Origin of the sequence: Bacillus cereus group sp. MYBK30-2, assembly GCF_051915945.1 — a bacterium.
GTDB classification, from domain to species: Bacteria; Bacillota; Bacilli; order Bacillales; family Bacillaceae_G; genus Bacillus_A; species Bacillus_A paramycoides.
Window position 1 is genome coordinate 748,744 of record NZ_JBQAFR010000002.1, and the last position, 230,686, is coordinate 979,429.

Here is a 230,686-nt window from a genome sequence, read left to right on the forward strand (position 1 = left end):
TGATTCATTCTGACTTAACGCTGAAAATTGAAGGTTCATTTCATTTCTCATTTATGCCACCCCCAACGTCGCGAGCGCATGCGCTTCACTTTCTTCTAAACGAACAATTTTGAATAGACCTGACATTTCAAATAAACGTTTAACAGGCGGTGAAATTGCACAGACAACCATTTCTCCACCTAATCCCTTTACATGTTTATATCGGCCTAATATAACACCTAGACCAGAACTATCCATAAATGTTAAGTTCTCTAGGCTTAAAACAATATGATGAACACCATGTGTCTCAATCATATCTGTTACTTTCGTTCGCAACTCTTCAGCAGTATGATGATCTAATTCACCCTCTAGTCTCACACATAAGACGTCACGTTTTACTTCTAAGTGCATGGAAAGACTCACACGATTTCCTCCTTATGCTCAAACTTTACTCATTAACATAAGATTTTCGTGATATAAAATAAGAATCCTTCCTACTGACAAAAGAAGAACTATTTCGTCATAAAGTGAAACCTTTCAGCAATTATCCCCGTATATGCGAGCAGAAAAGCGGCAAAATTCCCGCCGCTATTTTGATGTTGAAAACATCCCAAAACTTCTTTTAAATAGTTCCCACCAGCTTGCTGCAGCAACATCTTCTTTTGCTACAATTGTTTGTTTTAATAAAACATCTTTATCTTTTTTAATAACGAGTGTACCAAGTGCATCACCTTTTTTAATCGGTGCCTTTACTTTCTTTTCAGCAATCACTTCTTGTTTTACCTTGTCCATATTTTCGCCCTTCTTCATAAGAAGAGACACATTGTCTGACGCAACTAAATCTACTTTTTCTTTTTTACCTTTTCCTACTTGTACAGTCTTAATTTTCTCGCCACGTGTATACAATTTCTTTGTCATATATTGTCCAAATGCATAGTCAAGAAGCTTTGTTACTTGGTTGTTCCGCTCTTTTGACGTAGGTGCTCCCATGACAACTGAAATAACACGCATTCCATTTTTTTCAGCTGATGCTGTTAAACAATATTTCGCTTCTGTCGTAAAACCCGTCTTCACTCCATCTACTCCAGGATAAAAACGAACTAACTTATTCGTATTAACGAGCCAAAATTTCTTATCCGTATTTTCACGTAAATAGTCTTCATACTTACCTGTATATTTTCGAATAAGTGGATACTTCATCAACTCTTTCGCCATAATAGCCATATCATTCGCTGTGGAATAATGATTTTTCGCTGGAAGACCTGTCGGATTTTGAAAATGTGTATTTTTCAGTCCTAAATCTTTCGCTTTTTTATTCATCATATTTACGAATCCTTCTTCTGAACCAGCGATATGCTCAGCTACTGCAACAGATGCATCATTTCCAGATGCAATCGCAATGCCCTTTAGCATTTCATTTACAGTCATCTCTTCCCCAGGCTCTAGAAAAATTTGTGATCCACCCATTGAAGCTGCGTGTTCACTCGCTCTAACTTTATCGTTTAGTTTTAGTTTTCCTTTTTCAACTTGTTCCATAATTAATAGCATTGTCATAATCTTCGTCATACTAGCAGGTGGTAACTTTTCATTCGGATTTTTATCAAACAAAACTTTACCTGTATCTTGCTCAATTACGATTGCTGACGACGCTTGTTCGGCTAACTTCGGTGCTGTTTCTTCTGTTTTCTCCTGCTTCGTTTTCTCAGATTGTGCGAAACTAACTGAAGTACCAGAAAGCAATAACATGAAACAAACAAGTATTCCAAAAACTCGCTTCATGACTAACCCTCCATTCTATATCAAACCTATTTTTTCCAATTTATACATTTTTAATACCATATTTTTCTATCATTTTCAGTTGACAAATAAATTCATTGTCTATATTGTATTAAGTGTATTACATGCAGTAGTACACTTAATACTCATCAGGAAGGAGACATTGCTCTTGCATATTCAACTTGATCCAAGAAGCAACACTCCGATATGGGAACAAATTGTCCAAAATGTAAAAGAACTCGTATTAAAAAACATGTTAGCTCCAAGTGATAAGCTTCCTTCTGTACGCGAGCTCGCATCTTTGCTCGTTATAAATCCAAATACAGTAAGCAAAGCTTATCAAGAATTAGAGCGACAAGGGATTATTGAAACATTACGAGGGAAAGGAACATTTGTATCCCAATCGATTACCCCAACATTAGACGAAAGGAAAATCGCTATGGTTGAAAAGCAATTTCATCAATTACTACTAGAAGCCTCTTATCTTGGGATTACGAAAGATAAAATTCACGATTGGATAGATTCATACTACAAAGAGATTGGAGGAAGTACAGATGCTGAAAGTGACAAACTTGAAGAAAACAATTGATAATCAAACAATTTTAGACGATGTTTCTTTCACATTACAAAAAGGTAGTATCGTCGGATTGCTCGGTAGAAACGGTGCAGGGAAAACAACTTTATTACGAACGATGGTCGGCATTTTAGACCCCGATGAGGGCACTGTTACATATGAGGATACGGATGTTCATAAGCAGCCGGAAATTAAACAAAAAGTTGTATATGTTCCGGATTCTACTAACATACTGAACGGATATACAGTAAAGGAAATCGTGAAATTTTATAAAGCCGTTTATACAGCATTCGATGAACAATATTTTTATGAAATATTAGAACGTTTTAACTTGCCGAACAAACGAATTCGTAGTTATTCAAAAGGAATGAAAGCACTGCTTGCCATCATTTTAGCTTTCGCTGCAAAAGCAGAATATATTATTTTAGATGAACCGACAAACGGGCTTGATCCTATCGTTAAAAGACAAATCCTACAATTTCTCGTTGAAGAAGTAGCAGAGAAAGAAATTACGATTTTCATCTCTACTCATCATTTAGATGAAGTTGAAAAAATCGCAGATACAATCATTATTTTAAAAGGGCATACAATAGATTCTATTACGTCACTAGACGATGCAAAATCACGATTTGCTAAAATACAAGTTGCTTACGAACGATCATTACCTCAAAAACTAGAAAACTTAAGCAATATTAAAATATTAAATCAAACGGGAAAAGTATATACGATTTTAATCGAAGGAAATGTTGCTACAACGCTTGAGAAGTTTTATAAAGAGCAACCAATACTCATTGAAGAATTAACAATGTCACTTGAAGATGTCTTCGTTACGACGCTTGAGGAGGATGGGTATGTTTCATAAGGCGTTATGGATGTGGAATTGGAAGCACGGGAAATATGCTGTTTTACTATTTTTCTTTAGTTCACTTTATTTTTTATCTTTCGAATACTATCAAGCAGCAGAAGAGCAACAGTCTTTCTTTCTCCATCCAGAAAGCATGGGTGAAAAAAAGTTTTACTATCATTATTCTTTTTATTCTTCTGATAACTTTTGGTTGGGTATTATTACAATTGCCCTAGCCTGTATATTAATTGGATGGGAGCGAAGTAATCAAAATGGGAATTTATTTATGATGTTACCATTTAAAAGGCGTGATATGTTCTTATCAAAGTGGATTTTCGGTGCATTTTTCATTCTAATATCACTTCTTATCAATTGGGTTCTTATGTATTTTATTTATAAATCTACAATCCACTTTGAATATCAATCGTTCGAACCGTTTCATCGATATTTTCTTTATGCAATTTTTTCATATATTGCTATCTATACTGTCTCTTTATGTATTGGCACATTTACTGGCAGTATTATTTCACAAAGCATCTTTAGCATTACTTTTTGCGTAATGGGAATGGGAATCTTTTCACTCTCACTCTTTTTCTTTACGATCCACGCTGATGCAATACAAGGGAATAAAAGTTATGCAAGATCTGAAAAAATTTATGAACTCAATAAAAAAACCGCCATTTCAGGTCCTATATTAAACTTTTCAATTAATTATAATTACCATCCTAGTGCCCAATCGTATGAGGAGCATGGCAAAGTGATACAGAAAGGTCCTACTTCTCATAGTTACTACTCTGCCAAAGCAATTCTTGTTCCTATCTTCTATACAATTTTTTGCTTACTCATCGGTACGTTTCTTTATACAAGGTCACCAAATGAAAATAATAAGAAAATCTTTCTTTTTCAAAAATACCACTCACTCTGGATTTGGTGTGCTATCTTATATTTCGCATTATTAGGTGGCCAAATGTTAAACCGGTTTGATTTATTATTTAGTTACTATGCTGGATTCTTTTTAGTTGGAATCATAACCTATTTTGTATTATCACGTCTTACAAATTATAAAGTTTTTTAAAGGAGAGATCCTATGTTTCAAAAAGCATTATGGATGCACACATATCAGCAAAGCAAATATGTTGTTTGGCTATTTTGGTTAGTAAGTTTCTACCTACTATCATATAACTATTATTTAGCGGCTGCAGAACAACTAAACTATTTCCATGAGAATAACAAATGGAAATATATATTCCGTTATACTTATCACCTTTCACTTATTGATGCTATCATGATTCAAGGAGCTATCATCATTGCATTGGCCTGCGTTCTTATTGGATGGGAGCGTCAAAATCAATCAAGTGATTTTCTATGGTCTATGCCATTTAAACGTCAACACATTTTTTTAACAAAATGGCTTTATGGTGTGTGTAATATTATAGCCATCGTTATAATGAACTGGGGGCTCTTTGCAATTATGAAAAAAACAACTTTTCATAATAAGTATCAAGTGTTTTCACCATTTCATACTTATTTCTTATACATGGTTATTGTCTTAATTGCTATCTATACACTTGCATTATGTTTAGGCACAATTGCCGGTAATATTATTTCACAGGGTTTTTTCACTGTTGCTATACTTGGATTTCCTTTTATTCTGCCCACACTTATTGTCGGATTTATTTCCATCCATACAAATACCACTCCTTATACAATGGAGAAAGTAGATAGTTTATATACAGGCATAATAGAAAAAGCGAGTATTTTAGCACCTGCTCACAGATTCACTATTGATTTTAATTATAATCCTCAGAGTGCTTATACTGATGGTGATGGAGTGCGTCATAACGAGCCAAACTTCACTTACATTCCTTCAGCGAAGAAACTTATTGGTCCAATTGCAAACATACTTATTTTATTTCCTTTAAGTATGTACTTATATACAAGATCACCAAATGAACAAAATGGAAACTTTCTATTGTATCCAAATCTAAAAAAATTATGTATGGTATGTTGTGTAATCTTTATTGGAATGTTTGGAGGAATATTAGCAGGAGGAAGCCACTCTATCTGGAACTATTATATTGGCTTCATAGGAACTAGTACGATAGTCTACTTACTCTTATCTCGATTATTAAAACTTAAATTTTCTTGGAATATAAAATAACCTCCTCCCAAAAGGAGGTTATTTCACATTCTCTCTCCTATCCCCATACACCATCTCTTCTTTCATCCCAAATCCATCACCATTTTGTACAATTTGTTCTGTCGGTGCGACTACACTTTCAGCAATTTTCCATTTCCCATTTTCTTTCACAAATACTTGTAGAAAATAGTTCATGCCATTAAGTTGATATGCATTTTCTTTTTTCACGTTATAATGCACCGCAATGTAGTACACTTGAATATTTTCTTTCCCTGCTTTTGATACGTATTGCGATAATCTCGGAATGTACATAGATGCTTTCTTAAACGGCAATTTCTTCGCTTTAACAAGCTCTGAATTTGTTACATTACGCAATGTGTCCTGATTACGAATATTATCGCTGTGATGGAATGATACTGCATTTTGCATAGAACGAACCCATAATTTCGAATATAAGACCGTATTATCGTTTTCAATATACTTCACTTCTTTTTGCACCACTTGGATAGGGGTATCGGCGTACGTGAATGTATGAAAACAGAAAAAACTTCCAAGTAAAATGGTAAGTGCAGCAATATATTTCATAATCTTTCCTCCGATCTTTTTAATTAAAGTATCGGAGTTTCAAAATGTTTTTATTCAAAAGAAAAAGGATAGGAAAGCTCTCGCTTCCTATCCTCATTTATTATAATACGCGGCCAAATAGTTCTAAAACCATTTCTATCTCTTGGTCGCTCCAACCTTTAAATCTATCTTTATAATATTCTTTACGCACAGCTTCAAGTTTTTCAGTTACTTCTCGTCCATGTTCTGTAATTTCTAAGTACACGATACGACGATCTGAATTTGAACGTTTTCTTTCTACAAATCCTTTTCGTACGAGACGATCTGTTACAGCTGTAATATGACTGGAGGTTACGTTTACTTCACTCGCAATTTGCGAAGCCATCTGTGGACTTTTTAAAAACAACGCACGTAGGACAGAGAATTCATTATATGGCATATGCTCTGAAAAACGTGTATTAATATCATTTTGTAATAAACGTATCATCTTTCGAAATGATGCAGATAAATCTAAAATCAGTGTTTCTCTTTTTTCGTTCACTAGCCTCGTCCCTTTTTTATCATATTTACACATATTATAATCTATAAATACCTCTGTTGTATATGCTTTCTTTCCTCATCATTCTCATTTATGTAACTTTTTTCATACGATTTTCTTTTTTGTTCACACATATACATATAAAGTGAAACTTTAATCAGTGGGGGATGGACACCTCCCCCACTGATTATTAGTTGAACTAATCGGGCTTTTACGGGCAGTCTTACTGTCCGCAAATAGCGGGATAAAAAAGGATGGTGATGCAAAATGCAAGGTGGAATGAATCCGTATTTACATAATATCCGTACGACAAATGCTGGTAAAGAAGCTACTATTACTGTACAAGGAGAAGGCATTGTAAAAGCAAAACCAAATGTTGTCATATTAACACTCGGAATTCGAACAGATAGTAAAAATGTAAAACAAGCGCAAGAAGAAAATGCGATACAATCGAAACAATTGCTGGATGCACTCAAACAGCTCGGTATTGCCGATAAAGATATAGAAACCATTTCTTATACGATTACTCCTCAATACGAATATGTAAATGATAAAGCATTACTACAAGGCTACCGTGTGGAGCATTTGTATGAAATTACCGTTTTAAATGTGCAAAAAGCAGGGGAAGTATATGATATAGCCGTTTCGAATGGTGCAAACGTAGCAAAAGGGTTACGTTTTCGAATATCTCATCCAAATAAATATTATGAGCAAGCTCTCATTCAGGCTCTGCACCAAGCAGTAGAAAAAGCTCGTGCTATTGCGAGTACATACAATTTAAACATTAATCCTGTTCCCCTCTCACTCGTTGAAGAATCTGCCCAATTACCACGGGAGGTTGCATCCTATGCTACTTTACATGCACAAGCAGCCCCGCCCATTCAATCTGGAGAATTAGAAATCATTTCAACCATACGAGCCATTTTTACGTATTTATAAATAATTTCGTTTATAAGTAAACGTTATCATTTTCGTTGTTGTAAAAACATGATGTTCTGATATAATAAAGGACGGTGAGCTCTTACAAAAGAGATATCACGGGTGGGAGAGGGATATGAAAAAGAAGGTTTAACATGAAAGGAATACTTGAAAGAACATTTAAATTAGACTTACACCAAACATCACCAAAACAAGAAGTTTTAGCTGGAGTCACGTCATTTTTCACGATCGTTTATATTATGATTGTAAATGCGTCAATCTTATCAGATGCCGGCATTCCTCTTGAAGCTGGAATTTTAGCAACTGTTTTTAGTTCATTTGTCGGATGTCTACTTATGGCATTTTGGGCAAATGCACCTGCTATTCTTGTCCCGGGTATGGGTGTAAATGCATTCTTCACGTACACTGCTGTGCACACGCTCGGTCTAGCTTGGCAAGAAGCATTAGCAGCTGTTTTTATCGCCGGTATTATTTTTGCAATTGCTGCTTTTACACCGATTGCTCGCGTGCTTTCGGTATCGATTCCAAAGTCATTAAAGGAAGCGATCACTGTCGGTATCGGGTTGTTTTTAGCTTTCATCGGCTTGCAAAAAGGTGGTTTAGTCGTTTCGAATCCTCATACTGCTGTTGCAATGGGGAAATTAAGTAATCCTGTCGTTCTTGCGACATTACTTACTCTTATCATTGCGCTTGTACTATTTATTCGTAACGTACGTGGAAACTTTTTATGGACAATTGCAATTGGAACTGGTATTGCATGGCTATTCGGTCTTGTTGATACGAGTCAAGTGGGAAATAGCTCATTTTCATTCGCTAATTACGGCGATGTGTTTGGAGCTATGTCATTTGGGAAACTTTCTTCCTTACCATTTTGGATTGCAACATTCTCCTTAAGCATGGTGCTTATTTTTGAGAACATGGGACTTTTACACGGTTTATTAGAAGATGATCGTAAATTCCCACGTGCTTACCAAGCAAATGCAATTTCAGCAATGACATGTGGTCTATTTGGCACAAGCCCTACCGTTTCAACAGTAGAGAGTGCCGCAGGTATTACTGCAGGCGGAAAGACAGGTCTGACGTCTATCGTTACAGGGTTGTTATTCTTCGCATCACTGTTTGCACTTCCGTTTGTCAAACTAATTCCTGATAGTGCCATTGCACCAATCTTAATTATTATTGGCGGCCTGATGATTACAAGCATTCAACAAATTCCTCTGAACGACTTTTCAGAAGGGTTTCCAGCGTTTTTAATTATCGTTATGATCCCGCTCACATATAGTATCGCTGATGGCATTGCGTTCGGATTTATCGCTTATCCTATTTTAAAAGTTGCTCTTGGAAAGCGTAAAGAAGTTGCACCATCCATGTATATCATTACATGCTTATTCTTAGCCATGTTCGTATTACACGCTATTGGCTAGTAAAAAACACCGAGGAAATCCTCGGTGTTTTTTACTTAAACCAACCTTTTTTATAAAACCAAGCCATCATGCCCCCGCCAATTAACGCCATAATTAACAAACAAATAAAGTAACTATACTGTCCGCCAAGCTCTGGCATATGTGAAAAGTTCATTCCATATACCCCTGCGATAAATGTTAATGGCATGAAAATCGTCGAGAATACAGTTAATGTTTTCATAATGTTGTTCATATGGTGCGAGTTCAATGAAAAGTAACTATCTCGAATATCTGCTGTTAATTCACGACTCGCTTCAATCATCTCTGTCAGTTTAAGCAAATGATCATGTATATCTTTAAAATAAATTTCATGGTCGCTTATACCGTAAAAGCGAGTTGAATTTAAAATACGATACAATAAATCACGCATCGGAATAATCGTACGCCTTAGCTTCGATAAATCTGCACGAATATCAAATACCTCTTCTAGCACGCTTCCTGCTGTCTCACCCGTTAAATTATCATCAATTGCATTTAAATGGTCTTCAATGTAATACACAGGTGCGAAATAATCATCTACAATTTGGTCAATAATTGTATGCGCTACATTTAAAGGACTCTTCTTAATACGTTTCTTCTCACCGAGCGTTTTCCATACTCTTTCAATCGCATTGTTATGAGAGAAGTGGAAAGAGACTATATATCGATCACTAACAAATAAATCGATTTCATGCGGTTCTAATCCGTCTTCTCCGAATGCATGGAGAACTAAAAAGTTATATCCATCATAAAAATCTACCTTTGGCCTCTGTACATACTCTACACAATCTTCAATTGCAAGGGGATGGAACTTGAAGTGATCTTGTAAAATATATGTATACTCTTCTTTCGTCGGCTTATATAAATCAAGCCAATACCATACGATGTTTTCTTTTTGCGTTTCTTCTAGCGAAACATCATATAAAACTTCATTTTTTTTCGTTATCGCACAAATTCTAATCATAATTTCACCCATTATTATTATAAACAAAAAATAGTCAAAAAAGCCAAGGAGAAATCTCCTCAGCTTTTTTTTATTACTTTGTTACAATACCGTGTACTAAAGTTGGTGCATCTACGTGGTCTTTAGCGATTTTCATGTTCTCATAAATTTTCGCTTTTACGTCTTCAACATTTTCGCGGTTTGCGTAAATTGTAACAAGAGCGTCACCTTTTTTCACGCTATCGCCTACTTTTTTGCGAAGCATTAGACCAACTGCTAAATCGATTTCAGACTCTTTCGTTGCACGCCCTGCTCCTAAAAGCATTGCTGCTGTTCCGATTTCGTCTGCAACGATTTCCGATACATAACCGTCTTCTTTTGCTTCCACTTCAATTTTAAATTGTGCTTGTGGCAATTTAGAAGGATCATCAACAACAGATGCATCGCCGCCTTGCGCTGATAAGAACGTTTTAAATGATTCTAGCGCTTTACCGTTGTTCATTACTTCAATTAACTTTTCACGAGCATCTTCTAAAGATGAAGCTTGTCCAGCAAGGTATACCATTTGACTTCCAAGCGTTAAACATAACTCTTCTAAATCTTTTGGTCCTTTACCTTGTAATGTATCAATTGCTTCTTGTACTTCTAATGCGTTACCAATAGCCTCACCAAGCGGCTGGCTCATATCAGAAATAACTGCCATCGTATTACGACCAACGTTATTACCGATTCGTACCATTGCTTCTGCTAAACGTTTCGCATCTTCGTCTGTTTTCATAAATGCTCCTGCTCCAGTTTTCACATCAAGAACAATTGCATCTGCACCAGCAGCAATTTTTTTACTCATAATCGAGCTTGCAATAAGCGGAATTGAGTTTACTGTTGCCGTTACATCACGAAGTGCATACAATTTTTTATCAGCAGGTGTTAAGTTTCCACTTTGACCGATAACAGCAATTTTATTTTCATTTACAAGACGCATGAATTCATCATTTTCAATTTCCACATGGAATCCTGGTACTGCTTCTAATTTATCAATTGTACCACCCGTATGTCCTAGACCTCGTCCAGACATTTTCGCAACTGGTACACCTAAAGCAGCTACTAATGGACCTAATACAAGTGTCGTTGTATCACCAACTCCACCTGTTGAATGCTTATCTACTTTGACCCCTTCAATGGCTGATAAGTCAATTGTATCACCGCTATTTACCATTGCCATCGTTAAATCTGCACGTTCTTGATCATTCATATCTTGGAAGAAAATTGCCATTGCAAGTGAACTTACTTGATAATCAGGAATATCACCATTTGTGTATCCTTCAACGATAAAGTTAATCTCTTCTGTCGTTAATGCATGTCCATCACGTTTTTTTGCAATTAGGTCCACCATTCTCATTGTGAAGTCACCCCTTCATTTGTTTTACGATTGCTTTTACTAATGCTAAGAAGTTAGCTTTAACACGTTCTGTCGTTTCAATTACTTCATCGTGGTGAAGTGGCTGATCTAAAATACCAGCTGCCATATTTGAAATACAAGAAATACCTAGTACTTTCATACCTGCGTGACGCGCTACAATTACTTCTGGTACTGTTGACATACCAACTGCATCTCCGCCAAGTGTACGAAGCATACGAATTTCAGCAGGTGTTTCATATACAGGACCTGTCATTCCAACGTATACACCTTCTTGTACTTTAATGTTTAAGTCTGCTGCAACTTGTTTCGCCATTTCGCGAAGTTCTGTCGTATATGATGTAGACATATCAGGGAAGCGTACGCCCATTTCAGAATCATTCGGTCCGATTAATGGATTCGTACCCATGAAGTTGATGTGGTCTGAAATTAACATAAGGTCGCCTGGTTCAAATGATGTATTTACACCACCAGCTGCATTCGTTACAACAACTGTTTCTACACCTAGTTCTTTCATAACACGAACTGGGAATGTTACTTTTTGCATATCATATCCTTCGTAGAAATGGAAACGTCCTTGCATTGCTACTACTGTTACACCTTGAAGTGTACCGAATACAAGTTGACCTGCATGACCTTCTACAGTTGATACTGGGAATTCAGGGATCTCACTGTAAGGTACTGTTACTGCGTTCTCGATTTCATCTGCTAATACGCCTAGTCCAGATCCAAGGATTAGTCCTACTTGTGGTGTCTCTTGAAATTTCTCTTTTAAGTATGAAGCTGATTTTGTAATAAGTTCACGATTCATTTGTTTATCCCCCTATTTCTTTAGCTCGTTTAAGAAGCTTGTTCCGTATTCTGGCATTTTCACACCGAAGTTTTCTGCTACTGTTGCACCAATATCAGCAAATGTTTGACGAAGTGGTAATTCTTGTCCGCCTTCTTTCATGCTTGGGCTATATGCTAATAACGGTACATATTCACGTGTATGATCAGTACCAGGATGTACTGGATCATTACCGTGGTCTGCTGTAATTAATAATAGATCATCTTCTTTTAGTTTTTCGAATACTTCTGGAAGACGTGCATCATATTCTTGTAATGCTTCTCCGTATCCTTGTGGGTCACGACGGTGACCGAATAATGCATCAAAGTCAACTAAGTTTAAGAAGCTAAGACCTGTAAAGTCCATATTTAATGTATCTACAAGCTTATCCATTCCATCCATATTAGACTTCGTACGAAGTGATTCAGTTACCCCTTCACCATCATAAATATCAGAAATTTTACCGATAGCAATTACATCATAGTCACTATCTTTTAATTCATTCATTACCGTACGGCCGAATGGTTTTAACGCATAGTCATGACGATTTGGTGTACGTGTGAATTTTCCAGGTTCTCCAACGAATGGACGAGCGATAACACGTCCTACCATGTACTTCTCATCTAACGTTAGTTCACGTGCAATTTTACAAATTTTATATAACTCATCAAGTGGCACTACTTCTTCGTGTGCTGCAATTTGTAGTACGCTATCTGCAGAAGTGTAAACGATTAAAGAGCCTGTTTCCATTTGCTCTTGACCAAGTTCGTCAAGAATCTCAGTTCCAGAAGCTGGCTTATTACCGATAATTTTACGGCCTGTTTTCTCTTCTAATTCATCAAGTAATTCTTTCGGGAATCCTTCAGGGAACACTTGGAATGGTGTATCAATATATAGGCCCATGATTTCCCAGTGACCTGTCATCGTATCTTTACCAGTAGATTTCTCTTGCATTTTTGTATAATATCCAAGCGGTTTCTCTACTTTAGAAATACCTTTCATTTCACGAATGTTACCAAGACCTAACTTCACCATGTTTGGCATTTGCAATCCATTCATATGTTCAGCAATGTGACCAATTGTGTCAGAACCTAAATCACCAAATTGCTCAGCATCCGGTGCTTCACCGATTCCCACAGAGTCCATTACGACTAGGAATATACGTTTATATTTATTCATAACTGCGACCTCCTATAAGTTCAGTTCTACTTCTTGTAGTATGTTCAAAACGCTATAAAGTGAAACTGTTATCGATAAGAATTCTCTTTCATTCTCATTGTCAAACAGTACTTCTTTAAATCCTTTTCTAACCTATTTCGTTTTACTTGAAACGACTGAAAAACATTTCTAGTTTTTTCTAAGTCAGATGTCAGACATCTGATATTGATATCATAACATGTTTACGCTTTCTTTTTAATACATTTTCGTAGAATTTCTTATTTTATTCACACTTCTATTGTAATCCATTCTACAAAGAAGTGCTAATCATTTTATGAATAATTTCCTAATATAAAAATAAAAAAGCAGCTCTAAAGAGCTGCTTTTTTATTTTACTTCTACTGTTTCTTCTTTATGTTCATGTAGTTCGCCTTTTCTTACATGAACTTTCACTTTGTAAGTACCATTTTCTTTAAATGTATGCTTAGTTACGTACTCGCCTTTATTTCCTTCTTTTGCTGGAATAAATTCATGTTTTTCAACGCCATCTTTCCAAATCTCAAGTTGTACTTCAGCGCCAGTTAATGCTTCTTCTTTTTGTTTCAAATGAACTTTCATTTCTGATTCAGCATTGGCTTTCAAATCTCCAGCCATAAGGTGAATCATTGTATCGCTCTTATGATCGCCGTGCCCTGCACCATGATCACTATTTTCTTTCTTTGCATCTTCTACTTTGGCATTTCCCACAGCCACTTTTTCTTCTTGCATAACATGCATTTCACGTGCATTTGTGTGAGGAATAATATGGTATACTCCATCAGTCTCAAATGTTTTCTCTACAGCATAAACACCTTTCCCTTTATGCTTACCATTTAACATTTCGTGCTTCTCGTCGCCATCTTTCCAAATTTCAAACTTCACATCAGCATCTGTTACCTTTTCTTTTCCTTGTGTAACAAGTGCTTGTACTTCTGTTTTTTCACCTGGTTTAATTTTTTTCGGATTCGTTTGAAAGGCTACTTTTACAGCCTCAATTTTCTGTTCTTTTTTCGGTTCTTCTTTGTTTGTATTACAGCCAGCCAGTGCTAGCATCGCGATAAATAATGTAATAATAAGTTTTTTCATCTTCATTTCCTCCTTCATACTTTCCTTAGTATAGAGGAAATACATTGTAATATTCTAGTCTTCTGCTGAAAACAATGTACGAAATGTTTGTGAAGTTTCTGTGAAGTGCTTTACTCTTCTCAATCTATGAAAAAAAGAGCATAATAACTATGCTCTCGGATGAAACTGTTTATATACATCTTTTAATCTAGTTTTTGAAACGTGCGTATAGATTTGCGTTGTTGAAATATCTGCATGTCCAAGCATTTCTTGTACAGCACGCAAATCTGCCCCGTTCTCTAATAAATGCGTAGCAAAAGAGTGACGCAACGTATGCGGTGTAAGCTCTTTTGCAATATTTGCTTCTTTCGCTAATCGTTTTAAAATTTTCCAAAACCCTTGTCTCGATAATCGGTTTCCATGATGGTTTAAAAAGAGCGCATCTACTGCTTTTTTCCCCATCAATTCTCTTCTACCTTTTTCAATATACTTTTGAATCGCTTCCGTCGCTAAGCTTCCTAATGGAATAATTCTTTCTTTATTCCCTTTCCCTATGCAGCGAACAAATCCCATTGTTAAATGTACATCTTCTAAATTTAATGCAATTAATTCTGAAACACGAAGTCCCGTTGCATACAACAACTCTAACATTGCTTTATCACGAATCCCAAAAGCACTCGCCGCTTTCGGTGTTTGAAGTAACGCTTCTACTTCGTCGACAGATAATACTTTTGGTAATTTCCGTTCCCCTTGTGGCGTTTCAATATGTACCGATGGGTCATGCTCCACCGTTCGTTCACGAAGTAGAAATTGGTGAAACGAACGAATCGATGCAATATGACGTGCCAATGTTTTTGAAGACTTCCCATTTTCTTTTAAATACTGCAAAAAGTTAACAATGTGCAAACGCGTCACTTCATGAAATGTCTTCGTCTGTTCTACATTTTGCAAATACTTCACATAGCTTTTCAAATCACGCTCGTAAGATACAACTGTATTTTTCGCTAATCCTTTTTCAACAATCATATAATGAATAAAATCTTTTAATTGATCTTCCAATCTACACTACTCCCCATTTTCATAGAAAAACATCATTCTATTTACGAAAGCATCCTTTGCCGGCTCCTCATTCCCTGATACTTTTTCTACAGTCTCTTCTTTTGGCTTTTCATAACGATGGTAACTTTCATATTCTTCATTTATCCATAGTATAGCGAAATAAAACAAAATCGTACAACTCGTAAATAATAAAAATACTTTCATCCCATCAAAAGTTAATTTCACAGCTCGGCGCATTGTAAATTCCTCCAAAATATAAGTTATTACAACATATGCCAAGCTTTCACCGATTTATACCTTATTCAAATAAAAAACCTCTTCCTAGTTAAATAGGAAAAGGTTATTTTTCATCCGTTTCATTTTCTTGACAATTTTTACAAATCCCATGGAATGTTAAACGATGATCTTTCACCTTAAAGCTCCAGTCTCGTTCTACTTTATTCTCCACTTCACCAAGTAAATCTTCTTGTATTTCTTGTACAGCACCGCATTGTGTACAGATTAAATGATGGTGGAAACGCTGTGCACCTTCTTGGCGTAAGTCATAGCGTGAAACACCGTCTCCGAAGTTAATCTTATCGACAACTTTTAACTCAGATAATAGCTCTAAAGTTCGATAGACGGTTGCTAATCCGATCTCTGGCGACTTTTCTTTTACAAGGAGGTATACATCTTCTGCGCTTAAATGATCTTCTTCATTTTCTAGCAGCACACGAACTGTTGCTTCACGTTGTGGTGTCAATTTATAGCTCGCTGCATGTAGTTGCTTCTTAATTCGTTCAATTCTTTCTTCCATTCGGTACTACTCCCTCCTCGCCACTCTTACACCATTATATCAGAAGAAGGGCTTCTGTCAAAAGAAAAAACAATAAAAACAAATTGATAATTATTCTCAAAAAGTATTTATTTTTTATTAATAGTTTCCACGACTTCTTTCATTAAAACTGGTGATGCATATGCTTCGATGCTAGAAGCGATAGCTAATACTGCTCCAATCACGAGAAAAAAGCATGTATAACGAATTAATAACGGTAATAGTGGCTCAGTTATTCTCCGGATAAATTGGTGCCTAATCATTCTCAAAGAAAAGCTTGCAGCAATTGTTGTCATAACAAGAAACACTGGAATAATAATTAAATTTTGCGGCAATACAGATACAAATGCTAATAATAATCCATTCCATCCATGCTGACTTACTAAAAAACCTACTGTAAATCCAACAACTACTCCTTTTAAAAATAATAAGATAAAAATAAGTGGCAATCCAATAATGGAAATCCCTAAAATCCAAATAAAGCCAATATATTTTAATTGCGAAAAGTAACTTTCTCGAAACATTTCACCCGCAATAGCAAATTCTCCTTTAGAAACTTGTCCAAAAAAACGCTGTAAATAAAATGATAAATCTTGCTTTTGGTTTATTTGTAAACTATTCACAAGAATCGCTCCAAATATTACTCCCATCAATAATAAAACAGAGTTAAATATATATAGTGAAGAATTTTCCTGTATGTGAGACATTACACGGTCTTGCCAAGTTTTTCGCCACATTTTCCTTCCCTCCGTTCACACTCTTACTAAAAATGTATGTGAGAAAGAAAAAAGTATGACGAATTAACATTGAAATTCCGCTCTACTTTGCTAAACTAAATAGTAGAGAATAGGAGGGATTTCTCTTGAAACCATTATTGTTAGATTTTCCAACATTATTTCAAACTGAGCGCTTGCAAGTACGTAAGCCGTTTCCAGGTGACGGTACAGAAGTATATGAAGCAATCCAAGCTTCTCTAGAAGACTTATTACCGTGGATGCCAATTACAGCTGAAACAGAAGAAAGTGCTGAAGAAATTGTTCGCGAAGCTCACGGACAGTTTTTACTTCGTGAAACACTTGATTTTCACTTATACGATAAAGTATCTGGTACATTCATCGGAGCTATTACTCTTAAGCCTGAAAACTGGGATATTCCAAAGTTTTCACTTCACTTCTGGTTACATAGCGCTTATACAAAGCAAGGCTATATGACAGAAGCCGTTAAAGGGGCCATTCAATTTGCTTTTGATAAACTAGGTGCTAGAAGAATTGAAATTCGTACTGATGCAACAAATGTAAATGCATGTAGCTTAGCAGAACGTCTTGAATTTATTTTAGAGGGTACTATGGAAAATGATTTCCTAGCGCCAGACGGTAGCTTACGCGATGCACGTGTATATGCGAAAATTAATTAAAAAACACTCGCCTAAGGCGAGTGTTTTATTTTTGTAATTGTAAATATTGTACTGCAAACATCGTCTTCGCATCATGAATACGATGATTTTCCATAAGAGAAATTGCTTCTTCTAATGACACTTCCATTAATTCCACAAATTCATCTTCATCTAAAGCTGCTTTATTTTCTTTTTGTTTTAATCCTGTCGCTTTATATACATATAAAATCTCGTCTGCAAAACCAGGTGATGTATAGAAAGATGTGATAAATTCCATATTTTCACATACATATCCTGTTTCTTCTTCTAGTTCACGAACTGCTGTTACCTCTGGCTTTTCCCCAGGTTCTAACTTCCCAGCTGGAATTTCCACAATTGCCTTTTCGAGAGCTTTACGATACTGCTCAACAAGTACAATTTTCCCCTCATCAGTAATAGCAATAATAGCAACTGCCCCAGGGTGATTTACGATTTCACGTTTACTCATTTCTCCATTTGGTAATACTACATCATCAACACGAACTTTTATAACTCTACCATCAAAAATCGGTTCAGTTTTTACTGTTCTTTCTGCAAGATTACTCATACTACTTCATCTCCCTGTTCTATTTCCTAATCGTTCTTCATACATTTTACCACATTGAAAGGAGCGTGATAGAAATGAAAATTTATATTTTACCAAATCGCGTCACTTTAGTCGGCAAAGCATGGCAAATTCGTCATAAACTAAAACAATATGGAAAAGAGTATACAACTGTGCAGGAGTGGATTACAGCAAACAAAAAGTAAACGTTTGTCAACCTTCTTCCCCTTTCGTACAATAAAGATAAGGAGGTTGACTTATGAAAAAACGTCAATTAGGAAAATCAGATTTATATGTTACGGAAATCGGATTTGGCTGTATGTCTCTCGGTACATCTGAAGTAGAAGCTATGCGTATTATCGATGAGGCAATCGATTTAGGAATTAACTTTTTTGATACAGCGGACTTATACGATTATGGATTAAATGAAGAATTTGTCGGCAAAGCTCTGAAAGGAAAACGAGATCAAATTGTTCTTACAACAAAGGTTGGAAATCGATGGACAGAAGAAAAAAACGGCTGGTCTTGGGATCCTTCTAAAGCTTACATAAAGGCCGAAGTAAAAGAAAGTTTACGTAGACTTCAAACAGATTATATTGATTTATATCAACTGCATGGCGGGACGATTGAAGATCCTATAGATGAAACTGTTGAAGCCTTTGAAGAATTAAAAAAAGAAGGTATTATTCGTCATTATGGTATCTCTTCTATACGTCCAAATGTCATCCGTGAGTATGCAAAACGTTCAAATATCGTTAGTGTATTAATGGAGTACAGCCTTTTAAATCGTCGCCCTGAAGAATGGTTCTCGCTGCTTAATGAACATCAAATTAGTGTCATCGCACGCGGACCACTTGCAAAAGGACTGTTAACTGACAGCAATGAAACGAAGATAGGAAAATTGAAAGAAAAAGATTACCTCTCCTATTCTTATGATGAATTAAATACAGCATTAGCAAGTGTAAAAGAAATAATCGGGGGAAACTCTTTAACAGGAACAGCTATTCAATATTGCTTACATAATGAAACTGTTGCATCTGTTATACCTGGTGCAAGCTCTATTCAACAGTTGCAAGAAAATGTACATGCTGGTAAACAAACACCTTTAACAGAAGAAGAATATACACAACTTCAGCAAATTGTAAAATTTGATACATATGCTTTACATCGTTAAAAAGACGCTACCATACTGGTAGCGTCTTTTTATAACGTATCATATTTATCAGGATTCGTCCCTACATGTAAATTACGATCTAACGTATTAATTTGATTCATCTCTTCTTCAGTTAATGAGAAATCAAAAATAGTAAAGTTCTCTTCAATACGAGATGGCGTAACAGATTTAGGAATTGTCACAATCCCACTTTGAATATCCCATCTTAATATAACTTGCGCGGGTGTTTTTTCATATTTGTTAGCAATATCCTGAATAATTGGGTGCTCGAATACTTCCCCGCCCCTCATTAATGGACTCCATGCTTCCATTTGAATTTGTTCACTTTGACAGAAGTTACGCAATTCAAATTGCGCTAACATTGGATGAAGTTCCACTTGATTTACCATCGGCTTCACTTTGCAATTTGGTAATAATAGTTCTAAGTGATGTTTATGAAAATTAGAAACACCGATGGCACGTACTTTTCCTTCTTCATAAAGCTTCTCTAAAGCTCGGTATGTATCAACATACTTTCCTCTTATCGGCCAATGTATTAAGTATAAATCTACGTAATCCATTTGTAATTTCTTTAAACTTTTTTCAAATGCCTCGAGTGTCTCCTCATACCCTTGATCGTCGTTCCAAACTTTCGTTGTAATAAATAAGTCTTCTCGCGGGATTCCCGATTCACGAACCGCCTCTCCGACACCGCTTTCATTTTCATATACAGTCGCTGTATCAATCGAACGGTATCCAACTTCTAACGCTTTTTTTACTGCTTGTTTTACTTCGTCGCCTTCTTTCGCTTTATAAACACCTAAGCCAATCATCGGCATTTTCACGCCATTATGAAGTGTAGTTGTTGGAATATGCACATTCGTTCTCCCTTTCATTGCTACATTTTTATAAACCACCACTTTATTTCAACAAGATTCATCCAAAAAGTCAAAACATACGTACAGTTTACATAATAATTTTATACACCTTATAAAAATAACGTGAACTCAGTCATTCACGTTATTTTCTATCCATTCTTTTGCTTTTTCATCAACATTACGTACAAACTCATCTTTTCCTTCTGTATACAGCGTGCCATCATATGTATATTTTTCGGCTAGTTCTTTCTTTAAAGTTGCATATGCCTCAGCTTCTTCACAATGAGCCATCATATAATCACGAAACGCTAAATGCCTTGTAATCTCAGAATTTCCTTTTTCAAATACGTGCAAGTGATACGAGCGTTTCTCCTCAGTTCCATGAATAAAAAAACGGCGACCTGAAATACCATTTTCCCCTTTCACAATATAACCAAGCTCGTCAAATTGTTTATTCCAATGATCCACTCTTTCAATACTATCTACTTCCATTATCATATCAATGATTGGCTTAGCCGCAAGTCCTGGCACTGATGTACTGCCAATATGATAAATTTTCACCGTTTCTGGCATCGCCAATTTTAATCTTTCGGCTTCCATTTGGAATTTCTCACTCCAATGATTTTCGTACGGAACGACTACAATTTTTCTCATTTTAATTCCCCTTTTCTTACAAACTCGTCAAAAAAATGATCAGTGATATTTCACTGATCATTTTTTTATTATTTAAAGTCTTTCCAAGTAAGATTACTTTCACTTAACAGTTCTTCAAATGATTTATTCTTTTCACGTTCTTTTTGCTCTTTACGCTTTCTCTCTTGCTCAGCTGCCTCTTTTTTCTCTTCTCTTACTTGCAACTCTTTTTTCTTATTCTTTAATTGTTGCATTAGTGAATCGTTCAATTGATCACCTAATGTAAGTGATTCTTTCTCTGGTTTATTCATTTGAGATTGTCTTTGCACTTGTCTTTGTTTCTTTTTCTTCATACTGCTCACCTTTTACTTTTTCCTCCATTATAGAGGATACACGGTGAAATCGACAATAAAAAAGGTACATTACTCTCGCATTCTCTATTATTTATTTTTTGTAAATGTGTTAATTTTTCGAAAAAACTAAATTTTATTGTAGATATAATCCTATTAATCTATTAAAATTATGTCGTATGATGTCAGATTATAAAAAAGGAGAAATTAATCATGTGGAAAAAAATTATTCCTGCTGTCGCTATTTTAAGCACCATGACTTTTTCAAGTGTATTCGCCGCTCCTCCATCTCAGACTCCTGCTGAACAAAACCGATACATAGACGTACAAATGCTTGGTATTAATGATTTCCATGGACAACTAGACACTGTAAAAAAAATTAATAACAAAGAAGCTGGTGGCGCTGAATACTTAGCCACTTATTTAAAAGAACGTAAAAAACAAAATCCTAATACACTTCTTGTGCATGCTGGAGATATTGTCGGTGCTAGTCCACCAGTTTCAGCTTTACTACAAGACGAACCAACTATTGAATTTTTAAATGACTTAAAGTTTGATGTTGGTACAATTGGAAATCATGAATTCGATGAAGGTATCGATGAAATGAAACGCCTCATTTACGGTGGATATCACGAAAAAACAGGGAATTTCGAAGGAGCAAACTTCCCTTATGTCGCTGCAAACTTCTATAATAAATCAACTGGCCGCTTATTTTTACCGCCATTTACTGTAAAAATGGTTGATGGAGTTCCTGTAGGATTCATTGGGGTTGTTACAACGGATACACCAAATGTCGTTATGCCCACTATGCTAAAAAATGTACAAATTACTGATGAAGTAGAAGCTATTAATAAATCCACACAACAATTAAAGCGTCTCGGCGTTAAATCTATCGTTGTCCTCGCGCATGTTGGGGGTACAACTGATGACACTGGTGTAACAAATGGTGATCTTGTCCGTATTGCAAATGAAACAGACCCTGAAGTTGATGTTATTTTCGGTGGACATAGTCATACGTATGTAAATGGCACTGTAAATAATAAACTTATCGTACAAGCGAATTCTTACGGAATGGCTTTCTCAGACGTAGATGTAACCATTGATAGAAAAACAAAAGATATCGTTAAGAAAAAAGCTGAAGTTATTACAACGTACCATGAAGGTGTAGAGCCTGATAAACAAGTAAAACAAAAATTAGATCAATATAAAGAAAAAATTGCACCGCTTGTAAATGAAGTTGTAGGGAAATCCACAGCACCTATCGACCGTAAACAAAACGATGCTGGTGAGTCTACTCTTGGAAATTTAATTGCCGATGCACAGCGCCAAACAATGCAAGCACAAATCGCTCTTATGAATCCCGGTGGCATTCGTAACGATCTAGACGCTGGAGATATTACATGGGGCGAATTATATGGAATTCAACCTTTCGGAAATCAATTAATTAAAGTAGATTTAACAGGTCAAGATATTCGTGATATTTTAAATCAACAATGGCAAACAGGAGCTACGAGAATGCTCCAAATTTCAGGTATTCAATACACTTGGGATACAAATAAACCGAACGGCGAAAAGGTTACTAATATCCGTTTAACAAATGGTGAAGAATTAGCTTCCTCTAAAACGTATAGCGTAGTTGCAAATGCCTTCTTAGCCTCCGGCGGTGATGGATTCGTATCCTTTAAAAATGGCAAAAATGCTGAAACTGGTCCAAACGATTTTGAAGCGTTAGTCGATTATGTAAAACAATTAAAAGAACCAATTCAGCCAATTATTGATGGCCGTATTCAAAAAACCAACTAAATATTAATCAAACTAGTGCGTGACACTCGAAAGAAGAAGCTCCTTTTATATGCAAGGAACTTCTTCTTTTATGGTCATACATATTATCGTATTCTTCTAGTGCAGTAATAGATAAGCACATAGCCCCCTTATTTCCTCGTAGTATACAGAAAACTATACTGAGAGGGTTCATATGTATTTCCAGACAGACAATTACGATGCTTTATATCGACAAAACGACAAACCTATTCGTAGTATTGAGAAAGCAATTAATGGCGAATATAGCGCCATTAATTTTTATGCTAAATTAGCAAATTTAGCTACAGACATCAATGAACGAAATCAAATCCTTGAAATTCGGCAAGATGAAATAAAACATTTCCACCAATTTGTACAAATTCACACCCTTTTAACTGGTAAAAACCCTCAGCCTCAGTTCACTGAAGAATGCCCAACTCTTTATTTGAACGGATTAGAATTCGCTATACAAGATGCACAACGCTCTGTTGATTTTTACTTAGAAATTGCAGACGAAGAGACAAATCAGCAAATAAAAGAAGCATTTCGACGCGCAGCTGCTGATGAACAAAATCATGCTGTTTAGTTTCCATATTACTTTTCAAAACACAAATAAAATAAGTTAAAAAGATACACGCTCTTATATGGAACATAGTATCCTTTCTTTTATTTCTCTCGATATGATTCACGTCTATTTAAAGAATCGATAATTTCTCCAATCGTCACATTCTCCCTCCTCTCTTAATTGCCTAAGCTTGAAATCTAACCAGTATGTTATGATACAATGATTTTCTAGCAGTATATGCAAAAGAAAGAGCCTGTGCGATTCATACCATTTAAGAAAAGGAGGTTTACATATGCTTTTTCGTAGCCATACCCCTCAGTTTTATAACGAAAAGAAGCAATTAATCCCTAACAGTATCGCTACGATAGAAAGCGTTATGATTAATGATCGGAAACAATCTCTCCTTATACGCGGGCAAAATGTGGAACAGCCTATTTTATTATGCTGTCACGGCGGACCTGGTATGGCTCAAATCGGCTTTATTCGACATTTTCAAAAAGAGTTAGAAAAGCATTTTATTGTGATTAATTGGGACCAACGTGGGGCAGGAAAATCCTTTTTATGGCGAGATATCCAATCAAACTTTACGATTGATCAATTTGTTTCAGATGCAAAAGAAGTCATCCAATATCTTCTTAAAAGGTTCAATAAGCAAAAATTATTTCTCGCTGGTCATTCTTGGGGGAGTATTATCGGACTGAAAATCGCTAGTCAATGTCCGGAATATATAGAGGCTTATATCGGCATCGGTCAAATCGTACATATGAAGAAAAATGAGGAATTACTATTCCAACATTTAATTAACTCGGCAAAAAAACATGACCATAAAAAAGCACTAGCTTCTCTTTTAAAATTAGGTAAACCACCCTTTTTAGATACGAGACGTCTCATTATTCAAAGAAAGTGGCTTGGTACATTTGGAGGAGCAATACAAAACGGATCTTCCTTTTCTTTCATACGAAAAGGTTTCTTTTCTCCTGAATATACGCTGTTAGATTGGTTCAAGTTTCTCACAGGAAATTTAAAGTCCGGGGTTTTATGGGAAGAGATGCTGACAATCGATTTCTTTTCGTCTATTTCAAGTTTATCCGTTCCTGTTTATTTTTGTTCCGGTCGCTATGATTATCAAACTCCTTATGCACTCGTTCAACAATATTGCGATATCATTCAAGCCCCTATTAAAAAGATGATTTGGTTTCCAAACTCGGCGCATTCTCCAGATTTAGAAGAGCCTGAACTATTCGCCAAATCTTTACAATCAATTAAACAAGAGCTATCTTTTCAACATAAATAACAAATGGCTCTTTTACATTTCATAAAAAACATTTTATAATAATATGTCGCAAGCAAATAACATACTTCGTATTTGCTTGCCTTAATAGAATAAAAATTAGGAGATTACATTTATTATGAACGCTGTACTCGTCGCAGTAGCAGTCATGCTATTGCTTAGTTTGTTACGTGTCCAAGTCATTGTCGCCATTATTGTTGGAGCTTTAACAGGCGGACTTATCGGCGGACTTGGTATTTCAGAAACAATTGGTACTTTTACAACCGGTCTTGGGAACAGTGCTCCTATCGCATTAAGCTACGCAATGCTCGGTGGATTTGCTATTTCCCTTTCAAAAACAGGACTTCCTGATGCAATGATCCAATCAGCCTTAAAATGGATTGGCAACGAACAAGACACGAAAAAACAAGTCTATTCTAAAATACTTATATTATTTATCATTTTAACAATGGCTTGTTTCTCACAAAATATTATCCCTGTTCATATCGCCTTCATTCCGATCTTAATTCCAGCACTTTTAAAAGTATTAAATGAACTGAAGGTGGATCGTAGGCTTGTAACATGTCTTATTACATTTGGATTGATTACCCCTTACATGTGGGTCCCAGCAGGGTTCGGAAAAATTTATCATGACGTATTGCAAACAAATGCTGCGCAAAGTGGCCTTACATTTGATGTCGCACTTATTCCAAAAGCGATGACTATTCCAGCAATCGGTATGATTATCGGATTATGTGTAGCGGTTTTCATTACATATCGAAAGCCACGTACGTATGAAACAGAACACGTTCATGCTGCACAGAATGAAATCGTTCCCTATACGAAAAGAAGCATTACTTTTGGTTTATTATCTATCCTAGCTACATTAACTGTTCAATTAGCAACAGAATCAATGATTTTCGGTGCCTTAGCAGGTATTATCGTCTTATCAGTTAGCGGTAGTCTTCCGCTTAAAGAAGCCGATGCTATTTTAACGAGCGGAATGCGTATGATGTCCTTTATCGGATTTGTTATGATTTCTGCCGCTGGATTTGGCGCTGTTCTTCGAAAAACTGGACACGTTGAATCTCTTGTGCAAACGAGTGCGCATATAATCGGAAATAGTAAACCGCTCGCTGCATTTCTTATGCTCGTTATTGGACTTCTCGTGACGATGGGAATTGGTTCATCTTTTTCAACCATCCCAATCTTAACAACAATTTTCGTGCCGTTATGCATCCAGCTCGGATTTAGCCCGATGGCAACAATCGCAATTATCGGGACAGCTGGTGCACTAGGTGACGCAGGATCTCCAGCATCAGATAGTACACTTGGACCAACTTCCGGTTTAAATGCTGACGGTCAGCATCACCATATATGGGATACATGTGTTCCAACTTTTCTACACTATAATATACCGTTACTTATATTCGGCTTTATTGCCGCAATTACACTATAAAAGGTGCGTTTTAAAAACGCACCTTTTACTTTGTTGTTTCTCTCTCAATGAATCTACATTCTGTTTTTACTTCTTCTTGTTCCACTTTCTTCTCTTTTATTTTTCCAATTAACTGCTGAAAAGCTATTTTTCCATTTTCTTCGATATGGCTTCCAATCGTCGTTAACGATGGGCTTATCCATTCACCCTCCACACTCCCGTTAAATCCAATGATTTGCAACTTACCTGGTATATGAATATTAAGAGTTTTCGCCGCCCTGATTAGCTCAATAGCGACCTTGTCACTCGAAGCTACAATCCCATCTATGTACGGATATTTTTGCAATATTTCAAGAAACTGTTGATTCGTATACCCTTGTACAATTTCCTCTCGATAAGAAAGCCCTTCTTTCCAAGCAGTGTCTAAAAATCCTGCCACATGCTCTTCCATTTCTTCACTCTCTACCCCCTCACCAATATAAGCAAGAAACTGACAGCCTTTCTCTTTTAATAAAGAAACAGCTTTCTGCCCACTTTCATAATAGCTCATAAGAGATTGCCTTTCCTCAAGCACAACGAAAGGAAGTGAGATTCCTCCTATACTTCGAAAAACAGATTCCGTCATTATAACGCCTGCAATGTTATTTTGCATAAACATATCTATGTATCTATTCTTATTTTCTATATTACAAACTACTACTTGATATCCTTCTTTATATGCTATTTCCTCAACGAAACGGAGCAAAGTGATGTATGATGGATTATGCAAATTATCTACAAGTAATACAACCATCGTTGAAGGCTGTTTAAATAAGGGCTTTGCTGTAGCATTCGGCCTATATTGTAACTCTTCAATTGCTTGCTTTACTTGTTTTACCGTATCTTCATGGACATATCCTTTTTCGTTAATTACTCTTGAAACGGTTGCGACTGAAACACCGGCCAATTTTGCAACATCACGTATAGTTGCCACATCGTCACCCCTTAATATGGTAATAGATTACAATTTTAAACTAAACCAAAATATAACATTCGTCAAGGTTATTGTTTTATATTTCTGAAAATTGTTACATAACTTCCACTTTACTCACAAAATATACTCCAGCTGAATTTCATGTAAAATCGCGATATTATCATAACCAATAAACGGAATTTCTTTCTTTATTTTTCGTGCTTCCTTTACCGCATTAATATATAAGTTCGTCATCATAAAGTTACGTTTCTGATAAAAACGAAGTGCGTTCATATTATCATTCGTCGTAATGAGCCCTACTTTTTTACATCCATTCTCCCTTGCTATTTGCAATACACAATCCACCAGTTTTGTACCAATCCCCTTTCCTTCTTCAAGACTATCTAACGATACAATTTCACACATGTTTTCTGTAACTTCACAAGTTATAATTCCCACTATTCTGTCATTTTGAAGCGCAACGAAACCGGGTAATTTTTCCAATCGATGTACTCTGCCCCGTGAGACCATCATTGAGCTTCCCCAGTTTTCACACATAAAATCCTGAATTGTTTCTTTCATTTCTGGTGTAATTTTTTGTATATGAACCATACACGATTTCTCCCCTTTTTATATCATTGTGATACAATGTAAGTGTATCATATGTAGAGGTATTTGGAGGATGAGGTAAAGTATGAAACGTTTTTTTACAGCATTGTTTACTATACTAGGTGCACTAACTGCTATTGGGATTTTCTTTACAAATAAAGTTATGTACTTGAAGAAAAAAACAGAGGAAGAAGTTTTAGAACGCGAAACGAAAAAACATTTTCATTTGGACGATTTTAATGCTATTCAAAAAGAAGAAATTCACATCCCTTCTCAATTTGGATACGAACTTCACGGATATTACATGCCAGCTGGACATTCCAATAAATTTATGATCTTTTGCCACGGTGTGACTGTAAATAAAATGAATTCCGTTAAGTATGCAAACTTATTTTTGAGTAGAGGATATAACGTATTTATTTATGATCATCGTCGCCATGGTAAAACAGGTGGCAAAACGACAAGCTATGGCTATTATGAAAAACATGATTTAAAATCAGTAGTTGACTGGCTAAAAGGTCGTTTCGGAACGGATATTACACTTGGAATTCATGGTGAATCTATGGGTGCTGCAACCCTTCTTCAATATGCAGGACTTGTAGAAGATGGTGCCGATTTTTATATTGCTGATTGTCCTTTCTCTGATTTTTACGGACAATTACAGCATCGTTTAAAGGTTGAATTTCATTTGCCAAAATGGCCTTTATTACCTTTAGCAAATGCCTTTTTAAAAGTTCGTGACGGCTATACAATTCGTGAAGTTTCACCAATTGATTGCATAAAAAATATTAACAATCCTGTTCTCTTTATTCATAGTAAAGATGATGACTATATTTTAGCTGATATGACGAAATCACTTTATGAAGCAAAAGAGAATAATAAACAACTTTATATTGCAGAACATGGTGCACACGCTTGCTCTTATAATGAAAATAAAGAAGAGTACGAAGTTGCCATTGACAAATTTTTAAACACATATGTAAAAGAAACAAAAAACAGGCTTGCATAAGCCTGTTTTTTACTGCGCTAAAACGTCTGTAACTTGTTCCATATTTTCAGAAATCCACTTTACTGCCTCATCTAGCGTTGGGAATTCCGTCGTTTGAAAGGTCACCTCATCTTGAAGTAACCAAACATCTTTCGGTTCTTGTCCTACACCTGCGATTGACCAATGAAGTAAACTATATGGATGATTATCATTCAAAAATGATGCCCACGTGCGCTCATTTGCAATATTTTGTAGTGTTCGTAATTGTTTATCCATCTTTCGTCACCTTACTCTAATCAGTTATAAAAGCTATTATAACATTCCCTCTTCTTCCGTACAAAGAACTCTTTTTTATTGTCAAGTCCTCCCCCTGATTATATGATGAGATTAAGCGTTTGGAAAGGAGGGATAACGTTGGCAAAAGTACAAATTAAAGTAAATGATAATGGCTCTTTTCGCGTTACAGGGGACGTGGAATTAGTCGATTCACAAGGGAATGTATTCCCAGCAAAACCGGCATTTTCTTTATGTCGTTGTGGTCTATCAAAAAATATGCCTTATTGCGATGCTTCGCATAAAGGAAAATTCGAATCTGTTGTTAGAGCACCAGAGGCAGAATAATTTTGTAAAAAACATGCACATTTTTCTGTGCATGTTTTTTCTTTTAATCAACTACCGTTCTCCTTTTCCTTACAGTATTTCTATTACTTTTGACTCCATTCAAAGCAACATGTATTTTCACACAATTCTTCACATTCGAACATTTTCTACTATGCTTTTTTCTTTTTTGTGCTATAATGTGAGCAAACAACATCCTTCGGGGTCGGGTGAAATTCCCAACCGGCGGTGATGAAGCGAAAGCTTTTAAGTCCGTGACCCGTTTTCAACTCGAAAACGGTGGATCTAGTGAAACTCTAGGGCCGACAGTATAGTCTGGATGGGAGAAGGATATGTTTTCTAGTAATTATATATAGCGAATACACTTTTATTTCAGTATGCATATTTTTAAAGGTTCATTTTGAATCTTCATATATGTTTTATTTTGTATACTTATGTTTCTATACTGAAATAAAAAGATACGACTAGCGTTTGAAAAACTTGATATTGTGCTAGGTTTTTTCCTTATGCCAAAATATCAGTCATCGTTAGGTTTCTTTCCTATACTTTCGTATTCGAACTATATTTCTAGAAATCACGTCTCCCAAACCCCAAGGATTTTATATCCTTGGGGTTTTTTGATTTTTTCAGGAGAGGTGAAGAGAATGACAGATCAAGAATATATGAGAATTGCCTTGCAGTTAGCACAAGGTACATCAGGACAAACAAGTCCAAATCCTATGGTTGGTGCTGTTGTTGTAAAGGATGGAAATATTGTTGGAATGGGTGCTCACTTATGTGCTGGTGAAGAACACGCTGAAGTTCATGCTCTTCACATGGCTGGTGAAAGAGCAAAAGGCGCTACCGTTTATGTAACACTTGAACCGTGTAGCCATTTTGGAAAAACACCACCTTGCTGTGAATTACTCATTGAAAAAGGAGTCCAGCGTGTTGTAATTGCTACCCTTGATTGCAATCCACTCGTTTCTGGTAATGGAAAAAGGAGATTAGAAGCATCCAGAATCGAGGTAACTACCGGTGTTCTTGAAGCGGAAGCAACTTTATTAAATCGATACTTTTTTCACTATATGAAAACGAAACGTCCATTTGTAACAATAAAAACAGCAATGAGCTTAGATGGAAAAACAGCGACTGTAACCGGTGAAAGTAAGTGGATTACAGGTGAAGAAGCGCGAGCTGATGTTCACCGATATCGTCATATGCATGATGCTATCCTTGTCGGTGTGAATACAGTTATAACTGATAATCCACACTTAACAACAAGAATTCCAAACGGAGGTAAACATCCTATACGCGTTATTTTAGATACCCACTTACGAACGCCGCCATCTTCTCATGTCATAACAGATGGCTTAGCTCCGACATGGATTATTGTCGGTAAGGATGTAAATAAAGAGCAAATAGCATCTTATGAATCTAACAATATAGCTGTATTCCAAATGAAAACGAAGCAAATTGAAATACAAGAGGTCCTATCCCTACTCGGGGAGAAACAAATTCTTTCTTTATTCGTTGAAGGTGGTCAAACGGTACATGCAAGTTTCTTAAAAACAAATAGTTTTAATGAAATTGTGACCTATATAAGTCCGAGATTAATCGGCGGAAAAGATGCACCTACTTTATTTGGCGGAAATGGTTTTTCAAAATTACAAGATGCACTTCCCTTAACAATTCAAGAGATGAAACAAATTGGTAATGATATAAAAATTGTTGCAACCTTAAAAAGCGAGGTGACGGAATGTTTACAGGAATTGTAGAAGAGTTAGGAACGATATCAAGCATGACTCAAAGTGGGGAAGCAATGAAGTTAACTATTAGCGCAAATCAAATTTTATCAGATGTCAAGTTAGGTGATAGCATCGCAGTTAACGGGATTTGCTTAACCGTGACTCATTTTACGACTACTTCATTCACCGTCGATGCAATGCCTGAAACTATGAAAGCAACATCACTTCGTATGCTAAAACCAAGTGCCAAAGTGAATTTAGAACGGGCAATGGCTGCGAACGGACGATTCGGTGGACATTTCGTCACCGGACATATAGATGGCATCGGTACGATTTTAACTAAAAAACAACATTACAATGCCATCTATTACAAAATAGCAATTTCTGATGAATTACTACGCTATTGTTTGCATAAAGGATCCGTTTCTGTTGATGGCACTAGTTTGACAATATTTGATATAGACGAATCTTCAATTACAATCTCACTCATCCCACACACAGTAAGCGAATCTGTCATCGGAGAAAAAAAAGCCGGAGATATCGTAAATATTGAGTGTGACATGATTGGTAAATATATTGAACGCTTTATTTCAAAACCGGTAAAAAAAACAGATTCAATGACCGAAAGCTTTTTACAAGAAAACGGATTTCTATAAGGGGGAAGCACAATGTTTCATCGTATTGAAGAAGCTCTAAAAGATTTAAAACAAGGAAAAGTCGTTATCGTATGTGATGATGAAAACCGAGAAAATGAAGGCGATTTTATTGCTTTAGCAGAGTTCATCACACCAGAAACGATTAATTTTATGATTACACACGGTCGTGGCCTCGTTTGCGTACCGATTACAGAACAATGCGCAGAGCGTCTACAGTTAGAACCGATGGTTTCTCATAATACAGATTCACATCATACTGCGTTTACAGTAAGTATTGATCATATTTCTACAACTACAGGGATTAGCGCTCACGAACGTGCAACTACGATACAAGAATTGTTAAATCCTACATCAAAAAGTGCTGATTTCAATCGCCCTGGACATATCTTTCCATTAATTGCGAAAGAAGGCGGTGTCTTGCGCCGTGCTGGTCATACAGAAGCTGCTGTCGATTTAGCCAAACTTTGCGGAGCAGAACCAGCTGGGGTCATTTGCGAGATTATAAATGAAGATGGGACGATGGCACGTGTACCTGATTTACTGCAGTACGCAAAGCAATTTGATATAAAAATGATTACAATTGAAGATTTGATTGCTTATCGCCGCCATCATGAAACGCTTGTAACGAGAGAAGTGGAAATTACATTACCTACTGATTTCGGTACGTTTCATGCAATTGGCTATTCTAACTCATTAGACACGAAAGAACATATCGCACTCGTAAAAGGTGATATTTCAACAGGTGATCATATACTTGTACGTGTCCATTCAGAATGCTTAACAGGTGATGTATTCGGTTCGTGCCGCTGTGACTGCGGACCACAGCTACATGCTGCGCTTGCTCAAATTGAGCGTGAAGGAAAAGGGGTTCTTCTCTATATGAGGCAAGAAGGACGAGGCATTGGGCTTCTTAATAAGCTTCGCGCTTATAAATTACAAGAAGAAGGCTTTGATACTGTAGAAGCAAATGAAAAACTCGGATTCCCAGCAGATCTTCGTGATTACGGTATTGGCGCTCAAATTTTAAAAGATTTAGGCTTACAAAGGTTACGATTATTAACGAATAATCCACGAAAAATTGCTGGCTTACAAGGTTACGATTTAGAAGTAATCGAGCGTGTACCGTTGCAAATGCCAGCAAAAGAAGAAAATAAAACGTATTTACAAACGAAAGTAAACAAATTAGGACATTTATTAAACTTATAATTAAGGGAGAGATAAAATATGGTATTCGAAGGTCATTTAGTTGGTACAGGTTTAAAAGTTGGGGTTGTTGTTGGACGTTTTAATGAGTTTATTACAAGCAAGTTACTCGGCGGGGCTTTAGATGGATTAAAGCGCCACGGTGTAGAAGAAAATGATATTGACGTTGCATGGGTTCCTGGTGCATTCGAAATTCCTTTGATCGCTAAAAAGATGGCCAATAGCGGAAAGTATGATGCTGTTATTACATTAGGTACAGTAATCCGTGGTGCTACAACACATTACGATTACGTTTGTAATGAAGTAGCAAAAGGTGTTGCGTCTTTATCACTACAAACAGACATTCCAGTTATTTTCGGGGTATTAACGACAGAAACAATTGAACAAGCGATTGAACGTGCAGGTACAAAAGCTGGTAATAAAGGATGTGAATCAGCAGTTGCTGCAATCGAAATGGCTCACTTATCAAAACAATGGGCTTAAAAAAAGAGGCTACGGCCTCTTTTTTTATTTTATTTTTTCACCTTTTTTCGTACATCTTCTATTAATTCATCCATCGTTTTTCCTTCTGTTTTTATACGAAGAGTTTGTGCTGTTCTCCACACATTTTCTCTCTTTTTCGATTCTTCTATAATATAAATTTCTTTCCGCACTTCTTTTAAATCTTTTCCTTCTGTTTCAAGTCCAAAATGCTCAGCTTTCGTTCGAAAATGTTGTTCAATTCTTTGTTGCATTTCTTTTTGTTCAGGATTTTCAGCCGCCTTAACTGGATCAGCACTTATCGCTTTTATTAAAATAAGACAAGTCATAATAGCTAATATATATTTGTGCATGTAAAATCCTCCAACCCAATATAAATTACTTTTTTACTATGTACAATTGGGCCTTGGAAAATTCGTCCACAAAAATTCTTTTTCTCGATTAAAAGGCAATAGTATCAAGCGTTAATGGCTTTTTATTACATTTTATTTACAAAAAAAGCAAACTCTTAAAAGAGTTTGCTTTTCATCTATATTATAGTGCACATTCTTCAATCTCAAATCCTAAATCTTCAATCATACCCCAGTCCGCAGTCGGCTCTTGTCCAGCTGTCGTTAAATAATCGCCGACAAAAATAGAGTTTGCTGCAAATAAACCGAGCGGCTGTACAGAACGTAAATTGATTTCGCGCCCTCCTGAAATACGAATTTCTTTTGTTGGATTTACAAAACGCATCATCGCCAACACTTTTAAACATTCTACAGGTGTTAACTCTTTTTGTCCTTCAAGCGGCGTCCCCTTTACAGCAACAAGGAAATTGCAAGGAATAGAATCTGCATCTATACGTTGTAATTCAAAGGCAATTTCAGCACGTTGTTCAATTGTTTCTCCCATTCCAAAAATCGCCCCAGAGCATGGTGAAATGCCGGCTTTCTTCGCCTTTTGAACTGTATCAACACGATCGTCATACGTATGAGTTGAGCAAATACTATCATAATTATTTTCATGTGTATTTAAGTTGTGGTTATAACGATGCACACCAGCCTCTGCTAAACGTCCTGCTTGATCTTCGTTTAAGAAACCTAAACAACAACAAATCTTCAAATCTGTCGTTTCACGAATCTCCTTAACTGCTCCAATTACGTGATTTACTTCTTTATCCGTCGGACGACGTCCAGATGCTACAATACAATATGTACCTGCTTTACGGCGAATTGCTTCATGTGCTCCTTCTACAATTTTCTCCTGCGTTAACCATGCATATTTATCAATCGGTGCTTCTGAAATAATAGACTGTGAACAATACCCGCAATCTTCAGGACATAAGCCTGATTTCGTATTAATAATCATATTCAATTTTACTTTCTTACCAAAATGATGATGGCGAATGATATAAGCTGCATTCATAATTTCTAAAACTTCTGTGTCATCAGCTTCTAATATCGCTATTGCATCTTCTTTCGTAATCATTTTCTCTTCTACTACGTCGTATGCAAGTTTTTTCCAATCCCTTTTTGTTTGTACTTGTTTCATTTCATCTCTTCCCCTCTTTTGTTATATACGTAAATAAAGCATGATATGTTGCCATTATCCCTTCTTTTTCCGTGAAGTCTCTTTCGTATATTCGAAGCATCGCCCGAAAGAGTGAAGGACTTTGACAATACGATTCTTCATTACTATTGGTCGCTCCTACTTTTCGAATAGAATGTAGAAACTCCCTAACTTCTGTAAATCTTTCTATGTAACATGTTTCAGAAACATGTACATCTCCTAATGGCATTTTGCATATATTTACCAACTGTTCTTTCGAAACGAAGCGTTGTCCAATTGAAGTACAATTGTGTATCCCCTTTTCTTTCTTAGCACGTTGGAAAGACGTATGTAACTCTTGGAAAGTCGTATTACCAAACGTTGAAAATAATAATATTCCCTCTTCAGACAAATGGTTAAATAAATTTTTCACTGTCGCTTTTAGATCATTTAGCCATTGAAATGTAGCATTTGAAATAATGACATCATATGAATCTTCTAATTTTAATTTCTCAATATCTTCACATCTAAATACAACATTCTCTACTTGTTTCCTAGCCTTCGCCACTGCAATCATCTCATTAGCAAAATCAACAGCTGTAATATGTGCTTTCGGAAATGAATTTGATAATTGCTCTGTTACATATCCAGTTCCACATCCAAGTTCTAAAATACGTATCGATGATGCTTCACTGTACCTTTCTTGCAATATAGAAAGTAACGATTGTGCCATTTTCTTTTGCACGTTTGCATATTGATCGTAAGATACCGCCGCCCCGTTAAACCGTTTTTGCAGTAACATTTTGTTGATCATGTCGTATCCCCTCTACAAATTGAATTATTTCATTTGCACAATATTCAAAATTTGTTATGCATAATGCATGTCCAGCCTCGCTTACTACTTTTAGCGTAGCGTTCGTATTCTTCGTCATACTATGTGCTGCAGACAATGGGCATATTACATCCTGCTCCCCATGAAGGAGTAACAAAGGGACTTTGATATCTGTTAATTCGTTTCTCATATCTGTTTCTATTAAATAATCTAAACCTAATTGTAAAGACTGAATCGTGTCTCCTTTAAATCGCATTGTAATCTCTTTAAAACTCTTATTCTCTTTTAACTCATTTTTTGTAAACATATTTTCATAGAAGCGCTGTAGCGTACCTTCTTTCTTCCTTGCTAAATTCTTTTTCATACGTTCTACAAACAAAGCATTCCACCCACTTGTATAGTCGCTCGTAATTGTAAATTTAGCAGTGCCACCTATTAAAACTATACCTTTCGCCTTAATCTTTTTATAAGATTGGATAGCTGCTAGCGCTCCTAATGACCACCCAACTAAAATCACATTTTCATCATTTGCTGCATCTATGATGCGCCCCGCAAATTCACTACTTTCTTTCACATTACGCCACTCTACACATTGAACAGAATATCCTTTAAAATACGGCAGAACTAAAGTCCAAACCTCTTCTTCCATTCCCCATCCAGGAATAAAAATAATCTTCAGCTCTTTCATACTAAAAACCCCTCTTCTTTACCAATGCGAATAATATGCTGCGTTGCCCATCTTAAATTGGCTCTTGTATGTTGTGACGTAACTGCAAAGCGAATTCGGGAACTATTGACTGGAACAGTTGGTGGGCGAATCGCAATTGCTGCAATGCCTATCTCTTGCAATTTTTCACTAAAGCGTAAAGCATTTTCATTTGAACCGACTACAATCGGTACAATATGAGTTGAACTATTCCCAATATCAAAACCAGCTTCTCGTAAACGGTTCCTGAAGTACGCACCATTCGCTATAAGGTTCTCTCTTCTTTCGTGATCTTCTTTCACAATCTCAATTGCTTTTTGTATCGCTCCTAATGTTCCTGGTGGTAAAGCTGTAGTAAAAATAAAGCTCCTCATCATATTTTGTAAATACTCTATATAAATTGCATCACCTGTTAAATACGCACCATAACACCCTAAAGCCTTACTAAACGTCCCCATATGTATATCAATTTTTTGAGCAATATCTTTTTCTATATGAGATAATCCAGCTCCACTAATTCCGTATATTCCACTCGCATGCGCTTCATCAACTATAATGATTGCCCCGTATTTCTCTTTAAGCTGCACTAAACCTCTCAAATATGCAGTATCACCATCCATACTAAAAACAGTATCTGTTACGATTAATTTCTTCTTTTCAGGTGACGCTATTTTCAACAGCTTCTCTAAATGATCCAAATCATTATGACGATACCTTTTATGTTCTGCCCCACTTAATATAATTCCATCAACAATACTTGCATGATTTAATTTATCACTAAAAACAATATCATGACGACCAACTAGCGAAGCAATCGCTCCAACATTCGCGGTATATCCACTATTTACAATTAAGGATCTTTCAGTACCTTTCCAATTACATATACTTCTCTCAACCTCGTCATACAGTGGATAATTTCCTACAACGAGACGAGATGCTGTCGCTCCAGTTCCATATTTTTTTGTACAGACAATAGCAGCTTCTTTCAACCTTTCATCTCCAGCTAATCCTAAATAATTATTTGATGCTAAATTTAGCATCCTTTTCTTATCTCGAATAAGCCATGTCTCTTCTGCTTGCTCTGTTACATGCAAATTGCGATACTGCCCTTGCTCACTTAATTGTTGTAATTTAGATTGAAGATGTGTGCGCCACATTTGATTCATTTTGGACGAACTCCTCTAATTTTGAAATCATTATATATTCTTTTGCAGATTCCAAGACTTCTTCTTTTGTAAACTCACCTTCAAAGAATGGTAATAAACCTAAAACCGGTACCCCACTCAATTCTTCAATCATTTCTTTATTTTCTTGTACTCTTTCCATTTCACATTCTTTACAACCAGATAAAATGACACCTGCCACTGTTAATCCGTGTGCCTTTGCGTAAGCTATTGTTAAAATTGTATGATTTACTGTTCCTAGTGTAGGACGTGCTACTACAATAAGAGGCAGCTTTAATTCTTTTGCGAAATCGATTACTAGAGCGTCTTCTGTATATGGGACGGCAAGCCCACCAGCTCCTTCTACAAATAGGCTATTAAACTCTTTTAATAACTCTTCATAGTGCGCAATAATTTCTTTTAACTTTACGACTCTTCCAGCTCTTTTCATGGCAAGTCTCGGAGCAAGTGGTTCTTCAATTGAATAAGGGCAAATTTCATCTTCTTTTGTCGGTACACCCGATAATGCTTTTAACCTTGCTGCATCCCCATCTGGATTTGACGCAACATGTCCACTTTGCAACGGTTTAAATACACCAACATTATACCCACGCTCACGAAATATACCTGCTAAGGCCCCTGCCACTACAGTTTTTCCAACTTCCGTATCTGTTGCTGTTATAAAGAAACCACTCATCATTCTTCCTCCGTAACATCTGAGATTGCTTTATATAAAATGCGTAACATCTCATCAATTTCAGCCATTGTAGATGCAAGAGGAGGCATAAATACAATGGTGTTACCAAGTGGACGTAAAATCATGCCTAACTCTCTTGAGCGTTTACACACTTGAACGCCGACTCTTTCTGTCCATTCAAACGATTCTTTCGTTTCCTTATTTTTAACAAGTTCAATGCCAACCATTAGCCCGCACTGACGAATATCTCCTACGTGCTTATATTCATTAAGCGCTTCTAATTGTTTTGCTACATATTCCGTTTTATACGCAACATCTTCTATTAAATTAGTTTTTTCGTATAGTTCTAAATTTGCAATTGCTACAGCGCACCCTAACGGATTCCCTGTATAACTATGACCATGGAAAAACGTTTTTTGTTCTTCATAGTCTCCTAAGAAGGCATTATAAATTTCATCTGTCGTTATCGTAATTGCAACAGGTAAATAACCACCTGTTAAACCTTTTCCCGCAGTTAAAATGTCTGGCGTCACATTCTCATGTTCACATGCAAACATTTTTCCGGTACGCCCAAATCCCGTCGCTACCTCATCTGTAATAAATAATACATTGTATTTTGTACATAAATCGCGAAGCCCTTTTAAATATCCTTTCGGCATTGTAATCATCCCGCCAGCACCTTGCATTAATGGCTCCACAATAATCGCTGCTACTTCTTCATGCTTTTCTTTCAGCAATTCTTCCATTTCTTCTAAATGTTTTTTTACAATTTGTTCCTTGTTATCTCCATAAGGAGAACGATATGTATACGGATAAGGCATTTTGATTGCTTCAAATAAGAGCGAACTATACACTTGGTGAAACAAGTCTATTGCTCCTACTGAAACAGCACCAATTGTATCACCGTGATATGCTTCTTTTAATGTAACAAATCTTTGTTTTCTCGGTTTCCCTTTATGCTGCCAATATTGAAAAGCCATCTTAATTGCAATTTCAACAGCGGTGGAACCAGAGTCTGAATAAAATACTTTCTTCAAGCCTTCTGGTACAACATCAATTATTTTTTCTGCTAATAAAATAGATGGAACGTTAGCAAGTCCCAACATAGTAGAATGTGCAATTTTATTTAATTGCTCACGAATTGCTTCATCTAGTTCCGGTACTTGATGCCCATGCACATTTAACCAAATAGACGAAACACCGTCCCAATATTCATTTCCATTTACATCGTATAGCTTTCTTCCCTCTCCACGTTCAATAATGACAGGATCTTCTTCTAAATAATCTTTCATTTGTGTAAATGGATGCCATACATAGGCTTTATTTTTCTCCGATAATTCTTCATATGTATAAGGTAATTTTTCATTCGTATTACTACTAACAGTCACAATTGTCACCCCTAATGTTAACTAGTTTATAAATACAGTTAACATTAAATCTAAATGACTGTCAATTATTTTTAAATCAAAAGGTTCTTAAAAAAGAACAACTTATCATACGATAAGTTGTTCTACCTTCCATGCTTTACCTTTCCAATTTCTAAAATAATTTCTTCATCTTTTTTTCCTTCTGTATCAATTCCAAGTTGTTTTGCATGCTCAATTAATAGATCGTGTCGCTGCTCAAATCTGGCAGTGTCTACTTCTTTTTCAATCACTTCTTTTGTTTTTCCCTCGGTAGAAACCCCTAGTTTCGCTGCTGTTTTTTCCATTGATTTCTTCTCTTCAGCTTCTTTTACTTTTTTCACTTCTGACTGCTGTATTTTGTATTTGTCTGGTTGGTCTGAGGAGGCTGCAAAAGCTGTGTAAATTCCAGCACCACCCCCAACAACTAATAAGGTTGTAAAAAGAACTATTCTTTTCTTCACTCTTTTCTCCCCCTTTCACTTTCATTATAACGCACAAATTTAGAGCTTTAAAAACATTTTCCCTTTATTCCCCTTAAAAAATCTTGAATGTTTTTATTGACATGTGAGACGAATATATGATAAAAATTTAACTAACATCATATGAATCGGCGTTGATAGGATTTAGTAGTATTTCGATTTCTGATTTCAGAGAGCTGGTGGTCGGTGCGAACCAGTACAGAGCGATTTATGAATTACCCCCTGGAGCTTCTTTTACGAAACGTGAGGAGTAGTGAAAGACGGTTATAGACCGTTATGTCTAAAGAGTGGTGAAACGACACTGTTTCACAATTTAGGGTGGTACCGCGAATTTTTCGTCCCTGCATATATTGCAGGGGCGTTTTTATTTTATTAGCGCATATCATACGACCCTTTATTTCGTGATACATTCATTTCACAAGCTAGGGTGGTACCGCGATTTCTTCGTCCCTGCATAATTATATGCAGGGACGTTTTTTTATCCAATCATTTCCGTATCATATAGAATTATTAACAATTACCGGTAATTTGTCACAAAATTCTAAATTTTAGAAGGAAATATACAATATTGGCGAATTTTATATAAAAAAGACTATTTTCGATTAATTAGGAGGGGAAAATAATGGTTTCAAAAATTGAATCTGTTCTTTTAACAATTTTTATCTTTTTCTGTATTGGTTTTAGTGTTATTCAATTAGAAGTTTCACCGCATATCCCAATTTTATTCGGTATCGTTATTTTATTAGCGTTTGGCTTTATGAAAAAAATCTCTTGGTCTACTATGGAAAAAGGGATGATCAGTAGTATTTCAGCTGGTATTCCATCTATTTTTATTTTCTTACTTGTAGGCGTATTAATCAGCATTTGGATCGCAGCTGGAACAATTCCAACTTTAATGGTATACGGCTTCCAACTTGTATCTCCGAAAATTTTCATTCCAACTGTTTTTGTTGTTTGTGCAATTGTTGGAACGAGTATTGGTAGTGCGTTTACAACTGCTGCAACTGTAGGCCTTGCCTTTATGGGCATGGGTAGTGCTCTTGGATACGATCCAGCTCTTATCGCCGGTGCAATTATTTCTGGTGCTTTCTTTGGAGATAAAATGTCTCCTTTATCTGATACAACAAACTTAGCTCCAGCTGTAACGGGTGTAGATTTATTTGAACATATTCGTAACATGCTTTGGACAACAGTCCCTGCCTTCATTATTGCTTTTATTGCATTTTTCATTTTAGGAAGTGGATCTGGAGGCAATGTTGATTTCTCAGCTTTTATTAGTACGTTAGAAAAAAATGCAACGATTTCTATCGTTACACTTATTCCAATTTTATTACTGTTCCTATTCGCATTTAAAAAGGTTCCAGCAGTTCCAACATTACTTGCTGGAATCGTAGTAGGAATCATTATTCTCTTTATTTTCAAGCCAAGTACGTCTCTACCTGATTTAATGAAAATTATGCAGGACGGTTACGTTTCTAAAACTGGTATAAAAGATATTGATAGCTTATTATCTCGCGGTGGTTTGCAAAGTATGATGATGTCGATTGCCCTTATTTTCCTCGCTCTATGTATGGGTGGTTTACTACAAGGAATGGGTATTATCACACAGCTTATGAATATCATCTCTAGCTTTGTAAAGACAAGTACACGCTTAATCATCTCTACCGCTTCAACTGCAATTGGTGTAAACTTCTTACTCGGCGAACAATACTTATCAATTGTTTTAACAGGACAAGCATTCGCTAACAAATACGATGAAGTCGGTTTAGAACGTCGTAATTTATCACGAGTATTAGAAGATGCTGGTACAGTAATTAATCCGCTCGTACCTTGGGGTGTAAGTGGCGTATTCTTATCAAACGTCCTTAGTGTCCCAACATTCGATTATGTTCCATACGCAATCTTCTGCTTAGCTTGTCCAGTCGTAACTATTATCGTTGGCTTTACTGGATTCGGTCTTTCATGGAAAAAAGAAAAAGCAGTACCAGTTTCATAATATACACATAAAAAAGGATTACCGTAATCGGTAATCCTTTTCTCATACAATACTTTACTATTTACTTGCTTTCTTTCTTCTAAATAACATAAGTAATCCTGCTCCAACAAACGCCAGACCAGCTCCAATTGTAGAAGCAACACTTGCACCTGTTTTCGGTAGATCATGTTCCTCTTTATTTTCACTTACTTTTGTTGTTTCTTTTGCATTTTGATTATCTGTTGTAGTTTGTCCAGATCCTGTTTTGTTCTCATCTTGTTTTGGTTCATTTCCATTATTACCTTCGTCTATTGACGGTGGCTTTGGATTTCCTTCATTACCTCCATCACCCGTTGGTGGTGCTGGATTTTCTCCATTACCTCCATCACCTGTTGGTGGCGTCGTTGGATTTTCTCCATTACCTCCATTATCTGTTGGTGGTGGCGTTGGATTTTCTCCACCAGTTTCCTTATCACTATCATTCTTCTTCGTTATATCAATTGCATATTTAGCAAATTCATTTTCAGATGGTCCAACATATGATATTTTTCCATCTTTCTTTATATGCTTTTGTGCATTTGGTGAAGAGTCAAATGTTGTATTTAATTTATCTGCAACAATCGGTTTAAACGCCCAATTTTGATCTGCCGCTGGATCAATAACGGGTGTTTCTTGCATATACTTCACAATGATTTGACGTGTTTCATCTTGTGATTGGTATACAACCTCCCCTTTACTTACACCAGGGAACGTTTGGCTACTTCCGCGATAGTTATTTGTCGCTACGATGAATTCTTGATCGTCAGCTACAGGCTTACCTTCATACGTCATATTTACAATACGATTCGTATTTGCATTTACAACTTTTCCATCTTTGTCGTATTTCGCTGGTTGCGTCACATCAATTTCGTATTTTAAACCATCTAAAATATCAAAGTTATATGTAGGATAGTTTACATTTACTAATGGCTGTTCTTCTGTTTTCTTTGGATCGATTTGATTAAACTGACCAGCAGACATTTCAAGCCATTCTTTTACCTGTGCTCCATTTACTTTCACAGCATATAATGTATTTGGATATACATATAAATCTGCAACGTTTTTAATCGCTAAAGTTCCAGCCGGAATATCAGTATAGTATGTAGCACCGTTTCGGCCACCTGCTTTAAATGGTGCTCCTGCAGATAAAACTGGAATTCCCTTATATTTACTATATTGTCCATTTTCAGCAAATAACTTTTCTACATACCATTTTTGGGCATTCGTCACAAGTTGTACAGAAGGATCATCTTGTACTAATGAAAAATAACTATTAATTGGTGCTGTCGTTTTACCTACAGGTGTATTAACATAGTTAATTGTTGCTTCATGATCATCTTTAATTTCATTAACTAATTTTTGATCTGATTCTACTAATGCGTTTCCTTTACCATCAGCAATCGGACGAAGTTGTGGCTTAGATTGATCTTTTTGCACTTCCCATTTTCCGTTTACCTTTTTCAATTGCATATCGATCATACCTAAGTTACTGCCAAAAACGCCAGGCATTACAACCGGAACACCATTAAATACATCCTTCACTTCAGTATGTGAATGTCCCATTAATACTGCATCTACACCAGAAACTTCAGTTAAATAAAACGATGCATTTTCCATTCCAACGTTGTATCCACTTTTATCAACACCTGAATGAGCTAATGCAACGATAACGTCTGCACCTTCTGCTTTCATTTTCGGTACCATTTTCTTCGCTGTTTGAACAATATCTTTCGCTTTTACTTTTCCTTCTAAATTTGCTTTATCCCAGTTCATAACTTGAGGTGGAACAAATCCCATTACACCAATTTTCACTTTTTGTTTTTCACCTGATTCATCCACTACTTCTTTCTCAAAAATATGATATGGTTTAAAATAATTTTCATCGTTCGCTTCATTATTATCATGATCATCTTTATAAACATTCGAGTTAATAACTGGGAACTTCGTTTTACTAATCACTTTGTTTAAATAATCTAAACCGTAGTTGAATTCATGATTCCCAAGAGAGATGACGTCATACTTCATTAAATTCATTAAACGATATAATGGATGTACATAACTTGGATCAACAGGATTCTTCGGATCATTTATTTTATTCGCCACATAATCCCCAAGCGGCGTCCCTTGTAATGCGTCCCCATCATCAAATAGGACAGAGTTCTTCGCTTCTTCACGCGCTTTATTAACAAGCGTTGCAGTTTGCACGAGACCTACTTTATTATCTGTTTTCGTTTGATAATAATCATAATTCATTAAGTTAACGTGAATATCTGATGTTTCTAAAATTCGTAAGTTAACTGTACTCTCCCCAGTTTTTTCCTCTGCATGAGCTGTTGTTGGCAATACTTGCGGCGCTATAACACCAATAGCAAGAGTTGCTCCAGCTAGCATTTTTTTTGACTTTTTCACAAAAAATCCCCCTTATACAATTACCCCAAAATAATGAAATGAATCTCCATCAGTCCCTAACCACATACCTTTTTTCTTCTATTAGAGCGACGATTTTCACCTTATCTGACATTATCATATCTAAACTTCTTTCATATCGTCAATATTTTTTGACACACTTCTACAAATTTTCTGTAAAGTTATTGTGAAGTTTTCATAAATATATAATATGCCCTTACATTGCTTATACTGCTGAATATGATACAATTACCAATTACAAGGAGGATGAATTTATGAAAAAAGTCATCTTAACAATTGTTTGTCTCCTCCTTCTAATCATCTCTTATTCTAATTTTGAAAAGAACGATGAGACAAAACAAAAAGAAATTAAAGAAAAAACAGAAACACCATCTGCTCCAAGTTGGATTGATAAACAAACGAACGACTCCTTTTATCACCTCGTATTAGGTGATTCACTCGCCAAAGGATATGGATCTACACAGGGGGGATTTGCCGAATTAGCTTCCAGACAACTGGAAGAACAAATTCATAAACCAATTACAGTAGAAAATCTTGGTGTAAATGGCCTTACTACGGATCGTCTCGCTAAAAAAGTTCAGTCCGAAGAAGTTCAACAAAAAATTAGGGAAGCGAATATCATTACTATTAATATTGGGGGAAATAATTTATTTCGCTTAAATCGTGATGTAGGTGTTATAGATGGTATTAAAATGCTAAATAAAGAAAAAGCTCGTTTCGAAACGGATGTAAAAAACATTGTAAAGACAGTTCGAGATCAAAATCCGAATGCTTTACTCATTCTCTCTGAACTCTATAACCCTTTACAACTCGATGACTCTATTGCCAGTTATGCAGATATGTTTTTAGATGGTTGGAATGATTCTGTTTATGCTATTTCAAAAGCGAATCAACCATCTATCGTTTTACCAATTCGAAAATTAATATCGAATGATAAAAAAGATTTACTATTTGACCAAGTACACCCAAATGATAACGGCTATGCAATTATTGCCAATGCATTTACAAAGCAAGTGTTATCCTACAAATATTAAGGCGACCATGAAACAATTCTATTTTTATACCTTGTCTTTTTTGTTACAATGATAGTGGAAGGGGGCCTTTATATGGAATCACGCGAGTGGGAACGTATCGTTGATCATCTGCTTTCGCTAGTGCCTCTTTTTTATCGCAAATTTATGCTTCCTGGAGAATTTTCTTCTCAAAGACATATGCCGCCATCACATACACAGGTGTTACTGCTTTTGCATGAAAATGGTACATTAGCAGTTTCAGAAATTGGCAAGCGGCTAGCGATATCACGGCCTAACATGACCCCTCTATTAAACAAACTCATTCAAGAAGAACTAATAGAGCGTCATTATAGCGAAAAAGATCGACGGGTCATTTTAATTTCCCTAACAGCTGAAGGGAAATTGCTAGTAGGTCAGTATCAGCAATTCATTTTAGACAAACTAAAAGAAAATTTCCAAACATTATCTGAGGAAGAGCGCGAAAAGCTCATTTATTCTCTTCAAACCATTCAAAATTTAATTTTGAAAACAAACGTATAAAGCTGCTTCTAAATAGAAGCAGCTTTATGATTCGTAATAATTACCATAATAAACATTTGAATACGGCCATGTCATTAAATATGGCTTTCGCTCTTGCGTATTCTATTGTTGAGGTTGTTGTAATTCCTGCGGTTGTTGATACACTCCAAATTGTCTTCGCATATCATGTACCGGATAATATGTTGGATATGAGTATACTTGAGGTACGTAATAATAATACATTCATTCTCTCCCCCTTTTTCTTAAACATATTCAACGGAGAAAATGAATGTGACATTCTTTATATTTGTACAAGTGGTTCTCTCACTCGTTTCTTTCTTTTCTTCAAACGTAACTTACGATTCTTTTCATATAAATAATGCACAACGAAATATGAAATTACCCCAAACACAATTCCTATTATCGTCATACCAATCAATACATATACTTCACTCTGTAATAAGCTCTTTAACATTGTGAAAATATGGCTCGAAAACAAATCTGATATCGTAAATGGTTCATGATGTATTTTCTTTACATGAAATGGATAAATCGTTTTCCCTAATGCGTAAGCAAATGGAAATAAAAATACTGGGAGAAACGATATTTTCCCAATAATATTGCCAATGACTGCGGCTGGAAAAGATCCCTTTGCCAACCTGACAATTGGATAAAATATTAAATATACGAGCGATGCCGTATAAATTACTAACATTTCTAAACCAAATCCAATAGCAAAGCCTAACGACACTTTCTTTGCTCCTTCTGGCGATCGCAGTAACTTATAATATTGAAACTTTAATATTCTCCACATCCGCTGAAAAAACGAATATGTCTTCTTAGTTGTTTTCACAATTATCATCTCTTTAACTATATTTTTTCTATCTAGTATGTCCTTACATGATATGAAAAACAAATTTAGTTTTCTCTTTTTATTATAAATGATATAGAGATAATTAACCAAATATACATCCGACATTTCAATATAAAAAAACCTTCCTTTTCAGGAAGGTTTTCCAGTATTTTGAAACAAACTCACTAATAACGCTTTTTGAGCATGCAATCGATTACCAGCTTGCTCAAAGACAACAGACTGTGGCCCGTCTATTATCTCTCCTGTTACTTCTTCTTCACGATGGGCAGGTAAACAGTGTAAGAAACGATATGTTTCCTTCGCATGCATAACAAGTTCTTTATTGATTTGGTAAGGTTGAAATAAAGTATATTTCTCTTCTTCTCCCTCTTGCCCCATGCTCATCCAAACGTCAGTATAAATAAAGTCCGCTTCGTTTACCGCTAATTCAGGATTATGCAAAATTTCAATTTCAGCTCCTGTTTCTTCAGCAATCGCTAACGCTTTTTTTACAATTTCCTCATTCGGTTCATACCCTACGGGCGTTGCAACAGTCATATTCATTCCGACTTTTGCACTCGCTAGCAACAATGAATGACATACATTATTCCCATCACCTACGTAAGCCAATTTAATTCCTTTAAACGCATGAACTTCTTCATAAATCGTCATTAAATCTGCCAACGCTTGACAAGGGTGATGATCATCCGTTAATCCATTAATAACAGGAATACTCGATTCTTTCGCAAGCTCTTCTACATCCGCATGTGAGAATGTACGTATCATAATCCCATCAATATAATGAGACAGTACTTTCGCAGTATCTGACACCGTTTCTCCTCTACCCATTTGCATCTCTTTTCCATTTAAAAACATTCCATGTCCTCCAAGCTGTACCATCCCTGCTTCAAAAGAAACGCGAGTACGAGTTGAATGTTTATCAAAAATGAGACCTAATATTTTTCCTTGTAATAAAGGCTCCTGCTTATTCTTTTTTAAATATATAGCAAATTCAATTAAAGAAATGATTTCTTCTTGCGTTAATTCCTCTAGTGTTAAAAGATCTTTCGTATTTAATTTTGGTACTTGTACAGTTGACATGAAATTTCCCCCTTATATGATTGATGCATTTTTTGTACAAACTATCTTTTTTATCATATATACCGCTTGTTCTAGCTCTTCATTCGTTACAATAAGTGGCGGTAATAGTCTTATAACATTAGGCCCTGCTTGTAATACGAGAAGTCCTTCTTCTTCTAGTTGTTCTATAAAACTTGCAACTTCATGCTTACACTCAATCCCAATCATAAGCCCCTTACCACGTATATTTTGAATACATTCGACATGTCGTAATTCTTCTCGCAACTTCTCTAATACGTACTCGCCCTTTTCCTTTACTTCTTTTAAAAACGATGGTTTCTTACTTACTTGCAATACTTCTTTCGCTGCAGCCATTGCAATATAATTCCCACCAAACGTTGAACCGTGTGATCCTGCAGTAAACGATGTTCCAAGTTCTTTCCGGCCAATCATCGCTCCAACGGGAATGCCATTTCCAAGAGCCTTAGCAGTGGTAACGATATCAGGATCTATTCCCATTTGTTCGTAAGCAAATAGTGTTCCTGTTCTTCCGATCCCTGTTTGTACTTCGTCTATAATAAATAATGAACCGAACTTATTACATAATGTTTCAATCGCTTTCAAAAAAGATAGATCAGCAGGTATTACTCCTCCCTCTCCTTGAACAACTTCTACCATTACCGCCGCAACTTCTTCATTCATTACTTCCTCTAACGCCTTAATATCGTTAAAAGGGGTATGTAAAAAAGACGGAAGTAGTGGACCAAATCCTTCTTTCACTTTATTTTGCCCCGTCGCACTCATCGTTCCGAATGTTCTACCGTGAAAAGATTGCTCACATGTTACGACGAGAGATTTTCCAGTATGCTTACGGGCTAACTTCAAAGCAGCTTCATTCGCCTCTGCTCCGCTATTACAGAAAAACACATAATCTAATGCTATATTTTCTGTTAATAATGACGCGACTTCTTCTTGTAAGCTGTTTGTAAACAGGTTAGATATATGCCATATATCATCAAGTTGCTCTTGTACAGCTTTCATAACAGTAGGGTGACAATGTCCTAAATTACATACGCCAATTCCCGACGTAAAATCTAAATACTGGTTACCATTTTTATCAATAACTTTCGTTTCATTTCCCTTTACAAACTCAATTTTTCTTCTTCCATACGTCTGAAAAAGATGGCTCGTCATACGATACTCACTCCTTTTGTTACCGTAGTTCCAATACACTCTCCTGTGCCCCCAGTAAAATCCTTTGTACCATTTACGATACTAACCTTTTGCACTCCCATTTTTAATGATGTAAGTGCCGCCTGTACTTTCGGAATCATCCCGCCTGTAATAACTCCTTTTTCTATAAAAGTAACAATTTCAGATTCGTCCGTTTTCTTTACCAATTTTCCTTCATGTAATATTCCATCTACATCCGTAATAAAAATGAGTTCTTTTGCGGATAATGCGACCGCAATCCCAGCTGCAGCGGTATCAGCATTTATGTTATAAATCTCATTATCATTTATCCCGATTGGAGCAATAACAGGAATATAATTCATATTTATTAATCCTTTTAATAAGGCTGTTTCTACATAACTTACTTCTCCCACATATCCTATCCCTTCGCTGGCAGGTTGAACTTGAAGTAAATTACCGTCACACCCTGAACAACCTACCGCAAGTAAATTATGCTTTTGTAAATTCATTACAAACTTTTTATTCGTACTTCCGCATAGCACCATTTGAACAACATCCATAACTTCTTTTGGTGTTACTCGTAACCCATCTCTTTTTTCTACTTTGATATTACAATCTTTTAATTTGGCATCAATTTCTGGGCCACCACCATGGACAATCACTACCTTATACTTCTGTTGCAATTTCTTTATACAATCAAAAAACACATCATTTAATTGATCCAGCATGCTACCGCCGCATTTAACTACAATATAATCACTCATCTTCTCTCTCCTTATGTACGATAACAAGCGTTTATTTTCACATATTCATAACTTAAGTCGCAGCCCCAAGCCGATCCCGTTTCCTCTCCTAAATGTAAATACACATCAATAATAATTTCATGTTCTTGTAATTTCTTTTTCATTCCCTCTGCAGAAAACATTTGAGGTTCACTATTTTTTAACACATTGATAGATTGAAGGGTGATATCAATTGTATTTGGATTAATAGCTACTTCACTTTGGCCAATACTACTAATTATTCGCCCCCAATTTGGGTCTTCACCGTATATTGCTGTTTTCACAAGACTCGAACCGACAATTTGCTTAGCGATTTTCTTTGCTTCTTCGCTTGTTCGAGCCCCTAGCACATTTACTTCTATTAACTTCGTAGCCCCTTCACCATCTTGCGCAATTTTTTTTGCTAAATCTTCACATACCTTTTGTAAAGCAACTACGAAAGTTTCCCACTCTTTATGTTCCATACTTATTGGCTTCGTTTCTGATAATCCACTTGCCATAACGATGACCATATCATTCGTAGAAGTATCTCCGTCCACCGTAATTTGATTAAATGTATGATTCGTAATTTGTGATAGTGCTGTTTGTAATACGTCATGCTCTATATTGGCGTCTGTTGTAATAAAACTAAGCATCGTTGCCATATTGGGATGAATCATCCCAGAACCTTTTGCGACCCCAGCAATTGTTACTTCTTTTCCGTCAATTATCATCTCATAGCAAGATTCTTTCGTCATAAGATCCGTCGTTAAAATCGCTTCACAAAAAGAATGAGCTTCACTTACTTCCTTTGTTGGTACAAGTGATTCAATTCCCTCTCGAATTATATCCATCGGTAAAGGTACTCCAATTACACCTGTTGAAGCGACCGCAACGTAATTCGTTTTTACTCCAAAGTGTTCAGCTCCTAATGTTCGCATCTCGTAAGCATCTTGCAATCCTTTCATTCCCGTACAAGCATTTGCATTTCCGCTATTAACGACGATTACTTGTAACTTCCCTTCCGCCGCTATACTATCTTTCGTTACTTGCAACGGCGCTGCTTGCATTTGATTTGTTGTATAAACAGCGGCACACGATGCTGGTACTTCACAAATGATTGCACCTATATCCTTTTTCTCCTTTTTCAAACCATTTGCAGTACCAATTGCCGAAAAGCCTTTCGGAGTGACAATTGAACCATTTTCTAATTTATTAATGGACGATGCTTTAATCATAATTTCCCCCTTATGGATAAAGCGGTATATGCTGTAAACCCGTTGCCTCTTCCAATCCCGCTAATATATTTGCATTTTGAATCGCTTGCCCCGCTGCACCCTTCATCATATTATCTATAACAGAAACTACTGTAATTCTTCCTGTTCTTTCATCGTAAGCTAACCCAATATCACAATAATTTGAGCCTCTTACTTCTTTCGGACTTGGGAATTCTCCTTGAGAACGAATTCGAACGAAAGCTGAATTATGATACGTTTCTTCATACAACTTTTGAAATTGCTGCATTTTGATTTTTTGTTTTACTTTTGCATAGAGTGTAACCATAATCCCTCGTGATATCGGTATTAAATGTGTACTAAATGTAATTGGCTTCGCTTCACCATTCCATTCTATAAGCATTTGCTCAATCTCAGGAACGTGCTGATGCTTATTCACTTTATAAATGTGAAGATTATCGTATAGCTCTGGAAAGTGAGTCATTGTTGTTGGTGTTTTCCCCGCTCCTGATACTCCTGACTTTGCATCTATAATAATTGAATCTTCTTCAACTATCCCGTTTTGCATTAACGGCGCTACCGCTAGCAATGTCGCTGTTGCAAAACATCCCGGATTTGCAATTAATTCAGCGCACCTAACCTCTTCCCTTTTCCATTCGCTTAATCCATACACTGCTTTTCTGAGAATTTCTCCCTTTGCAGCTGGCTGCTTATACCACATTTCATATAGCGAAGGATCTACCATACGAAAGTCACCAGATAGGTCAATTACTTTTAAACCTACTTCTAATAACTTTGGTGTCAGCTCCACAGATACTCCTGCGGGTGTTGCTAAAAATACAATCTCCGCTACCTTCCTTATTTCATCCACATCAATTTCTTGCAACTTATGAACGAGAACATTTCGCAAATGCGGATATGCATTCGCTATACATTCACCAACTTGCGAAAAGGAGTGGAGAGATGCTATTGAGAAATATGGGTGTTGCTCTAATAACCTAATTAATTCAATACCTCCATATCCAGTTGCTCCAATAATTGCGACTTTCATATGCTCCTCCTTAAATCGATTCTTTAAATTAAATATGATTATAATATTGTATATTTATAGAGTCAATTAAATATTTATTAATTTTAAAAACTTTAAAAACTTAATTTTACTAGAAAAATAATATACGTAGGTGAATTTTTATACAAAAATTATGTATGGTAGTATTTTTATTTCACTTCAAGTACAATAAAACAATACATGTATACATATGGGCGGGGAAAAACATGAATGAAAAATTAATTGAGAAAATGATTACAAAAAGTTTTCGGCAATATCAATGTAATCCTGTTTCAAAAGAGGATCAGGAAATGTTAATTAAACATATTCAAACGATAATTCATTCAAATACTGAAATTGATGTGTACGAGGCGGTTGAAGATATCGTTTACGATTATGTGACCGGAAAATAAAAAAATAGGAGATTTCCATATGGAAATCTCCTATTTTTTACTTAATGATTTACCTGCAACACGTTCAAATAACCCCGGGAATAATGCATAGAGCTTCGGCCCAATTCCCATCCACTTCGGCAAGTTTACTTCACGTTTTTTCGTTTGCATCGCCTTTACGATTTGTTCTGCTACATATGTTGGTTTTAACATGTAACGTCCCATATTTTTCACATATGTACCTGATTGATCAGCTATTTCAAAAAAATTCGTATCTATCGGTCCCGGGTTAATTGCTGTTACATACACATTTGTGTTAGATAACTCCATACGTAAACTATTCGTAAATCCTAATACAGCGTGTTTTGTTGCTGCATAAGCACTCGACTTCGGAGTTGCAATTTTTCCAGCCAATGAAGCAATATTAATAATTTGTCCTTCGTTCCTTTTTACCATATAAGGTAATACTGCTTTCGTACAAGCTACTAATCCAAATACATTTACTTGAAACATATCCTTTACTTCATCCATTGACGCATCTTCAAACATTTTAAAAATACCAAACCCCGCATTGTTTACCAATATATCAATACGTCCTACTTCTTGTAATACCTCTGAAAAAACAGATTGCACTTTCGTTTCTTCACTTACATCTAATACATAGTAATAGCAAGGCGTATTATAAGTTGCTTTAATTTTTTCTGCTAATGCTTGTAGTTTCTCTTCTGTTCGAGCCATTAATACTGGAGTCGCTCCTTGCTCCGCAACCTGCATTGCGACTTGCTCTCCAATTCCACTAGAAGCACCTGTAATGACGATTACTTTTTCTTGTAAACGTCCCGTCATTGCTGTCACCTACTTTGCATAATAAATCAATTGTTGCGAAGATTCATCAATCATCACTTGTTGATTATATGCTAAAAAGTCTAATTGTCCAACAGTTTCTGAGATAGTTAGTGGCAATTGTTCTTTATATAATACCGGAAATAGTTTTACACATACTTCAAATGCTGTCATTGGCTTTTCTTTTAATAAATCAAGCACTTTAAACGCACGTGTTTCTTGCTTTTGTAACCTCGTTTCAATAAGTTGTTTCACATTCAGAACATCTTCCCCATGTCCTGATAAAATGCGTGAAATATTCATTTCACTTAAACGTTTTAATGTTTGATTGTACTGCAATAAAGGACGTGCTCTTTCTGTCTGCCCTTCATATGGTGGTTCTAATATTGGATTAGAAGAAATATGACTAATGAGAGCATCCCCACCAATTAATATTCCATCAGATTCTCTATATAATGAGATATGAGTAGAAGCATGACCTGGCGTTTCAATCACTGTAAATCCAGGTAACGAATCTATACGATCTCCCTCTCTCACCGTGTGTGTTAACGATCTATTACAAGAATATTTAAGTGTCTTCGTCGTCAATAGTGCCTCATCATTCAAAAATGCTGCTGGAACTCCGAACTGTAGTGCTGTCTCTTTAAAAAATTCATGATACCGCTTTAAAAACTCGGCATTCTGCGTAATCCATGGTTCATTCCAAGGATGTCCGATAATATTTACTTTTTCAGAAAATATATTTAAAAGTCCACAATGATCCGCATGGTGATGCGTAATCACTACCGTTTCAATATCTTCTATCTTATATCCTAATACATCTAAATGACTTTCTAGTGCCTTCTTTGCCTCTTCTGTATTTGTCCCTGTATCAATTAACGTTAATGTTTCTCCCTCAACTAAAAACACATTCACTGTCTCAACTGCAAATGGAACAGGAATCTCCATTCGATGAATCGCCGTCATGCTTAGCCCCCCCTGTTTCTTTCCGGTTCAAAAATGAATACCTCTTCAGTTTACAACTTCTCCACAAATTTGTCATTATTTTCAGATAAAAAGAGGTGTTTCCCATAAAAAAACGAATGTATGTACATTTATAAGCATTTCTAACCAAATTTAAAGGAGGAACATCATGTCTATTCAAAATATTTCCTTTCTCGGTGCAGGCTCTATTGCCGAAGCAATTATTGGTGGTTTATTAGACGCAAATGTTGTCAAAGGGGAACATATTACTGTAAGTAATCGTTCTAACGAGACACGATTACAGGAGTTACATAAAAAATACGGGACTAAAGGTACACATAACAAAAAAGAATTACTTACTGATGCAAATATTCTTTTTCTAGCTATGAAGCCAAAAGATGTCGCAGAAGCGATTATCCCTCTTAAAGAACATATAAATAACAACCTGCTTATTATCTCGTTATTGGCAGGTGTTTCTACCCATTCAATTAGAAACCTACTTCAAAAAGACATTCCGATTATTCGTGCAATGCCAAATACATCTGCGGCTATTTTAAAATCTGCTACCGCCATCTCACCTTCAGAACATGCAACGGAAGAACATATTCGCACTGCAACAGCTTTATTTGAGACGATTGGCCTCGTCTCTGTTGTAGAGGAAGAAGATATGCATGCTGTCACTGCATTATCCGGAAGCGGACCAGCTTATATTTATTACGTAGTGGAAGCAATGGAAGAAGCTGCAAAAAACATTGGTCTGAAAGAAGATGTTGCAAAATCACTTATTCTTCAAACGATGATTGGTGCTGCTGAAATGCTAAAAGTAAGTGAAAAACACCCTTCTATTTTGCGAAAAGAAATTACTTCTCCTGGCGGAACTACCGAAGCAGGAATAGAAGTATTACGGGAGCATAATTTTCAACAAGCACTAGTTTCATGTATTACACAAGCGACGAAACGATCACATGATCTCGGAAAAACATTAGAACAAATCACAAACGAAAAATAGAAAACGGAGCTCAACTTTATTTGAGCTCCGTTTTCTCATAATTATTCTTAATTATTACTCTTCCCAAAGATCTCTTCTTGCAGACGACGACCTGTCGGTGTTGCTGCAAGTCCACCTTCAGCTGTTTCACGAAGTGCTACTGGCATCGTTTGTCCGATTCTAAACATTGCCTCAATTACTTCGTCACATGGAATTGTGCTAGTTACACCAGCTAATGATAAATCAGCTGAAATCATGGCATTTGAAGCACCTGCTGCATTCCGTTTTACACAAGGTACTTCTACAAGCCCTGCAACAGGATCACATACTAAACCAAGCATGTTCTTTAAAGAAATCGCCATCGCTGTAGCTGCTTGATCTGGTGTTCCACCAGCCATCTCAACTGCGGCTGCGGCTGCCATTCCACTCGCTGAACCTACTTCAGCTTGGCAACCTCCTGCCGCACCAGAAATACAAGCATTATTCGCAACAACCATACCGAAAGCTCCTGCTGTAAATAAAAATTCAATCATTTCTTCACGTGTAGGCTGTAATTTTTCTTTAAGTGCAAACAGTACGCCTGGCACTGTTCCAGCTGATCCTGCTGTTGGTGTTGCACAAATGATTCCCATCGCCGCATTTACTTCATTTGTCGCAACAGCTTTACTCACTGCGTCCAAAATTGTATCCCCGGACAAGCCTTTTCCACTCTGCATATACGCTTGAACTTTCACAGCATCCCCGCCAGTTAAACCAGTCGGTGATTTTACACCACGAATACCGCGTTCTACTGCTTGTTCCATCACGACTAAGTTCTTTTCCATTCCGGCAATTACTTCTTCACGTGATATACTTCTTGTTTCCATTTCACACTGAATCATAATTTCTGCAATTTTTACATTTTGTTCTTTAGCTTGCGCCACTAGTTCCGCTGCGTTCCGAAACATGGTGTATCCCCCCTGCAATTAATCCATAATAGTTACTTGACAAATATTTTGTTGCCCATTTATTTCCTCAATCACTTCATCTGCTAATAATTCATCTGTTTCAATGACCATAAGCGCTCTTCTTCCTTTTTCTTTACGAGAAACACTCATTGTACTAATGTTAATCTCATGTTTTGCAAGGATTGAAGCTACAGCTGCAATAGCACCAAAGCGATCGTTATTTACAATAAGCAGTGCTGGACTCGTTCCTGATAATTGAAGATCGAATCCGTTTAATTCTACAACTTCGATCTTACCGCCACCGATTGAGCAAGCAACAACTTCGATTTCCTCTTCTCCTTTATACAGACGAATTTTCGCTGTATTAGGATGTGGAGCATTTGCATCTTCTTCAATGAATTCCACTTCAATTCCGCGTTCTTTTGCAATGTCTAACGCACTTGGAATACGTAAATCATCTGTTTCAAATCCTAGTATTCCACCGATTAACGCTACATCCGTACCGTGACCACGGTATGTTTTTGCAAATGAACCATATAATGAAATGCTAACTCTCTCTGGCTCATGACGAAACAGCTGACGAGCAACTTGCCCCATTCTTGCAGCGCCTGCTGTATGTGAACTTGATGGACCAATCATAACCGGACCAATAATATCAAACACTGAGCGATACTTCATCATAACTCCCCCTAAAACTCTATGAAAAGATTATTTTCTACTATTAAAAATGATATGAGATAACCAGCAATAAAGCCTGGTAGCAAACCAAATTTTAACACAGAAGCCCCTACAAGCATAGCATAAACAGGTGATACACCCATTGCTAATGCAACTAAAGTTGCACCAGCTACTCCGCCCAGACTACCTGCTGATTGTCCAACCTCTTTTAGGAATGGTATACCAATCAAATCTCCACCAACGTATAATTGAAAAGCTTCAACTAAGAAACTTGCAACGGCCGCATTTGCTAAAGCTCCATTGCTTTCATACCATTTGGCGCTTTAAAACTAAAGAGTGAAAAAAGACTTAGTACAAATAATCGTAATATCGTTCCCTTAATAATCTCTATGATGCCCTCTCCCTTTTTAGTCAATTTCGTTTGTTACGAAAAATGGCTAAAACGCACGCTGTAACTTACGATAAATTATAATGTGCCCTCATTATAGCTTGTTTTTTATAAAACGCTTACTTTTATTGAATTTTAAAATTTCTGAACAAAAATCTATTTCCCTTGTTTGTATTAGTTGTATATAAGCGTGCTTATATAACAGTTTGTCTAAATAATCGGTATTATGTATTTTCATCCTATATATTCAAACCATTACAAAACTCTGTATTATTCCATATAAACATGAAATGATAACAGTTTGAGTAAAAAAAATTATCATAAATAAAAAAATGGCAAACGTACGTTACCATTTTTTTTACGAAAATATTACTTCTCTACTGGGAATGATTTTAAATCCATCGCTATTTCTGTATTAGAAAATAACTCCCGTGCCTCATTCAATAATTCCTTATACGTATCCCCTTGATAACGCGAACTAATATGAGTCAATATTAATCGCTTCACATTTGCCTTAAGTGCGATACTCGCAGCTTGCTTTGTTGTGGAATGGAAATAATCATGCGCCTGTTGCTCATCTTCTGCAGCAAAAGTTGCTTCATGAACAAGTACATCAGCATCTTGCGCAAGCTCTTTACTCGCTTCGCAATATCGTGTATCGCCTAAAATTGTAATAACTCTCCCTTTTTGAGGTGGACCGATAAAATCTTTTCCACTTAGTACAGTACCGTTCTCTAATTCAACTACTTCACCATCTTTTAAGCGTTTAAAAATCGGACCAGGTTTCACGCCAATTTCCAGCAGCTTATCCACTAAAAGAGCTCCCTGTATATCTTTTTCTACAATACGATATCCGAAACATTCAATTCCATGTGATAACCTTTTTGTTTCTACATAGAATTCATTATCGTCAAACACAATGCCTTCTTCTGTAATCTCAACGATTTCAAGTGGATATTTTACATGTGTCGTACTTACCGATAACGCTACTTCAATAAATTGTTTAATTCCTTTCGGTCCATACACCGTTAACGGCGTTGTTCCTCCTTGGAAAGAACGGCTCCCTAATAAACCCGGCAAGCCAAAAATATGATCTCCATGTAAATGCGTAATAAAAATTTTTTCAATGCGTCGTGGGCGCACAGATGTATGTAAAATTTGATGCTGAGTCGCTTCACCACAGTCAAATAGCCACGTTTGCCCTCGTTCTTCTAACAATTGTAAGGCGATTGCTGAAACGTTCCTTCCTTTTGAAGGAACACCTGCACCAGTTCCTAAAAATACAAATTCCACTTTCTTTCCTCCAGCTCTTTATATAATCTACTCTTCATCTTACGGAATGTTATTTCAAATGGCAAATTGAATTTACATAACCGATCATCTAGACAACTATATAACACGAACATTAAAAATAAAAAACTTAACAATCGTTCGTGTTTTGTAGTAATATAACTATATCACATATAAAGGGAGCATTTTATTATGAAAGAAGTATTTCGTTTACAAACTGATTTTTCATCTTCATTTGATCGCTGGGTAAGTTCTTTCGTTTCTGATCACCCAGCACAACTAGAATGGACGACTTTAAAAGAATTAATTCATGAATATACAACATCACATACAAATGAGACGTTACCAACATATATTTCTTCAGCTTTAACATATTACGCACAACGCATTGCAACAACAAACAGCTCAGAAATTGTTATTTTTGAAAATCCTACAATCTCATAATCTATAATAAAAAGCACTGTAATCAGTGCTTTTTATTATATCCATTAAAGTATTTATTCCCCACCTTATTTCCAAAAAAACACCTCTTATTTCCTACTATATAGCCATCATGAATCTATTTAATTTTTCAAAAAAAAGAGACAAAAAAGATATTGACACTACAAATTTACAGTGCTAATATTCAACTTGTAATTGAATATGGTCTCTGTTAGGTGAGGCTCCTGTATAGAGAAACGCTGCTGCCCAAAAATGTCGAGAGACGCCAATGGGTCAACAGGAAAGGTCGGAATGAAGGCCTTTCTTAACGTAGCTGGTTTCAGTACCTATGCTATACAGTGCTAAAACTCAACGAGGGAGAGGTGCGTATGTTTTGTCATACACAAAAACTGTTTTTATCTATGTTTAATAACAGTCTTTGTTGTTGACTCTTTTTAACTGCGAATTCAGACCTTTACTCGTTTTGAGTAAAGGCCTTTTTTATATCTTTATGCACCTTACTATGAAACAAACATAGCATATTTAGAAACTACTAATTGTACGGAGGTGAGGAACAGTGGCAAGTGATGATTCGGCCCAGATACCCATATGTTTTACGTTAATATTTCATCATGTAGGTAGGAAAGAAGCTGTTCCTCCCTGTTTAATATAGTCGAGTAACAGATTGTTTCCTCCTTCATGAAAAAGGAGGAACTACCAATGTTAAATTTACAAAGACAAGAAACGAAGCATGCTTACGATCAAGATAGCATGAAAACAAATAACGAATTATTAGTGGAAGTTGCAACGCAAGATGTAAACTCTGCGTTAAAACTTCTAGACACAACACAAGATGGACTCTCTAAACAAGAAGCGTCTCGTAGACTTTCTTTATATGGTCCGAACGAAATTGCTCATAATAAAACATTGCCGTGGTATATTCAATTTCTGCTAGCATTTAAAAACCCATTTATTTTTGTTTTGTTAGCTCTTGGAGCACTCTCTTTTTTCACAGATGACATACAAGGAACAATTGTCGTATCTGTGATGGTACTACTAAGTGCAACGATTCGTTTTTTTCAAGAATTTCGTTCTCAAAAAGCTGCAGATAAGTTAAAAGCTATGGTTCGAACAACTGCAAGCGTCTCTAGAATAAATGGATTTATACACGAAACAAAAAACGTAATGAATTTAAATCGTAACCATACAACGGAAATCCCAATTGAAGAACTTGTACCTGGTGATATCATTTCACTTTCAGCTGGTGATATCGTTCCAGCTGATGTGCGTATCTTATCGGCTAAAGATTTATTTGTAAATCAGTCTTCCTTAACAGGCGAGGCACTTCCGGTAGAAAAATATGAAAACTGCTATCATACGGAAAATAAACATATATTACCGAAAAACATGAAAAAAAATTACAATCCACTCGATATGGAAAACCTTTGCTTCATGGGTACAAATATTGTTAGCGGTAGCGCAAAAGCTGTTGTCGTTTCAACAAGTACGGATACGTATTTCGGCTCTTTGGCAAAAAAGGTTATCGGAAAACGTGCAGAAACAAGCTTTGATAAAGGCGTAAACAAAGTAAGTTGGCTCTTAATCACATTCATGCTTATTATGGCACCTATTGTCCTTCTCATTAATGGATTCACAAAAGGAGATTGGCAAGAAGCTTTCTTCTTTGCTATTGCCGTTGCAGTTGGTCTTACACCTGAAATGTTACCAATGATTGTAACTGCTAATTTAGCTAAAGGTGCCGTTAACATGTCTAAGCAAAAAGTAATTGTAAAACAGCTAAACTCTATTCAAAACTTAGGTGCTATGAACATCCTTTGTACAGATAAAACTGGAACTTTAACAGAAGATAAAGTTGTCCTTGTTCGTCATTTAGATCCTAATGGAAATGAATGTAATCGCGTCTTACAATTTGCATATTTAAATAGCTTCTATCAAACTGGATTGAAAAATTTAATAGATAAAGCTGTCATTGAACATACAGAGGAAAACCATAAATTTGATCCATCAGCTTTTCAAAAACTAGATGAAATTCCATTTGATTTTGCTCGCCGTCGTATGTCTGTCATCGTGAAAGAGATTTCAGGTGAACATACAATGGTTTGTAAAGGTGCCGTAGAAGAAATCTTATCAATTTGCAACTACACTGAAGTGGATGGGCAAATTGTCCCTCTTACTGAAGAAGTGAGAGAAAATGTAAAACACCTTAGCGAAACTTTAAATAGTGAAGGAATGCGTGTCATCGCTGTAGCATACAAGAAAGATAACAAACCTGATTATAAAGCTTATGCAGTACAAGATGAATCCGCTATGATTCTTACTGGATATATCGGCTTTTTAGATCCACCAAAACCATCTGCTGCTTCTGCAATTCAAGCATTGCATAAACACGGCGTACAAGTGAAAATCTTAACTGGCGATAACGAAATTGTTACAAAAAAAGTTTGCAAGGAAGTTGGATTAAATATAGGGGAGCCTGTCCTCGGTTACGAAATTGATTCTTTACCAGATAAAGCATTAGCAAAACTAGCAGAAGAAACAACAGTGTTCGCAAAACTAAATCCAATGCAAAAATCTCGCATCATTCGCGTATTACAAGGGAATGGTCATACTGTAGGTTATATGGGGGATGGTATTAACGATGCCGTTGCACTACGTGATGCTGACGTTGGGATATCTGTTGATACTGCTACTGATATTGCAAAAGAATCTTCCGATATTATCCTACTTGAAAAAAGTTTAACTATATTAGAAGCAGGCATTTTAGAAGGTCGCACTACGTTCGGCAATATTTTAAAATATATAAAAATGACAGCTAGCTCTAATTTTGGAAATGTATTTAGTGTATTAGTGGCGAGTGCTTTCATTCCATTTTTACCGATGCTTGCAATTCATCTATTAATTCAAAACCTACTTTACGATTTTTCTCAACTTTCTATTCCATGGGATAAGATGGATAAAGAATTTTTAGAAAAACCAAGAAAATGGGATACTGCAAACTTACGTAATTTCATTATTTGTATCGGCCCAATTAGCTCTATATTCGATATTATCACATACGTTGTCATGTGGAATGTATTCGGTGCAAATACACCTGGAGAACAATCGCTATTCCAATCTGGTTGGTTTGTCGTTGGGTTACTAACGCAAACATTAATTGTTCACATGATCAGAACACAGAAGATTCCATTCATTCAAAGTACTGCATCAATACCAGTTCTCTTATTAACTGCTTGTATTATGGCGATTGGTATCTACATTCCGTTCTCACCACTTGGTGCAGCAGTTGGTTTACAAGCATTACCACTAAGCTACTTCCCATGGTTAATAGGAATATTATTAGGTTATGCTTTCTTAACACAATTCCTGAAAAAACTTTATATTAAAAAGTTTCATAGCTGGTTGTAAAAATAAGAATGAGTGGTTATTTTTCCCACTCATTCTTTAAAAAACATAAAATGACCATTAATATATGGAGGTGACCATGATGGTATGGTATGAAATCGTATTAAGATTATTTATAGCAATCATTGTAGGAGCTTGCATCGGCATGGAAAGACAATGGAGACATCGAATGGCTGGGCTACGAACAAACGCTCTCGTATCACTTGGTGCCTGTATATTTGTTTTATTATCCGTCATGCTTGATCATGAAGCTAGCCCATCACGTATCGCTGCTCAAGTTGTGAGTGGTATTGGCTTTTTAGGAGGCGGTGTTATTATTCGTGACGGTTTTAGTATTAGAGGGTTAAATACAGCGGCAACTTTATGGTGTGCAGCTGCTGTAGGTACTCTTACAGGCGCTGGCTTCCTCGTTGCAGCTATGCTAGGTGCAGCCGGCGTCTTACTAGCAAATATACTACTACGCCCAATCGCTCTATTTATGAATAATAAATCAAAAGAAGATGTACCCGAGCAAACAAACTACTTACTTTCTCTTACTTGTTCAGAAGAAAATGAAGCACATATTCGTTTTCTTCTCATGCACATGGTAAGTTCAGAAGGTATCGGTTTAAAAGAATTGTACAGTGAAGACGTTGATTCTAACCAAAAAGTATCTATACAAGCTACATTACATTGCAATACAAATGCAGCTGTCTTAATCGAAAAAATAGTAAGTAGAATGCTTTTAGAATCTGGTGTTACTGCCGCTGGCTGGAAAACTTCACTAGATTTAGAAGCAAGTTAAATCATAAAGGTGTCATGAATATAAAAGAAGGTTTTATATTCATGACACCTTCTACATACACCCATTTTTTATTTTCAAGTTATTAGCTACTGCTTGGAATAACTTAAAGTAATCCATACTCGTTCGATCTTTTTGTTTTAACTTGGCATGGGGCTGAAAAAGGTTCTGACCGCTTCTTCTCATGGCCGGATTCTCTTTTCCATCTAAAAAGGAAGGTTTTATATTCATAGCACCTTCTACATAAATTTATTTTCTAGTTTTTGCTGAAACGACTTCTCTTGCTTACGCAATAATTGACTACCTCGCTGTAAAAGAGGTGTTCCATACTTATCATTAATCTGATCAATAACAGCAAGTAGCGGCTCTTCTTTCGCATCTTCTTCGAATGAAAACAAATCTAACTGTTTGACCGAATCTGTCTTCCACTCCAATTCAGTAGCTGTAACACCTAATAAACGAATGGAATCACCATCCCAATGTTGTTTCAACAAACGTGATGCAGCTTGAAATATATCACGTTCTTCCCAAATTGCATTTTTCAATTGTTTGCTTCGTGTTACCGTCCGCCTATCATGGTATTTAATCATAATTTGGATATTATAGCTGACAAGAGTTCGCTTTTGTAGTCTATTACTCACTGAGCCCGACAGTCGCCCTAACATATCAAGCAATTCTTTCTCTTCATCCATATCCTTTGAGAAAGTCATCGAATTTCCAACACTTTTATGTTGTCCCATTTGATTCGGATCAACATCCCTATCATCCATACCTTTTGCACGCTTTTGTAAATCAACACCGTGCTTTCCAATTTTAGCGCGAATGATATGCTCGTCTCCTTTTGCTAACTGTCCAATTGTATTTATATGAATATCTTTTAGTTTTTCAGCTGTTTTCTCTCCAATTCCATGCATCGCTTCAACTGGTCGTGGCCAAATGACTTCTGGGATATCACGTTTTCTAAGCACTGTAATACCAAGTGGCTTTTTCATATCAGAAGCAGTCTTTGCTAAGAAAAGATTTGGAGCAATGCCAATGCTACACGGAAGCTGTAACTCTGTTAATAACGCTTGTTGAATCATCTTTGCTATTTCAAGAGGCGAACCTAGCACATAGCAATCTGTAATATCTAAATACCCTTCATCTATAGAAACTGGTTGTATCTTTTCTGTAAAACGGGAAAGGATTTGAAACATTTGAAATGAGGCTTCGCGATATAATGTAAAGTTAGGACGCCTTACAACTAGTTGCGGACATAATCGCTTTGCTTCCCAAAGGGGCATCGTCGTACGTATTCCATAATCTCTCGCTTCATAACTACATGTTATGATAATCCCTTTTCTCTCTTTTTCATTCCCGGCAATCGCTAATGGCTTTCCTTTTAATGGTGGATCATGGGCAATTTCAACAGATGCGAAAAAACAATTCATATCTACATGTAAAATAACACGACCATTTTTCGGATACATTTCTCGCATAATACCACCCTCCTCCAAGAACATTCGTTCCTTCATTATACCAAATTCATGCACAATATAATAATTACTTATTCTTTTTCATCTTTATTTTTGCTATACTTTATGAAAAAATGGATTTTATTGTAAAGGAAGTGGATTGTTATGAAACAACACAATAAACTCAATAATGTATTTATTATCATTATTATAATCCTTGCAATTAATTATTTGTTACTTCCTCTTTTTAGCATCAACATTCATGTTTCAGGAATCTTCTCTCATTTCATACGTTTTGTAACAACTGATATATTGCCATGGATCTTCTTATACTGGCTTATCCGCCTTGTAAAAGCACTTGAATCAAAATAAAAAAAGACGTGTAAACCATAGTTGGTTCACACGTCTTTTTTACTTTATTACTTCGCTACTTCTTCAATAATAGCTACAACTAATTCTGCTGTTTTCGCTAATTCTTCAACAGGAATTTTTTCATTTGTTGTATGAATTTCTTCATAACCAACTGCCAAGTTAACTGTTGGGATACCATGTCCGGCGATTACGTTCGCATCACTTCCTCCACCACTTTGGTGAAGAGAAGGTGTACGACCGATGTTTTCAGCTGCACGTTTCGCTACTTCTACAACGTGATCACCATCAGCGAATTTAAATCCTGGATACATAACCTTTACTTCAACATCTGCTTGACCGCCCATTTCTTTTGCAGTTGTTTCAAATGCTTCTTTCATTTTTGCAACTTGTGCTTCCATTTTCTCATTTATTAAAGAACGAGCTTCTGCAAAGATTTGAACATGATCGCAAACGATATTTGTTTGTGTACCACCTTCAAAACGTCCAATATTTGCAGTTGTTTCAGAATCGATACGGCCAAGTGGCATCTTTGCAATCGCTTTCGCTGCGATAGTAATTGCAGATACACCTTTTTCTGGGGCTACGCCAGCGTGAGCTGTTTTCCCACGAATGATAGCATTCACTTTCGCTTGTGTTGGTGCTGCAACTACGATTTCCCCAACTTTTCCATCGCTATCTAATGCATAACCATATTTTGCTGTAATGCGCTCGCGGTCTAATGCTTTTGCACCAACAAGACCAGATTCTTCCCCAACTGTAATAATAAATTCAATTTTACCGTGAGGGATGTTTTTCTCTTTTAAAACACGAATTGCTTCAAACATAGATGCTAATCCAGCTTTATCATCCGCTCCTAAAATTGTAGTACCATCTGATACGATATATCCATCTTTAATAGAAGGCTTAATTCCATTACCAGGAACTACTGTATCCATATGAGAAGTGAAATAAATTGTATCAACACCATCTTTTGTTGCTGGTAAAGTACAAATTAAGTTACCTGCACCGTGACCAGTCACACCCATTGTATCATCTTCAAATACTTCTACACCTAAAGAAGTAAATTTCTTTGTTAACACTTTGCAAATTTCTGCTTCAAATTTTGTTTCAGAATCTACCTGTACTAACTCCATAAATTCATTTACTAAACGTTCTTGATTAATCATAAGACTGCGCCTCCTGCACTACCATTATGTATGTAACAATATTAATTATAACAGAATTTCGCAAAAGTTTCGAAATACAAGACAAAAAACAGATGGTTCACACATCTAGATACCCATCTGCTTTCTATTACTCGTTTAATAGCACCCAACGCATATGATCTTCCCAAACTCCATTTACCATCAACATTTTGCGAGATACGCCTTCATATTGAAACCCTATCTTTGTCACTACTTGTATAGATGCTAAGTTTCGTGGCATAATCGGTGCTTCTATACGGTGTAAATGAAATTCTTCAAAGGTAATTTGAATTGCTTTTCTAAGCGCTTCTGTTGTATAACCTTTATTCAGTTCTTCCTTATCTAATTTATAACCAAGTACACAAGATTGATAAATTCCACGAACAATTAGATTAAATGAAATACACCCAATAACTTTCGTATCATCACCCTTTTTAAAAATCCATAATCGAATGATTTTACCTTCCACGAACTCTCTTCTATCCTTTTGTAACCTTTTCTTTTGATAGTCTAACGTAAAAAAATCATCTGGTCTATATTCTTCCCACGCCTTTAAAAACTCACGATTTCTGTCGTAATATTGAAGAACTTTTTCTGCATACGACTCATCAATTTCCCTTAAATGTAAGCGATCTGTTTCGTATATTTTCATCATCGTATCTCCATTCTTCAGCTTGCATAACAAAAACTCACAATCTATCTTTTAATATATTCTCCACGCATACCCAAATTTCCTGTTATATTTTGCAACCCCTTCCCGAAATTTGTCCTTTCTCTCCCCTTGTCCACAATTTCATTTCTCGTTACAATGAAATTGTACTGATTTGCAAGGAGGCTTAACGATGCATAAAAAAGCTCAAAAAATTATGGTTTATATAATGTTAATTTCTATGCTTGTAACAACATTACTTACTGGCGCAAGTATGTTTTGGTAAAAAGGACGATTCACTCGTCCTTTTTTTACTTTCTATTCATACAAAATAGACCATCTCGAAATCGAGATAGCCTACTTTGTATGAATATTCTTATTTTATATATAGTACAATCGCTACAATGCTAAAGGAAAAGGCCATTACAAGTGCTATTACAAAACTCGTGTACTGTTTTTGCTGAAATGCCCCAATGACGAAAGTAAAATTAAGTAATGCCATCAATACAATTGATACTACGTAAGAGCATATATTAAAGGTTGCTAATATGAATGTAATGACAAATAGAAAACCAACACAAAACTGCATATAAGAAATTTTTGGATTCAAATACATATGAGCAACCCCTTTACTTAGTTATCTTTGTATATTCTCATTAACGCATGGTTATGTACACATGTCAAGACAACTTAATAAAGTGAAACTTTAATCAGTTGGGCTTTTGTTCATAACACACTGATTATTAGCCCACACCAATCGGACTTTTACGGGCAACCCTACTCCCCCCTAACTTCTTTGCTTTAGCCATATTTTGAGGTGGGGATCTTACTGCTCGCAAATAGCGGGATAAAAGAAAAAGCCAACTTCTCGTTGACTTCTCTGAATGCAATGGCTCCTTTTTCCTTCGCCAATTGCTGAAATGATTTCTTCGATTTCACAATCCATACTTTCGTTCCAATTGGAATACGATCAAACAAATATTCCACATCTTGTTTCTTCATTCTTATACATCCTTGTGAAATATACTTTCCAATTGAACTAGGCTGATTTGTCCCATGTATCCCATATTTACTTCCGTCAGTTCCTTTTGCGTTAAATCCCATCCACCTCGATCCAAGTGGATTTTTCGGAGACCCCCCAGGAATATCCTTCGCAATATAATACGGATTCTTCGCTTTCAATACAATATCAAAAGTTCCTTCTGGTGTTAATTCATTTGTTTTCCCCGTCGCTACTGGAAAAACCTTTTGAATCTTCCCATCGTCAATGTAAGCTAGTTTATTCGTCGCCTTATTTACAATTATAAAAGGATCCCCAGCACGAGGATTATCACCAAGAGGCCAAATCGGTGATAAAGAAAGACATAATAATAAAGAGAGAAGATACGGCATCAATAATTCCTGCCTTCTATATAAGTTCTTTTATATTATCCTTTCCCTTAAACCGACTTTTAATGAGTAGATATTGCTCCATTTCATACACAAGTTGAACGAGTTTCGCACGTATTTCAAATTCTTCTCGCGTGACTGGTAGCGGCATTTCTCTAAACACTTCTCGCATTTCTTGAAGTTGTCTTAACGAAATGACCCCTGTACTTTCAGGACGAATGGAATTCCCTATATTTTCGATTACGTCTGCAATCATATCGGCTTGTTCATACGTCCACGATAGTGACGCAGCTAATGGTATCATCCGCTCTAAAATTTCAAATTGCTGCATGCGCATATCAAAATAACGGTAATAATAGTCATCTTCACGCATAAACTCATTCTCAAGCTTTTTAAATGATAAATCTTTCGCTTCTTTCAACATCGTCTCTGTTTCAATTAATTCTGCTCCACTCCAATTACTATCGCGATTTCTTAAATAAACAACCATTTCAAACAAAATTGTTTTGAAATGCTCTTCTATTTTCTCTTGATACTCTTTCAGTTTATTCTCACTGCTTGGCATGTACATGTTTACTAATAAAGCGACACTAATTCCAATCGTTAATATAGCAATTTCATTACCAACTATAGACCATGTAATTTGCTTTAATGAGTACAGATGCATAACAATAACTGAACTCGTGACAATACCTTCTTGAATTTTGCACATAACTGCAGTCGGAATAAAGGTAAGCAGTAATAAGCTAATCGCAAGTGGTGTATAGCCAACCGTTTCAAAAATGCAAAACGCGAATACCATCGATAATACGCAAGCTAAAAAACGGTGCAACGATACTTGAACTGATTTACGTTTCGTGTTTTGTACGCATAAAATGACTAAAATACCAGCTGAGCTATAAAATTCTAACCCTAATAGCTGAGCAATAAAAACTGCCGCACCTGTTCCAAGCGCTGTTTTCACTGTTCTATATCCAATTTTAAACATATCATTACTCCTATATGTATAAACGTATTTAAAGATAGTATAAAAAAAGGATGACGCGATGTCATCCTTTTTCTACTTATTATTTACGTAACCTTTACATATTACAATATCTTTTGCAAAAATTCTTTTGCACGGTCACTTTTTGGTGCCGTAAAAAACTCTTCCGGATTGCTATCTTCTACAAGTTTTCCACCATCTAAAAAGAGAACGCGGTCTGCTACTTCTTTTGCAAATCCCATTTCATGCGTAACAATCGCCATCGTCATTCCTGTCGTAACTAATGATTTCATAACTTCTAGCACTTCTTTCACCATTTCTGGATCTAGCGCTGATGTCGGTTCATCAAATAGCATAACTTCCGGTTCCATCGCCAGTGCTCTTGCAATTGCTACACGTTGCTTTTGTCCCCCTGAAAGACGATTCGGATACGCAGCTTTTTTATCTAATAACCCTACTTTTTCTAGAAGCTTCTCAGCTTTCCTTTCAGCCTCTTGCTTCGCTATACCTTTTACATTAATAGGAGCATACGTAATATTCTCTAATACAGTCATATGAGGGAATAAATGAAAATGTTGAAATACCATTCCGACATTTTCACGAACGTGCATAATATTTGTTTTCGGATTCGTTACTTCTTCCGTTCCAATCCAAATGTGACCATCTGTCGGTGCTTCTAATACATTCATGCAACGTAAAAATGTTGACTTACCAGATCCTGACGGTCCGATAATTGCAACAACTTCTCCTTTTTCAATCGTTGTCGTGATCCCTTTTAATACTTCATTTTTTCCAAATGATTTATGAAGGTTGTCAATTTTAATCACTTTTCTTCATTCTCCCTTCAATTGCCTTCCCAACTAATGTAAGAATAATTACTAACATATAATAAACAAGTCCAACAAACAGTAATGGCTCTAAATACTTAAATGTTTCACCGCCTACAATGTAAGCACGACGCATTAAATCTGTTGCTCCAATTACAGTTACTACAGCCGATTCTTTCGTAAGAGTCGCAAATTCATTTACAAGTGCTGGTAATATATTTTTTAATGCTTGAGGTAAAATTATATTTCTCATCATTTTCCCGTAAGGAATACCTAAAGCCATCGCCGCTTCAGTTTGTCCCTTATCGACCGCTTGAATTCCGGCACGAATTACTTCTGACATGTATGCCCCTGAATTTAAACTAAATGCAAGTACAGCTGCTAAAAAGGCAGGTATATCATAACCAATCATTTGCGGGACACCGAAATAAATAATCATTAATTGCAATACAAGCGGTGTGCCACGAAATATTGATGTATAAATATCTGCTACAATATTTAATACTCGTATTCTAGCAATTTTACAAAGCGCTAATAACGTTCCTAAAATAAATCCTGCTAAAGCTGATACAGCCACAATTTTCAATGTAACTTCTAAGCCTTTTAATATATATGGTATAGAAGGCGTAATCGCCGAAAAATCTAGATTCATCCTTTTCATTCCCCTCACAGAAAAGTGAAAGGCAGCTTATTTCGCGCTGCCAAACCATTTCTTCACTAATTTATCCATTTCTCCATTCTCTTGCATTTTCTTAATTACTTTATTAAATTCTGCTGTTTTATCACTATTTTTCGGAAGGGCAATTGCTGCACCTACTTCTTCTGGTGCTTCTTGAATTTCAATTCCTTGTAATTCTTTCATTTTTTCTAAATAATTTTTAGCTACTGTATCTTCTAAAATGGCTGCGTCAAAACGGCCAGCTTTAATTTCTTGTACGATTTCCGGTATACGGTCACGTCCCTCGGCTTTGAAATCGACTTGTTTTTGAAATTCTTTTGCCTTTTCTTCTTGAATTGACCCTGTTTGTACCCCTATTTTTTTCCCTTTTAAATCTTCTAACGATTTAATATTGGAATCTTTTTTTGACACGATCATGTTTTTAGCAACAAAATAAATGTCTGTGAAATCAGCATTATTTTTACGCTCTGCAGTTGGCGTCATACCCGCCATAACAAAATCAACTTTTCCTGAGTTAAGAGATGCTAATAAACCACCAAAATCCATATCTTTCACTTTCACTTCATATCCAAGTTCTTTTCCGATATATTTTGCAATATCAACATCAAAGCCGATAATTTCATCACTTTTTGATGCTTCCACGTATTCATACGGTTTATAGTCTGCTGAAGTCCCCATAACGAGTACTTTCTTATTCGTGTTACCTGCGTTAGTTGCCTTTGAATCCCCTTTACTACAGGCACTAAACATACTTACAATTAAAATAAGTGCAAATGATATTGATAATAACTTCTTCATCCTTCTTCCCCCTAATAATGTATATTTAAAAGTTTAATAGAATATTTATTCGTTGTTAGTATTGTATCAGTACTTTTATTTTTATGCAATATTTAAAATAAAAATAAACACAAAAACATTATTACCGTCATTCATAACGCATAAAAACATGCATAAAATAACATTCTTATGCATGTTCGATCATTATAAAAACTAAATAAAAAAGCGGTACATCCACTTAATCGTGGACGTACCGCTTTTTCTCTTCCTTATAGTTCTTCGCAATTATCTTCGAAGTAAGATTGTAGTTTTGCAATTACTTGCATTGGTTCATGACCTTCAATTTCATGACGTTCTACCATCGTTACAATTTTTCCATCTTTCAATAAAGCAAATGATGGAGATGAAGGTGGATATCCCTCAAAATATTCACGAGCTCTTGCTGTAGCTTCTTTATCTTGACCCGCAAATACCGTTACAAGGTGGTTAGGACGTTTATCATAATGTACGGAATGTGCAGCAGCAGGGCGAGCAATACCGCCTGCACAACCACATACAGAGTTTACCATTACAAGTGTTGTACCATTTCTTTTAAATGCTTCTTCAACTGCTTCTGGTGTCGTCAATTCTGTATATCCCGCAGAGACAATCTCTTCACGCGCTTGACGGACAACATCGTTCATAAAAAAGTTAAAGTTAATCAATGTGTTCCCTCCTCTAATTCTACCTATTTGTATCTTACCAGTTAATGTTTAGAAAATACAAGTAAGTTTACTTGTATTTAAGCATAGAAAAGGTGTTAGAGCTCTTGCTCTAACACCTTTTCTTAATGACCTCGATGTTTTTGCTTTGCCTTTTGTACTTTTATAAAACGTCTTCTTTGCTTTTCAGCTTCTCGTTTCTCTTTAGATTGCACTTTCTTTTCTTGTTTATGCAACTCATACGATAAAGTAATTGCCTCTTGCGCCTTTGTATAACGTTTTACATTTAATTCTTTAGCAGCTTGCCTTATGATACGCTTAATACTTTTCGGACGCTGTTTATCTTTAATCTCCACACCACATCTTGCAAAGCGCTGGAAATACGCTAACATGGGACCATTTACAAATATAAGTACTTCTTCATCTGATGGTTCCGTCCCAAAAATATACCTGGCTCCATGCAATTTTCCTTTTTCTTGGCGCATAATAATTCCTACAAAAAATTGACCATCATGATATACTGTCAACTCCATTGACAGCCCCTCCTTAGCAAAATTAGAAATACCGGACATCCCGGAGGGGAAGGTTACTGACATGAAATCATGCGCCTGGACTACCAACCAGAGCTGTGTTTTTGTATTTCTTTCACTACTATTATATCTTTTTTCCCATAATTTTCATATATTCAACAATCATTTTTTTATGTGACCCTACAATATAGTCAGGTAGCTCTGTTACTGGAAAGAACTTAAGCTGAACAGCTTCTTCTTTATTCATAACAAAATTTCCTTCGTATTCATCGGTATAATAGGCGGTTGTTACGGATTGAAATTCATCACCGTTTGCTAATTTGGTAAAATAATTCGCTCCAGAAAATACATTGATTAATCGTAAATTCTTAACTTCTATTCCTGCCTCTTCATATACTTCGCGGTAAGCGGTTTCTTCTGGTGATTCACCAAGCTCCATTAGCCCGCCAGGCAGCCCCCATTTTCCGTACGGCTCTGTTCGTTGCTGTAATAAAACATATCCACTTTCATTTATAACGAGTACAACAGCTCCAACTAAAATTAAAGGGCGATGACCAACTATTTTTCGTAATTCTTCTACATATCCCATCGTATCGCCTCCTTTTTCGTTGTCCACACTATTGTATCATATGTATGAAACGACAAAATGCGTATATTTTTCATTTTTTTAACAAAATATTTATTTTATGTGCTTCATCTACTGTAGCTAACATAATGGATTCGATTTCCGCACTCTTCTCTAAAAACTCTTTCGCCCACTCTTCTGTTTTTCCTAATAAAGCGAGTACATCCTGTTGAATTCTACCATCCTTCACTAAAATAAAAGCAACTGGAGATTTTTTCCCCGCCACTTTAAGATCAAGCCGAGAAACTGCTTCATATTCTGGATACTGAAATATAGAAACAACACCACTTGCTTCCCATAATGCTAATTTAATCGTTTGAATATCGCTCACATTTCGCATGCGAAGTTCCGAAAATAAATATTCTGCCGTAATTCTCGCTTTTTTCAAATTGCTAAAATCAATGGAACCATTGTGTATAAGAATAACTGGCGCAGGCTCTAAAAAACGTCTCCACCTATCCCATTTCAACATTAAAACAGAGCTTACAATATGTAATACAACTAGTATAAAAGTTGTAATCATTGAACCAAGTAATCCGACCTTTTCATCGGATAGTGCATTAGAAATATTCCCACCAAGCAATAACACTAATACAACATCTAAAAAGCGAAGTTGTGCAATGGACCTTTGTCCCATCAATTTCGCAACTAAAATTAAAAATATATAAGCTATAACTGCCCGAATAATCCATTCCCCATTAGAAATATGCCGTGCTCCTTCAAAAATATGTATATACATAACTTTGCACCCCTTAAACGTTGCAAACTACAATTTTGTTTTAGTTTGCAACGTTTAAGAGCATATATGTAAAAAAAGCTGATTCGTTTTTAAACGAACCAGCTTTTTGTTACTTAACGGAAAACATATATTTTTTATACGTTTTCCGTACCGATAATATGAGTCCCATCATAATCATATTCGAGAATAAGGAGCTTCCCCCATATGATAAGAAAGGTAGTGCGATACCTTTTACAGGCATTAACCCAACGATCATACCAATATTTTGGAATATTTGAACCGTTAGTATTCCTATTGATCCAGCACATAATAATGTACCAAATAAATTATCAGCAGAATAACCAATAATAATTGTTCGATAAAGTAGTAACAGGAACAAGAACACAACTAGTGCTGCTACTATAAATCCACCTTCTTCAGCAATTGTAGCGAATATAAAGTCAGTGTGTTTCTCTGGAATATAGACGCTCCCTGCACCGTACCCTTTACCTTCCATACCTCCACTACCTACAGCTAAAATCGATTGCTGCGTTTGATAGCCTTGATCTACATTTTCAAATGGATTTAACCAACCTAAAATACGTGATTGTTGGTGAGGTTTTAGTAAAGTAACCAGTTTATTAAAGAAGAAGTCTGGGTATTTTACAAATATAAATATTAATGTAGACAATATTGTCACTGGAATTACTGTACATATCGCAATTAATTTCTTTTGAATTCCTGACATGAATAAAATACATGCGATAGCTGCTGCATATAAGAACACCATTCCTGTGTCTGGTTGGCTATATACAACGGCCATAGGTGGAAGAGATACTAACATAACCTTCCCGACCAATTTTAAATCAGTCTGGAATGTCCGGGCCATATACTGAGCATTATGTTTCACCGCTAAACTTGCAACTAGTAGAAGCAATGAAATTTTGAAAAACTCAGATGGCTGGATTTGTCCAACCAATGGAAAAACGAACCATCTTTTTGCACCTAATTTTTCAGGTGTGAAAGTGGAAACCGGTAGTATTTTCAAAAGAATAAGTGAACCAAACCCAACTATATAAAGCGGCCAAGACAATTTTTGCAATTGATCTAAGTCGATGCTTGCAACAAGCAATAACAATACAGCCCCAATTATGTAGTTCAAACCCTGTTTCGCAGCAAAGTTTGCATCTCCATACTGTCCGGTTTGCTGACTGCTATATATAGCGGCTATACTCGTAACACATAATGCACACAAAATTAAAATTAATTTTACATCTAAACTTTTTAGAAACTCGGTACTTCTTTTCATGACATCCTCCTGAAACATTGTTACAGCAAAATAAAAAACCAGGAGTCAACATTCTTCATGTTTTGACGACTGATTACACATTATCTATAAAACACTTATATAGAATAACTCTCTTTTTCATACAATACAATATATTATACTACAGTTTCATCAGTAAGATTTGCCAAAAAAATTATTCTTTTCTTATTTTATATCTATATACCATATATCAGCAATGTATTTTCGCAAATTCCTTATACATGATCATTCATTGTAAGATTAATGGGAAAAGGTTTGTACATATTGTAGGATACAAATGAAGAAATAAGATGATAAAAAGCTCGCATAAGCGAGCTTTTTATTAATATACAGATGTATTGTTTTCTGACATGTTTTCTAAAATTTCTTTAACACGTCCTAAGAACTTACCACAAATTAAACCATCAAGTACGCGGTGATCAAGTGATAAACATAAGTTAACCATGTCACGAGCACCGAACATACCGTTATCCATAATTACTGGGCGTTTTACAATTGATTCTACTTGTAAAATAGCCGCTTGTGGGTAATTAATAATACCCATAGATTGAACAGAACCGAATGATCCTGTGTTATTAATTGTAAATGTTCCGCCTTGCATTTCGTCCGCTTTTAACGATTTCGTGCGTACTTTTCCTGCAAGTTCTGTAATTTCACGAGCGATACCTTTAATTGTTTTCTCGTCCGCTTGCTTAATTACTGGTACAAATAGCTCTTCTTCTGTTGCAACAGCGATAGAAAGGTTAATATCTTTCTTCTGAACGATTTTATCGCCAGCCCACATAGAATTGATTTGAGGATACTCTTTTAACGCTTGTGCTACTGCTTTTACGAAGAAAGCAAAGAACGTTAAGTTAAATCCTTCACGCTTTTTAAAATCACCTTTAATTGAATTACGGTATGACACAAGGTTTGTCACATCTACTTCAATCATCATCCAAGCGTGTGGCGCTTCGTGTTTACTACGTAACATGTTCGCTGCAATCGCTTTACGCACACCTGTTACTGGAATTTCGATATCGCCAGGCATTGTCGGTACAGAAACTGGTTTCGCAGCTTCTACTTTTTGCGCTACCGGCGCTGCTTTTGGTGCTTCTGGACGTGCTTCTACTACTGCTACAGCTTCTTCTTTTTTCGCACCTGCTTGCGGGATGTTTCCAGATTCCACTAGCTTTAAAATATCTTTACGAGTAATACGGCCATTTGCTCCCGTACCTTCTACTAAATCTAAATCAACATTATGCTCACCCGCAAGTTTTAAAACCGCTGGTGAAAAACGTGGTTTTCCATCAGTTGGTTGTTTTACTTTCGGTGCTTTTTCAGATGTAGTTACTTCTGCTTTTGATTCTTCTTTTGTTTTTTCTTCTACAGCTGTTGCTGCTACTTCATCTGCGCCTTCTACTTGAATAACACAAACAACTTCACCTACAGCTAACGTATCACCTTCACCGGCTATTAACTCTTTCACAATACCAGTGAAAGAAGATGGTACTTCTGCATTTACTTTATCTGTCATTACCTCTGCAAGTGGATCATATTTGTTTACGTGATCGCCAACATTAACGAGCCATTTACTAATTGTACCCTCTGTAACGCTCTCCCCGAGCTGAGGCATTGTAATATTTTCTACAGCCATGTATAGTCCCCCCGATTAAAATTCCGCAAGTTCACGCATTGCTTTTTCAACTTTATCTGGATTTACCATAAAGAATTTTTCCATTGTTGGTGCATATGGCATTGCTGGAACGTCTGGGCCTGCAAGACGTGCTATTGGTGCATCTAAATCAAACAGACAGTTTTCAGCGATAATTGCTGCCACTTCACTCATAATGCTTCCTTCTTTATTGTCTTCTGTTACAAGAAGAACTTTACCAGTTTTTGAAGCAGCTTCGATAATTGCTTCTTTATCTAATGGATATACAGTACGTAAATCAAGAATGTGTGCAGAGATGCCATCTTGCGCTAATTTCTCAGCTGCTTGAAGAGCAAAGTGGACACATAATCCGTACGTGATAACAGTAATGTCATCACCTTCACGTTTTACATCTGCTTTTCCGATTGGTAATACGTAATCATCTTCTGGCACTTCACCTTTAATTAAGCGATATGCACGTTTATGCTCAAAGAATAATACTGGATCTTCATCACGAATTGCAGCTTTTAATAAGCCTTTTGCATCATATGGTGTAGAAGGGATAACAATTTTTAAACCTGGTTGGTTTGCAAACATCGCTTCTACAGATTGTGAATGATACAATGCACCGTGAACGCCGCCACCAAATGGCGCACGAACTGTAATTGGACAAGTCCAATCATTGTTAGAACGATAACGAATTTTTGCTGCCTCAGAAACAATTTGGTTTACTGCTGGCATGATGAAATCAGCAAACTGCATTTCAGCGATTGGACGCATTCCATACATTGCCGCACCAATTGCTACCCCAGCGATTGCTGATTCTGCAAGTGGTGTATCTAACGCACGATCTTCACCAAATTGATCATATAATCCGTGTGTCGCTTTAAATACGCCACCTTTTTTACCAACATCTTCACCTAAAACGAATACTTTCTCATCGCGTTCCATTTCCTCGCGCATTGCTAATGTAATAGCATCAATATAAGACATTACAGCCATGAAACGTTCCCCCCTATTCTGCGTATACGTGCTTCAATGCATCTTCAGGTGCTGCATACGGAGCATTTTCTGCATATTCTGTTGCTTCGTTGACGATATGCATAATTTCATCTAACATTTGCTTTTCGAATTCCTCAGTTAACACGCCAACTTCTTTTAAATAAGCAGCAAATGTTATAATTGAATCATTTTTCTTCGCTTCTTCTACTTCTTCTTTATCACGATAAACACGATCATCATCGTCACTAGAATGTGCTGTTAAACGATATGATACTGTTTCAATTAAAGTTGGGCCTTCACCACGACGGCCGCGGTCTGCTGCCTCTTTTACTGCTTTATATACTGCAAGCGGATCGTTTCCGTCTACTGTATATCCAGGCATACCATATCCAATTGCACGATCTGATACATTTTTACATGCTAATTGTTTTTCAACTGGAATAGAGATTGCGTATTTATTATTTTCACACATGAAAATAACAGGTAGTTTGTGTACGCCAGCAAAGTTTGCACCTTCATGGAAATCACCTTGGTTTGAAGAGCCTTCTCCGAATGTAACGAACGTTACTAAATCTTTCTTCTCCATTTTTCCAGCTAACGCAATACCAACTGCATGTGGTACTTGTGTTGTTACTGGAGATGAACCTGTAACAATACGATTTTTCTTTTGGCCGAAGTGACCAGGCATTTGACGACCACCAGAGTTTGGATCTCCAGCTTTCGCAAAACCAGATAACATAAGCTCTTTAGCTGTCATACCAAACGCTAGTACAACACCCATATCACGGTAGTATGGTAATGCATAATCTTTCTCTCTATCAAGAGCGAACGCTGCTCCAACTTGTGCAGCCTCTTGTCCTTGACAAGAAATTACGAATGGAATTTTACCTGCACGGTTTAATAACCACATACGTTCGTCAATTTTACGTGCAAGTAACATCGTACGGAACATTTCTAATACTTGCTCATCACTTAAGCCAAGCTCTTCATGGCGCTTTTCTTTTACTTCTGCCATTTTTCATAACCTCCTAAATCCACATTTTTATGCGTGTAACGCTTTTCCATCTACAGCTAGTGCTGCTTCACCAATCGCCTCAGATAATGATGGATGCGGATGAATTGTATGTGCTACTTCCCAAGGTGTTGCATCAAGTACTCTTGCAAGACCAGCTTCAGAAATCATATCTGTTACATGTGGTCCAATCATATGAACACCAAGAATGTCATTTGTTTCTTCATCGACTACAAGTTTTACAAAACCATCTGATTCTCCGTATACAAGTGCCTTTCCGATTGCGCGGAATGAGAACTTACCTACTTTTAACTTATAGCCTTTTTCTTTCGCTTCTTGTTCTGTTAAACCAACAGAAGCAACTTCTGGACTACTATATACGCATTTTGATACCATTGAATAATCAATTGGTGTAACTTCTTTACCTGCAATGTGTTCTACTGCAACAATTCCTTCATGAGAAGCAACATGAGCAAGTTGCAAGCCACCAATTACGTCTCCAATCGCGTAAATGTGAGATTCTTTCGTTTGATAAAACTCATTTGTTTGAATGTATCCTTTTTCCACAACGATATCAGTATTCTCTAAGCCAATATTTTGCGTATTCGCTTGTCTTCCTACAGATACAAGCATTTTTTCTGCTTTAAATTCTTTATTCTCACCGTTATGTTCAGCTTGAATTGTTACTCCATTATCTTTTACCAATGTTTCTGGTAATACTTTTGCACCAGTTACCACTTTAATACCTTTTTTCTTGAATAGACGTTGCATTTCTTTTGAAACGTCCTGATCTTCTAGTGGTAATATAGTTTTCGCATACTCTAATACTGTAACTTCTACACCGAAGTCAGCAAGCATAGATGCCCACTCAATACCGATTACACCGCCACCCACGATAATGATTGAACTAGGAAGCGTTTCCATTTTTAGGGCATGATCTGAAGACATTACGTACTCTCCGTCTAACTCTAATCCTGGTAATGAATTTGGACGAGAACCTGTTGCAACAAGTACATTTTTTGGAATTAACATTTCATTTTCTTCTCCACTTGCAAGTTCAACTGAAATTGTCCCTGGCATCGGAGAGAAAATAGATGGGCCAAGAATACGGCCAATACCTTCAAACACATCAATTTTACCTTGTTTCATTAAATGTTGAACGCCTTTATGAAGCTGCGTTACAATTTTCTCTTTACGCTCTTGTACTTTCGCAAAGTTTAGTTCTACATTACTTGCAATAACTCCGAACTCTTCGCTTTTTTTAGCAGTTGCGTATACTTCCGCACTACGTAAAAGAGCTTTACTAGGAATACATCCTTTGTGTAAACAAGTACCACCAAGATTTTCTTTTTCAACAAGTGCAGTTTTTAAACCTAGTTGTGATGCACGAATAGCAGCAACATATCCACCAGTACCGCCGCCAACGATGACTAAATCATATTCTTTTGCCATTATCTCAACCCCTAGCTACCGTTTCTTTTTCACGTACAACATATTCTTTTGGAGCTTCTTCTTCACGTAATACACGAAGTGCTCCTTCTGCTAATGCTTGTAATTCATCTTCTCCTGGATGTACGATAACATCTGCAATCCAATCTACTCGTTCTTTTATTTCATCGACAAGAATTTTACTGTATGCAAGTCCACCAGTTAATACGATTGCATCGATTTTCCCGTGAAGTACAGCGCTAGCTCCGCCAATCTCTTTTGCAACTTGATATGCCATTGCTTTATAAATCAGAGTTGCTTCAGGATCACCTTTTTCAACCATTTGTTCTACTTTAATCGCATCATTTGTGCCGATAAGACTTACAAGTCCACCTTGCCCGACAAGCTTTTTAACCATTTCGTCACGATAATACTCGCCAGAGAAACACATTTCAACTAATTGTCCTACTGGTACTGTACCAGCACGCTCTGGACTAAATGGTCCTTCTCCGTTTAAGCCATTATTAACATCAATAACTTTTCCTTTTTTATGAGCACCAACTGTAATGCCGCCGCCCATATGTGTAACTAATAAATTTAAATCCTCGTATTTGTGATTTAACTGTTCAGCAACTTTACGAGCAACCGCTTTTTGATTTAATGCATGGAAAATACTTTTACGTTCCATACCAGCAATACCGCTTATGCGAGCAATCGGCTCCATTTCATCTACAACAACAGGATCTACAATGAATGCCGGAATATTTAATCCAGAAGCAATTTCATATGCTAAAATGCCTCCAAGGTTTGAAGCATGATGACCACTAAACCCATTTTTTAAATCTTCTAACATCGCATCATTTACTGTATACGTTCCACCTTCGATTGGACGAAGTAATCCACCACGCCCACAAACAGCGTTCAATTTTGAAATATTAATACCGTGAGAATGTAGAACTTCTAAAATCGTTTCTTTTCGAAACTCATATTGATCAATGATTCGCTTATATTTTCCAATCTGTTCTTCGTCATGACGAATTGTTTCTTCTAAAACGGGTCTTTCATTATCAAAAACACCAATTTTTGTGGATGTACTACCCGGATTAATAACAAGAATTCGATTTAAGGACAATGTTGCTACCTCCACTAATAAATTCAAAAGGAAGTGGAAACCTCATGAGAGGTAACCACACCTTTTGTAAAAGTTTTATATGAATAATTAGCGACGGCTAATAATGTCGTGACCGTTGCGTAAGTAAGTGCTACGAGTGTTTTTCAAACTTGCAATGCGCTCTTCAGCTAGACGATCTGCTGCTACATAAGTTGCTACGCCATCGCGTTTTGAAATTTCGATTACTTTTGCAATTGTGTCATAAATAGACTCAACACGTTTTAGTGCACGTTCTCTATTGTATCCATATAATTCGTCTGCTACGTTAATTACGCCACCTGCATTAATAACATAGTCTGGTGCGTATACAATACCCATTTCATGAATGATGTCACCGTGACGATCTTCTTTTAATTGGTTATTTGCAGAACCTGCGATTACTTTTGCTTTAAGTTGTGGAATAGTTTCATCATTAACTGTTGCGCCTAATGCACATGGTGCATAAATATCACATTCAACACCGTAAATTTCATTTGGCTCAACTGCTGATGCACCGAATTCTTCTACTGCACGTTGTACAGCTTCTTTATTAATATCTGTTACGATTAATTTTGCTCCTTCAGCGTGTAAATGTTTGCATAGGTGATATGCTACGTTACCAACACCTTGAACAGCGATTACTTTTCCTTCTAGGTTATCTGTACCGAACGCTTCTTTCGCAGCTGCCTTCATACCACGGTAAACACCGTATGCAGTTACTGGAGATGGGTTACCAGAAGAACCGAATGATGGTGAAATACCTGTTACAAAGTCAGTTTCTTCATGGATAATATCCATATCATCTACTGTTGTACCAACATCTTCAGCTGTAATGTAACGTCCGTTTAGCCCTTGAATGTAGCGTCCTAATGCACGGAACATTGCTTCGCTTTTATCTTTACGTGGATCACCGATAATTACTGTTTTTGCACCACCTAAGTTTAAACCAGCTGCTGCATTTTTGTATGTCATCCCTTTTGCAAGACGCAATGCATCTTCAATCGCCGCTTCTTCAGAATCATATGTCCACATTCTTGTTCCACCAAGAGCTGGTCCAAGTGTTGTATCATGAATTGCAATAATTGCTTTTAAACCAGATTCTTTATCTTGACAAAATACTACTTGCTCATAATCATATTTTTCTAAGTATTCGAAGATTTCTAATGTCATTGTCGTTTCCCCCTAATGTTTTACCCTTTTTGGTTTATTTTGAAGCAGTCGCAACTGCCAATGCTAATGAATATACTTTTGTTTCTGCTGAATCAGCACGAGATGTTAAAACAATCGGTGCTTTTGCGCCAGCAATCATTGCTCCTACTTTTGCATCTGCAAAGTAAACGAGTGATTTATATAGCACATTTCCAGCTTCAATCGTTGGGACGAGTAAAATGTCTGCCTTACCTGCTACATCACTTACTATGCCTTTATGCTCTGCTGCAATTTGTGATACTGCATTATCTAAAGCAAGTGGTCCATCAACGATACAATTTTTGATTTGTCCACGGCGATTCATTTGTGTTAACATCGCTGCATCAATTGTCGCTTGCATCGCTGGATTCACAACCTCTACTGCTGCGATTGGTGCCACTTTTGGCAACTCAATTCCTATTGCCCGGGCAACTTCTACAGTATTTTGTGTAATAGCAGCTTTTTGTGTTACGTCAGGTGCGATGTTCATCGCTGCATCCGTAACGAAAATAAGACGATTATAATTTGGAACTTCAAATGCTGCTACATGTGAAAGTACACTACCTTTACGTAGCCCCCACTCTTTATTTAACACAGCCTTCAAAATATTTGCTGTTGGGATGTTCCCCTTCATAAGTACATCTGCTTCACCGTTTCTCACAGCTTTAACAGAAAGTTCTGCAGCCTCAGCACTTGACTCTGCTGCAATCATTTCAATATGTTCTGAAGTTTGTAAACCATGTTCTTGTAGCATCCCCATTATTTTCTCTTGATTTCCATATAGACGAAATTGAGCTAGCTGTAATTTAATTGCTTTCGCTACAGCTTCAATTACTTCATGATCTTCAGCTACTGCTACAGCTACAGTTTTTTTAGGCTGTCCTGCCGCTTGATCAATTAAGTGTTCTAACTTCATATTTTGTAATCAACCCTTTCCGTCGTCCCTCGCCTATTTATTAAGCAAATACCGTGCCAACTTTTAAAAGTGGTCTTACCAATAATGAAAACGCATTCAAAATGCAGTAAAATCAATACTTTTTAAAAAACGGAATATTATGTCTCCTTTTGTCGCTTCTTGTATACCATGCAATAAATTGCATGGTACGCAATTTATTGCATGCTATTTTTTGCATGGTCGTACTTTTCTAACTTGTAATATAAGTTTCGAACCGAAATCCCTAACGCTTTTGCAGTCTTCGTTTTGTTTCCATCAAATTTCTCCAAATATTCATGGATAATATTCCCCTCAAATTCTGTCACTAAGTGTTCAAGGGCCTTCTCTTCTAATTCAGGTAATAAATTATTTTGTTTCGTCTCTACTTGTTCTTCTTTATGTAAAGGCGGTAAATGATGTACATCAATATATATCTCGTTATAATTCATAAAGATAATAGCTCGCCCTAAAATATTTTCAAGTTCCCTAACATTCCCTGGCCATTCATATGATTGTAAATACGAAACGGCTGCATCGGTGAGCCCTTCTACATTCCGGCCATAATCTTGGTTGATTTTTTGAATTAACCTTTCTGCAATCGCTGGTATGTCTCCTTTGCGCTGACGAAGGGAAGGAATTTGAATTGGGATTTTATTCAAACGATAATATAAGTCCTCTCTGAACTTCCCTTCTAAAATCGCTTTTTCTAAATTCACATGCGTCGCCGCAATCACTCGAACATTAATAGGAATCGCTTTCGTTCCTCCTACTTTCACAATCTCTTTTTCCTGGAGTACACGAAGGAGCTTCGCTTGCGTATTCGCAGATAACTCTCCAATTTCATCTAAAAATATACTCCCATTGTTCGCTTCTTCAAAGAAACCTCGTTTACCGCCTCTTTTCGCTCCAGAGAACGCACCTTCCTCATAACCGAATAATTCACTTTCTAACAACGTTTCCGAAATAGCCGCACAGTTTACACGGACGAACTTATTATATTTTCGATTACTTCCATTATGGATTGCATGCGCAAATAATTCTTTACCTGTCCCAGATTCTCCACGTAGCAATACTGTTGCTGGTGTATTCGCTCCAAGCTTTGCTTGTTCAATAGCTGCCGTCGTTTCATCTGAATCGCCAACAATATCATCAAATGAATATTTCGCTTCTAATGTTCGAATAATTTGTCTTGCCCTATTCAATTCATTTGTTAACTTTTGAATTTCTGATACATCGCGAATTACACCGACGCTTCCTTTCAATATTCCATCAACAATAACCGGTGCTACGTTTACAATTACATCCCGCTTTTTTTGCCCAATCTTCATATGTATTCCTCGTACGGCTCGGCGTGTCCGAAGTACTTTCATATGCATACTTTCACCTTCTACAATATCAGTTGTAGCCGGCTTCCCTATAATATCCTCTTCTGTCAAACCCGTTAACTTCGTATAAGCAGGGTTTATAACTAGCCCTCTTCCTTTCTCATCGACAACCGAAATCGCTTCCTCAGATGAGTTGATAATCGCCTCAAGTAGCGTTTGAATTTCTTTTAAGTCTGTAACTTCTTCCGCTAAATCTACAACTTCTGTAATATCTTTAAAAATCGCAAATGCCCCTTGAACCTCTCCATCTTCTTTTAATATTGGTATACGCGTTGTAATAATTTTCTTTTCATTCTCTAGCGTCAGTTCATAATTCACTTCTATTTGTTTCGTACGTATAATGCGCAGTAACTTACTCGTTGGAATGACTTCTAAAATATATTTCCCTATCGCTTCTTCTTTTTTATATCCGATAATACGCTCTGCACTTTTATTAAACAGACGAACTTGTCCCTCTCGATCTATAACAATCATACCGTCATGTGTAGAATTTAAAATCAAATCCCCTTGTTGCGTCTGTTCTTCCAGCTTCCCAATTAATTCTTCCTTCTCATGCGCTAATCTCGTAACAATTTTTGCAATATCCCCTGGTATAAGAAGAGTATCTTTATGCTTAACCTCCCATAAAACCTTATGTAAATCATAGTCACCTGTCATATCGAACATTACATCAATATGCATAAAAAGAAACGGGGTTACACTATCACCAATCGGAATTCCATATTCCTTAGCAATTTCTAATCCTTTCGCTATTGGATTAATATCAATAACCCCTATAATTTGAAATATATTCGAATTTTGTAACAGACTAAGCAGTGTACTTCCACCTTCACCCGCTCCAACAATTAACACCTTTTGTTTCATACATTACACTTCCTCTCGAAGTATCTCTGCAAAATTTTTCACACCCTTATCTTACTCGTTCAGCAACCTCTTGACAAACCCCCTTTTCATATAACATCATTTAATATATACGAAATAATCTGAAAAGGAGCGTTATGTATGCAGCGTTACCTTGCTCTATTATTAGCACTCATCCCTATTTCATTAGCTGTGCTTGGCATAAAGTTAATGAGAGACACTGTATTTGGGATTTTATTCTCTCCAATCCCTATATTATGGTTACAATTTTTAATCGGCGCTTTTTGCTTCGCACTTGGGTTTTATATCTTTGGCGGCTTCGTCCTACATAGAGATCGTAAGAGAAATAAAGTACAAGCCCGCTTTAGAAGATAGAACAAATTTTTCACATATCCATAAACAAAAAACGAGACCGTTATAATAGGTCTCATTTTTTTATCGATAATAAAGTTCTTGCTGTTTCAGGATAATCAGTAATAATCGCCGATATGTTCATATCAAAATATTTACGCATAAGCGTTTCTTCATTTATTGTGTAAGGACGAACCTCTACACCACTTTCCATCGTTAATTCAGCAATGGCATCTTGAAGATAACGATAATTTGGATGCACTGCTTTAGCACCCATTTTTTTCGCATATGCCCACGGGCTATGCAGACCTTCGCGATATAAAATAGCTGTTTGAATATCCGGAGCCATCATATGACACCGCTTCATACTGTAGTGATTAAAAGAAGAAAAAATAGTCCGATCCTCTAAACTAAACTTACGTACAAGTGTTATTACTTCTTCCTCTAAGCCTCTATATGGAATTGTATTATTTTTCAGTTCAATATTGAGTAGCAATTGCGTTTTTGTAAGCCATTCAAGCACCTCTTCTAATAGAGGGATTTTACAAAAACCTACTTTTCCGCTGAATTTATAACTTGCATCTAACTTACATAAATCTTCGTATAAATAATTCCGAACAGCACCTTTTCCATTCGTCGTTCGATTCACAGTTTCATCATGGATGACGACAACTTTTCCATCTTTCGTTAATTGAACATCAAGTTCAATTCCGTCTGCCCCGAAAGCCTCCGCTGCTTCAAATGAAATCATTGTATTTTCCGGGTATGTTCCCGCCGCACCACGATGTGCAAATATAAGAGTCATCCTCACTCCCCCAATCTTATGCTATACTATACGAAAAAGGAGGTACTTCTATGAGACCATTACAAATTTCTCCAGACACTGCAATCCGCTTATCAAAAGCGTTAGGTGTCCCGCTCGAACAGCTCATGCATATGCCACAACACATTTTAATTCAAAAGTTAGTTGAATTAGAAAAACAAAATAAAGACGAAGAATAATATGGTCCTGTTTTGCAGGGCTTTTTAATTTATCCTTACTACATATATTATCACAAGTAAATCTTCTATACAGTGAAACTTCCATCAGATAGGTTATCTTGTCTTGATCTCCTATTGATAAATCCCCCCAACAAATCGCTCTCTTACCGGCATTTCTTGAACAAAAAACGAAAGAGCGTTGCCTTATGACATCGCTCTTTCGTTTTCATTTCTCTATTGAAAATATATTAAACCTTTATCATTTATCCGCTTTATGATTTATCGTTGTCTTATTATGTTCTGTTTTCACCCATGTATGTTGTTGCTTCCATTTAATTAGACCAACAATTTGAGCATAAATAAACGTATATGCGTAATAAAAGATAGAAAAACTCATTTGGAAAAGTTTATACTTTCTATTTGTATCTACCTTAACTGCATAATACATACAAACAACAAATTGATACACAAATAATATTAAAGAAAGAATACTCGCGCCTAAAATCATCGCAACTAAGCGTTTCCCTATATCAGGGATATCTTGATATGATTGCGTCGCAACAACATATCCTAAAGCAATTAAAATACCTATCAAGGTTATTGTCATTTGAACTGCACGTGTCATACCAAATAGATAAAACAACTGGTCAATAATTCTTATTTTCCCTTTTTCAGTAAACAGTTTTTTTACCATAGGTTTAAAATTTGTAAACGCAACATACCAATGCCCTTGTGACCAACGCGTACGTTGTTTAATACTAATTTTAAAGTTATCTGGCTTTTCATCGTATACTCGAACAAAGTGATTCCATAATACTCTTCCATTATCTTTAACAATTTCCATCTCTAATTCTAAATCCTCTGTTAACGAGTCGAAACAGAAACCACCATGTTTCATTAAGTACTCCATTTTAACAATGAACCCAGTTCCACCAATAGCATTCGGTAATCCAAGACGATATTTTGCCAGCTGGAAGAAACGATTTGTTAAGTAATAGCTCATAGCATAACCAAGCGATAAATTAGTCGCTGAGTTTTTTGAATCTAAATAAATTTGAATCGCTTCTGGCTTATCTTTAGCAATGTATTGTGAATTTAACTCTTGTAAAACATTCGAATCGACATGATTATCAGCATCTAAAATCATTAAACAATCGTATTTTTCAGTCAATTTATCGAATCCTAAATAACGTAACGCATATTGCAAACCTGCTGGTTTCCCTACTCCTTCACGAGGAAATAGCTGTTCACTTGTATTAACATATTTCATTCCCTTTTCTTCACAAATAGCACCTGTTCTATCAGTACTATTATCATTTACAACATAGATATCATATAGATCATCTCGGTATTGAATTTTTCTCAAATTATCAATAGTTGAACCAATTACTTTCTCTTCATTATGTGCTGCAACTAATATTAAAAACCTTGTCTTATCTTCAATTATTTCATAATCACGTTTTGCTTTACCAAACCCAAAAAAGGAGATAATTACATAGTATACCGTATTAATATTAACATATACTGTAATGATGAAAAACAATGCTAATAATACGTTAACTACTTTTCCGGTCAAAAATTCCATATCCATCCTCCTAAAATCCTTTCAATATACAACATTATAGACTCTTAAATAAGAATATTCTAGTTTATTTCAAATTTTCTTAAATATCTATAAATTCAATATTATGAACAGTCATAAAATAAAGTGAATAATAGTCAGCGTTTTTTTTATCTATCTTCCGCTGACTATTATCCACTATTAATTAAGCTTTTATTGTAATCTATTTTTCTGTAAAGAAGAGCCTCTTAATATTCTATTTTTTCATTGTTAATCTACCTTTTGCTAACCACCAAATCCCACTTACTAACATTACATCTAAGCAGACTGTAAATAAAAATAAATGTTTAGCGAAATCCCCTTCTCCACTTCCAACAAATGGGACCACATAAGAAACCATACCAATTATAGCTACCGCAGTAAATATGTCAGGAATAAGCCGCTCATTATGCGTCTTAGCTCTTCTGTATTCTAGCAAAATTCCTAGTCCATATAAAATGTATAAAAGAACAATCCATATAAATCCATTTGGATGATATTTCTCTTTCACATGGCTCCATAAAGAAAATGTCTCTACTTGAGTAGCGGGAACTGGATTATCTTTTTTCTCATAATTACCAAGAAAAGCAACTCCATCAACGGACGGACGGATGATCCAAGCATATTCAGCCGTTGCCTCTAGTTTATCCCAAAATCTTTGCGGATGCGTTAAATAAAATTTGGCGATATCAGGGAATTTTATTTTACTATATAATTCTTTATGCAACCTTGGGTCTTCCTGTGGTATCGCTGCATTAGACCAAAAATGAGTTCCTGCATTTACAGCAAGTTCCGGATTTACTCCAAGATCACGTAAATCTTGTTCTGGATTTGGAGAATCTTTAAGAACTCCATAAAATACGGTTTGGTATATATTAATTTTATCGATCCAGGCAGGTGAACTTTTATAACAAATAAAAGATAAAATTAAAAGTAATGCCGTCATTGATACAATTACACTTCTCCATACTTTATCCTTGCGTATAAACCATAGTCTAATAGTAAGTAATGCCGCTATAAATCCTGCTGGTGTATACTGCGTTTTAGAACAAGCAAGCATTATTGTCGATATATAAAACAAAATAACTAACCAAACAGACGAATGTTTCTGACGCGCAAGTTGAATTCCTAATGCAATTGTTAAAAATAGAAAAACATACGTTACCGCTTCACCATACATAGAATTAAAATATACTAAATATCCAATATCTGCAAAAACAACGATTGTTAACGTTACAAGAAAACCATTCACGATTTTATTATTCGTTTTATTCAGTTTGACAGTTAGATATAGTGCTAGAAGAAAAATCATAATATATTCGACCGCTAGAACTCGTATATCAAACCAAGGACCTGGTAATATTTTCCCAATCCATAAAGCTGGCACCATGAGAATCAACTGTGAAGAAACATAATCACCTGAAGCTGGATTTACATAAGCATATAAATGATGGATAAATGAAAAATATCTATCTACCCTCGCTTCATTTGGATCTGGATAAGCTAATCCAAATTGAACCATAATCCGCTCAAAATCGCCATTATCAGCAAGACCAACAATCGGCTTAATAAGTAATAAACCAATCATTATTATCGCTGACACAACGACTGCAATAAATTCCCATTTTAACCATTTTCTCTTCATTTTCTATCTCCTTTATATGCATGCCATTACGTCATCGTTTTTTTGCCAGACAAACATGCAACTAACATTATCCTTCCAACTCTTTTTAACTGAAAATTATAACCTCTTTCATCACATTTTTCGCAATAATCCGGATATACTAAAAGTCAACATGTTCATAGTAAACATACCTCTCTAATCACCAGAGCATTCACAACATGAAAACCAACAAAATTTTACATCATCTACCTTAAACTGTCAATTATCGATCTGAATTTTCGGAATAATAATCAACAAGGAATGGACACCTCCACTAATTAAAGTTTCACTTTATTGCACTTGTGGTGCATCCCCCGAATTGTAAAGTTCTTTCGTTTTTTCCTCTCCGAATGTAGTTAAAATATAATGTTGCTCTTCTACTGCATCCATTGCTCTAGTAGCTTTACCAATATTCCCTTCCTGAGCATCCCAGAAATAGTTATGGTCTTCTACTATTTTACTAAAGTCTTTTTTTGCCCATCTATTAGCAATTGTTAATAGCTCATTTTTCTTCTCAAAGTTACTCTTCTTTATGATTGCTTTCAATGTTTCAGCATTCTTTTGAGTCATCGGGATGGATCCCCACTTTTGTTCTGCCACTACTTTTTGATGAGTCATGTGGTGCATCGCTGTAATTACTTCACTTTCAGTAGAATTTTCAGTAACATACAGATTGACAAAGACTCCATCTACCTCTCTACCTACTACCAGTGATTCTTCTTTTTTATCTATTTCAGCACTTACTTGTTTATCTACTGGATTATCTGCAAGTTCTAACATTCCAAAAGTAACCGCCACAGCAAGAGCTCCCATAACCACTACTATTCCTAGCCAAGTTAATATTTTATTTTCCATTCCTCGTCTCCCCATCTGTACTTATTAAAACCTCTCGCAAAACATTATATCAAAAACCTTCCCTTTATAGATAATATTTCTAAATATAGGTTTTGTTTTCCATAAAGTTGAATGAGTCCTTTTAATTTATCCCCCAAAAAACTTTGGCTGAAATTGAACTTACTTTTCGACAAAATAAAAAGACCAACGAATCATAAAATTCATTGGTCTTTGAGTGAAAAGTTTATTGATTTTAAAATTGATATTAAGTATAGGTTTCAAGAATTCGTCGGCTTTACTAAAGAGTTAACCCTTTATTACTTCTACTCTCAGCTAGCTTTATGCTCAAGTCTTAGCTTATCCGCAACCATTGCGATGAACTCGGAATTCGTAGGCTTTGCTTTGGACATTGATACTGTATAACCAAATAAGGACGAAATAGAATCAATATTCCCACGACTCCAAGCTACTTCAATTGCATGACGAATTGCACGCTCGACGCGGCTTGCTGTTGTATTGTATTTCTTTGCGATATCTGGATACAACACTTTCGTAATAGATCCTAACAATTCGATATCATTATACACCATAGAGATTGCTTCTCTTAAATACATATATCCTTTAATATGAGCAGGTACACCAATTTCATGAATGATACTTGTAATACTCGCATCTAAGTTTTTCGGTTTTCCATCTATTGTTGTTGCTGATCGGAAAGATGGCAATGGACGTTTAATGGTAGCATTTGCCTTACCACTCACTTGACGAATATGACCTGTTAAATTCTCCATATCAAATGGTTTTAATATGAAATATGAAGCACCTAAGTCAACTGCTTTTTTCGTCACATCTTCTTGCCCGAATGCTGTCAACATAATTACGCTAGGCTGTCTTAGCCTTTCAATATGTCGCATTTTCTCTAGCACAGCTAGACCATCTAAATGTGGCATAATAATGTCTAGAACAAGAACATCAGGCTGCTTGTCTTTTAATAAATCTAAACACTCTTGGCCATTGTAAGCAGTTCCGATAACTTCCATATCATCTTGAGCAGCAACATAGCTCTCTAGCATTGATACCAATTCCTTATTATCATCCACAAGACATACTTTAATTTTTTCCACAGCTTTTCCTCCCTTACCGAATCGATTCTTCCGACATGTGTAAGCTTCTAGGCTACATGAATTGTTCGACAATTGTGTGAAAATTCCCTTTTAAAGTTTCCTACTTTCCGATAAAATCACAAAAAAATATGTTTATCGTTCATTTTTTTTCTTTCGCAACACATTCCATCATAGAATTCCAGCGAAACGTTCAACCCTTTGCTTATATTTTACAACAAAAAACAGCTCTTGCGGAGCTTTTACAAAATTTCAACGAATTTTTCAATAGAAAAGCGAGCTAATATGTATTAGCTCGCTTTTCTTTCTTGATCATAAATATTAATTCCAGCTTCATGTAACATCCATTCAATATGAACACCGTATCCTGACGTTGGATCATTTACAAATACATGTGTAACAGCACCAATTACTTTTCCATTTTGTACAATTGGACTTCCACTCATCCCTTGTACAATGCCACCTGTTTTCGCTAACAAGCGTTTATCTGTCACTTTTATTACCATACCTTTTGTAGCTGGGAACTTTTGCGGTACTGTGCTAACAACTTCAATATCAAATGCTTCTACTTTATCTTGATCAATAACTGTTAATATTTTCGCTGGCCCTTCTTTTACTTGATGGGATAATGCGATAGGCATTGCTTTATCCATTATACCGTTTGTCATATTTGTGTTCAATTTCCCAAAAATACCAAACGGACTATTTACTGTAATATTACCAATTACTTCACGGTCTGGTGAAAATCTTGCTAATTTTTCCCCTGGGTTCCCGTGACTCCCTCTTTCAATAGACGTTACTGTCGAACGCATAATTTGTCCATCTTCTACTTGAATCGGCTTTTTTGTATCATTATCGGAAATCACATGACCAAGCGCCCCATATTTCATGGAATCTGGATGTACAAATGTCATCGTTCCGATACCAGCTGCTGAATCACGAATATATAGTCCAATTCGGTAAGAGGATTCGCCAGTGTCTTTTTGTGGTGTTAGCTTAGTGCGAATGTATTTTCCATCTCTTAATAAAACAAGATTAAGCGGTTCACCTGTTTCTCCACTATTATGAATAAATGGTGCTACATCGCTCATTCTTTCAATTGTTTTACCATTAATTTCAGTAATCATATCCCCAATCTGTACACCAGCTGTTTCACCAGGAGATACTTTACCCTTTTCAGTTTGAATTAAATGATGGCCTACAACAAGTACACCTTTTGTGTTCAATTTCACACCAATCGATTGTCCACCTGGGATAACTTTAAAATCTTTTAATACTTTCACATTTACTTTTTTCACTGGAAAACCAGCGAGTTGAAACACCATATCAGCTTCACCATTTTGGTGAGAATTTACCATAAGTTCTTGTTCATTTGAACTTACTGTAAATACATTACGATTTGTAGATGAGGCCTTAAAAACTGGTAATGATGCTATTTCTGATTGTTGTCCTTCAAAAACAACAAGTTGCTTCGGGGATGAAATAAACGTTCGAAGCGGTTTAAAACATCCAATAAGAACTAGAGAAACAAGGAGACAAAGACCTATTATTTTTCGAAATCTTTCTAATTTCAATTTGTTCACTCTCCTCGCTCCTACCCCACATTCAGCCTCTTGGCTTCACTTTTTAATCTCTCCTTGCAGTGCTTTATTTATAACCGGAAGAATTAAGAAATCGTCATTTGAGAAAAAAAGCTATCCATTACTGGATAGCCTCTGCTGTCTGCTTGAAATGATGTGCTTGCGTAAGTAACTCTTTCGCATGTTCTGTCGTTAAATCTGTAATTTCCACACCAGAAATCATTCGAGCAATTTCTGTTACTTTTTCATCCGTGCTTAACACAGTAACGGATGTAATCGTCCGATCATTCGCCACTTGTTTTCTAATAAATAAATGCGAGTCCGCCATTGAAGCTACTTGAGGTAAGTGCGTAATACAAAGTACTTGCGAGTTTACTGATACACGATAAATTTTTTCCGCAATAGCCTGTGCAACCCGACCACTCACACCCGTATCCACTTCATCAAAAATAACAGATGCAACACCTTGATGCTTAGAAAAAATGCTTTTTAAAGCTAAAATAATACGAGATAACTCTCCGCCAGAAGCGACCCTTGAAAGCGGCTTTAACGGTTCACCTGGGTTCGTTGAAATATAAAACTCCACATGATCGTAGCCATCCGTCGTAAGTTTCACCGGTGTTCCTTCTACAAGAGGTTCTTCTGCGTTTCCTTCCCTCTTCATGATTCTCACTTCAAATTTCGTTTTTTCCATATATAGTTCTTTTAACTCTTGATGAATTGCGCTTGTAAGATGATCTGCAAGTTCATGACGCATATCACTTAACAACGTTGCCTCTTTTAGAATAACAACTTCTAATTCCTTTAACTGCTTTCTCGTCGTTTCAATATGTACGTCTTTATTTTCAATCGTAAAAATTTCTTGTTCAATTTTATCTGCATACGCTAAAATCTCTTCTACAGTATTTCCATACTTTCTCTTTAACATACGGATTTCATTCAAACGCGTTTCAATTTCATCTAAACGTTTCGGATCATATTCCATCATATCTAACTTTTCTCTAAGCTGATATGCAACTTCTTCTAATAAGTAATAGCTATTTGCAATTGAATCATGATTTTCTTGATACGCTTCATCTAAGTGCGTAATACTCTCCATTTGTGCCATTGCATTTCTTACATGATCTAACCCCTGTCCGTCCGAACTTAACGAACGATACGCATCTCCTAACGCTTTATAAATCTTTTCAAAATTGGAGATTTTTAATCGTTCCTCAGTCAATTCATATTCTTCATCCATTTTTAAATCCGCTTTACGAATTTCTTCATGTTGGAATTGAATTAAATCTAGACGATGGGCCATTTGTTGTTCATTTTCACTTAAAGATTTTAACTGTTTTTTTAATTTCTCATAGTCCGCGTATACATTTTGATATACGTCCAATTGTTTAACAATACGATCTCCATCAAAATGATCGAGCATAAACATATGACGTTCTTCATTCATTAAATCTTGCGTTTCATGCTGTCCATGAATATCAACAAGCGTTTTCCCAATCTCTTTTAATATGCTGAGTGTAACAAGTTTCCCATTTACACGACATACACTTTTTCCGTTCGCAGCAATATCACGCTTCAAAATGATCATACCATCTTCTATTTCTATATCTAACTCTTCTGCCTTTGCGATACATGGATGCTTATCATCTTCTACATAGAATAATCCCTCTATCTCAGCCTTTTCTGTTCCGTATCGAACAAATTCCGCTGAACCACGGCCACCAACAAGCAAACTAATTGCATCAATAATAATGGATTTTCCAGCTCCTGTTTCACCACTTAAAACAGTTAAACCTTTTTGGAAAGAAATATTTAATGCCTCAATAATAGCAAAGTTTCTAATCGATAATTCCGATAACAATGCCCCATTCACCTCGTTATTAACTAATCCCCTATTAAGGGCTTTTCTCAGTATTCTTCATTCAAATAGTTATACTATATGTTTATATGTATAAATTACTCTTCTAACCCGCTCCATTGTACCAAACATTTGTTTTACGGGTCAATCCACCTATTTTCTAACTTTATTCAAAAAAAATAATGTATTGTATTTGAAAATCCATATTTTTAGCCAATAAAAATATCTTGTTTACTTTCCACTTTGCAGAGGAAAGCAAACAAGATTTTTCTGTTACAGCATATTTAAGAAACGATCAGAGACAACACCTGTATCTTCAGGTGTACGGCAAATAATTAAGCAAGTATCATCACCACAAATGGTTCCGATGATCTCATCCCACTCTAAATGATCAATAAGTGCCCCAAGTGAATGAGCGTTACCAGGCAATGTTTTTAGCACAAGCATATGTCCTGCCGTGTCTAATTTTACAAATGAATCCACTAGATTTCGTTTTAATTTTTGCAACGGGTTAAATCGTTGATCTGCTGGCAAGCTATATTTATAGCGACCATCATGTAATGGCACCTTCACTAAATGCAGTTCTTTAATATCGCGTGATACTGTTGCTTGCGTTACATTAAATCCCTCATTACGTAAAATATCAACTAGTTCATCTTGTGTTTCAATTTCTTTGTTCGCAATAATTTCCCTGATTTTAATATGGCGCTGACCTTTATTCATACATTTGCACCTCACACTATCTCTTACCATAGTTTAAACATTGGTATACTTCACTTATTTATGTTAACGTATAATCCGTTACTTGTACACAATTGTTTTTACAATCATTATACAATTACAACAAAAAGAGGAACAACATATGTTATTCCCCTTTCCCTTTTTGTTTTAATACCTCATGTGCTTCTGTAACAACTTGCTCAATAGAAACTGGAGAATGATTTTCGCCATTCTCACGTTCACCGTGCCACTTTAGATGAATTAAAAATTCAATATTACCATCTCCACCTGTAATAGGTGAGAATGTTAAACCTTCTACATCATAGCCTTCTTTCAGAGCAAAATCGACAATCATTTCCACGACAGCCTCGTGTACTTTTCTATCACGAACAATACCTTTTTTCCCAACTTGTTCTCGCCCAGCTTCAAACTGCGGTTTAATTAATGCCGCTACATCACCCTTTTGCATAAGCATTGTTTTTAAAACCGGCAATATAAGCTTTAATGATATAAATGAAACATCGATACTTGCAAACTGAGGTAAACCACGCTCTAAATCTGCCGGTGTCACGTAACGGAAGTTCGTTCGTTCCATCACAACAACACGCTCATCTTGACGCAATTTCCACGCAAGTTGATTATATCCTACATCTAATGCATAGGATAACTTCGCTCCATTTTGAAGCGCACAATCTGTAAAACCACCAGTTGATGAACCGATATCTATCATAACTTTATCTTGCAAATCAAGTTGAAATGTTTCTAATGCCTTTTCAAGCTTATAACCACCACGGCTTACATACGGCATAACTTGCCCTTTCACCGTAATCTCCGTATCTTGCGGAATTTTCTCTCCTGGCTTATCGAGTCTCATTTCATTCGCATATACAAGACCTGCCATAACAGCACGTTTAGCTTTCTCACGCGTTTCTATAAGTCCTCGATCTACTAATAGTACATCTACTCTTTCTTTTTTTACGCTCATTTGTTACGCCCTTTTTTGTTTTGATGGAATCATTGTATGAATACGGTCTACAACAGCATCTGTCGTTAAACCAATTTCTTCTAATAATTTTGTTACACTTCCGTGCTCTATGAAACGGTCTGGAATGCCCATTCGTTCAATTAATGCACTATGGTATCCATTCTCAGACGCAAATTCAGCTACTCCCGTTCCAAAACCACCGATTAAACAAGCTTCTTCAATCGTTAAAATCGGTATATTCTTTCCTAAGAGATCATGTAAATACGCTTCATCCATTGGTTTAATAAAGCGAGCGTTCACTACTTTAACTGAAACTCCAGCCTTTTCAAGACGCTCAGCTGCTTCCATTGCCATTGGAATCGTCGTACCAAATGTTAAAATCGCTGCTTGTGTACCTTCTTTTAACGTTTCCCACGTACCAATTGGAATCGCCTTTAATTCTTCATCCATATGAACGCCAAGTCCATTACCACGTGCATAACGTAAAGCGATTGGTCCGTCTTCGTATTGCATCGCCGTATATACTAAATGTTGCCCTTCATTTTCATCTTTTGGCATCATCAACACGATATTCGGTAAGTGACGTAAAAATGAGATGTCAAATACACCTTGATGTGTTTCACCATCTGCTCCTACTAATCCAGAGCGATCTATTCCAATGAAAACATTTAAATTTTGACGGCATATATCATGAACAACTTGGTCATATGCTCTTTGTAAAAATGTTGAATAAATTGCTAAAAACGGCTTCATTCCTTGCGTTGCCATACCTGCTGCCATTGTTGTAGCATGCTGTTCTGCAATACCTACATCAATCATGCGATCTGGGAATTCTTTTTGGAATTTCTCAAGTTTCGATCCAACAGGCATCGCAGGCGTAATTGCAACGATACGTTCATCCGTTCTCGCTAGCTTAAGCACTGTTTCACTAACAACAGCACTCCATGCCGGTGCAACTTCCTTCGGCTTAACAAAGTCACCTGATTCAATTTTATAAGGTCCTGTTCCATGCCAAGTTCCAATAACGTCACTCTCAGCTGGTTTATAACCTTTTCCTTTTTTCGTAATAACATGAACAAGTACTGGGCCTTTTGTTTTCTTTGCATATTGCAACGTTTCGAATAACTTTTCATAATCATGCCCATCGACCGGACCTAAATATGTAAAGCCTAATTCTTCAAAAAAGACACCTGATACTAGTAAATATTTTAGACTATCCTTTATTTTTTCTGCTGTCGCAGCCACTTTCCCACCGACTGCTGGGATTTTTTTCAATATATACTCCAGCTCATCTTTCACCCAATGGTATTTCCCTGCAGTACGTAAACGACCAAGTACATTATGAAGTGCACCGACGTTCGGTGCGATTGACATTTCATTGTCATTCAAAATAACAATCATGTCTGTTTTTTCATGCCCAATATGGTTCAATGCTTCTAAAGCCATTCCGCCCGTTAAAGCACCATCTCCAATGATTGGTATAACATATTCTTTCGTTTTCTTTATATCACGCGCAAGAGCCATCCCCATCGCAGCAGATAGTGACGTCGAGCTATGGCCAGTTTCCCATACATCATGCTCACTCTCACAGCGTTTTGGGAAACCACATAAACCTTGGTATTGTCTTAATGTGCCAAATTCTTTCGCACGTCCGGTTAAAATTTTATGTACATAGGATTGATGTCCTACGTCCCATAAAAATTTATCTTTCGGACTATCAAATAATTTATGCAGAGCAATTGTGAGTTCTACTACACCTAAATTAGGTGCAATATGTCCACCTGTTTGAGAGAGCTCTTCAATTAAAAACTTACGAATATCCTCACTCAATCCCTCTAGTTCACTGATAGACATATCTTTCAAAAAACTAGGGTTTTGAATTTGCGTTAGATCCACATGGATCACTCACTTTCATTTCATAATCTGTCAACATGTCAAATAGTATAAGAAACATTTACACAACACAAGAAATTCTCTTTTCTATTCTTTTTATCTTGTCCTGTTTCAGAAAATACTTCCATTTTTTCACTTACCCTATTATACATCATATTTCTTTACGCGATGAAAAAATAGCCGCTAACACGAAGTGATAACGGCAATGTAATCTACATATATTTTTGCCAATAACAAGAAAAGAAAAACCTTTTCCTACATTTATATCATAAAATGATGAATGACTCAACAAATGAAAACGCTGTTATATTAGTTATTACGTTTTGCGATCAAATCACAAATAGATAGTAAATATTCATCTTGTAATTGTAAAGAATTAATAGCATCTTTTGCTTTTGCAATCGTTTCCTCTAAAATAGATTTTGCTCTATCTACAGTAAATAACGTCGTATATGTGCTCTTTTCATTGGAAGCATCACTACCAATCGGTTTGCCAATCTCTTCTTCTGTACCTTCTACATCTAAAATATCATCTCTAATTTGGAAAGCTAGACCGATATATTTCGCAAATGTAAGTAACTTCTCTTCCTGCTCTTCTGTAGCATCAGAAAGTATCGCTCCTGCAAGTACAGCAAATTCAAGCAGTTTTCCTGTCTTATGCTTATGGATGTACTCTAATTCATTAATTGTAAGTCGTTTTCCTTCAGCTTCCATATCTGCCACTTGTCCAGCAACCATTCCTTCAGGTCCTGCTGCTTTCGCAAGCTCAAGTACAAGTCTTACTTTTTTTTCAGCAGAGATTTCTTTTGGCTCATATGCCATAATAACTTGAAAAGCATATGTCAACAAACCATCTCCTGCTAAAACCGCCATTGCTTCACCAAATACTTTATGATTTGTGGGCTTCCCTCGTCTTAGATCATCATCATCCATACAAGGTAAATCATCATGAATTAACGAATATGTATGAATCATTTCAAGGGCACAAGCTGCACCCACGCCAAGATTTCTTTCTTTCCCAAACGCTTGTAACGTTGCAAATAAAAGTAACGGGCGGAGACGTTTCCCACCCGCTTCCAAAGAATATGCCATCGCTTCACGAAGCACATTTGGACATTGTAATTCATTTGCATAGCTTACAAGCTTTTCTTCTACGAAAGTTTTACTCTCTTTCAAAAAAGCATCAAAAGCTATATGTGTCACTATGCTTCATCTCCTAAAGCAGTAAACGGTTCAAGCTCTCCATCTTCCCCAAGGATAACTGCCATTTGTTCTTGTACATCTTTCAATTTCTCATCACAAAGCTTAGATAACTCCATGCCTTCTTTAAAATAAGAAATTGCTTCTTCTAAAGGTACATCACCTTGTTCAAGCTTAGAAACGAGATGCTCAAGCTGCGAAATTGCTTCTTCAAAGCTTAACTTATTTTCCATTATTCAATTCACGCTCCTCTATGCTCGATACGCTACAATCTAGTATTCCATCTTGTAATTGAACCGAAACAGCATCTCCAAGGTTAACATCTTTCACACTTTTTAATACTTGTTTCTCTTCATCGTATACAAGCCCATACCCTCTCATCATTACTTTAAGCGGGCTTAATGCTTCAAGCTTTTGAGCCGCTCTCACAAATGCGAACTCCTTCGTTTGAAGTAATGTTTGCATTTCACGTTGCAATTGCTTTTGCAACGTTTCAATTGCAGTTTTCGTTTGTATAATTTTTTGAGATGGGTGGTGCTTCTCTAAATAAAATGAAAGTTGCTTTAATTGATTTACTTTTTTATCTATATAACGCTCTTTCGCTAAAACAAGTTGTTCAAGAGCCCTATCTAACTGCTCTTCTTTTTGTTCGTACACTTGCCTTGGATAACGGAACGCATAAGATTTTTGTAACACTTGTAGTTTTTCTTCTTTTTTATGTACCATCTCTCTCATCGCTCTTTGCAAGCGGAGAGTTCTTTGTAGCACTTTCTCTTGCAATTCAAGAATATTAGGTGCCGCAAGTTCTGCTGCTGCAGTCGGTGTAGGTGCACGCAAATCAGCAACAAAATCAGCAATTGTAAAATCCGTTTCATGTCCTACAGCTGAAATAATTGGAATTTCACTTGTAAAAATAGCTCTTGCAACTACTTCCTCATTAAAGGCCCATAATTCTTCAATAGAGCCCCCACCACGCCCAACAATTAAAACATCAATATCTCCCATTTCATTCGCTGTGCGAATTGCTTGTACAATTGAGGGAGCCGCTGACTCCCCTTGTACAAGTACAGGAAACACAATAACGTTTCCAATTGGATAACGACGTTTAATCGTTGTTATAATATCGCGAATTGCTGCTCCTGTTGGCGACGTTATAACACCAATTGTTTTTGCATACGCAGGGATTGGACGCTTATAAACTTGAGAAAACAGCCCTTCTTCTTCTAAACGGACTTTTAATTGTTCATAAGCTAAATGAAGATTTCCAACTCCATCAGGTTGCATGTCTTGAATATAAATTTGATAAGAACCACTCGCCTCATAAACGGAAATTTTTCCTTTTACAAGTACTTTCATTCCATTTTCAGGTCTGAATTTAATGTTACGATTATGACCCGCAAACATAACCGCTGCAATTCTTGCATTTTCATCTTTCAATGTAAAATACATATGACCACGACTATGATATTTAAAGTTGGAAATTTCTCCTTTTAACCAAACAGACTGCAAATGCGGGTCGTACTCTATTTTTGTTTTTATATAGCGTGTTAATGCTGTAACGGTTAAATATTGTTTCTCCATTGCTCTCTCCTCATAGCCGATTCAAATTATTTACAAACAACACCTGCACGCTTTGCAGATTCAACAGTGTTGTGAAGTAGCATTGTAATAGTCATTGGGCCAACTCCTTTTGGTACAGGCGTAATGTAACCCGCAATGTCCAATACATTATCAAAATCAACATCACCACAAAGCTTTCCTGTTTCCAAACGATTTACACCGACATCAATTACAACCGCACCTTCTTTAATATAATCAGCTGTTACCATTTTCGGTCTTCCAACGGCTACGATTAAAATATCAGCTAACTTCGATAATTCTTTAATATTTTGCGTCTTAGAATGACAATATGTGACAGTTGCATTTTCATTTAAAAACAGTTGTCCCACTGGTTTACCGACAATATTACTTCTTCCAATGACAACGACATGCTTTCCAGAAATATCAAGATTTGTTTCTTTTACTAATTCCACAATACCGTGCGGTGTGCATGGTAGGAATGTATCTTGTCCTGTCATCATACGCCCCACGCTAATTGGGTGAAATCCATCTACATCCTTTTCAGGTGAAATTCTTTCAATGATAGCTTTTTCTTCAATATGTTTTGGTAAAGGTAATTGTACTAATATGCCATTAATACGGTCGTCTCCATTTAAACGATCGATTTCAGCAAGCAAACGCTCCTCAGTAATCGTTTCAGGAAGTTCAATTAGCTCTGAATAGATTCCTACTTGCTCACAGCCTTTTTCTTTTCCTTTTACATAAGAACGAGATGCTGGATCTTCTCCAACTAAAATAACTGCTAATCCTGGTACAATCCCTTGCTCTTTTAACTTCACAACTTCTTCTTTTAATTGTGCTCGTTTTTTCTCCGCAACTTCATTTCCTTTGATGATTACTGCTACCATTTTAAGATTCCCCCTTAAAGAAATTACAGTGTATCTTTTATATTAGATAAAACGCCGTTAATAAAACGACGAGATTCCTCATCCCCAAATGTTTTAGCAATTTCAATTGCTTCGTTAATTGTTACATTGTGTGGAACTTCTTCCATGTATTTCATTTCATACACAGCTACACGTAAAATACTGCGATCAACAATACTAATACGTTCAAACTTCCACTTTTTTAAGTTTTGACGAATCGCTTCATCAATTACTTCTTTATTCTCTACAAAACCAACAACAAGTGATTCTAGAAACTCATTTGTTTCTTCACCTTCATCTAGCGTATTTTCCACCGCTACTTTCGGTTCTAATTCTCCTGTAATATCCATTTGATATAATGCTTGCATCGCTCTTTCTCTAGCCGTCCTACGTTTCATTGTAACTCTCCTTTATGCTTCAAGTCTTTCCTTATACTTTGTTATATTATTATAATTTATAAGCCGTCAATTCACTTACTCTTGCAGTTTTCATTGATTTTCCAACCTTATAATACAATGATAATAACACAATTTATCGTTTCACACACGGGGTACAAGGCTGAAAAATAATAAAAAGATTAACTTCAAGTTCCATATCTTATCACAATGTACGTTTTTTGGAAAAACGAAACATTTTCTTTTTTATTTCTTATTTTTTGAAATAGTATAATAATTAGAGGGTTTTAATTTGTGAAGAAATGAAACGATAAAAAAGATGCCTATTTTACTAGGCACCTTTTTTCACTCTTACACTGGTTCGATTTCTGTTTTTTGTGTTTCGAATGTTACGCCAACGATGTGAACATTCACTTCTTTTGGCTCAAGTCCTGTCATTGTAAAGAGCGCTTGGCGAATATTGTCTTGAATTTTTTGTGCAACAACTGGAATTGCTACACCAAAATACATAACAACATAAAGGTCAACAATAATATCTTCGTTTGCTAATTCAACCTTTACACCTTTACCATGATTTTTCTTACCTAACTTCTCAACAACATCTGTAGCAAAATTACCACGCATTGCCGCTACACCTTCTACTTCAGCAGCTGCAATACCTGCAATTACTTCGATTACTTCTGGTGCAATTTCTACTTTTCCAAGAGTTGTATCTTGACCCATATCTAACATATGTTCAGCCATGAAAAAAACCTCCTTTAATGTATCACTGCGTCACAAGTTCATGCTCTTCCAAAAATTTCGTGTTAAACTCACCTTTTACAAAATCAGGATGATCTAGCAATTGCAAATGGAACGGGATTGTTGTATGTACGCCTTCAATGACAAATTCACTGAGCGCTCGCTTCATTTTTGCAATTGCCTCTTCACGTGTTTTTCCGTGAACAATTAATTTAGCAACCATCGAATCATAGAAAGGTGGAATTGAATATCCCGGATATACAGCTGAATCGACGCGAATACCAAATCCGCCTGGTGGTAAGTACATTTCTACTTTACCTGGAGATGGCATAAATTTTTTGGCAGGGTTTTCCGCATTAATTCGACATTCAATTGCCCAACCATTAAATTGTACTTCCTCTTGCTGTAACGATAACTTTTCTCCAGAAGCAACAAGAATTTGTTCTTTAATTAAATCTATCCCTGTTACCATTTCAGTAACTGGATGTTCAACTTGGATTCTCGTATTCATCTCCATGAAATAAAAGCTTTTCGTTTTATATTCATAAATAAACTCAACCGTACCAGCACCTGTATAATCAACCGCTACCGCCGCTTTAACTGCCGCTTCACCCATTTGCTTGCGAATGTTTTCATCAAGTGCAGGTGATGGACTTTCTTCTAATAGTTTTTGCAGACGGCGCTGAATTGTACAATCACGCTCTCCTAAATGAATGGCATTTCCGTGTGTATCTGCCATTATTTGAATCTCAACATGGCGGAAATCTTCAACGTACTTCTCTAAGTATACACCAGGGTTCCCAAAAGCGGTACTAGCTTCTTGCTGTGTAATTTGAATTCCTTTCACAAGCTCTTCTTCATGGCGTGCAACACGAATACCTTTTCCACCGCCACCTGCAGTCGCTTTAATAATAACTGGATATCCAATTTGATTAGCAAGCTTGATCGCTTCTTCGGTATTTTTAATAATCCCTTGTGAACCTGGTACAATCGGAACCCCTGCTTCTTTCATTGTATCACGTGCAACGTCTTTTGTGCCCATCTTTGAAATTGCTTCCGGACTTGGACCGATAAAAATCAAGTTACACTCACGGCATAATTCTGCAAAATCTGCATTCTCTGCTAAAAATCCGTATCCCGGATGAATTGCATCACAACCCGTCAATTTCGCAACGCTAATAATGTTCGTCAAATTTAAATAGCTTTCTTTCGAAATCGTTGGTCCAACACAATACGCTTCATCTGCAATTTGGACATGAAGTGACTCTTTGTCTGCTTCTGAATAAATTGCAACTGTTTCAATATCCATTTCTTTACAAGCACGAATAATTCGTACAGCAATTTCCCCACGATTGGCTATTAATACTTTTTTTATCATCACAAAGACTCCCTTATTACGCTTTTACAAGAAATAGCGGTTGTCCATACTCAACAAGCTGTCCGTTATTAACAAGAATTTCAACAATTTCGCCTTCTACATCTGCGTCAATTTCGTTAAATAACTTCATAGCCTCAACAATACATACGATAGAATCTTTCGATACTTTATCCCCAACACTTACATATTGAGGTGTATCAGGTGAAGAAGAAGAATAAAATGTTCCTACCATTGGTGATGTAATTTTATGTAGATTTTCATTTTGAACAGCTTTCTTCTCTTCTTGTTTTGCCACTTCTACTTGCGCTGCCGCTACTGTTGTTTCTACTTCAACAGGTGCCGCTGGTTGCACTACTTGTTGCGTTACCGGTGCTTGCATAGTAACAACTTCATTACCACGTTTTTTCATTTTGATTGTTGTACCATCTTTTTTGTATTCAAATTCATCAATATTAGAGCTATCAATTAATTTAATTAATTCACGAACTTCTTGAATTTTAAACATGTAAAATCCACTCCCATACTCTTGTTTGTCCCGTTTTTACAGATTGGCATCAATAAAACTGATTGACTGTAAAAATACGATGTATTCTATTAGACATTTCATTCCTATGACATTTACTAATAGAACTATTTACTATTCCCATCTTACGATAAATTTTTTAAACATTCCAATTTATATTTCTTTATTATAAATCGAAACTCCTGTAAAAATATTATTCCACTAAAAATTTATTACCTAGTAATAATACCAAGTTTCACACAAAATTGGCAAGACCACTTACTAAAAAACATTCTTTACATTTTCAAAACTGTACAGTGTATACACGTAATCCCCTCAGTATTCTTCATTTTATCTACGGTAAAAAAACATATTTTTACCAAATATTATTTTTTTGTTTACGCGCCGTTCATTCTTCCTTCATAAAAGAATAGTATGTTCAAAGTGTAGAAAATTTATTGTAGTGAGGTGTGGACATATGATATGGCTCATTCTGTTCTTGCCTGCCGTAATGATTTGGACATTGGTCCTCTTCATCCACGTCAAATCCGGAAAAAGTAATCACCAGTATCATGAACCATTAATCTTTTACTCACAGCGTATTTCCCCGTTTCCAATTGAAAATACTAAATGCAGCTACAAAGATGAAATAGAAAAAAGCTATCGAAAGCGATAGCTTTTTTCTATTATTCTTTTTATCTAATTTAAAGTTCACTTTATTTTACTGATGGATCAAATTTTACCCCTACATCTTTTGAGCCGCCTTCACTTCTTACAAGCTGAATAATTTTATTCGCTTCTTTTTGTGAATGCTTTGCCGATTTAACTGTTACTTTAATATCAGTTCCATCAGCTCTTACAAGAGCATCTTTATATCCACCTTGAGACTTAATCACTGTTTCAAGTAATTCTTGCTTCGTTTCCATTGTAGTGATTGCATCTAGATTATCTTTCGCTTTACTCTTTTCTTCTGCTGAAGATTTTGATGAATTCATTACACCTTGTAACTTTTCTTTTTCAGCACTACGCTGATCTTCCATTTGCATACGTAAAGCTGTGAAATTCTCATCACTTGATTGAACTGTTACGTTAGCATCTTTTTTACTTGTCTCTTTTTTAGCATTCTCTTTTTTGTCTGTTTCTTTATTTGTAGTTTCCTTACTTGTACTTTCTTTTGTTGTCTCTTTATTCGTAGTTTCTTTCGTTGTTTCTTTTGTGACCGCTTTATCAGCACCTTGCTTTTCTTGTCCCATCTTTTCACTCGTTGTTGGTGCCGCATTGTTCATTTTCTCAGGAGTTGTCACGTAATAAACAGATAGTACAACAACTAAACTTAACATCGTTAATAGCCAAACTGTTTGTTTTTTTAACACTTCATTTCCTCCCTATCAATTTTTCGGTGATACTGAAACGCGATGAGCTGGCACATCTAACAATCGCGTCACAGCTTCTTTTACTATTGCTTTTATTTGTATATTATCCACTCCCTTTGCTACGACAAGAACACCTCGTACTTTCGGTTTCTCTGTTCGCAAAACAATTGGAGTTTCTTTATCACCTTCACGTATAATGACTGTCTTTACATCAAGAGACTCGTCGTCTACTTCCCTTTTCCCGCCTGTTTTATCAGTTTCACCTGTCGTTTGTGAGCGTTTCACCGTATTTTTCTCAAGTATTTTTTCTTCAGATGAATCTAAATTTACTTTAATCGTTACATCTTTTACTCCCGCTATCTCTTCTAAAGAGGCTTTCAATTCTTGCTCATACGCTTTTTCATATTTTTCTACATTTGACATATTATCGTTATTTTTTTGTCCGAAAGTTGGTACGTCCTTTTCTTGGTTTTGAGTTTTTTGTTCTTTAAACACAGGTACTTCTTCTTTTTTGGGTGAAAAGAACTTACTAGAAAACATAAGCAAAATCCCAAGTATAAGTAGGACAAGTAAAAACTTAGGTGTTACCTTTTTTCCCTTCTCATTACTTTCTTTTTCATCCCCATTTAATAAGTTTCGAAAAAATGAGAACTTCGAATTTTTATCTTTATTGTCCATTTACTCTACCTGTCCTCCCTTCCATTTGAACTTGGATTTGTTTATCCTCTAGTTGCCACCTGCTTGAAAAGAAATTTTTCATTTCTACATTCGTTTCTTCTAATTTTTTTGGAGGTTCTTTCGTATTAATTTCAACTTGCTTTACTGTTTCGATTACATCATTTTTACTACGTTCTTTTTCTTTCAACGTCACAACAACAGATTGAATATCTTTCGCTGACTTCACTTCTTCTGCATGTTCCGCTGCGACTATTTGTATTTCAGAGACTGTCATACCATACTTTTTCTCAAACTCTTTTCCTACTTCTTTTTTCATTTTGGTAGCCATCTCTTCTAAACTATATGCACGTGTTAGAGCTTGTATTTCTTTTTTCTTCGAATCTATTGAATTTTTTACTGATCCATCTGCTACATATTTTTCTTCGTTAAAATTTGCGATTACCTCGTTCACATCTGTTTGTAATAATTTAAAAAGGGGCGTTAAAATTAATACAATTAATAATAGACTTACAACGAATTTAACGTACTTTTGTAAGTTTGAATTCGGAAGAATAAGATGAAGCATTGTCGCTAAGAGTAAAAAAACGATAATATTTCTAATCCACTCTGTAACAAATTGCATACTCTTCACCTCCTATCGCATCATGAGCGTAATGTTCCCCGCAGCAATAATAATTGTGATACTTAAAAAGAACATAAACGATACGATAGCTAAACAAGCAAATACATAAATGATACTTCGCCCGATAATATCTAAACATTGAATAATTGCGCCTCCGCCAACTGGTTGCAATACTGCTGCCGCGAATTTATAAATAAACGCGATACAAAATATTTGAATCGCTGGAAAAGCGACAATTAAGCATAAAATAACGAGCCCGATAATTCCGACTGTGTTTTTTAATAATCCAGATGCACTAATAACAGTATCCGCCGCCTCAGTAAACATCCTTCCTACTACAGGAATGAAGTTTCCTGTTACAAATTTAGCAGTTTTCACAGCTATGCCGTCAGCAACGGCTGACGCTGTTCCCTGTACAGATAATACCCCTAAAAAAATCGTCAAAAAGATTCCGATAATCCCAACACTAACGTTCTGCAAAAGCTTGGACAATTTCGTAACTTTATATTGATCACTCATCGTGCTTACAATACTTAATATAGTTGCAAGTAATAAAAGTGGTAGAACGATATAATTCATCAGAAGCCCGCTCGTATTCATTAAGAAAATGATGATTGGATGAAAAAATGATACAGAAACAACACCGCCCCCGGTTGCTATCAGTGCAAGTAAAATTGGCAATAGGGCTAGTATGAAATCTACCATTGTTTGTATCGTTTCTCTTGCATATGTCATGACAACATAAAAGCTATTTAAAGCGAAAATAATAAGTACCATATATACGACTGCATCCGCAATTTTACTTACGCTACTCTTTGAAAAAGAAGATTGTAGTGATTGCAACAATGCACTAAAAATTGTGAGCATAATGAGCGTTCCGAGTAACTTTCCATTTGCAACAAGCTCGTGAAATAAATATTTTAATAGACCTATCATCCACTCTTTTATGGAGAATTCTTTTTCTCCCTTTACAAACTCCATAAAGCTTCCTTTTTGACTCTCTGGTAAATAGCCTCCATATTTTGTAACAAGCCCGTCCCAAAATTGCTTCACATCTTCAATTCCGAGCCTATCCAATTGTTGATCAACGACGTTTGTTTCTACAGGAGAAGCTTGTACAACAATCGGTAAAGAAAAGAAAAGGAAGCAAGCAAATAGCAGCTTAGCTCCAAACTTCCTCAACATTCACTCCCCCTTATCCCGTAGGTAAAAACCCGAGAATTGTTTCAATTACAACCGTCAAAATAGGAATTGCCATAACGAGAATTAAAATTTTCCCAGCTAATTCAATTTTCGAAGCGATTGCACCTTGACCAGCATCTTTTGTAATTTGCGCACCAAACTCAGCGATATAAGCAATCCCTATAATTTTCAATAATGTCTCTACATATACGTTGCTAACCTTCGCTTCACTCGCCACTCTCTCAATCATTTGCAAGATAGAATGAATTTGATCGATTAAGAGAAGAAACATTACGCTACCAACGAACACAATAAATAACGATGTAATACTAGATTTATGCTGATTTAAAATAGCAGCTAAAAATGTAGCAACGAGGCCTAATCCGACAATTTGTATAATTTCGATTCGAACCGCCTCCTTTACTGGAAGAGAAAGACACTTTTAATCTTGTCGAACAGAGTATTAATTAAAAATGCAACATGAAACAAAATGACGACAAAGCCGACAAGGATAACCCAATTTGCAATATCCTCTCGCTTTAATTCTTTTAGTACGGTATGAATGAAAGCTAAAACAATGCCGATTCCGGCGATTTGAAATATTAATCCAACGTCAATGGACATCGCCTTCCCCCCCCTATAGCAGTAAAATTACGATAAGTAGCCCTGCTAGCACTCCTAGACTCTTTATCATTTTTTCGTATTGTAGTTGTAATGCTTTCGCTTCTCCTTCTTCTCTTTCTAAATGTGTAATACATAAGCGAATATGCTTTTGTTGTGATTCACGATCATGTTGTCCAAGTGTTTCACCAAATTGTTGTAAAATCTCATACTCGGTTTGTTTAAACGCCGTTAATGTCCAGTTCTCCTTCAAACTATCAATCCAAGCTTCTCTAACTGTTTGTTCCCCGCTCTCTAGACGCCTCGAAAAGCTTTGAAATATCCAATTTAGCGGCTTTGGCATTTGTTTAACTAATCGCTCAGCCGCTTCAGATAAAGGTGTGTGTCCATACATAATTTCCGCTTCCAATGATTGCAGTGCCGCCTTCAATAACCTAAGCTGCCGCGGTCTCTCACTGTATCGCTTAGCGTATGAAAATCCGAAAAAAGTGCTAACAGCGACTATTAAAACTGCACCAAATATTTTCACCATACGCCTTGAGCCTTTCTATGAGTTAATACTGGTTTTCCATCTCTATCTTTCACTTGCATAACCGTTCCTGGCCCTCTCGCTTTTGACAATTCCACAAACCTATCAAATACACCAAGTTCCAGCACCGCCTGCAACGATGGACGTTTCACAACATCATCATAAGAAAATCCGTGTGCACTTATAAAAAGCTGAACGCCTGCATGCACCGCCTCCATAATCGCTTCACTATCTTCTTTACGTCCAATTTCATCTACAATTAATATATCTGGGCTCATAGAACGAATCATCATCATCATTCCTTCAGCTTTTGGACAAGCATCTAATACATCTACTCGTGTGCCAAAGTCATATTGCGGGATCCCTTTCACACAGCCGGCAATTTCTGACCGTTCATCAACAATCCCCACTTTACAAGAAGGAATTTCCGAAGCACTTACACCTTGACTCATGCATCGTGCCACATCTCTTAATAGAGTTGTTTTCCCCGTTTGCGGCGGGCCAATTACCATCGTGTTTAGCCATCGTGATTCATAAAGATATGGTAGAAGCGGCTCAGCAATCCCTATTTTTTGACGAGCAATACGAATATTAAAAGAAGAGACATCCCGAATCATTTTCACTGCACTTTTTTCTGTAATGACTTTTCCAGCCAGGCCAATTCTATGCCCCCCCCGGAGTGTCACATATCCACGTTTCAATTCCTCTTCCATCGTATAAATTGAGAATTGACTTAATTTATTCAATAAATGGATTGCATCTTCCGCTGTAGCGATATAGTCATAAAAAAACACCTCTCCATGTGCGATACACTCTAGTGGCCTTCCAATTCGAACGCGAATTTCCTCTAGAACATCGTATTGCTTACAACCTTCAACTAACTGTTTCATCGTTTTCGGTAAAACTTCTAATACTTCTTTCATAAGCTTCTCCCCACTATACTCGACTTACTATTTCAACAACGCGATAAAAATGCAGCCAATTCCAAGTGCTAGAAAAAAGAGTTTCAAGAAAGAAATCTCACTCGCTACACTCGCTATGCCAATTGTCATTGTTAAAATTAATACGGTCGGTCCAACAAACGCCAACATACCATTTATAAACAATGCTTTCTTCGCATCATTCACGTAAAGCATAAGCAAAGCGGCGAATATTTCCGCGCTACCTGAAAACAACCGAAGTAACCCCATAACAAGTACGGATGTTTCCATTGCCGCTAGCCACTGTTTCATTCTCCCACCTTCTCCCATAACAGTTACTAGTTCCTCATTCTAAAAAAGAATATATTTGTACAACCATATGCAGGGGTTGTCTATTTCAGAAGTAAAAACATAATTTTTCTCTACCGCTTTAACATAAATCTGAATATTCGTATTATTATATGGTATATTTAATAGAAAAGAGGGCATAGACGATGAAGCAAGTTACTTTATTACCACTCGATTTACGATATGCAAATGTTATTTTTGAGCTATCTAGCGATTCACATGTAAAAAATGCTTTAGGAATAAAAGTAGAAACAGTTGAAGATACAAAAGCATTTATTCTATTTGCAATGGAAGAGGAACGAAAAGAACATTCCTTATCAAAAGTGATTGTAAACGAAGAAAATGAAATAATCGGCCTCACCACACTTAAACATCTTAATTATGATCAAAAACAATCACATATCGGAAGCTGGCTCGGTTATCCATATTGGGGAAAAGGATATAATGAGGCTGCTAAAAAAGAAATCTTTAAAATCGCATTTTTAGACTTACAACTTACATACGTATTCGCTGGTGCTAAAACGACTAACATTCGCTCTTTAAAAGCACAAGAGAAACTACCTTATATTTCATTGCATGTGGAAGATAGCTTCCCTGATGAACATACTGCTTTAGAAAAGGAAGTAAAATCACCTTGCGTACTGCATGTTATATCCCGCGAGAAATTTTTAAATTGGTTGGAAGCACAAAATGAGGGGAGAAAATATGAAGGTATTGAAAATTAGTTTAACAATTGTAGTAGAATTAGCTATTATTTATCTTTTTTCAAAGATGGTCGGTTGGTCATTTATGGAAACCTTTTTCCTTGGTAGCATCGCGCTGTTCGGTGCAATTTGGCTCATTGCTTTAAATATAAATCAAAATGCCAACATTGATCACACCATATATAAAACGGGTAAGGTAAAACCTTTTCAAATGACATGGGGCCCTTACACAATAGGTACTGCTAGTCTTACAGCTTTCAGTTTTATAATAACCATTATTTATTATCTGCCCTATTTCCTATAAAAAAAAGCACTCGTGATAATCACGAGTGCTTTTTTACTATGCACGAGAAACGTATTTACCTTCACCAGTGTTGATGATAAGCATTTCGCCTTCGTTAATGAAGATTGGTACTTGTACAACAAGACCAGTTTCTAATGTAGCTGGTTTTGTTACATTAGAAGCTGTGTCACCTTTAATACCAGGCTCTGTTTCTGACACTTTTAATTCAACTGTGTTCGGAAGTTCAACACCAAGTACTTCACCTTGGTATGTCATAATAGATACTTCCATGTTTTCTTTTAGGAATTTTAATTCGCGCTCGATTTGGTTTTCACCAAGTTCGATTTGCTCATAAGTTCCGTTATCCATGAATACGTGAGCCTCACCGCTCGCGTATAAGTATTGCATACGACGGTTTTCGATGTGTGCTTTTTCTACTTTTTCACCTGCACGGAATGTTTTCTCTTGAACAGATCCTGTGCGAAGGTTACGTAGTTTAGAGCGAACGAACGCAGCACCTTTACCTGGCTTTACGTGTTGGAAATCAAGTACTTGCCAAAGGGCATTGTCCACTGAAATTGTTAAACCTGTACGAAAATCGTTTACTGAAATCATGTAAAAAAATCCTCCTGTGTATTACAAAATAATAAGTTCTTTTGGTGATTTCGTTATTACTTCATTACCTTCACTCGTTACAATGATATCATCCTCAATACGTACCCCGCCAACACCTGGAATATAAATACCTGGTTCTACCGTTACAGCCATACCTGGTTCAAGTACTGTATCAGAACGGAACGCTAAACCTGGTGCTTCATGGATTTCAAGACCGATTCCATGACCAGTAGAGTGTCCGAAGTATTCACCATATCCTTTTTCCGTTATGTAATCACGCGTTAATGCATCAGCCTCACGGCCTGTTAAACCAGCTTTAATACCGTTCACACCACGTAGTTGTGCTTCTAGAACGATATTATAAATTTCTTTTAATTTATCAGATGGTTCACCGACTGCAATCGTACGAGTAATATCAGAGCAATATCCTTTGTAATAAGCGCCGAAGTCTAATGTAACGAAATCTCCTTTTTCTATCACTTTTTCAGATGCCACGCCGTGCGGTAATGCCGAACGAAGACCTGAAGCAACGATAATATCAAACGAAGAAGATGTTGCTCCTTGTTTTCTCATGAAAAATTCAAGTTCATTTGACACTTCAATTTCAGATACTCCCGGGCGAATGAATGATAGAATATGCTCAAAGGCAGCATCTGCAATCTGTGCAGCTTCCTTTAATATCTTAATCTCTGAATCAGTCTTTATCAAGCGTAACTTTTCTACAAGCCCAGAAGTTGGGATGAATTCAGCTTCAATCGCTTCATTATGCGTTACGTAAGAGCTATATGTAAGGGTATCTTGCTCAAAGCCTAGCTTTTGAATTCCAAGTTCTTTTACTTGTTTCGCAACTTCATCAAGAATTAGGCCTGTGTGCTGCACGATTTCATATCCAACCGCTTGCTTACTAGCTTGCTCTACATAACGGAAATCAGTAATAAATAGAGCACGCTCTTTTGAAATTAGTACAACTCCAGCTGTTCCTGTGAAATTCGCCATATATCTACGGCTATGTTCATTCGTTAATACGATACCGTCAATACCAGCCTCATCAAACGCACTTCTTAATCTCTCGATCTTTTCCATTACTTTATGCCTCCCTCAATTTCTCCATTAATGCAAATAGCGCTAGCTTATAGCCATAAAAACCAAATCCAACAATTTGTCCCGCACAAACAGCCGCTGTCACAGATTCATGACGAAACGACTCACGTTGATGAATGTTAGAAATATGTACTTCAATAACTGGAATCGAAACGCTTGCGATAGCATCCCGAATCGCGTAGCTATAATGCGTAAATGCACCCGGATTTAGAATGATTCCTTCATATATGTCATCCGCCTCATGAATAATATCAATAATAGCTCCTTCATGATTCGATTGAAAACATTCTAACTCCACTCCCATTTTTTCTGCTTCTTGTTTCATATCTGTTTCAAGCGTCGCTAACGTTCCTTTTCCGTATACATTTACTTCCCTGACACCAAGACGATTTAGGTTAGGACCGTTTACGAGGAGTAACTTTTTCATTTTCTTAAAACTCCTTAATATTAAAGAATGTCTATACGACATTTTAACATAGGAATCACTTATTTGAATAGTTTGTCTTCTCGAGCCCTTCTCCTCTATTTGTATTATTCGATTCGAATGATACAGAATACGAAATAAAAACACCATATAATATAAAGATACATACTGTCGTTACAATTGTTCCTTTCGGTAAATGGAGTGCACTTTTAATAACAGGTGCCATTAGCCCCATCCCCAAAAATAATAACGCCCACCAAAATAAACCGTATAGTATGCCAGGTAATACTCCTTCAAACTTTTTAAAAAGAGCTTTATAGAGAAATGCCACTAAAATTGAAAGGAGTCCCATACAAACGATACCTAGCACATTCCCCCAAACCCCTTCTTTCCAATTTCCAAATGCAAACGGTAAAAGTAAATAGTTAGGGCCAGCTTCTGTAAATGAAAATATATGAAGGAAATACCATATACCTCCCCAAAATAAGCCACCAAATAAACCAATCTGTACAAAGTTCCTTATTGTTGATTGTTCTTGATTCACATTGACACCTCCGCTCAATAGTATGCCCGAAACTATTTTGAAGCATGTTTAAATCCTGCAAAATTTGTCTATAAAAAGAATAAGAAATGTCCGACTCTCGTAACATTTCCCCTTGTCATCCGCTTGTATTTGTCGATAAAATAAAGGAAACTCGGTGATTGTCTTATTTCAATCTGACAGAACCAAGTACGACAATTACCTCTTTTTCTACATAAGAGAGAAACAAATACAGGTTGGTGTTAACATGGCAGAAGAGTCAAAACAAATATATGGCGGACAGGCAGTCATAGAAGGAGTTATGTTTGGCGGTAGAGAATATACTGTTACAGCGGTTCGTCGTAAAGATAAATCGATTGAATTTTATCGTTTACCACGCGTTCGTAATAAAGCATTATCTATACTAAAGAAAATTCCATTTTTACGAGGTATTGCCGCTATTGTGGATGCAAGTGCGAATGGAGCGAAACATTTAAACTTTGCTTCAGAACGATTTGATGTCCACCCAGAAGATGATGAACAATTTGCAAATAAAAAAGAAGAACAATCAAAATTAACGATGGTATTAGGAGTTGCAGCAGTTGGCGTTTTATCGTTCATATTCGGTAAAGTAATTTTCACAGCAGTTCCTGCACTTTTAGCTGAATTAACGAGACCGATTTTCCCATCACATACGGGGCAAATCATTGTCGAAAGTGTCATTAAGCTCATGCTATTATTGAGCTATATATACTTTATTTCTTTAACCCCACTTATTAAGCGGGTATTTCAGTACCACGGTGCAGAACATAAAGTAATCAATGCTTATGAGAATAACCTTCCACTGACTGTAGAAAATGTTCAAAAGCAAACTCGCCTCCATTATCGCTGTGGCAGTAGCTTTATTATATTTACGGTCATTATTGGAATGTTTGTCTATTTCCTCGTCCCTACAGATCCGCTTTGGGCCAGGGTAGTAAACCGAATTTTATTAATTCCAGTTGTTCTCGGCATTTCTTTTGAAGTATTACAATTTACCAATCGATTACGAGATATTCCTGTTTTACGAGTACTTGGATATCCCGGATTATGGCTGCAACTATTAACAACGAAAGAACCAACAGATGATCAAGCGGAAGTTGCAATCGCATCGTTTGAAGAATTATTACGTTTAGAAAACAAACAATAATTATTTAAAAATGGTGTTCAACTCCTTTCCTCATCGTTAATATACTAATTTTAATATATGTTTTTAGGAGGTGTCCCTTATGAACGGTCGTTCGTTTACATTCGCTATATTTGTACTTATTATCGGATTAGCAATATTCGGCCTTGTTTCATCTGTTATTACAGATCCAATGGGAGTGTTAAAAAACATTGGTATCATGTTGGCTGTCGTCGGTATCTTTTACTTACTCTACAAAATGTTTACAAACTCTAGTGGTTCTGCAAATTCGCAAAGCTCATATAAGCGTGCTGCAAAACAATCGAACCGCAAACACGGGAAACAAAATGTAACACCCCTAAGCAATTCTTTCTTGAAACGGAATGCTTCTGATGACAAGGGGAAAAAGGGTAATTCTTCATCGTTGAAACGAAAAAGAAAACAATCTCATTTAACTGTCATTGAAGGTAAAAAAAACAAAAAGAAAGACCGTGCTTCCTTTTAGGAAATACGGTCTTTTTTTCACGATTAGTGTGGCTTATAATCAGTGGGGATGAGAACCCCCGACTGATTAAAGTTTCACTTTATATGTTGCAGCACTTCTTTCAAACTTTTTTCTTTCATACTTTCGATACGAAGGTGATGGTTTTCAAATTGTAAATTTCTTGTCACATCATTAGGCACGATGACACATTTTAATCCGGCTGCAATCGCTGCTTTCAATCCATTTAATGAATCTTCAAATACAACAGCTTCTGACAGTTCAATTCCTAATTCTTCTATCGCAATCCTATAAAGAGCTGGATCTGGTTTTACCTTCTCGACATCTTCTCTCGTTTTAATCACTTCAAAATACTCTCTAATCTGTAGCTCTTCTAAAAAACGAACAACCCACTCTTTAGAGGAACTAGAGGCTAATGCGATTTTCAACCCAAGTTCTCTCGCCTCTTCTAAATATTCTTTTACCCCGTCACGTGCTTTTGGTATTTTCATTTTCTCTTTATGTAAAGTTGTTACTTTTTCCTTTAATACATGCTCGTTAAATTTTTCTTTTAATTGCTCTTTTAAATATGCATAAAGCACTTCATCTGTCGTTCCAATACATTTTGCAAATTCTTCTAAGGGTAACTCTCCACCGTATTCACGAACAGCATCTCTGAAAGAGTGAAACCATATTGTTTCAGTGTCCACAATTAATCCATCAAAATCAAAAATAATTGCTTTCATTATTTTCCCGCCCTTTTCGATTTAAATAAAAAAGGAAACGCCACACGCTCCCCTTAATTACTTTTCTCTTCATTTGCTTTTTGAACACCACGAAGTGTCTCAACTCGAACTTCTTCTTGTTCGAAGTATTGCACTAAATCACCGATGCGATCGATTGCTTCCCAACTTAAATGATGTTCAATTCCTTCTACATCATTATAAATTTTACTTTCATCCACACCGATAATACGCATAAACTGCTCTAACAATTCATGACGATATACGAGACGTTCTCCGATTTTTTTACCTTTTGATGTTAATACAAGCCCTCTATATTTTTCATAAATTAGATATTCGTCTTTGTCTAATTTTTGTACCATTTTTGTTACAGAGGATGGATGTACACTAAGCGCTTCAGCAATATCAGATACGCGGGCATAACCCTTTTCATCAATCAACAAATAAATTTGTTCAATATAATCTTCCATACTAGGGGTAGGCATCGGTTTCCTCCATCCAATTTCATTTTGCTTATTCCGTACGAAGCAATCAATAAAATGATACACCAGAAAGAATAACGTGACAAGGTGGAAACGAGCCTAAATACGTAAAACAAAAAAGAATACAGATTCCCCATATGTAAAATATTGAATTTCTGCATCAGGAAAATACTTATATATAACCTCTTATTGTTCCTTCCAATACTTCTGCATCATCTTTTTTATATACATATTTCCCAATACCGTATCGTCCGCATTTATATTTACGCTTCTCTTCATCCATTTCAAGCTTCGTATTTGGAAAACGCTCTTGAATGACTTTTTTTGCCGGTTTTGTATAGCGATGTTGAATTAATTCGAATGTTAAATTTGGTATCTTCATATCTTTCAACGCATAGTATAATCGTTCAAACATTTCACGGTATCCTTCTTCCCACCCTTCATGCATATAAATTGGTGCAACAATAAAGCCAATTGGATAACCAGCCCCTGCTACTTTACGAGCAGCCTCAATGCGTTCTTCAAATGGTGATGTTCCTGGTTCAAAATAAACGAGCTTTGGCATAAATGGTTTCATAATTACCTTCTCTCGTTAGTATGAAAAGCAATGAAAAATAAACACACACTAAAGTTTTCCACGTTTTAACAGCCCTTAAAAAGGCTGTTTTTCTTTTGTCTAATTTTACAAATTGAAAAATTTCATAAAGAAAATAAGAAAAATGCAAAATAATTAAAGTTAATTGTTGACGTGATGCTTTTATTATCGGTATCATAAATCTTCGTGAGCAATTATTTTTCGTTATACGATTTTTTTATTATTACTGAATTTTTGAGAGGAGAAATTTGATGTCAGTTAAGAAGAAAACGCAAGTACGCACCGGCAAAATGGTACGTGAACTAATGTTAGCAGACGAAGATGTAAATGCTTCGCTAATTATGGTATATAGTGAAAACGGTGTAAACGCAGAAATTAAAATCGAGGGCTTAACGCCGAAATGTAACGAAGAATTATTTTTGAGCGGAAACGTGGATTGGAACAAGAGTGTTATTTATAAAATTGTTGATTTCACTGGGAACGCTGAAGTTGGTAAAGTTACATTAACAGCGATGAACAAAAACAATGTCTCTCTAGAAATTGAACGCGTTATGTGGAGCAAAGAAAATAAAGAAGCTGCTGAGCAAGAAGAAACAGTTGTAGAAGCTACTCCGAAAAAAGAAGTAGTTGTAGAAGCTCCAAAAGCAGTTACACCTGCTCCAAAACCTGTTATGCGTGTAGAAACACCTGCTGCAGAACCTAAACCTACTCCGGTACCAACGCCGAAGCCAGTAAGTGTAGAAGCGGCTGTAGAACTATCTACTCCAGCACCTGTGAAAAAAGTAGTATCTACTCCAGTTACAAAGCAAGAGACAGCGCCGGTTACTCCTGCAAAACCGAAGCAACCTGCTTTGACTGAAACAAATTCAAAACTACAAGAAAATTATGTTAAACTCGTGAAAAAGACAATTGAAGTTTGTCAAGATTACGAGCTTGGCATCGACATAGATGATTCTATTGAAGGATTAAAAGAAGAACTACAAAACCAAGGTATTAGCGTTACATTCGACAAAGAAATTATGGACGTTGTAAACCGCCTTCGTTCTTTACAAGATAAAGGAATCAAAGTAGAAAAAGTACTTAATTTACTATAAAAATAAGGAGATGGCGGTCGCCATCTCCTTATTTTTTATAATTCCAATCATTACTTTCGTACTTCTCTTTTGCTAAAGCTTGAACTTCATGAAGTTGTTCTTCTGTTAGTTCATACGGCACAAGCTCTACATCTAATCCTTTTTCAAATCCAGCTTCAAACGCTTTAATTAACTGTTCAATCGTAAATGTACGATCTGTTAATTCGTTAATCGCTACCGCTTTAGAAGAAAACATGTTCTTCATGCGCTCTTTCACTCGCTCATTTGGGAATAAAAATAGGTCGTATAACTCATCTAAATCAATTTCTAACGGAATAGAACCGTGTTGTAAGATAACACCTTTTTGACGTGTTTGAGCACTACCTGCGATTTTTCTTCCTTCAACTACAATTTCATACCAAGACGGTGCATCAAAACATACTCCTGAACGCGGATTTTTCAAATTTTCACGATCCGCTTCTGTTTTCGGAACTGCATAATACGCTTCTAATCCTAATGCCTTAAAACCGTCTAATAAGCCTTGCGAAATAACGCGATATGCTTCTGTAACTGTTTTTGGCATATTCGGATGATCTTCAGACACAATAACACTGTACGTTAATTCTTTGTCATGTAGTACACCCCTGCCGCCTGTTTGACGACGAACGAATCCATAGTTCTTTTCGTTAACTACATCCATATTTATATCTTTTTCAACACGCTGGAAATACCCAACTGTTAATGTTGGTACTTCCCATTCATAAAAACGAATTGTTGGTGGCATTTTCTTTTCACTTTGCCAATTTAATAAACATTCATCTAACGCCATATTAAATGCCGGTGAACATTGACCAGAGTTAATATAACACCATTTTTCTTTTCCCATCCTGCACCTCATATAACCAATTATTTTTCACATTCTCTAGTCTACCAAATTCGACAAAATTTGTGAAAGAATACGAAATTTCTTCTTATATACAAATGAATCTGTTGCATAAATACATATGGTCATTATAATATTGAAAGTAGGATAAGAAAAAAGGGAGCGATAGAATCGTGTCAACAAACTTGATTATTATACTGGTCGCAATTGTAGCATTCATCGGCTACACTGTATGGATGTATTTCTATCAGAAAAAATTAATTAAAACACTTTCAGAAGAAGAATTTCGCGCTGGCTACCGTAAAGCACAGCTTATCGATATTCGCGAAGCAGATGAATTTAACGCGGGACATATTTTAGGCGCGCGTAACATTCCATTATCACAAATTCGCCTTCGCTACAAAGAACTTCGCCAAGATCAACCTGTTTATTTATATTGCCAAAGCGGATTCCGTACAGGCCGTGCAGCACAATACTTAAAAAAACAAGGCTACAAAGATTTCTACCAATTACAAGGTGGATTTAAATCTTGGACAGGCAAAATTAAAAAGAAATAACATACAAAAAACTAGCTGTAGCATTCAGCTAGTTTTTTATTCCATATTGTTCGCAATGTACAACAGATTCTTTTTGATCACATTTTCGTCTTTCTCATCTACATTACGATATAATAGCTGATATTCAATTCCCTTCTCTTTCCATATAAGCGTAGCGAATTCATCTCCTCGTTCGTACTCATCCTTATTTTTAAAATACGCAGGCGCTCCATTATTCAACCGCATTTGTTCTTGAAATCGATTCTCTTCTACGATGTATGGAAAACTGTAAGAAAAGTTTGCCACTGTTAATTCTATATAATCGTGCCTTCCTTTCTCTTGTTGCTTATATTTAATCGTTACGACAGCATTCTTCTTTCCCATCGTTCTCACCTCTCCCATCACATTACTCGTAATGTCATAAGGTAAAAACGTTGGAACTTTAAACTTCGCTGGAAAATATTTTGGAAGTTCCTTTAGCGGAATAGGATCAGTAACGCGATCCATAGCCCCTCCTGTTGTTCCCACAAATGTTTTTTCTTCCTGCATCGTTTGCTGAAATGAACATGAGCTAAGTAATACACTAGAAAACACGAAACAAATGATTCCTTTTTTCAATTTGTTTCCGCCCTTTCATACCGCTCTCTTAACTAACGAAGCGTTTATATTCTCTTCATATTCGCTTTATCATCAAGCTCCTCCTTTGAAAACTTTCCACGTTATTCTCACACATTTTGACAAAAATTCTTTGTAGGCACACAAAAAAGACCTCGCTACTCTTACGCCCAAATAAAAAGGTTACGCGAATAACGGAAGTCATATTTATAACATAGATTGTGAAAAGCTTTTCAGGTCAAGATTTTTTCATTCTTATTATTTTCCCCTTATAATAAGTAAAGAGGTGATACATATGGCCAATATAAAACAAATTGCAAAAACTGCTGGTGTATCCATATCAACGGTTTCCCGTGTTCTTAATAATCATCCTTACGTAAAAGAAGAAAAACGTAAGCGTGTTCTAGATGCAGTTGAAGAATTGAACTATGCAAAAAATATTAATGCAGTCCATTTAATAAGAGGTAAAACATATACAATTGGCGTTATGCTTCCTTTCATTAATCTCCCGTATTTTAGCACCATTATTGAAGGAATCGGAAATGAAGCATTATTAGCTGGATATCATATTAATTTATGCCAAACGAATTACGATAGTATTGAAGAAATTCGTGTTCTTGAAATGATGAAAATGAAACAATTCGACGGGATGATTATTTGCTCTCGAACGAGTTCATGGGAACAAATTGAGCCGTTCGCAAAATTCGCTCCTATTATTTCATGTGAAAAAATGAAACATCCCCTCATTTCATCTGTCTATGTAGATCATTATGAAGGATTTCGTCTCGGTACTTCCTATTTACTAAGTAAGGGTCATGAAAAAATCGGCATTTGTTTAGCAAGAAAAACAAGTGTTAATTCAATTGAGCGTGAAAAAGCTTTCGCCGATACTCTTCGTCACGAAGGAAAAATAGTACAACCCGATTGGATTTTTCATCAATGTTATACGATGCAAGACGGGGCAAAAGTACTTCAACGCATTTTAAATATGACAAATCGTCCAACTGCTATTTTCACAGCGAACGATCAAGTAGCTGCTGGTTTATTAACAGAAGCAAAAAAACATGGTATTCGCGTCCCTGAGGACCTAGCTATCCTCGGATTCGATAATCATGAAATTTCAAAAGCATTAGAAATTACAACTATTGAACATCCCGGTCTAACAATGGGCTCACGTGCTTTTTCTTTATTCCATAAGCAGATACAAGACGAACAAATTATCGGAAGCTCAGAAGAACTTTCATTCCATTTAATTGAGCGAGACACTGTCTAAAAGGGAGCGTTAACTATAGCGCTCTTTTTTCAGCTATTCATCTATTGACTTTATATTTTTCATCTCATATAATTAACCTAACGAACGGTAGGTAGGGGATGAAAATGACAGCAAACCGCATTAAAGCTGTAGCACTTTCTCATTTCGCACGCTACGGCTACGAAGGAACTTCATTAGCAAATATTGCTCAAGAAGTTGGGATTAAAAAACCATCGATTTACGCACACTTTAAAGGAAAAGAGGAGTTGTACTTTACATGTTTAGAGGCTGCTCTTCAAAAAGATGTACAGAGCTTCACAGGCGATATTGAAAAGTTTTCAACGTCATCTACAGAAGAACTGCTCGTAAGTTTGTTAAAAGGATATGCAAAACGATTTGGTGAAAGTGAAGAATCAATGTTTTGGTTACGAACTTCGTATTTTCCGCCTGATGCATTTCGCGAACAAATTATCGATAAGGCGAATACACACATCGAAAACGTTAGAAAACTTTTATATCCTGTATTTAAACGTGCAAATGACCAAGGGGAACTGCATAACATTGAAGTAAAAGACGCCTTAGAAGCTTATCTATGCTTACTAGACGGCCTTATGGTCGAACTATTATACGCAGGTTTAAATCGCTTTGAGACACGTTTGAACGCCTCTTGGAAAGTATTTTGGCACGGACTTTCAAACTGACGGATTGCTCCTTTGCAATGCGTCGTTTTTAAGCCCTTTACCTAACGACTGGTAGGAAGGAGAAATAACATATGGCATGGATTTATGTAATCATAGCTGGTATTATTGAAATCTTTTGGGTGATTGGACTAAAACACGCGGAGGCACCACTTGAGTGGGCTGGTGTCGCTTTATTAATCGCAATTAGTTTCGTACTACTATTTAGAGCTTACAAAGATTTACCTGTCGGTACTGTGTACGCAGTCTTTACAGGGATTGGCGCTGGCGGAATCGTTCTTACAGAGATTTTTGTTTTCGGAGAACCTTTCTCTATCGTAAAAGTATTATTAATCGGTTTAATCTTCTTCGGAGTAATCGGTTTAAAACGAGTAACAGAAGAAAAAGAAACGAAGGAGGCTGCATAAAATGGCTTGGGTATTTTTAATTCTAGCTGGTATTTGCGAAATTATTGGTGTACTCTTTATGAAAGTAGCCACTGAAAAGAAAGGCTGGGCACCAAAAGTTATTTTAATCGCTAACTTCGGCGTAAGCTTCTTCTTCTTATCCCTTGCGATGAACACGTTACCGATGGGAACTGCTTACGCAATTTGGACTGGAATCGGAACTGCCGGAAGTGCACTTCTCGGTATTCTTATTTTCCGTGAATCAGCGGATTGGCGCCGCCTTGCCTTCTTAAGCTGTATTCTATTCGGCGCTGTTGGCTTAAAACTATTAAGCTAACGTGAGGTGAATGTCATGTGGAAAGAAAAAGGAAAACAAATCTTAACATGGATCACACTCGGGATTGTCATTCTATTACAAATAAGTTTTCATATAATAGAATGGTTGTTTCATAAAGTATTATCCATTCTTACATTCCTTCCTAACATGGCACTTGAAATTGCATCTATCGCTTGGTCAATTATTGCCTCCATTACTATCGTGATTATATGGAGTATCGCCAAGCTATGGAACAAGTTATTTAAAAAGGACAGTTCCTCTGAAAAAGAGTAACTGTCCTTTTTTATGTCTATTTAGATTTTCTATAGAAATTTGATGCGATAAGACAAAGCAGACCAACTATGGCAACACTTATACCAATCCCTTTATGCAATTTAGGAAATGGCGATTGTATATCTGAGTAACCATTTGATACTATGAGGCCAATTGAAAAAAATATTACCCCTATTCCAAATAACAATTTTCGTTTTCCCATCGTTCTCCCTCCTAAATTTTCTCATACCCTTCTTTCCTTTGGACATACTACCTAAAAAAGGAGTGGATGATATGCAAAATTCTATACATAAACATATCCTATTTTTATTTTTCCTATTTCTCGTTTTCATCATCATTTTCAGCTTTATATTACATACTCCGAAAGATGTTATACCGAAGAGCCTCTCTGTTTATAAACTCTTACTTTCATATTGTCGTTATTGAAGAAGGTGCCTTTTATGAGGCACCTTTAAAATTTTTGGCAAGAAAAAAAGACCAACATTTTCCTGTTGGTCTTTCGTATATGTATCACTTTTCAAAGCGATCTAACATTTCGTCTCTCATTCCGAAACTAACAACCGCAATTCCTACATACATAAAAAGAAGGAATGCCGGATGAACTGTATTGTACCAGCTGCTATCAACAATTAAATAAATCGTTAACGCCACAACAAGAACAAACGCTAAAATAAACATATAAAAGTGTCTTGTACTACCCATGATAAACTCCTCTCTTCTCACTTCACCATTCAACAGTATATTGTATCGAATAATTCGATATGACTCAAGGTTAACTTTCTGTTATGTAATCAAGTTCTACCTTTACAATGTCCTCACACGCTATTGAAATGATTGTTCCCTGTTTATCAATTGCTGTCACTTCCCTATTGTCCATTACACGATGCGCTACTCTTTCTAACACTTTCCCTTGGTCTCGATAACAAAATTCTTTTACATCTTTAATTGTTTCTCCGTTTTCTAAATGGTATACCATTCTATAACATCGATATCCCACACTTCCACCCCCGTCTTGCTCGTTTTTTCACATATACATAAAAATGAGTAATTTCTGCCCCATCACATCTTCTTAATTTCAATAAAATTCTAACAAAAATAAATACTTTTATCAAACCGACTTTTTCAACAAAACCACCTATGAAACGGCATCATTACAGCAATATGAAACAAAAAATATAAATTTTTAACATTTTTTTCATGCTATCTGCACCAATTTTGCAAAAAAAAAGAACCCGCATATAGCGAGTTCTTTTTTTCCAATCAGACTTGTACAGGTGCTAGTTTTTCGTAACGTAACACTGGTTTACGAGCAGCCATCGTTTCATCCAAACGTTTAATTACCGTTGTATGTGGCGCTTCTTGTACAACTTCTGGATTTTCTTCTACTTCTTTAGCAATTTGAATCATTTTATCAATGAAACCATCTAACGTTTCTTTTGATTCTGTTTCTGTTGGCTCAATCATAATACATTCTTCCACATTTAATGGGAAGTAAATTGTTGGTGGATGGTAGCCGAAATCAAGCAGACGTTTTGCAATATCTAACGTACGTACACCAAGTTTCTTTTGACGACGACCTGATAATACAAATTCATGCTTACAATGTCTATCGAATGGAAGATCGTAGAACGGTGCTAATCTTCTCATCATATAGTTTGCATTTAATACAGCATACTCAGTTACTGCACGTAATCCATCTGGACCCATAGAACGAATATATGTGTATGCACGAACGTTAATTCCGAAGTTACCATAGAATGGTTTCACACGTCCAATTGCTTCTGGACGGTCGTAGTTAAAGTGATAACCGTTTTCCGTTTTCTCTAAAATTGGTTTTGGTAAGAACGGAATTAAATCAGCTTTCACACCTACTGGACCAGAACCTGGACCACCGCCGCCGTGCGGGCCTGTAAATGTTTTATGAAGGTTTAAATGCACGACGTCAAATCCCATATCTCCTGGGCGAGCTTGACTTAATACGGCATTTAAGTTTGCACCATCATAGTATAATTTACCGCCTGCATTATGGACGATTTCTGCCATTTCTAAAATATTTTCTTCGAATAGGCCTAATGTATTTGGATTTGTTAACATAAGTGCTGCCGTTTCTTCATTTACAACACGTTTTAAATCGTCTAAGTCAACAAGACCATTTTCATTTGATTTTACTGTAATTGTTTCAAAACCAGCTACAGTTGCAGATGCTGGATTCGTTCCGTGAGCAGAATCAGGAACAATTACTTTCGTACGGTTAAAGTCACCTTTTGCTTCATGGTATGCACGAATTAGCATTAAACCTGTCCATTCTCCGTGTGCACCAGCTGCTGGTTGTAATGTAACGGTATCCATACCTGTAATTTCAATTAAATGTTCTTGTAAATCGTACATTAATTCCATTGCACCTTGCACTGTTTTTTCATCTTGAAGTGGATGAATATTTGCAAAGCCTGCGAAGCGTGCTACGTTTTCATTAATTTTCGGATTATATTTCATCGTACAAGATCCAAGTGGATAGAATCCTGAATCCACACCGTGGTTACGGTTTGAAAGCGCTGTGTAATGGCGCATAATATCAAGTTCAGATACTTCTGGAAGCTCTGCATCTTCTACTCGAATATAATCACTCTCAAACACATCTTCTAATTTTACTTCTTCTACATCTAATTTGGGTAAGCTATATCCTACGCGTCCTTCTTTACTCATTTCAAAAATAAGTGCTTGGTCTTGGTTCTTCATTGGATAGCCCCCATTTCGTTTACAAGTGTGTCAATTTCCTCTTTTGTACGAAGCTCTGTTACTGCTACAAGCATATGGTTTGCATGCTCTTTATAATCACGGCCTAGGTCGTAACCACCGATAATATTCTTTTGTATTAATACATCATTTACTTCTTTAACTGGACGTTTACAATCTACAACAAATTCATTGAAGAATGGTCCAGCGAATGTTACTGTGAAACCTTTCGCTTCGAATTGACGTTTTGCATATTGTGCTTTAGAAATGTTTTGACGTGCCATTTCTTTCACACCTTGTTTTCCAAGTGCTGTCATTGCAACTGATGCTGCTAATGCATTTAACGCTTGGTTTGAACAAATGTTAGACGTCGCTTTATCACGGCGAATATGCTGTTCACGTGCTTGTAACGTTAATACAAACCCACGTTTACCATCTGAATCTACAGTTTGACCGACAAGACGTCCTGGAATTTTACGCATAAATGCTTTCGTTGTTGCAAAGTAACCACAATGAGGTCCACCAAACTGCGTTGGGATACCAAATGGTTGTGCATCACCGATTACAATATCAGCACCAAATTTCCCTGGCGGTGTTAATGCGCCTAATGATAATGGATTTGAAGAAACGATAAATAATGATTTTTGTTGATGAACGATTTTTTCGATATCAGCTAACTTTTCAACTTGTCCGAAGAAGTTTGGATATTGAACGATTACACAAGCAACTGTATCATCTACTTCACTTTGTAATACTTCTAAATCTGTTACACCGTTTTTATGATCAATTTCAACAACTTCAAGATGTTGACCTTTTGCATATGTTTCAAGTACCGCTCTTGATTCTGGATGAACTGCACTAGACACAAGAATTTTCTTTTTGCGCGTATGACCAGCTGCTAGCATTGCCGCTTCAGCTAAAGCTGTACCTCCGTCATACATAGAAGAGTTTGCTACATCCATTCCTGTTAATTCACAAATCATTGTTTGGAATTCAAAAATTGCTTGTAATTCCCCTTGTGAAATTTCTGGTTGGTATGGTGTGTAAGCTGTATAAAATTCTGAACGAGAAATAACATGATCAACAATTACTGGAGCGTAATGATCGTATACGCCTGCTCCTAAGAAAGAAGCGTATTCTTTTAAGTTCGCATTTTTACTAGCCATTTGAGATAACTCTTTTAAAAGCTCTGGCTCTGATTTTGCTTCTTTAATTTTTAAATCCCCTTTAAAACGAACACTCTCTGGAATATCAGAGAATAACTCATCAATCGTTTGAACGCCGATTGTTTGTAACATTTCTTTTTTGTCTTCTTCTGTCATTGGAAGATAACGATGCAACATGAAATCTACCCCTCTCCCCGTTACTTTGAACGTTTATAAAATGGTGTTGGAACAACTACTGCTTTGACGCGTTTATTACGAATTTCAATTTCTACTTCTGTATCAACTGCTGCGTATTTTACATCAATTAGTGCTAAACCAATGCTTTTCTTTAACGTTGGAGATTGTGTACCACTCGTTACTTCCCCGATTTTTTCTTCTCCTATAAATACAGGGTAATGCGTACGAGGAATACCACGTTCGATTACTTCGATGCCGACTAACTTACGAGGTGCACCGTTTTCTTTTTGCTCTTTTAACGTTTCTTTTCCAAAGAAGTCTGCTTCTTTATTTGTTTTAACTGCAAAGCCAATTCCTGCTTCAAGCGGTGTAATATCTTTTGATAATTCTTGTCCGTATAACGGAAGAGTTGCTTCGAAGCGAAGTGTATCACGAGCACCTAAACCACATGCTTTTAAGCCCTCTTCTGCTCCAACTTCAAGAAGTTTCTCCCAAAGTTTTGCAGCCTCTTCACTCTTACAGTAAATTTCGAATCCATCTTCACCCGTGTAACCTGTACGAGATACAAGTGCAGGAATTCCATCTACAAGAATATCGTTTTTAAATTTAAAGAACTTAATTTCTTTCAAATCTTCTGACACAACTTTTTGTAAAATGCCTTCTGCTTTTGGTCCTTGAATTGCAAGCTGTGCAACTTCACTAGAAACATTGACTACTTTCGCATCGCCAATTACATGACTTGCTAACCATTCGTAATCTTTCTCGATATTTGATGCATTGATTACTAATAAATAGTCTTCTTCACCACGTTTGTAGATTAATAAATCATCTACAGTGCCACCATTTTCATAGCACATAGCTGTATATTGTGCGCCTCCTACCTTTAAGGTAGATACGTCATTTGTAACAACACGTTGTAAAAATGCTAAACTATCTACACCCTTTACCTCTACTTCTCCCATATGAGATACATCGAACAAACCTGCCGCTGTACGTACAGCTTCGTGTTCTTCTTTAATGCTTGAAAATTGAACTGGTAATTCCCAACCACCGAAGTCGATTGTTTTCCCACCATACTTCGCGTATACATCAAATAACGGTGTACGTTGTAATGTAATCATGCTCTTTCCCCCTTATGCTCTGACAAATCAATAAAAGTTGCTTCCCATATCTAAACATTTTCATTCTGAAAAGATAAGGATATACGGAATCTCATTATATTTTTTTATGAAAGCGTAAATAAAAAGTTACTTTCTTGGATAAAATACGAAAGATTCCACACATTTCACACCATTATCCTAACATTATTCGCTATATTTCATCAATATTCTAGCATAAAAAATAATTTAGAATTTTTTATTCTTAATCTTATTAAATACAACTTCTGGGATTTATCCCTTTACCATTGCCTATTCTTTAACTTTTAGTAAGTGTGATAGCGCCTTATTACAAGGCTTATAATAAAGATTTTTTTCATAATCACTTTAGTTTATAAAAGGTAGGAGAGTCTTAATGAATGTTGATATTTCCGTAGATCGAACGTGGCAAAATAATTTTTTAAAACGAATTGATGAAGATGGTCCTTGGACAAATTGGGATTTATATCATTTAGCTTATAAAACAGAGAAATCATTACTCGTCCCTACTTTTGATGGATTGCAAGCACCGAAACATTTATCACATTTCACGCCGCTTCCGCATCAATTAGAAGTCGCTCAAAATGTCATTGAACAAATGAATGGTAAAGCGATTCTAGCAGACGAAGTCGGACTTGGAAAAACGATCGAAGCTGGTCTTATTTTAAAAGAATATATGGTACGAGGACTTGTAAAAAAAGTACTCATTCTCGTTCCAGCTTCCCTCGTTTCTCAGTGGGCGTATGAACTAAACACAAAATTTTTTATTCCTGCGGTCGCTCAAAAGAAAAGTTATTCTTGGGAACAAGCTGATGTCATCGTTTCATCAATCGATACTGCGAAACGTTCGCCACATCGCGATATCGTTTTAAATTTAGAGTATGACCTTATTATTATCGATGAAGCACATAAACTAAAAAATAATAAAACAAAAAACTATGAATTTGCACAACGATTAAAAAAGAAGTTTTGTTTATTACTAACCGCAACTCCCGTTCAAAATAAAATTGATGAAATCTTCAACCTTGTTTCTTTATTAAAACCAGGTCATTTAGGCAATCAATCTAATTTTGAAGAATATTATGCTTCCAAAAATCGTTCAGCTGAATCTGATGAAGATTTAAAAGCTCTCATCAATAAAGTGATGGTTCGAAATAGACGTCATAATACTGGAATTGATTGGCCAAAGAGGCATGTACGAACATTATTCGTTGAATTTAATAAGGAAGAACAAGCTTTATATAATGAAATTGAAAATTGGCGAGGACAAGATGCCTTCACGTCCGCTTTCTCATCCTTAACTTTAAAACGAGAGGCATGTAGTAGTCGTGAAGCTGTTTACTATTCATTAAAAAAACATGTAGAAAAAAGGCAGAAAGAAAATGAGCATTACATAAAGGACCCACATATTGATGTACTGATGGATAAAATTAATCATATTCCGTTCAACTCAAAAGCAAATAAAGCTCTAGAGCTTATAAAAGAAATTGACGATAAGGTCATCATTTTCACTGAATATAGAGCGTCGCAAATGTATTTACAATGGTTCTTACAACAACATGGAATTTCCTCTGTCCCATTTCGCGGTGGATTTAAGCGCGGGAAGAAAGATTGGATGAAGGAGCTTTTCCAAAATCATGCACAAGTGTTAATTGCGACCGAAGCTGGCGGTGAAGGAATTAACTTGCAATTTTGTAGCCATATGATTAATTACGACTTACCATGGAATCCAATGCGCCTCGAGCAAAGGATTGGGCGTATTCACCGCCTAGGACAAAAAAATGATGTTCACATTTATAACTTAGCAACAAAACATACTGTTGAAGAGCACATTTTAAAACTACTATATGAAAAAATTAATTTATTTGAACGTGTAATCGGCGAACTCGATGAAATTTTAACGAGAATCAATATGAAAAATATTGATGCGCATATTCAAGAAATTTTCGCGCAATCAAAAAGCGAAGGTGAAATTCGAATCAAGATGGAAAATTTAACATCTATTATCGATTTTGCGAAGCGCAATGAAGCTGAGGTGCAAGACTATGCAGCAAAATGAAATTCATAATTACTTATACAACTTTTTCGAGGCGAATAACTGTGAAATTTTAGAGCACTCTCCTCATCTATTAGATGTACAATTAACAATTGAAATGGACAAATTATTAATGAATCGTCCTTTCTATTGGCACTATCTCGAAAAAACAGGAGGCATTCCTAATCCGATGCGTCTTACTCTCCTTACAAATTCGGAGGATGAAGAAAATGATGGTGAACTTATTCATTACGGTTCACCACGTTTGCATCAAATCTTTGAAACAACAAAAGAACTAGGTTCATACATACGTTTATATGAGGAAGTGAAACATAGCGGGGCAACTCATACCCCTCTACATCCTTGGCTTGGTGTAAATATAAAAGTATCTTATCAATGCGACCGAAAAAAAGACATACTTCATTCCATCGGTATTCATCTTATTTCTGGCACAATGATTGCAAACTTTCATGACACTTTAGCAGAGATCAAACTCACGCCGAAAATACCTGATTTTTGTTTTACACTCTCACCTATCATTAAGCCACAAAGTGGCTTACAACGTATAGAGGATGCTTTAAAAAGTATAATAGCTGAAGACGACCATACGTGGGCAAAAGAAGCAAGAGTGCGTTGGAATCACGATTTAGACCTTTTAAATCGGTTTTACGAAGATAACGATGAACTTCCAGAAAGCTATGAAATTGAAAAGCAAGCATTACAAGAACAATACGAACCACGCATTACAATGCAAATTATAAACGGTGGTCTCTTCTATATTACCGCAAATCATTTTCTATCTTAAAGAAAGCTCCTTCGGCTTTAGAAGGAGCTTCTTTTAAGATATTTCCCAGCCTATTCTCTATCGTCATTACGCTCTTGCTGTTTTTTCTTCGTCATACGTTTCTGATATGCACGATCCTTCGCACTTACATGATTTGCATCAGTCGGAAGATTCTCTTTTGAACGTCCAATTCCATTGCTCATCTTTTCCCCTCCTTTTTCATGTTTCAACATGCACCTTTATTTTCAGCTAGAGGCTCAATCCTTATACAAAAAAATAAGAGCAGCAATTAGCTACTCTTACTCATTCACGTATTTTTGAAACATATCATGGATACCTTGATTTACGAGGTTCGAGATTTGCTCGTCAGATTTATTCGGATAACGATCACGCAATCTGATAGATGCCTTCACCATTAAATTTTCTAATACAGAACGGCCACCTTCTCCATAAATAATTTCAGCATACTTAACAAGCCTTCCATCCTCTAATGTTGCTGGATTATGATTGAAGAAAAATTTACTCATTGTCTCCACCTCTCTCTTTGATAACGTTTACATTTATATAGATTATTTATGTTATTTATTTCACAATATTGTATGCATGTATATTTAATTAGTTTCATTATAAAGCAACATATCAATAGTAAATATGTGATTTTCCGTCCATTTTGTGAACAAATCAAAAATGAAAGCGTTTCCTTTATTATATACTAAAAAAACTTACTACGCTAGGGGCAATTTTTTTCAATCTACTACTCCCCCAAAGATTGATATACTTTTTCTTTTTCCATTAAACCTTATACAATTTTCAGAAATTATATTATAAAATATATGTATGACTTAAGGAGGCTCTATATGAATCAAAATAAAAAAGCTATATTAGATCTTGTCTTTTATCTCGTATTCCCATTCCTCATTTGGAAATTTGCAAAACCTTATATCGATCCTTATTACGCAATGTTAATCTCATCTGTCCCTGGGATTATTTATACACTGTATACGTTTAAAAAGGAAAAACAGTTTAACGTGACAGGGTTCTTTATTTTAATCACACTCATCGCTAATACAACTGTAGATTTAATATCAGGATCAGCCGAACGAATGTTATGGAATGATGCATATTACCATATCGTACTCGGTATTATCGTCATATGTTCAATTTTTATAAAAAAACCACTTATGTTATATTTTGCTGCGGATATTGCAGCACTTCAAGGTCATGATCGCGATAAAAGCCGTGAGCTTTATCGTGATAGTCGTATATATCCAGCATTACAATATTTAACACTATTTTTTGGTCTTCAATTTATTTTAAAAAGCTTCTTGAAAATCTATTTTATCTCTGTTTTCGGTGTAGATGGATATGGTGAAATGAGAGCTATTATGACCGCTGTTGGTTGGGGAATTTCTATTTGTATAGGAATAGGATTTGTATGGGTAAATAATAAAATACATGCAGTTACAGAAGAAAAAGAGTCTGTACAATAGAAAAAATCCCTAGTGCCTTATTGCACTAGGGATTTTTCATTCCATATACTTATCACAAAAGAATCCAATGTATTTTCACCGTAAATACTCGTAGAAAATAATTAGCTTGATTTTTTTCTTTTATCTTTTACATTTCGATAAAACAAAGCAGCGCTCAGCGGCATAACACCAAACCATTTATTTAAGAATGGCTCTTTCTCTGCACGGCGTTGTTCCTTCTTTTGTTTTCGATCCTCTTTTGGAGCATCCATATATGACACAAATTGCTGTGTCACAAAGCGAACATAATCATTAGTAGACATATTATCATCACCTCTACTTGATTAGTATGTCCACTTTTTTATACATTAATCTTCCCCTTTAATTCATTCATAATTTGTTCTACAGACTTATTTGTCGTATCAATATGAATATCCGCCTCTTCATAATAAGCTCGGCGCGATTCGAATTTCGTTACAAATGCATCTATATCTTTCTTCTGAAATAGCGGACGTGTCGTATCTTCACGAAGCCTTTCTGCAATCACATATGGATCGCAATATAAATATACGACAGTGCCGTTCTCTTTCATCCACTTTCGATTTTCTGCGCGTTCAATAATCCCTCCACCAGTTGTAATAATTACATTATGGGCTGGTAGTGAACGCAACATTTCACTTTCATATTCACGAAAAACAATTTCTCCTTCTTCGGCAAAAATGTGCCGAATTAACTTCCCTTGCTTCTCTTCAATTTGGTGATCTGTGTCTACAACATCCATATGAAGTTCTTTACTTAGTGCTTTCCCGATTGTTGTTTTCCCTGCTCCCATATAACCAGTTATGTATATAGACTTCATTTTCGTCCCTCTCAATCATCCATTATTATTTGTTATTATAACGAAAGATGTTACTTTATTTAATAAAAAAACGTTTTGTTCTTCTTATGCTATGAAGAACAAAACGTAACATACTCACTATTTTTTCACAATCAAACAAGCTAGCTAGCTTGCTTTTACTTATAAGTACCTCTTCTCATCCATTGCGTTGCAATCCATTTCTCGCCTTTCGTAACAGGTGCCCCTCCGTGTAACGTAAGCTCATTTAGTGATTGGTCTTGATAAAAATATTCAAAGTATACTGCCATTCCCTTTCTAGGGTGTACAGAAAGATTTAATTTCGGAAAGAATGTTTCCCCGCCTTCTTCTACATCATTTAAGTACATCACAAGAGTACTTATACGATTATTAGCAGCTGATCTACTATGTTCCGCAAAATAATCATAGTGCGCTTTATATTCTTGATCCACTGCATAATTTAAAATGTGCAATCCTTCTCCATGCGCTACAGGAACATTCGTGATAGATGAAATTCGTTTTTCAATCTTCGAAGTAAGTTCATTCTCTTCTAAAAATGCACCGCTACTTGTTCGAATATCATTTACATTACGTGATGAACCAATTTTAGAACGCTCCATTTTATTTTTAGACAATTCGATTAATTCATCACATTCTTCATCACTTAATACATTTGCTAATACGACAATAAGGGGCTCTTCGAATCTTGAGATAATGTGTACATCTCTATCCTCTGTCACAATCGTGTTGCCTTTGTGATCAAAAATCGTCATTTCTTTATTTCCAACTATTTGATTTTCATTTTCCATGTACCTATCTCCCTTAAAAAAATGATCGGATAGCATGAATATATCATACTCTTCCCACCCTTCTCTTTTTTGAGAAAATTTAAACTTTAACCTTCTATATTTATCTATTTTCATAAAAAAACTCGACTCATTTTTGAATCGAGATACATGGTTTTTCTATATATATTTTATATAAATATTGACATCCAGTTCTCTCAATTACATTTACATATCAGCCTTCTACCCAATCAAATATTTTATTATCCTTTTTCCTATAGCGAAAGCTCACTACATAAAAAACTTTCTGTTTCGTAACACACTGCAACGAAATGATAATAACATCATTTTCAAAGACATACTTTCCACTCACTTTTCCTTTTTCATACTGAAATAAAAATGTATCATTCTTTTCTTTTTGCTGTAAATCTTGTTTTATATCTGAAATAGCTCGATCAACAAGTTCCTCCATAAAAATTTTTTGTTCTATTTCAATATAAAATTTTTTATCCGAAAGTAACATATTTGTTTCATACATCAAAAAAGAAGTTAATAAAACCAGCAAAATAATTGTTCCTGGCAATGCAAACCCATCTTGTTTTCTCATGTTTCTATTCCAATTTCACTATAACGCATAACAACACCTTCATATATTTCACCACTTATATCTTTCACGTATATAAATAGCAAATGAGGTGTTAATTTGTACGAAACTGCTTCAACCTTTTGTAATATAAATTCCCCTCCACGCATATTTACTTTTCTTATAAGATTACTATTCACTTTTTCATACGTCACCTCATCACCATTACGGTGTTGGAAACGCAAAATACTTTCATTATTTTCAATTACTATATTTCTCCCCATTGATACTTCACGATACTCCATTTGCACTTGCTCTAAAAATACATCCCACTCCCAATCATTTAATCCTTTTGACTGTATATTTTCGATCCCTATAATATGAAGCCGTGGTAAAAGTAAAAAGAACATTAATAAAAGAAACAAACACGCAATCATTTCTATTAATGTGAACCCCGCTTCTAATTTATTTTTTCTCTGCATAAAGGCATTGCTCCATCGTTCTCCCTTTCACATCATTCCACATTGTACAAACTTCATCTCCTCTCCAATATGTGTAATATACAACTCCTTTTATGACTTGCTCTTTTATTCGCTTTTCCTCATTCTCATACACGAATAAGATTGCTTCTTTTTTTAATAATACAAATGCTTTATAGCGCATTTGTATATTTTTTCTTTCTTGCATAATCAATATCGTTTGCGGGAGCAATAACGATACCGCCATCATTAATAAACTTAGCGCTACTAGCATCTCAGCCATTACTGATCCTTTTTGACACTTCACGATACGTAAATCTCCCTCTTCCGAGCTGAAATACAATCTCATATTTGTAATTTCGATACGAAAGTAAAATCGTACCACCCCTATTAATATTTCCCCTCAAATTATACGTCATCGGATTTGGAAAAGTATGCAAATCAATTTGTATATTTTTATCATATTCTCTCTTAGCAATTAAAGATTCCGTCTCCGATTCCCAAATATAATACATATATTTCTCTTTATACCATCGTAACGTATACTGTTTTTGATGCTTAATCGCTAACTGCTGCATATACAAAACATCATTTGAAAACTGTTTCAAAAACTGCTCAACTCTTTGTTTTTCATATAATGAAGTAACATTAAAATGCGTAACAACACTCAGTACAGAAATAGTAAATAAAACGAGTAACATTTCTAAAAACGTAAAACCTTTTTGCTTCACGATTTCCCGACAGATACTGCACCATCATCGGAAATATAAATTAATTCACCTTTCGGGCATGTTTTAGAAGTAATATACTTTCCTTCTTCAAGCGCATCTATTGATGGAATCTTATTATACTGTAACTGATATACTTGTATTTGTGCTTCTACAGATTTTACATATGCGTCGCACCCTTTTCCCTGCACTGAGGAACGCTGTGTAACTACATTTGGAATGATCAATAGTAATAATACAGATATAACAACCATTACTAATAGCATTTCTAAAAGAGTAAAACCTTTCTCATTCTCCATACAAATCCCCCTAAATTGAATTCATCATTTGAAACATTGGCATAATCATTGCCAAATACATAAGAATGACTATAACCCCAATACATGTAAATAAAATCGGCTGAATTACAACTAAAATGTTTTTAATTTTCCGTTCTATCTTTTCAATAATAAGTTCACTATAATCACCAAGCTCATTTGCTAGATTACCGTTTACTTGTCCATGCGTAATAATATAAGAAAGTTCTTTTTCGTAATAACCACTTTTAGCAATAATAGTTTGTAACTGTTCTCCCGCAATTAATTGTCTTTCAATCCTGGTTGCTTCATAATGAAAGAACGGATGATGCTTTTGCTCCATCATTACTATTAAAGCTTCTAGCACTGACAATCCACCTTGTAATAATCCACTTAATTGAGCAGAAAAATAATGCGAATGATTTAAAATAAGAAATGTTTTTATGAGAGGAATATGGATTAAAATCTTTACTTTTTGAATAGGAGGAAGTTTTCGAAAGTAAAACATATATAAACTAAACCCAATTATTACAGTAAGAAAAATGATAAAAATGAAGTAAGGTAATGATTTGATTATAAATAAAATTTGCTCCGTAAGAGGTGATGCTGTAGAACGTAAAGAACTATAGAGAGTTTCAAACTGTGGCAATAAAATGAGGTTGAAAACAGAAAGAATAAGCATTAAAAAAAATGATAAAAAAATAGGATATTGAAGTACTTTCATCATATCTTTCTTATATTTATCCTTCTTATAAAGAAGCACACTCCCTTGTTGCAATGCAAAAGAAATATTACCGTGTCGCTCAGCATAAAACAAATAACTTAGCATATCCGGATGAAACATTAATTGATGAAAAGAATCATGCAAGCTTTGTCCGTTTTTCAACCCCTCTATCATGCGCTGTACCTGATCTTTCTTTCCTGAAGGTAATTGAAACTGCAAAAATTCTAACGCCTGTAAAAGTGAATAACCTTTTTCTAATAACTCGCTTAGCCTTTTCAACAGTAACACTTGATCGCTTAAACTCCATTTTCTCTTAAACATAAACATCTTCTTCTAAAAACCCTAAAGCATATCCTTTTCGTACTGCCGATTCCAATGTTTCATAGTTATACATAACATGCTCTCCACTTGCTTCTTTAATCGCTTGTTTCAATTCATATCCATATAACAACTCATAAATGCTTGCCTGCCTTACTTGCCTCATTGATTTGCATAAAGTTGAACATTTCCCTTTGCAAAACGGACATTTTAGTTCAACGAGTCGCTGCGCTGCTACGGCTAATAATGATTGTTCAATTTCTTGTCTTGTAATACCGTAATCCATAAATCGTAGTATCGCTCCTTTCGCATCATTTGTATGCAACGTCGTCATTACTAAATGTCCAGTCAAACTTGCTCTTACAGCTACTTTTGCTGTTTCTTCATCACGAATTTCACCGACTAAAATAATATCCGGATCGTGACGTAAAATAGCCCTTAGTCCCGTCTCATATGTGATACCTGCTTTTTCATTAATTTGAATTTGTAATAAGCCGTCCTTCCTTTTTTCAACCGGATCTTCAAGTGTAACGATGCGACGTGTTTGTCTTTTTCTAACTGCCTCTAATAATGCATACATTGTCGTTGTCTTTCCAGAGCCCGTCGGTCCAGTAAACACGAGTAACCCATGAGAATGATGTAAAAAAGAGAGTAATTTTTTCGCTGAGCTTGGAAATAATGAAAGATGAGAGAGTGGCTGAACAGATGCCTGTAAATGTAAGCGAATAACGAGACTTTCTTGGTATACTGTTGGAAGTGTTGAAAGGCGTAAATATACTTCCTCTCCATCGATTTGTAAATACAATGAACCGCTTTGTGGCTTTCTCCTCTCTCCTATATCCATCGATGCTAAAAATTTAAAATGCGAAACAAGCTTTTCTCCAAAGTCCTTTTCAATATACTGTTTCGTAATTAAATCTTTCCCTATACGTAATTGAATCGCCACATCCTTTTGCCTTGGTACAATATGTAGGTCCGATGCTTGTACCCCGCAAGCTTCTTTCATAATCATATTCGCAAAAAGCTCGACACCATTCATCAAATTCCCCTCCTCACCATGTATATATCATGAAAAACTGGAAAAGAAAAATTAGTACTTTTGTATTTTCACTAGAACAAAAAGGAAAAATATGTTTGTGAAATTATGAACAATTTCCGAATTATTGTCTGAAATTACCTATATGTAAGTTTATCTGTATTATAATGTTAATATCTTGGATAAAGTGATAAAGGTGGAGATCCTCATGGAACAAACTTTAAAAATTACAGGTGTATTATCTGACCCAACTCGTTATTACATTTATAAATACATTTCGCAAAAACATAATTACGTAACTGTACAAGAAATTGCAGATGAGTTTAACATTCATCCAAACGTAGCACGCTTGCATTTATCTAAATTAGAAGATGTTAATATGCTAAAGTCAGAAACAAAGAAAACTGGAAAGGGCGGGCGACCGAGCAGACTATACGTCTTGTCTCAAGATGTCATCCAGTTACAATTCCCATTTCGCGATTATCAATTATTAGCGAAAGTAGCTTTTAATTCACTACTTAGCCTTGGGGCAGCTGGTGAAAAAGCACTTTATGAAACAGGAAAACAATTTGGTAAAGAATTAATGGAACAACATATGCATCAGTTAAATGTAAGTGAAGAAGCATTAACAATAGAACAAAAAATTCAAATCGCAAAAGAAGCATTCTCAACAGCTGGCTTATCTCCTGCTTTTGAATTAAGTACAGATGGAACTAAAATTTTCTATGATGTACACAATTGCCCATTTAAAGAAGTTGCTGTTCATCATCCGACTGAAATTTGTAATATGCACGGAGATATGATGAGAGGAATTTTTGAAATCCTATTTCCGAACGCGGAATTAACAAGAAATGATAGTCTACTTGACGGATGTAAATCTTGTAACTATAAAATTCAAATTTAATTTCCTATCTGAGAAGAAGTCAATTATAGTTGGCTTCTTTTCTTTTATATGAACGAATATTTACAATAGTATGAAAAATAAACTATAATGAAGAGAGGTTTTACTTTTTCTAGAAAAGGAGGGAGATGGCATGGAGCGCATGTTTCGCGTTCTCGGCTTTTGGACTGGAATTTTCTCGGTTATGTTTTACTTAGGGGATATGCATTCGACCGCACTACTATTTTTAGGACAAACAGGTTTCTTCGTACTTTTAAGCTATTTAAAATTAACAGAGCGTATGTATATATACGTATTCGGGGCGTATTTAACAGTGTTCTTCATTGGATTTACATGGTACACAACGTTTTTACTTGTCCCTGGAGTTGGACATTAAAAGATGGCAAATTTGCCATCTTTTTTTAATGTCCCGCAATTTCCTAGTTGACTTATAGGTTTTATTAACTTATATTCTATATAACACATTGGAATTAGGGGGAATTAACATGAATACACTACTTGTCGGTATTAACATCGCAGTCATGCTCATTTTAGTTGGTGTATTGTATTATATGCAACGTAAGCATGTATCTTTTAATAAACGTGTATTTACTGCTTTAGGAGTCGGAATTATCTTTGGTCTTATATTACAATTTATTTATGAGCCTACTTCTAAAGTAATTATCGAATCAAATAACTGGTTTAACTTGATCGGTAGTGGTTATGTGAAATTGCTGCAAATGATCGTTATGCCACTTATTTTAGTATCTATTATTTCAGCATTTACAAAATTACAATTAACGAAAAACCTTGGTAAGATTAGTAGTCTTATTATTGGAATCTTAATTCTTACTACAGGAATTGCCGCAGCTGTCGGTATCGCTGCGAGCGCAGGATTTGATGTTTCGGCAACGGGATTACAACAAGGAGATGCAGAATCTGCTCGTTTGAAATTAGTAGAAGAGAAATTTACTTCAATTGAAAACACACCAATTCCGCAAAAATTGTTAGAGTTATTACCTACAAATCCATTTCTTGATTTAACAGGTGCTCGTCCTACATCAACAATTTCTGTCGTAATTTTTGCAGCCTTTATCGGAATTGCCTTTCTCGGTGTAAAGAAAAAGTATCCAGAACAAGCTGAGTTATTTAAAAAGATGCTTGATGCTGCATATGCGATCGTAATGCGAATGGTAACGTTAATTTTACGACTTACTCCATACGGCGTATTAGCACTTATGGCGAAAACAGTTGCTGGTAGCGATATAAATGCTATTTTAAAACTTGGTAATTTCGTTTTAGCGTCTTATGTAGCACTTATCGTAATGTTTATCATTCACTTATTATTAATTGCTCTATCTGGTTTAAATCCAATTCAATATATAAAAAAGGTATTCCCTGTATTAACTTTCGCATTCACTTCTCGCTCTAGTGCAGGTGCAATGCCATTAAATATTGAAGCGCAAAAAGAAAAACTTGGTATTTCAGAAGGAATCGCAAACTTCGCTGCATCCTTCGGGGTATCTATCGGTCAAAACGGTTGCGCAGGTATTTATCCAGCGATGCTTGCGATGATGGTCGCTCCAACTGTCGGAATTGATCCGTTACAACCACAATTCATTTTAACTTTAATCGCTGTCGTTGCAATTAGCTCATTCGGTGTTGCCGGTGTTGGTGGCGGTGCAACATTCGCAGCATTAATCGTACTATCTACAATGAACTTACCAATCGGTATTGTCGCTCTTGTTATCTCAGTTGAGCCATTAATCGATATGGGGCGTACAGCTCTTAACGTGAGTGGCTCTATGACAGCAGGTCTTATTTCTAGTAAATGGCTTGGTGAATTAGATCAAGATACGTACAATCAAGACGATGTAAAAACTGGAGAAATTGCTTCATAATAAAAAAGGAAGCTAACATGGTAAATTGTTAGCTTCCTTTTTTTATTTCTTCTCATCTTCCTCTTTATCCCGCATTAACGGGCAGTAAGGCTCCCACCTCAAAATTCGGAGAATGCAAGGAAGTTAGGTGGGAGATCAACTGCCCGTAAACGCCCGATTGGTTCAACTAATAATCAGTGGGAGATGAACAAAACCCCCACTGATTAAAGTTTCACTTTATCTTTCAAACATAAGGCATAACATATCGTCTCAAATACTATAAATAAAGCTCTACCAATATCTTTTATTTTCTCACAGCCCGTCCCTTTTACAAATAACCATTTTGCTCGCACCATTCATGAAATTGCCGCACATCTACTCCAACTAAAACAATATCCTTTAGCTCTACATCAATACTTTGATCACCAATTACAATTACAAAATATGTCTCTAATTGTTTTTCCTTTTTCTTTACAATTCCAATTCGGTTTCGATATGGTCCATCTTTTATATATGCTTTTTGTCCTACAATATCAAAGTTCAAGATTCTCACCTCTTTTATTGCGCTCAAATTGGAAATACGAACTCAAATTCAGAAAATTTCCTTTCATTGCACTATTTCTCTATATATATGACGAAACAATAAAAGAGTCCTTCCTTCTTTACAATTATTTTTTCTTTGTTTCATTTTTATGATTGAAACGTAAAGTTTATAATAAAATACACTTGGAAGCGCTTTCCTTGTAGTTTTTTATGTTATAATATATAAGTAGAACTTCGTAAAGAGGGTTAAAAAATGAATACAAACATGATTAAAAAAGTAATTGAAGCATTAAAAGTATATGGCTTTCAGGATGTATCATTCTGTGACAAAACGAAGCAATTTTTATTTCATAACGAAACTGATATTATGAGCGGCTATGCAGAAATAACATATAGTAGTCAATTTGAAAAATTCAACGTACAAATTCATCCAATTGAAACGCATCATCAAGCAGAGTTACAAGAGGTTGAAAGACATATACAAGCTTGTATAAGAAAAGTGGAATATTTAAACGCACTTCTTACTGGGCAGACAAAACTAGATAATAAAATTATTATTATGTAAAAAAAGAACGTGATATCCTCACGTTCTTTTTCATTATACGTTCATTTTTCCCTTTAGCTGTAATCCAGTAATGGATTCTAATACATCCATCGCTTCTCCAAACGTCATATCAAAAATTGTCTTATCCTCTATGTATGGAAATTGTCTGAAACGCTTTTCTAACATTTTCACAGCATCCGACGTAAAGTTTGCACTATCAATGCCAAATTCTGTTTCAAGAAGAACGATCCAATCTAACACATGAAAACCTAATCCATTGACGAATGAAATAAGTTTTTCTTCTGGCTTTGAAGATAAGAATACGTGTCGTTCCATCTCACTGAAAAGTTCTTCTCCTAAAATTTCCGCTAACTCATCATCATGTTCGCGTTCAATAATCTCTTCGTAGCCGTAATCGTCAACAAGCTCTTCTACTTCTTCGCTATCCTCACTAAGCAATTGACTAAGAAGTGCATCTTTCTTGAATTCACTTTTTTGTACAACTTCTAAAAAACTCGTTTCCCATCCATTTTCTAATTTCATATTTATAACTCCTTTATATACTTTACTTATCATCACTGTACCCAAAAGATTACCTTTATAATCTTTTAGGTAGTTACTATTATTTCACTTTATTTATAACATGAGATGCAAACAATTCTGCATCTCCTTCAAAAATACTTACCTCTGGCAAATGGTAAAACGTTGTTTGCAGCGGGTGTCCTTCATGATAAATATATACCTTTTTCTCTAGCGCAATCGCCATTCCAAACTCTGTATGACTTCCATTTCCGCCATCTAATATAAGTAAAAAGACATCGGCTTCTTTTATAGCATTCTTCTCTGCCTGACCAATTTCTCTTAATTGTTCTTGATTAACTGCTCTTTCATTTTGGGTCCAATCATATGTATGGTGCCATCCTGAATTTTTCAGTTCATTCGCTATAGAGCGTACAAGATGTTTATTTTGAAATCCTGAAGCTATATAAAAATTCATTTATATACACTCCTTAATTATGTATGGGGAAACTCCTTCTTTAGCGTTAATGGGGGTTTTTTCAAAAGAAATCCCCATCTTTAGAACTTATTTGTGTTTAAATGATGGGGTGCCTCATGGTCTTCTTTTATTTTTTGTTTTTTATAACTTTCATCAGCTAACATTTCTAGTTCAGCTGTTATTTCTGATTTCTCAAGCTCTCGTTCTTGTGAAAATTTCCGTGAAATATAAACAATAACACTACCAACGTACAACACAAAGCATATAATAAGTGCAGTATTTTCATAGAGACTTAGCTCCAACACAGTCACTCCTAATCCATTCGTATTTTCACGCTTAATCAATTGGAATTTCCCTATTAACCATCTGTTATTGTAACATAAATATATCAATTCTTCGAACCTTTCATTCTATTGAAAAAGGCATGATTTCAAAATCACGCCTCCGAAATATGTTTAATAATGGTCTTTATCGCTTCTTTCCCATTATATTTTTTTAACGATTCTTTATATGTTTCATTATTATGATATAACTCTTCTACATGCTTTATAAGCGAGTCCACCGTTACATCCTCTTCATATAATACCGATGCATACCCTTGTCTTTCAAAGGATTCTGCATTTAAAATTTGATCTCCGCGACTTGAAGATTTCGATAACGGAATTAAAACCATCGGCTTTTGCAATGTTAAAAATTCAAAAATCGCATTGGATCCTGCACGTGAAATAACAAAATCTGTTGCTGCTAATATATCTGGTAACTCTCCATGTACATATTCAAATTGTCTATATCCTTCTTTATTTTGTAATGATTCATCAAGATTTCCTTTTCCGCAAAGATGAACAATTTGATAATTTTTCAAAAGATCTGGAAGTGCCAATCGAACAGTTTCATTAATTTTCTTTGCTCCTAAACTTCCTCCCATAACAGTAATAACGGATTTCTTACGGGAAAACCCTAGAAACTCTAAACCTTTTTCACGATTTCCTCTTAGTACTTCTTCACGCACAGGTGATCCTGTATATATTACTTTCTCTTTCGGTAAGTGCTTCGCAGCTTCTTCAAATGTAACAAATATTTTCGAGGCAAAACGGAGCGCAATTTTATTTGCTAGTCCAGGTGTCATGTCAGATTCATGTAGCAAAACTGGCACCCTATTTAGCCACCCTCCAATTACGACTGGTACAGATACAAAACCACCTTTTGAAAAAATAACATCCGGCTTTAGTTTGCGAATTGTTAAGTACGCATCCATAACCCCCTTCATCACAAGAAAAGGATCTTTTATATTTTTCAAATCAAAATAACGACGTAGCTTCCCACTCGCAATACTATAGTACGGAATTCCTTCATTTTCTATAATCGTTTTTTCAATCCCTTGATGAGAACCGATGTAAGAAATGTCCCAGTTTTTTTCCTGTAAATGTGGAATAATTGCTAAATTAGGTGTTACATGCCCTGCCGAACCGCCACCTGTAAAGACTATTTTTTTCATACGTCTCCCCCTTCTACACTATAGTACACTAAAATACCTTGCCTCAGGGTGAGAAAATACCATAGCCGTTACAGACGCTTCCGGCTCCATCATAAATCCTTCTGTTAATGAAATCCCTATTTCCTCTGGGTGGATTAAGCGAAATAATTTTTCTTGGTCAGCAAGTTCTGGGCATGCTGGATAACCAAATGAAACACGAATACCTCTATATTTTGTACGGAATCGTTCCTCCATCGTCAGTTCTGGTGAGTCTGGAATTCCCCAGCGATCTCGAATTAACATATGTGTTTTCTCTGCGAGCCCCTCTGCTAATTCGAGTGCTAACGATTGAATCGCATGACTGCGTAGATAATCTCCCTTCGCCTTCCATTCCTCTGCAACATCGCGGACACCTTCTCCAACAGTGACAGATAAGAAAGCAACATAATCCATTTCATCTCCAATAGGGCGTAAATAATCCCCTAAAGTACGGTATGGAGCTTTTCCTTGTCTCGGAAATGCGAATCGCTCTATAATACGCGTATGATCTTCCGGATCGTATATAACGATATTTTGTCCATCACTTTGCGCCGGGAAAAATTGATATACCGCTTTTGGACGTAACCAAGATTGTCCTTCTTGTAATAATTCATCAATTAAGTCATTTAGCTCATGCGCTCTTTTATCTCCTTCTTGCAGGAGTTTTTTTACATTTCCTTTTAATCCAAGGTGGTGCCCGAGTAACATTTGTCTATTTAAAAATGGGGAAAGATGTGAAACCGGAATATCGCGTAATACAATTCGTTTTGTTGAATCGGGCACTATAACCGTCGCTTTTGGTAAAGGTTCAATAACTGCCGGAATTTCTACTTTCTTCTCCTCTTGTTTCACAATATGAAGATGGCGTTCCTTTTTATCTTGCTTCATCTTCTCACGCTCTTCTTCTTTTTGTAACCGATTAATAATATCAAGGCCAGTCATCGCATCACTCGCATAGCATACGAGCCCTTTATATGATGGAGAAATACGATTATCTGTAAACTTTCTCGTTAGCGCTGCACCACCGACAACAATTGGAATATCAATATTCGCTGCTTTTAAATCTTCGGCAGTCGTTACCATTTGTTGAGCTGATTTTACTAATAAACCGGACAGACCAATAATATCAGGTTTCTTTTCTTGTACTTCTTGAACAATTCTATCCGAACGAACATTAATTCCTAAATTAATAATTTCATATCCGTTATTTGATAAAATAATTTCAACAAGGTTTTTCCCAATATCATGTACGTCCCCTTTAACGGTCGCTAATAATACTTTCCCTTTTTTCGCACTATCGCTAGATTCCATATGTGGCTCTAAATAGCTTACGGCAGCTTTCATGCTTTCAGCACTTTGCAATACTTCAGCAACTATAAGCTCATTATTATTAAATAATCGCCCCACCTCATCCATTCCTGTCATAAGTGGACCATTAATAATATCCAGCGGTTTTCTACCTTCTGTAAGCGCGAGACTTAAATCTTCTTGTAGTCCTTGCTTCGTACCTTCTACAATATAGTTTGCTAATCGTTCATCAAGCGTTAGCGTTTCTTGTACAACGACATCTTTCGTTTTGGCAACACGATAAAAGTTTGTAAACTCTTCTAACGTCTCTTTCGTCGTTTCAAATAATAATGCATCTGCAAGACGTTTTTCTTCCTCTGGAATTGATGCATAGCGCTCTAATTTTTCCGTATTGACAATCGCATAATCTAATCCTGCTTTCGTTGCATGATATAGAAAGACCGAATTTAACACTTCTCGGCCGGCCGGCGGTAGACCAAATGATATATTACTCACCCCTAAAATCGTTAAACATTCTGGTAACGCTTCTTTAATAAGACGAATCCCTTCTATAGTCGCTGCCGCTGAACCTATATATTCTTCATCACCTGTTCCTACAGGAAACACAAGCGCATCAAAAATAATATCAGATGGGCGTATACCATACTTCTTCGTTAGTAACTCATAACTTCTTTTAGCAATCTCTATCTTTCGCTCTGCACTAACCGCCATGCCATCTTCATCAATTGTTCCTACAACTATAGCGGCTCCGTATTTCCGAAGAAGAGGTGTCACTTTTTTAAAACGTTCTTCTCCATCTTCTAAATTAATAGAGTTGATAACAGCTTTTCCTTGAATATAAGTAAGAGCTTTCGCCATAACATTTTCATCTGTCGAATCAATCATAATCGGGACTTTTAGCACTTTCGTAACTTCTGCCAAAAATCTTTCCATATCTTCTATTTCGTCACGATCAGGGTCCGCCATACAAATATCAATAATATGAGCATTTTTCTTCACTTGCGCTCTTGCCACTTCAGCAGCCTCTTCAAATTTCCCTTCTGCTACTAATCTTTTAAACTTACGCGATCCAATTACGTTCGTTCTTTCTCCAACAAATAGGGGCCTCATAGAATCATCGTATTGCAGCGCTTCCAGCCCACTAACTCCATGTCCAACTCGTTCATGATGCTCACGAGGATTAATCGAGGCAAGCGCCGATTTCATTGCACTTATATGTGCGGGTGTTGTGCCACAACAACCACCAATAATATTAATCCAGCCTTCTTCAGCAAAACGTTTTACTTTTTCAGCAAGTGAAGCCGGCGATTCATGATAATGCCCATCTTCATCAGGAAGACCAGCATTTGGATAACAAGAAATATAACACTCCGATAAATCAGATAGCGAACGAATATGTTCCCTCATAAATTCCGGACCAGTCGCACAGTTTAATCCAACAGATAACGGCTTCATATGCTCTATTGATAAATAAAAAGCTTCGATTGTTTGCCCTGCTAAAGTCGTTCCCATCGGCTCAATTGTTCCCGAAATCATAATAGGTACTATTTTGTTTAGTTCTTCAAACGCCGATTGAATTCCAATATACGCAGCCTTTACATTACGCATATCTTGACTCGTCTCAACGAGCAATACATCAACTTCTCCTCTTAATAATCCTCTTGCTTGCCTTGTATATGCTTCGATTAACTCTTCAAAAGTCACACCGCCTGTAACACTAATCGCTTTCGTCGTTGGTCCCATCGCTCCCGCAACATATACTTCTTTCCCGCTTTCTTTAACCGCTTGCTTCGCCAAAAGCGCTGCCCTTTCGTTTAACTCTTCATCTAAATGAGACAATGCATAATCACTTAGTACAATATTAGTTGCACCAAACGTATTTGTTTCAATAATATCTGCACCAGCTTCAATATACGCTTTATGAATCTTTAAAATAACATCGGGTCTTGTTTTTACTAAATATTCATTACAACCTTCGTATTCTTCTCCTCCAAAATCTTCCGCTGTTAAGTCTTCTTGTTGGATCATCGTTCCCATTGCACCATCTAATATTAAAATTTCATTTTGTAATCTCTCTTCTATTCGTTTCATCAATTAATACCTTCTTTCACTTCTTTCACTTCTTTCACTTCTTTCACTTCTTGCTTTTCTCTCACATATTTCACGAGATGTTCTGTAATTTCATATTTTAAAAACGGCGTAATAAGATAAATACCGTTAAAATATTTCATCGCCGCATCAATTAATTGTTGTGAAATACGAATTCCTTCTTCGATAGCTGCCTCTTTCGTTTCATGTCCATACATTCTTTGCCTTATCTCTTCTGGAAGAGTAATACCCGGCACTTCAAAATGAAGAAAATCGGCATTCCGCTTACTTACTAACGGCATAATTCCAATAAAGATAGGTTGTTCCAAATGCTTTGTCGCTTCATATACTTCTTTAATTAAAGCTACATCATAAATCGGCTGAGTTAAGAAGTACTCTGCTCCAGCATCTATTTTTCTTTCCATTCGTTTTACCGCTGCTTTTAAATGTCTTACATGAGGATTGAATGCACCTCCGACAGAAAATCTTGTTGCCGGGCCGATTGATTTCCCTAAAATAGAACGACCGTCGTTCATCTCTTTAATCATTTTAATTAGCTCGATAGATGACAAATCATATACAGAAGTTGCACCTGGGAAATCACCAACACGCGCTGGATCACCAGTTAAAGCTAACACTTCCTCCATACCTAATGCTGATAATCCAAGCAAATGAGACTGCAGTCCAATGACGTTATGATCTCTACACGTTAAATGCGTCAATACTGGAATATCATGCTTCGTTAATAATGCACCCATAGCCATATTAGAAACGCGAGGAGATGCTAATGAATTATCTGCTAGAGTAATAGCATCCGCTCCAGCCCTTTTCAGTGCTCTTGCCCCTTCAAAAAATCGCTGCGTATCTAACGTTTTCGGTGGATCTAATTCCACTACAACTGTCGTTTGTTTCTTTGTCTTCTCCGCGAGAGTAACATGAGCTCTCGAACGCTTCTCGTGTGTATGGACCACTTTAGGCCTTGGAATCGTCTCCTTTGCTATTACGGGTGCAATATTTGCAATAGCACGTTTCATTCCTGCAATATGTTCCGGGGTAGTACCACAACAACCGCCTAATAAACGAATACCTTGTTCAATAAATTTTGGTGTCATCTCTTCAAAATATGCTGGACTTCCCTCATACACGTAACGCCCCTCTACATAATTTGGGAGACCTGCATTCGGATATGCTGATAAATAGCCATCTTGAGGGATCGATATCATTTTGAAAGCTTCCGTCATATGAAGTGGTCCTAGTTGACAGTTCAATCCAACGACATTTGCACCGTAATCTAAAAGCTGTTTTAATATTTCATTTACATCATTCCCATTTTGAGTCGTACCTGCCTCATGTAATGCTAACTGAGCTACAATCGGAATATTCGTTTGTTTACGCAATACTTTAACGGCATGCAATAATTCAAATTCATCATAAAAAGTTTCTAATAGTAATCCATCAACCTGTTCTTCTAGTAAAGCACCTGCCTGCTCAAGTAGCATAAATTCTCGCTCTATATCAGTCGTTGTAACAGCTCCAATATGTTTCATACCGCCAATTGTCCCTAAAATTGCATTCCGCTCTGTTACTGATGCTTTCGCAAGCTTCACCGCCGCTTTATTAATTTGGACAACTTGATTTTCCAAGCCATACATACGTAATTTCGCTTCATTTGCCCCATACGTATTCGTTTGAATAACATCCGCTCCAGCAGATACATATTGTTTATGGATTGATATAATTAAGTCCGGATCAGACAAATTCAATTCTTCAAAACTACTTTGTAAACCATGCGAATGTAATAACGTTCCAACCGCACCGTCACCTATTACAATTCCTTTTGATAATAAATCTAGTAATTTCACGTATCTCCCTCATTTCTATCAATATAAAAACCCCTCTTCACTTTGAAGAGGGGGACATAATTGTTCCTCCTCTTATTATGCAAAACATTCGTTTTGCAGGTATTAGCACCGTTTCAAACTTTCGTTTGAAGGTTGCCGGGTTTCACAGGGCCTTTCCCTCCACCGCTCTCAATAAGAGTTTGTCTTTATTATTTTATTTATGTAGCTAAAAGGAAATACGCTCCCCTTTTAACAATGTTTGTTAATTTTTTAATAAATTTAGCATGCACAAAAATAAAAGTCAATGACACTTGCGGAAAAATAAAAATTATTTAAAATAGAGTTGCAATTCAATTATCTTTTGTTGTAAAGTTAAAAACATAATAAAAATTTCATACGAACATTCTTATCTAGAGAGGTAGAGGGACTGGCCCTATGACGCCTCAGCAACCATTAACGTTCATTCGTTAATAAGGTGCTAATTCCAGCAAATTGTGAAAGATTTGACAGATGAGAAGAAGACTCTATTCAAACCGAAAGCCTTCTTCTTAGAAGGCTTTTTTTATTTTACATTCACATAGTCGTTCACTTTATAAAGGGGGAATTTTCACATGTCAACAATCGAAACAAAACTAGCACAAATCGGGAATCGTAGCGAAACTACAACAGGAACTGTTAATCCACCAGTTTATTTCTCAACTGCTTATCGGCATGAAGGGATTGGTAGATCCACAGGATTTGACTATTCAAGGACTGGAAATCCAACTCGAGGTCTTTTAGAACAAGCGATCGCAGACCTAGAAAGTGGCGATCAAGGTTATGCCTGTAGCTCAGGAATGGCAGCTGTTCTCCTTGTCCTTTCACTATTCCGTTCCGGAGATGAGCTTATCGTATCTGAAGACTTATACGGAGGAACGTATCGTCTATTTTCCGAACATGAAGAAAAGTGGAATGTTCGATGTAGATACGTAGATACACAATCAATTAAACAAATTGAGCAGGCAATCACATCTAAAACGAAAGCTATTTTCATAGAAACACCAACTAATCCGTTAATGCAAGTAACTGATATCGCAGCAGTCGCAAGTGTAGCTAAGCGAAACGGACTACTTCTTATTGTAGATAACACATTCTATACACCTTATATACAGCAACCATTAACAGAAGGTGCCGATATCGTCCTTCATAGTGCAACGAAATATTTAGGCGGGCATAACGATGTACTCAGCGGACTTGTCGTTGCGAAGGGGAAATCACTTTGCGAGAAACTTGCTCATTATCATAATGCTTCTGGGGCTGTCTTAAGTCCATTTGATTCATGGCTATTAATCCGCGGTATGAAAACTTTAGCACTTCGCATGAAACAACATGAAGAAAATGCTCATGCAATTGTTGCATTTTTAAATGATGAAGATGGTGTGACAGATGTATTTTATCCAGGAAGAGGCGGTATGATTTCGTTTCGTCTTCAAGATGAAACTTGGATTAATCCTTTCTTACAATCTCTATCCTTAATTACATTTGCTGAAAGTCTTGGCGGCGTCGAGAGTTTAATGACTTATCCAGCAACGCAAACTCATGCCGATATTCCAGAAAAAGTTCGAACAGCACGCGGTGTGTGTAATCGTCTTCTCCGTTTTTCAGTCGGCATCGAAAATAGCAATGACTTAATTCAAGACTTAAAACAAGCAATTAAACTTGTAAAAGAAGGTGTAAGAATATGAGTTATTCCGTAGATACGCTTTTACTGCATAATCAATATAAGCATGACTCACAAACAGGAGCTGTTAACGTTCCCATCTATAACACATCAACATTTCACCAGTTTGATGTAGATACTTTCGGAAAGTATGACTATAGTCGATCTGGTAATCCAACACGTGAAGCTCTTGAAGATATCATTGCTTTATTAGAAGGTGGAACAAAAGGATTCGCCTTTGCATCAGGCATTGCAGCAATTTCTACTGCATTTCTCCTTCTTTCGCAAGGTGACCATGTTCTTATTTCAGAAGATGTATATGGCGGCACTTATCGAATTGTTACTGAAGTTCTCTCCCGTTATGGTGTTTCACACACATTTGTTGATATGACCAATTTAGAAGAAGTGAGACAAAATATTAAATCGAATACAAAACTCTTTTACATCGAAACACCTTCTAATCCACTATTAAAAGTAACGAATATTCGTGCCGTTTGTGAATTAGCGAAATCAATCAATGCTCTTACATTTGTAGATAATACATTTTTGACACCACTATTTCAAAAGCCGCTTGATCTTGGGGCCGATGTCGTACTTCATAGTGCAACAAAATTTATTGCTGGTCATAGCGATGTCACCGCCGGATTAGCTGTCGTAAAAGATGAAGAGCTCGCTCAAAAGCTCGGCTTTCTACAAAATGCTTTTGGTGCTATTTTAGGACCTCAAGATTGTTCTCTCGTGCTTCGCGGTCTGAAAACATTGCATGTACGTCTCGAACATTCAGCTACCAATGCCAATAAAATTGCACATTTTTTACAAGAGCACTCTAAAGTTCAAAATGTCTATTATCCTGGATTACAATCACATCTTGGCTATAGTATTCAACAATCTCAAGCAACATCGGCTGGGGCTGTTTTATCTTTCACCTTACAATCCGAAGATGCACTGCGCCAATTTTTATCGAAAGTTAAACTACCCGTTTTTGCGGTTAGTCTAGGAGCTGTTGAATCTATTCTTTCATATCCAGCAAAAATGTCACATGCAGCTTTATCACAGGAAGCACGTGATGAAAGAGGAATTTCCAACTCATTACTTCGTTTATCGGTTGGTCTTGAAAATGTTAACGATTTAATATCTGATTTCGAGAATGCTCTTTCTTATGTAGAAGAACCTATAAATGCATAAATGAAAGAAACGAAGCTGTGTACGAATAATAAAATTTCCCAACAAATAAAATAGTTTTTAAAAGATGATATGAAATTGAATTTTCATATCATCTTTTAATGTTTCCTAGTACATTGAATGCTTTTTGACTTTTTTGTACCCTTCTATAATTCATTAAAAAACAAGAGTGTATAATACATCCCTAAATGATAGAATTATTAATATATTACAAAATGAAAGAGGTAAAAATAATGGAGACTTGTGCAGATGTTTTAATTGTTATCGATTTACAAAATGGCGTATGTTACAGCAGAGACCATTTATTTGATTTGCAAAATTTGCTCACTAAAGTAAATAATAGAATCGCCTTATATAGAGAACTACATAAACCAATCATTTTTGTTCAACACTGTGATGAAGAATTAGTACCTGAAGAAGAACTTTGGGCTATTCATGCCAATCTAGATGTTCAAGAACAAGATTTTTTTGTAAGAAAAACACATGCAAATTCATTTTATAAAACAAACTTAAAAGAGATTTTAGACAAATTATCTGTACATCGCATTGAATTTTGCGGTGCCCAAACAGAATACTGTATGGATGCTACGATTAAATTTTCTCATGGATTAGGATACGAAAACTTCATGGTACAGAAAGCAACCTCTACTTTGAATAATTCATTTATGTCTGCACAAGAGACGATTGATTTTTATGAGAATATATGGAACAACAGATTTTTAAAGTTGATAAAAAATGAACTCTAGAATAAATGATTACTGACTTGATCATGCTAAGATTTATCAGCTACACTCAAGTATTTCATTATCACCATAAAGAAGCTGATTACATTCGGCTTCTTTTATTTTAACCTGTTTTATATTCTATATGTAACATTATGATTCCTTTTTCATATTATTTTAAAAATTTTGTATATTCATTTGAAAGAATAAGAAAATCATGATAAAATTGTGTTACAAATATATCTATATCTTTCAATTTTTAAAACGCGTCAAAATTTTCAACCAAAAGTGTCATTTTACAAAACCGTACAAATTTATCTATTTTATTTACATCAGGGTCTCTTTTCTTACAATTTCTTTACTTTAGGACTTTTTTTCTGCAACAACTGTTTTCTTTTCTTTAATTTTTTGGTATGTATAGTATGGTAAAACAGCTCACACGGAGGTGGAAGAGAACATGTTAGAAACCTTTCAAAAAGAAATAGAACTATATGAAAGCAATGCAGAATTATTGAAAGTGCTTGCTCATCCTGTTCGCTTATGTATTGTAAAGGGATTAATTGAACGTGGCCCAAGCAACGTTTCTACAATGTACACAGGCTTAAACATGCCACAATCTACAATTTCACAGCATTTAGCAAAGTTAAAAAGTGCTAAAATCGTTTCTAGTGAAAGAAAAGGATTAGAAATTTACTACAAAGTAGAAAACGAAACAATTATTCAACTCGTTCGCGTATTATTAGGTTAGGGACCAATAGACAGAGAAAAAGAACGTATTCTATATTTTTCATCTCATATCTTTAATATAAATATATATCATGAGAGGAAATATATAATACTACATAAGTCGTATTAAAAAACAAGACACAGAAATAGGCTGTGTCTTGTTTTTTTCATATTGTTAAATACCAATTCAAATGTAATTTTTGCATATCTTTTGTATGTATAACAACATCAAAGGCACTCCCTAACCCTCCGTTCAAAATCATAGAACGAACTGCTCGATTTTGTTTTTGAGTTTCAGAAAAAGGATTCGTATCTTGATGACTCGTAAGCTGCTCTAATATTCCTGCAGCTAACAAAAACTCAGATTGCTTCTTATGCCATACTACACTCATTCCTTGAAGGCTAAAAATCTCCTTCAGCTCATCCCAATGAATATGAGTAGTAAGATCCATTTCACCTGGATGTGCTAGAGGATTACGTATTAGTTTATGTTGGTAATACCCTCGTAAACTTCCTTCGTGATGTGCAGGATGCATCCATTCTTCTTTTGTGTATCCATAATCAACTGTAATACATATACCTTTTTGAAACCATTTCGCAATCTCTTCTATATACTCTTCCATTGCAATAGGCACTTCAAAACGCTGTCCTTCCGCAATATGAATATTATATTTCAATAAGTAACGACCGATTTTTTTCTCTATCGGTCTAAATACTTCTGCAAGGTTCCCATCATCTGTATACGTGATACGTACTTCATACAAAATTCCATTTCTTTTCTCAACTACTTCAACAGGAAACGCATCAAATAATTCATTCGAAAAAATAATCCCTTCGAAAGGCTCTCCTATTTCAATATAAGATGTATAGTACGACACATTATTAAATGAGCAAAGACTCTCCTGCTGTAATTTTCTATGAAAAGGGCTCACTTCAATAATTGAATAGTTTACATTGATAAAGGTTTCCGGAGATAATTGTTTCCATTCTTGTAAAACATCATAGGCAAACTTTCCTGTTCCCCCACCAATCTCACAAATATTTGGAGAAACTTCACCATTTTCAACAAGACGAATAAAAAACCTAGCAAAAGTTTTTGCAAAGACAGAGGATACGTTGCTACTTGTAAAAAAATCCCCTTGCCTTCCAATCTTGTCACGTTCCTTCATATAATAGCCATGTTCTTCTGTATACAATACGAGGTTCATATACGTACTATATGAAATTGAATAATCCTTCTCTTTCCCCATCCATTCTCTTAAAATGAGCTCCATCCCCATAATGACTCCTTATTGTAAAAATGGATTATTTTCTTTTTCAAAACCAACGCTTGTTTCTGGGCCATGTCCACATAGAACCGCTGTTTCATCTGGTAATACAAATAATTTCTCTTCAATGCTTCCAATTAATTCAGCAAAACTTCCGCCAGGTAAATCTGTTCTTCCGATGCTCATTTGGAATAATACATCACCAGAAAATACAGCATTTGCCTCTTTACTATAATAAGAAATGCTCCCTGGAGAATGTCCTGGCGTCTCAAAAATTTCAAAATTAAATGAACCAATTGTTAATGCACCCTCTGCATCAATAATATGATCTGCAGGTTTTGCTGTAATACTGCGGTTCATCATAAAAATTTGTGATCCATTCACAGTTGCATCCCCTAACCAGTCCGCTTCTTCTTTATGTACATATACAGGAATATGGAACGCGTCTCTCACCGTATCAACAGCACCAATATGATCAAAATGAGCATGTGTTAATAAAACCGCCAGCGGTTTTAATTGTTCTTCTTGTAAATATGTAACAAGTTTCTCTCCTTCATGACCAGGATCAAAGATAATACACTCATTTTGATCGTTCATTAAAATATAAGCATTTGTTTGTAATGGGCCTAACGGCATTTGTGTCCATTTCATATAAAAATCTCCTCCAGTTATTAAACTTACTTTTAATGATACAACATTTCTTTCTCTTAGGAAAAGAAAGGATGCTATCTCGACAACCATTTTTAAAACATGTACAATATAAAAGAGTAAATATTCCAAAAACTCATTATAATAATGGGTAGACAGAGGAGGATATTGTATGGGCCTTGTTATTATTTTTGCGCTAGTCACTCTGTTAGCTGTATTTGCTACACTTAGAACACTTCGTGAAAAAAACTTATTCGCGAGCGGCTTTGCTATTGCAACTGTACTCGTTTTCGGATGGTTTACAATCATGACTGTTCTATATAGTGGGTACCCACCAACAGCTTAATTCATTTGCAGCTTAATTCATTTGCAGTTTTATTCTTCATCAAGATTTTGCATAAAAAGAGGAAGGGCTGCCCCTTCCTCTTCTCATATTTCACTACTTATATCATCTTTGCCTCGTATTTGTGCTTTTTTACAAGCCACGCTCCTCCAATAACACCAGCATCATTGCCAAGTGTTGCAATGGCTAACTTCGTGCTCTTTACAGCGCGTGAGAAAGCATATTGCTCAAAGTAGCGTTGAATTGGCTCTAATAGTGCGTCACCAGCTTTAGATACGCCACCACCAATTACAATTTTCTCAGGGTTCAACGTACTAGAAAGGTTTGCTACAGCTAATCCTAAATAAGAAGCTACTTTTTCTACTACTTCGCCTGCTAGTTCATCACCTTGTCCATGTGCTTCAAATACATCTTTTGATGTAATACGCCCCTCTTCTGCTAACATAGAACGTAACATACTCTCTTTATCAGTCTCTTGTATTTTTTGCATAGCAACACGCACAATACCCGTTGCAGATGCTACTGTTTCTAAGCAACCAGACTTCCCGCAATTACATGGGAAAGCATTCTCTGTTACTACTGTAATATGTCCAATCTCACCGGCAGCACCACTTACACCGTGTACAATCTCACCATTGGCGATTACACCGCCACCAACACCAGTGCCAAGTGTCATACAAATTAAATCTTTTGCTCCTTCACCAGCACCTTTCCACATTTCACCAAGCGCCGCTAAGTTTGCATCATTATCAATAACAACAGGTAACCCTGTTTCTACTTCTAGTAAATCTTTTAACGGATAGTTTTTCCATCCTAAATTAACCGCTTCATAGATCATTCCAGATGCCACATGTACAGGGCCAGGAGCTCCCATACCAATACCAATCAACTTGCTTTTTAATTCACCTAACTCTTCTAACTTTTTATCGATAGCTTTCGCTACATCAAGTGTAATATGTTTTCCTTGCTCATTTGTATTCGTAGGGATTTCCCACTTATGTAAAATTTCACCGTACACATTAATAAATGCTAATTTAATCGTTGTACCACCAAGGTCAACACCAACCAACCATTTCTCTTCCATGCTGCTTACCTACCTTTATCTAATTCTTATTTATCTCTTTTTGAATTTCTTGCTTCAACAAAAATAAAGCTGTTTGATAGTCTTGTGGATCGATTAGCTGTGATTGATTTAATTCACGTAGCTCATCTTGCATTAATTGTAAATCAGCGATCCGATCACCCGTATAAATAATCGTGCCAAATTTCTTTAACAATTGCTGAATATCATAAATGGATATCATTTTATCACCCTCTATGCTCACTTACTATAAAAAATTATAATAAGAAAACGTTCACATATTTTATTATAATCAAGAAGAAAAAGTCTCGTCAATTTTTATTTGTCTATACAAGCCCATTTATAACCATTGTTCCTTTTTCTGTAATAATTTTTTCTACATTTTTATCAAATGGCTCTACCGGAATATGTTTTACTATTTGAAAATCATAAGCTAATGATAGCGTTTTCCCTTTATAATGCACGAGGTAACGATCATAATAGCCCCCACCATATCCAATCCGTTCTCCTCGCTGCGTATAAGCTACGCCTGGTACGATTTGAAGATCAACTTCTTCTGCATTCACTTCTTCTGTAAGCATAGGGATCGGTTCACGCAAATTCATATATACCGTTTCTAATTGTTCAAAATTACTAATTTGCCGGAAAGACATCGTCCTTGTCCCTCTATTACATTTTGGGACAACTACTTTCTTTCCTTCTTTCCACGCTTTTTCAATAATAGGATATGTATCCACTTCATGTTCCATTGAGAGAGTTATTCCGATTGTTTTAGCTTCAACCCACTCTTTTTGCACATACAACGAAACTGCAATTTGTTCCGATAAAGTTATATACTGTTCTTCTGATAAAGAATTCATGTGTACTATTATTTGTTTACGCAAACGTATTTTCTCTTCCTTCACACACTTTTCCCCCTTGCAGTGACACTTTACTCTACGAAGATAGTGTATCACTTTTAACGTAGGAATCGCATAAAAAAAAAGAAACAGTAGGAAAATATTCCTACTGCTTACTTTGTTTCACGGTGTAACGTAGACTTCTTGTCACGCTTGCAATACTTTTTAAGCTCAATACGCTCAGCGTTGTTACGTTTATTTTTCTTTGAGATATAGTTACGATCTCCGCATTCTGTACATGCTAGAGTAATATTCACACGCATTCTTATTTCCCTCCAGTCACTAATAACTTAAATCAGACTATACTATAATACCACTTTTAAAATAAAAATTCTACACCTTTTGATATTGTCTAATTTTTTCTATAAGATTTTTCATGTTTTCCCTTGCTATTAATGGGTTTCTAGCATGTGAATACACCAAAAATTTTGGTTGTTTTGTATCAGAAACGATATAAGACCACTCTTTTTCTGTATATTTGAACTGTATTCCTTCTAATATCCCTTCTTCTTTTCTTTCCATATCGTCCAATAATTTCCTCATTACTTCCCCTTTTTCTTTCCACGAACATACAACTTCATCATAAAGTAGATAAAGTGGAGGTGATTTCTCTACTATGCTAAGTAACGTTTTTCCTTGCAACGCTATTAATTCAAATAATTTTCCAATTCGATATAAAATATCTCTCTTCCATCTTATTTGAAAAGGTTTTTTTTCATCATGCATATAAAAGAGAAGATAACATTCTCCTAACTTCAAAGACATTGGGTAAATATTACCTGCAGATTCGAGTAATAAATCTGGAATACCTACTTCTTCAAAATCAGTCCCTTGGTAAATATTACTATGATTATCATATAATTCGAAGTGATTTCCGTGTTCAGAGAACATAAGCGCCATATTTGCTTTACTCGATTTCATCAAAGCTTTCACATGATCTTTTTGTTCACTCGCATAAATCCATGTAACTGTGCACCCAAGCCTTTGTAGAAAGAGCATAAGTAAATGTTGTAACATATCATTTCTCTTATTAATAAGAAGATGAAACCTCTGTTTTTGTATCGTTTCAATATCAATGCGCTCTAATACAGCTTCTACATAATTATTTAAAGAAACGTGAACCTGTTTATTTCGTCCCATTTCTTTCTCACAGACGTAATAAAACGACTCAGACATATATACTTGTTCTATCGCTTTTTGCTGCTTATACGTCAACAACGTGCCATCCTTACCATACAGCTGTATTACAATACCTCTTTCGTTTTCCACTTGAATGAAAACTCCACCTGCACATTGCAAATTATGAATGGCATACTGAAAAAGTGACTCATTCATTTCTTTACATTCCATCGTATGAATCCCGATGCCATGAATGGCATGGAGGAATAAATTTTTAAAGGAAGTTGTTTCTATATTTTCCTGACTTCCGATTAATATACTCTCCCCCTTTGTCAAAAGAGATCCATAAGCCATTGCAGCTTTCACAATAAATTGAGGAGTAATTTCAACATTACCTCTTCCTACAATCCGGCTTTTTTGTAGCCATCCTGCACTCTTTTCACTCTCTTGAACACCGGCAGAACCTACTACTGAATGACTATCTATCTCCTTATATGGCCATAGTTTTCCTTTTTGCTTAATTACTGTACTTTTCCCGATATGACAATGGTCCGCTACAATGCTTTTTTGAAAGAGTGTAACGTCATCTTCGACCATTGTATGCTCTCCTATTGTTGTTTCTAATAACTCACAATTTTTTCCTATATGAGCATTCGCAAAAACAATACTTTTTTGAAGATGAGAATAACTTGAAACGATACTATTTTTTCCGATAATAGAGTACGGTTCAATTACAGCCCCCGCACCAATCATTGCTCCTTCTCCAATAAAAGAAGGACCATGAATTTTCGTCCCTTTCCCAATTGTTACACCTTCTCCCATCCACACCATCGGTAATACTTCTGTATATGGAATAGGTACTTTCAATTTTTTCGTCAACAAATCGAATTGTGCTTGCCGATATTGATCGAATGTACCAATATCTAGCCAATAATCTTCTGATAAATATGCAAATAACGCGTTTTTATTTGCCAATAACGGAAACACATCATGACTGAAATCAAAAAATTCCATGGATGGTATGTAAGAAAAAATTTCCGGCTCCATTATATAAATACCTGTATTCACAACATTAGAAACAACCTCATTCCAACTCGGTTTCTCTATATATCGTATAACTTCTTGTTCTTTATTCATTACAACTAACCCAAAGGAGAGTGGATTTTCTACTTCTTTCGCAAACATCGTTACCATTCTCTTCTTCTGTTCATGAAATGCAATTCCTTCTGACAATTGAAAGTCAGTTAACGCATCCCCACTAATAACAACAAATGTTTCATCTAAAAAACTTTCCGCTTGCTTAATGCTTCCTGCTGTTCCAAGCGGAGGAGAGTCTTCAAAATAATACAAGTCAACTCCCCATTTACTACCATCACCAAAGTATTGCTTAATGGCCGTACTCATATATTGAACTGTAATTGCAATTTCACGAATACCATGCTGACGTAATAATTCAATATTGTATTCAAGAACTGGTTTTTCTAACAATGGTAACATCGGTTTTGGAGTATTACACGTTAATGGTCTAAGGCGTCTCCCTTTTCCTCCAGCTAAAATAACCCCCTTCATATACTTCAGCCTCCACTTATATAATGTTCAATAACTCCGTATACCATATGTATATCATTTCCCCAGCATTAACTGGCAGTTAATGCCCGATTGTTGCGGACTAATAATCAGTGTGAGATAAAAATAAAAACCACTCATTTAAGTTTCCCTTTATACATGAATGTATCTTTTAAATCCCAGCAAAAAGAAAGCGCTTACTATTAACTTGGTAAAATTATTAATAAGACATTATTAACAATTATGTACTTATTTTTCCATTAATTATGATACATCTTATCATCATAAACTGAAGGAAACAACGAGCTTTTTTTGTCATGTTTTGACTAAAAAAAGCAGGTGATTTCTCATCACCTACTTTTTTCCCTACTCATTCAATAAATAATGCTTTCCTTTTACTAAATAAAATACATTCTCAGCAATATTTGTAATATGATCTGCTACACGCTCAATATATCTTGCAACAAAGGATAGTTGTGTAATTTGTGTAATCGCTTCTGGTTGCCCAGGAATAGAAGATATAAATTCACGAATCGCCTTTCCATATATTTCATCAACTGAGTCATCCATTTCAGCAATTTGTTTAGCCAAAGTTAAATTTTCTTGCTCGTATGCTTCTAATGCTAAATTTAACATTTTATGAGCAATCTCAAACATTTCCTCAAGATTATGCAAGCTAACAACCACTTCTTTTTCTCCAAGACGAATTGTTGATTTCGCAATATTAACAGCATGGTCTGCAATACGTTCTAAGTCTGTCGCTGTTTTAATTGAAATGAAAATTCTTCTTAAATCACTTGCTACAGGCTGCTGTTTTGTAATAAGCATAAGCGCAAGATCATTTATTTCCTCTTCTAAATTATCCATGCGATAATCCCCATCAATGACTTCTAACGCTTTCTCTACATCCCTGTTGTGAAGACCTTCCATAGCAATTAATAAAGCTTCCCTTGCTAACTCACCAAGCTCAATCACCTTTTGCTGTAACGTTTTTAAATCACATTGAAACTGTTCTCTTACCATCGTTTCTTCCCCCTCAATATTATGTGCCATTATATATAAATTCCCTACCCAGCCTCTTATACGTTTATTAAGCCTTGAGAAAAGAGAAATATTACTCCCCTATTAAAATGAGGTGAAAGTGAGAAATGCCCTCTGTTAAGAGGGCATTTACTCTTAGCCTTACAACGATATCAACCAAATCGTCCTGTAATGTAGTCTTCTGTACGCTTATCTGCAGGTGTTGTAAATAACTTGTTTGTATCTGTATATTCCACAACTTCTCCACTTAAGAAGAAAGCAGTTTTATCTGAAATACGTGCTGCTTGTTGCATGTTGTGCGTTACGATAACAATACTAAAATCTTTCTTTAACTCCTGAATTAATTCTTCTACTTTTAATGTTGAAATTGGATCTAGCGCCGATGTTGGCTCATCCATTAAAATAACGTCTGGCTCAATCGCTAAGCAGCGTGCAATACATAGACGTTGTTGCTGTCCACCAGATAAACCGTAGGCGTTATCATGCAAACGGTCTTTTAACTCATCCCAAATCGCTGCCCCGCGCAAGCTTTTTTCAACGATTTCATCAAGTGTTTTTTTGTCACGGATACCATGAATTTTCGGACCATATGCTACATTTTCATAAATAGATTTTGGGAATGGATTTGGCTTTTGGAACACCATTCCCACATGCGTACGCAATTCTTCAACCGGATATGACTTATCAAATATGTTTCGTTCCCTATATTCGATAACACCTGTAGTTCGAACTATAGGCACTAACTCTACCATTCGATTTAGCGTTTTTAAGTACGTTGACTTACCGCAACCACTTGGACCGATAATTGCTGTAACTTCATTCTCATGAATACTTAAATTGATATCTTTTAAAGCGTGATCTTCTCCGTACCATAAGTTTAAATTTTTCGTATCAAATACTACTTTCTTTGGTGCTGTCTCGATTTTCTCTGCATTTTTCACCTGTACATTTACTACTGTTGCTACCATTTGAATTCCCCTTTCATCCACTTCCAACTTATTTTCGATTTCGTAACCATAAGACAAATATATTTATAAAGAGCAGCAATCCTAGCAAAACAATCATCCCAGCTGCTGCTACATACTGAAATTCTTCTTGTGGTCTACTCATCCAATTAAAAATTTGAATTGGTAAAACCGTAAATCTATCAAGCATACTGAACGGAATATAATTTGCAAATGCAAGTGCCCCAATAACTAACAATGGTGCTGCTTCACCAATTGCTCTCGATACCGCTAAAGTACATCCCGTTACAATCCCTGGCAAAGCTGCCGGCAATACAATTTGATACATCGTTTGCCACTTCGTAGCACCTAATCCGTAAGAAGCCTCTAATAATGAACTCGGTACAGCTCGAATCGCTTCTTGACTCGCTACAACAACAGTTGGTAAGACGAGCAAGCTCATTGTCAGTGCCGCCGCGACTATGCTCTCTCCTAAGTGGAGAGCATATACAAAAATAGTTAATCCGAGTAAACCAAACACAACGGAAGGTACCCCTGCTAACGTTTGGTTATTTAGTTCTATTAACTTTTTAAAGACGGAGTCCTTCGCGTAATGCTCTAAATAAAGAGCTGTTCCGACTCCAAATATAAAAGAGACCGGTATAACAATGCTCATAAATAATACTGTCCCTGATAAAGAAGCAGCAATCCCTGCTTCTTTCGGATTACGTGACGCGAAGTTTGTAAAGAAATCTATTGAAAGATAACTTATACCTTTTTCAAAAATTTGAAACAGCAATATAAAAAGTATTGCTACAGAAAACAAAATTGCTATATAAAAAAACAACTTGTAAATTCGATCTTTCAAAAAACGTGATGCCATATTTTCTTGTATTTTTTTATGGTTTAGCATCCGCATATTATGTCACCTTCCTAAAACGGCGCATAATATATTGCGAAATAATATTCATAAAAAAAGTAAACATAAATAGCGTCGCACCTACAGCATACATGCTGTAATAAGTAATTGTTCCGTGCGGAGCATCCCCTAAACTCACTTGTACAATATATGCTGTTAATGTTTGAATGGAATGGGTCGGATCTATCGATACATTAGGTGTTGATCCGGCTGCAATAACAACAATCATCGTTTCACCAATTGCTCTAGAAGCTGCTAATATAATCGCTGCCATTATACCTGTAAAAGCCGATGGAAACACCACTTGTTTGACCATCTCAAAACGAGTTGCTCCTAGTGCTAACGAGGCTTCTTTAATGCCTTTTGCCACAGCTCTCATCGCATCTTCAGAGAGAGACGCAATCGTAGGTATCATCATAAAACCTATAACGATGCCTGGGCTAATAGCATTAAAGAACTGCAAATCTGGTATAATCCGTTGTAAAAGTGGTGTGACAACTGTTAATGCGAAAAAGCCATATACAATTGTCGGGATGCCTGCTAATAGTTCTAACAACGGTTTTAGTATTTTCCGGGCACCATTTGAAGCATATTCACTTAAAAATACGGCACAACCTAAACCAATAGGAATTGCTACAACCATAGCAATTGCTGTTACAAGAATTGTTCCACATATAAGTGGTAATATACCGAATTTCGGATCTTCAAAAAAAGGTAACCACTCTTTCTCAGTCAAAAAAGAATACAATGGTATCTTTTGAAAAAACATAATTGTTTCATTTGCCAACGTAATAATAATTCCAAGTGTCGTTACAATGGACACGCTAGCAATTGCTTTTAGTATTAACGGAACAATTCGATTGATTCGCTGCGTTTTTCTTCTTCTATTTGTATTTCTCTCAATCAAATGTTGTACAGAAAATGTAATTTGACTTTTGTCATTATGAGCCAAAGATGAAAACCCCTTTCCACCCTGACATTACCTTTTTATTTCTGTTAACATTCGCAGCTGTTCATTATATTTTTCTTCTGGTAATTTTACATATCCGACCTCTTCAGCAAGCTTTCCAACATGTTTAATCATAAACTCAACATAATTTGCTACACTAATTTTATTTCGGATAGATGCATGATTCACATAAGTAAAGAGCGGCCTAGATAATGGCTTATACGTACCCGACTGAATGGTCTCTTTCGTTGGAAATACACCATTCACTTTTATTGCTTTCACCTTATCTCGATTGGCCGTATAATAAGCATATCCTACAAAAGCAATGGCATTTTTATCATTCATTACCCCTTGCATAATAACTTGATCGTCTTCAGACAAAGAGACCGTTTTTACAAGGCGACTTTTTTGTAAGATGACATTTTGAAAATAGTCATAAGTACCAGAGTCTACGCCTGGCGCATAAAATTTCACTTGTTCACGCGGCCATGATGAATGAATTTGTGACCACCGTTTTAAGCATCCATCTTCACTCCATAATAGACGTAACTCATCTATCGTCATATTGTTTACCCACGTATTTTGACGATTTACAACAATCGTAAGACCATCGTAAGCAACCTCAAACGGTGTAAACTGAATAGCGTTTTTCTTCATCGCATTTTCTTCTACCTGTTTCATCACTCTCGAAGCATTGTTTATATCTACTTCTCCTTTACTGAAACGATTAAATCCTCCTCCTGTCCCAGAAATACTAATAGAAATTTTCACGTTTGGATGAACCTTCGTATATTCCTCTGCTACTGCCTCTATAATAGGAAAAACCGTTGAGGATCCATCAACTCTCACTTCTCCCATTTCATTTGAAGCAAATGCAGTAGACATGCTACAACAAAGGAAACATGTCGATAATGTCAAAACTTTAATCGAAACGCTCATCCATTTCACGTGTTCTTCCTCCTAGAAGTAACCAGAAATAACAGGATTACAGATATAAGAATACTGCTAAACTATTAATTCGGTTTTAATTGTTTGTAAAAGTTTTGTAAAGTTCCACAAAAATCACTATATATACAAATTTGATTTAAAGTTTTGTGATTTAAGTGCAGGAGCTTTTCTAATCACCCATAAAGTGAAACTTTAATCAGTGTGGGTTTTCCATCCCCTACTGATTATTAGCCCTCACCAATCGGGTTTTGCGGGATAAAACTGTTATCTTCCCATCACGCAGGACAAAATAAGAAGGTACGCATTAATCTTGTTATTTTTGAAACTATGTGCTGTTTTTTAACACTTTATGCTTGTCCACATTTACTAAACCATATGCTTAAGGTATAAAAAAAAGCACACTATCTTTTCAGATAGTGTGCTTTTTTTACAACTTTTTTATTCATCATCTTGCGTATTATTTTTTTTCTCTTTTTCATCTTTTGGAGCTTCACCAGTTAATGCTTGTTTTTTCAAATCAAAGTAAGCGTCCATAATTTGACGACCAATATATCCATTAATTCCTGATTTATCATCATGTACCCACGGTACAACAACAGAAAATGCTACTTCTGGATCTTCAAGTGGCGCATAACCTACTAATGTTAAATTATATGTTTCAATACGCTCACCTTTTGCATTTCTACCAATCTCTTTATCTCCGCCATACACAGTTTGAGCGGTACCCGTTTTCCCAGCTGCCTTATATGGTGCACCTGTAAAGTATTTTGTAGCTGTACCACCTGAATCGTTAAACACTTGTCTAAATCCTTCTTGAACACGTTTAATTTGCGATTCAGGCATATCAACACGATTTAACACTTTCGGTTCCATGGATTGAACAACTTTTCCAACTTCCTCTGGCTTCGCCGATGGCTGACGAATTTCCTTTACAACTTGCGGTTGCATACGATATCCACCATTGGCAATCGTCGAAATATATTGCGCTAATTGAAGCGGTGTATACGCATCATACTGTCCAATTGCTAAATCTAATAAGAAACCTGGTTGATTTCCTCTACCTATTTGACCAGCAGTTTCATTTGGTAAATCAATGCCTGTTTTTACACCAAGTCCAAACTGACCAAAATAGTAACGCATAGTATCGAATGCGCTTTGCGGAATATCTAACGTACCGCCTCGCACATATGGAACCCCAGCGATATTCATCGCTGTTTTAAACATATAAACGTTAGAAGACATTTTTAACGCTGTAAGGTCATTAATATACCCCATCGTTTTCCAAGATGACTTCGTAGGTGTACCTTTTAATTTAATTGGTTCATCTAATTGTACTGCCCCTGGCTGAATCGCACCAGTTTGATATCCAGTAAGTAATGTTGCACCTTTTACAGTTGAACCCATCGGATAAGTACTTGTCATGGTACCTAACGCAAAGTCATTTACTTTCGTTTCGCCGCCTTCATTCACTAATTGTTTCCCCGCCATAGATAAAACTTCACCATTTTTGGGATTCATCATTACAACGAATGCGCGGTCTAAAAGGGGTTCGCTCCCTTTAAATTTCAATAAATTTTTCGTGATAATCTCTTCTACACGCTTCTGTAATTCCATATCAATTGTTAAATTGAGATCATTACCTCGTTGTCCTTGTGACACATTAATAGTTTCTAAAATATTACCGTCTTTATCTGTAATATTTTTCACTTCAGCTTTTGTACCATGTAAACTATCTTCATACTGTTGCTCAAGATAACTTTTCCCTACGCGATCGTTACGATTATAATCGCGAACAAGATAGTAATCTAATCTCTCTCTCGGTAACCCCTCATCAGAAGAAGTTACACCACCAAGTACACTTCGGAACATATCATCATACTTATATTTTCGCTCCCAGTCAACATTTGTATCTACACCTGGTAACTTCGCTAAATTCTCACTAATAATCGCGTATTCTTCTTCTGTTGCACCTTTTTTAACGATTTGCGGCGTCATTGCATATCCGCTTTCCATCTTACTTTTAATTGCCAGTATTTCTAAATCTTTTGCTGACAATTGATTAATCTCTTCTTCTGTTACACGATTTCGTTGACGCTCATCTAGCTCTTTATCATCAATTTTATTCGCTTTAAGCTCTTCACGATCTTTTTTTGTGATTTTTCCATCTGCTTCTTCTTTATGTAAAGAAAGCCAGTAATCTTTTTTATCGCGATCTGTTAACTTATCTGTTGGGACTTCAATTAAATCTGCTAACTTTTTCGCCGTTTCTAAGCGATCCGCTGCAGTTGATCCCTTCATTTTTGTAAATGTAATGGTACGAATAGGCTCATTATCTACGACAGGTTGTCCATTACGATCAAATATTTTCCCGCGCGGTACAGGATTACTAATCGTTGAATTTTCTTTTTTCTCAACTTCATTTTTATATTCCTCACCGCGAACAATTTGTACGTATCCGAGCCTTACAATAACCGCGGAGAACATTAAAAATACGCAAAAAAACAACACGTTTAATCGAAAAGGAACGTGGGTCTTTTTCTTTGTTTGCTTCTGTTTCTTGCTCATACAAACCCCCTCTACCAACAGCTATGTAATGTGAAAGGGACACCTTCATACAGGTGCCCTCACTGCTGTCTTACATCTTTTTCTATTCTAGCATAAAACAAGCGAGAAGTTAACCTTCTGGTTCAGTTTGATTCTGCGTGGTTCCTTGCGCTACAACGCTTGTTTTGTTCGCATTTCCCTCATCATATTTGACATTTTTAACCGCAAAATAAATAAGAAAATGTCCAGCTCCTAAAATACATAGTAAGAACGGCAAACTTTTTTCAGGAGGAAAGAATATTACAGCACATAAAAAACTTAAAATGGAACAAATTCTTCCGGCATTTAACCATAATTCCCTGACAACTACATATTCTACACGCCATTCTCTCGCCTGTTTTGCTCTACCAATTACATCGTATGTCATGGATCCGTACGGAACGAGTAAAATAGGATATGCAATCGCGATACATGCTGCATAAATAAGTAATTTCGTGTATGTAACATTGAAAATAACTAAAAATACAACCGCATATAAAATAATGCCACCAAGTAAAATTGCTTTTTTTCGCCATTCTTTCTTTAACATACGTGCGACTAAATAATAGCATACAAATGATACAGCTGAATTAACTAAACTATACTTCCCTAATGCGAACTCACTACCAGATGCTAAATAGACGTATACCGAAATAACGAAAATAAACGTTCCTTCTCTCAAACCTTGGAAGAAGTGAGCGCGTGTAATTCCTCCCCAGTTTTTATCAACTTGCCGCTCTTTCAATACTTGCACAATTTCATAGCGCCCTTCACATTCCCTCTTCGATAAAAAAAAGCTTAGAACGACTGCAATCGCAAATAGCATTAGCGAGAGGAAGAAAACGACAGTATAACCACTCCATTTTTCCATACGTGAAATTGTATATCCTGCTGCTATCGGCCCAATCATTCCAGAGAAAGATGTAAGAAGTCCGAGAAAACCGTTAAAAAAATCTCTTGTTTCTGGTTCTGTAATCTCAAATGTCAACAAGTTAAAAGCGAGCCAATAAAAACCGTAACCAACTCCTAAAAGGGCTCCCATTAGTAAAATATAGTGAGATGCACTTTTTCCCGCTACTAAAACAACGATAAAAAAAACAGCTAACGTGCCTACGCCTATTCGCAATAAAATCGAGCGATCAATACGCTTCGCTAATTTCCCGCCCACAAGAAATGTTAGAGGTTGCAATACAACGCTGGCCAAATTATACAAGCCCAGATTCACATAATTTTGTGTTTGCTTCCATAAATAAATGTTTACAAACGTATTCGATAAAGAAATTGCGAGCGTGTATAAACCTCCTATAACGAGCAATAATACTAAATCTCGATTCACTTCAACATCACCAATTACATGTTTCCACTTCATACACAACTCTCCTTTACTTCATGTTCTAGTCTTCCAAAGACAAGCCCAATTATGTAAAAAGAGAGCATAGAAAAAGCTAGGAGAAAACTCCTAGCTTTTTTCTATCTGTATTAACTTTAATTATTTTGCTTCTTGGTAAAGTTTTTCAGCAACGTTCCAATCTACAACGTTCCAGAATGCACCGATGTAGTCAGGACGACGGTTTTGGTAATTTAAGTAGTATGCATGCTCCCAAACATCTAAACCGATAACTGGAGTTTTACCTTCAGTTAGAGGAGAATCTTGGTTTGGAGTGCTTGTTACTTCTAGCTCACCATTGTTTACTACTAACCATGCCCAACCAGAACCGAAGCGAGTTGCGCCAGCTTTTGCGAATTCTTCTTTGAATGCATCGAAGCTACCGAATTTCGCTTCAATCGCAGTTGCAAGTTCGCCTACTGGTTGTCCGCCACCGTTTGGAGATAGGATTGTCCAGAAGAATGTATGGTTAGCATGTCCGCCACCATTGTTACGTACTGCTGTACGGATTGCTTCTGGTACTTCGTTTAAGTTTGCAACTAATTCTTCAACGCTTTTGTCAGCTAATTCTGCATGACCTTCTAAAGCAGCGTTTAAGTTTGTAATATACGTGTTGTGATGTTTTGTATGATGGATGTTCATTGTTTCTTTATCAAAGTGAGGTTCTAAAGCATCATACGCATAAGGTAAATTTGGTAATTCGTGTTTTGCCATTGTTATATTCCTCCCGGTTTATGTATTGTCACTACATATGTGACATACAACTTCATTCTACCCTAATTGCCATAGGGTGCAAACAACTAAATCGCTTTGTCTTGCTATCATTAAAGTAGCAAAATTCCCACTTCTTTTCAATTAAAATGCTCATATATTCCGTAAAAAAAGCTCCCTTCTACAAGGAAGCTTCCTGCTGACATAATAAACATGTGAAATGGATATGGACCCTGTAGGACTCGAACCTACGACCGGACGGTTATGAGCCGTCTGCTCTAACCAGCTGAGCTAAGGGTCCACAATTATGTATGTGACATTGAAAAACAACTAAATTCCTATCGGATATTTTGTTTGAGAAATGTAAGATAAATTTACCATATACAAAAGAAAAGTGTCAATTGTATTTTTCTTCTTCAAAAGTAGAAAATTAATAAGAAGAAATTTAGTCCTCTCTACTATATGTAAATATAATATATCTTGAGCTTCTCTAGATTCGTACGTTACAATGATTTTATACATACATAAAGGAAGTGAATCTATGTCCATATTTACCCAAATAGCAAAAAGCGTATATTCGCCTAAAGATATGGCGCTTTTCCGATTTCAAAAAATCGGTAAAACCATTTTGTATATTATGCTCCTTTGCCTAATCACTACTATTCCAAGAACTTTCTTGTACGGTAGCGTTATTCAAGATGGCGTTAACATGGTAAATCAAGTAATCGAAAAAGATTTACCTGATTTTAAAATTGAAAATGGTGAGCTCAAAGCTGATATCGATCAACCTATCGAAAAAGAAGATGGAAATGCACTTTTCGTATTTGATCCAAATTCAACAGACCTAGAAAAATATCAAAATAAAACAGGTTTATTTGTTTTAAAAGATAAAGTAGTCTCCATGGGAAATGGCCAAACACAAACATACTCCTATAATGACTTATTAGGTGCATCTCTTGAGAAGAAAGATTTACAAGATTTCATTTCGTTATTTGACAGTATTTATCCAATCTTATTATTCATTATTGGGTTTTTACTGTATTTGTTCCAATTATTTATTACCTTTGTAGGAGTTACGTTACTTGCCTTCATCGGTTCTGCCATGAGTGGTCAGCGCAAATTATCTTATAAACAAGTTTGGACATTAACTGCTTACAGCTACACAATTCCAACAATCTTCTTTATGATTATGGATTTATTCAAAATAAACGTACCTGGTGCAACGTTTATTTACATTGCAGTTGTTTTAATCGTTCTATACTTAACGATTAAAGAAGTTCCAAAACCGAAAGAAAAACAAGAATTATAAAAAAAATGCCTAAATAGGCATTTTTTTTTTGGACAAGCATATATTCCTAGCAAAGGAGTGAAGGATATGAAGAGATTAGGTATACTCTTATTCGTGCTTGTTCTCGGTTATATATTTTATTACGATATAAAAATCGGTACTTTACCGATGTTAAGTTCATACAAAAAAACAACTGCTGCCCAAACAATAAATAAAGAAAATACAGATACAAAACAAAATAAAGAGAAAGAAACAGAAAAAGAAGCAGATGCAGCGTATAAAGCAATTGAAGTAAAAACTGGTGATACGGTTCTTTCTATTACAGAAGCAATTAATAAGAAAAAAATTCCTTCTATTGAAAAGGTAATTGATGATTTTAAACAATTAAATAAAAATACATCTGCCACAAAAATTCAAGTTGGAAAGTCTTATAAATTCCCCTTATATCAATAAGTAATCACTTAATCCTTGTCAATTATATAAAGGCGCTGATACAATAGTAAAAGTGAAACCGAGTACTTTGGTTTCTATAGCCCTTTCTCACACATACTATCATTGATGTAAGGGACTAAAATAAGAAACTTCTTTTATAAGGAGAGCGATCTATTCGTGAATGAAATGACTCATCGTACAAAAACACGTCCAGTTAAAGTCGGTAATTTAACAATTGGCGGTAACAATGAATTAATTATACAAAGTATGACGACAACAAAAACACATGATGTTGAGGCTACAGTTGCTGAAATTAAACGTTTAGAAGAAGCTGGCTGTCAAGTCGTCCGTGTTGCTGTTCCAGACGAACGCGCAGCAAATGCTATTGCTGATATTAAAAAACAAATCAACATTCCACTTGTTGCTGATATTCATTTTGATTATCGCCTTGCTTTAAAAGCAATCGAAGGCGGCATTGATAAAGTACGTATCAATCCAGGTAACATTGGACGTCGCCATAAAGTAGAAGCTGTTGTAAACGCTGCGAAAGAGCGCGGTATTCCAATCCGTATCGGTGTAAATGCTGGTTCATTAGAACGTCACATTTTAGAAAAATATGGATACCCAACTGCTGACGGTATGGTTGAGAGCGCACTACACCATATTAAAATTTTAGAGGACTTAGATTTCCACGATATTATCGTATCAATGAAAGCCTCTGATGTTAACTTAGCAATTGAAGCATACGAAAAAGCTGCTCGTGCTTTTGATTATCCATTACATTTAGGTATTACAGAATCAGGAACATTGTTTGCTGGAACTGTAAAAAGCGCCGCTGGTCTTGGAGCAATTTTAAGTAAAGGCATCGGAAATACACTTCGTATCTCATTAAGTGCTGATCCAGTGGAAGAAGTAAAAGTTGCTCGTGAACTATTAAAGTCATTCGGTCTTGCATCTAATGCCGCAACACTTATTTCTTGTCCAACTTGTGGTCGTATTGAAATTGACCTAATTAGCATCGCTAATGAAGTGGAGGAATACATCTCTACACTTCAAGTTCCAATTAAGGTTGCAGTACTTGGCTGCGCCGTAAACGGTCCTGGTGAAGCTCGTGAAGCTGATATCGGTATTGCAGGTGCACGCGGAGAAGGTTTATTATTCCGTAAAGGGCAAGTCGTTCGTAAAGTACCGGAAGAAACAATGGTAGAAGAACTGAAAAAAGAAATCGATGTAATCGCTGCTGAAATGGCTGCCGAACGAGATAAAGAAAAAGAAACACAAGAACAATAAAAAAGAAGGTTGTCCACAATTTTTGTGAACAACCTTCTTTTTACATTTAAATGAAAAACTCGTCAGTTATATAACCGACGAGTTTCTCATTTAGCACATTTTGGGCAACGACCATATATTTCAAACTTATGCCCCGTTACCTCATAACCTTTAAAATTTTTATTCATAAAATCCATTGGGCAGGAAGTAATTTCTTTCGTACCACCACAATCTAAACAAATGAAATGGTGATGATGTTCCATAATAGAGCATGTAAAACGAAAATGTTTTTCACCACTTAATTCCGTTTGCTCTAAAACACCAATTTCAGCAAAAACCGTTAAGTTACGATAAATCGTATCAAAACTAAGCCCTGGATAATCATCCTTCATATGTTCTAAAACATCTTTCGCAGTTAAATAACGATTATGCGCCGCGAATAATCTTAGCATCTCTTCCCTTTTCCCCGTATGTTTGTATCCTTTTTCCTTCATTAGGCGTAAAGCTTCTGTTAGATTCATACCTATCCCTACTTTATGCAGTTTTTTTCTTCTTCCATAAAATTGCACCGATTAAAATAAGAACCGCTATCATAACAATTGTACCACCTGGTGCTAGATTAAGTTGATACGAAGCAAACATTCCACCAATTACGGCAATTTCACCAAATAAAATGGAAAAGAAAATTGTTTGTTTAAATCCTTTTGCAATACGAATACTTGCTGCAACTGGTAACGTCATTAAAGATGATACGAGAAGAACACCTACAACACGCATTGATACGGCAATTACAAGAGCAACTAATATAATGAAGATAAAGTGAATCCACTTTGCACTCAAACCGGTTGATACAGCGTATTCCTCATCAAATGATAGTAAAAACAACTCTTTGTATAATAAAACAATCGTTGCAATAACAACAATTGCTACTATACCAATAATAATTAAATCCGCGCTTGTTACAGCACTTACACTACCAAATAAATAACTAAATAAATCCGTATTGAATCCATTAGCAAGTGAAATGAAGATAACTCCAATCCCCATCCCAGCTGAAAGTATAATTGGAATTGCCAACTCTTGATAATGTTTATATACAGTACGTAATTTTTCAATTAGCAATGCTCCACCGATCGAAAAAAACATTCCCATATATAAAGGGTTTAAAAAACCACCGGTAAAGATTGTCTTTTCAAGTAATAAACTTGCTGCAATTCCTGATAACGTCACATGACTTAATGCATCCGCAATAAGCGACATGCGGCGAATCACAACGAACACGCCGATAAGCGGTGCGACAAGCCCTATTAAAATACCCGCGTATAAAGAATTACGTAAAAAATCATATTGTAAAAAATCCTGTATCATTATATCCTCCCGTGATGCTCATGTTCATGTTCTAAGCGATGAACATGATGTCCATATAAAATCGACATTTCTGCATCTTCTAACTCTCGGAATTTCTCTACATTCCCATGGAAATGCAAATGTTGGTTTAAGCATGCAACATGTGTTACTTTTTCAGTAACAGCTCCCATATCATGAGTAACAAGAATTAACGTGATTCCTAATCTTTTGTTTAAGTCCTCTAGTATCTCATAGAAACTTTCCACATTTTTCACATCGATCCCAACAGTAGGCTCGTCCAAAATCAGCAATTCTGGATCACTTACAAGTGCACGAGCAATAAATACACGTTGTTGTTGTCCACCAGAAAGTTCTCCAATATTACGTCCTTGAAACTCGCTCATACCTACATCAGCAATTGCTTTTTCTACTTTTTCCTTATCGTCTTTCGTAAAAAAGCGAAAAAGACCTTTTTTCGACACAAGTCCCATTGAAACGACCTCAAAAACAGTTGCCGGGAAACCTGAGTTAAAGCTGTTTGCCTTTTGGGATACATAACCAACTTTATTCCACTCTTTAAATTTTTTACTATCAATGCCAAACAATCGAATATTTCCTTGCTTCGGCTTTAAAACACCCAATAAACATTTAAGTAAAGTCGATTTCCCTGAACCATTCGGTCCAACTAAACCTAAAAAAGCTCCCTTCGGAACTTGCAAATTAATATCTTCTAACACGTTTCGATCTTCATATCGAAACGTTAGCCCTTCTATTTCCAATATATTATTCATAGCATCTCACCTATTTTAATTCAGAATGATTCCGATTTATCTCTATTTGAATTATAGTACAGCTTATTATAGTTGTAAACCAATCTGCCCAAAATATATTCTTTATTTCCAGAAACCTTATTATTATAACAAAAAGCAGAGAAATTTTCTCTGCTTTTAAAAGATATTACAAATCATTTTTTAATGAATTGCCGATTTAAACTTACCACCATTTGTCTCTTGCGTGCTCATAATGGTAACAAATGCATTTTCATCAATTTCGTGCACAATTGATTTTAACTTTGTCACTTCAAGACGAGTTACAACTGCATAAATAACTTCTTTTTCTTTATCTGTATAACCACCTTTAGCAACAAGTTTTGTTGTTCCACGACCAAGGCGGTGTAAAATTGCATTTGATACTTCCTCATATTGATCCGATACTATTAAAACTGCTTTCGTTTCGTCCAATCCTTGGATTACCGTATCAATTGTTTTGAATGCGATATAGTACGTCATAACAGAATACATTGCTTGTTCAACACCAAACACAAATGCTGCCCATGCAAAAATGAATAAGTTCACAAACATTACGAATTCACCAACAGAAAACGGTAATTTCTTCGTTAATAGAATCCCCATAATCTCTGTCCCGTCTAACGATCCACCATGACGAATAACAAGTCCTACACCAAGACCTAAAATAAGACCACCAAAAACTGTTGCTAAAATTGGCTCTGTTGTAAATGGTGGAATAGCATGCAACGTTGATTCAATAAATGCTAAAGCTACAATCCCAAATGCTGAGGATAACATGAATGTTTTTCCAATTTGCTTATATCCGGAGTACATAAACGGAATGTTGAGGATAACAACTAAAGTAGAAAAACTTAACCACCAAATATTAGGAGTAAGATAATCTAATATAAGAGAAATACCAATAATTCCACCATCAATAATTTTATTTGGCATTAAAAATAGTTCAATCGCTACCGCCGCACATGCTGCCCCAAAGACAATCATAACTAAACGATACACAAGATGAATAACACTTTCTTTTCGATGTTGCTTTTTTTCCATAAGTCCTCCTTATACTCTTTCTCTATAATTTTGTTCTTATATTATAACATACGCTTCTTTTCCCCATGGAAAAAATGCACCTTTAGACGAATATATACAAGCTATGCGTACATATATTTCGATAGAAGAACGGTGAAGGAGGACAACACGATGAATCTCATTAAACAAATTGTGAACAAAAAATTAAATCATATTTCTACAAAAGAGTTATTGAAATATAGTAAAGAATATGAAGTTTCAATTACAACTGCACAAGCTGATAAAATCGTTTTACTTATGAAAGGGAAAAATATTAACATTTACGATAATACCGAGCGACTAGAGCTCTTAAAACAAATCGCAAAAGTAACCTCTCCTGCCACTGCCCAACAAGTAAATACTTTATTTCAGCAACTATTAAAATAAGGAGGGGGAAATCCCCTCCTTATTGCGCTTTAATTTTTTCAAGAAGTCCTTCATCAAAAGTACCATTTTTCAGCATTTCGATTTCTAATTTATATGGTGGCTTCTTATCTTTTTTATCTTCACCTACATACGGTGTTTCAAGAATTTTTGGTACGTGCTTTAGTTGCGGGTGATGCACAATGTGATGCAATGCCGTATAGCCAATATGACCAAAACCAATATTCTCATGACGGTCTTTTCCAGCTCCGCGGACATTTTTGCTATCGTTAATATGAAGTACTTGTAAACGATCTATCCCAACAATCTTATCAAAGTCATTTAACACACCGTCAAAATCATTGACAATATCATAACCTGCATCGTGCGTATGACACGTATCAAAACATACAGATAACTTTTCATTATATTTTACGCCATCAATAATTTTCGCAATTTCTTCAAAGCTACGACCGCATTCTGTTCCTTTTCCTGCCATCGTTTCTAGCGCAATATTAACCGTTTGTTCTGGCGTTATTACTTCATTAAGCCCTTTAATAATTTGTTGAATACCAGCATCTGCTCCTGCACCAACGTGAGCTCCTGGGTGAAGAACAATTTGTCTCGCCACACCTAATGCTGCCGTTCTTTCAATTTCCATACGAAGGAAGTCAACACCTAATTGAAACGTCTCAGGTTTCGTCGTATTCCCAACATTAATAATATACGGAGCGTGGACGATAATTTCCTCAATACCGTTCAGTTCCATATGTTTTCTTCCTGCTTCTATATTCAATTCTTCAATTGGTTTTCTTCGCGTATTTTGTGGTGCACCTGTATAAATCATGAACGTTGTTGCACCGTATGAAACAGCCTCTTCACTTGCTGCTAATAACATCTTCTTACCACTCATTGAAACATGAGATCCAATCTTTAACATACAATCACCTCTTCAATATACAATAGATATAATGATAGCATAATTTGTAGAAATATGTAGTGAATTGTTTGTTCATAAAAAAGGCACTACACAAATTAAAATGACTATTTAAACAGTCCGCACTCTACACTGAAATTAAACGGAGAAAGTGAAATTTTAGTCAACGTTGTTTCTAATCCCTCACTAATTATTAGCCCGCATCAATCGGTTTTCTCACAAGTAGCGAGATAAAAAAAAATAAGGGAAATCCCTTATCTTTTTTTATTGCTATATTTTTTCTTCACTTTTTCACGTTCTGTTGCAAGTTTTCGTTTATAGTTTGGTTTTACTTTTTTCGGCTTTTTAACAACTTTCGTTGCCATAACATCCAGTCCATCACTTGGTTTTTTACGACTCTTACGACGACGACGTTCACCTAAATCCGCCCACTCATCTCCGCGTAAATCTACATGCTTAAACTCGATATGACGTTGTTTTTCTAAACTATCTAACGCTTCTTCATTTGCTGGATCATAAATCGTCACTGCAATACCTGAATGACCCGCACGTGCAGTTCTTCCAACACGGTGAACGAAGAAATCTAAATCTGATGGAAGTTCATAGTTAATAACATGGCTAATTCCTTCAATATCAATACCGCGTGCCGCTAAATCTGTTGCGACAATGTATTGGAACTCTAAATCACGAACTTGTTTCATCATTTTTTTACGATCACGTGGTGATAAATCACCGTGTATACGCCCTACTTTTAACCCACGTTCTGCTAATCCATCGGCTACTTCATCAGCCTTCTTCTTTGTGTTTGTAAAGACAATTGCTAAGTACGGTTTAAATTGAAGTAGCATATTTTTCACTAATTCAATTTTATTACGGTGTCTTGAAGGCACAAGGTAATGCTCAATATTTCCTGCTGCAACTTGTTTCGGATTAATATGAATATGTTCTGGATTCTCCATATATTTCTTCAAAAATGGTTTTAATTTTTGAGGAATTGTTGCAGAGAAAACTAGCATTTGCAAGTTTTTAGGCATACGTGCTGCAATTTTATCTACATCTTGAATGAATCCCATATCAAGCATTAAATCCGCTTCATCGACAATAATAGTATCCGCTTTATAAACAAATAGCGCCTTTTCTTCTACTAAGTCTTTAATACGTCCTGGTGTTCCGACTACAATATGAGGTTGTTTTTTCAACTTTTCAATTGATCGTTGCTTATCAGTTCCACCAATTAAGCAACGTGCTGTAATCATTTGCTCTTCTGCACAGAACTTTGTTAATTTCACGATTTCTTCGTAAATTTGTTGTGCTAACTCACGAGTAGGCGCTGTAATAACAAGTTGTACTTCTTCACGACTTGCATCAATTCTGTTTAATGTAGGAAGTAAGTATGCATGTGTTTTCCCAGAACCAGTTTGGGATTGTCCAATTACACTCACACCTTTTTTCACAACCGGGAAAATTTTCTGTTGAATTCCTGTCGGCTCTGAAAAGCGTAGTTCACGAACTGCATCTATTAAAAATGGTTTAAAATCATACTGTGTAAAAGTTTGTAGTGTCATAAGTTACACCTTCTTTCTAAAATTTCTACTGCGCGCACAAATCAGTCAAGTCTACATTATATCGAAATCTACAAGTAAAATCCATCTTTTCTTTAGTTTAGGTTTTCATCATAAAAACTAACCTTCTTTCCTTCCACTGCATATTGTATGTGTATATACCTAATTGAAGAAAGGAGGATTTCTCATATGTATCCGAAACCCCCTATAGGGCAAATGCATCCTAATCAAGGACATCATTCTTATACACCATACCCAATTCCCCAACTACCACCGATGGCACAAAAAAAGAAAGGTTTTCTTTCTAAACTCTTTAAAAAACACGATCCTACGGAGCCTTTCATGCAAATGGTCCCTCCCTATCGGCAAATGGAAGGGCCGCCGATGATGCACCAGCAAACGCCGCCGCAATATCAACAGCAATACCAGCAACAATACTCACAGCAATATCAACCATATATGCAGCAACATCCTCAACAAATGATACCACCTCAAATGTATGAATCAAATGAAACACGCGGTGCGGCGACAACTACAGCTGCTGCGACATCTAGCAGCGGCATCGGAAGCTTTTTTTCGAATCTAATTTCGAATCCAACTAATATGATAAATAATATCGAAAAAGTATCCCAAGTTGTTCAATCGGTAGGACCTGTCGTCGAGCAATACGGTCCAATTATGCGTAGTCTACCAAGCATTGTTAAAATCCTCACCTCTGGAAAAGGCACGGAGGAAAAACAAGCTGAAGACCAGCCAGGAGAAGTTGAAGTAGTCACTCCACCTCCTCCACCAAAAAAGAGAAAAAGAAAAAAAATTGTGATTGAGCCAATAATAGAAAAAGAATTACCTGAAGAGCCTATCCAACAAATAGCAACAAAACCAAAACTATATGTGTAACAATCCTTTGTTTTCTATCCACTCCTCCTTTATAATGTAATGGACTATGCACAAAAGTATCCCTTGTTTAGAAGGAGAGGATTACTCACATGAAGATTGTTAAAATTTCCCCTCGTGGTTATTGCTACGGCGTTGTTGACGCGATGGTTATTGCACGTAACGCCGCATTAGATAAATCATTACCGAGACCCATTTATATTTTAGGTATGATTGTTCACAATAAGCATGTAACAGATGCTTTCGAAGAGGATGGCATCATTACATTAGACGGTCCAAGTCGATTAGAAATTTTAGATAAAATCGATTCTGGTACTGTTATTTTTACTGCACACGGTGTTTCTCCAGAAGTTAAACAACGTGCAAAAGAAAAAGGTTTAACGACAATCGACGCAACTTGTCCAGACGTTACAAAAACACATGACCTTATTGAAGCAAAGAAAGCTGAAGGATATCATGTCATTTATATCGGCAAAAAAAACCATCCAGAACCAGAAGGCGCAGTTGGTATTGCACCTGATATCGTTCATCTTATCGAAAGAGCTGATGATTTAAGAACATTAGAAATCCCAACGGATAAAATTTTAGTTACGAATCAAACAACAATGAGTCAATGGGATGTTCAACATTTAATGGAGGACATCCAAAAAAAATTCCCAACAGCAGAATTCCATAAGGAAATTTGTTTAGCAACTCAAGTTCGCCAAGAAGCTGTCGCTAAACAAGCTGATGTTGCGGATTTAACAATTGTTGTCGGTGATCCAAAAAGTAACAACTCCAACCGTTTAGCGCAAGTATCACAAGAAATTGCTGGTACGAAAGCATACCGTGTTGCAGATGTAAGTGAAATTCAATTAGAATGGCTACAAGGTATCGAAAACGTCGCAGTTACAGCAGGCGCTTCTACTCCAACGCCAATTACGAAAGAGGTTATAGCTTTCTTAGAGCAATATGACCCAATGAATCCAGCTACATGGGACAGAACTCGAAATGTACCACTTCAAAAGATTTTGCCACGTGTAAAAGTAAAGAAACAGCAATAATAAAAACCGTTGCCTACATGAGCAACGGTTTTCGTTATTTTTATACAAATGTGAAAGGATCCGTATGTAACTGCGAAGCATGAATTTGCACATTAAATTTCTTTTCATCTACTTTGTTTTGCAATTGTTTTTGTACGCCTTGCTTCATTACTTTTTCAACATTATGTCCTGGGTCAACTATATTTAAACCGAGCATCATCGCATCGTGAGCAACATGATAATACATATCACCCGTTACATATACATCTGCCCCTTTAAATTTCGCTTGGTTTATGTATTTATTACCGTCACCACCAAGCACAGCAACTTTACGCACTTTATCTTCTAACTTCCCAACAACTCTTGCACCCTTCACATGTAATGATTGTTTCACGTGTTCAGCAAACTGCCCAAGTGTCATTTCTTCTTGTAAATATCCTATTTTACCAAGACCTAATGTTTCACCTTTATTATCCAGCGGATATATATCATAGGCCACTTCTTCATATGGATGAGCTACCAACATCGCTTTAATAATTTTTCTTTGTAGTGAAGCTGGAATAATTGTTTCGATACGCACCTCGTCCACACGCTCTAACTGCCCAGTTTCCCCGATATAAGGATTTGTCCCTTCTCTAGGGATAAACGTACCTACCCCTTCACTACCGAACGTACAGTGGCTATAATTACCGATATAACCAGCACCCGCATCTCCAAGAGCTTTGCGCACCTCTTCTGCATGAGTTACTGGAACAAATACAGCAATTTTTTTCATTTCTTCTGCGTATGTCGGAACTAATACTTCTGTATTTTGTAACCCTAATGCATCAGCAAGTAAATCATTTACCCCGCCTGTAGCAATGTCTACATTTGTATGGGCCGCATAAACTGCAATATCATTTTTAATACACGTTTCAATAATTCTTCCGTACGCCTTATCTGTATGAATCGCTTTTAACGGATTAAAAATTAGAGGGTGATGCGCAATAATGACATTCGCTCCTAATTGAATCGCCTCGTCCACAACTTCCTCCGTTACATCTAACGCTATTAATACGTGCTGAACAGGTTTATTAAGCGCTCCAATCTGTAAGCCAATCTTATCCCCTTCCATCGCTAAATGCTTCGGATACATACCTTCAAATAAAGAAATAATTTCATGGCCATTCGGAATTTTACTCATGATAAAACCTCCCCTATCATTTTCATTTTCGCTTCTACTTCTGCACGCTTCACTTTTGTCTCTTCAGACTCTGCTGCACGCTCTAACTGCTTTAAAATATTTTGGAAGTTTTTCAATTCCCCTTCCCACTTTTCAACAAAAGCCTCACTTTTTTCTTTTATTAAAAATGGACCCATAAATAATTCAGCTTGTTTATGTTCAGAGTAAGGTACTGTGATATCTCCTCGCTCTCCGACTAAAATCTCATAAATTTTCCCGTCTTCTTTTACGATTTTTTCATGGATAAGCTCCCAGCCATTCTCAATAAACCATTCACGAATATGATGTGCAGCAATATTAGGCTGTAAGATTAAACGCGTTACACCTTTTAATTTTTCTTTACCACTTTCTAAAATGTCACGAATTAACGCTCCACCCATACCAGCAATCGTAATAACATCTACTTCTCCTGGGGTAATAACAGCTAACCCATTACCTTTACGAACATCTACTTTATCTTGCAAGCCACTCTCAGCTACAGTCGCTTGCGCAGAGCGAAACGGCCCATCTACAACTTCTCCTGCAACTGCTTTTGTAGCAATATTATTTATAATTGTATAACACGGTAAATACGCATGATCCGACCCAATATCAGCTACTGTAGATCCTACCGGAATCTCCCGCACAACTTCTTCTAATCGTTTTGAAAGCTTTACTTCATTCATGTATTTCCATTACTCCTTCTCTTGTCAGTCTGTCTCCATGATAATGAATTTATAGTAGTTGTTGCAAGTCCATAACAACACTTCAATTCTCTATTACTAATCGTATTTTAGAAAGTATAGAAAAACAAGCCTTTTGCACAAAAGCAAAAGGCTTGTAATACGAAACTTTATTTTTTCTTCGATAACCAATCAGCTACTTTAGCTGCTTGATCAGCTGGAACTACATTTGGTGGCATATTCCCTTTTCCTTTTGAAAGAATTTCTTTAATTTCATCTTTCGAGAGTTTCCCACCAATTTTTTGTAAATTAGGTCCTACTGCTCCTTGTAACTGATCACCATGACAGCTCGTACAGCTTTGCTTCACAATATCCTCTGGCTTTGATATTGTTTGTGCTGGTTTCCCGCCATTTTTTGCATCAGCTAACTCTTTAGATTTATGTAGCCCTTGAAATGAAAATACAAACATAACGATAATACCTAATGCTGCAATAAGAGCGAACGGAATCAGCGGATTACGTTTCATATCTCTTCTCCCCCCTCTATACCCCTAAATAGTTAGATGATTCAGTCATTTCCATTGTACTTGAAAACGCTCTATCAGAAAAGAGTAAACTATTACTTGTTGAAAATATTCCATAAATTCAGTTTATTGATTTTCACTATTATATCGCATATTATTTCGATAATTATTAACGTTTCTCATCATATTTTTCACTTTTCTACATATTTTTTTGTATAGAATAAACAAAATTAATCGAAAAATCGAAAAATGAGCATTTGCAAATCAAAAGACAATTCTGTAAAATAAATTACAAGAAATTGTAATCGTTGCTGATAGCTAAATTTTAACAAAAATTAACAAATTAAAAAAGTTTACTTCACAATCGTGAAGTAAACTTAAAAATAACCTATTCTAAGAAATCCTTAAGACGTTTACTACGGCTCGGATGTCTTAATTTGCGAAGTGCTTTTGCTTCAATTTGACGAATACGTTCTCTCGTTACGCCGAATACTTTCCCAACTTCTTCAAGCGTACGAGTTCGTCCATCATCTAAACCAAAACGAAGACGCAGAACATTTTCTTCACGATCTGTTAGTGTATCTAACACATCTTCTAATTGTTCTTTTAGCAATTCATACGCTGCATGGTCCGCAGGCGATGTTGCTTCTTGGTCTTCAATAAAGTCACCTAAATGGGAGTCGTCTTCTTCACCAATCGGTGTTTCAAGAGAAACTGGCTCCTGTGCAATTTTTAAGATTTCGCGTACTTTTTCTGGAGCAAGATCCATTTCTTCACCAATCTCTTCAGGAGATGGTTCGCGTCCTAAATCTTGTAATAATTGACGTTGTACACGAATTAACTTATTAATTGTTTCAACCATATGAACTGGAATACGAATTGTTCGCGCTTGGTCTGCAATCGCACGTGTAATAGCTTGGCGAATCCACCAAGTTGCATACGTACTAAATTTAAAACCTTTGCGATAATCGAACTTTTCAACCGCTTTAATTAGACCCATATTCCCTTCTTGGATTAAGTCTAAGAAAAGCATACCGCGGCCCACATAGCGCTTTGCAATACTTACTACAAGACGTAAGTTTGCTTCTGCAAGACGGCGTTTTGCTTCTTCATCGCCTTCTTCAATACGTGTCGCAAGTCGAATTTCTTCTTCAGCGGATAGTAAGTCAACGCGACCAATTTCTTTTAAGTACATACGAACAGGATCATTGATTTTCACACCTGGTGGCACACTTAAATCATTGAGGTCGAATTCTTCTTCCGTTTTTGTAATTTGGCGATTATTAGGACCTTCGTCGTTGTCATTGTCACCAACTAAGTCAATCCCTTGTTCACCTAAATATTCGTAGTATTCATCCATTTGGTCGGATTCAATTTCAAATCCATTCATGCGTTCTGCAATCTCTTCATATGTAAGAACGCCACGTTTTTTTCCGAGCTCAGTGAGTTGTTCTTTCACTTGCTCAAGGGTCATTTCAGTTTCAATTTGTTTAGAACGAGCTGGTTTGTCAGCCATCTGTTCCCCTCCTTACGCGAGATACAAACATTCATTATACTAAAATTTTATCGAAAAAGCTATTTTCTTGCTTTTTGATTTTGTAAATATGCTACATAATATTTAGCAGCCTCTACAGGATCTGTTTTTTCCATTTGTTTTACTTTAAAGATAATTTCCATCTTTTCAAGTTTTTCCTTATGACGTCTGAGCGCCTCCAAATGGCCTTGTAACGCTTCTTCTGTGTATTCTGGATTAATAAATTCATCCGTCGAAATATCAGTGATAATATTTTTCAACTTTTCATCAGAGAGCCAACTTAAAAATGTTCCGACTGAAGGTTCATTTCCCTTTTCATAATATGCGTATAGTTCATATAAAATCCCTTTATGTTCTTCTGTATAAAAATCTTCTATATGAGATTCCATACGCACTGCCACTTCTGCACTTTGCAACATATGGTAAATAATTTCTCTTTCTGCTCTTTCAAAACCTGTTAATTTCGGTTTAGTTTGAACAATTTGAGATGGCTTAGAGACCTGCTTTATTTGTTTTTGCTGTACCTTTTGTTCTTTGCGATATTGGTGTAATTGATTCAAAAGTGTTTCCATTGAATACGAAAATTCTTGCGATAATGACTTTAAATATGACTCGGCCTGCATCGCGTCCTGCAACAATGATAACTCTTTTAAAACACTTTTCACATATTCTTCTTTGCCAGACTCATCTTGCAAATTTTTCCCTAAACGCAAATAATTTATTTTGAAACCAACAAAACTTATACTTGATTTCACAAGATTTTCAAAAGCCGTTGTTCCATATTGTTGCACATATTCATCAGGGTCAAGCTTATCTGGCAATGGTGTAACTTTCACTTGGCAACCAACTTGCAATAATAATTGCCCTGCTTTCATCGTCGCTTCTCGCCCTGCTTTATCACCATCATAGCAAAGAACAACAGTTTCAACGTTACGTCGCAGAAGTTTCGCTTGTTCTTCAGTTAAAGCCGTTCCCATTGTCGCAACAGCTTCTTCCACGCCACTTTTTACCGCGGCTAGCACATCGGCATAACCTTCAAATAGGACAACCTGCCCACGTTTTCTAATAAACGGTCTTGCTTGGTGGAAATTATACAACAGCTTACTTTTGTGAAAAATCGGTGTTTCAGGACTATTTAAATATTTCGGAGTATCATCTCCTAGTGCCCTTCCACTAAACGCTATCACCTTACCTTGTAAAGTATATATCGGAAACATAACCCTTCCTCGGAAGCGGTCATAATGACTGCCATCCTTCTCACTTCTTACAAGAAGGCCAGCTTGTTCCATACTAGATAGCGACAAACCTCTTTTTTGTAAAATTTTCGTTGCTGCATCCCAAGCTGGTGATGCATAACCAATTTCAAATTTCTCTATCATCTCTTTTGTAATACCACGTTTTAATAAATACGAAAGTGCTTCATTTCCCTCTTCTGTATTTACTAATAAATGATGATAATACTTTTTCAAAAGCTCATGAGCCTGTTGCATGATGACAGTGTCATCAGATATGTCTTCTTGTTGTCCTTGCCCTGATGTATACTCTGCAATTGCAATTCCATTTCTTTCACCAAGCTTTTGAACAGCCTCGGTGAAAGCAAGTCCTTCCATTTTCATGAGAAAGGAAAATACATTTCCACCTTCTCCACATCCGAAGCAATGAAAGATTTGCTTATCAGATGAAACAGAGAATGAAGGTGAATTCTCACCATGAAATGGACAAAGGCCGAAATAGTTACGCCCCTGCTTTCTAAGTTGAACATACTCACCAATAACTTCTACAATATCGGATGATGTCCGAATCTGTTCAACAACTTCTTCGGGAATTCTGTTCCCCATAACTCCATCTCCGTGTCGTATTTTGTATTCGATATAAATTAAAAGATTCCTTTATAATTCGACAATATTTTTTCTAAATTTATTAGAAAGTGCTGTCGATCACGTTGTGTAAATGATTTTGAGCCTTTCGTATAAGCCCCCTGCGTAACTTCGCAGATACATACCTACTATATAAAATTGTATCCATTTGCTCATCTGTTACAAATGTACCTCTTGGAGACAATGCCTATACTCCATTTTTTCACAAGAAGACTAGCAAGACCCACATCCTGTGTGATCATGAGATCTGTAACTTTTGCATGTTGATATATATAAAAATCAACTTCATCTTGCTCAGAATCTACATAGACCCAATTCCTTGCTGTTTTCTTGAACGATGAGCATGCGATGCGACAAACAAAATTTCGACATAAATTTTTTGTTCCAACTTGCACAATTTCATCCTTCACGGGACATGCATCTGCATCAACTAATATCTTACTGATGTTTTGCATATTTCTGTATTCTACATCCCTTCTGTGAATCCTTCCATAATGTGCGTTTTCTTGTTTAGATTTTGTCGATTTAACGTAATTACATGTCTTTTTCGCAAATCCTATCCCTAGTTTATTCTGAAAAATTAAAGTCTAAACGTAAAATATAGGTTTTTATCACAATTTTTTATTATAATATATTTTCTTCAACTACGCTACATATCCCTTTAATTTTCATCTTACATTTAAAGATAACAAAATCGTTCCTTTAGCATAATAAAAAAACGGAAGAATATAAGTATAACCATTCCGCTATATTCTATTACTAAGCCGAAAGTTCATAATCTATTTCGCATTTTCCTCTACCTACTTCTCACGAGCGAAAAAAGCACATTCACCTTTGGTAAATGTGCTAAAACATTTTTTGGTTTTGCACTGCATTCACAATAATATTTGCCGTTTCCTCAATCGCCTTATTTGATACATCGATCACTTGACAATTTATTTTACTCACTACATTCTCAAAATGAATGATTTCTTCTTTAATACGATTAATATTTGCATATGTTGCTCCATCACTTAATCCAAGTGATTTTAATCGTTCTTTTCGAATATGATTTAACTTATCCGGTGTAATTTTCAAACCGAAACATTTCTCTTTTGCCACTTGATATAATTCCTCAGGTGGATCCACTTCCGGTACAAGTGGTACATTAGCAACTTTCAAACGTTTGTTATGCGCTAAATATTGTGAAAGTGGTGTTTTTGATGTACGTGAAATTCCAATCAACACGATATCAGCTTTTAAAATACCACGTGCATCTCTGCCATCATCATACTTAACTGCAAATTCAATCGCTTCAATTTTTTTAAAGTACTCTTCATCTAATCTTCGAACGACACCTGGCTCATACCTTGGTACTTGCCCTGTAATTTCTTCAATTTGATCGATAAGAGGTCCGATAATATCGTATGCCTCTACTCCTTCTTTTGCCGCTTCTGTCAATAAATATTGACGCATATCAGGCTTTACTAACGTAAAACAAATAAGCGCTTGATTGCTCTTGGCAATCGAGATCACTTCTTTTAATGTCCCTGTATCTTCTACATACGGTACACGTCTAATATCAGGAGCGAATGGGAACTGCCCCATTGCCGCTCTAACAACCAAATCAGCCGTTTCTCCTACAGAGTCAGATACGACATATACGATTTTATTATCCATTACATTACCTCACTTTAAACAAATTACACTTATTCGTTATTTACTAAATTGACAAACGCACGCGTAATATTTGTTTTTGTAATTCGTCCAATCACTTCTAGACCTTGTTGCGTATCCTTTACAACTGGCATCGCATCAATCTGTCTTTCTATTAATTCCATCGCAATATCATATAAAGAATCCTCCCTGCGACACATCGCAATGTTTGGCATCCTTGTCATGATAATATTAACCGGAAGAGAGGTTAAATCCTGCTTTCCTAAGCTAGCTCGCAATAAATCTTTACGAGATACAACGCCAACTAATAAAGTAGATTGATCTACAACAAATAATGTACCAACATCCTCTAGAAACATAGTACAGATTGCATCGTATACTGATACATTTTTATCAATTACAGCCGGTCTAGATTGATAATCTTGCACTTTAATTTTCTTAACAGCTTCAGATAATAGCTGTCCCCCAGTTTTACCCGTATAAAAATAACCTACGCGTGGACGCGCTTCTAAATAACCAGCCATCGTTAAAATTGCTAAGTCTGGTCTTAGCGTTGCACGTGTTAAACCCAATTGCGCAGCAATTGACTCCCCTGTAATAGGACCGTGATCTTTTACAATCTGAATGATATGTTCTTGCCGTTTATTCAGCTCTATGATAATCACCACCTTTAATGCACAACGAAAAAAGTTATACTATCTCTTAAATATTATATACTAAATATGCTATTCGAAAAAGAAAGTATGTAAAAAGGACCGTATACGGCCCTAATTATATCTGAAACTTATCAAGTTGTTCTAGAAAACGCCTTGATTTCAAATAAATCCCACAATATTCATCATAATATGTATTCAATACTGTGCGCATTTGTTTTTTTGTACTATCCTTCACCGATACATTACCGAGCCGGTGTAGATCGAAGTGAAAAAAGAGACGTAATAATTTATGAACAGCCTCTCCCACCGGGATACGATACGGATCTTGCTCCGCATGACGCAAGCACAGAAAACCACCTTCTCGGACAGAGAAGGCGACAAAATCTGTTGCTTGATGACAAATAGCACATGTATCAAAATACGGGCGCATCCCTAATACCGGAAGCATTTTCGTTTGATAAATTAACGATAATACCTCTGGGTCAACACCCTCACACATATAATGCAACGTTTGATATAACATTTCAAATAAATACGGATTATGCTTCTTATCTTCTGTTGCTTTATCAGTTAATTCAATAATAAATGATGCATAAGCAGTTAAAAATATATCCTCACGAATTTCTTTCATAGATGAAATAATCTCGCCTTGTTGCAAAGTTCCAAGTCCAGATCCCATTTGAATAAGAAAATGACCATGTGTCATAAGTTGCGAAATAGCTGCTAACCGACTTTTCGGTTTTTTCGCCCCTCTTGCCATTGCACTTACCTTACCAAATTCCCGTGAGAATATTGTAACAATCTTGTTCGTTTCTCCGTAATCTGTCGTACGGATAACAATGCCCTCAACTTTTTGAAACATGTTCGTCACCATCCAAGGTTTGAACAAAACGGGTCAAGAAATTGGAGAATCTAAATGCGCTAACTCCTCTTCATGTTGATCCATCTCATCGTTTACGTCTTTTTCCATTTCTTTCAAAAGCAAGTACGTTTCAATGCTTCCTGTTTTGGAGAAAAACTTCCAGGTAAAATCTAGCATAAGAATCCACCTTTCTCAATAAGCGTAGCCTATAAACCAATTTCTTTTGTTGTTATTAAATTGACCCATTTTGTTCATTTTCATGTGAGAAAAATTTTTCCTAATTTATCAAGGTTTATGAAAACCAATAATCAGTGGATGAACAAAACATCCACTGATCACAACTTTACTTCATATTAATATTCGTCTTCACGGAAACCAAGGTCACGCAGCTGTGACATTTTATTGCGCCAATCTTTTTGCACTTTCACCCATACTTCTAAAAATACTTTAGAACCGAGAAGTGCTTCAATGTCAAAGCGAGCTCGCTTACCGACTTCTTTTAACATCTTCCCTTGCTTACCGATAATAATTCCTTTTTGTGATGCGCGTTCAACAACAATCGTTGCATTTATATAAACTGCCCCGCCTTCACGTTTTTGAATTGCATCAATAACAACAGCTACAGAATGCGGCACTTCTTCACGTGTTAAATGTAGTACTTTTTCACGAATAAGCTCTGCAATAATAAATCGCTCTGGATGATCCGTTACTTGATTATCTGGGTAGTATTGTGGTCCTTCTGGTAAATACTTTTTAATTGCTCCAATTAACGCTTCCACATTATTACCGTCTAATGCAGAAATTGGTACAATCTCCGCAAACTCATGTAGCTTACGGTATTGATCAATTAACTCTAATAATTGCTCTGGATGAACTTGATCAATTTTATTAATTACCAAAAATACCGGTTGTTTCGTTTCTTGTAATTTCTCAATAATGAATTCCTCACCACGACCAAATCCTTCAGTTGCATTGACCATAAACAGAACAATATCAACTTCTTTCAATGTCGTTTGAGCCATCTTCACCATGAAGTCACCTAGTTTATGTTTAGGTTTATGTATTCCTGGTGTATCAATGAAAATCACTTGTGAATCATTTTCTGTATATACACCTTGAATTTTATTACGAGTTGTTTGTGGCTTGTCACTCATAATGGCAATCTTCTGGCCGATAATACGATTTAAAAATGTAGATTTCCCAACATTCGGTCTGCCAATAATAGAGACAAAACCTGATTTGTAACCTTTTCTATTCATGTAAATCCTCCGCTAAAAATGCTCCTGGTAACAATTCTCCGACTGTTGTCTCTTGAACGTCACCATGTAAGTTTGATAAGTATACTTTCGTATCCTGTTTACATAATTCTACCATAACTTGTCGACATGCTCCACAAGGAGGTACTGGGCGCTTTGTATCCGCTACGACTGCAATAGCTACAAACTCTTTATCCCCTTCAGAAATCGCCTTAAATAAAGCTGTTCTTTCTGCACAGTTACATAAACCATATGATGCATTTTCAACATTACATCCACGATATATTTTTCCATCTTTAGTTAGTAAAGCTGCACCTACTTGAAATTTAGAATATGGTACGTACGCTTGTTTACGCGCTTCGGTTGCTTCTTGAATTAATTGTTTGCTATTCATATTCCCGCATCCTTTCCGTTCACAGATGTGAATAGATACATTCTTTCATTAAAGGCCTTCACGGCGCTCCCAAAGCTTAATAAAAGCTTCGGAATGCCAACTATACCATATACGGTAAAAAGATAATAGCACCAATTACAACAGCTATAATTGCAAACAATAAAACCGCTCCCGCTGCAACATCCTTTGCAATTTTTGCAAACGGATGAATATCAGCGGTTGCTAAGTCTACTGTTTTTTCAATAGCCGTATTCACCATCTCTAAACTTATTACAATCCCAATCACAATAAGTAATATGATCCATTCTGTTTTTGTAATATGAAAATAAAAGCCGCAGCATATAACAATGACTGCGGCCAAATAGTGAATTTTCATATTTCGTTCATGACGAAGACAAAAGTATATGCCAGCTATAGCATATCCAAAACTATTTATAAGTTTTCCTTTTTTCATCGTCCTAATCCAAATGCCTCTAAAATTTCTTTTTGTCTTCCAAACATTTCTTTTTCATCCTCTTCCGTCATGTGATCATAACCAAGCAAATGTAAAAAGCCATGTAACGCTAAAAACCCGAGTTCACGATCAAAAGAATGTCCATATTCCTCAGCTTGTTCTTTTGCTCTTGGAATAGAAATAATAAGATCCCCTAACATACGTGGCATCTCTGCACCGACGATTTCCATTTCGCCTTCTCCCATTTCTTCCATTGCAAAAGAAATAACGTCTGTAGGCTGATCCTTATCTCGGTAGTCGCGGTTAATTTCGCGAATACGTTCATTATCTACAAACGTAACCGATAATTCTGCTCCTTCTTCTATATTTTCCATTTGGGCTGCTTTCTCTACCAATCCTCGAATCAAACTTATATATTCGTCTTTCACTTCTTCTGTTTCATCAATAAAATCAATTAATAAACTCATTCTTTCTCCTTTTCTTCCGGCAGTTCCGGATATGTAATACGAGAATGGAAAATACCATTTAATGTTTCACATAACGTTTTACCAACAATTTGTAATTCTTTAAATGTCAAATCACATTCACTAAATTGCCCATCTTGCAAACGATCTCTAATAATACTTTGCACTAAATTATTAATTTGATCTGGCGTTGGATGATTCATCGAACGTACCGCCGCTTCTACACTATCAGCAATACCAACAATTGCCGACTCTTTAGATGTTGCTTTTGATCCTGGATAGCGGAACATCTCTTCCTTATATTTCTCTTTATCCTCTTTAATCGCTTTATAGTAAAAATATTTAAGCAGCGTTGTACCGTGATGCTGTCCGGCAATATCAACAATTTCTTGGGGAATATGATACTCTTCCAACATCCTCACCCCATCAGTTACATGAGCAATGATAATATCTTTACTCGTTACAGGATCTAATTTATCATGCGGGTTTTTAATTCCCATCTGGTTTTCAATAAAAAACTGCGGTTGTACTGTCTTTCCTACATCATGATAATATGCCCCTACACGCGCTAACACTCCATTTGCTCCAACCGCTTCACAAGCAGCTTCAGACAGATTCGCTACCATTACACTATGGTGATACGTACCCGGTGCTTCTAATAAGATTTTACGCAGGAGCGGGTGATTCGGACTTGAAAGTTCCATTAATTTCATACTCGATACAATTCCGAGTCCACTTTCTAAATACGGTAAAATCCCCATAGCTAGAACAGAAGAGATAATCCCTGAAACTGCAGCCATTAATAATTGCATACCAATTTCAAGAGGCGAAAAGTTCCCATTTCGCAATAGTAGTAAAGCCGCCAATACGACTACATTTAATACAGAAACGAGTATACCAGCTTGTAAAATCATCGTACGACGATTTTTTTCTCTCAAGAAGATGCTAACCGATAATGAACTTAATAAAACATAAATACCTACACTATAATTCAGTGTACTCGTTACACCTTCATTAAACATAATACTTCCGCACACAGAAAAAATCATACTTGTTAAAAATACAAATCGATCACCAATCATTAATTTTACAAGTATCGTCCCCATCGCGACCGGAACAACATACGCAATCCCCGCATATTCAAGCTTTTGAAATAAACTAATGATTTTCATTAAAACAATCGTGATAGACAGAATTGTGATGTATGCTAAGACATACGGCCTATCTTCTCTTTTTCGCTGTAAAAATACTTCAAACTGCTTATGCATAAAGTATAGCAACACACAAATGAGCACCGCCAAACCAACATAAGGTTGGAAGGTATTACCTTTCTCTAGCAACCCAACTAATTTCAACTGATTATACATATCACTTGAAATCGTTTCTCCTTCCCTAACAAGAACTTGTCCTTGAAGGATATAAACAGGTGCAACTAAATCTTCCTCTGCTTTTCTCTTCTCTTTTGTTAAAGTCGGATCATAAAAATAATTCGCCGAAATTGCATATTTCCCTAGTGCCTTAACAGCCTCTTTTAGACCACTATCGACATTAACACTATTCATCTCACTTACATACCGCTCTTTTGCGTCCTTCAATTCATCCATTTTAATATGCATAGTCATTATACTATTAATGGCTGTGACTGCTGCATCTTTCGCTAATACCAATTGGCTTGAATCTGCGTTAATCAAGTTTAGTAAGTTTGAATCAGATAAATCTTTTGTTAAATCGACAGGTAATTTCTTTTTCAACTTGTCCACTTTATCAGCATCAGTAATCTTTTTTTGCTCATCTGGCCCAATAGCTTTAATCTCTTGCACCACTTCATCTACCTTAGCAAAAACATCATTAACAATATCCACTTTATTTTGTTTAAGCTCACTTCTATATGTATACTGATCTTCAACTTTTGTAGCGGCATCTTTTTTCTTTTTTTCCGTTGTAACTTTATCTTCAATTTTAATAGGAGAGTGGATTGTTTTTTTTGCAATAGAGTATATTTCAACATCTAATTGCTCTGGTTTCACATTATTCATAAGTGCAAAAAACAGTACTGCTCCTAATAAAATGTAAGAAATCCAACTTAGTTTTTTCGAATGTTGTAAATTACGAAACCACTTAGAAATTTCTTGAGATCTTGACATGATTTCAATACCTTCTCCTCTCCAGAAATAAAGTGAAACTATTCATACTTTCATCTCTTCCAGCCAATGATGCTTTTTGGGGCAACATTTTTATACAACATCACCTATAGTTTATTTCCCTCGTCTTTAATGATAGTAAAAAATATGCCGTTCGCCAACCTTATCATACAAAAAGAAATGATCCTGACAAATAGGATCATTCCATTTTATCATATGCCTCAATAATACGTTGCACTAACGGGTGTCTCACAACGTCTGTTTGTTCCAGTGTAATGAACGAAAGACCTGATACACCAGACAAAACATTAGCAGCAATAGAAAGACCTGATTTCACCCCTTTTGGCAAGTCTACCTGTGAAGGATCTCCAGTAATAACCATTTTAGAAGTAAAACCTAATCGTGTTAAAAACATTTTTATTTGGGCACCAGTTGTATTTTGCGCCTCATCTAATATAACAAATGAATCATCAAGAGTACGCCCTCTCATATAAGCAAGGGGTGCAATTTCAATTACACCTCGCTCCATCATACGCTGTGTATATTCTTGTCCAAGAATATCGTGCAATGCATCATATAGTGGACGTAAATACGGATCTACTTTTTCTTTCAAATCACCCGGTAAAAACCCTAGACTCTCCCCAGCTTCTACAGCAGGTCTTGTTAAAATAATTTTCTTTACATACCCTTGCTTTAACGCTCTCACAGCCATTACTACAGCCAAGTATGTTTTCCCTGTCCCAGCAGGTCCTATTCCAAATACAATATCATTCTTTTTCATTGCATGAATATATCGTCTTTGTCCCATCGTTTTCACACGAATGGATTTACCTTTTGCTGTTTTAAAAATTTCCTCTTCATATAGTTCTTCGAATTGAGCGATTTTTCCTTGTTGCCCAAGCTGAATTGCATACGCAACATCTCTTTCCGAAATTGACACACCTTTACGGATAACAACAAGTAACTGTTGTAAGATTTTTTCTACGAGCGCCACAGTTTCATCTGCGCCAGATACACGAACAGACTCTCCTCTAGTCACAATCGATACACTAAGTTCTCGTTCAATTACTTTTAAATGAGCATCATTTACCCCAAAAAGAGCGATTGCCTCGTTGGGATTTTCCAATTGTTGGTTCATCTCTACTAATTGTTCTGCCATTACTCAGTCTCCTTGAATATCGGATTCAGATATTGGTTGTGGCTCTGCAATATTTTCAATCACCGTATAATGTAATGTGACCTTTAGGTGATCCACCTCAACCTCTTTACTCAAAATCTTATCACTTACAATCATAGCATGTTCATCCAATTTTTTCTTTAGTTCTTTTTCTGCCATCTCTTTTGCTACTTTCATTGCTTGCTTTTCAGTATATTCTCGGTTCGCTTCTTCCTCTTCTCGTACAATATCTTTTTCGTATGCAATTGGTAATGTAAAACCAAATAATTTCACATCATGTTTTACACTTTCAGTACGAGAGCGCTTATACTTATCATGTTGAAATCCCCAAATTTTTATTTTAGCACTCCCAAATTTAAGAAAATATTCATTGTACGAATTACCCGTATACACATGAAATTGTGTCTTTAACGGCACATCCACCTCAGATTTGTACCACGTCTCTCCATATACAATACCTTTAGCGGAAACAACTGTTGGATTCTCCTCATTACCATACACCCCTGATACGAGAAGTTGCCCCTTTTCTACATGGTCATTTTTCATGACGACTGGTTTTCCAACTTCCACAAACGTTTTTGTAATAGTCGCTTCTTTTTTTGCCACTAAGTTTTGTGGCTGTTGTTCCTTTTCTTTTTTCGGTTCATTTTTTTCAACAATTTTAAAATGATATGTTGTCCCTCTTATTTCCAATCCTGCCCAAGTAATCGCATTAATATTATCCGTTAAATGACGTTGAACATCTTCTACATTAGGCATTTGGAACTGTAATTTTCCTTTTTTAATACCCATTTTGTCCAATTCTTTTATCAATATATATTCTGTTTCAGGTTTTGCTCCTGTAATTTCAATTTTCCACACCATATTCGATAATGCAATCATTCCGAAAAAAAATATTAAAAACCCAATTAAAAATCCACTATTTTTAATTAAACGCTTATTCCAAAAAGGAAAACCGTAACGTCCAATAAAATATAATTTGCACTCATTTTTTCTATAGATTGGTTTTATTTTTTTCACATCTCGTAATAACATGCAAAAAACTAACGTTTCATCTGCAATCTTCTTTACATCCCAAACTAATAATTTTCTACGAACACACTCGTTAACAAAGCGTTCCGCCCCTCTACCTTCAATCCGTACCTTTACATACCCAAGCCACTTTATAAACCATTTATTTTTCATCGACTATCTCCACTACCTTTCTAAAAGTAGATACAATACCTTTCACTCTAAGTATCAAAATAGCTCGTACTAAAATGAAATAAAGCGGAACTTTAATCAGCGAGGGTTTTCATCCCCACTAATTATCCCCTCACTAATCGGGCATTTTCTTTGTATAAACTAAATATTAAGATCGGATTACTACCTGTTAATGGGGATAAAGAAGAAAAACTTCACAAACGGAAGTTTCCCCTCACTCCTCTTTCTTTTCATTTTCTAAAAATGTCACTTGTTCAATTATCCCTTCAAGTAAAAGTTCTTCTGGAAGGATTGTTTTAATAACAAAGGATTGACCTTTAATTAATAATTGACCATGTTTTAATAGCAATCTTACCTCTTTATCTGAAAACACTAATAATCCTCGATGATTTTCTATATAGATATGCACTTGCCCAACAAGCGTGATCCGAGGTAGATCCATTAACACATCCACTGGCAGGTCTATTTGCTTCGTTAACCAATTCTTCATTTGTTCTAATTTCTTCATCTCCAAAAGACCCCCTCTCATCCCATATGTATGAAAAAAGAGCTTGTAATATCACGTCCAAACTGAAAAAAAGCATAAAAAAAACGTCTCATACGAAATGAGACGTTTTTTTATGCTAATAGCTGTATAACCAGCTTATTCACTAGTGATCCGTCTGTTTTACCTTTTACTTTCGGCATAATAGCAGTCATCACTTTACCCATATCTGCTTTAGAAGTAGCACCAACTTCAGAAATAACTTGCTTAATTAAATCAGCTAATTCTTCTTCTGTTAATTGCTCCGGCAAATATGCGCTTAAAATCTGAATTTCACTTTGCAGTTTATCAACAAGGTCTTCACGACCAGCTTTTTTAAATTCAAGGAGGGAGTCCTTATACTGTTTTACTTCACGAGCTAAAACTGTTAATTCCTCTTCTTCAGTAAGAGTATGTTGCAGTTTAATACCTTCATTTTGTAAAGCAGCCTTAACCATACGAATGACGGTTAATTTTTCTTTTTGTTTATTCTTCATCGCTTGTTTCATATCATCGTTTAAACGACCGAGAAGACTCATAACTTACACCCTCTCTTAGAATTTACGCTTTCTTGCCGCTTCAGATTTCTTCTTACGTTTTACACTTGGTTTTTCATAAAACTCGCGCTTTCTTGCTTCAGCAAGTGTACCAGTTTTAGAAACCGATCTTTTAAAACGGCGAAGTGCATCCTCCAAAGACTCGTTTTTACGAACGACTGTTTTTGACATTCTCTTTCCCTCCCTCCGAAACATCACACTTACATACTAACTTCAGCATGCAAAAAGAAACACTTCTTCAGCATGTCTTTTACGATTATAATACATTTTATCACTTCAGGTCAACTATTTGGCAGAATAAAAGAAGAATAGATGCTCTTCCTTTTTCAAAAACTATGTAGATAGCTGTTATCTCTTTCCCTTAAAAATAAATATATTTTTATCACTAAATAATTTTTATGCAGAGAACCGCTAAAAATACTCAGTTAACGAGCAATCCATTACATCCTCTTTCAATACTTAACTTCTCCACAAACGAAAAAAGCATGCAAACCCTTTTTGTTTGCATGCTTTTTATTATGCGCTTGCTGATTCTTTTTTCACATCATCTTCAAGAACACGAACAAACTGCGCTTCGTTATATGGATAACCAGCTTTTGTAATCTTCACTTTTACTAACTTACCAATTAATTCTTCAGATCCTTCAAACACAATTTTTAAATAGTTATCTGTATAACCTACATATAACCCTTCACGGTCACCGTCTTTAAATGTCTCTTCCGGAATAATTTCAAGTACTTCACCTTCAAACCCAGAAGCATACTCTTTCGCTAATTGATTAGATAGCTCAATTAGACGATGAACACGATCGTTCTTCACATCTTCAGGAACTTGATCTTCCATACGTGCTGCTGGTGTACCTGTACGTTTTGAATAAGGGAAAACGTGTAATTCAGAGAAACGATTCTCTTTAATGAAATTGTACGTTTCCATGAATTCTTCTTCTGTTTCACCTGGGAATCCAACGATTACATCTGATGTAATCGCAAGACCTGGTAGCGCCTCTTTCAAACGATCTAAACGCTCTTGGAAAAATTCCATCGTATACTTACGGCGCATACGTTTTAATACAGTATTAGATCCTGATTGCAGTGGAATATGCAAGTGACGTACAACTACTTCAGATTTATCTAGCACTTCAATTACTTCATCTGAAATTTGACTCGCTTCGATAGAAGAAATACGAAGACGTTTCAATCCGCCTACTTCTGCTTCCATATCACGAAGTAATCCAGCTAAGTTATAATCTTTTATATCTTCACCGTATCCACCTGTATGAATACCTGTTAATACGATTTCTTTATAACCTGCATCTACTAATTGCTGCGCTTGTTTAATAACTTCTTTTCCATCACGAGAACGCATTAAACCACGCGCCCAAGGAATGATGCAAAATGTACAGAAGTTATTGCAACCTTCTTGTATTTTTAAAGATGCACGTGTACGGTCCGTGAAATATGGTACATCAAGCTCTTCGTATACACGTGTTTTCATAATATTGCGGACAGCATTAATTGGTTGACGCTCTTTACGGAACTCTTCGATGTATCCTAACATTTTCTCACGATCTTGCGTACCAACAACAATATCTACACCTGGAATTGCCATGATTTCTGCTGGAGATGTTTGTGCATAACATCCAGTTACACAAATTACCGCATCTGGATTTTGACGTACAGCACGTCTAATTACTTGACGGCTTTTTTTATCTCCAGTATTTGTTACTGTACATGTATTAATAACATATACATCAGATTTCTTTTCATATTCAGTTCTTTCATAACCACCTTGTTTAAACAATTGCCAAATCGCTTCTGTTTCATAGTGGTTTACTTTACAACCTAACGTGTGGAACGCAACAGTCGCCATTGATTATCACCCCATCAATTCAAAATGATAAGAAGCGGCACTTAACGCATAAAGCGGAGCCGTTTCTGTTCTTAAAATTCTTGGTCCTAAACTACATGGTACAAATTTATGTTCACGAAGTGCAGTAATCTCTTCCTCCGCTAAACCGCCTTCTGGTCCAAATACAATTAACAGCTTTTGACCCGGTTTAACCGTCGCTAAAGCTTTCGCAAAATTAGATTTCTCACCTTGTTTTGCTTCCTCTTCATACGCAACAAGACAGCTATCATACTCACTACTCATTGCAAGTAATTGCTTAAATGATGCAGGAGCATGCACTTCTGGAATTTCACTTCTATGTGATTGTTCCGCAGCTTCTTTCACAATCTTTTTCAAACGCTCAACTTTTTTATCTGCTTTTTTCGCATCCCATTTTACAATAGAGCGAGATGCTTGAAAGGGTAAAAATGCAGCTGCCCCAAGCTCAGTTCCTTTTTGAAAAATTAACTCTAGCTTGTCTCCTTTCGGCAGTCCACTTGCAATCGTCACGAACACAGGAAGTTCGCTTGACGCCTCTATCCATTCTACAATAGCGGTATCCACAAATTCACTGGTAATTTCAGCAATTGAACATTCTGCTGTTTTACCATTTACACAGCAATAAATGTGGTCACCAGCTGACATACGCATCACTCTTGCGATGTGATGGACATCATCACCCATTATGCGAATACTTGTCTCATTTACATATTTCTCTTCTACAAAATAACGTTGCATATAATCACCTTAGTAGAGTTTCGTTCCTTTCGTAAGTCAACACTTACGAAAAGAACGAAACGTTATCATTTTCATATAACAAACGGCAAGTCCCTCACCTTATATAGTGAGAGACTCCCCTGTTCTTTATAGACTAAAATCTATATTACGCATTTCGTGCAATAATTGCTACCCAATCTTCCATTCGAAGCACGTCTTCAATTGTAAATCCAGCTTTTTCTAACGCTTCAGAAATTACTTTTTCTTTCGCTGCAATAATACCAGATGTAATAAATAATCCACCTGGCTTCACAACTCTCGCTGCATCTTCAGGGAATAGAAGAATAATTTCCGCTAATAAATTTGCTACGATTAAATCAACCGGACCTTCAATACCTTCTAATAGACTATTCTGTCCAACATTGACAATGTCATCTGTTTTATTTAAGCGCACATTCATCTCTGCACTTTCAACTGCAACTGGGTCTAAATCATATGCTTGAACAGAAGCCGCACCTAATTTTGCTGCTGCAATACTAAGTACCCCCGAACCTGTCCCCACATCAATTACAGTATCACCTGGCTGAACTGTTTTTTCTAACGCACGAATACACATCGTTGTTGTTGGATGTGTCCCTGTACCAAACGCCATACCTGGATCTAATTCAATAATTTTTTCATCTGGAGAAGACGGTGTATATTCTTCCCACGTCGGCACAATTGTGAATGTATCAGAAATTTGAACTGGATGATAATATTTCTTCCAAGCAGTAGCCCAATCTTCCTCATCGACTTCATTAATTGTAATGTTTCCTGTACCAATTTCGATGTCGAAAGATGGTAGCGCATCAATAGATGATTTTACACTCGCAACCGTTTCGTGTAAAGAATCCGTTTGTGGGAAATATGCTTTCACCAAAACACCCTCACTTGGGTATTCATCTGGGTTAAGTGCATAAATCTCACCGTATTGTTGCTCACGCTCTTTCGTTAACTCAGCCGGATCCTCAATTGCAACCCCGCTAGCGCCTGCTTCGTGCAAAATATGAGAGACAGCTTCTACTGCTTCTTCTGTTGTATGAATACTAATTTCTGACCATTTCACAATTTACCAACTCCATTTTTTATTTCCATTATTCCCCTTTGAAAGCACGTTTAAGCTTTCCGAATAAGCTATCATCTTGATTTTCCTGACCTGCGAACTCACGTAATAATTCTTTTTGATGCGAAGTTAATTTCGTCGGTACAACGACACGAACCACTACGTATTGATCTCCTTGACCATATCCACGTACATTCGGAGCTCCTTTTCCTTTTAGACGGAATTCCGTTCCTGTTTGTGTTCCTGCTGGAATTTTCAACTTCACTTTCCCGTGAACTGTAGGTACTTCTACTTCAGCACCAAGCGCTACTTGTGCGAATGTCAATGGCATTTCACAAATAATATGATCGCCATCACGTTCGAAGAATTCATGATTTCTCACATGAACAACAACATATAAGTCACCTGCCGGCCCACCATTCACACCTGCTTCGCCTTTACCAGACACGCGAATTTGTTGACCATTATCAATACCAGCTGGAATTTTCACATTAATTTTTTTGCGTTTACGTACTTTACCAGAACCATGGCATGTCGTACATTTCTCTTTAATCATTTGACCTGTTCCTGAGCAATGGTTACACGCTTGACGGTTTACAATACGGCCAAATGGTGTATTTTGTTCTACACTTATTTGACCTGTTCCTGAACAATGTTTACATGTTTCTTTTGAAGTTCCCGGCTTCGCTCCACTACCGTGGCAAGTATCACATGGATCTTCTACTGGAATCTCAACGTTTAATTCTTTACCAAAAATTGCTTCTTCAAACTCTAAAGTAACTTGATATTGTAAATCAGCACCTTGACGCGGAGCATTCGGATCACGACGTCTGCCGCCGCCACCAAAGAATGAACTAAAGATATCTTCAAAGCCGAAACCTCCACCAAAGTCTCCACCACCGAAACCTTGATTTGGACCAGCGTGACCAAATTGATCATACTGTGCGCGTTTTTGATCATCACTTAATACTTCATATGCTTCTTGTACTTCTTTAAACTTGTCAATTGCATTTTCTTCTTTACTTACGTCTGGATGGTACTTTTTAGCCAAACGACGATACGCTTTTTTAATTTCATCTTTAGAAGCGCCCTTGCTAAGTCCAAGCACCTCATAATAGTCTCGTTTATTCATAAATTTGTAACCCCCGAATCTTTCACATAAACGTAATTTTAACACCGAAAGAAAGTGCTTTGCAACAAAGTTTCCTCACTTACAATATGCAAAGCTCAAAACTTAAGACCTTCTCAAGAATGTCTTAGCTCAAATAACCACTTTTTTCTTATTCGTGAAAAAAGCCAAAGCCAAGGCACGCTTGACTTTGACTTTTTGTCATCTTACTTATTGTATTACTTGTCTTCTTTTACTTCTTCAAACTCAGCGTCAACTACATTGTCTTTTTTCGCACCAGCGTCTTGTGCTCCTTGCGCACCTTCTGCTTGCCCTGCAGCCGCTTGAGCTTGCTCATATAATTTAACAGTTAATTGTTGTACGATTTCTTGAAGAGCATCTTTTTTCGCACGGATTTCATCAAGTTCATTTTTCTCGATTGCCGCTTGTAATGCTTCTTTCGCTTCTGTTGCTTTCGCTACTTCAGCTGCATCTACTTTACCTTCTAAATCTTTTACAACTTTATCTGTTTGGAATACAAGTTGGTCAGCTTCGTTACGAAGTTCAACTTCTTCCTTACGTTTTTGGTCAGCGTCAGCATTTGCTTCAGCTTCTTGTACCATACGATTTACTTCGTCATCAGAAAGACCTGAAGAAGATTGGATTGTAATAGCTTGCTCTTTACTTGTTCCTAAGTCTTTCGCACGTACGTTAACAATACCGTTCGCATCAATATCGAATGTTACTTCGATTTGTGGAATACCACGTGGTGCTGGCGGAAGGTCTGTTAATTGGAAACGACCTAGTGTTTTGTTATCAGCTGACATTGGACGCTCACCTTGTAGCACGTGAATGTCTACCGCTGGTTGATTATCAGCAGCTGTTGAGAATACTTGTGATTTACTTGTTGGAATTGTAGTGTTACGCTCGATTAGTTTCGTAAATACACCACCCATAGTTTCAATACCTAAAGAAAGTGGAGTTACGTCTAATAATAGAACGCCTTCTACATCACCAGTAAGTACGCCACCTTGAACTGCAGCACCTAATGCTACAACTTCATCTGGGTTTACACCTTTATATGGCTCTTTACCAGTTTCACGTTTAATTGCTTCTTGTACAGCTGGGATACGAGTAGAACCACCAACAAGGATAACTTTATCTAATTCGCTTGGAGCAAAACCAGCGTCTTTTAATGCACGACGAGTTGGCTCTAATGTTCTTTCAACAAGACCTGCTGAAAGCTCTTCGAATTTCGCTCTTGTTAACGTTAATTCTAAGTGTAATGGACCAGCAGCTCCAGCACTAATGAATGGTAATGAAATTTGTGTTTGCGTTACACCAGAAAGATCTTTTTTCGCTTTTTCAGCTGCATCTTTCAGACGTTGAAGTGCCATTTTATCTTGACTTAAGTCAATGTTGTTTTCTTTCTTGAATTCAGCTACTAAATGATCGATGATAACTTGGTCAAAGTCATCTCCACCAAGACGGTTGTCACCAGCAGTTGAAATAACTTCAAATGTTCCATCTGCTAACTCAAGGATAGATACGTCAAAAGTACCGCCACCTAAGTCATATACTAGAATTTTTTGTTCTTCGTCTTGCTTCTCTAAGCCATAAGCAAGTGCTGCTGCTGTTGGTTCGTTAATAATACGTTCTACTTCTAAACCAGCAATACGACCAGCGTCTTTTGTCGCTTGGCGTTCTGCATCGTTGAAGTATGCTGGTACTGTAATAACAGCTTTCGTCACTGTTTCACCTAAGTACGCTTCAGCAGAAGCTTTTAAGTTTTGTAAAATGATTGCAGAAATTTCTTGAGGTGTATAATCTTTACCTTCAACTTCTACTTTATAATCTGTACCCATATGACGTTTAACAGACATAATTGTATTTGGGTTTGTAATTGCTTGACGTTTCGCAACTTCCCCAACTTGACGCTCTTCATTTTTGAAAGCTACAACAGAAGGTGTTGTACGGTTTCCTTCTGGATTTGGGATAACCTTTGGTTCTCCACCTTCCATAACAGCTACACAAGAGTTTGTTGTACCTAAGTCAATACCGATAATTTTACTCATAGCGAATCCTCCTACATTTATGTAAATTATTGATTTACTTTTACCATTGATGGGCGAATCACACGGTCTTTTAGTTTATAACCTTTTTGGAATTCTTCCACAACCGCGTTTGATTCAAACTCACTGTCCTCTACTTGCATAACAGCTTGGTGCTCATGAGGATCAAACTGTTTACCAACAGCTTCAATCGCTTCAACACCTTCTTTAGTCAGTGCTTCTAACAATTGACGATGCACCATTTCCATACCTTGTAATAAGGACTTCATTTGCTCATCAGTTGCTTCCACTTGCATTGCTCTTTCAAAATTATCAAGAGCTGGCAGAATATCTGACACAAGACTTTGTGCTCTATATTTTTCAGCAGCCTGTTTATCCATTTGGACGCGGCGCTTATGATTTTCAAAATCAGCTTGTAGACGTAGTGTGCGACCTTCCGTTTCCGATAGTTTCGCTTGTAACTCATCTACTTTCTCTTGTAAAAGAGCAGCTTCACTTTTTTCTTCTACAGCTTCTTCACCGTTTTCTGTCGTGACAGCTTCTTCAACTTGCGCTTCTTTCACTTCTTCTACCACTTGTTCGTTACGCTCTTCCACAATTTTCACCTCCTTAAAAGGTATTAGGTATCATGTATAGCATGATTACCTAAGCATTATATATTACACACAGCAATGAAAATTTCATCACTTGAGCGAATGTATTACTCTCATTTACTTTTTAAGTCCGTCTGTAAATTGTCTTGTAAATAACTGCAGCAAACTAATTACACGAGAGTATTGCATTCTCGTCGGACCTAAAATCGCAATTGTTCCTAGTTGCTCTTCTCCAATCGAATACGTTGCAGAAATTAAACTACAATCTTCCATAGCTATCGAAGAATTTTCCCTGCCAATTTTCACTTGAATACCTACTTGTTTATGACGCAAAATATCATAAAACTCAGCTTCGTTATCAATCATCGTCAGCAAGGACCTTACTTTTTGAATGTCATGGAACTCTGGCTGCGAAAGCATATTTGCTTTTCCTCCAAAGTATATCTTTTCCGATAAAGGAACTTGAAATGTACCATCTAACATTTTTATTGCACTATCGTAATTATGAACATACCCACGCAAGACTGTAACAATCTCTTTAAAGATTTTATTATGAAGTTCCGACATAGGTACACCCGATAGCTTTTCATTTAAAATATTAACCATTTTTTCTAAATCTGATAAATCAACAGATTCCGGAACGGTAATCGTTTTACTTTGTACATGCCCTGTATCCGTTACAATAATAGCGACTGCTGTTTGACGATCAAGCGGTACAATTTGTACATTTTTAAGTTTATTTGTGCTTAATTTCGGGCCAAGAACAATAGCCGTATAATTCGTAAGCTCTGACAAAATCTGAGCAGATTGTTGTGCAATCTTTTCCGCTTCAAAAATTCTTTCAGCAAATAAATCTTTAATTTGTACAATTTCATCGTTAGGTAAGTTTTGTGGTGCTAAAAGATGGTCTACATAAAAACGATACCCTTTTTCAGAAGGAACACGTCCAGAAGAACTATGCGTTTTTTCGATAAATCCTAGTTCTTCTAGGTCAGCCATTTCATTTCGAATAGTCGCTGAACTAAACGTAATTTCATCTTTCTTAGCCAACGTCCTCGACCCAACAGGTTGCGCTGATCCAATAAAGTCATCAATAATTGTTTGTAAAATTAAGAGCTGACGTTCCGTAAGCATCTCATCATCACCTCTGTTAGCACTCTTTGTCTTCGAGTGCTAAATCTATTAATAACTTACCAAAATTGACATTCAATTGTCAACGGAAACGTCACGAAATCACGAAACTTTTTCACACTTATGGAACATTTAATCAATCAAAAATGACTGGAATACTTCATTCCCTAATAGTTTTCCTTTTCTCGTTAAACAAACATGCCCATCTCTGTTTTCAAGTAACCCCTGTTCTTGGTTGCTTTGTAACTGCTTTGCAAAAACGTGATCCATTTCCACATTAAATTTCTTTTGGAATTCTACCTTAGAAACACCTTTTGTTTTTCGGAGCCCTAAAAACAACTCTTCTTCCATTTTTTCTTTCTCCGTCACTATGTGAACATCTAAATATGGAAATCCCGTTTCATCAATTTTAGTGAAATATTGCTTGAGCGGCCCTACATTTTGAATTCGTTCTCCATTCACATAACTGTGCGCTCCAGCTCCAAAACCATAATACTCTTCATTATTCCAGTATGTGAGATTATGTCTACTTTCATTATCACCTTTTGAGAAGTTGCTAATTTCATACTGGCTATAACCATGTTTCTCCATTTCATCCATTACCATTTCATACATTTTCGCTTCATGGTCTTCACCCGGAAGTCTCAACTTCCCTTTATTCATTAAGTTATAAAATACAGTCTTCGGTTCCACAATTAATGAATATGCTGAGAAATGTTGTACACCAAGCGTGAAGGCAATGTCTAATGTTTCTTTTACATCTTCTATCGTCTGTCCTGGCAAAGCATAAATTATATCTACATTAATATTTGTAAAGCCAACTTCCTGCGCTTCTCGAATTGCTACAAATGCATCTTCCCTCGTATGTTTACGCCCAATCTTCTCAAGTAGCTCATCACGAAACGTTTGCACACCAAAACTAATTCGGTTTACTCCACCTTCTAGTAATAAGTTCAACTTCTCTTTCGGTAAATCACCTGGGTTCGCTTCAAACGTTAATTCACAATTCGGAGCAAACGGACGCAAACGACGGTTTATAATGTCGAGTAGTTTTTTTGTTTGCTCCATATTTAAGGCTGTCGGAGTTCCTCCGCCAACAAAAATCGTTTTCATACTTTCAAACGGTACTTTTTGAACCGTATTTATTATTTCTTTCTCTAAATATTGCAAGTATTGATCAACCGGTTGGCGTTCAATAAATACTTTATTAAAATCACAATAGTGACAAATATGCTGACAAAATGGAATATGAATATATGCAGCTTGTACCAAATATAACTCCTACCTTTCTACAAAGAAAACCTCCGCACTCGGGAGGCTCTTTTACTTCTCTAACGTATTACGAATTTGTTCCATTCGCATTTTTCCCCAATCATACATCATTTCAACGATTGGTAAAAGCGACATGCCTAGTTCCGTCATATAATACTCAACACGCGGAGGAATTTCTGGATATACCGTTCGTTCAACAATCCCATCCTCCATTAATTCTTTTAGTTGATTCGACAACACTTTATGAGAAATGCTCGGGAATAGTCGTTGCAATTCACTAAAACGATGGGGCCCTTCTACACCGAGGTGCCACAATATCACAACTTTCCACTTCCCACTAATAATAGAAAGCGTCAATTCCTTTTCACAATTAAAATTACCATTTTGTATTTTATCTTGAATATCTTTTCGAATATTTTCGGACATTAATAGTCTCCTAACTCTAGATCAATCACTAAAAAGTTCTCTCATCATTGTAAATGAGAGAGGCTCAGATGTCTAAAAAGTACTTAGCAATAAAAAAGAAGCCGAACGAACGGCTTCTACTTTTAATCCAATTAGTGCGGACTAATAATCAATACGGATTGAAAAACCACTGATTATAGTTTCACTTTATTAGTTATCATCCATTTTCAATACAGCCATGAATGCTTCTTGTGGTACTTCTACAGAACCAACAGACTTCATACGTTTTTTACCTTCTTTTTGCTTATCAAGAAGTTTACGCTTACGAGAAATGTCACCACCGTAACATTTTGCAAGTACGTTTTTACGCATCGCCTTAATTGTAGAACGGGCTACAACTTTGTTTCCGATAGTTGCCTGAATCGGCACTTCGAACTGTTGTCTTGGAATTAATTCTTTTAGTTTCTCTACAATTACTTTACCACGGTCATACGCTGAATCACGGTGCACAATAAATGATAAAGCATCCACTTGTTCATTATTTAAAAGAATATCCATTTTCACAAGTTTAGATGGTTTATAACCAATTAACTCGTAGTCAAATGATGCATATCCTTTCGTATTTGATTTCAATTGATCGAAGAAATCATATACGATTTCTGATAACGGGATTTCATATGTCAATGTAACACGCGTTTCATCTAAATATTGCATATCAATAAACGTTCCACGTTTACCTTGGCAAATTTCCATTACAGCTCCAACATAGTCATTCGGAACCATAATTGAAGCCTTCACAAACGGCTCTTCTACACGATCGATAGACTGTGGATCTGGCATATTTGATGGATTATCAACAATAACATCTTCACCGTTTGTTAAATAAACTTTATAAATAACGCTTGGCGCTGTTGTAATTAAGTCAATCTTAAATTCACGTTCAATACGTTCTTGAATGATTTCCATGTGAAGAAGTCCTAAGAAACCACAACGGAAACCAAATCCTAGCGCCTGAGATGTTTCTGGTTCAAACTCAAGAGCAGAATCATTCAATTCTAGTTTTTCTAATGCATCACGTAAGTCGTTATAACGTGCAGAATCAATCGGATATAAACCACAGAATACCATTGGGTTTAATTTACGATATCCTGCTAACGGCTCTGCCGCTGGACGTTTCGCGTGTGTAATTGTATCACCAACGCGTGTATCACCAACGTTTTTAATCGATGCTGCTAAGAAACCTACATCACCTACTGTTAACTCGTCACGTTGCGTTGTTTTCGGTGTAAACACACCTACTTCTGTTACTTCAAATTCTTTTCCAGTTGCCATCATACGTACTTTATCGCCAACTTTTACCGTTCCATTTACAACACGGATATAAGCAATTACACCGCGGTACGGATCATATAAAGAGTCGAAAATCATACATTGTAACGGCTCTTCCGAATCACCTGTCGGAGCTGGTACTTTTTCAACGATTTGTTCTAAAATTTCTTCAATACCAATCCCAGCTTTTGCTGAAGCAAGTACTGCTTCTGATGCATCTAAACCAATTACATCTTCTACCTCTTGACGCACACGTTCTGGGTCCGCACTTGGTAAGTCGATTTTATTAATTACTGGTAAAATCTCTAAATTGTTATCAAGCGCTAAATATACGTTTGCTAACGTTTGCGCTTCAATACCTTGCGCTGCATCTACTACAAGAATTGCGCCTTCACAAGCCGCTAAACTACGAGATACTTCGTACGTAAAGTCGACGTGTCCTGGTGTATCGATTAAATGAAGAATATACTCTTCACCGTCTTTTGCTTTATACGTTAATTGTACTGCGTTTAATTTAATTGTAATACCACGCTCACGCTCTAAATCCATAGAGTCAAGCAATTGAGCTTTCATTTCACGTTGTGTTAACGCGTTTGTTTTCTCTAAAATACGGTCTGCTAACGTTGACTTTCCGTGGTCAATATGAGCAATGATAGAGAAATTACGAATGTTCGACTGTCTTTTTGCTCTTTCTTCTTTATTCATCTATGTTCTCAACTCCTAATAGTCTCGCCAATATACACTAGCACTGATTATATCAATAGAGCAGCAAAGATTCAATGAAAACTCGTGCTGCTTACAATACAAATCATTCTATCTATATCTTATGCGAACAAACCATAAGAGACAAACCTTTTTCAAATTAAAGGACGGCTTTCTTACAAAACAATAGACAACCGTCCTTCCCGCTATCCTTCACTAAAAATTCCTTTTATTTTCCCAACAACTATATCCGTTCCAAACTTAGTTATATCGTAAGCAGCACTTGCTATTGCCATACCAATACCTTCTACGACATTAAAACTCCTTAAGTTTTCCAGCTGTTTTTGTTTTTCAGCGGCTGAAAATACATTTCCCAAAATCTCCGATTCAGCCCCGGTACCTTCTGTTCCTGTCATTTGAGCAATTTGTTCATATGACAACTGACGATACCCCTTCATACTTTTTAAACCTTGATTAGCGAGTCCCACTCCAGCTATCATCATAAGTAAACATACGACTGTACCGCATATACACAAGAGCGCAAATCGACTCAAAAAACTTCTGTTTCTTTCCATTAATGTGTATATGCCCCTGTATTATCTTGATCGATTTGATGATGTAGTGCTGCATTTAAACCACTTGCTATTACATTTGCCATATCTTCAATAAACGCATCTACTTCTTTTGGGGTCACCATTAAATTATGACCAAGAGGTGATAACACTTCATAAATCAACTTTCTCTTTTCTTCGTCTTCTAACGTACCAACAGCTCCTAAAAACATATTCCTGCTCTTCTCATCCGGCATATCTTCTTCTGTTAATTTTTTCTTTTCTCCAAATGTAAAACCTGCTGGCAATAAAGAGCGTGACGGTTTGTTTCCTTCTTTCAGTTCACGTCCAAAATGTTTCAAAATAAAATCAATTGTATCGCTTGTAATCGAGACAGCATCGACCACTGTCGGAACACCAATTGCGATAACAGGAATACCTAATGTTTCTTTACTTAGTTCCTTACGCTTATTTCCAACACCAGATCCAGGATGAATTCCTGTATCAGAAATTTGTATCGTGCTATTTACTCGTTCAATAGAACGTGCAGCTAATGCATCAATTGCGATGACAAAATCTGGTTTTATTTTCTCAATAATTCCATAAATGACGTCGCTTGTTTCAATTCCTGTAATCCCCATTACCCCCGGACGAATTGCACTAACAGGCCTGAAACCTTCTTCCACACTTTCAGGCTGCAATTTAAACAAATGTCTTGTCACCAATACATTTTCTACAACTATCGGTCCGAGCGCATCCGGTGTCACATTCCAGTTCCCAAGGCCGACGATTAAACAACTCGCTTCTTTTGTAACTCCAACATCTTCTAAGAAATAAGAAAATTCTTTTGCAAAAATACGCTCTACCTTTTGCTGAAGTTCCGTATCTTGCTGCCGTATACCTTGCACCTCAAGAGTTAAATAATTCCCAGGTTTTTTCCCCATCGATTCAGATGCAATTTCATCAATAGTTACTTTCGTAATTGTAACACCCTCTTCTTCCCTCTCTTTTACAATTACTCCTTGTATCCCTTTTTGTTCTTCTTGGCGTTCTTGCAGCATTTGGTGCGCCTCTACAGCAAGGTCAGTTCTAACATTATATTTACTTAAATCTAATGGTTCTTTCATCGTATCTCCTCCGTAATTCATAGTAAATATCGTTAGATTTCCCAAAGTTATATAAGGCCATTCTTTCCTTTACGTGAAATTTCATTGATATACTATTGCAATTCTCTTCACCGTTTGATAGAATATCACTTGTTCTATGTAAGAATCGAGTCATTCGATTGCACCAGGGAGGTGAAAAGTATGGCAAACATCAAATCTGCTATCAAACGCGCTAAACTTAGCGAAGAGCGTCGTGCACATAACGCTTCTATCAAGTCTGACATGCGTTCTGCTGTTAAAACTGTAGAAGCTTTAGTTACTAATAACGATCTTGAAAATGCTAAAGAAGCTTTCAAAACTGCTTCTAAAAAACTTGACAAAGCAGCTCGTAAAGGTCTTATCCACCAAAACGCTGCAGCTCGTCAAAAATCTCGCTTAGCGAAACAAGTAAACGCGTAAGGCGTTTAAAAAACGATCCATTTGGGTCGTTTTTTTACATACAAAAAGTTCATGTACTAAGTACATGAACTTTTTGTATCATTACATATGATTTAAACGCATTAAGAAAAACTCGAGCACAAGCTTCTTATCCATCTTTCCCGTCTTCATACTATAATCCGCTTCCGCCAATTCTATAATAACTGTTTTTAATTCTTCAAAAGAGAAAAACTTCGTTTGATTCATCGCCAACTTTACACGATACGGATGTACACCAATATGAGACGCAATTTGATTTTGTCCATAACCACGCTGTTGCAACTCTTTCACTTGATGTAGCAAGCGGAATTGACTTACTAATAACGCGAGCAGCTTAATTGGTTCTTCCTGCTGCGTAAATAATCCATCCAAAATTTGCATCGCACCCGCGATATCTTTTTTTACCACTTTCTCCGTCAAAGCAAACACATTTTGCTCAACAGATTTCGGCACAAGCTCTGTAACAAGTTTCGGTGTAACCTCTCCTCCCATACCAACGTATAACGTTAACTTGTCCATTTCCTTCGCCAACATCGTTACATTACTTCCTACAAGCTCTAACAACAAACTAACAGCCGCATTATCAATATGCACATGCACCTCATCTGCACGAGACACAATCCACTTCTGTACATCCTGCACTTGCATAGCATTCGCTTCTACTACATCCGCTGTTTTCTTTAATAGTTTTGTAATTTTTTTTCGTTCGTCTAATTTTTCATACGGCGCAACAAAAACAAGAATAGAAAAAGGAGATGGCTCCCCAATATATTCTTCCAAAATTTTTATATTTTGCTCTAATTTCTCTTTTTGTGACGTTAAAAATAACGGTGATTTTATTAATATAACTTTACGATCCCCAAAAAAGGGAAGCGTACGTGCATCCTCAACTACATCTTCTAAATATGCCTCTTCCAAATCGTATGTCACAACATTAAACTCTCGATCTTCCTCTTCAAGCGCTTCTGTTGTAATAAGTTTTATCGTTTCATTTATAAAATAGGCTTCCGTTCCATACAGTACATACAACGAAGCAAACTGTTTCTTTTTTATTTTCTTATGTATATCACTCATACTTTTTCCTACTCCCTAACTTGGCAATATATATATTTATACTAATGCCCTAGCTTTTGTTTTACAAGTACAAAGGAACAGGCTTTATAACCCGTCCCTTTATTTATATAAAACGCCACGCAATAAGCCCCGGGTTTCTTATTGGTGTGCGTTAATCACCTTCCCTTTATTATTTACAATAATAATTCTAGTATAAGTGCCAACTGTTAACATGCTTGGAAATGAAAAACTCACACTTCTTAGCTAACTAGAAATAGTATACAAATGCTCTATTTCTCTTCATATGGAAATTGTAGATTTTTTTCTGACAATATTTTATACTAAAATGGAATGTTGGGGAGGGATTCTAAATGAATGATTTTGAACAAAACGTTCAAAGTAAACGCAATGACGCTATTGATTCAGGGGTAGGATTTATCGTCTCATTTGGTTTTTTCGCAACACTTTTCATTATTGCAACTGTTATTAAATTCATCGGTTCTTAAAGGCTGCTGCTTAATAGCAGTCTTCTTTTTTTCATCTATTATGTGTTTCATCATATGTGATTTTACTTTGAAAGGTTCCTTTTTCTCCATTAAAAACATAGGAAATAGCACCTTGCTTATCCGTGCGCCATATTTCAGTACCTATCTTCTTAAAACGCTCTATAACTTCCTTATGCGGGTGCCCATACCTATTACGTTCTCCCACAGAAATAATCGCCACACTAGGCTGTACAAGGCTTAAAAAGGGATCTGCAGACGATGTTTTACTCCCATGATGGGCGACTTTTAAAATATTAGCCCGCAACTCAGGATATGTCGATATTATAAACTTTTCTCCTGCTTCTTCTAAATCACCCGTAAATAGCCACGTTAGTCCTCCTAATTTCGCCCATATTACAATTGAGGAGTCATTTTCGCCTTTTTCTTTCCCCTTTGGAGATAATACGAAAAATTCCGCTTCATTTATCCTCCAACTCTCACCTTCTCCTACTACACTTATCTTCACTCTCTTTTCTAATGCCTGTTTCTTCAACACTTTTTCTAATACAGCATCTTGCTCCTTTCTCCCAAATACAACTTCTTTTACAGTAATAGAAGATAATAAATCCAGTGCATCACCTATATGATCCGCATCTCCATGCGTTACAATTAATTTATCAATTGTTTTTATACCTTCCTTTTGTAAAAAAGGAACAAGAATATCATGCCCAACAGAAAATTCATGCTTTTTTTCTTGCCACGCTTCCTTCTTGACATGAAGCGCTCCACCTGTATCAATAAGGTAGACCCCTTTATCGTATGGGAGACGAATTAATATTGCATCTCCCTGACCAACATCAAGAAATGTAACACTCCCACTTGCGCGAAAATATGGAGATACATAATGACAAATACTAATAAGAAGAAATACACCCACAACTATGACCAAAATTTTTTTCATTATTACTCTTTCCCAGATCACAAATATACTAACAACACTAAAACAATATATAGCTACAAGAAATAAAGGAGTTTGACCAAAAGTAAGTCGGATAAAAGGGAAACTTTCACAGTAACTTAGAAAATCATTAGAAATGGTTAAACATATTGAAAGTGCATATGCAATTCCTTTTGCGAAAAATGGAATGGTTGGCATACATATAAAAATAAAAATGCTACACGGTAATACAATGATGGATAGAAAAGGAACATATATAAGATTGAGGAAAATACTATAAGGAGAAAAATAACCAAAATGATATAACAAGATCGGGGTACTAGTGAGCTGTGAAATTATAGAAATATAAATAGAATTCCGAACTACCCCATTACTACGCCCTAATAATATCGGCACAGATAGTAATAAAGCAAAACTACCTACAAATGAGAATTGGAATCCAATATTAAAAACAAGATACGGGTTGTATATAAGCATACATATGGCTGTTATACTTAGGGCATCTAGGCTAGATAAGCGAACAGAACACATGAAAGCTACCAATAATAAAACTCCTGTTATAGAAGCCCTCACAACAGATGGCGACGCCCCCGCTATGATCATATACAGAGGAATACAAACTATAAGGCATACTGTTGCTACCTCCTTCGTCACACCACTTCTTAGTAAAACAAAATACATCATAACCATTAATAATACGATGTGTGATCCTGAAATTGCCAACAAATGTATAAGACCAAATTGTTGATATTGCTCTTCTACTTCAAACGTCATTTGTTGTCGATCTCCAAATAATAATGCATTCATAAACGCACCTGATTGTTCTGGAAACATTTCTGTAACTTTTGAGATTGCTTGCTGCCTGAGAAGGGAAATCCATTGTACGAGTGACAACGATGTTTTTTGACATTCAGAAATGTATGTCACATCGAATATAAAATGTATCTTTTGCTGATATAAATAATTACGATAATCAAAAGCATGAAAATTCCGAGCAGTTTGTGGTTCTTTCACCTTCCCTTGAAATTCACATGATATTCCTGCATATAAGCGTTGCAATTGCTTCTTTTCCGAAGCAGATTGAATTTTATAGTTTAACTGCACTATATTTTTATTTTGATCTTCAATTTGAAAAGAAAGGCGATCCCCATTAATAAGAGGTGTATTTTGTATAACCCCTCGTGTAACTTCGTAGGGCTCTCCTAGCGGCTTGTTTTGACTCTGAACATACGTGGTGTACATAGCGCCACTAAAATACGCTAACATACAAAAAATGAAGGTTTTACGCGAAGTACGATATAAACAAAATAAAACATAACAAACGAAACAACAAGCATTCAACAAATACGACGAGGAAAAGGCAATTGCAATCCCCATTATAAACGAGATTGCAACATAGCCCCATTGTCCCTGCAACTCATATCCACCCCTTATAGCATCATTTTTGCTTCAGTGAATACACGCTGTAATTCTTCCATTGACAAGTTATCTTTTTCTAAAGATGCAAACAGTTCTTTTAGCTGCAAATGACGTTCTTGTTCCTCTAGCGATGCAATGTCATATTCTAGCGGAACGTGCTTCACTGTCACATTTGCTTGTTCAAATAACTCTATAGCATACGGATGATTTTTATAATCCTGTGCATAATAAACTGCTGTAATACCACTTTGAATAATCGCCTTGCAACATTGTAGACAAGGGAAATGCGTAACGTATATTTCTGCTTCCTCTGTTTTTACACCAAACTTCGCACATTGCAATAAAGCATTCATTTCAGCATGAATTGTACGAACACAATGATTATCAATGACGTAACAACCATCGTCTATACAATGTACACCACCTTTAATTGAACCGTTATATCCACCAGCAATAATTCGTTTATCACGAACGATCGTCGCTCCTACCGCAAGTCTTGTACACGTACTACGCAAAGATAACAGATGGCTTTGCGTCATAAAATATTGATCCCATGAAATTCGTTCCATATTTTTCACCTACTTTTTTGTCTACTTGTAGTGTAGCGAAAGAGGAAAAACTTCGTCAATCTTTTATGGAATAATTATTTGATCTTTTATTTTTTCAAGGGACTTCGTTCCAATCCCATCAATCTCCAATAAATCTTCTATTTTCCGAAACGGGCCGTGTTCTTCTCGATATTTCAAAATACTTTCCGCCTTCCGAGAACCAATACCCGTTATTTTTTCCAGTTGCTCTTTAGAAGCTGTATTTATTTGCACTTTACCCTCGCTTTTTGAAAAAGCAGCTCCTTCTTGCACTAGCTCATTTTTGTTAGGAACATAAAGAATCATTTGATCTTGGACCATTTGCGCCAAATTCACTTTCTTCATATCTGCATCTGGCAACAAACCACCAGCTTTTTCAACCGCGTCCTTCACCCGGTCCCCTTCCTTCATTTCATACACACCCTCTTTAAAAACCGCTCCTTTTACATCAATTATAATTATTTTCTTCTGTTCCTTTGCATCCGATACTTTCGGTTTGCTTTTTTTCACCACATCTTTCGCTTGAACATCCATTGTAATGAGTGATTGTTCTGTATGCTGGTTCGTTTTCCAGAAAAAAAGGAATATCACAATGCCAATAATAACTACTAATCCCAACCATTTTTTCGGAAAATCCCACATCATTTTACACCTCTAATCATAAATTTATAACATCATTCATATTGTTTAGGAGAACGCTGTTACGAAGGAGGGATGAAACATTGAATATAGGAATTATAGGGACAGGGAACATGGGGAATATACTAATCGATGCATTTTTAGAAACCCGTGCTGTCAAACCTTCGTGCCTTACTATTATTAATCGGACGCCTGCCAAAGCATATCATATAAAAGAAAAATACCCTTCTGTTCATATAGCCAAAACAATCCAAGAGGTAATCGAACAATCGCAGCTTATTTTCATTTGCGTAAAACCGATAGATATATATCCTATCCTACAAAAATACGCTGAACATTTCTCTGATGAAAAGTGCTTAGTTTCTATCACAAGTCCAATATCTCCAGCACAATTAGAAACACTTGTACCTTGCCATGTCGCGCGTATCATTCCAAGCATCACAAACCGCGCCTTATCCGGTGCATCACTTTTTACCTTTGGAAATAACTGCTCTGAAGAATGGCAGCAAAAACTACTTCGTCTATTCAAAAACATTTCTACTCCCCTTGTTATAGAAGAAAATATAACGCGCGTTTCATCTGATATAGCAAGCTGTGGCCCTGCTTTTTTTAGTTATTTATTACAATGTTTCATTAACGCTGCTGTAGATAAAACAAATATTACACATGAAGAAGCCACTACTTTAGTAAGTGAAATGGTCATTGGAATGGGGAAATTACTTGAAAAAGAGATTTTCACATTACCCACATTACAAGAAAAGGTATGTGTCAAAGGCGGTGTTACAGGTGAAGGTATTCGTATTTTAGAAGAGCACGTCGGGGATATGTTCCATAAATTAATTGAACGGACACATGAGAAATTTGATGAAGATTTAAAGTGCGTTGAGCAGCAATTCAATAAACACACATAATAAATACGCCATCGTAATTCCAAACCCTTTTTATTAATACGTATCTTTTTCATACTACATTTTCACTAAAACTAGCATTTTTACACTTTACACATTTCATCTTTTTATTTTTCTAGAACTAAAACTACATCTTTTCTATAAAACAAAAGCAACCTTATCGGTTGCTTTTGTTTTATCCATTCTTCTTCGCCATAAAAAAGATGCGCTCTGTTTGTTCCGTCACTTCAATTCGTTCAAAATCACCTGTGACACGAAGCACCGTAAACCCAGATTCTTCAAGCCATTTCGTTAACACTTCAACCGAATATGCACGCTGCACGTGACATTCGTCAAAACGATGATACACATCTTCTTCTGAATCTTGTACAAAGAATGTCAAATCATGTTCCACACTATCTGATTCTTCTCCAGGGAAGCAGTTCCAAATAAGTGATATTTCTTCGCCATTCACTGTATATGTTTCATTTTGAAATACGTGATGTATTTTATATAAAGAGTGTACATCGAATAAAAACAAGCCATCCTGACGTAAATGGTGGAAAACTCTTCTAAATGTTTCTTGCACTCCATCTTCTTGCAATACATAGTTTAATGAGTCACAAAAGATTGTCACACAATCGAATTCACCAGGAACATCGAGCTCTCTCATGTCCTGTTGGTAAAAAGGAATAAAGTAACCTTCTCCCCCCAATTTCTGCTGCGCGACAGTTAACATTTCTTCCGAAAGATCTACACCAATTAAATCATAACCTTTTCGCACAAGCGGAAGTGTTACGTTACCAGTTCCACATGCTACGTCAAGAATTTTTGCCTCTTTCATAGATGCCTGTTGCAAACTTTCTTCTGTGAATTCCACCCATTTGTCATAAGGGACATCATTCATCAGTTCGTCATACAGCAATGCAAATTGTTCGTATTTCATTGATCTAACTCATCTGCGATATCTTCACGCGGCACATCGCCCCATAGACGCTCTAAATTGTAGTGATCACGCTCATCTTTATGGAATACATGTGCAACTACATCACCAAGGTCTACTAAAACCCAACGTGCTTCATCAAAACCTTCCATACGTTGAACATCAATTTTCAACTCATGTGCCTTCGACTTAATTTCACGTGCAATTGCTTGCACTTGCTTGTCTGAATTCCCGTGACAAATAATAAAATAGTCAGCAATTGGTGAAATTCCTTGCATATTTAGTACAACCATATCTTCTGCTCTCTTATCATCAGCTGCTTTTGCCGCTAATACTAATAACTCTTTATCTTTCATTTATTAATTTCCTCCTTGATAACTGCGTTGTATGTTTGGAATGTTAATGGATAAATCGTTTGATCTTTTTCCATTAAAAATTGAATTGTTCGCTTTAAAGCAAACAATAAAGCTTGATTTATATCTTTATATGCGAGTTTTCTCGCTTCTTCCACACCAGGAAATTTACGACCTGGTTCAATGTAATCTGCCACATAAATAACTTTATCTAACATTGTCATTTTTTCATGACCACTTGTATGATATGTAATAGCTTGTAGAATTTCAGGATCAGTAATGCCCACTTCTTTTTCTACTAAGTATGCCCCAACAGGTGCATGCCATAACTCTTTGTTATAGTGAAGTAGATCCTTCGGCAAAGCTTCTCTCTTAATAATCCCTTCCATTTCTGGAATCGCTCTACATTTTGCATAATCGTGAAATATAGCAGCTATCTCTGCCTTTTTCTCATCTACACCATATAACCGAGCAAGTTCAATCGCTGTTTCCATTACACCAATCGTGTGTATATAACGTTTTTCATGCATTTGTTGTTTGACAATTTCAAGTGCTTTTTCACGATTCATACAACCCATTCCTCTCGATATATACCTGTACTTTTTCAGGAAGTAAATATTTGCACGTTTTCTTCTCCATGTATCTCTCACGCAACAAAGAGGAAGAAACTGCAAACTCTGGAATTTCCACTTTCACGATATCATAAGGCGTATGCAATGTATAACCTGGTCTTGCAACTCCAACAAAAGTTACAAGCTTGAGTAACTCCTCAATGTTATACCATTTCGGTAAATACTCAACCATGTCTCCGCCAATAATAAAGTGAAACTGTACATCCGGATACTCCTTTGTTAATTGTAACATCGTGTCATACGTATAAGATGGGCCTTCTCTGTTTAGCTCTTCTAAACAAATTGAAAAGTATGCTTCTTCTTCAGTCGCCATTTGCAGCATGTTTAATCGGTTGTTCACACTCGTAATGTTACGGCCTTGTTTGTGCGGCGGAATTTGGTTTGGCAAAAACCATACCTCTTCCAAATTTAGCGCATGATACACTTCATTCGCAATTAATAAATGCCCATTATGAGGTGGATCAAATGTGCCGCCAATAATGCCAATTTTTCTCAAAAGAAACGCTCCTTCCTTTTACATACAGCAACTCTCCCCATAAACATTCGAAGAGAGTCTACTGTTAATAAAAGTTCAATTGGTTTCGCTCTCTACATATCAAGCGTCAATTACGAAACAACTCACTTATACCTTTTATCGTGGAAGCTTAATTTGTTTATTTTCTCTTGATTCTTTGTATAAAACAATTGTGCTTCCAATTACTTGAACGATTTCAGCACGTGCACCTTGTGCAAGCTCTTCTGCAACTTCACGGCGATCAAATTCACAGTTTTGTAACACGCTCACTTTGAATAATTCACGTGCTTCTAAAGTGTCTGCAATTTGTTTAATCATATTTTCATTTACGCCGCCTTTTCCAACTTGAAAAATCGGTGTTAAATGATGTGCCTGCGCACGTAAAAATCTTTTTTGTTTTCCTGTTAACATATAATTAGCCTCCAAGCTTTCTCATTACTAATTGTTTCATTCTATCAATATTCGGCACACGACCTGTCCACATTTCAAATGCAAGTGCACCTTGATAAACGAACATATCGATTCCATTTTGAATTGTTGCACCTTGTGCTTTCGCATCGCCTAAAATTTTCGTCTCAAATGGATTATAAATAATATCAGAAACAATCGTTCCTTGTTTCAACGAACGAATTTCTAGCGGTGCATACTCAACATGCGGATGCATGCCTATCGTTGTTGTTTGAATGATAATATCATATTCCCCTTGAACTTCCGCTGCGCGTTCTAGCGATAGAGCATGTGAATTAACATTTTCCATGCATCCAGCGATAAGATTTTCCGCCTTATCTACAGTACGATTAGCAATATCAATTGCTTTCACACCTACATCTGCAAGTGAAAAGTAAATAGCTCGACTAGCACCGCCTGCACCGATTAATAAAATACGTTTCTCTTGAAGCGGATCTTTACTAATTGACTGTAAGGCACGAACAAAACCAATTCCATCCGTATTATACCCAATCAATTTTCCCTCTCGATGAACGACCGTATTTACTGCACCGATTTGCTCTGCTAGCGGGGCAACTTCATCTAGATACTCCATAATTGCAACTTTGTGCGGAGTTGTTACATTAAACCCTGAAATTCCTAATGCTTTTAAACCTTTTACTGCTTCCCCTAACGTTTCTTCTTCTACAAGAAACGCGTGATAGTGGGCATCCATATTCAAGTGTTCAAATGCATCGTTATGCATAACGGGTGATAATGAATGTCCAATTGGATTTCCGATTACACCATATAATTGTTTCATAAATCCCTCTCCATATTAAATTAAAGATTTACGTAATGAAACACTTACTCCTTTTGGTACATGAGCAACAATTTTCGCTCCTGATTCATTTACAGTAACCCAGCCCAATCCAGAGAATACAACATCCGTTTTCGGTTCACGAATATTAAATTCATATTTCACAAACTCAGGCATATTTTCTAATTCTTCTGGTGTCGGTGGATTCAATAATTCCCCAGCATGTCTTTCGTACAATTCATCAGCCTTTTCGAGCTTTGTGCGATGGATTGTTAAACGGTTTGAGAAATGACAAGTGAATGCACGACGGCCTCCACTTACATAATCAAATCGTGCTAATCCGCCAAAGAATAATGTTTGTTCCTCATTTAATTGGAATACCATTGGCTTAATCTCTATAGTCGGTGTAATAAGCTTTAAGCTTTGTTTCCCAACATAATGGGCCATTTGATGATGATTAATAATACCCGGTGTATCATATAGAGATGATGCTTCATCTAATGGAATATCAATTAAATCAAGTGTTGTTCCTGGGAAATGAGATGTTGTAATTACATTCTCAGTTTCATCACTAAACTCTTTAATCATACGATTAATAAATGTTGATTTACCAACATTCGTACATCCGACAACATAAACGTCTTTGCCTCCGCGGTAATACTCAATTGCCTCAGCAAGTTCAGCGATTCCTTGCCCTTTAGCTGCACTAATTAAAAAGACATCTTCTGGTTTTAAACCAAGTTGCTTTGCACTATAGCGCATCCAATGTTTTACTTTATCATGCTTAACTGACTTTGGAATTAAGTCAGCCTTATTCCCTACAAGTAATACTTTATTATTCCCTACAAAACGATGTAAGCCTGGTAACCAGCTACCATTGAAATCGAAAATATCTACGATTTTGACCACTAGTGCGTCTGATTGTCCAATTCCATTCAAAATGCGAAGGAAATCATCATCTGTTAAAGATACATCTTGAATTTCGTTATAATGTTTCAAACGAAAACAGCGTTGGCAAATTACTTGTTCCTTCTCTAAAGATGATGCAGGAGCATATCCTACTTCATTTTTATTTTCTGTTTGAATTTCTACACCGCAACCAATACATTTAATTGTTTCAGTCAAACTTTATTCCTCCCAGTTAATTAAGCCTTTTTTCTTCATATTTCTCATAATTCTTCGCTCGATTTTTCGATTAAAGCGCGTCACCAATCCGTCCGTTTGCGCTACTGGCACAACTAAAATTGTATGAAGTCCTACTCGATTTCCACCGAGCACATCCGTTAGTAGCTGATCTCCAATTACTACGACTTCATCTGGCTGTAATTGCATCTCTTGTATCGCACGCTTAAATGCGCGAACAAGCGGTTTACGCGCACTATGAATAAATGGAATACCTAATGGATCAGCAAAGTCTTTAACGCGTTGCTCGTTATTATTTGAAACGACCGTTACTTGAATGTCATTTTCTTTCATTTTCAAAAACCACTCTTCAAGCTGTGGTGTTGCGTTTGGACGATCCCATTCAATTAAAGTGTTATCTAAATCAGTAATAACCCCTTTAATTCCTCGTTTTTTCAAATCTTCTGGTTGAACATGATATACATTTTTCACATATTCATTTGGTAAAAATAACTTCAATTTCTTTCACCTCTTTGAGGATTTTTCATAAAATTTTTCGACAACATTTTTCGATAGATAACCTGTGGATAAACTTGTACACACTTTCCACATTAATTTTTCAGTCAATTTGGAATTTACTAACAATCTATACACATTTTATCCACTGAGGTATGTGGATAACCCCTTGTTTGTGACTGTCATATTTTTTTGGTACATTAAATGCAACAACGAATCAATCCTTATATTATTAGGAGGTGACTCACCTTGAAAACAAAACATATGGAACAGTTATCTACTGAGTTACTCACTGAGTCTTATTATAAAGCAAAAGAGCTAAAATTAAATCCCGACTTCATTTTACTTATAAAACAAGAAATTATTAGACGCTCATTAGAGGACAAGCTTGTCAAATCTTCTTGAGTACATATAGATTACTGATTGACCTGTAAAAAGAGCCATCCTACGATGGCTCTCGAATAAACAAGTACTCCCATCTAGGGGATTTCTTCATTAAGCACCTTTGTCCATATTTCTTAATTAGAGCCTTCACAAGTTTATAATAAAATCTTTTCTTTACTTATGAGATAATCGAGTTGCAATTTTTTCACCAAGACGAAGCTCTTGTCCACTTGTCAATTCCTTCATTACTTCAATCATATCTTTTTCAAACAATAAAACAACTGTTGAACCAAATGTAAAGTATGCCATCTCTTCGCCTTTTTGAACAGTACTTCTTTCATGAAGAAGCTCAATACTATTTACAAACATTGCCCCTACTTTTACAAGCGCCATATGTTCGCCTTCACTATTTACTTCTGTAACAGAGCGATAATTTTTCGACAACGGTTCTTTCCCATATTCCATACCGGCTGCATTTACTGGATATGATTTTCTACCGAGTACAAATCTTTCAGTCACAGAGCCTGAAAGTGGACTATGAATACGATGATAATGACTTGGACTCAAATAAATTACCATATATGTACCGCCTGCATATCGTTTTGCGCGCTCTTCATTACCTAGCATATCCACTATTGAATAACGTTTGCCTTTAATATCGAATATTTTTGTATCCTCAATAGGACCTTGATCAGCAAAAACACCATCAACAGGACTAATGATACTCGATGCGTCTGTATCAATACTACGTTTTCCTTCTTTTAGCCTACGTGTAAATAAATCATGCAATGTTCGATATTCCTTCAAACCCTTTTCCATCTCATCTTGATTGATTTGAAAAACTTTCGCATACGATGGAATAATGATAGAGCTTAAACGAGATTGTGCAAATTTACGTAATATATAAGAAGTAAAACGACCATTTGTAAGTTCGATCATAAGTCGATATAATGTACGTCGCAAATTGCGAAACCTCCTAATCAGTCTGTAACTTTAGTTTCCCCTTCTTTTCTCTCTATATCATATGTAAAATTGGTTCTTATTCCCACATATAGAATGGAGCCGCCTCGTTATACACGAAGAAAAACTAAGTATAATTTTTATTCTTAAATTGGTTAGCACCTTCTAATATTACAGATAGAACCCGTCATTTTCAACAGTGAACATGTATTTCTTCTTAGAGTGGCTCGTTTTCTTTCCTTTTTTCCGAAAGAAAAGCAGCCACTTTTAAAGTGTAGCTGCCTACAATGTACATTATTCTTTTGCTTTCTTCTCTTTCTCAGCTCGCACAAATTCATGGAACATTTTCATTAAAGCACGCTTTTCAATTCGTGATACATAGCTCCTTGAAATACCAAGCGCCTTCGCAATCTCCCTTTGTGTTTTCTCCTTATCAAGCCCAAGCCCAAAACGCTTCACAATCACTTCTTTCTCTCGTTCATCTAAAATATCGATATACTCTTTAATCTTCTCTAACTCCATACTTAACTGAATCATATCAATTACATCTTCAGATTCTGATTTTAATATATCAATAAGTGATATTTCATTCCCCTCTTTATCTTGCCCGATCGGATCATGAAGTGAGACATCTTTTTTCGTTTTCTTCAGTACACGTAAATGCATCAAAATTTCATTTTCAATACAGCGTGCTGCATAAGTTGCAAGCTTTGTTCCTTTCCCTGCTGAATAGCTTTCGATCGCTTTAATAAGCCCAATTGTACCAATTGAAATTAAATCTTCTGCATCTTCACCGGTGTTTTCAAATTTTTTAACAATATGAGCTACAAGCCGTAAATTATGTTCAATTAAAAGATTTCTCGCTTGAGCATCACCTTGCTCCATTAACTCTAAGTACTTTCTCTCATCATCTGATGATAACGGCTGCGGGAACGCATTGTTCTTCACATAAGAAACAAATACAAACACTTCTCGAACCATATATCCAATTGCGGCGAATAGACTCAAACCCTTCACCTCCGCCAAAATAGTGGTCTTTACTATGTGTATGTGGGCGTGAGGCTGTTTGTGTCTGTACGATATCATTCCAATATGTTTTTTAAGCATACTATTTGTCTCACAAAGCTTCGCTACGTATACTTAAACAAAAGATTGGAGAGTGGAATATGAAACATTTCATTACCCTCTTGTTCATAAGTAGCTTGTAAGAGATGAACTCCTTGTACGCTCTTGCAAGCTGCTTGTACTACAAGGAGGGATTACAAATATGAAATTTGAAAGAACACGTGCTTATACAAGACACCAACGTCAACGTACAATACGCCGAAAAATGAATATTGCAAAACACGCATGGGGATATACTCCTGAAATTACCGGTATTTTTGCAAAAGGAAAAGTTCACTGTTCTTGCGGAATGTGTACAACAAAGTGGAGAACAGAAGGACCACCTGCTAGTGTACAGAAGTGGTTATACAAAATTGATACATACGAAGAATAATCGTTCTTTCTAAAAAAGGTCTTCTCTCGAAGACCTTTTTCCCTATTTAAAGACTTATTTACTCCAAATCTTCTCCCCAGTATGTGCATCAATATAACGAATTTCTCGGCTAAAATCGAAGAACTCTTTACGATTTTCATCCGTCGTTTGTTTATACAGTAATTGATATACCGTTTCCTCTGCATCATTATCTATATACCATTCTAATTTAACTCGGATGGCCTTTTTATATATTTC

257 protein-coding genes, 1 tRNA gene, 4 pseudogenes, 4 riboswitches and 1 other annotated feature (2 of these 267 running past the window's edge) are annotated in these 230,686 nt (G+C 36.2%); of the genes and pseudogenes, 67 read left to right on the top strand and 195 right to left on the bottom strand.

All coding sequences use genetic code 11. The features are described from left to right. The 3 genes from spoIIAB to dacF form a co-directional block, all read right to left on the bottom strand. Positions 1 to 51, bottom strand: partial view of an anti-sigma F factor gene (gene spoIIAB, locus ACTFQM_RS15380; RefSeq protein WP_001243400.1) — the 5' end (the start) only. It extends 390 nt beyond the left edge of the window; the window shows 51 of its 441 coding nt (coding positions 1-51); its start codon is at positions 49 to 51; its stop codon lies beyond the left edge, outside the window. Then, on the bottom strand, positions 52 to 402 hold the full coding sequence (gene spoIIAA / locus ACTFQM_RS15385; protein WP_002088460.1) for an anti-sigma F factor antagonist: 351 nt from the start codon (positions 400 to 402) through the stop codon (positions 52 to 54). Positions 403 to 567: 165 nt separating this feature from the next. Beyond that, positions 568 to 1,758: a serine-type D-Ala-D-Ala carboxypeptidase DacF gene (dacF, locus tag ACTFQM_RS15390; protein WP_002173304.1), complete on the bottom strand. Its 1,191-nt coding sequence runs from the start codon at positions 1,756 to 1,758 to the stop codon at positions 568 to 570. Positions 1,759 to 1,924: 166 nt separating this feature from the next. On the opposite strand from dacF, the gene ACTFQM_RS15395 reads away from it, so the two are divergent. From ACTFQM_RS15395 to ACTFQM_RS15410, 4 genes are read left to right on the top strand one after another with little or no spacing between them, the layout of a single operon-like run. Beyond that, positions 1,925 to 2,344, top strand: coding sequence for a GntR family transcriptional regulator (locus tag ACTFQM_RS15395; RefSeq protein WP_025150145.1), 420 nt, complete (start codon positions 1,925 to 1,927; stop codon positions 2,342 to 2,344). Then, positions 2,310 to 3,191, top strand: a complete 882-nt coding sequence (locus ACTFQM_RS15400; protein ID WP_440035082.1) for an ABC transporter ATP-binding protein — start codon at positions 2,310 to 2,312, stop codon at positions 3,189 to 3,191. The genes ACTFQM_RS15395 and ACTFQM_RS15400 overlap by 35 nt, the downstream gene beginning before the upstream one ends. Next, entirely contained in the window at positions 3,181 to 4,248 is a 1,068-nt protein-coding gene (locus ACTFQM_RS15405) for an ABC transporter permease subunit (protein WP_440035083.1), read from the top strand. Before ACTFQM_RS15400 ends, ACTFQM_RS15405 begins: the two co-directional genes overlap by 11 nt. A gap of 12 nt (positions 4,249 to 4,260) precedes the next feature. Then, positions 4,261 to 5,334, top strand: a complete 1,074-nt coding sequence (locus ACTFQM_RS15410; RefSeq protein WP_440035084.1) for an ABC transporter permease — start codon at positions 4,261 to 4,263, stop codon at positions 5,332 to 5,334. Between the two features lie 18 nt (positions 5,335 to 5,352). Here ACTFQM_RS15410 and ACTFQM_RS15415 read toward each other — a convergent pair whose 3' ends face one another. Further along, entirely contained in the window at positions 5,353 to 5,898 is a 546-nt protein-coding gene (locus ACTFQM_RS15415; RefSeq protein WP_440035085.1) for a hypothetical protein, read from the bottom strand. A gap of 100 nt (positions 5,899 to 5,998) precedes the next feature. Then, positions 5,999 to 6,418: a MarR family winged helix-turn-helix transcriptional regulator gene (locus ACTFQM_RS15420; RefSeq protein ID WP_025150140.1), complete on the bottom strand. Its 420-nt coding sequence runs from the start codon at positions 6,416 to 6,418 to the stop codon at positions 5,999 to 6,001. A gap of 264 nt (positions 6,419 to 6,682) precedes the next feature. Here ACTFQM_RS15420 and ACTFQM_RS15425 point away from each other — a divergent pair, with 264 nt between their 5' ends. Then, the gene (locus ACTFQM_RS15425) at positions 6,683 to 7,354 is read left to right on the top strand and encodes an SIMPL domain-containing protein (RefSeq protein ID WP_071718738.1); all 672 of its coding nucleotides are present in this window, start codon (positions 6,683 to 6,685) and stop codon (positions 7,352 to 7,354) included. Positions 7,355 to 7,488: 134 nt separating this feature from the next. After that, complete coding sequence (locus tag ACTFQM_RS15430; RefSeq protein WP_071718737.1) at positions 7,489 to 8,778, top strand: NCS2 family permease; 1,290 nt, start codon at positions 7,489 to 7,491, stop codon at positions 8,776 to 8,778. A 31-nt stretch (positions 8,779 to 8,809) separates the two neighbouring features. Here ACTFQM_RS15430 and corA read toward each other — a convergent pair whose 3' ends face one another. From corA to spoIIM, 9 genes are all read right to left on the bottom strand, one after another. Continuing rightward, on the bottom strand, positions 8,810 to 9,772 hold the full coding sequence (gene corA, locus ACTFQM_RS15435; RefSeq protein ID WP_071718829.1) for a magnesium/cobalt transporter CorA: 963 nt from the start codon (positions 9,770 to 9,772) through the stop codon (positions 8,810 to 8,812). A 61-nt stretch (positions 9,773 to 9,833) separates the two neighbouring features. Continuing rightward, on the bottom strand, positions 9,834 to 11,138 hold the full coding sequence (locus ACTFQM_RS15440) for a pyrimidine-nucleoside phosphorylase (protein ID WP_440035087.1): 1,305 nt from the start codon (positions 11,136 to 11,138) through the stop codon (positions 9,834 to 9,836). 7 nt (positions 11,139 to 11,145) lie between these two features. Then, complete coding sequence (locus ACTFQM_RS15445; protein WP_001078444.1) at positions 11,146 to 11,967, bottom strand: purine-nucleoside phosphorylase; 822 nt, start codon at positions 11,965 to 11,967, stop codon at positions 11,146 to 11,148. 12 nt (positions 11,968 to 11,979) lie between these two features. Further along, positions 11,980 to 13,164 (bottom strand): phosphopentomutase, encoded by a 1,185-nt coding sequence (gene deoB / locus ACTFQM_RS15450; protein WP_071718734.1) that lies wholly within the window; start codon positions 13,162 to 13,164, stop codon positions 11,980 to 11,982. A gap of 366 nt (positions 13,165 to 13,530) precedes the next feature. Further along, positions 13,531 to 14,268, bottom strand: coding sequence for a FixH family protein (locus ACTFQM_RS15455; RefSeq protein WP_071718733.1), 738 nt, complete (start codon positions 14,266 to 14,268; stop codon positions 13,531 to 13,533). 147 nt (positions 14,269 to 14,415) lie between these two features. Then, positions 14,416 to 15,306, bottom strand: coding sequence for a site-specific tyrosine recombinase XerD (gene xerD, locus ACTFQM_RS15460; RefSeq protein WP_440035089.1), 891 nt, complete (start codon positions 15,304 to 15,306; stop codon positions 14,416 to 14,418). Between the two features lie 6 nt (positions 15,307 to 15,312). Further along, a complete protein-coding gene (locus ACTFQM_RS15465) occupies positions 15,313 to 15,543 on the bottom strand; it encodes a YqzK family protein (protein WP_440035090.1) in 231 nt (76 codons plus the stop codon). A 103-nt stretch (positions 15,544 to 15,646) separates the two neighbouring features. Continuing rightward, positions 15,647 to 16,102, bottom strand: a complete 456-nt coding sequence (gene fur / locus ACTFQM_RS15470) for a ferric iron uptake transcriptional regulator (protein WP_000392654.1) — start codon at positions 16,100 to 16,102, stop codon at positions 15,647 to 15,649. A 107-nt stretch (positions 16,103 to 16,209) separates the two neighbouring features. Next, the gene (spoIIM, locus tag ACTFQM_RS15475; protein WP_440035092.1) at positions 16,210 to 16,827 is read right to left on the bottom strand and encodes a stage II sporulation protein M; all 618 of its coding nucleotides are present in this window, start codon (positions 16,825 to 16,827) and stop codon (positions 16,210 to 16,212) included. Positions 16,828 to 16,982: 155 nt separating this feature from the next. Here spoIIM and ACTFQM_RS15480 point away from each other — a divergent pair, with 155 nt between their 5' ends. Further along, complete coding sequence (locus ACTFQM_RS15480) at positions 16,983 to 17,534, top strand: GNAT family N-acetyltransferase (protein WP_002173321.1); 552 nt, start codon at positions 16,983 to 16,985, stop codon at positions 17,532 to 17,534. Between the two features lie 25 nt (positions 17,535 to 17,559). Here ACTFQM_RS15480 and ACTFQM_RS15485 read toward each other — a convergent pair whose 3' ends face one another. Beyond that, positions 17,560 to 18,099, bottom strand: coding sequence for an NUDIX domain-containing protein (locus ACTFQM_RS15485; protein ID WP_002173322.1), 540 nt, complete (start codon positions 18,097 to 18,099; stop codon positions 17,560 to 17,562). Positions 18,100 to 18,173: 74 nt separating this feature from the next. Here ACTFQM_RS15485 and mciZ point away from each other — a divergent pair, with 74 nt between their 5' ends. Both mciZ and ACTFQM_RS15495 read left to right on the top strand, forming a co-directional pair. Continuing rightward, positions 18,174 to 18,302: a Z-ring formation inhibitor MciZ gene (gene mciZ, locus ACTFQM_RS15490; protein WP_002173323.1), complete on the top strand. Its 129-nt coding sequence runs from the start codon at positions 18,174 to 18,176 to the stop codon at positions 18,300 to 18,302. Positions 18,303 to 18,355: 53 nt separating this feature from the next. Next, positions 18,356 to 19,270, top strand: a complete 915-nt coding sequence (locus ACTFQM_RS15495; RefSeq protein WP_440035094.1) for an aldo/keto reductase — start codon at positions 18,356 to 18,358, stop codon at positions 19,268 to 19,270. A gap of 29 nt (positions 19,271 to 19,299) precedes the next feature. On the opposite strand, the gene ACTFQM_RS15500 is transcribed toward ACTFQM_RS15495, so the two are convergent. From ACTFQM_RS15500 to ACTFQM_RS15510, 3 genes are all read right to left on the bottom strand, one after another. After that, the gene (locus tag ACTFQM_RS15500; protein ID WP_400559176.1) at positions 19,300 to 20,127 is read right to left on the bottom strand and encodes an aldo/keto reductase; all 828 of its coding nucleotides are present in this window, start codon (positions 20,125 to 20,127) and stop codon (positions 19,300 to 19,302) included. A 129-nt stretch (positions 20,128 to 20,256) separates the two neighbouring features. Further along, complete coding sequence (locus tag ACTFQM_RS15505; RefSeq protein ID WP_025150129.1) at positions 20,257 to 20,781, bottom strand: GrpB family protein; 525 nt, start codon at positions 20,779 to 20,781, stop codon at positions 20,257 to 20,259. 68 nt (positions 20,782 to 20,849) lie between these two features. Continuing rightward, positions 20,850 to 21,113 (bottom strand): YqkE family protein, encoded by a 264-nt coding sequence (locus ACTFQM_RS15510; protein ID WP_440035096.1) that lies wholly within the window; start codon positions 21,111 to 21,113, stop codon positions 20,850 to 20,852. Between the two features lie 210 nt (positions 21,114 to 21,323). Between ACTFQM_RS15510 and ACTFQM_RS15515 the strand changes: the two genes are divergently transcribed. The 4 genes from ACTFQM_RS15515 (at position 21,324) to ACTFQM_RS15530 (ending at position 26,204) form a co-directional block, all read left to right on the top strand. Next, on the top strand, positions 21,324 to 22,913 hold the full coding sequence (locus ACTFQM_RS15515) for a bifunctional metallophosphatase/5'-nucleotidase (protein ID WP_440035097.1): 1,590 nt from the start codon (positions 21,324 to 21,326) through the stop codon (positions 22,911 to 22,913). A gap of 172 nt (positions 22,914 to 23,085) precedes the next feature. Further along, entirely contained in the window at positions 23,086 to 23,496 is a 411-nt protein-coding gene (locus tag ACTFQM_RS15520; protein ID WP_440035098.1) for a ferritin family protein, read from the top strand. 271 nt (positions 23,497 to 23,767) lie between these two features. Then, entirely contained in the window at positions 23,768 to 24,769 is a 1,002-nt protein-coding gene (locus ACTFQM_RS15525) for an alpha/beta fold hydrolase (protein WP_440035099.1), read from the top strand. Positions 24,770 to 24,884: 115 nt separating this feature from the next. Continuing rightward, the gene (locus ACTFQM_RS15530) at positions 24,885 to 26,204 is read left to right on the top strand and encodes a Na+/H+ antiporter family protein (RefSeq protein ID WP_440035100.1); all 1,320 of its coding nucleotides are present in this window, start codon (positions 24,885 to 24,887) and stop codon (positions 26,202 to 26,204) included. Between the two features lie 25 nt (positions 26,205 to 26,229). Here the strand turns inward: ACTFQM_RS15530 and ACTFQM_RS15535 are convergent, their stop codons facing one another. Together ACTFQM_RS15535 and ACTFQM_RS15540 are read right to left on the bottom strand one after the other, a co-directional pair. After that, on the bottom strand, positions 26,230 to 27,156 hold the full coding sequence (locus ACTFQM_RS15535) for a LacI family DNA-binding transcriptional regulator (RefSeq protein ID WP_440035101.1): 927 nt from the start codon (positions 27,154 to 27,156) through the stop codon (positions 26,230 to 26,232). Between the two features lie 114 nt (positions 27,157 to 27,270). Beyond that, entirely contained in the window at positions 27,271 to 27,747 is a 477-nt protein-coding gene (locus ACTFQM_RS15540; protein WP_440035102.1) for a GNAT family N-acetyltransferase, read from the bottom strand. An 82-nt stretch (positions 27,748 to 27,829) separates the two neighbouring features. On the opposite strand from ACTFQM_RS15540, the gene ACTFQM_RS15545 reads away from it, so the two are divergent. Next, on the top strand, positions 27,830 to 28,753 hold the full coding sequence (locus tag ACTFQM_RS15545) for an alpha/beta hydrolase (protein ID WP_440035103.1): 924 nt from the start codon (positions 27,830 to 27,832) through the stop codon (positions 28,751 to 28,753). 9 nt (positions 28,754 to 28,762) lie between these two features. On the opposite strand, the gene ACTFQM_RS15550 is transcribed toward ACTFQM_RS15545, so the two are convergent. Then, on the bottom strand, positions 28,763 to 29,008 hold the full coding sequence (locus tag ACTFQM_RS15550; protein WP_002173336.1) for a DUF2552 family protein: 246 nt from the start codon (positions 29,006 to 29,008) through the stop codon (positions 28,763 to 28,765). Positions 29,009 to 29,146: 138 nt separating this feature from the next. On the opposite strand from ACTFQM_RS15550, the gene ACTFQM_RS15555 reads away from it, so the two are divergent. From ACTFQM_RS15555 to ribH, 5 genes are all read left to right on the top strand, one after another. Then, on the top strand, positions 29,147 to 29,353 hold the full coding sequence (locus tag ACTFQM_RS15555) for a CDGSH iron-sulfur domain-containing protein (protein ID WP_001151582.1): 207 nt from the start codon (positions 29,147 to 29,149) through the stop codon (positions 29,351 to 29,353). A 188-nt stretch (positions 29,354 to 29,541) separates the two neighbouring features. After that, a riboswitch (FMN riboswitch) is annotated at positions 29,542 to 29,685 on the top strand. A 309-nt stretch (positions 29,686 to 29,994) separates the two neighbouring features. Beyond that, positions 29,995 to 31,107, top strand: coding sequence for a bifunctional diaminohydroxyphosphoribosylaminopyrimidine deaminase/5-amino-6-(5-phosphoribosylamino)uracil reductase RibD (gene ribD, locus ACTFQM_RS15560; protein ID WP_440035105.1), 1,113 nt, complete (start codon positions 29,995 to 29,997; stop codon positions 31,105 to 31,107). Beyond that, entirely contained in the window at positions 31,089 to 31,733 is a 645-nt protein-coding gene (ribE, locus tag ACTFQM_RS15565; RefSeq protein WP_025150119.1) for a riboflavin synthase, read from the top strand. Before ribD ends, ribE begins: the two co-directional genes overlap by 19 nt. A gap of 12 nt (positions 31,734 to 31,745) precedes the next feature. Then, positions 31,746 to 32,939 (top strand): bifunctional 3,4-dihydroxy-2-butanone 4-phosphate synthase/GTP cyclohydrolase II, encoded by a 1,194-nt coding sequence (gene ribBA, locus ACTFQM_RS15570; protein WP_440035106.1) that lies wholly within the window; start codon positions 31,746 to 31,748, stop codon positions 32,937 to 32,939. Between the two features lie 18 nt (positions 32,940 to 32,957). Next, positions 32,958 to 33,419 carry a 6,7-dimethyl-8-ribityllumazine synthase gene (ribH, locus tag ACTFQM_RS15575; RefSeq protein ID WP_440035107.1) on the top strand — a complete coding sequence of 154 codons (462 nt, stop codon included), beginning with the start codon at positions 32,958 to 32,960 and terminating at the stop codon, positions 33,417 to 33,419. 29 nt (positions 33,420 to 33,448) lie between these two features. Here the strand turns inward: ribH and ACTFQM_RS15580 are convergent, their stop codons facing one another. The 8 genes from ACTFQM_RS15580 to ACTFQM_RS15615 form a co-directional block, all read right to left on the bottom strand. Beyond that, positions 33,449 to 33,769, bottom strand: a complete 321-nt coding sequence (locus tag ACTFQM_RS15580) for a hypothetical protein (RefSeq protein ID WP_048374117.1) — start codon at positions 33,767 to 33,769, stop codon at positions 33,449 to 33,451. Positions 33,770 to 33,950: 181 nt separating this feature from the next. After that, positions 33,951 to 34,949: a biotin synthase gene (gene bioB / locus ACTFQM_RS15585; protein ID WP_440035108.1), complete on the bottom strand. Its 999-nt coding sequence runs from the start codon at positions 34,947 to 34,949 to the stop codon at positions 33,951 to 33,953. A 1-nt stretch (position 34,950) separates the two neighbouring features. Beyond that, positions 34,951 to 35,760, bottom strand: coding sequence for a malonyl-ACP O-methyltransferase BioC (gene bioC, locus ACTFQM_RS15590; protein ID WP_002173342.1), 810 nt, complete (start codon positions 35,758 to 35,760; stop codon positions 34,951 to 34,953). After that, positions 35,726 to 36,466 (bottom strand): alpha/beta fold hydrolase, encoded by a 741-nt coding sequence (locus ACTFQM_RS15595; protein WP_440035109.1) that lies wholly within the window; start codon positions 36,464 to 36,466, stop codon positions 35,726 to 35,728. Before ACTFQM_RS15595 ends, bioC begins: the two co-directional genes overlap by 35 nt. After that, positions 36,463 to 37,650 (bottom strand): 8-amino-7-oxononanoate synthase, encoded by a 1,188-nt coding sequence (gene bioF / locus ACTFQM_RS15600; protein WP_440035111.1) that lies wholly within the window; start codon positions 37,648 to 37,650, stop codon positions 36,463 to 36,465. The genes ACTFQM_RS15595 and bioF overlap by 4 nt, the downstream gene beginning before the upstream one ends. Beyond that, positions 37,616 to 38,344 (bottom strand): dethiobiotin synthase, encoded by a 729-nt coding sequence (gene bioD / locus ACTFQM_RS15605; protein WP_327902056.1) that lies wholly within the window; start codon positions 38,342 to 38,344, stop codon positions 37,616 to 37,618. Before bioD ends, bioF begins: the two co-directional genes overlap by 35 nt. After that, positions 38,344 to 39,732, bottom strand: coding sequence for an adenosylmethionine--8-amino-7-oxononanoate transaminase (gene bioA / locus ACTFQM_RS15610; RefSeq protein WP_440035113.1), 1,389 nt, complete (start codon positions 39,730 to 39,732; stop codon positions 38,344 to 38,346). Before bioA ends, bioD begins: the two co-directional genes overlap by 1 nt. A gap of 122 nt (positions 39,733 to 39,854) precedes the next feature. Beyond that, the gene (locus ACTFQM_RS15615) at positions 39,855 to 40,211 is read right to left on the bottom strand and encodes a hypothetical protein (RefSeq protein WP_440035114.1); all 357 of its coding nucleotides are present in this window, start codon (positions 40,209 to 40,211) and stop codon (positions 39,855 to 39,857) included. Positions 40,212 to 40,354: 143 nt separating this feature from the next. Continuing rightward, positions 40,355 to 40,575 (top strand) — a binding site (T-box leader). 276 nt (positions 40,576 to 40,851) lie between these two features. On the opposite strand from ACTFQM_RS15615, the gene nhaC reads away from it, so the two are divergent. Continuing rightward, positions 40,852 to 42,225, top strand: coding sequence for a Na+/H+ antiporter NhaC (nhaC, locus tag ACTFQM_RS15620; RefSeq protein WP_440035116.1), 1,374 nt, complete (start codon positions 40,852 to 40,854; stop codon positions 42,223 to 42,225). Between the two features lie 57 nt (positions 42,226 to 42,282). Here nhaC and cpdB read toward each other — a convergent pair whose 3' ends face one another. After that, entirely contained in the window at positions 42,283 to 44,652 is a 2,370-nt protein-coding gene (gene cpdB, locus ACTFQM_RS15625) for a bifunctional 2',3'-cyclic-nucleotide 2'-phosphodiesterase/3'-nucleotidase (RefSeq protein ID WP_440035117.1), read from the bottom strand. Positions 44,653 to 44,924: 272 nt separating this feature from the next. Here cpdB and ACTFQM_RS15630 point away from each other — a divergent pair, with 272 nt between their 5' ends. Next, on the top strand, positions 44,925 to 45,704 hold the full coding sequence (locus tag ACTFQM_RS15630; protein WP_440035119.1) for a GDSL-type esterase/lipase family protein: 780 nt from the start codon (positions 44,925 to 44,927) through the stop codon (positions 45,702 to 45,704). A gap of 72 nt (positions 45,705 to 45,776) precedes the next feature. Beyond that, positions 45,777 to 46,223 carry a MarR family winged helix-turn-helix transcriptional regulator gene (locus ACTFQM_RS15635; protein ID WP_002173352.1) on the top strand — a complete coding sequence of 149 codons (447 nt, stop codon included), beginning with the start codon at positions 45,777 to 45,779 and terminating at the stop codon, positions 46,221 to 46,223. A 24-nt stretch (positions 46,224 to 46,247) separates the two neighbouring features. On the opposite strand, the pseudogene ACTFQM_RS15640 reads toward ACTFQM_RS15635, so the two are convergent. The 7 genes and pseudogenes from ACTFQM_RS15640 to argC form a co-directional block, all read right to left on the bottom strand. Beyond that, positions 46,248 to 46,445 (bottom strand): annotated as a pseudogene (locus ACTFQM_RS15640) (hypothetical protein). Positions 46,446 to 46,503: 58 nt separating this feature from the next. Then, the gene (locus ACTFQM_RS15645) at positions 46,504 to 47,055 is read right to left on the bottom strand and encodes a DUF2062 domain-containing protein (RefSeq protein WP_265621784.1); all 552 of its coding nucleotides are present in this window, start codon (positions 47,053 to 47,055) and stop codon (positions 46,504 to 46,506) included. A gap of 150 nt (positions 47,056 to 47,205) precedes the next feature. Further along, the gene (gene argF, locus ACTFQM_RS15650; RefSeq protein ID WP_427288242.1) at positions 47,206 to 48,156 is read right to left on the bottom strand and encodes an ornithine carbamoyltransferase; all 951 of its coding nucleotides are present in this window, start codon (positions 48,154 to 48,156) and stop codon (positions 47,206 to 47,208) included. 12 nt (positions 48,157 to 48,168) lie between these two features. Then, complete coding sequence (gene argD / locus ACTFQM_RS15655; protein ID WP_440035122.1) at positions 48,169 to 49,329, bottom strand: acetylornithine transaminase; 1,161 nt, start codon at positions 49,327 to 49,329, stop codon at positions 48,169 to 48,171. Further along, positions 49,326 to 50,093, bottom strand: coding sequence for an acetylglutamate kinase (gene argB / locus ACTFQM_RS15660; RefSeq protein WP_440035123.1), 768 nt, complete (start codon positions 50,091 to 50,093; stop codon positions 49,326 to 49,328). The genes argD and argB overlap by 4 nt, the downstream gene beginning before the upstream one ends. A gap of 11 nt (positions 50,094 to 50,104) precedes the next feature. Then, positions 50,105 to 51,328: a bifunctional glutamate N-acetyltransferase/amino-acid acetyltransferase ArgJ gene (gene argJ / locus ACTFQM_RS15665; RefSeq protein ID WP_440035124.1), complete on the bottom strand. Its 1,224-nt coding sequence runs from the start codon at positions 51,326 to 51,328 to the stop codon at positions 50,105 to 50,107. 10 nt (positions 51,329 to 51,338) lie between these two features. Further along, entirely contained in the window at positions 51,339 to 52,376 is a 1,038-nt protein-coding gene (gene argC, locus ACTFQM_RS15670; RefSeq protein WP_440035125.1) for an N-acetyl-gamma-glutamyl-phosphate reductase, read from the bottom strand. A 224-nt stretch (positions 52,377 to 52,600) separates the two neighbouring features. Here argC and ACTFQM_RS15675 point away from each other — a divergent pair, with 224 nt between their 5' ends. Beyond that, positions 52,601 to 52,786 (top strand): YqzH family protein, encoded by a 186-nt coding sequence (locus ACTFQM_RS15675; protein ID WP_002145860.1) that lies wholly within the window; start codon positions 52,601 to 52,603, stop codon positions 52,784 to 52,786. A gap of 30 nt (positions 52,787 to 52,816) precedes the next feature. Here ACTFQM_RS15675 and ACTFQM_RS15680 read toward each other — a convergent pair whose 3' ends face one another. Continuing rightward, positions 52,817 to 53,611 carry an SDR family oxidoreductase gene (locus ACTFQM_RS15680; RefSeq protein WP_002173368.1) on the bottom strand — a complete coding sequence of 265 codons (795 nt, stop codon included), beginning with the start codon at positions 53,609 to 53,611 and terminating at the stop codon, positions 52,817 to 52,819. Between the two features lie 9 nt (positions 53,612 to 53,620). After that, positions 53,621 to 54,574 carry an MBL fold metallo-hydrolase gene (locus ACTFQM_RS15685; RefSeq protein WP_440035127.1) on the bottom strand — a complete coding sequence of 318 codons (954 nt, stop codon included), beginning with the start codon at positions 54,572 to 54,574 and terminating at the stop codon, positions 53,621 to 53,623. Between the two features lie 166 nt (positions 54,575 to 54,740). Here ACTFQM_RS15685 and proI point away from each other — a divergent pair, with 166 nt between their 5' ends. After that, positions 54,741 to 55,580, top strand: coding sequence for a pyrroline-5-carboxylate reductase ProI (proI, locus tag ACTFQM_RS15690; protein WP_440035129.1), 840 nt, complete (start codon positions 54,741 to 54,743; stop codon positions 55,578 to 55,580). Between the two features lie 47 nt (positions 55,581 to 55,627). On the opposite strand, the gene sdaAA is transcribed toward proI, so the two are convergent. The 4 genes and pseudogenes from sdaAA to rnz form a co-directional block, all read right to left on the bottom strand. Further along, on the bottom strand, positions 55,628 to 56,506 hold the full coding sequence (gene sdaAA, locus ACTFQM_RS15695; protein WP_025150097.1) for an L-serine ammonia-lyase, iron-sulfur-dependent, subunit alpha: 879 nt from the start codon (positions 56,504 to 56,506) through the stop codon (positions 55,628 to 55,630). Between the two features lie 18 nt (positions 56,507 to 56,524). Further along, the gene (gene sdaAB / locus ACTFQM_RS15700; RefSeq protein WP_002173372.1) at positions 56,525 to 57,184 is read right to left on the bottom strand and encodes an L-serine ammonia-lyase, iron-sulfur-dependent subunit beta; all 660 of its coding nucleotides are present in this window, start codon (positions 57,182 to 57,184) and stop codon (positions 56,525 to 56,527) included. Between the two features lie 41 nt (positions 57,185 to 57,225). Next, positions 57,226 to 57,575: pseudogene (locus ACTFQM_RS15705) on the bottom strand (PTS sugar transporter subunit IIC); the annotation flags it as partial. Positions 57,576 to 57,941: 366 nt separating this feature from the next. After that, complete coding sequence (rnz, locus tag ACTFQM_RS15710; protein WP_440035132.1) at positions 57,942 to 58,865, bottom strand: ribonuclease Z; 924 nt, start codon at positions 58,863 to 58,865, stop codon at positions 57,942 to 57,944. Between the two features lie 189 nt (positions 58,866 to 59,054). Between rnz and ACTFQM_RS15715 the strand changes: the two genes are divergently transcribed. The 3 genes from ACTFQM_RS15715 (at position 59,055) to ACTFQM_RS15725 (ending at position 63,489) form a co-directional block, all read left to right on the top strand. Beyond that, on the top strand, positions 59,055 to 59,306 hold the full coding sequence (locus tag ACTFQM_RS15715) for a DUF3932 family protein (protein WP_002173374.1): 252 nt from the start codon (positions 59,055 to 59,057) through the stop codon (positions 59,304 to 59,306). A 197-nt stretch (positions 59,307 to 59,503) separates the two neighbouring features. Further along, positions 59,504 to 59,671, top strand: a riboswitch (M-box (ykoK) riboswitch). Between the two features lie 331 nt (positions 59,672 to 60,002). Continuing rightward, positions 60,003 to 62,708: a magnesium-translocating P-type ATPase gene (mgtA, locus tag ACTFQM_RS15720; RefSeq protein WP_265621792.1), complete on the top strand. Its 2,706-nt coding sequence runs from the start codon at positions 60,003 to 60,005 to the stop codon at positions 62,706 to 62,708. Between the two features lie 79 nt (positions 62,709 to 62,787). After that, positions 62,788 to 63,489: an MgtC/SapB family protein gene (locus tag ACTFQM_RS15725; RefSeq protein WP_440035796.1), complete on the top strand. Its 702-nt coding sequence runs from the start codon at positions 62,788 to 62,790 to the stop codon at positions 63,487 to 63,489. A 236-nt stretch (positions 63,490 to 63,725) separates the two neighbouring features. Here ACTFQM_RS15725 and ACTFQM_RS15730 read toward each other — a convergent pair whose 3' ends face one another. Continuing rightward, the gene (locus tag ACTFQM_RS15730; RefSeq protein WP_025150092.1) at positions 63,726 to 64,964 is read right to left on the bottom strand and encodes a DNA polymerase IV; all 1,239 of its coding nucleotides are present in this window, start codon (positions 64,962 to 64,964) and stop codon (positions 63,726 to 63,728) included. 141 nt (positions 64,965 to 65,105) lie between these two features. Between ACTFQM_RS15730 and ACTFQM_RS15735 the strand changes: the two genes are divergently transcribed. Beyond that, positions 65,106 to 65,312, top strand: a complete 207-nt coding sequence (locus ACTFQM_RS15735) for a hypothetical protein (RefSeq protein ID WP_440035134.1) — start codon at positions 65,106 to 65,108, stop codon at positions 65,310 to 65,312. Positions 65,313 to 65,359: 47 nt separating this feature from the next. Here the strand turns inward: ACTFQM_RS15735 and ACTFQM_RS15740 are convergent, their stop codons facing one another. Next, positions 65,360 to 66,478, bottom strand: coding sequence for a tripeptidase T (locus ACTFQM_RS15740; protein WP_048374138.1), 1,119 nt, complete (start codon positions 66,476 to 66,478; stop codon positions 65,360 to 65,362). 127 nt (positions 66,479 to 66,605) lie between these two features. Continuing rightward, complete coding sequence (locus ACTFQM_RS15745) at positions 66,606 to 67,151, bottom strand: GNAT family N-acetyltransferase (RefSeq protein WP_440035136.1); 546 nt, start codon at positions 67,149 to 67,151, stop codon at positions 66,606 to 66,608. Between the two features lie 187 nt (positions 67,152 to 67,338). On the opposite strand from ACTFQM_RS15745, the gene prli42 reads away from it, so the two are divergent. After that, positions 67,339 to 67,431: a stressosome-associated protein Prli42 gene (gene prli42, locus ACTFQM_RS15750; protein ID WP_000549036.1), complete on the top strand. Its 93-nt coding sequence runs from the start codon at positions 67,339 to 67,341 to the stop codon at positions 67,429 to 67,431. Positions 67,432 to 67,521: 90 nt separating this feature from the next. Here the strand turns inward: prli42 and ACTFQM_RS15755 are convergent, their stop codons facing one another. From ACTFQM_RS15755 to ACTFQM_RS15845, 19 genes are all read right to left on the bottom strand, one after another. Beyond that, on the bottom strand, positions 67,522 to 67,761 hold the full coding sequence (locus ACTFQM_RS15755; protein ID WP_002173380.1) for a DUF3894 domain-containing protein: 240 nt from the start codon (positions 67,759 to 67,761) through the stop codon (positions 67,522 to 67,524). Positions 67,762 to 67,946: 185 nt separating this feature from the next. After that, positions 67,947 to 68,537: a L,D-transpeptidase gene (locus tag ACTFQM_RS15760; RefSeq protein ID WP_440035798.1), complete on the bottom strand. Its 591-nt coding sequence runs from the start codon at positions 68,535 to 68,537 to the stop codon at positions 67,947 to 67,949. Between the two features lie 16 nt (positions 68,538 to 68,553). Then, complete coding sequence (locus tag ACTFQM_RS15765; RefSeq protein WP_440035138.1) at positions 68,554 to 69,522, bottom strand: aromatic acid exporter family protein; 969 nt, start codon at positions 69,520 to 69,522, stop codon at positions 68,554 to 68,556. Between the two features lie 101 nt (positions 69,523 to 69,623). Next, positions 69,624 to 70,346, bottom strand: coding sequence for an amino acid ABC transporter ATP-binding protein (locus ACTFQM_RS15770; RefSeq protein ID WP_440035139.1), 723 nt, complete (start codon positions 70,344 to 70,346; stop codon positions 69,624 to 69,626). After that, on the bottom strand, positions 70,339 to 70,998 hold the full coding sequence (locus ACTFQM_RS15775; protein WP_002173384.1) for an amino acid ABC transporter permease: 660 nt from the start codon (positions 70,996 to 70,998) through the stop codon (positions 70,339 to 70,341). Before ACTFQM_RS15775 ends, ACTFQM_RS15770 begins: the two co-directional genes overlap by 8 nt. A 36-nt stretch (positions 70,999 to 71,034) precedes the next feature. Further along, positions 71,035 to 71,823 carry a transporter substrate-binding domain-containing protein gene (locus ACTFQM_RS15780; RefSeq protein ID WP_002173385.1) on the bottom strand — a complete coding sequence of 263 codons (789 nt, stop codon included), beginning with the start codon at positions 71,821 to 71,823 and terminating at the stop codon, positions 71,035 to 71,037. A 248-nt stretch (positions 71,824 to 72,071) separates the two neighbouring features. Continuing rightward, positions 72,072 to 72,485, bottom strand: a complete 414-nt coding sequence (locus ACTFQM_RS15785; RefSeq protein WP_002015097.1) for a BrxA/BrxB family bacilliredoxin — start codon at positions 72,483 to 72,485, stop codon at positions 72,072 to 72,074. A gap of 143 nt (positions 72,486 to 72,628) precedes the next feature. Continuing rightward, on the bottom strand, positions 72,629 to 73,036 hold the full coding sequence (locus tag ACTFQM_RS15790) for a YjdF family protein (protein ID WP_440035140.1): 408 nt from the start codon (positions 73,034 to 73,036) through the stop codon (positions 72,629 to 72,631). Between the two features lie 121 nt (positions 73,037 to 73,157). Further along, a complete protein-coding gene (locus ACTFQM_RS15795; RefSeq protein WP_440035141.1) occupies positions 73,158 to 73,622 on the bottom strand; it encodes an NUDIX hydrolase in 465 nt (154 codons plus the stop codon). Positions 73,623 to 73,692: 70 nt separating this feature from the next. Further along, positions 73,693 to 74,397: a DUF421 domain-containing protein gene (locus ACTFQM_RS15800; protein ID WP_048374143.1), complete on the bottom strand. Its 705-nt coding sequence runs from the start codon at positions 74,395 to 74,397 to the stop codon at positions 73,693 to 73,695. Between the two features lie 109 nt (positions 74,398 to 74,506). After that, entirely contained in the window at positions 74,507 to 75,685 is a 1,179-nt protein-coding gene (locus ACTFQM_RS15805) for an FtsW/RodA/SpoVE family cell cycle protein (protein ID WP_440035143.1), read from the bottom strand. 340 nt (positions 75,686 to 76,025) lie between these two features. Next, entirely contained in the window at positions 76,026 to 77,339 is a 1,314-nt protein-coding gene (locus tag ACTFQM_RS15810) for a dihydrolipoamide acetyltransferase family protein (protein ID WP_440035144.1), read from the bottom strand. 15 nt (positions 77,340 to 77,354) lie between these two features. Next, positions 77,355 to 78,338, bottom strand: coding sequence for a 3-methyl-2-oxobutanoate dehydrogenase subunit beta (gene bfmBAB / locus ACTFQM_RS15815; protein ID WP_000290076.1), 984 nt, complete (start codon positions 78,336 to 78,338; stop codon positions 77,355 to 77,357). Between the two features lie 13 nt (positions 78,339 to 78,351). Then, positions 78,352 to 79,353, bottom strand: a complete 1,002-nt coding sequence (bfmBAA, locus tag ACTFQM_RS15820) for a 3-methyl-2-oxobutanoate dehydrogenase subunit alpha (protein WP_002173391.1) — start codon at positions 79,351 to 79,353, stop codon at positions 78,352 to 78,354. Positions 79,354 to 79,380: 27 nt separating this feature from the next. Next, entirely contained in the window at positions 79,381 to 80,802 is a 1,422-nt protein-coding gene (gene lpdA / locus ACTFQM_RS15825; protein ID WP_001051296.1) for a dihydrolipoyl dehydrogenase, read from the bottom strand. Between the two features lie 4 nt (positions 80,803 to 80,806). Next, positions 80,807 to 81,910: a butyrate kinase gene (gene buk / locus ACTFQM_RS15830; protein ID WP_002173393.1), complete on the bottom strand. Its 1,104-nt coding sequence runs from the start codon at positions 81,908 to 81,910 to the stop codon at positions 80,807 to 80,809. A gap of 87 nt (positions 81,911 to 81,997) precedes the next feature. Then, entirely contained in the window at positions 81,998 to 83,098 is a 1,101-nt protein-coding gene (locus tag ACTFQM_RS15835) for a leucine dehydrogenase (RefSeq protein WP_002173394.1), read from the bottom strand. A 34-nt stretch (positions 83,099 to 83,132) separates the two neighbouring features. Beyond that, positions 83,133 to 84,032, bottom strand: coding sequence for a phosphate butyryltransferase (gene yqiS, locus ACTFQM_RS15840; RefSeq protein ID WP_440035147.1), 900 nt, complete (start codon positions 84,030 to 84,032; stop codon positions 83,133 to 83,135). Positions 84,033 to 84,226: 194 nt separating this feature from the next. Then, complete coding sequence (locus tag ACTFQM_RS15845) at positions 84,227 to 86,299, bottom strand: sigma 54-interacting transcriptional regulator (protein WP_440035148.1); 2,073 nt, start codon at positions 86,297 to 86,299, stop codon at positions 84,227 to 84,229. 138 nt (positions 86,300 to 86,437) lie between these two features. Here ACTFQM_RS15845 and ACTFQM_RS15850 point away from each other — a divergent pair, with 138 nt between their 5' ends. Then, entirely contained in the window at positions 86,438 to 86,671 is a 234-nt protein-coding gene (locus tag ACTFQM_RS15850; protein ID WP_002173397.1) for a DUF2627 domain-containing protein, read from the top strand. Between the two features lie 52 nt (positions 86,672 to 86,723). Here the strand turns inward: ACTFQM_RS15850 and ACTFQM_RS15855 are convergent, their stop codons facing one another. Continuing rightward, on the bottom strand, positions 86,724 to 87,452 hold the full coding sequence (locus tag ACTFQM_RS15855; protein WP_002173398.1) for a glycerophosphodiester phosphodiesterase: 729 nt from the start codon (positions 87,450 to 87,452) through the stop codon (positions 86,724 to 86,726). A 50-nt stretch (positions 87,453 to 87,502) separates the two neighbouring features. Here ACTFQM_RS15855 and ACTFQM_RS15860 point away from each other — a divergent pair, with 50 nt between their 5' ends. Next, on the top strand, positions 87,503 to 87,649 hold the full coding sequence (locus tag ACTFQM_RS15860; RefSeq protein ID WP_042979757.1) for a YycC family protein: 147 nt from the start codon (positions 87,503 to 87,505) through the stop codon (positions 87,647 to 87,649). A 238-nt stretch (positions 87,650 to 87,887) separates the two neighbouring features. Here the strand turns inward: ACTFQM_RS15860 and ACTFQM_RS15865 are convergent, their stop codons facing one another. The 17 genes from ACTFQM_RS15865 to accB form a co-directional block, all read right to left on the bottom strand. Next, positions 87,888 to 89,213 (bottom strand): glycosyltransferase family 2 protein, encoded by a 1,326-nt coding sequence (locus ACTFQM_RS15865; protein WP_440035150.1) that lies wholly within the window; start codon positions 89,211 to 89,213, stop codon positions 87,888 to 87,890. Positions 89,214 to 89,445: 232 nt separating this feature from the next. After that, positions 89,446 to 90,873, bottom strand: a complete 1,428-nt coding sequence (gene wsfD, locus ACTFQM_RS15870) for a glycan biosynthesis hexose transferase WsfD (protein ID WP_440035151.1) — start codon at positions 90,871 to 90,873, stop codon at positions 89,446 to 89,448. A gap of 309 nt (positions 90,874 to 91,182) precedes the next feature. Next, positions 91,183 to 91,746, bottom strand: a complete 564-nt coding sequence (locus ACTFQM_RS15875) for a PRK06770 family protein (RefSeq protein WP_440035153.1) — start codon at positions 91,744 to 91,746, stop codon at positions 91,183 to 91,185. A gap of 308 nt (positions 91,747 to 92,054) precedes the next feature. Next, on the bottom strand, positions 92,055 to 92,849 hold the full coding sequence (gene spo0A / locus ACTFQM_RS15880; RefSeq protein ID WP_440035155.1) for a sporulation transcription factor Spo0A: 795 nt from the start codon (positions 92,847 to 92,849) through the stop codon (positions 92,055 to 92,057). A gap of 287 nt (positions 92,850 to 93,136) precedes the next feature. After that, a complete protein-coding gene (gene spoIVB, locus ACTFQM_RS15885) occupies positions 93,137 to 94,429 on the bottom strand; it encodes a SpoIVB peptidase (RefSeq protein ID WP_002173401.1) in 1,293 nt (430 codons plus the stop codon). 118 nt (positions 94,430 to 94,547) lie between these two features. Next, positions 94,548 to 96,287, bottom strand: coding sequence for a DNA repair protein RecN (recN, locus tag ACTFQM_RS15890; protein ID WP_440035157.1), 1,740 nt, complete (start codon positions 96,285 to 96,287; stop codon positions 94,548 to 94,550). Positions 96,288 to 96,557: 270 nt separating this feature from the next. Continuing rightward, a complete protein-coding gene (gene argR, locus ACTFQM_RS15895) occupies positions 96,558 to 97,007 on the bottom strand; it encodes an arginine repressor ArgR (protein WP_001032581.1) in 450 nt (149 codons plus the stop codon). Between the two features lie 142 nt (positions 97,008 to 97,149). After that, complete coding sequence (locus tag ACTFQM_RS15900) at positions 97,150 to 97,989, bottom strand: TlyA family RNA methyltransferase (protein WP_440035159.1); 840 nt, start codon at positions 97,987 to 97,989, stop codon at positions 97,150 to 97,152. Positions 97,990 to 97,992: 3 nt separating this feature from the next. Then, positions 97,993 to 99,885: a 1-deoxy-D-xylulose-5-phosphate synthase gene (gene dxs / locus ACTFQM_RS15905; RefSeq protein ID WP_002173404.1), complete on the bottom strand. Its 1,893-nt coding sequence runs from the start codon at positions 99,883 to 99,885 to the stop codon at positions 97,993 to 97,995. A 306-nt stretch (positions 99,886 to 100,191) separates the two neighbouring features. Then, a complete protein-coding gene (gene ispA / locus ACTFQM_RS15910; protein WP_025150071.1) occupies positions 100,192 to 101,085 on the bottom strand; it encodes a (2E,6E)-farnesyl diphosphate synthase in 894 nt (297 codons plus the stop codon). Beyond that, positions 101,085 to 101,315: an exodeoxyribonuclease VII small subunit gene (gene xseB, locus ACTFQM_RS15915; protein ID WP_002173406.1), complete on the bottom strand. Its 231-nt coding sequence runs from the start codon at positions 101,313 to 101,315 to the stop codon at positions 101,085 to 101,087. Before xseB ends, ispA begins: the two co-directional genes overlap by 1 nt. Next, the gene (gene xseA, locus ACTFQM_RS15920; protein ID WP_071718656.1) at positions 101,305 to 102,663 is read right to left on the bottom strand and encodes an exodeoxyribonuclease VII large subunit; all 1,359 of its coding nucleotides are present in this window, start codon (positions 102,661 to 102,663) and stop codon (positions 101,305 to 101,307) included. The genes xseB and xseA overlap by 11 nt, the downstream gene beginning before the upstream one ends. A 26-nt stretch (positions 102,664 to 102,689) precedes the next feature. Beyond that, positions 102,690 to 103,550, bottom strand: a complete 861-nt coding sequence (folD, locus tag ACTFQM_RS15925; RefSeq protein WP_025150069.1) for a bifunctional methylenetetrahydrofolate dehydrogenase/methenyltetrahydrofolate cyclohydrolase FolD — start codon at positions 103,548 to 103,550, stop codon at positions 102,690 to 102,692. 23 nt (positions 103,551 to 103,573) lie between these two features. Further along, complete coding sequence (nusB, locus tag ACTFQM_RS15930; RefSeq protein WP_002173409.1) at positions 103,574 to 103,966, bottom strand: N utilization substance protein NusB; 393 nt, start codon at positions 103,964 to 103,966, stop codon at positions 103,574 to 103,576. Between the two features lie 348 nt (positions 103,967 to 104,314). After that, positions 104,315 to 104,707 carry an Asp23/Gls24 family envelope stress response protein gene (locus ACTFQM_RS15935; protein ID WP_000807630.1) on the bottom strand — a complete coding sequence of 131 codons (393 nt, stop codon included), beginning with the start codon at positions 104,705 to 104,707 and terminating at the stop codon, positions 104,315 to 104,317. 22 nt (positions 104,708 to 104,729) lie between these two features. Then, positions 104,730 to 106,082 (bottom strand): acetyl-CoA carboxylase biotin carboxylase subunit, encoded by a 1,353-nt coding sequence (accC, locus tag ACTFQM_RS15940; RefSeq protein WP_440035162.1) that lies wholly within the window; start codon positions 106,080 to 106,082, stop codon positions 104,730 to 104,732. Positions 106,083 to 106,098: 16 nt separating this feature from the next. Next, complete coding sequence (accB, locus tag ACTFQM_RS15945) at positions 106,099 to 106,587, bottom strand: acetyl-CoA carboxylase biotin carboxyl carrier protein (RefSeq protein WP_002173411.1); 489 nt, start codon at positions 106,585 to 106,587, stop codon at positions 106,099 to 106,101. 475 nt (positions 106,588 to 107,062) lie between these two features. Between accB and ACTFQM_RS15950 the strand changes: the two genes are divergently transcribed. Beyond that, positions 107,063 to 107,260, top strand: coding sequence for a DNA recombination protein RecO (locus ACTFQM_RS15950; protein WP_081806845.1), 198 nt, complete (start codon positions 107,063 to 107,065; stop codon positions 107,258 to 107,260). A 40-nt stretch (positions 107,261 to 107,300) separates the two neighbouring features. Here ACTFQM_RS15950 and ACTFQM_RS15955 read toward each other — a convergent pair whose 3' ends face one another. From ACTFQM_RS15955 to ACTFQM_RS15995, 9 genes are read right to left on the bottom strand one after another with little or no spacing between them, the layout of a single operon-like run. Further along, a complete protein-coding gene (locus ACTFQM_RS15955; RefSeq protein WP_071718652.1) occupies positions 107,301 to 107,957 on the bottom strand; it encodes a SpoIIIAH-like family protein in 657 nt (218 codons plus the stop codon). A gap of 15 nt (positions 107,958 to 107,972) precedes the next feature. Beyond that, positions 107,973 to 108,635 (bottom strand): stage III sporulation protein AG, encoded by a 663-nt coding sequence (spoIIIAG, locus tag ACTFQM_RS15960; protein WP_440035165.1) that lies wholly within the window; start codon positions 108,633 to 108,635, stop codon positions 107,973 to 107,975. Beyond that, positions 108,625 to 109,257, bottom strand: a complete 633-nt coding sequence (gene spoIIIAF / locus ACTFQM_RS15965; RefSeq protein WP_440035166.1) for a stage III sporulation protein AF — start codon at positions 109,255 to 109,257, stop codon at positions 108,625 to 108,627. Before spoIIIAF ends, spoIIIAG begins: the two co-directional genes overlap by 11 nt. 12 nt (positions 109,258 to 109,269) lie before the next feature. Then, a complete protein-coding gene (gene spoIIIAE, locus ACTFQM_RS15970; protein WP_440035168.1) occupies positions 109,270 to 110,442 on the bottom strand; it encodes a stage III sporulation protein AE in 1,173 nt (390 codons plus the stop codon). Between the two features lie 10 nt (positions 110,443 to 110,452). Further along, positions 110,453 to 110,836 carry a stage III sporulation protein AD gene (gene spoIIIAD / locus ACTFQM_RS15975; protein ID WP_097902632.1) on the bottom strand — a complete coding sequence of 128 codons (384 nt, stop codon included), beginning with the start codon at positions 110,834 to 110,836 and terminating at the stop codon, positions 110,453 to 110,455. A gap of 23 nt (positions 110,837 to 110,859) precedes the next feature. Beyond that, positions 110,860 to 111,063, bottom strand: coding sequence for a stage III sporulation protein AC (spoIIIAC, locus tag ACTFQM_RS15980; RefSeq protein WP_000020914.1), 204 nt, complete (start codon positions 111,061 to 111,063; stop codon positions 110,860 to 110,862). Positions 111,064 to 111,076: 13 nt separating this feature from the next. Next, a complete protein-coding gene (gene spoIIIAB / locus ACTFQM_RS15985) occupies positions 111,077 to 111,592 on the bottom strand; it encodes a stage III sporulation protein SpoIIIAB (protein WP_440035171.1) in 516 nt (171 codons plus the stop codon). Continuing rightward, the gene (gene spoIIIAA, locus ACTFQM_RS15990; RefSeq protein WP_002173418.1) at positions 111,586 to 112,512 is read right to left on the bottom strand and encodes a stage III sporulation protein AA; all 927 of its coding nucleotides are present in this window, start codon (positions 112,510 to 112,512) and stop codon (positions 111,586 to 111,588) included. Before spoIIIAA ends, spoIIIAB begins: the two co-directional genes overlap by 7 nt. A gap of 27 nt (positions 112,513 to 112,539) precedes the next feature. Next, positions 112,540 to 112,821: a YqhV family protein gene (locus ACTFQM_RS15995; RefSeq protein ID WP_000816054.1), complete on the bottom strand. Its 282-nt coding sequence runs from the start codon at positions 112,819 to 112,821 to the stop codon at positions 112,540 to 112,542. Between the two features lie 182 nt (positions 112,822 to 113,003). On the opposite strand from ACTFQM_RS15995, the gene ACTFQM_RS16000 reads away from it, so the two are divergent. Continuing rightward, positions 113,004 to 113,582 (top strand): GNAT family N-acetyltransferase, encoded by a 579-nt coding sequence (locus ACTFQM_RS16000; RefSeq protein WP_440035173.1) that lies wholly within the window; start codon positions 113,004 to 113,006, stop codon positions 113,580 to 113,582. After that, positions 113,563 to 113,865, top strand: coding sequence for a hypothetical protein (locus ACTFQM_RS16005; protein WP_440035174.1), 303 nt, complete (start codon positions 113,563 to 113,565; stop codon positions 113,863 to 113,865). Before ACTFQM_RS16000 ends, ACTFQM_RS16005 begins: the two co-directional genes overlap by 20 nt. Positions 113,866 to 113,901: 36 nt before the next feature. Here the strand turns inward: ACTFQM_RS16005 and efp are convergent, their stop codons facing one another. Genes efp through ACTFQM_RS16025 form a run of 4 tightly spaced genes read right to left on the bottom strand, consistent with a single transcriptional unit; the run spans position 113,902 to position 116,528 of the window. Next, positions 113,902 to 114,459: an elongation factor P gene (gene efp / locus ACTFQM_RS16010; RefSeq protein ID WP_000626518.1), complete on the bottom strand. Its 558-nt coding sequence runs from the start codon at positions 114,457 to 114,459 to the stop codon at positions 113,902 to 113,904. Positions 114,460 to 114,480: 21 nt separating this feature from the next. Next, complete coding sequence (pepQ, locus tag ACTFQM_RS16015) at positions 114,481 to 115,542, bottom strand: Xaa-Pro dipeptidase (RefSeq protein ID WP_002173421.1); 1,062 nt, start codon at positions 115,540 to 115,542, stop codon at positions 114,481 to 114,483. Between the two features lie 4 nt (positions 115,543 to 115,546). After that, the gene (aroQ, locus tag ACTFQM_RS16020; protein ID WP_002111769.1) at positions 115,547 to 115,987 is read right to left on the bottom strand and encodes a type II 3-dehydroquinate dehydratase; all 441 of its coding nucleotides are present in this window, start codon (positions 115,985 to 115,987) and stop codon (positions 115,547 to 115,549) included. A 55-nt stretch (positions 115,988 to 116,042) separates the two neighbouring features. Then, positions 116,043 to 116,528: a YqhR family membrane protein gene (locus ACTFQM_RS16025; RefSeq protein WP_142322708.1), complete on the bottom strand. Its 486-nt coding sequence runs from the start codon at positions 116,526 to 116,528 to the stop codon at positions 116,043 to 116,045. A 244-nt stretch (positions 116,529 to 116,772) separates the two neighbouring features. Here ACTFQM_RS16025 and ACTFQM_RS16030 point away from each other — a divergent pair, with 244 nt between their 5' ends. Together ACTFQM_RS16030 and ACTFQM_RS16035 are read left to right on the top strand one after the other, a co-directional pair. After that, the gene (locus ACTFQM_RS16030) at positions 116,773 to 117,693 is read left to right on the top strand and encodes a DUF1385 domain-containing protein (protein WP_002173423.1); all 921 of its coding nucleotides are present in this window, start codon (positions 116,773 to 116,775) and stop codon (positions 117,691 to 117,693) included. Between the two features lie 79 nt (positions 117,694 to 117,772). After that, positions 117,773 to 118,174: an SA1362 family protein gene (locus ACTFQM_RS16035; protein WP_440035179.1), complete on the top strand. Its 402-nt coding sequence runs from the start codon at positions 117,773 to 117,775 to the stop codon at positions 118,172 to 118,174. A 74-nt stretch (positions 118,175 to 118,248) separates the two neighbouring features. On the opposite strand, the gene ACTFQM_RS16040 is transcribed toward ACTFQM_RS16035, so the two are convergent. The 3 genes and pseudogenes from ACTFQM_RS16040 to ACTFQM_RS16050 all read right to left on the bottom strand — a co-directional run. Beyond that, positions 118,249 to 118,896 carry an HAD family hydrolase gene (locus tag ACTFQM_RS16040; RefSeq protein WP_440035180.1) on the bottom strand — a complete coding sequence of 216 codons (648 nt, stop codon included), beginning with the start codon at positions 118,894 to 118,896 and terminating at the stop codon, positions 118,249 to 118,251. 53 nt (positions 118,897 to 118,949) lie between these two features. Then, the gene (gene mntR / locus ACTFQM_RS16045) at positions 118,950 to 119,378 is read right to left on the bottom strand and encodes a transcriptional regulator MntR (protein ID WP_002173426.1); all 429 of its coding nucleotides are present in this window, start codon (positions 119,376 to 119,378) and stop codon (positions 118,950 to 118,952) included. A 96-nt stretch (positions 119,379 to 119,474) separates the two neighbouring features. After that, positions 119,475 to 119,922: pseudogene (locus tag ACTFQM_RS16050) on the bottom strand (spore photoproduct lyase family protein); the annotation flags it as partial. Between the two features lie 299 nt (positions 119,923 to 120,221). On the opposite strand from ACTFQM_RS16050, the gene ACTFQM_RS16055 reads away from it, so the two are divergent. Continuing rightward, positions 120,222 to 121,064 (top strand): hypothetical protein, encoded by an 843-nt coding sequence (locus tag ACTFQM_RS16055; RefSeq protein ID WP_025150055.1) that lies wholly within the window; start codon positions 120,222 to 120,224, stop codon positions 121,062 to 121,064. Between the two features lie 28 nt (positions 121,065 to 121,092). Here ACTFQM_RS16055 and ACTFQM_RS16060 read toward each other — a convergent pair whose 3' ends face one another. After that, the gene (locus ACTFQM_RS16060; protein WP_440035181.1) at positions 121,093 to 121,929 is read right to left on the bottom strand and encodes a lipoate--protein ligase family protein; all 837 of its coding nucleotides are present in this window, start codon (positions 121,927 to 121,929) and stop codon (positions 121,093 to 121,095) included. 170 nt (positions 121,930 to 122,099) lie between these two features. Here ACTFQM_RS16060 and ACTFQM_RS16065 point away from each other — a divergent pair, with 170 nt between their 5' ends. After that, entirely contained in the window at positions 122,100 to 122,483 is a 384-nt protein-coding gene (locus tag ACTFQM_RS16065) for a rhodanese-like domain-containing protein (protein WP_025150053.1), read from the top strand. Positions 122,484 to 122,519: 36 nt separating this feature from the next. On the opposite strand, the gene ACTFQM_RS16070 is transcribed toward ACTFQM_RS16065, so the two are convergent. Next, a complete protein-coding gene (locus ACTFQM_RS16070) occupies positions 122,520 to 123,056 on the bottom strand; it encodes a DNA polymerase III subunit delta (protein ID WP_440035802.1) in 537 nt (178 codons plus the stop codon). Positions 123,057 to 123,372: 316 nt separating this feature from the next. On the opposite strand from ACTFQM_RS16070, the gene ACTFQM_RS16075 reads away from it, so the two are divergent. The 5 genes from ACTFQM_RS16075 (at position 123,373) to ACTFQM_RS16095 (ending at position 126,023) form a co-directional block, all read left to right on the top strand. Then, the gene (locus ACTFQM_RS16075; RefSeq protein ID WP_440035182.1) at positions 123,373 to 124,350 is read left to right on the top strand and encodes a LacI family DNA-binding transcriptional regulator; all 978 of its coding nucleotides are present in this window, start codon (positions 123,373 to 123,375) and stop codon (positions 124,348 to 124,350) included. Positions 124,351 to 124,448: 98 nt separating this feature from the next. Further along, complete coding sequence (locus tag ACTFQM_RS16080; protein ID WP_440035183.1) at positions 124,449 to 125,030, top strand: TetR/AcrR family transcriptional regulator; 582 nt, start codon at positions 124,449 to 124,451, stop codon at positions 125,028 to 125,030. Between the two features lie 71 nt (positions 125,031 to 125,101). Then, positions 125,102 to 125,434 (top strand): DMT family transporter, encoded by a 333-nt coding sequence (locus tag ACTFQM_RS16085; protein WP_002173434.1) that lies wholly within the window; start codon positions 125,102 to 125,104, stop codon positions 125,432 to 125,434. Between the two features lies 1 nt (position 125,435). Continuing rightward, positions 125,436 to 125,750 (top strand): DMT family transporter, encoded by a 315-nt coding sequence (locus tag ACTFQM_RS16090; protein ID WP_440035185.1) that lies wholly within the window; start codon positions 125,436 to 125,438, stop codon positions 125,748 to 125,750. Positions 125,751 to 125,765: 15 nt separating this feature from the next. Next, on the top strand, positions 125,766 to 126,023 hold the full coding sequence (locus ACTFQM_RS16095) for a DUF3975 family protein (RefSeq protein WP_440035186.1): 258 nt from the start codon (positions 125,766 to 125,768) through the stop codon (positions 126,021 to 126,023). Positions 126,024 to 126,039: 16 nt separating this feature from the next. On the opposite strand, the gene ACTFQM_RS16100 is transcribed toward ACTFQM_RS16095, so the two are convergent. The 6 genes from ACTFQM_RS16100 to gcvT all read right to left on the bottom strand — a co-directional run bounded on the left by ACTFQM_RS16100 (position 126,040) and on the right by gcvT (position 131,220). Then, positions 126,040 to 126,225, bottom strand: coding sequence for a hypothetical protein (locus ACTFQM_RS16100; protein ID WP_440035187.1), 186 nt, complete (start codon positions 126,223 to 126,225; stop codon positions 126,040 to 126,042). Between the two features lie 308 nt (positions 126,226 to 126,533). Next, positions 126,534 to 126,725, bottom strand: a complete 192-nt coding sequence (locus ACTFQM_RS16105; RefSeq protein ID WP_000535934.1) for a hypothetical protein — start codon at positions 126,723 to 126,725, stop codon at positions 126,534 to 126,536. Between the two features lie 70 nt (positions 126,726 to 126,795). After that, entirely contained in the window at positions 126,796 to 126,999 is a 204-nt protein-coding gene (locus tag ACTFQM_RS16110; RefSeq protein WP_000262495.1) for a DUF3929 family protein, read from the bottom strand. A gap of 284 nt (positions 127,000 to 127,283) precedes the next feature. Next, a complete protein-coding gene (gcvPB, locus tag ACTFQM_RS16115) occupies positions 127,284 to 128,759 on the bottom strand; it encodes an aminomethyl-transferring glycine dehydrogenase subunit 2 (protein ID WP_440035189.1) in 1,476 nt (491 codons plus the stop codon). Continuing rightward, complete coding sequence (gene gcvPA, locus ACTFQM_RS16120) at positions 128,756 to 130,099, bottom strand: aminomethyl-transferring glycine dehydrogenase subunit 1 (protein WP_440035191.1); 1,344 nt, start codon at positions 130,097 to 130,099, stop codon at positions 128,756 to 128,758. The genes gcvPB and gcvPA overlap by 4 nt, the downstream gene beginning before the upstream one ends. A gap of 20 nt (positions 130,100 to 130,119) precedes the next feature. Beyond that, positions 130,120 to 131,220, bottom strand: coding sequence for a glycine cleavage system aminomethyltransferase GcvT (gcvT, locus tag ACTFQM_RS16125; protein ID WP_440035192.1), 1,101 nt, complete (start codon positions 131,218 to 131,220; stop codon positions 130,120 to 130,122). 391 nt (positions 131,221 to 131,611) lie between these two features. Between gcvT and ACTFQM_RS16130 the strand changes: the two genes are divergently transcribed. Both ACTFQM_RS16130 and ACTFQM_RS16135 read left to right on the top strand, forming a co-directional pair. Further along, on the top strand, positions 131,612 to 133,294 hold the full coding sequence (locus ACTFQM_RS16130; protein ID WP_265621827.1) for a DEAD/DEAH box helicase: 1,683 nt from the start codon (positions 131,612 to 131,614) through the stop codon (positions 133,292 to 133,294). Beyond that, complete coding sequence (locus ACTFQM_RS16135; protein WP_025147459.1) at positions 133,281 to 134,075, top strand: YqhG family protein; 795 nt, start codon at positions 133,281 to 133,283, stop codon at positions 134,073 to 134,075. The genes ACTFQM_RS16130 and ACTFQM_RS16135 overlap by 14 nt, the downstream gene beginning before the upstream one ends. 50 nt (positions 134,076 to 134,125) lie before the next feature. On the opposite strand, the gene ACTFQM_RS16140 is transcribed toward ACTFQM_RS16135, so the two are convergent. Both ACTFQM_RS16140 and ACTFQM_RS16145 read right to left on the bottom strand, forming a co-directional pair. Beyond that, the gene (locus ACTFQM_RS16140) at positions 134,126 to 134,257 is read right to left on the bottom strand and encodes a hypothetical protein (RefSeq protein ID WP_377889248.1); all 132 of its coding nucleotides are present in this window, start codon (positions 134,255 to 134,257) and stop codon (positions 134,126 to 134,128) included. Positions 134,258 to 134,353: 96 nt separating this feature from the next. Next, positions 134,354 to 134,581: a hypothetical protein gene (locus tag ACTFQM_RS16145; protein ID WP_000032698.1), complete on the bottom strand. Its 228-nt coding sequence runs from the start codon at positions 134,579 to 134,581 to the stop codon at positions 134,354 to 134,356. A gap of 72 nt (positions 134,582 to 134,653) precedes the next feature. On the opposite strand from ACTFQM_RS16145, the gene ACTFQM_RS16150 reads away from it, so the two are divergent. Both ACTFQM_RS16150 and ACTFQM_RS16155 read left to right on the top strand, forming a co-directional pair. Continuing rightward, the gene (locus ACTFQM_RS16150) at positions 134,654 to 134,770 is read left to right on the top strand and encodes a GTP pyrophosphokinase (protein WP_071718678.1); all 117 of its coding nucleotides are present in this window, start codon (positions 134,654 to 134,656) and stop codon (positions 134,768 to 134,770) included. 141 nt (positions 134,771 to 134,911) lie between these two features. After that, positions 134,912 to 135,544 carry a VC0807 family protein gene (locus ACTFQM_RS16155; RefSeq protein WP_025147457.1) on the top strand — a complete coding sequence of 211 codons (633 nt, stop codon included), beginning with the start codon at positions 134,912 to 134,914 and terminating at the stop codon, positions 135,542 to 135,544. A gap of 101 nt (positions 135,545 to 135,645) precedes the next feature. Here the strand turns inward: ACTFQM_RS16155 and ACTFQM_RS16160 are convergent, their stop codons facing one another. The 10 genes from ACTFQM_RS16160 to comGA form a co-directional block, all read right to left on the bottom strand. Next, positions 135,646 to 135,846, bottom strand: a complete 201-nt coding sequence (locus tag ACTFQM_RS16160; RefSeq protein ID WP_002173442.1) for a YqzE family protein — start codon at positions 135,844 to 135,846, stop codon at positions 135,646 to 135,648. 38 nt (positions 135,847 to 135,884) lie between these two features. After that, positions 135,885 to 136,382 (bottom strand): shikimate kinase, encoded by a 498-nt coding sequence (locus tag ACTFQM_RS16165; RefSeq protein ID WP_002173443.1) that lies wholly within the window; start codon positions 136,380 to 136,382, stop codon positions 135,885 to 135,887. 155 nt (positions 136,383 to 136,537) lie between these two features. Then, complete coding sequence (locus ACTFQM_RS16170; RefSeq protein WP_048374177.1) at positions 136,538 to 137,188, bottom strand: 2OG-Fe(II) oxygenase; 651 nt, start codon at positions 137,186 to 137,188, stop codon at positions 136,538 to 136,540. A gap of 211 nt (positions 137,189 to 137,399) precedes the next feature. Then, positions 137,400 to 137,771, bottom strand: a complete 372-nt coding sequence (comGG, locus tag ACTFQM_RS16175; protein ID WP_440035195.1) for a competence type IV pilus minor pilin ComGG — start codon at positions 137,769 to 137,771, stop codon at positions 137,400 to 137,402. Beyond that, positions 137,768 to 138,229, bottom strand: coding sequence for a competence type IV pilus minor pilin ComGF (gene comGF, locus ACTFQM_RS16180; RefSeq protein WP_440035197.1), 462 nt, complete (start codon positions 138,227 to 138,229; stop codon positions 137,768 to 137,770). The genes comGG and comGF overlap by 4 nt, the downstream gene beginning before the upstream one ends. Next, positions 138,213 to 138,509: a type II secretion system protein gene (locus ACTFQM_RS16185; RefSeq protein WP_440035804.1), complete on the bottom strand. Its 297-nt coding sequence runs from the start codon at positions 138,507 to 138,509 to the stop codon at positions 138,213 to 138,215. The genes comGF and ACTFQM_RS16185 overlap by 17 nt, the downstream gene beginning before the upstream one ends. Beyond that, positions 138,502 to 138,957, bottom strand: a complete 456-nt coding sequence (comGD, locus tag ACTFQM_RS16190; RefSeq protein WP_440035199.1) for a competence type IV pilus minor pilin ComGD — start codon at positions 138,955 to 138,957, stop codon at positions 138,502 to 138,504. Before comGD ends, ACTFQM_RS16185 begins: the two co-directional genes overlap by 8 nt. Further along, positions 138,954 to 139,253, bottom strand: coding sequence for a competence type IV pilus major pilin ComGC (comGC, locus tag ACTFQM_RS16195; protein ID WP_002173449.1), 300 nt, complete (start codon positions 139,251 to 139,253; stop codon positions 138,954 to 138,956). Before comGC ends, comGD begins: the two co-directional genes overlap by 4 nt. A 10-nt stretch (positions 139,254 to 139,263) precedes the next feature. Continuing rightward, entirely contained in the window at positions 139,264 to 140,301 is a 1,038-nt protein-coding gene (gene comGB, locus ACTFQM_RS16200; protein WP_440035201.1) for a competence type IV pilus assembly protein ComGB, read from the bottom strand. Beyond that, positions 140,288 to 141,331, bottom strand: a complete 1,044-nt coding sequence (gene comGA / locus ACTFQM_RS16205; protein ID WP_002173451.1) for a competence type IV pilus ATPase ComGA — start codon at positions 141,329 to 141,331, stop codon at positions 140,288 to 140,290. The genes comGB and comGA overlap by 14 nt, the downstream gene beginning before the upstream one ends. A gap of 205 nt (positions 141,332 to 141,536) precedes the next feature. On the opposite strand from comGA, the gene ACTFQM_RS16210 reads away from it, so the two are divergent. The 3 genes from ACTFQM_RS16210 to ACTFQM_RS16220 all read left to right on the top strand — a co-directional run bounded on the left by ACTFQM_RS16210 (position 141,537) and on the right by ACTFQM_RS16220 (position 144,109). Continuing rightward, complete coding sequence (locus ACTFQM_RS16210) at positions 141,537 to 142,232, top strand: helix-turn-helix transcriptional regulator (RefSeq protein ID WP_002173452.1); 696 nt, start codon at positions 141,537 to 141,539, stop codon at positions 142,230 to 142,232. Positions 142,233 to 142,362: 130 nt separating this feature from the next. Further along, positions 142,363 to 142,605: a DUF2626 domain-containing protein gene (locus ACTFQM_RS16215; protein WP_002173453.1), complete on the top strand. Its 243-nt coding sequence runs from the start codon at positions 142,363 to 142,365 to the stop codon at positions 142,603 to 142,605. Positions 142,606 to 142,714: 109 nt separating this feature from the next. After that, the gene (locus tag ACTFQM_RS16220; RefSeq protein ID WP_440035204.1) at positions 142,715 to 144,109 is read left to right on the top strand and encodes an L-cystine transporter; all 1,395 of its coding nucleotides are present in this window, start codon (positions 142,715 to 142,717) and stop codon (positions 144,107 to 144,109) included. Between the two features lie 307 nt (positions 144,110 to 144,416). Here the strand turns inward: ACTFQM_RS16220 and ACTFQM_RS16225 are convergent, their stop codons facing one another. After that, positions 144,417 to 144,632 carry a DUF3912 family protein gene (locus ACTFQM_RS16225; protein ID WP_025147446.1) on the bottom strand — a complete coding sequence of 72 codons (216 nt, stop codon included), beginning with the start codon at positions 144,630 to 144,632 and terminating at the stop codon, positions 144,417 to 144,419. Between the two features lie 252 nt (positions 144,633 to 144,884). Here ACTFQM_RS16225 and ACTFQM_RS16230 point away from each other — a divergent pair, with 252 nt between their 5' ends. Continuing rightward, positions 144,885 to 145,196: a hypothetical protein gene (locus ACTFQM_RS16230; RefSeq protein ID WP_440035206.1), complete on the top strand. Its 312-nt coding sequence runs from the start codon at positions 144,885 to 144,887 to the stop codon at positions 145,194 to 145,196. Positions 145,197 to 145,229: 33 nt separating this feature from the next. Here the strand turns inward: ACTFQM_RS16230 and ACTFQM_RS16235 are convergent, their stop codons facing one another. The 6 genes from ACTFQM_RS16235 to ACTFQM_RS16260 all read right to left on the bottom strand — a co-directional run bounded on the left by ACTFQM_RS16235 (position 145,230) and on the right by ACTFQM_RS16260 (position 152,943). Next, positions 145,230 to 145,718, bottom strand: coding sequence for a hypothetical protein (locus ACTFQM_RS16235; RefSeq protein WP_002173457.1), 489 nt, complete (start codon positions 145,716 to 145,718; stop codon positions 145,230 to 145,232). 79 nt (positions 145,719 to 145,797) lie between these two features. After that, positions 145,798 to 146,172 (bottom strand): nucleoside 2-deoxyribosyltransferase, encoded by a 375-nt coding sequence (locus tag ACTFQM_RS16240; protein ID WP_265621835.1) that lies wholly within the window; start codon positions 146,170 to 146,172, stop codon positions 145,798 to 145,800. 80 nt (positions 146,173 to 146,252) lie between these two features. After that, complete coding sequence (locus ACTFQM_RS16245; protein ID WP_025147442.1) at positions 146,253 to 146,513, bottom strand: DUF3966 domain-containing protein; 261 nt, start codon at positions 146,511 to 146,513, stop codon at positions 146,253 to 146,255. A gap of 95 nt (positions 146,514 to 146,608) precedes the next feature. Continuing rightward, entirely contained in the window at positions 146,609 to 147,667 is a 1,059-nt protein-coding gene (locus ACTFQM_RS16250; protein ID WP_440035209.1) for an undecaprenyldiphospho-muramoylpentapeptide beta-N-acetylglucosaminyltransferase, read from the bottom strand. An 18-nt stretch (positions 147,668 to 147,685) separates the two neighbouring features. After that, positions 147,686 to 151,084: a methionine synthase gene (gene metH, locus ACTFQM_RS16255; RefSeq protein WP_440035211.1), complete on the bottom strand. Its 3,399-nt coding sequence runs from the start codon at positions 151,082 to 151,084 to the stop codon at positions 147,686 to 147,688. Beyond that, positions 151,084 to 152,943 carry a bifunctional homocysteine S-methyltransferase/methylenetetrahydrofolate reductase gene (locus tag ACTFQM_RS16260; RefSeq protein WP_440035212.1) on the bottom strand — a complete coding sequence of 620 codons (1,860 nt, stop codon included), beginning with the start codon at positions 152,941 to 152,943 and terminating at the stop codon, positions 151,084 to 151,086. The genes metH and ACTFQM_RS16260 overlap by 1 nt, the downstream gene beginning before the upstream one ends. A 69-nt stretch (positions 152,944 to 153,012) precedes the next feature. Further along, positions 153,013 to 153,121, bottom strand: a riboswitch (SAM riboswitch). A gap of 204 nt (positions 153,122 to 153,325) precedes the next feature. Beyond that, positions 153,326 to 153,439, top strand: a riboswitch (SAM riboswitch). Between the two features lie 94 nt (positions 153,440 to 153,533). Between ACTFQM_RS16260 and metI the strand changes: the two genes are divergently transcribed. From metI to ACTFQM_RS16280, 4 genes are all read left to right on the top strand, one after another. Then, positions 153,534 to 154,646: a cystathionine gamma-synthase/O-acetylhomoserine thiolyase gene (gene metI, locus ACTFQM_RS16265; protein ID WP_440035213.1), complete on the top strand. Its 1,113-nt coding sequence runs from the start codon at positions 153,534 to 153,536 to the stop codon at positions 154,644 to 154,646. After that, positions 154,643 to 155,806: a cystathionine beta-lyase gene (gene metC / locus ACTFQM_RS16270; protein WP_002173464.1), complete on the top strand. Its 1,164-nt coding sequence runs from the start codon at positions 154,643 to 154,645 to the stop codon at positions 155,804 to 155,806. Before metI ends, metC begins: the two co-directional genes overlap by 4 nt. A 230-nt stretch (positions 155,807 to 156,036) precedes the next feature. Beyond that, on the top strand, positions 156,037 to 156,549 hold the full coding sequence (locus ACTFQM_RS16275; RefSeq protein WP_440035215.1) for a cysteine hydrolase family protein: 513 nt from the start codon (positions 156,037 to 156,039) through the stop codon (positions 156,547 to 156,549). A 433-nt stretch (positions 156,550 to 156,982) separates the two neighbouring features. Then, the gene (locus ACTFQM_RS16280) at positions 156,983 to 157,273 is read left to right on the top strand and encodes an ArsR/SmtB family transcription factor (protein ID WP_000894375.1); all 291 of its coding nucleotides are present in this window, start codon (positions 156,983 to 156,985) and stop codon (positions 157,271 to 157,273) included. Positions 157,274 to 157,418: 145 nt separating this feature from the next. On the opposite strand, the gene ACTFQM_RS16285 is transcribed toward ACTFQM_RS16280, so the two are convergent. After that, positions 157,419 to 158,531 carry a class I SAM-dependent methyltransferase gene (locus ACTFQM_RS16285; protein WP_440035216.1) on the bottom strand — a complete coding sequence of 371 codons (1,113 nt, stop codon included), beginning with the start codon at positions 158,529 to 158,531 and terminating at the stop codon, positions 157,419 to 157,421. A 9-nt stretch (positions 158,532 to 158,540) separates the two neighbouring features. After that, a complete protein-coding gene (locus tag ACTFQM_RS16290; protein WP_440035217.1) occupies positions 158,541 to 159,170 on the bottom strand; it encodes an MBL fold metallo-hydrolase in 630 nt (209 codons plus the stop codon). A 169-nt stretch (positions 159,171 to 159,339) separates the two neighbouring features. Here ACTFQM_RS16290 and ACTFQM_RS16295 point away from each other — a divergent pair, with 169 nt between their 5' ends. Further along, the gene (locus tag ACTFQM_RS16295; RefSeq protein WP_025147434.1) at positions 159,340 to 159,513 is read left to right on the top strand and encodes a DUF2759 domain-containing protein; all 174 of its coding nucleotides are present in this window, start codon (positions 159,340 to 159,342) and stop codon (positions 159,511 to 159,513) included. A gap of 97 nt (positions 159,514 to 159,610) precedes the next feature. Here ACTFQM_RS16295 and glcK read toward each other — a convergent pair whose 3' ends face one another. The 14 genes from glcK to ACTFQM_RS16365 all read right to left on the bottom strand — a co-directional run bounded on the left by glcK (position 159,611) and on the right by ACTFQM_RS16365 (position 173,958). Beyond that, positions 159,611 to 160,594 carry a glucokinase gene (gene glcK / locus ACTFQM_RS16300; protein WP_002173469.1) on the bottom strand — a complete coding sequence of 328 codons (984 nt, stop codon included), beginning with the start codon at positions 160,592 to 160,594 and terminating at the stop codon, positions 159,611 to 159,613. Positions 160,595 to 160,613: 19 nt separating this feature from the next. After that, the gene (locus ACTFQM_RS16305; RefSeq protein WP_002173470.1) at positions 160,614 to 160,814 is read right to left on the bottom strand and encodes a YqgQ family protein; all 201 of its coding nucleotides are present in this window, start codon (positions 160,812 to 160,814) and stop codon (positions 160,614 to 160,616) included. A 103-nt stretch (positions 160,815 to 160,917) separates the two neighbouring features. After that, positions 160,918 to 161,496, bottom strand: coding sequence for a 5-formyltetrahydrofolate cyclo-ligase (locus ACTFQM_RS16310; RefSeq protein WP_440035219.1), 579 nt, complete (start codon positions 161,494 to 161,496; stop codon positions 160,918 to 160,920). A gap of 107 nt (positions 161,497 to 161,603) precedes the next feature. Further along, positions 161,604 to 161,753, bottom strand: coding sequence for a 50S ribosomal protein L33 (gene rpmG, locus ACTFQM_RS16315; protein ID WP_001265616.1), 150 nt, complete (start codon positions 161,751 to 161,753; stop codon positions 161,604 to 161,606). Positions 161,754 to 161,823: 70 nt separating this feature from the next. Beyond that, positions 161,824 to 164,178 carry a sugar phosphate nucleotidyltransferase gene (locus ACTFQM_RS16320; protein ID WP_002173472.1) on the bottom strand — a complete coding sequence of 785 codons (2,355 nt, stop codon included), beginning with the start codon at positions 164,176 to 164,178 and terminating at the stop codon, positions 161,824 to 161,826. 363 nt (positions 164,179 to 164,541) lie between these two features. After that, the gene (gene phoU, locus ACTFQM_RS16325) at positions 164,542 to 165,198 is read right to left on the bottom strand and encodes a phosphate signaling complex protein PhoU (protein WP_440035221.1); all 657 of its coding nucleotides are present in this window, start codon (positions 165,196 to 165,198) and stop codon (positions 164,542 to 164,544) included. Between the two features lie 170 nt (positions 165,199 to 165,368). Next, complete coding sequence (gene pstB / locus ACTFQM_RS16330; RefSeq protein WP_002173474.1) at positions 165,369 to 166,184, bottom strand: phosphate ABC transporter ATP-binding protein; 816 nt, start codon at positions 166,182 to 166,184, stop codon at positions 165,369 to 165,371. Positions 166,185 to 166,212: 28 nt separating this feature from the next. Further along, on the bottom strand, positions 166,213 to 167,079 hold the full coding sequence (pstA, locus tag ACTFQM_RS16335; protein ID WP_440035222.1) for a phosphate ABC transporter permease PstA: 867 nt from the start codon (positions 167,077 to 167,079) through the stop codon (positions 166,213 to 166,215). A 1-nt stretch (position 167,080) separates the two neighbouring features. After that, complete coding sequence (gene pstC, locus ACTFQM_RS16340) at positions 167,081 to 168,031, bottom strand: phosphate ABC transporter permease subunit PstC (RefSeq protein ID WP_048374198.1); 951 nt, start codon at positions 168,029 to 168,031, stop codon at positions 167,081 to 167,083. Between the two features lie 27 nt (positions 168,032 to 168,058). After that, positions 168,059 to 168,976 carry a PstS family phosphate ABC transporter substrate-binding protein gene (locus ACTFQM_RS16345; RefSeq protein ID WP_440035223.1) on the bottom strand — a complete coding sequence of 306 codons (918 nt, stop codon included), beginning with the start codon at positions 168,974 to 168,976 and terminating at the stop codon, positions 168,059 to 168,061. A gap of 438 nt (positions 168,977 to 169,414) precedes the next feature. Then, entirely contained in the window at positions 169,415 to 171,541 is a 2,127-nt protein-coding gene (locus ACTFQM_RS16350; RefSeq protein ID WP_440035225.1) for a peptidoglycan D,D-transpeptidase FtsI family protein, read from the bottom strand. 109 nt (positions 171,542 to 171,650) lie between these two features. Beyond that, positions 171,651 to 172,928, bottom strand: a complete 1,278-nt coding sequence (locus tag ACTFQM_RS16355) for an MFS transporter (protein WP_440035227.1) — start codon at positions 172,926 to 172,928, stop codon at positions 171,651 to 171,653. A 120-nt stretch (positions 172,929 to 173,048) separates the two neighbouring features. Next, positions 173,049 to 173,660, bottom strand: coding sequence for a superoxide dismutase [Mn] (gene sodA, locus ACTFQM_RS16360; RefSeq protein ID WP_001052033.1), 612 nt, complete (start codon positions 173,658 to 173,660; stop codon positions 173,049 to 173,051). A gap of 224 nt (positions 173,661 to 173,884) precedes the next feature. Next, positions 173,885 to 173,958: transfer RNA gene (locus tag ACTFQM_RS16365), tRNA-Ile, on the bottom strand. Positions 173,959 to 174,198: 240 nt separating this feature from the next. Here ACTFQM_RS16365 and yqgB point away from each other — a divergent pair. From yqgB to ispG, 3 genes are all read left to right on the top strand, one after another. Further along, complete coding sequence (yqgB, locus tag ACTFQM_RS16370) at positions 174,199 to 174,966, top strand: protein YqgB (RefSeq protein WP_440035228.1); 768 nt, start codon at positions 174,199 to 174,201, stop codon at positions 174,964 to 174,966. A gap of 66 nt (positions 174,967 to 175,032) precedes the next feature. After that, positions 175,033 to 175,398, top strand: a complete 366-nt coding sequence (locus tag ACTFQM_RS16375; protein ID WP_002173482.1) for a hypothetical protein — start codon at positions 175,033 to 175,035, stop codon at positions 175,396 to 175,398. A gap of 165 nt (positions 175,399 to 175,563) precedes the next feature. After that, on the top strand, positions 175,564 to 176,667 hold the full coding sequence (ispG, locus tag ACTFQM_RS16380; RefSeq protein WP_162861751.1) for a flavodoxin-dependent (E)-4-hydroxy-3-methylbut-2-enyl-diphosphate synthase: 1,104 nt from the start codon (positions 175,564 to 175,566) through the stop codon (positions 176,665 to 176,667). Between the two features lie 86 nt (positions 176,668 to 176,753). Here the strand turns inward: ispG and ACTFQM_RS16385 are convergent, their stop codons facing one another. From ACTFQM_RS16385 to ACTFQM_RS16400, 4 genes are all read right to left on the bottom strand, one after another. Beyond that, positions 176,754 to 177,167: a Fur family transcriptional regulator gene (locus ACTFQM_RS16385; RefSeq protein WP_440035229.1), complete on the bottom strand. Its 414-nt coding sequence runs from the start codon at positions 177,165 to 177,167 to the stop codon at positions 176,754 to 176,756. A 13-nt stretch (positions 177,168 to 177,180) separates the two neighbouring features. Beyond that, positions 177,181 to 178,014, bottom strand: coding sequence for a metal ABC transporter permease (locus ACTFQM_RS16390; protein ID WP_002173485.1), 834 nt, complete (start codon positions 178,012 to 178,014; stop codon positions 177,181 to 177,183). Continuing rightward, complete coding sequence (locus tag ACTFQM_RS16395) at positions 178,014 to 178,784, bottom strand: metal ABC transporter ATP-binding protein (RefSeq protein WP_002173486.1); 771 nt, start codon at positions 178,782 to 178,784, stop codon at positions 178,014 to 178,016. Before ACTFQM_RS16395 ends, ACTFQM_RS16390 begins: the two co-directional genes overlap by 1 nt. A gap of 180 nt (positions 178,785 to 178,964) precedes the next feature. Beyond that, positions 178,965 to 179,843: a YitT family protein gene (locus ACTFQM_RS16400; RefSeq protein WP_265621853.1), complete on the bottom strand. Its 879-nt coding sequence runs from the start codon at positions 179,841 to 179,843 to the stop codon at positions 178,965 to 178,967. Between the two features lie 150 nt (positions 179,844 to 179,993). Between ACTFQM_RS16400 and ACTFQM_RS16405 the strand changes: the two genes are divergently transcribed. After that, a complete protein-coding gene (locus tag ACTFQM_RS16405; protein ID WP_002173488.1) occupies positions 179,994 to 180,248 on the top strand; it encodes a DUF2624 domain-containing protein in 255 nt (84 codons plus the stop codon). Between the two features lie 19 nt (positions 180,249 to 180,267). Here the strand turns inward: ACTFQM_RS16405 and ACTFQM_RS16410 are convergent, their stop codons facing one another. Together ACTFQM_RS16410 and ACTFQM_RS16415 are read right to left on the bottom strand one after the other, a co-directional pair. Continuing rightward, positions 180,268 to 181,164: a deoxyribonuclease IV gene (locus ACTFQM_RS16410; RefSeq protein ID WP_002173489.1), complete on the bottom strand. Its 897-nt coding sequence runs from the start codon at positions 181,162 to 181,164 to the stop codon at positions 180,268 to 180,270. Between the two features lie 251 nt (positions 181,165 to 181,415). After that, on the bottom strand, positions 181,416 to 182,726 hold the full coding sequence (locus ACTFQM_RS16415) for a DEAD/DEAH box helicase (RefSeq protein WP_002173490.1): 1,311 nt from the start codon (positions 182,724 to 182,726) through the stop codon (positions 181,416 to 181,418). Between the two features lie 186 nt (positions 182,727 to 182,912). Between ACTFQM_RS16415 and vrrA the strand changes: the two genes are divergently transcribed. Next, on the top strand, positions 182,913 to 183,620 hold the full coding sequence (vrrA, locus tag ACTFQM_RS16420) for a VrrA/YqfQ family protein (protein ID WP_440035232.1): 708 nt from the start codon (positions 182,913 to 182,915) through the stop codon (positions 183,618 to 183,620). Positions 183,621 to 183,709: 89 nt separating this feature from the next. Further along, positions 183,710 to 184,660, top strand: a complete 951-nt coding sequence (locus ACTFQM_RS16425; RefSeq protein ID WP_025147417.1) for a 4-hydroxy-3-methylbut-2-enyl diphosphate reductase — start codon at positions 183,710 to 183,712, stop codon at positions 184,658 to 184,660. A 40-nt stretch (positions 184,661 to 184,700) separates the two neighbouring features. Here ACTFQM_RS16425 and ACTFQM_RS16430 read toward each other — a convergent pair whose 3' ends face one another. From ACTFQM_RS16430 to gpr, 32 genes are all read right to left on the bottom strand, one after another. Continuing rightward, positions 184,701 to 185,822, bottom strand: coding sequence for a Nif3-like dinuclear metal center hexameric protein (locus tag ACTFQM_RS16430; RefSeq protein WP_440035233.1), 1,122 nt, complete (start codon positions 185,820 to 185,822; stop codon positions 184,701 to 184,703). Then, on the bottom strand, positions 185,819 to 186,526 hold the full coding sequence (locus ACTFQM_RS16435; RefSeq protein WP_440035235.1) for a tRNA (adenine(22)-N(1))-methyltransferase: 708 nt from the start codon (positions 186,524 to 186,526) through the stop codon (positions 185,819 to 185,821). Before ACTFQM_RS16435 ends, ACTFQM_RS16430 begins: the two co-directional genes overlap by 4 nt. Positions 186,527 to 186,693: 167 nt before the next feature. After that, positions 186,694 to 187,050 (bottom strand): cytochrome c550, encoded by a 357-nt coding sequence (gene cccA / locus ACTFQM_RS16440; RefSeq protein ID WP_440035236.1) that lies wholly within the window; start codon positions 187,048 to 187,050, stop codon positions 186,694 to 186,696. A gap of 385 nt (positions 187,051 to 187,435) precedes the next feature. Further along, positions 187,436 to 188,563 carry an RNA polymerase sigma factor RpoD gene (rpoD, locus tag ACTFQM_RS16445; protein ID WP_000764062.1) on the bottom strand — a complete coding sequence of 376 codons (1,128 nt, stop codon included), beginning with the start codon at positions 188,561 to 188,563 and terminating at the stop codon, positions 187,436 to 187,438. Between the two features lie 59 nt (positions 188,564 to 188,622). Beyond that, on the bottom strand, positions 188,623 to 190,419 hold the full coding sequence (gene dnaG, locus ACTFQM_RS16450) for a DNA primase (protein ID WP_048374210.1): 1,797 nt from the start codon (positions 190,417 to 190,419) through the stop codon (positions 188,623 to 188,625). 191 nt (positions 190,420 to 190,610) lie between these two features. Then, complete coding sequence (locus tag ACTFQM_RS16455) at positions 190,611 to 190,913, bottom strand: DUF188 domain-containing protein (RefSeq protein WP_440035238.1); 303 nt, start codon at positions 190,911 to 190,913, stop codon at positions 190,611 to 190,613. Between the two features lie 391 nt (positions 190,914 to 191,304). Further along, positions 191,305 to 192,117 carry a pyruvate, water dikinase regulatory protein gene (locus ACTFQM_RS16460; protein ID WP_048374211.1) on the bottom strand — a complete coding sequence of 271 codons (813 nt, stop codon included), beginning with the start codon at positions 192,115 to 192,117 and terminating at the stop codon, positions 191,305 to 191,307. Positions 192,118 to 192,146: 29 nt separating this feature from the next. Further along, positions 192,147 to 192,779 (bottom strand): helix-turn-helix transcriptional regulator, encoded by a 633-nt coding sequence (locus ACTFQM_RS16465; RefSeq protein WP_265622168.1) that lies wholly within the window; start codon positions 192,777 to 192,779, stop codon positions 192,147 to 192,149. 106 nt (positions 192,780 to 192,885) lie between these two features. Beyond that, positions 192,886 to 193,632, bottom strand: coding sequence for a DNA repair protein RecO (gene recO / locus ACTFQM_RS16470; RefSeq protein ID WP_440035239.1), 747 nt, complete (start codon positions 193,630 to 193,632; stop codon positions 192,886 to 192,888). Between the two features lie 33 nt (positions 193,633 to 193,665). Beyond that, the gene (locus ACTFQM_RS16475; protein WP_000883924.1) at positions 193,666 to 193,809 is read right to left on the bottom strand and encodes a YqzL family protein; all 144 of its coding nucleotides are present in this window, start codon (positions 193,807 to 193,809) and stop codon (positions 193,666 to 193,668) included. A 176-nt stretch (positions 193,810 to 193,985) separates the two neighbouring features. Beyond that, a complete protein-coding gene (gene era / locus ACTFQM_RS16480; protein ID WP_001080234.1) occupies positions 193,986 to 194,891 on the bottom strand; it encodes a GTPase Era in 906 nt (301 codons plus the stop codon). Next, positions 194,884 to 195,282, bottom strand: coding sequence for a cytidine deaminase (locus ACTFQM_RS16485; protein WP_002173499.1), 399 nt, complete (start codon positions 195,280 to 195,282; stop codon positions 194,884 to 194,886). Before ACTFQM_RS16485 ends, era begins: the two co-directional genes overlap by 8 nt. A 100-nt stretch (positions 195,283 to 195,382) precedes the next feature. Next, a complete protein-coding gene (locus ACTFQM_RS16490; protein ID WP_002173500.1) occupies positions 195,383 to 195,736 on the bottom strand; it encodes a diacylglycerol kinase family protein in 354 nt (117 codons plus the stop codon). After that, on the bottom strand, positions 195,733 to 196,203 hold the full coding sequence (gene ybeY, locus ACTFQM_RS16495) for an rRNA maturation RNase YbeY (RefSeq protein WP_002088675.1): 471 nt from the start codon (positions 196,201 to 196,203) through the stop codon (positions 195,733 to 195,735). Before ybeY ends, ACTFQM_RS16490 begins: the two co-directional genes overlap by 4 nt. Further along, positions 196,200 to 198,344: an HD family phosphohydrolase gene (locus ACTFQM_RS16500; RefSeq protein ID WP_440035241.1), complete on the bottom strand. Its 2,145-nt coding sequence runs from the start codon at positions 198,342 to 198,344 to the stop codon at positions 196,200 to 196,202. Before ACTFQM_RS16500 ends, ybeY begins: the two co-directional genes overlap by 4 nt. A gap of 196 nt (positions 198,345 to 198,540) precedes the next feature. Further along, positions 198,541 to 199,500, bottom strand: a complete 960-nt coding sequence (locus ACTFQM_RS16505; RefSeq protein WP_002173502.1) for a PhoH family protein — start codon at positions 199,498 to 199,500, stop codon at positions 198,541 to 198,543. Positions 199,501 to 199,503: 3 nt separating this feature from the next. Next, the gene (yqfD, locus tag ACTFQM_RS16510; RefSeq protein ID WP_002173503.1) at positions 199,504 to 200,703 is read right to left on the bottom strand and encodes a sporulation protein YqfD; all 1,200 of its coding nucleotides are present in this window, start codon (positions 200,701 to 200,703) and stop codon (positions 199,504 to 199,506) included. A 232-nt stretch (positions 200,704 to 200,935) separates the two neighbouring features. After that, positions 200,936 to 201,229, bottom strand: coding sequence for a sporulation protein YqfC (gene yqfC / locus ACTFQM_RS16515; protein ID WP_002088680.1), 294 nt, complete (start codon positions 201,227 to 201,229; stop codon positions 200,936 to 200,938). A gap of 110 nt (positions 201,230 to 201,339) precedes the next feature. Next, on the bottom strand, positions 201,340 to 201,783 hold the full coding sequence (locus tag ACTFQM_RS16520; RefSeq protein WP_002173504.1) for a GatB/YqeY domain-containing protein: 444 nt from the start codon (positions 201,781 to 201,783) through the stop codon (positions 201,340 to 201,342). A 15-nt stretch (positions 201,784 to 201,798) separates the two neighbouring features. Beyond that, complete coding sequence (gene rpsU / locus ACTFQM_RS16525; protein ID WP_000048061.1) at positions 201,799 to 201,972, bottom strand: 30S ribosomal protein S21; 174 nt, start codon at positions 201,970 to 201,972, stop codon at positions 201,799 to 201,801. A 345-nt stretch (positions 201,973 to 202,317) separates the two neighbouring features. Next, on the bottom strand, positions 202,318 to 203,670 hold the full coding sequence (gene mtaB / locus ACTFQM_RS16530; RefSeq protein WP_002173505.1) for a tRNA (N(6)-L-threonylcarbamoyladenosine(37)-C(2))-methylthiotransferase MtaB: 1,353 nt from the start codon (positions 203,668 to 203,670) through the stop codon (positions 202,318 to 202,320). A 6-nt stretch (positions 203,671 to 203,676) separates the two neighbouring features. Next, complete coding sequence (locus ACTFQM_RS16535) at positions 203,677 to 204,426, bottom strand: 16S rRNA (uracil(1498)-N(3))-methyltransferase (protein WP_327917476.1); 750 nt, start codon at positions 204,424 to 204,426, stop codon at positions 203,677 to 203,679. Positions 204,427 to 204,571: 145 nt separating this feature from the next. Next, positions 204,572 to 205,510: a 50S ribosomal protein L11 methyltransferase gene (gene prmA, locus ACTFQM_RS16540; protein WP_071718593.1), complete on the bottom strand. Its 939-nt coding sequence runs from the start codon at positions 205,508 to 205,510 to the stop codon at positions 204,572 to 204,574. A 28-nt stretch (positions 205,511 to 205,538) separates the two neighbouring features. Beyond that, complete coding sequence (gene dnaJ, locus ACTFQM_RS16545; RefSeq protein ID WP_002173508.1) at positions 205,539 to 206,639, bottom strand: chaperone protein DnaJ; 1,101 nt, start codon at positions 206,637 to 206,639, stop codon at positions 205,539 to 205,541. A gap of 215 nt (positions 206,640 to 206,854) precedes the next feature. After that, on the bottom strand, positions 206,855 to 208,690 hold the full coding sequence (dnaK, locus tag ACTFQM_RS16550; protein WP_002173509.1) for a chaperone protein DnaK: 1,836 nt from the start codon (positions 208,688 to 208,690) through the stop codon (positions 206,855 to 206,857). Between the two features lie 26 nt (positions 208,691 to 208,716). After that, positions 208,717 to 209,283, bottom strand: a complete 567-nt coding sequence (gene grpE / locus ACTFQM_RS16555) for a nucleotide exchange factor GrpE (protein WP_071718592.1) — start codon at positions 209,281 to 209,283, stop codon at positions 208,717 to 208,719. 114 nt (positions 209,284 to 209,397) lie between these two features. Beyond that, complete coding sequence (gene hrcA / locus ACTFQM_RS16560) at positions 209,398 to 210,414, bottom strand: heat-inducible transcriptional repressor HrcA (RefSeq protein ID WP_002173511.1); 1,017 nt, start codon at positions 210,412 to 210,414, stop codon at positions 209,398 to 209,400. A gap of 129 nt (positions 210,415 to 210,543) precedes the next feature. Beyond that, the gene (hemW, locus tag ACTFQM_RS16565; RefSeq protein ID WP_025147404.1) at positions 210,544 to 211,683 is read right to left on the bottom strand and encodes a radical SAM family heme chaperone HemW; all 1,140 of its coding nucleotides are present in this window, start codon (positions 211,681 to 211,683) and stop codon (positions 210,544 to 210,546) included. Positions 211,684 to 211,734: 51 nt separating this feature from the next. Further along, positions 211,735 to 212,109 (bottom strand): winged helix-turn-helix transcriptional regulator, encoded by a 375-nt coding sequence (locus tag ACTFQM_RS16570; protein ID WP_025147403.1) that lies wholly within the window; start codon positions 212,107 to 212,109, stop codon positions 211,735 to 211,737. 189 nt (positions 212,110 to 212,298) lie between these two features. Next, positions 212,299 to 214,122 (bottom strand): elongation factor 4, encoded by a 1,824-nt coding sequence (gene lepA / locus ACTFQM_RS16575; protein WP_048372247.1) that lies wholly within the window; start codon positions 214,120 to 214,122, stop codon positions 212,299 to 212,301. 203 nt (positions 214,123 to 214,325) lie between these two features. Then, positions 214,326 to 214,694, bottom strand: coding sequence for a DUF3679 domain-containing protein (locus ACTFQM_RS16580; protein ID WP_071718589.1), 369 nt, complete (start codon positions 214,692 to 214,694; stop codon positions 214,326 to 214,328). Then, positions 214,694 to 215,797, bottom strand: a complete 1,104-nt coding sequence (gene gpr / locus ACTFQM_RS16585) for a GPR endopeptidase (protein WP_071718588.1) — start codon at positions 215,795 to 215,797, stop codon at positions 214,694 to 214,696. The genes ACTFQM_RS16580 and gpr overlap by 1 nt, the downstream gene beginning before the upstream one ends. Positions 215,798 to 215,977: 180 nt before the next feature. Between gpr and rpsT the strand changes: the two genes are divergently transcribed. Further along, on the top strand, positions 215,978 to 216,235 hold the full coding sequence (rpsT, locus tag ACTFQM_RS16590) for a 30S ribosomal protein S20 (protein WP_001274011.1): 258 nt from the start codon (positions 215,978 to 215,980) through the stop codon (positions 216,233 to 216,235). A gap of 81 nt (positions 216,236 to 216,316) precedes the next feature. Here rpsT and holA read toward each other — a convergent pair whose 3' ends face one another. Further along, positions 216,317 to 217,327: a DNA polymerase III subunit delta gene (gene holA / locus ACTFQM_RS16595; protein WP_440035249.1), complete on the bottom strand. Its 1,011-nt coding sequence runs from the start codon at positions 217,325 to 217,327 to the stop codon at positions 216,317 to 216,319. Between the two features lie 350 nt (positions 217,328 to 217,677). Between holA and ACTFQM_RS16600 the strand changes: the two genes are divergently transcribed. Continuing rightward, a complete protein-coding gene (locus ACTFQM_RS16600; RefSeq protein ID WP_000997609.1) occupies positions 217,678 to 217,812 on the top strand; it encodes a YqzM family protein in 135 nt (44 codons plus the stop codon). A gap of 31 nt (positions 217,813 to 217,843) precedes the next feature. Here ACTFQM_RS16600 and ACTFQM_RS16605 read toward each other — a convergent pair whose 3' ends face one another. From ACTFQM_RS16605 to ACTFQM_RS16615, 3 genes are all read right to left on the bottom strand, one after another. Further along, entirely contained in the window at positions 217,844 to 220,165 is a 2,322-nt protein-coding gene (locus tag ACTFQM_RS16605; protein WP_440035251.1) for a DNA internalization-related competence protein ComEC/Rec2, read from the bottom strand. A gap of 14 nt (positions 220,166 to 220,179) precedes the next feature. Next, entirely contained in the window at positions 220,180 to 220,737 is a 558-nt protein-coding gene (locus tag ACTFQM_RS16610) for a ComE operon protein 2 (RefSeq protein ID WP_002173519.1), read from the bottom strand. A 63-nt stretch (positions 220,738 to 220,800) separates the two neighbouring features. Continuing rightward, positions 220,801 to 221,400: a helix-hairpin-helix domain-containing protein gene (locus tag ACTFQM_RS16615; RefSeq protein ID WP_440035253.1), complete on the bottom strand. Its 600-nt coding sequence runs from the start codon at positions 221,398 to 221,400 to the stop codon at positions 220,801 to 220,803. 77 nt (positions 221,401 to 221,477) lie between these two features. Here ACTFQM_RS16615 and comER point away from each other — a divergent pair, with 77 nt between their 5' ends. Continuing rightward, positions 221,478 to 222,305 (top strand): late competence protein ComER, encoded by an 828-nt coding sequence (gene comER, locus ACTFQM_RS16620; RefSeq protein ID WP_002173521.1) that lies wholly within the window; start codon positions 221,478 to 221,480, stop codon positions 222,303 to 222,305. 172 nt (positions 222,306 to 222,477) lie between these two features. Here comER and ACTFQM_RS16625 read toward each other — a convergent pair whose 3' ends face one another. The 8 genes from ACTFQM_RS16625 to ACTFQM_RS16660 all read right to left on the bottom strand — a co-directional run bounded on the left by ACTFQM_RS16625 (position 222,478) and on the right by ACTFQM_RS16660 (position 227,610). After that, positions 222,478 to 223,227: a class I SAM-dependent DNA methyltransferase gene (locus ACTFQM_RS16625; protein WP_025147395.1), complete on the bottom strand. Its 750-nt coding sequence runs from the start codon at positions 223,225 to 223,227 to the stop codon at positions 222,478 to 222,480. Continuing rightward, a complete protein-coding gene (rsfS, locus tag ACTFQM_RS16630) occupies positions 223,224 to 223,580 on the bottom strand; it encodes a ribosome silencing factor (protein ID WP_025147394.1) in 357 nt (118 codons plus the stop codon). Before rsfS ends, ACTFQM_RS16625 begins: the two co-directional genes overlap by 4 nt. After that, a complete protein-coding gene (yqeK, locus tag ACTFQM_RS16635; protein WP_327917467.1) occupies positions 223,577 to 224,146 on the bottom strand; it encodes a bis(5'-nucleosyl)-tetraphosphatase (symmetrical) YqeK in 570 nt (189 codons plus the stop codon). The genes rsfS and yqeK overlap by 4 nt, the downstream gene beginning before the upstream one ends. After that, entirely contained in the window at positions 224,136 to 224,705 is a 570-nt protein-coding gene (locus ACTFQM_RS16640; RefSeq protein ID WP_440035255.1) for a nicotinate-nucleotide adenylyltransferase, read from the bottom strand. The genes yqeK and ACTFQM_RS16640 overlap by 11 nt, the downstream gene beginning before the upstream one ends. 135 nt (positions 224,706 to 224,840) lie before the next feature. Then, a complete protein-coding gene (gene yhbY / locus ACTFQM_RS16645; RefSeq protein ID WP_048372262.1) occupies positions 224,841 to 225,134 on the bottom strand; it encodes a ribosome assembly RNA-binding protein YhbY in 294 nt (97 codons plus the stop codon). Between the two features lie 4 nt (positions 225,135 to 225,138). Then, entirely contained in the window at positions 225,139 to 225,972 is an 834-nt protein-coding gene (gene aroE, locus ACTFQM_RS16650; protein WP_440035258.1) for a shikimate dehydrogenase, read from the bottom strand. 15 nt (positions 225,973 to 225,987) lie between these two features. After that, the gene (yqeH, locus tag ACTFQM_RS16655; RefSeq protein ID WP_440035260.1) at positions 225,988 to 227,094 is read right to left on the bottom strand and encodes a ribosome biogenesis GTPase YqeH; all 1,107 of its coding nucleotides are present in this window, start codon (positions 227,092 to 227,094) and stop codon (positions 225,988 to 225,990) included. Positions 227,095 to 227,097: 3 nt separating this feature from the next. Further along, entirely contained in the window at positions 227,098 to 227,610 is a 513-nt protein-coding gene (locus ACTFQM_RS16660; protein WP_071718583.1) for a YqeG family HAD IIIA-type phosphatase, read from the bottom strand. 246 nt (positions 227,611 to 227,856) lie between these two features. Between ACTFQM_RS16660 and ACTFQM_RS16665 the strand changes: the two genes are divergently transcribed. Beyond that, positions 227,857 to 228,012, top strand: coding sequence for a sporulation histidine kinase inhibitor Sda (locus ACTFQM_RS16665; protein WP_000850094.1), 156 nt, complete (start codon positions 227,857 to 227,859; stop codon positions 228,010 to 228,012). Positions 228,013 to 228,165: 153 nt separating this feature from the next. On the opposite strand, the gene ACTFQM_RS16670 is transcribed toward ACTFQM_RS16665, so the two are convergent. Continuing rightward, positions 228,166 to 228,954, bottom strand: a complete 789-nt coding sequence (locus ACTFQM_RS16670; protein WP_440035262.1) for a phosphatidylserine decarboxylase — start codon at positions 228,952 to 228,954, stop codon at positions 228,166 to 228,168. Between the two features lie 291 nt (positions 228,955 to 229,245). Beyond that, positions 229,246 to 229,959, bottom strand: a complete 714-nt coding sequence (gene sigK / locus ACTFQM_RS16675; protein ID WP_000051382.1) for an RNA polymerase sporulation sigma factor SigK — start codon at positions 229,957 to 229,959, stop codon at positions 229,246 to 229,248. 259 nt (positions 229,960 to 230,218) lie between these two features. On the opposite strand from sigK, the gene ACTFQM_RS16680 reads away from it, so the two are divergent. Further along, complete coding sequence (locus ACTFQM_RS16680) at positions 230,219 to 230,449, top strand: hypothetical protein (protein WP_440035264.1); 231 nt, start codon at positions 230,219 to 230,221, stop codon at positions 230,447 to 230,449. Between the two features lie 54 nt (positions 230,450 to 230,503). Here ACTFQM_RS16680 and ACTFQM_RS16685 read toward each other — a convergent pair. After that, positions 230,504 to 230,686 (bottom strand): annotated as a pseudogene (locus tag ACTFQM_RS16685) (YcdB/YcdC domain-containing protein) (it continues 1,306 nt past the right edge of the window).

Bases quoted from the DNA above. Each gene is read 5' to 3' on its own strand.
- ACTFQM_RS15855 (WP_002173398.1), bottom strand. From the start codon at position 87,452: ATGACTCTTATATTTGCACATCGTGGTGCGGCGGGAACATACCCGGAA.
- ACTFQM_RS15635 (WP_002173352.1), top strand. From the start codon at position 45,777: ATGGAATCACGCGAGTGGGAACGTATCGTTGATCATCTGCTTTCGCTA.
- mgtA (WP_265621792.1), top strand. From the start codon at position 60,003: ATGTTAAATTTACAAAGACAAGAAACGAAGCATGCTTACGATCAAGAT.
- ACTFQM_RS16290 (WP_440035217.1), bottom strand. From the start codon at position 159,170: ATGAAATGGACACAAATGCCGTTAGGCCCATTACAAACAAATGCTTAT.
- spoIIM (WP_440035092.1), bottom strand. From the start codon at position 16,827: ATGTCTCACATACAGGAAAATTCTTCACTATATATATTTAACTCTGTT.
- bioC (WP_002173342.1), bottom strand. From the start codon at position 35,760: ATGATCAACAAAATGTTACTGCAAAAACGGTTTAACGGGGCGGCGGTA.
- ACTFQM_RS16100 (WP_440035187.1), bottom strand. From the start codon at position 126,225: ATGGGAAAACGAAAATTGTTATTTGGAATAGGGGTAATATTTTTTTCA.
- sodA (WP_001052033.1), bottom strand. From the start codon at position 173,660: ATGGCAAAACACGAATTACCAAATTTACCTTATGCGTATGATGCTTTA.
- ACTFQM_RS16005 (WP_440035174.1), top strand. From the start codon at position 113,563: ATGAAGGTATTGAAAATTAGTTTAACAATTGTAGTAGAATTAGCTATT.
- ACTFQM_RS15785 (WP_002015097.1), bottom strand. From the start codon at position 72,485: ATGAACGATGTTGTCCGTCAAGCGCGTGAAGAGATTGTCTCTGCGGGA.
- ACTFQM_RS16150 (WP_071718678.1), top strand. From the start codon at position 134,654: ATGCATGTATATTTAATTAGTTTCATTATAAAGCAACATATCAATAGT.
- sdaAB (WP_002173372.1), bottom strand. From the start codon at position 57,184: ATGAAGTATCGCTCAGTGTTTGATATTATTGGTCCGGTTATGATTGGT.
- metH (WP_440035211.1), bottom strand. From the start codon at position 151,084: ATGAAACGAATAGAAGAGAGATTACAAAATGAAATTTTAATATTAGAT.
- ACTFQM_RS16610 (WP_002173519.1), bottom strand. From the start codon at position 220,737: ATGGAACGAATTTCATGGGATCAATATTTTATGACGCAAAGCCATCTG.
- dacF (WP_002173304.1), bottom strand. From the start codon at position 1,758: ATGAAGCGAGTTTTTGGAATACTTGTTTGTTTCATGTTATTGCTTTCT.
- ispG (WP_162861751.1), top strand. From the start codon at position 175,564: ATGACTCATCGTACAAAAACACGTCCAGTTAAAGTCGGTAATTTAACA.
- fur (WP_000392654.1), bottom strand. From the start codon at position 16,102: ATGGAAGAAAGAATTGAACGAATTAAGAAGCAACTACATGCAGCGAGC.
- ACTFQM_RS15425 (WP_071718738.1), top strand. From the start codon at position 6,683: ATGCAAGGTGGAATGAATCCGTATTTACATAATATCCGTACGACAAAT.
- ACTFQM_RS16000 (WP_440035173.1), top strand. From the start codon at position 113,004: ATGAAGCAAGTTACTTTATTACCACTCGATTTACGATATGCAAATGTT.
- yqeK (WP_327917467.1), bottom strand. From the start codon at position 224,146: ATGAATCGTGAAAAAGCACTTGAAATTGTCAAACAACAAATGCATGAA.
- dnaK (WP_002173509.1), bottom strand. From the start codon at position 208,690: ATGAGTAAAATTATCGGTATTGACTTAGGTACAACAAACTCTTGTGTA.
- ACTFQM_RS15850 (WP_002173397.1), top strand. From the start codon at position 86,438: ATGCAGCGTTACCTTGCTCTATTATTAGCACTCATCCCTATTTCATTA.
- ACTFQM_RS16390 (WP_002173485.1), bottom strand. From the start codon at position 178,014: ATGATACAGGATTTTTTACAATATGATTTTTTACGTAATTCTTTATAC.
- ribE (WP_025150119.1), top strand. From the start codon at position 31,089: ATGTTTACAGGAATTGTAGAAGAGTTAGGAACGATATCAAGCATGACT.
- ACTFQM_RS15405 (WP_440035083.1), top strand. From the start codon at position 3,181: ATGTTTCATAAGGCGTTATGGATGTGGAATTGGAAGCACGGGAAATAT.
- gcvPA (WP_440035191.1), bottom strand. From the start codon at position 130,099: ATGTTGCATCGTTATCTTCCAATGACAGAAGAAGACAAAAAAGAAATG.
- rpsU (WP_000048061.1), bottom strand. From the start codon at position 201,972: ATGTCAAAAACAGTCGTTCGTAAAAACGAGTCTTTGGAGGATGCACTT.
- ACTFQM_RS16080 (WP_440035183.1), top strand. From the start codon at position 124,449: ATGAAAATGACAGCAAACCGCATTAAAGCTGTAGCACTTTCTCATTTC.
- ACTFQM_RS15935 (WP_000807630.1), bottom strand. From the start codon at position 104,707: ATGGCTGAACATATGTTAGATATGGGTCAAGATACAACTCTTGGAAAA.
- ACTFQM_RS16230 (WP_440035206.1), top strand. From the start codon at position 144,885: ATGAATACAAACATGATTAAAAAAGTAATTGAAGCATTAAAAGTATAT.
- nhaC (WP_440035116.1), top strand. From the start codon at position 40,852: ATGGTTTCAAAAATTGAATCTGTTCTTTTAACAATTTTTATCTTTTTC.
- ACTFQM_RS16075 (WP_440035182.1), top strand. From the start codon at position 123,373: ATGGCCAATATAAAACAAATTGCAAAAACTGCTGGTGTATCCATATCA.
- metI (WP_440035213.1), top strand. From the start codon at position 153,534: ATGTCAACAATCGAAACAAAACTAGCACAAATCGGGAATCGTAGCGAA.
- ACTFQM_RS15810 (WP_440035144.1), bottom strand. From the start codon at position 77,339: ATGGCTGTAGAAAATATTACAATGCCTCAGCTCGGGGAGAGCGTTACA.
- ACTFQM_RS15780 (WP_002173385.1), bottom strand. From the start codon at position 71,823: ATGAAGAAGTTATTATCAATATCATTTGCACTTATTTTAATTGTAAGT.
- ACTFQM_RS15455 (WP_071718733.1), bottom strand. From the start codon at position 14,268: ATGAAAAAACTTATTATTACATTATTTATCGCGATGCTAGCACTGGCT.
- ACTFQM_RS16625 (WP_025147395.1), bottom strand. From the start codon at position 223,227: ATGAAATACGAACAATTTGCATTGCTGTATGACGAACTGATGAATGAT.
- ACTFQM_RS16580 (WP_071718589.1), bottom strand. From the start codon at position 214,694: ATGGAAAGAAACAGAAGTTTTTTGAGTCGATTTGCGCTCTTGTGTATA.
- dnaJ (WP_002173508.1), bottom strand. From the start codon at position 206,639: ATGAATAAACGAGACTATTATGAGGTGCTTGGACTTAGCAAGGGCGCT.
- ACTFQM_RS16395 (WP_002173486.1), bottom strand. From the start codon at position 178,784: ATGAATAATATATTGGAAATAGAAGGGCTAACGTTTCGATATGAAGAT.
- ACTFQM_RS15525 (WP_440035099.1), top strand. From the start codon at position 23,768: ATGCTTTTTCGTAGCCATACCCCTCAGTTTTATAACGAAAAGAAGCAA.
- rpmG (WP_001265616.1), bottom strand. From the start codon at position 161,753: ATGCGTGTGAATATTACTCTAGCATGTACAGAATGCGGAGATCGTAAC.
- dnaG (WP_048374210.1), bottom strand. From the start codon at position 190,419: ATGGGGAACAGAATTCCCGAAGAAGTTGTTGAACAGATTCGGACATCA.
- xseB (WP_002173406.1), bottom strand. From the start codon at position 101,315: ATGGAAAATAAGTTAAGCTTTGAAGAAGCAATTTCGCAGCTTGAGCAT.
- ACTFQM_RS16410 (WP_002173489.1), bottom strand. From the start codon at position 181,164: ATGTTAAAGATTGGATCTCATGTTTCAATGAGTGGTAAGAAGATGTTA.
- ACTFQM_RS16085 (WP_002173434.1), top strand. From the start codon at position 125,102: ATGGCATGGATTTATGTAATCATAGCTGGTATTATTGAAATCTTTTGG.
- prli42 (WP_000549036.1), top strand. From the start codon at position 67,339: ATGCATAAAAAAGCTCAAAAAATTATGGTTTATATAATGTTAATTTCT.
- ACTFQM_RS15805 (WP_440035143.1), bottom strand. From the start codon at position 75,685: ATGAAAAGAAGTACCGAGTTTCTAAAAAGTTTAGATGTAAAATTAATT.
- ACTFQM_RS15875 (WP_440035153.1), bottom strand. From the start codon at position 91,746: ATGGAAAATAAAATATTAACTTGGCTAGGAATAGTAGTGGTTATGGGA.
- ACTFQM_RS15675 (WP_002145860.1), top strand. From the start codon at position 52,601: ATGAATGAAAAATTAATTGAGAAAATGATTACAAAAAGTTTTCGGCAA.
- ACTFQM_RS16220 (WP_440035204.1), top strand. From the start codon at position 142,715: ATGAATACACTACTTGTCGGTATTAACATCGCAGTCATGCTCATTTTA.
- bfmBAA (WP_002173391.1), bottom strand. From the start codon at position 79,353: ATGGCAGAAGTAAAAGAAAAGCGCCATGAAGAGCTTGGCTTAAGTGAT.
- ACTFQM_RS15495 (WP_440035094.1), top strand. From the start codon at position 18,356: ATGAAAAAACGTCAATTAGGAAAATCAGATTTATATGTTACGGAAATC.
- ACTFQM_RS16460 (WP_048374211.1), bottom strand. From the start codon at position 192,117: ATGGATAATAAAATCGTATATGTCGTATCTGACTCTGTAGGAGAAACG.
- ACTFQM_RS16165 (WP_002173443.1), bottom strand. From the start codon at position 136,382: ATGAAGTCTATATACATAACTGGTTATATGGGAGCAGGGAAAACAACA.
- ACTFQM_RS15440 (WP_440035087.1), bottom strand. From the start codon at position 11,138: ATGAGAATGGTGGACCTAATTGCAAAAAAACGTGATGGACATGCATTA.
- ACTFQM_RS15530 (WP_440035100.1), top strand. From the start codon at position 24,885: ATGAACGCTGTACTCGTCGCAGTAGCAGTCATGCTATTGCTTAGTTTG.
- rsfS (WP_025147394.1), bottom strand. From the start codon at position 223,580: ATGAAAGATAAAGAGTTATTAGTATTAGCGGCAAAAGCAGCTGATGAT.
- ACTFQM_RS16405 (WP_002173488.1), top strand. From the start codon at position 179,994: ATGAATCTCATTAAACAAATTGTGAACAAAAAATTAAATCATATTTCT.
- accB (WP_002173411.1), bottom strand. From the start codon at position 106,587: ATGTTTAAAATTCAAGAAGTTCGTGAATTAATTAAATTAATTGATAGC.
- proI (WP_440035129.1), top strand. From the start codon at position 54,741: ATGTCTATTCAAAATATTTCCTTTCTCGGTGCAGGCTCTATTGCCGAA.
- ACTFQM_RS15900 (WP_440035159.1), bottom strand. From the start codon at position 97,989: ATGAGCGTAAAAAAAGAAAGAGTAGATGTACTATTAGTAGATCGAGGA.
- metC (WP_002173464.1), top strand. From the start codon at position 154,643: ATGAGTTATTCCGTAGATACGCTTTTACTGCATAATCAATATAAGCAT.
- ACTFQM_RS16095 (WP_440035186.1), top strand. From the start codon at position 125,766: ATGTGGAAAGAAAAAGGAAAACAAATCTTAACATGGATCACACTCGGG.
- ACTFQM_RS15865 (WP_440035150.1), bottom strand. From the start codon at position 89,213: ATGGAATTTTTGACCGGAAAAGTAGTTAACGTATTATTAGCATTGTTT.
- spoIIIAG (WP_440035165.1), bottom strand. From the start codon at position 108,635: ATGGACAATAAAGATAAAAATTCGAAGTTCTCATTTTTTCGAAACTTA.
- ribD (WP_440035105.1), top strand. From the start codon at position 29,995: ATGACAGATCAAGAATATATGAGAATTGCCTTGCAGTTAGCACAAGGT.
- spoIIIAB (WP_440035171.1), bottom strand. From the start codon at position 111,592: ATGGTGAAAATATTTGGTGCAGTTTTAATAGTCGCTGTTAGCACTTTT.
- ACTFQM_RS15765 (WP_440035138.1), bottom strand. From the start codon at position 69,522: ATGTTTAAAATTGGATATAGAACAGTGAAAACAGCGCTTGGAACAGGT.
- holA (WP_440035249.1), bottom strand. From the start codon at position 217,327: ATGAGTGATATACATAAGAAAATAAAAAAGAAACAGTTTGCTTCGTTG.
- vrrA (WP_440035232.1), top strand. From the start codon at position 182,913: ATGTATCCGAAACCCCCTATAGGGCAAATGCATCCTAATCAAGGACAT.
- argD (WP_440035122.1), bottom strand. From the start codon at position 49,329: ATGACGAGCCATCTTTTTCAGACGTATGGAAGAAGAAAAATTGAGTTT.
- pepQ (WP_002173421.1), bottom strand. From the start codon at position 115,542: ATGGAAAAGATCGAGAGATTAAGAAGTGCGTTTGATGAGGCTGGTATT.
- wsfD (WP_440035151.1), bottom strand. From the start codon at position 90,873: ATGAAGAGAAAATGGTTAAAATGGGAATTTATTGCAGTCGTTGTGTCA.
- ACTFQM_RS15545 (WP_440035103.1), top strand. From the start codon at position 27,830: ATGAAACGTTTTTTTACAGCATTGTTTACTATACTAGGTGCACTAACT.
- ACTFQM_RS15465 (WP_440035090.1), bottom strand. From the start codon at position 15,543: ATGCGCCGAGCTGTGAAATTAACTTTTGATGGGATGAAAGTATTTTTA.
- ACTFQM_RS15510 (WP_440035096.1), bottom strand. From the start codon at position 21,113: ATGAAGAAAAAGAAACAAAGACAAGTGCAAAGACAATCTCAAATGAAT.
- ACTFQM_RS16375 (WP_002173482.1), top strand. From the start codon at position 175,033: ATGAAGAGATTAGGTATACTCTTATTCGTGCTTGTTCTCGGTTATATA.
- spoIIIAE (WP_440035168.1), bottom strand. From the start codon at position 110,442: ATGTTGAGGAAGTTTGGAGCTAAGCTGCTATTTGCTTGCTTCCTTTTC.
- cccA (WP_440035236.1), bottom strand. From the start codon at position 187,050: ATGAAACGTAATCCGCTGATTCCGTTCGCTCTTATTGCAGCATTAGGT.
- ribBA (WP_440035106.1), top strand. From the start codon at position 31,746: ATGTTTCATCGTATTGAAGAAGCTCTAAAAGATTTAAAACAAGGAAAA.
- ACTFQM_RS16535 (WP_327917476.1), bottom strand. From the start codon at position 204,426: ATGCAACGTTATTTTGTAGAAGAGAAATATGTAAATGAGACAAGTATT.
- ACTFQM_RS16485 (WP_002173499.1), bottom strand. From the start codon at position 195,282: ATGAATAGCAAACAATTAATTCAAGAAGCAACCGAAGCGCGTAAACAA.
- mntR (WP_002173426.1), bottom strand. From the start codon at position 119,378: ATGCCTACCCCTAGTATGGAAGATTATATTGAACAAATTTATTTGTTG.
- ACTFQM_RS15790 (WP_440035140.1), bottom strand. From the start codon at position 73,036: ATGGAGTTGACAGTATATCATGATGGTCAATTTTTTGTAGGAATTATT.
- ACTFQM_RS15415 (WP_440035085.1), bottom strand. From the start codon at position 5,898: ATGAAATATATTGCTGCACTTACCATTTTACTTGGAAGTTTTTTCTGT.
- ACTFQM_RS15835 (WP_002173394.1), bottom strand. From the start codon at position 83,098: ATGACATTAGAAATCTTCGAATACTTAGAAAAATATGATTATGAGCAA.
- ACTFQM_RS15410 (WP_440035084.1), top strand. From the start codon at position 4,261: ATGTTTCAAAAAGCATTATGGATGCACACATATCAGCAAAGCAAATAT.
- ACTFQM_RS16490 (WP_002173500.1), bottom strand. From the start codon at position 195,736: ATGAAAAAAGGAAAACTTATAAATAGTTTTGGATATGCTATAGCTGGC.
- ACTFQM_RS15730 (WP_025150092.1), bottom strand. From the start codon at position 64,964: ATGCGAGAAATGTATCCGAAAAATGGTCGTGTTATTTTACATGTAGAT.
- ACTFQM_RS15795 (WP_440035141.1), bottom strand. From the start codon at position 73,622: ATGGGATATGTAGAAGAATTACGAAAAATAGTTGGTCATCGCCCTTTA.
- comGB (WP_440035201.1), bottom strand. From the start codon at position 140,301: ATGTTTATGTTTAAGAGAAAATGGAGTTTAAGCGATCAAGTGTTACTG.
- ACTFQM_RS16210 (WP_002173452.1), top strand. From the start codon at position 141,537: ATGGAACAAACTTTAAAAATTACAGGTGTATTATCTGACCCAACTCGT.
- nusB (WP_002173409.1), bottom strand. From the start codon at position 103,966: ATGAAACGTAGGACGGCTAGAGAAAGAGCGATGCAAGCATTATATCAA.
- ACTFQM_RS16600 (WP_000997609.1), top strand. From the start codon at position 217,678: ATGAATGATTTTGAACAAAACGTTCAAAGTAAACGCAATGACGCTATT.
- ACTFQM_RS15755 (WP_002173380.1), bottom strand. From the start codon at position 67,761: ATGTATTTGAATCCAAAAATTTCTTATATGCAGTTTTGTGTTGGTTTT.
- ACTFQM_RS15740 (WP_048374138.1), bottom strand. From the start codon at position 66,478: ATGATTAATCAAGAACGTTTAGTAAATGAATTTATGGAGTTAGTACAG.
- hrcA (WP_002173511.1), bottom strand. From the start codon at position 210,414: ATGCTTACGGAACGTCAGCTCTTAATTTTACAAACAATTATTGATGAC.
- ACTFQM_RS16570 (WP_025147403.1), bottom strand. From the start codon at position 212,109: ATGTCCGAAAATATTCGAAAAGATATTCAAGATAAAATACAAAATGGT.
- yqgB (WP_440035228.1), top strand. From the start codon at position 174,199: ATGTCCATATTTACCCAAATAGCAAAAAGCGTATATTCGCCTAAAGAT.
- ACTFQM_RS16160 (WP_002173442.1), bottom strand. From the start codon at position 135,846: ATGTCTACTAATGATTATGTTCGCTTTGTGACACAGCAATTTGTGTCA.
- ACTFQM_RS15505 (WP_025150129.1), bottom strand. From the start codon at position 20,781: ATGAGAAAAATTGTAGTCGTTCCGTACGAAAATCATTGGAGTGAGAAA.
- ACTFQM_RS16250 (WP_440035209.1), bottom strand. From the start codon at position 147,667: ATGAAAAAAATAGTCTTTACAGGTGGCGGTTCGGCAGGGCATGTAACA.
- ACTFQM_RS16520 (WP_002173504.1), bottom strand. From the start codon at position 201,783: ATGAGTCTTCTCGGTCGTTTAAACGATGATATGAAACAAGCGATGAAG.
- ACTFQM_RS16355 (WP_440035227.1), bottom strand. From the start codon at position 172,928: ATGAAGTGGAAACATGTAATTGGTGATGTTGAAGTGAATCGAGATTTA.
- ACTFQM_RS15550 (WP_002173336.1), bottom strand. From the start codon at position 29,008: ATGGATAAACAATTACGAACACTACAAAATATTGCAAATGAGCGCACG.
- ACTFQM_RS15595 (WP_440035109.1), bottom strand. From the start codon at position 36,466: ATGAAAGAGCTGAAGATTATTTTTATTCCTGGATGGGGAATGGAAGAA.
- argB (WP_440035123.1), bottom strand. From the start codon at position 50,093: ATGAGTGATTATATTGTAGTTAAATGCGGCGGTAGCATGCTGGATCAA.
- rpoD (WP_000764062.1), bottom strand. From the start codon at position 188,563: ATGGCTGACAAACCAGCTCGTTCTAAACAAATTGAAACTGAAATGACC.
- ACTFQM_RS16040 (WP_440035180.1), bottom strand. From the start codon at position 118,896: ATGAAAGCAATTATTTTTGATTTTGATGGATTAATTGTGGACACTGAA.
- spoIIIAC (WP_000020914.1), bottom strand. From the start codon at position 111,063: ATGTCCATTGACGTTGGATTAATATTTCAAATCGCCGGAATCGGCATT.
- ACTFQM_RS15800 (WP_048374143.1), bottom strand. From the start codon at position 74,397: ATGTATATACATATTTTTGAAGGAGCACGGCATATTTCTAATGGGGAA.
- yhbY (WP_048372262.1), bottom strand. From the start codon at position 225,134: ATGTTAACAGGAAAACAAAAAAGATTTTTACGTGCGCAGGCACATCAT.
- ACTFQM_RS16415 (WP_002173490.1), bottom strand. From the start codon at position 182,726: ATGACACTACAAACTTTTACACAGTATGATTTTAAACCATTTTTAATA.
- bioD (WP_327902056.1), bottom strand. From the start codon at position 38,344: ATGAGTGGTTTCTTTATAACAGCAACAGATACGGAAGTTGGAAAAACT.
- bfmBAB (WP_000290076.1), bottom strand. From the start codon at position 78,338: ATGGCTGTAATGTCTTATATTGATGCTATTACATTAGCAATGCGCGAG.
- ACTFQM_RS16280 (WP_000894375.1), top strand. From the start codon at position 156,983: ATGTTAGAAACCTTTCAAAAAGAAATAGAACTATATGAAAGCAATGCA.
- argC (WP_440035125.1), bottom strand. From the start codon at position 52,376: ATGAAAGTCGCAATTATTGGAGCAACTGGATATGGAGGTATTGAATTA.
- ACTFQM_RS16185 (WP_440035804.1), bottom strand. From the start codon at position 138,509: ATGGCTGAGATGCTAGTAGCGCTAAGTTTATTAATGATGGCGGTATCG.
- comGF (WP_440035197.1), bottom strand. From the start codon at position 138,229: ATGCAGAGAAAAAATAAATTAGAAGCGGGGTTCACATTAATAGAAATG.
- ACTFQM_RS16430 (WP_440035233.1), bottom strand. From the start codon at position 185,822: ATGAGTAAAATTCCGAATGGCCATGAAATTATTTCTTTATTTGAAGGT.
- spoIIIAA (WP_002173418.1), bottom strand. From the start codon at position 112,512: ATGAAAGAAGTATTAGAAGTTTTACCGAAAACGATGAAACAGTTAGTT.
- ACTFQM_RS15485 (WP_002173322.1), bottom strand. From the start codon at position 18,099: ATGAGTAATCTTGCAGAAAGAACAGTAAAAACTGAACCGATTTTTGAT.
- ACTFQM_RS15715 (WP_002173374.1), top strand. From the start codon at position 59,055: ATGAAAGAAGTATTTCGTTTACAAACTGATTTTTCATCTTCATTTGAT.
- ACTFQM_RS15540 (WP_440035102.1), bottom strand. From the start codon at position 27,747: ATGGTTCATATACAAAAAATTACACCAGAAATGAAAGAAACAATTCAG.
- ACTFQM_RS16285 (WP_440035216.1), bottom strand. From the start codon at position 158,531: ATGGGGATGGAGCTCATTTTAAGAGAATGGATGGGGAAAGAGAAGGAT.
- ACTFQM_RS16305 (WP_002173470.1), bottom strand. From the start codon at position 160,814: ATGATATCCATTTATGATATTCAGCAATTGTTAAAGAAATTTGGCACG.
- argR (WP_001032581.1), bottom strand. From the start codon at position 97,007: ATGAATAAAGGTCAGCGCCATATTAAAATCAGGGAAATTATTGCGAAC.
- ACTFQM_RS15580 (WP_048374117.1), bottom strand. From the start codon at position 33,769: ATGCACAAATATATATTAGCTATTATGACTTGTCTTATTTTAATAAAA.
- ACTFQM_RS16110 (WP_000262495.1), bottom strand. From the start codon at position 126,999: ATGGTATACCATTTAGAAAACGGAGAAACAATTAAAGATGTAAAAGAA.
- xseA (WP_071718656.1), bottom strand. From the start codon at position 102,663: ATGGAGAAACAATATTTAACCGTTACAGCATTAACACGCTATATAAAA.
- ACTFQM_RS16385 (WP_440035229.1), bottom strand. From the start codon at position 177,167: ATGAATCTAACAGAAGCTTTACGCCTAATGAAGGAAAAAGGATACAAA.
- ACTFQM_RS16240 (WP_265621835.1), bottom strand. From the start codon at position 146,172: ATGAATTTTTATATAGCTTCAGGATTTCAAAATAAACATCTTGTACGC.
- ACTFQM_RS16060 (WP_440035181.1), bottom strand. From the start codon at position 121,929: ATGGGAAAAGAAAAATGGTGTTATATTAACTCTGGTCAATGTTCACCG.
- ACTFQM_RS16030 (WP_002173423.1), top strand. From the start codon at position 116,773: ATGGCAGAAGAGTCAAAACAAATATATGGCGGACAGGCAGTCATAGAA.
- bioB (WP_440035108.1), bottom strand. From the start codon at position 34,949: ATGAAACAAGTACAAACAAAAAGGGATTGGAAAAAACTTGCATACGAC.
- mciZ (WP_002173323.1), top strand. From the start codon at position 18,174: ATGAAAATTTATATTTTACCAAATCGCGTCACTTTAGTCGGCAAAGCA.
- glcK (WP_002173469.1), bottom strand. From the start codon at position 160,594: ATGGAAGAGAAATGGTTGGTTGGTGTTGACCTTGGTGGTACAACGATT.
- ACTFQM_RS16170 (WP_048374177.1), bottom strand. From the start codon at position 137,188: ATGGAAAATGAAAATCAAATAGTTGGAAATAAAGAAATGACGATTTTT.
- ACTFQM_RS15515 (WP_440035097.1), top strand. From the start codon at position 21,324: ATGTGGAAAAAAATTATTCCTGCTGTCGCTATTTTAAGCACCATGACT.
- bioF (WP_440035111.1), bottom strand. From the start codon at position 37,650: ATGAATCAAATGTGGCGCACACATCTTCAATCTAAATTACAACAATTA.
- comGC (WP_002173449.1), bottom strand. From the start codon at position 139,253: ATGGAGAATGAGAAAGGTTTTACTCTTTTAGAAATGCTATTAGTAATG.
- argF (WP_427288242.1), bottom strand. From the start codon at position 48,156: ATGTCAACTGTACAAGTACCAAAATTAAATACGAAAGATCTTTTAACA.
- ACTFQM_RS16425 (WP_025147417.1), top strand. From the start codon at position 183,710: ATGAAGATTGTTAAAATTTCCCCTCGTGGTTATTGCTACGGCGTTGTT.
- ACTFQM_RS16055 (WP_025150055.1), top strand. From the start codon at position 120,222: ATGTCAGTTAAGAAGAAAACGCAAGTACGCACCGGCAAAATGGTACGT.
- mtaB (WP_002173505.1), bottom strand. From the start codon at position 203,670: ATGGCGACTGTTGCGTTCCACACGTTAGGTTGTAAAGTAAACCACTAT.
- ACTFQM_RS16155 (WP_025147457.1), top strand. From the start codon at position 134,912: ATGAATCAAAATAAAAAAGCTATATTAGATCTTGTCTTTTATCTCGTA.
- ACTFQM_RS16475 (WP_000883924.1), bottom strand. From the start codon at position 193,809: ATGCTAGATTTTACCTGGAAGTTTTTCTCCAAAACAGGAAGCATTGAA.
- comGA (WP_002173451.1), bottom strand. From the start codon at position 141,331: ATGAATGGTGTCGAGCTTTTTGCGAATATGATTATGAAAGAAGCTTGC.
- ACTFQM_RS16400 (WP_265621853.1), bottom strand. From the start codon at position 179,843: ATGGAAAAAAAGCAACATCGAAAAGAAAGTGTTATTCATCTTGTGTAT.
- comGG (WP_440035195.1), bottom strand. From the start codon at position 137,771: ATGAGAAAACAAGATGGGTTTGCATTGCCAGGAACAATTATTTTGCTG.
- corA (WP_071718829.1), bottom strand. From the start codon at position 9,772: ATGGGTGAAATTATGATTAGAATTTGTGCGATAACGAAAAAAAATGAA.
- ACTFQM_RS16295 (WP_025147434.1), top strand. From the start codon at position 159,340: ATGGGCCTTGTTATTATTTTTGCGCTAGTCACTCTGTTAGCTGTATTT.
- yqiS (WP_440035147.1), bottom strand. From the start codon at position 84,032: ATGAAGTTAGAACACTTAATTGATCAAGCGGCAGGACAGCCTAAAAAA.
- spoIIIAF (WP_440035166.1), bottom strand. From the start codon at position 109,257: ATGCAATTTGTTACAGAGTGGATTAGAAATATTATCGTTTTTTTACTC.
- ACTFQM_RS16105 (WP_000535934.1), bottom strand. From the start codon at position 126,725: ATGGGTAGTACAAGACACTTTTATATGTTTATTTTAGCGTTTGTTCTT.
- aroQ (WP_002111769.1), bottom strand. From the start codon at position 115,987: ATGAAAAAGTTACTCCTCGTAAACGGTCCTAACCTAAATCGTCTTGGT.
- accC (WP_440035162.1), bottom strand. From the start codon at position 106,082: ATGATAAAAAAAGTATTAATAGCCAATCGTGGGGAAATTGCTGTACGA.
- ACTFQM_RS15430 (WP_071718737.1), top strand. From the start codon at position 7,489: ATGAAAGGAATACTTGAAAGAACATTTAAATTAGACTTACACCAAACA.
- ACTFQM_RS16090 (WP_440035185.1), top strand. From the start codon at position 125,436: ATGGCTTGGGTATTTTTAATTCTAGCTGGTATTTGCGAAATTATTGGT.
- ACTFQM_RS16680 (WP_440035264.1), top strand. From the start codon at position 230,219: ATGAAATTTGAAAGAACACGTGCTTATACAAGACACCAACGTCAACGT.
- ybeY (WP_002088675.1), bottom strand. From the start codon at position 196,203: ATGAGTTTATTAATTGATTTTATTGATGAAACAGAAGAAGTGAAAGAC.
- ACTFQM_RS15775 (WP_002173384.1), bottom strand. From the start codon at position 70,998: ATGAATCTAGATTTTTCGGCGATTACGCCTTCTATACCATATATATTA.
- gcvPB (WP_440035189.1), bottom strand. From the start codon at position 128,759: ATGAAGAACCAAGACCAAGCACTTATTTTTGAAATGAGTAAAGAAGGA.
- ACTFQM_RS15735 (WP_440035134.1), top strand. From the start codon at position 65,106: ATGAAACAACACAATAAACTCAATAATGTATTTATTATCATTATTATA.
- phoU (WP_440035221.1), bottom strand. From the start codon at position 165,198: ATGGTAAGAGAACAGTTTCAATGTGATTTAAAAACGTTACAGCAAAAG.
- ACTFQM_RS16275 (WP_440035215.1), top strand. From the start codon at position 156,037: ATGGAGACTTGTGCAGATGTTTTAATTGTTATCGATTTACAAAATGGC.
- ACTFQM_RS15860 (WP_042979757.1), top strand. From the start codon at position 87,503: ATGAGACCATTACAAATTTCTCCAGACACTGCAATCCGCTTATCAAAA.
- ACTFQM_RS16455 (WP_440035238.1), bottom strand. From the start codon at position 190,913: ATGCAAAACATCAGTAAGATATTAGTTGATGCAGATGCATGTCCCGTG.
- ACTFQM_RS16350 (WP_440035225.1), bottom strand. From the start codon at position 171,541: ATGAGCAAGAAACAGAAGCAAACAAAGAAAAAGACCCACGTTCCTTTT.
- yqfC (WP_002088680.1), bottom strand. From the start codon at position 201,229: ATGAAGAAATTAGAACAAATGAAGAATTGGTTAACGAAGCAAATAGAC.
- yqfD (WP_002173503.1), bottom strand. From the start codon at position 200,703: ATGAAAAATAAATGGTTTATAAAGTGGCTTGGGTATGTAAAGGTACGG.
- recO (WP_440035239.1), bottom strand. From the start codon at position 193,632: ATGTTTCAAAAAGTTGAGGGCATTGTTATCCGTACGACAGATTACGGA.
- gpr (WP_071718588.1), bottom strand. From the start codon at position 215,797: ATGAAAGAACCATTAGATTTAAGTAAATATAATGTTAGAACTGACCTT.
- ribH (WP_440035107.1), top strand. From the start codon at position 32,958: ATGGTATTCGAAGGTCATTTAGTTGGTACAGGTTTAAAAGTTGGGGTT.
- argJ (WP_440035124.1), bottom strand. From the start codon at position 51,328: ATGATTAAAGCATCGTCCATTAATAAATTAGAAAATGGTTCAATTGTC.
- ACTFQM_RS16130 (WP_265621827.1), top strand. From the start codon at position 131,612: ATGAATGTTGATATTTCCGTAGATCGAACGTGGCAAAATAATTTTTTA.
- ACTFQM_RS16320 (WP_002173472.1), bottom strand. From the start codon at position 164,178: ATGAAGGGGGTTATTTTAGCTGGAGGAAAAGGGAGACGCCTTAGACCA.
- ACTFQM_RS15400 (WP_440035082.1), top strand. From the start codon at position 2,310: ATGCTGAAAGTGACAAACTTGAAGAAAACAATTGATAATCAAACAATT.
- ACTFQM_RS15630 (WP_440035119.1), top strand. From the start codon at position 44,925: ATGAAAAAAGTCATCTTAACAATTGTTTGTCTCCTCCTTCTAATCATC.
- era (WP_001080234.1), bottom strand. From the start codon at position 194,891: ATGAATAGAAAAGGTTACAAATCAGGTTTTGTCTCTATTATTGGCAGA.
- ACTFQM_RS15725 (WP_440035796.1), top strand. From the start codon at position 62,788: ATGGTATGGTATGAAATCGTATTAAGATTATTTATAGCAATCATTGTA.
- ACTFQM_RS15760 (WP_440035798.1), bottom strand. From the start codon at position 68,537: ATGCCGTATCTTCTCTCTTTATTATTATGTCTTTCTTTATCACCGATT.
- ACTFQM_RS16145 (WP_000032698.1), bottom strand. From the start codon at position 134,581: ATGAGTAAATTTTTCTTCAATCATAATCCAGCAACATTAGAGGATGGA.
- ACTFQM_RS15995 (WP_000816054.1), bottom strand. From the start codon at position 112,821: ATGAAACAGTGGCTAGCGGCAATGGAAACATCCGTACTTGTTATGGGG.
- ACTFQM_RS16435 (WP_440035235.1), bottom strand. From the start codon at position 186,526: ATGAATGAAGTAAAGCTTTCAAAACGATTAGAAGAAGTTGTGCGGGAG.
- ACTFQM_RS15845 (WP_440035148.1), bottom strand. From the start codon at position 86,299: ATGAAACAAAAGGTGTTAATTGTTGGAGCGGGTGAAGGTGGAAGTACA.
- ACTFQM_RS16505 (WP_002173502.1), bottom strand. From the start codon at position 199,500: ATGGCAGAACAATTAGTAGAGATGAACCAACAATTGGAAAATCCCAAC.
- deoB (WP_071718734.1), bottom strand. From the start codon at position 13,164: ATGAATAAATATAAACGTATATTCCTAGTCGTAATGGACTCTGTGGGA.
- ACTFQM_RS16215 (WP_002173453.1), top strand. From the start codon at position 142,363: ATGGAGCGCATGTTTCGCGTTCTCGGCTTTTGGACTGGAATTTTCTCG.
- rpsT (WP_001274011.1), top strand. From the start codon at position 215,978: ATGGCAAACATCAAATCTGCTATCAAACGCGCTAAACTTAGCGAAGAG.
- gcvT (WP_440035192.1), bottom strand. From the start codon at position 131,220: ATGATTACATTACAACGTACACCGTTATTTGATGTATACGCGAAGTAT.
- ACTFQM_RS16615 (WP_440035253.1), bottom strand. From the start codon at position 221,400: ATGATGTGGGATTTTCCGAAAAAATGGTTGGGATTAGTAGTTATTATT.
- ACTFQM_RS16135 (WP_025147459.1), top strand. From the start codon at position 133,281: ATGCAGCAAAATGAAATTCATAATTACTTATACAACTTTTTCGAGGCG.
- lpdA (WP_001051296.1), bottom strand. From the start codon at position 80,802: ATGGCAAAAGAATATGATTTAGTCATCGTTGGCGGCGGTACTGGTGGA.
- aroE (WP_440035258.1), bottom strand. From the start codon at position 225,972: ATGAAACAATTATATGGTGTAATCGGAAATCCAATTGGACATTCATTA.
- ACTFQM_RS15745 (WP_440035136.1), bottom strand. From the start codon at position 67,151: ATGATGAAAATATACGAAACAGATCGCTTACATTTAAGGGAAATTGAT.
- ACTFQM_RS15680 (WP_002173368.1), bottom strand. From the start codon at position 53,611: ATGACGGGACGTTTACAAGAAAAAGTAATCGTCATTACAGGTGCTTCT.
- lepA (WP_048372247.1), bottom strand. From the start codon at position 214,122: ATGAATAAAGAAGAAAGAGCAAAAAGACAGTCGAACATTCGTAATTTC.
- efp (WP_000626518.1), bottom strand. From the start codon at position 114,459: ATGATTTCAGTAAACGATTTTCGTACAGGTTTAACAATTTCAGTGGAC.
- ACTFQM_RS16235 (WP_002173457.1), bottom strand. From the start codon at position 145,718: ATGAAATTAGAAAATGGATGGGAAACGAGTTTTTTAGAAGTTGTACAA.
- folD (WP_025150069.1), bottom strand. From the start codon at position 103,550: ATGGTAGCAGTAATCATCAAAGGAAATGAAGTTGCGGAGAAAAAACGA.
- ACTFQM_RS16140 (WP_377889248.1), bottom strand. From the start codon at position 134,257: ATGAGCAATGGAATTGGACGTTCAAAAGAGAATCTTCCGACTGATGCA.
- ACTFQM_RS15445 (WP_001078444.1), bottom strand. From the start codon at position 11,967: ATGAATCGTGAACTTATTACAAAATCAGCTTCATACTTAAAAGAGAAA.
- sdaAA (WP_025150097.1), bottom strand. From the start codon at position 56,506: ATGTTTCGGAACGCAGCGGAACTAGTGGCGCAAGCTAAAGAACAAAAT.
- ACTFQM_RS15520 (WP_440035098.1), top strand. From the start codon at position 23,086: ATGTATTTCCAGACAGACAATTACGATGCTTTATATCGACAAAACGAC.
- ACTFQM_RS15685 (WP_440035127.1), bottom strand. From the start codon at position 54,574: ATGACGGCGATTCATCGAATGGAGATTCCTGTTCCATTTGCAGTTGAG.
- pstB (WP_002173474.1), bottom strand. From the start codon at position 166,184: ATGGTAGCAACAGTAGTAAATGTACAGGTGAAAAATGCAGAGAAAATC.
- ACTFQM_RS16500 (WP_440035241.1), bottom strand. From the start codon at position 198,344: ATGTCAAGATCTCAAGAAATTTCTAAGTGGTTTCGTAATTTACAACAT.
- ACTFQM_RS15950 (WP_081806845.1), top strand. From the start codon at position 107,063: ATGATATGGCTCATTCTGTTCTTGCCTGCCGTAATGATTTGGACATTG.
- ACTFQM_RS16035 (WP_440035179.1), top strand. From the start codon at position 117,773: ATGAACGGTCGTTCGTTTACATTCGCTATATTTGTACTTATTATCGGA.
- pstA (WP_440035222.1), bottom strand. From the start codon at position 167,079: ATGCGGATGCTAAACCATAAAAAAATACAAGAAAATATGGCATCACGT.